Source organism: Peribacillus sp. GL_122 (assembly GCF_057835005.1).
The window spans coordinates 1,618,190-1,848,875 of sequence record NZ_CM174415.1 but is presented as its reverse complement, the minus strand read 5'-3'; the positions used below and the strand labels follow the sequence as shown (position 1 = coordinate 1,848,875).

Sequence of the window (230,686 nt, the reverse complement as noted above, 5' to 3'; positions counted from 1 at the left end):
TTTACCTCGTAATCTTTAAAAATACGTTTAACTACTCCAGATTGCAGCAAATCCTTAACTGCCACACCAGGAAGTGTCATCGCTACGCCGTTGATGGCGTTTTTATACTCTCTTGTGATCTTTACATCTTCCACTTTGTAATTAGTCACGTTTTTCTGTGATTTAAATGATTGCACATGCTGTTTAAAATCTTTATGAGCTTTTTCCACTTTCTCATTCGCATCTGCAGAAGATAGTTTCTTTCCTTTCGCCGCTTGTTTCATCACTTCTATTTTGGCTGGCGCCTGTTCAAATTCGACGATGACTTTGACTAATTCTGGACTATTTGCATTAATATCCGGAGAAATCGTAAAGTTTGGATTGGCATCTAATTGCTCTAACGCCTTTCTTTGTTCTGCAGACAGGCTCGCTAAGATCTCTTCCGCATTTTCAACTGGATTCAACTCAAACGGGCTTTTCGCCAATACATTATACGGAGCGCCTTGAGATAATAACATGCCAACAGCTAGCGTTCCTGTAAGAATCTTACTGATTTTTTTCCTCTTCATACCGCATCCCCTTATCCTATATAATTACTATTTTCTCTCTAAACATTTGTTCTTCATAAACAATTCATTTAAAGATGAATTCATATATCTAGTAAACTAAGATTCAATATATCATCCCATATTTCTACTTTTCTGAAAATTAATCATAAGAAGTAATTTTTCATCTATTGGTTCTAGATCAATATATAACTAAAGAACTATTCCAGATCTGTTATTAAAGAAAAATAATAAAGGTACTGAAAAGTTCTTTTAACCTTTTAAGTAATTATGATTTATGAAAATGGAACAAGGTGATTTCGAACGGCATAAATGACTGCCTGTGAACGGCTTTTCACATTCAGCTTTTTGAAAATCTTATTGATGTGAATTTTGACGGTCTTATCACTGATAAATAAGGCTTCAGCGATTTCTTTGTTACTAAGACCTTTGGCCAACTCAAACAGTATTTCTTTTTCACGCTTAGTCAAAATATTTTCGTTTGGCTCTGATTTCGTTTGCTGGTGATGATACGTTATCAGCTTTTTGGTCATGCGAGGATGAATAACCGAATCCCCTTGTGACACCATTCGAATCGCTGCTACCACTTGTTCGGATGACGAATCCTTCAATAAATAGCCATCTGCACCAGCCCGAAGTGCTTCCATTAAGTATTCATTATCTTCAAACATCGTCAATACAAGAACGCGGCAATTCGGATACTGACTTTTCACGAGGGACGTGACCTCAATGCCATTTTTTCCAGGGAGATTGATGTCCATCAAAATACAATCAGGTCGATACTCCTCTACTTTCTTCAACACCTCTTCCCCGGACACGGCTTCTCCCACGACTCGGATGTCTGATTCGAGATCCAATATACTCCGAATTCCATCACGCAAGACCGTATGATCATCTACTAATAATATTTGAATCATGATACTCCTCCCTTGTTTCTGAATCTGGAATGAACAATGTAATTTCTGTACCTTTTCCTGTGGAACTATCAATCTGAAGGGTAGCACCCAGCTGTTCAGCTTGTTCATTCATATGTAAAATGCCATAATGTGGCTCATGCTTTGTTTTAATCATGGATTCAAAAAGGGAAAAGCCAACCCCGTTGTCCTTCACTTTTAAAAGCACATGTTCACGTTGATAGCTTAGAAGAATGTCAACTTCGTCCGCTTTTGCATGTTTTACAATATTCTGCAAGCTTTCCTGTAAAGTATCGAAGATGGCTCGTTCTATTGTAAAACTGAGTGTTCGAGAACGGCCCCTTTCATGATATTTAATCGCTAGATTATTTTCTTGTTTTATCGATTGAATTTTATTTGCAATCGCTTGTTTTAACCCTAGCCTTTGGGTAGGATATGGCTTTAAAGCATAGATAGAATAGCGAACTTCCCCTAAACTCTTCCGTAATTTTTTTATACTTTTGTCTACCACTTGCTCCATGTTTCCTGATTGATCTGCGGACTGCCTCAGAGCTGATTCCAGCTGAAATATGACCCCGGCTAATACTTGTGCAATTCCATCGTGAATTTCCCGGGCAAGCCGATTTCTTTCTTCCAGAATCATTCGTTTTTCTTGTTCGGCGACGAGGGACCGTGTTTTCAGCAAGCTGCCCAATTGATTGGCAAACGTAGATAAAGACTGTATATCTTCGGTAATAAAACTCGCCCTCCTGCTTTTACCTGCAACAAACATCCCTACCAATTCATGATTTACTATAAGAGGCAGGTAGACAAGGGAACGCATGACATCTTCAAACACTTCATCCCCTGGGGCCATACCTGTTTTCCAATCAGTAACAACAAAGGTTTCAGATATTTCTTCAAAATTCGGATGGATATCAGAAGAACTTGAAATATTGGAATGTACTTTTCCATCCTTTAATAGAAGCTGCCAATCCCCCTCATCTTTTGCCCATAAAGCATATGCTTGTATTCCCAAGAATCCTTTAAGTGATTGTTTCATTTGATCTAAGTTTCCGGCAGACAGCCCGTGACTTAACTCCGTCGTAATGGTAAAAAGGTTATATAATCGTTCTTTTTCAATCCGAATTTGCCTCATGAAGGAGCTGATGGTGCAGATTGCTACAAGTGGGAAAAAGAAGAACAGAACGGTAATTCCATCCAACTCCCCTCGATATCGATGTTCTAAGATATAAATAAGGGAGGCGTAACACAAACAAAAACTTGCGCTCAAAAATAAAAATATATTTTTCTTGTACCACTGTTCTAGTGGATATTGCTGAGGCAGAATCACCATTAAAAGATCATATAAAAGGGTGTTGAAAAGGCAAAAAAATACGGTAAATAAAAGCAAGCTTATTAATTCTTCATATAAAACTGGCAGGTTCATCTCCGTAATAAAAAAAGAAATACATTCGTTGGAAAACCATTCTGCCAAAGTGATACTAAAAGCAAATTGAGTGCAATTAAATAGTGTTCTTTGTATTGGTAAGCGGCGAAGGGTATGTGTAAAAACCATCACACATACACAAGCAACAACCGTTATATGTATACCAAACTCCCAATTCATTGGATAAATAAGCGTAAGACTGAGTGTAATACCTCCTCTTCCAATACGGATAGGAAAATACTCAATAATCCCCATAAACACAGCTAACAACAAAACGATTATGAATTCAGAAGGCATTTCACTTTTAAATATGGAATTGATTACAGCAATCATACCAAGAATAGAAATAGAATAAAGATAAAAACTCGCTATTTGTTCCCTCCTAGTGATAGAATCTATCTTTTTCAAAACGGCACCTTCCTTTATTTGCAAGAATCATTGTCTATCATTATCTAACAAAAAACCGGCACTGGCAAAATGGCAAAATACCCACTAGCCAATCACCGGCTGTGCCATTACCCTAAATGGCAAGACACAATACTAGTATACTATTAGATTCTTTATTTGCCTGCTCATCAAATGTTGTAAATGTCATGGTCTTTTGTTGTAGATTATATAGTACAAAAAGTGTAAGTAATCTAAACTTCATCCCCAATAAAAGACGTTGAAGAAAAAGAACCAAAGGATAAATTTTTGGAATTAAGTGAATTAAAGATGGAACTGATGCTTTTTGTCGGCAGAGAGATTGATTTCAAAAGTAATTAAAAAACCTTAACCCAATAAAATACAGGGCTAAGGCTACTTAAAATCCTATTCAATTACTGTCTATTTACAGTAGTAATCCATAAAATGGTTCTTTGTTTGATTATAGAAACTAGCTTAGGATTATTTTAATCCTAACTGATTTAACACAGTATCTAATGTAGAACCTTTATACGAAGTTTTCGCTTTAGGTGCATTCGGAACTGTACTATTTTGTAATCCATAGTTTTTAATAAGAAGATCCATATCCTTTTTATCAACAACTCCATCGAAGTTCAAATCTGCTCCTGATTTATTTGTTCCCCAATATGTTTGTAGATATAATGCATCCATTATATCAATTACATTATCTTTATTTGCATCCCCAGCTTTAGGTTGAGTGGAAAAAACTCTTTCCTTTCCGATTAACTCTCCACGAACGTCATCAGATAGCACAAACGACTTATACATCGTAAAATGACCTGGTGCATCTACTTTTAGTGTATAAGCATTTTTATCAGCTTTCATTCCATCTAAAATGTAGTTTCCATTTTTTACTGGATCAGCCTCAAAAACAGTTTTACCATCATATGACGTTACAGTTACTTTTGCACCAATTTTGGAATTATCAAACGCGAAATTCTGTTGGCCTGTTAAAGGATCCATCGTTCCTTCTAAATTCAAGTTACCTTTTATCCTTGAATATTTTTCTTTCATATTAACAATATCCATATAAGTATATACATTATTTGTTACTGCATTTGATTGATCAATTGTAGTTCCAGTCATTTCCATGTTAAACCAGTTGACAGAGAAACTTGACTTTGGCGAATGATGTTTAGCTGTATTTAAATCGAAATTAACTAATTGCATATCTTTTGGTAATGCTTTTTTTCCTAAATAGTTAAAAGTAATTGTATAAGTCGTAAGGTGATCATCAGATGTTGATGTTACAGATACTTGTGCATCCCCATATTTCTTAACTGCATCACTAACAACAACATTATTAATTGTAGCTAAGTCACCATTGTCTTTTAATACTGGAATTGTAATCTTTGATGTTTTTAGGTTTTTAATATTATTCGAACGAATAGAATAATTTATAGTATCTCCGGTTGAAGCGACTTGTTTATTTGCTTTTAAGTAATAGTAAGGGTAAGTATTAGAAACAAAAGCTACCCTTAGCATATCCGTAGGACCTGAAGTAAAGTTTCTTGCAGCATCATAACCATAAAACTGAACTTTTAAAGGTGTAGACCTTTTTTTCACTAGTATTTGATCGTTGTAATTTCCATTTTTATCAGTGTTAATTGCTGGACTTGAATATGCACTATCGTAAAATGAAACCACTGCATTGCTTGTTTGATCAATTGGAATTCCAAGACGATTAGCATCAGCCACTTCAGGATCATTTACATTAATATTGAAATCATATAAATATTCTTCATTTGAATCGAATTGACTATCTTTATATTCAATAACTTTTTGATCTAACGAATCAAAACTTGAAGTCATTGTTGGTTTGCCTTTTTCGAAGATGAAATCCGCTACTTTCGTAAATACTTTCCCCTGATCATTTGTTCCAACCATTTTTAATTTATAGTTACCTGTTTTTGCATAAACATAATCACTATTAATCGGATTTTTCGGATCACCTGTAAACGGATAGTAAATCCCAGTGAATCCAATAGGAATACCATAAACTTGGTTTTCATTCAAAATTCGAGGATCAAAAGACCCTAGGAAACCAATATCTTGACCGGTTGAATCTTGTAATACTACATCTAAAGTCTTCATAAAGGACTTTAATGAGAATTGAAAACTAAGGTATGGCATGGCTTTTTCTGGCCAACGTGTATCACCAGAATACATTTGATCTCGTAATGTAAGGGTATCAATCCCTTCATTAATAACACGCCCGCCAAATGGAATTTGATACGTTTCAGTTGGATCTGCATTATTTGTAAAGACGATATATCCCTCATATGTTCCTTTTTCGGCTGTTTTCGGAATGTTTAAGTCAAATTTAATTGATTTTTGACTAATTCCGTTTAATTTAACTGAAGTTGGACCTGTTAAGGTCACTCCATTTTGAGCTGCATCTTTGGAACCTCTTAATCCTGTTTGGAATTTAACATTTACACTAAATGTTTTTGCTTTTTCACTTCTATTTTTCAATGTAATCTTACGTGAATCATGAATATCTTGGTCATCAAATCCATATGAACCAAAACTGATTCCACCCGTTAATTCTTTGATTAACTTTTGTTTTCCATTGATATTTGTAGGCGTTTTATCGACTACTTCAAATTCGACATTAGAATGAAGTGCTTCGTATGCATCAACACGACCACTACCGATTTCAAATACACTATAAGCTTTTGAAAGTGGATCAGCCGTATTCATTAAAATTGATTTAATGTCTGCAGGCTCAAGATCCTTATTCGATTGTAATAATAATGCTGAAACACCTGCCACATAAGGGGTTGCCATTGAAGTTCCTGATAAACGCTGATATGCATATTTATAATCTTCCGGTTTTGTTCCATCTACTGTTTTATCGTTTACGTAAAATGGGACGGTTGAAAGAATCGAAACACCTGGTCCAGTTACTTCCGGTTTAATGTCATAATTCATTCGAGAAGGACCTCTAGAACTAAATGTTGCTAACTCATCGGATGCTGTTTGTATCTTAGTAAAATCGCCAAATGTGAAATCAGTTTTACCAGTTTTTAATGCTTCCAAGATCGTTAATCCTTCTTCATTTGAAACAGAGAATGAAGGAATCGCATTAACTGATTCACCTAAAAAAGACTGAATTGCACCCTCGGCCTTGTTTGCTTCATCATTATACATGATAACGCCCGCAGCACCTTGTGCCTTGGCTTCCGCAATTTTAGAGTCCAATGTATAAACTCCGCGGCTCATGAGTACAAATTTCCCTTTTACGTCTTTTCCTGTATAGTTATCTCCGAGCCCCACATCAACAAGTTGGAGCGTTTTTCCTTTTAATGTAGACAAATCATCTTTATAGTTTTTTGCTAATTGTCTTAAATTGTAATTTTTCCCATTATGTGCACCTGCATATTGATAAATATCAATTGCAACAGATGATGCACCAATAGATAACGCTAAGGCTGCAGCACCTGGTGAACCTAGCGTATAATTTTTATCGCCACTATTCCCCGCTGCAACAACGGTTGTTACTCCACTTAATACTGCATTGTTTACAGCAATTGAAGTTGCATATAATGGATCATTAAGTGAATTACCTAGTGACATATTAATAACATCCATATCATCCTTCACAGCTCGATCGACAGCTGCAATTATGTCATCAGCTTGTCCGCTGCCATATGGTCCAAGCACACGGTAAGCATAAATATCTGCTTCTGGTGCTGCTCCAACTGTTGTATACTCAGTATCCTTCGCTACTCCACGGCTTCCAATAATCCCAGCAACATGTGTACCATGATTAGTATAATAAGCCGACGATCCATTCTTTTCTGGCTTACCTGATTGTTTCCAATCAGCATAGGTCGTTTCCATCGGATTACTATCGTCATCTACAAAATCATATCCACCTTTATAAGCATCCTTTAAATCTGGATGGTTATAATCAATACCAGTATCTAGAATACCGACCTTAATTCCTTTACCGGTATAGCCTTCTGCATGTAACCGGTTTAATCCATCATAAGGAGTATAATTTGCGATATTGAATTCATCTGCTTTTAATTGATCATTATCTTTTCCTTGAACAGGCGGATCAATCGTAAACGTTTCGTTACTCCAAACGGATTTGACAGCTTTTGATTTTAATAGACTTTTAATTTTGTTAGCAGGTAAACTCATTGAAACACCATTAAATGCATGTTTATATGAGCGATTAATCTTATACTTTACTTTTTTACTATTTTTATCAGCTAATACTTGTCCTAAATCTTTTTGAAATATTTCATGATCTTGATCGACTAAATTTGATGCATCTTTCGCAGATAATTGTTTTCCCTCTACACTTGCTTCAATTTGTGCGACTTTGGCAGGCTTATTTACAAACTCAATAATGACAGAAGTCTGTTTCGTAGAATTTAAATCTGTATCTGAAGAAATTTGAAGACCTGTCTCTTCATTTGTTGAAAGTTCGTTAAGAGCTGCTCTTTGTTCTGGTGTTAAATTAGCAAGTAAACTATCAACATTCGTATTACCAGCTGCTTTGGTAACATTTGATACATGTCCAAGTGAACCTAAAATAAAACTAGATGATAGAGCAAATACAGCTAAGATTTTTACGACCTTGCTTTTGTTGTTTGCTTTTTTTCTCCTTTTCCTCATTAAACCTCTCCCCCTCCTAACTAAATAGTAGATTAATATATTTGTAAAAATGTGAAGGTTTCGTGCTGATGACTTAACTTCACATTTAATACGCTGATCTGTCTTTCAACATAAGGTTATTAAAATTTTCCAACTAATCTAGTATTAACTAGTAGTTTATTTAATATTCAGAAATATCACCTAATTAACCCTTATCATCCCACATTTCTCCTTTTCTGAAAATTAATCATAGGATGTAACTCTTGCTGTTATTGGTTCTATACCTGCATAAAACAAAAGTACTATACCAAGAGTGACATAGTAAGGGACAGGACATTTTTTTATAAGTGATTTTTAAATAAGAGAACGGAACAAGTTGATTTCGAACGGCATAAATGACTGCCTGTGAACGGCTTTTTACATTCAGCTTTTTGTAAATCTTATTGATGTGAATTTTGACGGTCTTGTCACTGATTAATAAAGCTTCAGCAATTTCTTTGTTGCTAAGACCTTTGACCAACTCAAACAGTATACAGGGTACAGTTTATATAGGTCTGCCTTTAAAACAAAAAAAACACCTTGTGTTATTCAATTATCTGGCCCGTTTGCTGAACAAAGTTAAACAAGCATACATTTTATATTTGTTCCAAAACTCGTGTTATTTTGCACATCCAACTTTAAAAACCCAGCTACCTTCACATGAGAAGATTAGCTGGGTTTCTTAATTATTTACATCTAATTATTTATAGAACTATTCGGATCCGCCTAGTAAAAAAGCGACTGCTCATTGTTCAGCAATCGCGCCCTTTAATTGAATAACTATTAAGTTTTTTATTAGCTAGTATTGGAAAGTTTTGTTTATTAATCCTCATCAATCTCATCTTCAAATGCAGAATTCAATACAATAAATTCTTTTAAGTTAGAAGCTAATTCTTTACAGTTTTTGATGCAAGGACGCTAATCTCCGCAGCCGATGCCCAGCCGTTAACACCCGCCGTTGCTTCGAGCTTGACATATGATGCATCTGTCGAGTCAAAAATTGCTTCTTTCTCCACCACATTGTTATTTGCCCAACTTCCGCTTGCAACCTTGGTAAAGGTCACTCCATCCGTACTTACATATACATTATAGCTTGTTATATTTCCGTTTAGCCCCGATTGCCTTGGTAAATACGTGACTTTATTGACTTTGTAAGCTCCTCCAAGGTTTAAAGTAATCGATTGAGGGAGAACATCAGATTTATCCCTCTTTGTATGCCACAGCGTTTCTGGGTTTCCGTCAATCGCCATGGATGCAGCACTATTTTCACCACTTGTTTCCTGACTTGTCGCCGTTGCCGTGATTTGTGACTGAGGGATCTTATTAACAGTTACTTTAATGCTTGTTGTCAAAGGCACGTTATTTGGATTTGCCACCCCAGTTGGCAAAGTTACAGCTCCATTTACAGTGAAGGTCTGTACAGTCGTTACATCAGGATCATAGTTTGAAGCATCTACATCCCATGTCACTTTGGCATCGCCACCACCACCATCGGTAACCAAGGATACTGTCTTTGGCAATCCAAGGGCGTCTGCTGTCTTCGCCGCTCCGATTGCCACCCCTGTTTTGTCAGCAGGTGCAGTGATGCTCTCTAAATTAACACCTTGAGGCGTAATGTCAATGTCCTGCGACGAACGGTTATACATGGAATCCGCAGCGAATTCTCGGAGGGTATATGGAGTAATCGGCGACAAACCTGTAATCTTGTATTCCCTGTGTTCATCGAATGGCTTGTCTAGCGGCAGCGAAAGACTGTTAAACGATTTGTCAACTTCCCCGGTAAGTTTGTTGATAAGCTGAACAGATGATTACAGGTGAACTGGTACCTCTACCGCCTTTTCCTGTAGCTACTTCTAATGGATTCGCCACTTGGGCTGTTACAAGATATTGGCCATCCATTGTCCTATCTAACACTAGGCCAGCATATTGGCCAGTTCATTTAATTCAATTCACGACGGTTCCAGCAACCAATAGTCAATAATAGTAATACGATCAGCATGATAAGCATTTTAAAGCTCCGTTCCATAGACTAAACTCCTTTTGATCTATTTATACATGGATGTACGTAGCTGGTAGAGGGAGCTAATGCTACGATATAACGCAAAGGAGATTACAGAAAATTTTTTGATAAATTGTAACCTCTTCTACATGCTGTCTAATTTTCAAGGTAAACATAACTTTAACAAACTCAGACGAATACAAACGAGTTTTGTTTTTTTATGTAGACTATGGACAATTGTACTTATCTCCTTTGCAAACGCTATTCATTTACAATTTAATGGGAACAAGCTTATTACTTGGTTAGATAATTTAAAAAATTATTAGCAGTATCCTAAAGCCAATTTTTCAGAGTACAGGGAATCAGTGTTCACTTTGGAACGGGAAAAAAATAAAAAACCTTAACCGTATTCGCTAATTTTTTTTATTTTTTTCCGGAATGCGTTGACTGCTAATAAGAGTAATGGGAGAACAAGTCCGTACGTTGAAACGTATAGCGGCCAAACTTCTTTGTCAAATGTGGCTGAATGGGCGACATCGGGATGTATAATTAAGGAAAGCGAAACCACGATCATCCCTAAAGGTAGCGTGAGTGGGCGATAATTGTTTATTTTCAACGTTTGTGCAAGACCGATAACGGACGCGTAAAAATAAAACACCATTTTAAAATAAATAGTGATAAGCCATATGATGGCTATTATGGCTTCTACCCGTTGCAAAAAATCCCCTATGTTTATCTTCCTAGCCAAAGCATAACTTGGATACATCTGTCTGGCACTATTATCAGCACCTAAAACTAAAATAGTTAAAGTGATAAGGATGATTAAAAAGATTCCTCCAATGAGCATTCCGATAAAAAAGTTTTTTTCAGCTGCTTTTGGTTGATTCATTGAAACAGGAAAAATCATTAATAATACAATCAAAGGCAAAGAAAAAATACTTGTAAAAAGAAAAACAGCCCGTATCATCGGTTTTAATCCTGTTTCAAATACGGGTTGTATGTTTTCAAACTTAAATTGAACTGGAGGTAAAAATACTGAAACCACTAGAATTACGAATAAAAAAACAATGACAGGAAATAAAATTTCTCCAGTACGAGCCAACGTTTCAAGACCAAGGCGAATTCCCATAATTAAGATGCATGCGAAAAGAATTTGGATCGCTTCAATAGGGGTGTCCGGCATGATCTGTGTCGTCAAGAAATTACCAACATAAAACAATAGTTCTCCAGCGGCGTAAAGTGAAAAGAAAACAAACGTAAGAGAAATTGCCTTACCTAACCATTTGCCGAGAAGTGTTTCATTGATTTCAACCAGTGTCATAGTGGGGAACATCCTGCCTATAGCGATATATAAAGCCACCACCAATAAACCTATGCCTGTACCGATTACAGCTGCAATCCAAGCATCTTGTTTTACCTCTTGAGCCATACTTCCAGGAATCACCAGTATGGTCGTACCTATAGAAAATAAAATAACTAATATTGCAAATTGCCGAGCACTAATTTTAATATCTTTTACCATAATTCAACATCCTATCAATGGTTATTATCCCTATTGTTGACCTTGTTTTGTTAGAATAAACTCTAGCCTTAGGAGTGCTGCTACATTTGGCGTCTGTCAATGGTAAGCGGACCGACGGGAACATTAAGGAGTTAACGGACTCATCTATCCAAGAGGGAGGTTGATTTTTTTAGTGCAATCCAACGTGCTACGTTGGCTGGGTCGTGGGCGAGTAGCCCACGGTCTTATAGGGGTAGCGAAGCGATTGGGGCTCCCCAACAATCTATATTTGGGTACCAAATACACAAGGATTGAGAATGGCTGCTCCCTAGATTGATCGGGAGGGGGCATTCGAAATTGCCCTTCAAGTGCGAGCGATTGGAAACAACAAATGTAACCCCATTCCTTGTATAAACCCAACCAATTATTTTATTTTTTTCAGGAATGAATTACCAACCGTACCGACGCGTCGGATTTCTCCTTGTACCTTTATATTTACAGGCAAGTTCTCAAAATTTTTATCCCAATCTTTTTTGAGTTTTCCCCAGGCTTTAGGATCAGCTCGATGAATCGCCTCACCAAATCCAAAAATGTCTACTTTTTCATTTTCCTGTACCTGTTTTATTGCCTTTTTGAACATTTCCTCCGTTTCTTTTTCATAAATTTCCTCTAATTTTTCAAACGTTTCTGGTTTTGTCAAATCGATATGGCATTCTACTTCACCTACATTGCCTTCTACACGAACATTTAGATCTATCTCAGGTTTTCCATTCTTTATCTTACCTTTCATTTCCGTGTTTGACTTTTTCACTTCATACACAGCTTTTCCGCCTTTAGGACACGGTATATTCACAACTGTACTTTTCTCCTTGTTTGTAATGACGTTATACGTTTTGCTTTGTTTCTCATCTAACCAACCGACTAATTTATCCTTTTTGAATGCAGCTAAGTTACCATACTTTACTCGAGCAGGGGGATTAATCATTTCTACATTCTGTTTGCTCAAAGATGTTTCTTCATCACCTTTTATATCTGCATGGATTCCTGTTAACACTGGCCTTTTTCCGTCACTTACCATATCCGCGATCAATTCATCTAATGTAACGGCACTTGTACCTGCCCATGCTTTTTCCGAGACTTCAAGGGTATCAAACAAATTATTGGCAGGTATTTTTTCTAAAGCTGTGGGCACCTTCAGGATATCTTCTGCATTCATTCCCTTAGCTACGGTGATATAAAAATCTGAGCGCATTTCCCAATCCCTAGAGAGAAAATCTATTGGTTTTCCAATTCCTTCTTTTGCTAATGACTCACCAATCACGAGCATTCGAAGATGTGAGGGATATATTTTTCTTGGGGATTCCTTTGTCATTTTTCGGACAGCTTCAAATACGGTTTTCCCTTTCGCCTGATAGATGACGACCGGTGAAAGGCCGGAACCTCCACCCCCTTTTCCCTGAGATACTTCTCCTGGATTTACCACTTGGGCGGTTACAAGATATTGACCATCCCTTGTACTATCTAGCCCTATGGCCAGCGTTATAGCAAGTTCATTTAATTCACGACGATTCCAGCAACCCGTAGTAAATAATAGAAATACAATCAGCATGATAAGCATTGTAAAGCTCCGTTTCATAGGTTAAACTCCTTTCACTCGATTTTTCTATTATTTGGTTTATTACGGATTATTTTAAAGTGACGATTTCATTTTTATGATCCATCTTCGCTCTTGCCCAAACGTTGAAATTAAAGAACTACCGCATGTTGACTTTTCCCCTAGGGATGATCATCATCAGCTTATCTCTTTTCAGTTTTCCAAATATAGTCTATTTCCAAGCATCTTTAAAGACTATATTGATTCCTTATTCTCTAACTTGTAGGCTTTTTTTCTCTCTAATATTATTAGGGCTAGCGATCGTTCGAAAAAAAAAGTAAATCTGATTGGAAAATAAATTCGCACATAAAAGATAGAATACATGTTACGTAATTGCTTCTAAAAAAATAACAACCTTCAAGGTTTTAAAAGTCGTTGGCCGGACGGGGGAACAAGAACGGAACCGCCAACCTTATATACGATAATCTATAAAGTAAATGATCACATACCCATTTTTGCCTATTCCATTTTCACTTTAATAATGTCTCAATCATGTCGGAAAGCGGTTTATAAATAGCTGTAATCCCATCTAGTGGATTGGGAATCTTGATATTCAGCGCTTGGGCAATGCTTAACGCGGTTCCGAATAGTAGAAGAATGGAAAATATCCATAATTCCTTTTTTAATTTATTCCTCAACAGATGAGGAACATCGATCGCGATAATCACAGCGACGATGACAAGGATTCCTGCAACAGCCACCACTTTCGACTACTCCTTTCTCTACTTTCCTTATAACAGAATGGGATACGGTACCGTCCAATCTTTGTATCTACCTATACATTCACAGACAAGTCAAAATTGTTTATTCCAATCCTTCTTATACCTTTTTGGTAGCTTAGAATCGCAATGATAAATGACTTCATCCAATCTAAATAGAAGCATTTTGTGTATTTTGATACCATTTAGAAAACTTTGTTATCAATCTTACATTTTATTCCGCGGTGGTTTCGGTGCCGAAGCGTGTTCGCGTTTATTGTTTTTCTGGCTGATTAAACGGGGCCGAGAAAACATCCCCCATCTAGGTACCCGAATAAACGTATCCTTCATGTCTTCACGGATATAAGGACCAAAAGGACTCATATAGGGAACCCCAAAGGAACGCAAGCTGCACAAATGAAGAACAAGTGCGATGAAGCCAACGATTAACCCGAATATGCCAAAAGAAGCGGCAAGCGCCATCATCGGGAAACGGAGCATTCGAATCGACATGGACATGGTAAACGCAGGAAGCACAAAGCTTGAAATAGCCGTGATTGCAACAACGATTACCATGGCAGCAGATACGATTCCAGCGTCTACTGCCGCTGTTCCAATCACCAATGTCCCTACAATAGATATAGCTTGTCCAATAGCTTTTGGCATTCGTAAACCAGCTTCCCGCAAGATTTCAAACGCCCCTTCCATTATGAGAGCTTCAATAAATGCAGGAAAGGGAACCCCTTCTCGTTGAGCGGCTAGACCGATCAGCAGTGGAGTTGGTAACATTTCCTGATGGTACGTGGTGATAGCGATATATAAGGATGGTCCTAGTAGAGCAATAAAAATAGAAAAAAAACGAAGCAAACGAATAAGGGTGCTAATGTCTGCACGCTGATAATAATCTTCCGCAGACTGAATAAAGGAGATGAACAGTGCTGGGACGACTAGAACAATCGGCGTTCCGTCCACTAGTATGGCAACTTTCCCTTCCAAAAGCTCGGCGGCAATCACATCAGGGCGTTCCGAATAATATATAGTCGGAAAGGGACTGTTTTTTTCATCTTGAATCAATTCCTCAATATAACCACTTTCTAGGATTCCATCGATATCGATTCGATCCAGACGCTTGTGCACTTCTTCGACGACTTTGTCATTCACAATTCCATCGATATACATGATCGCTACATCGGTTTTGGTCAATTTACCAATTTTTTTCGATTCCAACCAAAGTCGGGGGGTTTTTATTTTTCGGCGAATTAACGCCGTATTGGTACGCAAGTTCTCCGTAAAACCTTCCTTTGGCCCCCGAACGACGGTTTCCGTGGTGGATTCCATTACACCACGGTCTTTTCCACCGCGCATACCGATTGTAAAACCTTGTGCATATCCATCCAATAAGAGAATAACATCCCCTGATAACAGGGAAGTCAATAAAGAACTGAATTCCGTAACATCCTGTATGTCTCCAACCGCAAGGATGCAATCTCTCAATACTTGTAAAACATTCTGTTGAGACGATATCATTTGCTCCTGATCGGGATGAATATCTAACATGAGTGATTCCATGATAAAGTTCTGAATGGCATTAGTGTCCACCAAACCATCGGTATAAAAAATACATGCCTTAACGATTCCCTCTTTGCCAATTTGTATTTCTCTAATCACGATGTCGCCACTATTTCCAAGCTGTTGCTTTACATGTTGAATGTTTCCTTGGAGACTTGTTTTTAACAAGTCTTTGTTCGTTTCCTTATTTTGATCGCTTTGCTCGAATAAGAAGCGATTACCGTTGTTTTTTCTTTTTTTCTTAAAAAAACTCATACATTTTTCCCTCACTCAGTATTTTGATTCTTTAAAAGGTAGACTTATTAGAAGTTATTGTGTTACCGAATGAAGTGAAGTGTTTGATGTCTTCATTATTATCCTGCCTATTTTCCAATTTTTAATACATTAAGGAAATAAATAGTTCTCCACAATAAAACGTGTTTGTAGAGAAGCAGGAACCTCCCTTTCACAAGCTACGCCTTCAAACGGTTGCCCGAAACATTTATGAGCGATCATCGTTATAAAGTGCAGGGTAACCTTTTATTGAACAGGAATATATGGAATTCCACCGTCCAAGTGAAGTCACAGTCCTCACACCGTTGACTGTAAACAGGTACATGAATATAGAGGGTTCCTCCATTCGAAACCCAGACATGGCGGAGCATTCGATGGTTAGAACTGGCATGATCTTACTCAATTTAAAACATAGCGGACATACATTAGGATTGAGAAGTTGCTATCAATGTTTTGGTTTGGTCACGATAACATTAGAGGAAGATTTTTCTTTTTTCAATATCCAGTACGTTTTGTTAAAGGGGAGCTAAATCCGTCTATACTTGAAGGAATTTCATACAGTTTCTCATTCCTCAAATCGTTTCTGTACCCTATCGTTTATTAATGTTAGATGGTCATGAGTGTTTTGTTCTCTTATCCATTGTTGTACCCTAAACAATCGAAAGTCGAAGGCCCTTTGAAGTAATCCAGTTAACCGATATTGGAAGAAGTCCTTTTTCTTGAGTCTCATAAGAGCATCTTCATAAGAAGAAAAGCAGAGCTTTTGAAAAAGAAACCAATCTAACGTCTGTTTGATGTTCTCAGGGTTCTTCCAATAATTAACTGGAACGTTAGCCAATTCCCACGGTTGAAAATGACCAGGATACACAGCATTAATCACTTGATAAGGAGAATAATCAAAAGAACGAAAAATACCATTAAGTTTTTGATCTTTAAAGAAGCGATGGTTGATTTTCAAAGGGATTTCTTGATGGGGTATCTTGCATTTTTCTTCAATCACGAATCGAACGACTTCAATTGCCCTTTTTCTTCCGTTTTCCCCTTTCCAATAATTATTGGAAACTTGATTGAATTCCCAAGGTTGAAACTTTCCAGGGTAAGCATTTTCAATTACCACTATAAAACCCTTCCATCCATGAACATGAGAAGGAGGTCGTAAACGGTGATTCCAAAGGGTTTCCGCTTTGACTTTTCGAGGAATTTCTTCTATAGGAATTCCTAAGTACTCTTCAATGAGGTAACATGTTAGGAAGGCTAAATATTTCATTCCCTGATCTCCTACAAAAAAGTGGTTAGGAAATCGTGCTCTTCTTCCATCTAATACATCCCGATAAATTTGGATTATTTTTTCTTTTTCTTCCATAGGAAATCGCTCCTTTCTCTATTGCAAACTATATCCAAAAATTAATATAATACCAAATTAACTCCATCTAATGCGTTGGCCTTACCATCTCATATCTTGTTCTAACCACTTGAGATATAGGGGGATTACTGTGACAAGAAAGAGGTAAAACGGCTGCACATAAAAATATGATAATAAAGTTGTTTAAAATTGGACTGTAAAACTCTTGAGATTCATGGATTTACCCTTTTTTAAACCATTTTTTTGTTACTTAAAACACTTAATCGACTTATTGTTTTTAAACACCTTATTGTCATTCAACATCTTTTGGTGGTTTCTTAGGGAATTTCATTCTGTTTGGTCTCTTCCTTTTTTCGAAAGGCACTTATTCCTAACAATAGTAGAGGAAGAAATAGCCCATAGGTTGAAGCATGTACCATAAAAATGCCTTTATTGTATTGATTATAATCAAGAATATCAGGATGTAAGGTCACAGACATGACAACCATAATCATCCCTAATGGTAAAGTAAGTGGTCGATAGTCTTTTACATTTAATGTTTGGGCAAGACCTGTAATCGCTGCGTAAAAATAAAATATCAATTTAAAATACATTGAAATAAACCACATGATAGCCATTACTGCTTCAATCCGTTGTATAAAACCCCCTACATTGATTCTTCTGGCTATCGCATAACTTGGATACATGTGTCTCGAAGCAACATCAATACCTAAAACCAAAATGCCTAAAACGATAATGATGGTTAAAAAGAGGCCCCCAATGATTATTCCTGAAAAAAAGGCTTGTTTGGCTTGTTTTGGCTGATTTACAGACACGGGAAAAACCATTAATAATACAACAGAGGGTAGACAAAAAATGCTGACAAAAATGAGGCTTGACCATATAATGGGTTTCATTCTTACTTCGAATACAGGCTGTATGTTCTGAAAATCGATTTGAGGAGCAACAGAAACTACCAAAATGATAAATAGGATAATGAAAAAAGCAAAGAAAATCTCGGCCGAACGAGCCAAGGTTTCAAGTCCAAGGCGAATTCCCATGATCACAACGCACGCAAAAAGAATATTGATCATTAATACGGGTGTATCAGGCATCATTTGTGTCGTCAAAAAAGTCCCAACCTGGAATAAAAGTCCTGCTGCAGAGATAAATGAAAAGAAAACAAACGCAAGAGAAACGGTCTTGCCTAACCATCTTCCGAGAAGTTTTTCATTAATTTCGACTAATGTCATATTCGGATAACGGTTTGCTAAGGTAATGATTAACGCCACTAGTAATAAACCTAGTCCTATACCGAGTAAAGCTGAGATCCAGGCATCTTGTTGTGCCGTTTTTATGATAGCAGCTGGAATAATTAAGATGGTCGTTCCTATAGAAAATAAAATCACCAAAATACAAAATTGACGAGGGCTGATTTTAACGTTTTTTACCACATTCTACACTTCCTTGCAAATATCGACTGAAGAATCACGAGTCGCTACCACTTATTCCTTAAAGACTCCCTTTGAACAAACCAAATTATAGGATTGAGTAATCCCATTCAAACTAGCTGTCACAATCAGGAATAGCGAATTGATGGAAACATTAAAATTCGACATAAAGAGCCCTTGTTTACCAAACGAAACGTAAAATAAAGTCCGACTACCCAGGAATATTGAGTTTCATTACAGCTCTTAACATTTCTTTTTTCTCCTTTTAGGTAATTATCACCATCTATTTAATATTCTAAACAAAAACAGGCAGCAAACTACGCCACCTAAGTAATGTATAAGTTAGTTGTCAAGGCTTTCAATTGGAAACTGGGTGTCCTCCTATAGCTCTAACTATGATTTCATAATCCTCCATCATGCTTTTGGGCGATTTGAGTCATAGTATAGGCGAGTTCATTCCGGTTTTCCCTCTATCGTCACATGGACTTTAATCGTTTTGTTATGTACTCCGATTGCTATAATATAATATTCCTTATCCAACTCTTTGCTTTCTTCCATAAATGCTCGGCTCTGTTCTATCCTTTTCTGAGTGTTAAGGTATTCATAGACTGAAAAAAGTATAAACGCGACAAAAAACCAAAATTAGTAATGATTTCGGTTTATCATGTTTATAAACGGTTTACCTTTACTGATCGGAAGTTGTCAGGCAAGGATTTTCTACTATTGCTGCACTGATTCTTAAAATGTTTTCTATATTTTTAGCTGTACTTCATAGTAACAAAGGGATAATTTTTAAAAACAGAAAACCTTCTTATAAGTACAATCGTCTATAACTAGGGAAGGCGGTGTGAACTGTTTTGGAGGAGTTTGTGTTGAAATGGTCTCAAAAGACTGTAAGAACTTAGCACCGTTCGCAAACAATTGAACCCCAATCTGAATCTCCATTTGTATACTCCTAAATCTATATGCCTTTTTTGTTTATTCTTCAAACACTACAAAGCCCTCCTGTATTTTAAGGTGGGCTTTTTTTAATCCTCTACAATCACATCAATAATCTCATTAAATTGAATATACTCAAAGGAACTATCTTTCTTCTGAATACGTAACTCTTTCGTGACAGGATGTATGTACACACAATACCCGTGCAAATCATAAGGACTTCCCTCGTTATGCAATGAAAAACTTAGCCGTAAATGATATTCCATCGCATAATGAATGTTGTTTTCAAACTCTTCAACCTGGTATTCATCAAGGACAGGTTTTTTATTAAGGAAGCAATCAACCTCACCCATTTTTTTATTTAAAGCTTTATGTTCTGGCATAATCAACGCTGCTTGCCATTTAACGAGCCCTCTATCACGAATTGTACTCATCAGAAAGATCCCTCCTTTACATCCATTATATGCGAACTAACGTTCTTATAAAAGACAGAAAAAAATTCCTTCCCCAAATATTTCGGGCTAGAGAAATGTTGATTTTTGAACAAATAAAAGAGACCACTTTTTTGTGGTCTTCCTTTATGCCCTATGGAACTAAAGCACCCGGTAGTTGAAGAAGGTTTTTAACCTCCCCCTCAATTTTCCAATTTATTCAATCATTAATTTCGGATACTCTATAGGTGATAGCTTTCTGAGTCTACAGCAGAATTGATTTGTAAAACAGCAAACCGCCTATATTTAGTAGAGATAAGCTCTTTAAAAACTAATCTACATAAACTATGAAGAATTAATAAAAAAGAAGGTGAGAAAGTGAGTAAAAATAAGGATAGCTCTTCACGCAAGGATGAAGAGAAAGTGAGTAAAAATAAGGATAGCTCTTCACGCAAGGATGAAGAGAAAGTGAGTAATAATGAGCATAGCTCTTTTCGCAAAGATGAAGAGAAAGTGAGTAATAATGAGCATAGCTCTTTAAGCAAAGATGAAGCAAAAATAGGATCGGCACACCAAGAGTGTATTGACCGTGCTTATCGTATTCCCATATTTTTAAGTACGACAACTCATTTAAATGATAACCAACAACAGTTTCTAAACCGTCTAATTTTTGAGATTGAGAATGCTTTGCTTTTTCCACGTACATTACCTTTAAGCGAAAGTTATCCCGAAGCCATTTTAACCGATATTCGTCGGTTAGTTTCATCAAGCTATGGAATGTTAGCAGTAAACCTCCGTCGTTTTCAAATTAAGACAGTTGGCGTCAATGAGGGACCCCTTCCACCATCCACTCCGTTCTGGGAAGGATCAGTTTATTCACAAGTAGAACCTTCAATGGCTTTTCAATTTGGTCTACCCTTATTATTAGTAAGGGAAGAAGATACTGACGCAAATAATGGAATTTGGGCAGGAGGAATTGCCCCACTCAACCTATTTATAGTTTGGCATTCTGAAACTCAAACTGTAGATCAATTCTTTAACACTCCTGAATGGAGATCAGCCTTTGCAAATTGGAGTGCGCAAGTAAGAAATGCCTTTTATATTCAGACAGAGCCTAAGTTCAAGTACAGTTGTCAATGATAAAACTGGTACTTTTGCATCAAGTCGAAAATATACAAGGTTTTGTTCACCCTTATATATTTTCGACTTATTCTCATAAAAACAAATATTTCCATTTGGTTACCAATTACAAAATTGAACCCAGAAACAAAAAGATTTACTTCATTAAATAAACAGCCTTTAATGAAAGTAATTCACCAGTTGAAAGAAGTGTCAAGGACAATAAATTGTTTCTTTAAAACCTTCACTAAAAGTAAAAATTAAGATAAAGCAGGAATATTCCTGCTCTTTATCCTTCTAGTGTCTCTACTCTCGCTACTAATTCGTTCCACTGTTCCTCCGTCGGGAATCCATCAGCACCCTTGTCGCCTTTTGAGCCTTGCGACCCGGAATACCTTCTCCTCCACCTTTTACATTCCGGACATAACTAACAACTTCCCCAGCTTTTGCCGCATTTATATAATATCCGATGATAGCTGGTGCATTTTCTCCAAGAGCTTCAACGATTTTCCCATCTTCACCAGTCCCTACTGGAACACCTGCCTGAATGTCTGCTCCCGCTTCGACCTTCCATGTTTCTCTATTCTTAATAGTCACATAGACCTCTTCACCTTCTGTGATCGCTCTTGTTGCTAAAAAGTCAGGGACTTCGCCTTCTTGGGCTAAACGAATATTTATTTCATTTTCTTTTTCTTTGACTGCTAATACTACTAATCTGTTGACCTGGATATCTTCAATTACAACAGCTTTAAAGTTTGTCATTATCCCTCCACACCACCTTGCTCTCCAGTTGTTCCTGGATAAGGTTTGCCAAATATCTTTTGGAATAGTGAATCCCGGCTGTCTGTTTCACCTTTTTTGTCAGCTCCGAAAAGAACAGATTTTTCAGATTCGGTTGCTTCTACATAACGCTCCATAAATTCTCCAGTGACTTCTTCATTATCAAATTCTTTGTTTTCTTCTTTGGTTTTACCGGAAATTTTAAAACGCATGAACATTCCTTTTGTAAGTCCCACCCACTCTTTAGAACCGTCCTCAAATGTCTTAGTAAATACCGCTGTCACATAAGGTGGTCCATCCTCACCGCCAATGGACGAAAGTCCGTCCACTGTTTCTAGACCAAATAAAATATTCTTATCCTGAATGGGTACTTTGTGAAATTGAGTGGATACTGTTACATTTCCACCTGAAATAGCAATTTCAGCTGTACCATTATCCCCATACGCCCTCATCGCTTCTTGCGGCATTTCTACCTCAATATTTTGCAGAAATTTAATCCGGGTAATTTCACCAGCCGTAAATGAATGGTCGTCGTCATCTGTTAAAACCGCATAATAAAATTCATTCACACCGGTAGATGCTCTATAGCTTTTTTTCTCTTCTGCCAAATTAATCACTCCTATTTAAAATAATGGCTATGTTAAATTCTAATGTTGATATTTGACCATAAGAAAACCGCCTTGGTGAAAAGGCGGTTCATTGAGCTATCGTCCCCGTAGTTAAATAAATTAGTTGTGTCTGTTTTTATTGAGTGTCTTCGTCGCTTTTGTACTCCAAAAATCACCTGGCTGACAATCCAAAGTCTTACATATCCGTTAATCATTCATTTTTTGACTTTATATCTGGGGCATTTTTTAATGGCTTTTGAAGTGCGTCCACAATGGCTGCGATGATACTTGTTGCTAAAATACCCATTAGACATAATGATGTAGGACCCGCTGCATCATCACTACCTGTAACTTTAGCAAGCACCCTTAAGCTTACTATTCCTAACAAAATGAGGAAAATGACTGTAAAAGCGCATTTCTTTATAATCTTCAAAGATTTAAGGGATAATTCAGAGAAAGCATTGTTCTTTTCGATGTAGGTTAATAGTTTATATGCTTGATACAACGCAACAGAAAACGCAATACAGAATCCGTATGCACATACTAAAAAGGGGATTAGGAAGTAAGCCGTATCTGGATGTACCCTTGCATCTCTAACGGCTATCTCAGGCAACCAGATACACAAAGCAAGCACTGCAATTCCAGCCAGAAAAATAATTACCTTTAAGAAAGTGATTGAACCTCGTTTAACATTCATTTAAAAGACCTCACTTATTTAATGACAACATGATTTTAGCATAATATTTATCGTTTTACAATAAATTTATATTGTTTTTATTTATATTATTATTGTTATTGAAATATCCTTTTAATTTTGACAAAAATAAAAAGCACTTCTCATTACAAAGAAATGCTCTTACTTTAAAATGTTAAATTTACAACTTGCTCAACAAAACTGCCCGTTAGCTTAACAAGAATAAGCAGAGAGCCGAAGTTTGGTATTCGTGTCGGTCACAGTAAATAGGCACGATTTGACCAACATATTTTTCTTATTCGATGAAGTATTCTCATATTCCTTGCTGTCTACATAACGAAGCCAAGCCAAATAATGTTGCAGATACTTCGTTGCAACACCGTTAAAGCGGTCAATCCAGCGTTTCAGTCGGCTATGGTAGCCTGTTCACGTTCTGAATGTGGTAAACGCCCTTTCAAATCGGGTTGAACGTGTTTGACATTATTGCTTGTCTCGGTATTCAGGAGCATCGATGGACAGATAATGCTTATTATTTGGAATATCGTCTGCTTGTGGGACTCGTACCTTGATCGCGATATCAGATAAGGTCCCGTTAGCCTTAGCAATCTCTAAGTCTTTCAACCAAACATTATCAACCTTGGCCCAAGCACGATAGAGAACCCTTTTTTCGGATTCACCAGGTTCAGGTCCTTCATTTGCTGTATACTCATGAAAAATAACGGGTGTACGTAAATCTCCTGTATTAACCCTTGGCGGTTTATATTTAAACGGCTGCATCTGGTTCGCCCTCTTTTAATGCGATCGATAATCCTAAACTATTAATTTGACTAAGGAAATCATCATTGAAGTATTCAAGGGCATCATTATAGGCATAACGAGTACGTTCAAAGACTAGCTCCTTGGCCCTCTCGTCCTTTTCCACATTGAATTGTCCACATTTGTTTAGCAAATCCACAATAGAAAAGGACAACAATCTTTTCGAGGAGCATATGAAAAATGTCTTTGAATAATTTTTTTTAGTTTTTTCGGGCATTTATCGGGCAGTTGATTACTTCATTAGATTTTATGAATAAATGCCGGAAATAGAAAAACCCCTGACACCAAAGGTGCCAAGGGTTTGAAATATTAATACATAGACATATATTGTTCGCGTTCCATGGGTGAACCTGTGTGCGGAACATACTTCTTAGCATAATCAGGCATCATAAAATATCACAAATGCCTGTTTAACAGCTTTTCCAAAAACAGTTTCTGTATTATTAAGAGTAAAGTATCATGAATTGGTGGGCAAGTTGGTGGGCAAAATAAACGCACTTATTTTGAGCAACTTGATATAAAATATATGTAACACTAAATAAACCGAAGAGAGCAAAATGAATGAGCATAAATATAAAAGTTTACTTACATGCAAAGGGGACTAACTTTCTACAAAGTGGAAGCTTCCCTGTCACAACCTCAGACTATAAAAAAGATCCAGATTGGACAGCAGCTGTTGCAGCATACGAGTGGATCCAACAAATAAAAAATAACTTTGCAGCTAGTAAGGATTTCCATATTGTTCAGGTGATTTATAACGATGATATTGATATTACGGAGTTAGTTAAGAATGTTAGACCTATAGTTTAGGAAGATTTGTCTTTTTAATACTCAATAATCAGTTCAAACAGTTAACTCTGTTTGAATTACAATTCTAAACAGAATTTTATAGTTACAACAAGGATTTGAATTGAACTCTAAACAATAAGGGAGATAATAAAATTGGAGTATATGAATATGAATATAGTTAACTTAAAAAACCATAATGAAATTAACGAAGCTTGGGTACAGAATATCATCGCTGAAAATCCAAATTTATTGGGGTTAGGTGACGTTGAATTATTACAACTAGAGCGAAAACAACCAAGGGCTGGAAGATTGGATTTTTTATTCAGGGAATTAAATGGGAACAGAATATATGAAATAGAATTACAACTTGGTAAAACAGATGAAAGTCACATTATTAGAACTATAGAATATTGGGATATAGAAAGAAAAAGATATCCTCAATATGAACATGTTGCAGTCATCATTGCTGAAAACATTACTAGTCGATTTTTAAATGTTATTAGCCTATTCAATGGAAACATTCCAATTATTGCATTGCAGATGAGCGCTATTCAAATAGAAAACAAAATAGGACTTCATTTTGTTAAAGTATTAGATGAAAGTTTAATGAAAGAGATTGATGATGAAATAGAGACTGTTCACCAACCAACTGATAGAGGTTTCTGGGAAGCTACTGCTTCTAAAGAAACGGTTTCTTTAGCTGATTCAATCCTTAATTTGATTAAAAAATGCGATGATGGATATAACCTAAAATATAATAAACATTACATTGGTTTAGAGAAGAGTGGCATTTCAAACAATTTCATCTACTTTAAGCCAAAAAAAAGGCTTATAAACGCTATGTTTAAAATGGAAAGTGACCCTGAATTTGAAGAGCAGATGGAGGCAGCAAGTTTAGATTATGAACATAAGAACTCACTTTATACTTTAAAGTTAAATCAAGTTGACTTAATCGATCGTCAAGAAATAATTGAGTCGTTAGTACAGCGGGCTTATCAGTATTTCATCAAATAAGAAAAATGGAATATATATTTCAAAAATTTCGAAGCCCTTCCGATAAAAAGAGAAGGGCTTTTTCTACATTGAATCAAAAAAAATGTGTATAAACGAAATCTGCGCATTCTTTAATGTTACCCCGTTACTAATTCAGAATTTAAAAAATACCCCGATTGGACAGCTGCTGTTGCAGCATATGAATGGATTCAGCAGATTAAAAGTAGCTACGCTGCTAGTGAAGATTTCCGAATAGATAAAGTGGTATATAACGATGATAATAATATAACGGAGTTAATTAAAAAGGTTTAGCCTGTAATTTAGGATCACTTGCACTTTTGAACTATTTTTAGAGGATATCCTTGATTTTCTTATTCAACAGTTTGTGCTTAGTTGAATAAGAAAATCATACTTACCTGGATAAAGAGGGTTCAGCTTTTTACTTTTAGAAGAGTTTATTCAAACAAGTTATTTATCTCCATAATAATAGCTGTATTCAATCATTGTATCGTCACCAGAAGAACCTGCAATATCTACAGAAACAATACCAATAGAAATACTAATACCAGAAAGAGTTAGATGAGTATGATGATATTTAGCTACAAGATAAGCTGGATCACCAGCTAACTTCTTACTTGCTCTCATCTCTCTTTGCATATTAATATTTTGAAAATCTCCTCCACCTAAACCAACTTTAACACCATGACCATACGCTTGGGGTGAAGTCATGCTTAAAGCCTTGTTACTAGAAATCCACTTAGTTCCACCTTTTCCATCTGCCACTTCTGTCTCTTGGGAATAAGTAGCCTTAAAAGTGTCTGCTACGGCAACTCCGCCTTTATCCCAAGCTACTCCCATACCATCTGTTTTTTGATTTAAAGGCCTGCCGTTCCATGCAGCATTTGTATTAATTAAATATTTATATGCAGTCGTTGTACTTCCTAGGTAAATAACCTGTTGAGCAAATTCTAACTTACCGTTGATTTTCACTTTATCTTTTAAAGCCATAGTGGATATATTACTATCAGTCGGCATGACAGTAGGTTCGATTTTCATGATTGATAAGTTTTTACCAGTTTTATTATTATATGTTTTAAGATCTTTTACTTTTTGCTTTTTGATTTTTTCAAGATTCTTTTTAGTATATTCAATTCTCGTACCGTCAAAAGACGTATAATATTTTTTGACACTTTCTACTTTAATATCAATAGCTTTTCCGCCATTTTTAGCAATGTTCCTTTTTTCAGATTTTGTTAATTTGGAAATAACCTGATTCTCTACACCAATCCTCTCTAATACTTTATCTAACTCTTTATTCGATAAAGTATCAGCCTCTAAAATAGGAGCAACTCTGCCATCCTTTTCGTATTTAATATTAGTACTGTTAGTTTCTTTAGCTAATATGGGTTGTTGAGCTAGAGAAAAAGCTAATAAACCCGTTAATATGAATGTAAATTTTTTCATATTTTTCCACCTCCTTCAAAATCATACTATTATAATATATTTTTTAAAATGGTACATTTTTACCATAATGTCATATTTTTGTATTATTTCATATTTATTTGTCATATTTGATATAGAAAAACAGAATGAGAATTAAAATCCAAAAACTCCAAACCTCAAACACACCAGAGTTTTCCCACATATCGGCTAAAGGAGTATTAAGAGTAAAAAGAGTTAATATAAAAGCTCCAAAAATTATTATTAGTTTTTTTAACAAAAAAATCATACCTTTCTGTATGTAACTTTAATAGTAATAATCATTTTTCTCGATAATAATTTGTTCATTTTACATCTTAATGCATAGAACTGACTACCAAAACTAACTTATCCAAGTATTTCAAAAAAAGCATCTCACTCCTTATAAGTTGATAGAATATCCATATTATACAATGTCATCTCCCAAAAAACTGCACTATAGTCTAACAAGGTACCAAAGTAACAATTTATAATTATTAATACCCGCACCACTTCATTTGTTTCGTATTGATGTATTTCATCATAAATGACGCAGCCATCACGCAAACCGTCCTTAGTAGATGCGTTGGACGTACGATATTTCACAATGCTTTTTGTCGCATTATTTTTGATTTCCACTTTTGTTTTATAGAACATTCCTTCTAAAATTTTATGTTCTTCAATGGTTTCGTACATTTCCATAAAGGAGGTTTTTGCCTGGTCTTCCGAGTTTGCAACAATGGAAACATTGTACTTTGGGATACCATGCAATTCACTTATGAAAAAATTTGTTAATGCAGTGATTAAACCGTTCTTACCACCACCCCGTCCCATCATAATCAGGAATTTACGAAAGAAATTTCTCCCGTTATCTTTGTAAAACAAAAAAACAAACGCTGCTATGAACATTTGAAAAGGTTCTAAGGGGAAATACCATTTCTCGGTAAACCTCTTAAAATTATTTATTTGTTCTTCATCGAAATATAGATCATCTCGGGATAAAACATGTTTCTTCAAATACCCTATCAGCAGGACACGTTCTTTATTAAGCTTTATGTTTCCTGATTCATACAACTTAATATATTCATCAACGTATTTATTAGAAATCATATAAGGTCACTAGCGCTATGCTTGGGCTCCTTTTCATCCTCAAAACCGAATGACTTTTCTATACTCAATAAAGAAGCATTAATCTTATTCCGTTCACCAATTAGGGGATGGGCTTTAGTAAAAGTCTGGGATCCATTTTTCGTTGTAACGGATTCGCCCTCTTTGTTGATTATTTTATTTACTCTTCTAAAAGACTTGACTAAATGTATATACCCTTCTACTTTCTCAACCTGGATCAAATCATCTAAATTTATTTTATTCATTAGTTGTTCTTTGAGTTCCGTGATTTTAACCGCCATGTATCCACCCCCTAACGTGAAAAATTGATGATAAATCTGGAGAATCGAGCCCCCTCCCCGGTTTTCAAAAAAATGACCAAATATTTTAAGGGGGGGTATTACCACATCTCATCATCCCAACGTTTCTTTTTCTGTTCACCGAAGACACGGTCATGCATCTTGTTATGACAGTTCAGGCATAATGTTGTAAGGTTATCTAATACCAATGCCAATTGCGGATAGTGTTCAATCTCGTACTTATGATGGACATTCAGTTCAATGGTCTTGCGTTCTCCTTCAACCTTCTTGGAGTCCACATGAACCTTTCCCTCACGCTTACACTGTTGGCACTCATAGTTGTCTCTATCCAATGCTTGGAGCCTTAGCTTGTTCCAGTCACCAGTCCTATAGAACTTCATCTTCTGTTCCTCTGTCTTGTACTCTGGCATGCTAGCAACAACTCCTATTCATTCACTTGGTCCCCATGTTATTGACTATAGAATACTTAGCTTCTTTATCACGCTTGTATTTGTTGTAGTAAAATTGTTTCATTTAAAAATCTCCTTAAAAAAAGCCACTGATAAGTGACTTTAAATTAATTTGAATTATGAATTATTAAGAGGGCCAATTTCATTGTTAATTTTTATTAATTCACTATCTAAATTGTTGCTTATTTGTTCTATTTCATCTCTTTTATTACCAAATTGATTCCAGTAATAACTTCTACTTTTTTTCAGAACGATTAAAGTATTTGCAATTCTAATTGATTCTTCTTCAAGTTCCCAATTCCTGCCTTTAGACCTATCGAAACTAGCTTTTAATTGATCTTCAATACGGCCTTTAGTTATCTCTAAATCATGAATGTTATTTAATAAATCTTTTCTAAATTGTTTATAAAAATCTTCAAGTTCCATCAACTCTAAAAATAATTGGGTGTTTCTCAAATCACCTAAATCTGTCCAGTTTGTGGGATTTAATTCTCTTATATCTAAACTCGATTCAGGAATATCTTCATTTTGTACTTCAACCATTTTCAAAGCATCAAATTCATATTTAATTTTTTTAAGTTCATATTGAACTTTTAATAAAGTTTTTCTTTCTGCATTTATGGCTTCAATCTCCCTTTCTTTAGCTTGTGATTTGATTTGTCTCCAAGCAATAAAGAAAGCAACAATACCTCCGATTATACCCCCTGAGTAATTAGAGAAATACCCTAACCAATCATTGTAATTTCCTTGAACCCCAGGAATTAACCAAAAACCTGAAAAATGCCAAGTTAAAAGAAAATAATTTATGATGATTGGGACAATGATTATAAAAATAATTATACAAATAGTCCATTTGATATTTAATACCTTTGATAGTTCTTTAAACATGATTACTACTCCCCCTTATTACTTGTTATTTCGACTATAATCGGGGAATTTCCTGCCTACTTCTTCCTTACAGATTCACCAACTCTTTTGTAAGTATCACAATACTTACCCATCATATCTTCCCAATCTCTATGTTTTAATTCTTCTTTTCTCTTAGCCATGATTCAGGTTCACTCTAATGTTGCTGTTCCTTCTATGTTAACTTCTGAATGTCCGATTTAGATAAATAATGGTCAGCAAACTTCATCTTGAACACCTTTCTTATCCAAAATAAAAACACCGCGGGAAACGGTGTAGGATCGTTCTCATCAAGAGACAAAGTGGTTACTTCCGTGTAATCACCTTTATCAAGCTCTTCTTTAGTAGCATCTCTTTTCAATTCATCTTCTGTATTAATTCCTTCAGCAATTTTAGATTCATCAGAAGAGCGATTTTCTTTTTTCATCAGCACACCCCTTTTAAGGTTTTTGTGCCCATGCGTTATCATTCGATTCTCCATCACCTTCTTTCTCCAAAATAAAAAGCACCCTCAAAAGGATGCTCAGAATTAGCTTTCTAATATAATTCGCATTTCAGAACTACTTCTCTTTTTATAAAATTCTTCCAAATCTTTTTGACTTAAGGAATTCTCCTTACTCTCACTCTTAACACCATCAGCGTTGGCAACTATATATATGCATTCTCTACTTTTACTAATCGCATATTCTTTAAGCTTTTCAATATAATAGCTAGATAATCCTTTTTTTCTATAAGAAGCATCATGGACATGTAGTAATTGTAATTTTATACTATTACTATTTTTGCCCCGCATCTCTACAGCTAGACCTCTTTTATAGAAATCCATAGTAAACAGGTCTTTCTCAGTTTTTTTATTATAAAGAGAGAATTTCACATCTTCTTCTCTATCCCTATGTCCACCTTCATATTTTCCATCATCATGAAATTTATAGGCTATGTTTTCTTCATCTTCTTTAAGACATTCAGGTAACCCCCAACCTATAATTACTTCTTTCATGGTTTTATCTTTCTCTAAACTCAATTAAACCCACTCCTTTTTTTGATTATATAACACAATCGAAAAGAGTGATATTCTCCTACATAATATATATTCCCTCTAAACTGAACACCTAAGCGTTCCTGAATCAATTGGTGTAGCAACGATTTAATAGTTAAAGTTAGAAACTTTATTTTATGCTTCATGCAAGTTTTCAAGGAACATAAAAACAAACGCCTATTAGTGGATATATGCTCATGTATTTAACGAAATTCTTAAATACCAGCCTTTATATAGTTTCTATATTTCACCCAACTTTTTTGCCGGATCAATACCATCTATATAATCTTGTACTGTACAATTAAGGTGCCAAGGGTTTTTTAACTCTTCCCTATTTGGTTTTACACACTGATGCGGTACTACCTGATTTAATGCATACCCACATTCATTTTTCAGGTGATTACCTATATACTGTCTACATTCCTTTAATCCCCCCTTCTTTTTATTGTTTACAGTTTGGATTATCAGGTTTTCGTCGACTCCCTTTTTACCTTCATAAACAACATAATTACCCGTTTCTCTACAACCTTCTATAATAAAAAAATGATTCATTTGAAAACCTCCTCTTTTACTCATTTACATCGATTTCAATCAATAATATTAAGATTTCATACTTTTTTCATTTGTTTTGGTGAATAGAAAAAGACCACTCAATTAAAGCAGTCTCTTAAGTCAAAGTTTAGTTTTCAAATCATTCGGAAGCACACCTTCATCTATACCTGCTTTTAACAAAGCAAGTAAATGCTCTTCCTCCAAATCTAAAGGACGTGGAACAAAAAATTCTTTACCTGTGCTGTCTTTTTTATAGTATGCAAACCTTATTTCTTCTGTTTCTTTTTCCTTTACATATATTTTTTCTATAGCATATACAGAATTACCAACTGTTATTTTCCCTTGTTTAAGTAAGTTACAGTAATCAGTGGATTTAATAATATCACTCATAAAATCCCTCTCCTTTCGTCAAATATACACATTCGACGTCTGAAAGAAATTGTCCTGCTAGTAAAAATACAACTTCTAGGCGATATTCAGACAAAAAACCCTTCATAACCGAAGAGAGTTTCCTTCTCCCCGTCCTGCCATCCATTCTACACCCCTTTTAAGTGAGAACTTATGTTTTAGTGGCAATCTATTCAGGATAAAGTTGAATAAACTTCAGAATCGCCGTTTAGAAAAATGTTCGTCAAATTTCATCTGGCTCACCTTCTTTCTCCAAAATAAAATGCACCCTCGAAAGGATGCTTAATGTAAAAAATATAAAGATTTCGTTTTTTTAATTTGAAAAAAATGTAATATTAACAAATATAACCCAAAAAGAAGGGTATTTTAACTATTAGCAGAATGGTACTTATGTATCTAAAAACAAGGAGGGGTTTATATGTATTATCCACTATTAAAAAATGCTAATAACGAAATGAAGGCTGTAAAAAAATTGAAAGAAGAATCACGTTCGCAAATTATCCCTATTATTGAATCAAAAAGAGTAAAAAGAGAAAATATCAATAATTGGGAAGTTCAATTTAACACTTTAGGTAGATATCTAAAAGAACGAGTAAAAGACACTAAGTTCATTTATGACTTTAATTGTGCACTAGAAGAACTTGGGGAAGAAGATAGACTAGTAACTGCCAGCGGTACTAACCTTGTTGATCACTGTATTATTAAGATGAAACAAACCGAGTTAAATTTAATCCCATGCTTCCAACATGATTCTCCTGATTGGTTAATAAATTCTGTTCTTCAATCAGGGTATCCTGAAATAGCAATTAGAGTTAGGTGTCATGATTTCCAGGAATCGTTTAACCCATATGTGTATCAGAAAATTGAGAGTGATTTACAGTTGGCACCGCCAAATACAAACGTAACAGTGATTCTTGATTTCTTTAATCATCCAGCTACTATTAACAGGATTCAAAATACTATAAATACATTCTCTAAAATTAAAAATTCTAACTTAGTTTATTTAGCTACCTCTTGTCCCGAGAACGCTAATGACGCAGAAACTCATTCTATTACATTGGTAGGTCCAAGGGTTGAACTAAATAATTATCTAGAATTAAGATCAACCAATAGAACTTTAAATTTTGGTGATTACACAACAAGATTAAAAGGAGAAGTTCTATCCGGATTCAATATGAATAACTCCTATTTAAAAGTATTTTACTCAACAGAGACAGACTATTGGATCGCCAAATCAAAACTTATTAAAGATGACGGAGAGTTAACGTTTTATGAAGTATGTCAAAATTTAATTGAATACGACTACTATCCAGGTCCTGACTTTTCCTTTGGTGATTCAGAAATTAAGAGATGTGCAGACAGGGAATTTACTATTGCAGAACACCAAGCACCTATCGCCATTGCCGTTAACCATCATATAGAAATTACGGTAGCACAGCTTAGTGAGCTTAATTTAATCTCCAGTTCTCTCTCTTCTTAAGAACCGAATAGACATAAGATCGTATAACATTAAAATCAGCTTCTTCATTCAAGAGTGAAAGGAGCTGATTTTTCCTCATTTTTTTTAGAGATTTAGGTAAACCCAAATGATCAATTAAACCATCTAATTCTTTTTTCCACAATAATTTAATAATGAGAGTTGGGTCTTGATGGGACACTTTTCTTCCTTTTCTGATATCAATCAATCTTGATTGATCCGCGCTTATTATTTTTATTCCCCACCACTCAGGTATCAATTCTTTTATTTCCAAAAGGTATTTTCTAGAAATAACAATTGTCATTCTTTCAAATGCTTTGTTATAATACTCCATTTGTCTAGGAAGTCGAAGTAAATTGTCTAAATCACTTTTTATCTCGTATCCATGCATTATTCCATTAACAACTGCTACATCAATTCTAGATGCTCCAAAATCCAAACCTAATTCATTAATTATTCTAGTTTCAGGGCATTCACCATATGTTTTGTTTAATTCGTCCAATAACAGCATTCTCACTTTAATATCATTTAATAATTCCATTTGTATCACCTAAACATATAATATTAATAAATCCTTTTAATTTCAAGAGCTTACCGAAGTAATGACTCTCTTTTATAGGTATTCTTCAAACGTGTTAATTATCCTACTAAGAGTACAACAATGCGGCAAAAATAATTTTTTAACGACAACCCCAATTTATGCTGCCCTTTTTTTTATTCTCGAAGATATAAATTTACATCCAAATACTTACCGTCTTCTGAATGGTTATATCTGGTTTACACTGCACAAAAAGAAAGGTCACTCGGCCATACTCCGAGCAACCACGAATAATAAACCATTCAGAAAAAAAGGGAATAAAGTGCAACAGCTAAAAACCATCACGCCTTATTTAGAAGTTCTCTTCAAAACTTCCATACTATTAATTTAGCACATTCAAAATAAATAAATGTCCGTTTATCGTTCGCGAATCGTTCAGAAATCGTTCGCGTGGAATTTCGATAGTAAATCATTGCTTTCCTTTTGTTTTTTCCAATGTAAAATGGGCAACCCCCCCCCTTTGAATTCGTTATAATTCAGATTGTGTATAATTCACAGGCACCCACCTTTTCTTACAGTCCCAAGGGACTATCCCGTTTCCTAAAAATGAATTGAACAACCGCCAGGTTGAAGTGAATTTCGCATCTGTAGAAAAGCAGGAATTACAAAACATATAACCATCCACGGTTTACGACATACCCACGCCGTTTTACTTCTTGAATCTGGAGCAAGTTTAAAAGATGTGCAGGAACGTTTAGGACATAAATCCATTCAAACAACAGCTGATGTCTATGCTCACGTGTCAAAAAAACTCGAAGAAAAAAGTGTGGACGGATATTCAAATTACATGGATTATGCCCAGTTGAATATGAAATAGTTTGAAATGTGGTCAAAATGTGGTCAGCCAGCTAGTTCCCGTTCATTTTATAAAAACAAAAAAAGCCTTGGCAACTGAGAAACTCAGTAATACCAAGGCTTTAAAGCTATTAATACATTGACATATATTGTTCGCGTTCCCATGGGTGAACTTGTGTGCGGAACATATCCCACTCGATTTCTTTAGCTTCGACGAAGTGTTCAAGTAAATGTTCACCTAATGCTTCTTTGATGACTTCATCGGATTTTAATGTTTCCAATGCAGCATATAAAGTAGCTGGTAGATCAACGATACCTACTTCTTCACGCTCTTCTTTATTCATTACATAGATATTGCGGTCAACTGGAGCTGGAGGAGTCAAGTCGTTCTTGATACCGTCAAGACCAGCTTTTAGCAGAACTGCAAGTGCCAAGTATGGGTTTGCTGCTGGATCGACACTACGTACCTCTACGCGAGTACTTACTCCGCGTGAAGCTGGGATACGGATTAGTGGGCTACGGTTTTTAGCGGACCATGCAACATAACAAGGAGCTTCGTAACCAGGAACTAGACGTTTGTATGAGTTAACAGTTGGGTTTGTTACCGCAGTGAAGCTTGGAGCATGCTTAATGATACCTGCGATAAATTGCTCAGCTGTTTTACTTAATTCCAATTTACCTTCTTTATCATAAAATGCGTTTTCGTTGCCTTTGAATAGAGAAACGTTACAGTGCATACCAGATCCGTTAACACCGAACAATGGTTTTGGCATGAATGTTGCGTGTAAACCATGTTTACGGGCAATCGTTTTAACAACCAATTTAAATGTTTGGATGTTATCACAAGCTGAAATTGCATCTGCATATTTAAAGTCAATTTCATGTTGTCCTGGAGCTACTTCATGGTGGGATGCTTCGATTTCAAATCCCATTTCTTCAAGCTCAAGAACGATATCACGACGGCAGTTTTCTCCTAGGTCAGTAGGTGCAAGGTCAAAGTATCCGCCTTTATCGTTCAATTCTAGAGTCGGCTCGCCTGCTGCATCCAGTTTGAATAGGAAGAATTCAGGTTCAGGTCCAAGATTGAAATCTGTGAAGCCCATTTCTCTTGCTTCTGCAAGTACACGTTTTAGGTTTGCACGTGGATCTCCATCAAAAGGTGTTCCATCCGTATTGTAAATATCACAGATTAAACGTGCAACTTTACCTTTTTCGGAAGTCCAAGGGAAGATAACCCATGTATTTAAATCAGGATATAGGTACATATCAGACTCTTCGATACGTACGAATCCTTCAATGGAAGATCCGTCAAACATCATTTTATTATCAAGTGCTTTTTCTAATTGACTGACTGGGATTTCAACGTTTTTAATTGTCCCTAAAATGTCAGTAAATTGTAAACGAATGTACTTAACATTTTCTTCTTTCGCTAAACGAGTGATGTCTTCACGTGTGAACTTTGCCAATTTCTATTCCCCCTAATAATCATTCATAAATCATATTTTTATTGGAAAAAACGGGACATATCTCCTTGTCGAAGAGAAGTTCGATGCTTGCTTCCTTGTAAAAGCTCGGCACGCAGAAGCTTGCGAAGCTCCTCGTCACTAAGGTCCTGTCTTATCTTTTCCGCTTGTTCTAATTCTTGAGTTTTAGGTAAATTCTGTTCCTTTACAGTGAAAATCTTTTTGATGCCGGCAAGATTGACTCCTTGTTCGATTAAGTCTTTAATCTCAAGCAGTCGATCGATATCGTTTAATGAAAAAACCCGACGATTTCCATCTGTTCTCATAGGAGTAATAAGTTGATGCTCTTCGTAATACCGAATTTGGCGTGCAGACAACTCAGTTAGCTGCATGACGATTCCGATGGAAAAAAGAGGCATCGAACGCCGAATGTTGTTGCCGCTCATTCTTAGCATCCTCCTTTTGTTTATCTAAAATTATCTTATATCATGTTATTAAACTTGTCAATATCATGTTACATTTTATGACGTGTTTTTTTCAGAAAATTAAATGATTTATTACTACTCAAATATTATGACTATTGGTTTTACAGGAATCCAATTGTATTTGGATTCCCATAACATACCTAACTTAGTTTCATTTACAATTGAATCAGCTTTTTGTCCATTAGCGCATTCACAGCAGTCAATACAGCTACTTTAACATGGGCGTATGTCAATCCGCCTTGAACGTAGGCAACATATGGAGCCCTTGTCGGACCATCTGCCGTAAGTTCAATGCTGGCCCCCTGTATAAAGGTGCCCGCAGCCATGATTACATCGTCTTCATATCCTGGCATATAGGCAGGATATGGTGTCACATGTGAATTGATTGGTGATGCATATTGGATGGCCTGACAGAAGGCGACCATCTTATCCCGGTCATTAAATTGGACGGATTGAATCAAGTCAGTTCGCTTCGCATCCCATTTAGGAGATGTATTCATACCGAGTTTTTCTAAAAAGGCAGCTGTGAATATGGCTCCTTTAACAGCTTGGCCCACGACATGTGGAGCAAGGAAGAACCCTTGGTACATTTCCTGCAGACTATAAAGCGACGCACCTGCTTCAGCCCCTATTCCTGGTGATGTTAACCGATAGGAACAAGCTTCAACCAAGTCCTTTTTACCAACAATGTATCCTCCGGTCTTCACAATCCCGCCACCGGGGTTTTTAATGAGTGAACCTGCCATTAAATCCGCTCCGACGTGACATGGTTCTTGTGTCTCAACAAACTCTCCATAACAGTTGTCCACGAACACGACGATTTCAGGGTTAATGTCTTTTACAAAAGAAATCATTTCCCTTATTTCATCAATCGTAAAGGAAGGACGTGTAGCATACCCTTTTGACCGTTGTATACCGATCATCTTCGTATTTGGTTGGATGGCTTGTTTGACAGCTTCGAAATCAACGGTTCCAGTTTCCTCTAACGGAACGGCCTTATAGCTGATCTGAAAATCACGCAAAGATCCGATACCCGAACCCCGGATGCCCACAATTTCTTCCAAAGTGTCATACGGCTTTCCAGTTATGTATAACAATTCATCCCCTGGGCGCAATATGCCGAAAAGAGCGGTGGAGATGGCGTGTGTGCCTGAAATAATTTGGGGGCGCACCAATCCAGCTTCCGCTCCAAATACATCTGCATATATCAATTCCAGCGTATCGCGGCCAATATCGTCGTATCCATACCCTGTAGTCGGGATGAAATGGGAATCACTCACTCTATGTGCTTGATAACTTTGTAATACGCGGAATTGATTTTCTTCAATTCGTTCGTCCACTTGCTTATGTAACGGAGAAATCATTGCTTCCACTTCCTGGGCAATGCTTTTCAACACTTCTCCATTAGTTAACTGATGATACATCAAAATTCCCCTTTATAATGAATATTTCTCCAGCTGCCCGGTTATTGGATGATCAGCTAGACAAAAACCTTTGCATTCATACCTTTCCGATTCTTCATTAAAGGAGAGCGTGCGCAATATGGTTTCATTTTTCAGCTGTGATAATAATTTACCCTCACTCGACGGCAGGAAAACATGATACGGGACCATTTCTTCAATCACGTACTTTTCAATTTCTTCCATGATTTGATTCAGGTCCGATTGTTCATAGGCACTGATCATTAATGAAGCACGACTTGCTGACCTGACAAAATCAGTGTGAATCTTATCTTTCTTATTATACAACGTTAGCTGTGGAATGGAAGGGACATCTAAGTCATTTAGCAAATCCTGCACCGTTTTCTGATGATTAAAGTAATCTGTACTTGAGGAATCGACCACATGAAGCAACAGATCCGCTTCTTTCACTTCTTCCAGGGTAGAACGGAATGCGGCAATTAAAGATGTCGGCAAATCTTGTATGAATCCAACCGTATCCGTCAGCAGCACGGTAAATCCGCTAGGAAGAATCGCCTTTCGTGTCATGGGATCCAATGTAGCGAACAATTGGTTCTCCTCGTATGAATCCGCCTCTGTCAAACGGTTGAACAGCGTTGATTTACCTGCATTCGTATATCCCACAAGTGCTATTTGAAATGTCTTATTACGTTTCCTTCTATCACGATAGCGTTCACGATGCTTCACTATCCCACTTAATTGTTGCTTGATTTCATCTATTTTCCCACGGATGTGGCGTCGGTCGCTTTCCAGCTTCGTCTCCCCTGGTCCCCTGGTGCCGATTCCGCCTCCTAGCCTGGACATCGCCGTCCCCTGTCCGACCAAACGCGGCAATAAATATTGGAGCTGGGCAAGTTCAACTTGCAACTTCCCTTCTCTGGATCTCGCCCGCTGAGCAAAGATATCCAATATTAGCTGTGTCCGGTCAATGACCCTTGCCTCCAATTGTTTCGAAAGGTTCCGAATCTGGCTCGGGGATAGTTCATCATTAAAGATAAATAAATCCGGCTCCAGCTCCTCTTCCAGATTCCGAAGTTCCTCCACTTTTCCTTTTCCTATATATGTAGCCGGATCGACACTTTCCCTTTTCTGGGAGATGGTCATTAAAACCTCACCATTCGCCGTCTTCGCCAAAGAAGCCAGTTCATAGAGTGAATATTCGAAACGTTCATTAGCCTCAGTTGTTTGACACCCAATCAACACGGCCGTTTCCTTTTTTGCTTCTTCCAAATCACATGCACCACCTTCTGGTAGATTTCAGTTAATCATAACAAAAAAATTGAATATATAAAAATTTCCTCAAAACGAAGCTTTTAACCGTTTTAAAAATTCCGATAACATGCTAAAATCATATTTGGCCTTACCATCAAAATCGAAAAGACATAGAGGGACATTCATATGACATGGGAAGTATTAAGCTTCATAGGTACGATTGCATTCGCTATTAGCGGAACCATCATCGCCATGGAAGAAGAGTATGATATTTTAGGAGTTTATATTTTAGGAATCATAACCGCCTTTGGCGGAGGGGCAATCCGTAATCTGTTGATCGGTGTTCCCGTTTCAGCGTTATGGGATCAAAGTTTCTATTTTGTCATCGCTTTAGTATCCATCACCATCGTTTTTGTTTTTCCTACAAACCTTTCAAAGCACTGGGACAGATGGGGAAACCTCACTGATGCCATTGGCCTTTCAGCCTTTGCCATCCAAGGGGCGATGTATGCTGTGGAACTTAATCATCCAATAAGCGCCATCATTGTATCAGCTGCATTAACCGGATGCGGCGGCGGGATACTCCGTGACGTGCTAGCTGGAAGAAAGCCATTGGTCTTCAGAAAAGAAATCTACGTAGTATGGGCCATCATTGCAGGCTTGGCTTTAGGCAGTGGTTTATTATCCCAGTCATGGCAGCTTTATTCGCTCTTTGCCGTCATCACGATATTGCGAGTCCTTTCTTACACCAATAATTGGCATCTTCCTAATAAGAAATGGATGCCTAAAACATAAATTTGAAAAGCCCGCCATCTTGGCGGGCTTTTCCATGTCATTCTTTCTCATCATCCTCGAAAATCAAATCTTGGCTGGTAAGCGTCAGTAAATCGGATTTTTCAAATGAATCTTCCAGTAAAAGCCGCATTGCCTGCGCCCTAATAGACTTTTCAAGTACATTGCGGATATAACGTCCGTTGGAAAATGAAATAGGTCCCCGAAATGAACGCAATATGATTAAATGTTCTTTTAATTTCCTTTCGGCATCCCGATTCATTAGATACTCCTTTTCCTGCAGCATCAGATCGGCTATTTCCATTAACTGTTCAATCGTATAATCCGGAAAATCAATAACAAGCGGGAACCTGGAATGAAGGCCAGGATTAAGGCTGAGGAAATAATCCATTTCCCTCGAATATCCAGCAAGGATCAAAATGAATTCGTGCTGCCGATCCTCCATATGCTTGACAAGGGTATCTATGGCTTCTTTTCCAAAATCTTTTTCGCCGCCTCTTCCCAAGGAATAGGCTTCATCAATAAATAGAATCCCGCCAATGGCCTTTTTAATTAAATCCCTTGTTTTTTGGGCAGTATGACCAATGTATTCCCCGACCAAATCTGCCCTCTCCGCCTCAATTAAATGCCCTTTCGAAAGTACATTCATTTTTTGAAACAACTTACCGATTAAACGTGCAACCGTTGTTTTCCCTGTTCCGGGATTTCCTTTAAACATCATATGCAGTGCTTGCCTGCCAGTTTTCAGCCCCTTTGCCTCACGTTGTTTATTGATGTAAATCCAGGCATATATCTCTTTTATCATCCGTTTCATTTCTTCCATTCCGACCAGCGATTTCAGTTCATCTTCAATCTCTTTCAATGCCACATGCTGGTGGGGGATTTCCTGCACCAAAATTTCTTTTATCGGCAGATCCTTTTGTAGCGCTTTTCTGTTTTCCGCATTAAACACAATATTGATTTGCCCGTTATTTTTCATACGGATCGGTTGTTCCAATGCATTCACCTCTCCATCTTGGACCCTAACTCAAACACCACAATTTTCGATTTATGATGGTCATAGGCATATGCTGCATAGCCAAAACTAACCCATCGGAAAATTCGTTTATTTCTTTTCGAGATTAAGCCCCATCCCTGCCTGGTAAGCGACTTATTTTGACAGGATTTTTTCATTGGAGGATTTGTTTCGACAAACTCCATTCCCGTTCACCAATTTATTAGGGATAATGTCATTTCCTGCGGTTTCCCGGAAAATAATCCGTTCCTTAATATATATTCAAATCAGGTACGTAAAATTATCGATTCTTTGAAAAAGAACAGAGAAGTGCATGCAAAAAAAACAGGTCGCTATAAGCTAAACCTGTTTTTCACATTCATATATATGATTATTCCTTCACTTCGTAATCAATCTGAACATTACGTTGTGGAGCAAATGTAGAGATCGCATGTTTATAGACTAATTGTTGTTTACCCTCTGATTCAAATAAAACGGTAAAATTATCGAACCCTTTCACTTGTCCTCTAATCTGGAAACCGTTTAATAAAAATACCGTCACATACGTACCATCTTTACGTAATTGATTAAGAAACTGATCTTGAATATTTACTGATTGTTTCATGTATTAGTCCTCCTCTTTTCTCTCTAAATTTATGTATTCGCCTTCACTGAAAAGCTTTCCTGCTATAAATCCAGATATTTCATGTATTTTTTTTGGAAAACCCTCGAGATCGGTCATATCAAACCAAATTACATCCATTTTATTCCGAAACCAGGTCAATTGCCTTTTTGCATATCGTCGGGAGTTTTGCTTTAATGTCTCAACTGCTTCATCCAATGAAGCCCTACTATCAAAAAAATCATAGATTTCTTTATAGCCTATAGCCTGGATTGATTGGCAATCCCTCAAACCTTTTTCATAAAATGACTCTACCTCTTGAATCAGCCCTTCTTCCACCATGCCATCAACACGTTGATCGATGCGTTGATATAACTTTTCACGTTCCATTGTCAATCCAATGATGCACGTATCATATTTCAATTCTGTAGGCTGTTCATTCAGCTGCTCACTCATTGTTTTACCAGTACAATGAAAAATCTCTAGTGCCCTGATCACCCTTCTTACATTATTAGGATGAATTCGATTCGCGCTTTCCGGGTCAACGCTGCGTAATTGTTCAAAAATGGGATCAATCCCCAAATCCCTAACCTGTTTTTCGAGTCCCTCCCTATAAACAGGGTCGGATGGTGCCTCCGAAAATTGATAATCATAAATGACCGATTGTATGTATAATCCTGTTCCTCCGACGATAATGGGAAGTTTTCCTCTGCTGTGGATCTCCTCGATACAAGCATTAGCCCGCTCCTGGAACTCTGCCGCACTAAAAGGTTCATCAGGGTCTTTAATATCAAGTAAATAATGAGGAATTCCCTCTGTTTCTTCCTTCTTGATTTTTGCAGTCCCAATATCCATCCCTTTATAAACCTGCATGGAGTCTCCGCTAATAATTTCACCATTAAATAACTTTGCCATCTCAATGCTCATCTTTGTCTTCCCAACAGCAGTCGGTCCAATGATAACGAGAAGTTTTCCTTTTTGTTGTTTCACAATCTCACTGCCTTAAATGATTTTTTCCCTATCTTATCATAATCTCGATGAAAGCAGCTAAACATCTACCCAGTATGTCCAATTCAGGTACTTTTATTCAACTTTTCCCCGTAATAATCGTCATCTTTATATCGCTTAGATTGTCAGAGTGTAAAATTGCCAAAAATACATTTGAAGCTCACAGCTCCATTGCTCCTTCCCCTGGTATAAGGGAATATAATCCAGTTAATAGAATCGAAAAAAAGTATGATTCCTTCTGCATTTGAGGAACCATACCTTTATATTTTTTGTCTTTCCTTTAGATCAATTTAGCCAATTTTTCCATTAACGGGTATGATCATCGAAACGGTCGTTTCTTTTTCAGTGGATTGTACATGAATCTCTCCATCATATCTGTTCACTAAGTCTTTAACGATGAACAATCCTTGTCCGCGAACTTTGCCCTTTTGTGCCTTTTTGGTTGAAAACCCGCTGGCGAATATATTCTCGAGATCTAATTCCGAAATCATTGGTCCAGTGTTCGTTACCATAAAGGTATACTTTTCATCATTAGCTTTGCAGGCAATATTCATTCGTCGTTCTTGCTCTGGCAATTCAATTGTTGCCTCAATAGCATTGTCGATAACATTTGATAATAATTTAATCAAATCGATTGTTTTAATTCGATTGAAGGATTCGGGTGAAACATCAACCTCAATATCGATGTTATAATTCTGGGCCGAGAGCCTTTTTGTCTCTAACAGAACAGATAAGCCCGGGTGGATCACATCCAATTTCATCGATTCAATTGTATGCACTTCTTTTGAAAGACCGGTTAAGTATTCGAGTGCTTTTGCGTTTTCCTCTAATTTAAGCAGTCCATGTATTACCTGAATATGATTGGAAAAATCATGCCTTAATGAGCGGACTGAAGCAATGAGAGATTGAAATTCCGATTGATACGTATCTTCCGTATCCCCCACTTCACGTGTCAGTTCCTTTTGATACCATTTTTGAATGACAAAAAAGGTAACCAGCAGCACGATAACAAATCCACCATTATAAACTAGAATGGCAATGCTGCTTTTCAATACCTTGCCGTTAATGGCATTAATATCTTCTGCGCTCACATCAATGCCCAAAAAACCAATTATGTCGCCATTTTGATTTTTCATCGGCACTCCCACAGTCAAATACTCACCATACTCCGGATCTTCTAGAATCCCGGTAATGAAGCTTTTTCCTTCATACCCCTGTTTGACCTGCTCCGGCGGAACAGTACATGCACCACCGATAGGAAAATCCCCTTTATGATCTTTAGAAAACCCAGTAATCATAGCCTTAGAGACTTCCGGATTATCAATCATGATCGTATAAACATATAATGCTCCTATTTTTTCACGGGCATCCTCTAAGTAAGCTTTTATATCCCTATAATCACGGCTCTTTACTTGGTTATTAAGAAATCGCTGATAGGCCTCTATATCCATCGAGTCGGCAATAGATCTAGCAGCTACCAAGTTTTGATTAGCAACGGATTTTTGCACAGAATTTTTAATGCTTAAATATGTTGAAAACATATTTAGAAGAATGAAAACAATCAATAAAAGAATGGTCAAATAAAGAAGTGCCCTTAACTTTTTATTTTTCATAGGATTAAACTTACCTCATCTCTAGCAGCTAAAAGTTAACGAACCTATTCTGAGTTTACTATATAAAGGGACAAAGAAATAGAGAAAAATCTAATAATCTCTATAATTCCAGGCATATAATACTATAATAAATCAAGTAATTAACAGATTACCCACTAACTTTCGATCATATAACTTTTTCATATTTTATCTGCACTGAACAAACTAATAATTTTTTCTAATAAATCATTTAATTTTCAATAATTAATTATATTAATATAATTTTATGTAAGAAAAAGGGGGGATTGACGATGTTTGGTTTGGTACTTTCTCTTTCAAATAAATAATTTTACCCTTTATATGAAAATATTACAAGAATCTAGAGGTTTTATCTGTAAAATTACACCATAATTCACACTTTTTATATTAATTTGCGTGGTAATAGTGAATCACTCCCCTTCCAATAGTACATATTAACTAATTTATCAATAAGGAAAACAAAAATGGAATCAGGACCTGACCCCCTGATTCCATTTACGTATGATAGCTTTTATTTAATCGAATTGATGACTGCCCGCTCATACATCTTTTTTGTTACTTGATAATATAGCAGTTGAAAAAGAAAATACGTTCCGATGACCATAGCAGAATAGACGAACAAGTTGGATCCCAATAAATTGCTTAATGCCACGTAGGCGATTATGGCATGAATCATCCCTATCAGAAAAGGAGCGAAAAAGAGGATGCGTATTTCCGCACTTAAAATTTGCCGTATTTCTTTTTTTGTCAGTCCCAATCGATGAACGGCATGAATTTGGATTTTTTTATCTTCTAAATTCGTAAAAACTCGCAGATACATCATGCTTCCTTGGACGATAAAGAATAATAAACTGACAAACAAGCCGATAAAAAGTATCAAAATGCTTCCCTGTTTCATTTCTTGATAAATCGGAGCTCTTGTTTGAAATTGATTATGGTCTGGATTATTAGACATTTTTTCGATTTTACTGGATGTTTCCATTGATTCTTCCCAATCTTTAATTTCATACCCGCGTACTCTTACCTTTTCTTTTAAAGGCACATCAGCAGTTATTTCATGAAACAGCCGATCATCGACCACCATCAGGGTCGTTGCTGACTTTATGGGGGCGACTATGGATTGATTGCGCTGACCAATCATTGTTACCTGTATGGTTTGTTTACCATAGTGAAGTTCCTTTTGTTCTCCCTTTTGGACGAATTGATAATCCAGTCCTCCATAAGGAAAAACGTATAACGCTTCCTTTCCAGATAACTTTGCCGGATCAATTTTTCGCAATGCAGCCACATTGTTATAATCACTTTCCGAGATTAATAATGACCTATTTTCATTAGATTCTCCCGTTCTCATATGGGGTAACATGTAGGTAATGGGTACTCCTGTCATATTTACTTTGTAAAGGATCTTGAATCCATCTTCCTTTAATGCTTTCTCTACTGCGGATGGTTCAATAATGGAATTTATAGAAGCATCATTTTCCACCCAGCCAATTGATTGAGGAATGTTATTCACCCCTTGCTTTTTTAAGTCTGCACTGAACATGAAAAGTGTGCCTGCAGCTGTCAAAATGACGGCTGTAATGATCGAGGTCAAAAAGAATAATCTGGAATAGTCTTTAATATTAAATATCAGGTTTGTTTGAGTGATTAAATTCGTTCCACCATATAAGCTTTTCTTCTTCCGGTAAAGCCTGCTGCAAAGAGCGACAATACTTTGGCTGAATAAAAAATAGGTGCCGATCAGTACGAAGAGTAAAATGGGCATTACTCGAATATAAGAATTGTTCAACGACATAGTGCCTGCCAAATAATAAGAAACGCCTAAGCTAACGGCCGATAATGCAATTAACCACTTTGAAACGAAGGGCGTCTTTTTTGGTTTTTGTTTATCTTTTAGTAAATCGACCACCTCCGCATTTCCAATGTGGAACAATGAAAGGAGCGATAATAGCTGAAATAACAAAACGAAACCAACAATCGTATAAACAAAGGCCTCAGGGACAAAAACAAACGATATTGGTTGCTCTACAGCCAATAACCAAGAAACTGCCATTAAGAATAACTTTGAGAATAAAAACCCCAAGCCTACCCCAATCAGGATTGATATGAGGGAAACCATCGTTTGCTCCAGGTAAATCAGTTTTCTTAGTTGGGATTTGGACATTCCAAGCAGTGTCAGCAGCCCAAACTCTTTTTTTCGCGGCTGTATAAATGCGGCATTCGAATAAGCGATAAAGAAAACCGAAAATATGATGATCACTATTTCTGCTGCAATGAGTCCCCTACTAATTAGCTGTCCCCCAGGAATATTCGCATGGACCACATCAGGATGAAAGATAAATGATGCGTAAATAAAAAAGATTGAGACGGAAAGGACAATACTGAAAAAATAAGCTAGATATCGTTGTGCATTTCCCTGGATATTTCTCTTAGCGAGAAGTCGGATGTTCATGATAGACTCCTCCCAAAACGCTTAACGTATCTAAAATCCTTTGATGGAAACTCTGTCTTTCCCCTCCGCTGTGCACCTCCGAAAAGAACTTACCATCCTTTATGAATAGAATCCGGTCACAGAAGCTGGCGGCAGTCGGGTCATGAGTGACCATGAGGATGGTTGCTCCCTTTTTCTCCTGAAGTGTCGTGAGGGTATCCATTACCTGCTTGGCGGATTTGGAATCCAAATTACCAGTAGGTTCATCCGCTAAAATAATGGAAGGCTCATGAATCATCGCTCGTGCACATGCCGTTCGTTGCTGCTGACCTCCGGAAATTTCATAAGTCCGCTTTTCTAAAATCCCTTCTATACCAAGAAGGCTCGCCAACTGATTCACCCTATTTTCCATTTCCTGCAATTTATAATGATCTAACGCTAAAGGAAGGAGGATATTTTCGCGAACGGTAAGTGTATCAAGAAGGTTGAAGTCTTGAAAAACAAATCCAATTTCCCTCCTGCGAAACAAAGCCAGGTCTTGATTGTTTAATTCATTAGGATTTTGATCATTTAGAATGACTTTACCTGTGGTGGGCTTATCAATCGTGGCCATTAAGTTAAGCAGAGTGGTTTTCCCGCTGCCTGATGGACCCATCACCCCGACAAATTCCCCTTTCTGTACATTCATGGTGAAATTATGTAACGCTTTATGAAATAAATTCCCCTGTTTTTGAAAATAAGTTTTGGATAATTGCTCCGCTTTTAAAATCGACATCCTGAAAACCTCCCTTTCTTACCGTAAGTATAATGAATAAAGCGGGAGGCTCCCATCGAAGTTTATTACATAATCGTTTAACACCCTTACAATTCTGTCACCTTTCATGTAAGGTATTTGTCTTAAAGAGAAATTCCACAGTAGTCCCTACTGATACAGTCGATTGAATGGTAACACCATGCCCAAGCCTGTTAACGATTTCCTTCACTAGATATAATCCCATCCCGGTTGACTCTTGTTGGACTCGCCCGTTCTCTCCAGTAAAAAATGGATCAAACACCCGTTTTACATCATGTGGGACAATTCCAATTCCCTGATCAGTTACCCTAAGGAAAATCTCCGACTCTTTTTCAACAATGCTGAACGTTATGCTGTCATGCTCTTCCTGCCTTGAATACTTCAGTGCATTAAAGACAACCTGACTAATGGCGAAGTGGAGCCACTTACGATCCGAATGCACATATAAATTCTCAAGTTCCGTGTCAAGCCTGGGATATATGAACCGTTTGATGAACTGTTTCTTTTCCTCGTTAATCACTTGCTTGACTAGATTAATTAAGTCAACCCTTTCCGATTTTACATCCTCCGAAAAACGCTGCAGCCTTGCTCCATGCAATATAATTTCCAGTCCTCTGCGAAATCGATCATTCTCTTCTTCTACCTCTTTAAGATAATCCTTCATCGACTCATTCGTAAATGTCCTTTTGCCTTCTTGAACCAGTAAGGAAATGACTGAAACAGGTGTCTTCATTTGATGAACCCATTGATGAATCAACAGCTCATATTGCTCCTTCTGTTTGATTTGTTCTTGTAATTGTCCAATTGTTATCCGGTTCATTTGTTGAAAAAGTTCCATCCACAACTTTTGTTCATTTGACAGGGGTTCCCTAAAGGCTTCGACAGATTCAAACGACAAGCTTGTTTCTTGCTTCATCCTTGCTAATTGATTAAGAAAACGGTAATGCCTTATGTAATCGGCCGCTAAAAATAGAAACATCATAAACAACGCGAGAATAATTAAATAGATGATATTTGAAATCGATATGTGATTCCCCGCTTCCAGAACGGCTAATGCATAAGCAATAATAAGCAGGCTTACCAATAGAACGGTATAAAAAATAAAATAAAGACGGTCTTTTATAAAGGATTTCAGCTTCACTTTTCTTCACCTTGCGCTATTTTTAGTCGATATCCTTTTCCCCTGCTAGTTGTTATGGCTTGGTTGACGCCAATATCCTCAAGTTTTCTCCGTACCCTTGTGACATTGACGGTCAATGTGTTGTCATCAACAAATGAATCATCATTCCATAATGCTTCAAGTAAATCTTCACGCGAGACAATGGTGTCATACTGTCGTAGTAAACAACTCAATAATTTCAACTCATTTTGAGTTAACGTTACCCGATTGTCCTGATATTCGATCATCGCTTTTTCCGTATAAAGCGTTAATCCGTCCATTTCCTTTATTTGTTGGTGGAATGAAGATATTTCCGCATATTCACCATAAACCCTGCGTAGGACACTCTTTATTTTCGCTAGTACCACTTCCAAATGAAACGGTTTTGTTAAATAATCATCTCCCCCATATTCAATGGCCATGACTTGGTTCATTTCATCTGTCCTTGCAGAGATGAATATGATGGGAACCTTTGAAACCGTCCTTATTAGCCGGCACCAATGAAAACCATCATAATAGGGCAGATTAATATCCAATAAAACCAAATCTGGCTTTACCTCTTGGAACTCCGCAAAGACTTGGTCTAGTTGCTTCACTTCAAATACCTCATACCCGTACCTTTTTAAATAATTGACCAAGATTCCCGCTATTTTGAAATCGTCTTCAACCAATAATATTTTATACATCGTTTTCTCCTCATTCACATCAATCCTTCATATCAATTCAGCTTTTGAAATGACAATAAAAAACCTTGAATGGTATGAGCCAATCAAGGGGATTCAAATAAAATTAGATTTCTTCCGGGATTTTCAATCCCTCAATGAAGGATTTAAAACTCGATGCAACTTTATAAATATTTTCATCCTGACTTGATGGATCCGAATACCAACCCTGATCCCAGAAATAAACTCCCTTTTCCTCTTCATTATCTATCAGTAAGATTTTACCTGCACATGTATCATTACCTATTATAATGCAATTCTTATGTAAGTCTTCCCTATTTTCTTCATGCCATTTCTGTAAATCCAGTTTTTTATCTTGAAGCTCTAATCCATAAAGTAAATTTAAGCAAACGAGCGTGTCTAATCCATCTACATAAAACTTACTGTTTCGAACCGCAGTTGTGCCGCCATTATGCGTAAGGAGAAATTGTTTATAATCTGCAGGGATCTCAAAACCCACAAATTCCTGAAAATTATTCACTGCTTCTTGTGTCGCTTTTCCATATCCGTTAATATTAACCATTCTATCACTCCATTTCAGTTTATTGTAGCAAAATCAATTGATAATCTTATTCTGTAAGCCTGCTAATTGCTGTTTATAAAAAGGTCAGGACCTACACTCCATTTATGGAGATCGTTGAAAAATAAATTATCATTACTTAGAAAATAATACTTTTTTTAAATATATTAACATAATTTTACTATCCTTATCAGTATTTTCTGATATTTTTTTTGACAATTTCGTTGCATTTCAATAAGAAAATAGCTTTTATATAAAGAGTTTTTGTCGAAAAATCGATAAATCATATAATTCGTAGATAAATCAGGAGTTTTCGAAGATATATCTCCATTTTCGAAGATATATAGGGGGACGATGATGAAACTTAGCATTATTCCTCCTTCTTTATACAATTAAAAAGGCGCCCAACCATTATCTTCTAGGTTATGCGCCTTTTACCTATTTATGAATTATCCCATTACAACTCAGACAACTTTATAGTCATCATAAGTAATTAATAACCTGCTCATAGAAACTGTCTCAGCACGAAGCCTATTCTTATCACGACAATAAGCAATGATTGAACTATTGGGAATTTTGGCTGTACAATTCCATTTACTATATTTTTCATTATACCTGGAGGATATTTCGATATTCTCACCACGAATCTTTAATATCCTGCGTTCTACCAAGGGCATCATCTCCAATTCCGATAATATTCTTTACCCTAAATCAGATAAAATATTCCTGGGTCTCATTCAGGCATGGCATATTCAAAGATTATGGACATTATAGCAAACCAAACATATATTCAAAACAAAAGATGTCTACATATTCTGCCGATAGCCGGCGACAACCGAAAGATCCTGCCCCCTATTATTATAGGAAATGCGGTGAATCCCAATCGTAATCTTATAGAATGTCTCTTTATTTAAGGTATTATAACCAGAATAATCATAATATTTTTTTGGAATATTAAGAGAAATCACAAAAACCACCTAATAACTGTTAATAATAACTATAAAAATTATATTCGTATCACAAAAGAAATATTTGAAATTAAGAGGTTAGAGTCGTATGATTAGTAGTATCGGCGGAAAACACATAAATCAAAATATAAGTTTAAAGGGGAATTAGATATGGTAGATGTAATCTCAAAACCTGAACATGAAACACTTAATATTTCTGCAAACCAAGAACAATTGGATATCCTTGATCAGCTTTTAAAGCCCGAGGTACAGGAATCATTGAACACTTTGGTTGAGCAGTTACCAAAACTGACCGAGTTAGTGAATATTTTAACAAAGTCTTATGATTTCGCTCAATCGGTTGCGACTGATGATGTTTTGAAAAACGATACGGTCAGCGCCATTTCGGAGATCGCGACACCTGTAGTCGATTCAGTGAAAGGGCTTGCGGCTACTGCCATCGAAGCTAAGGATCGTGCTGAAGTGAATCATGACGTGATCGGTCTTTTTGGTCTGTTAAGAATGATGAAAGACCCTCAAGCACAAAAACTTTTCCGTTTCGCCCAAGCTTTTCTTGAAGTCTCTTCAGAACGTAAAAACCAAAAATAATTTGATAAACTTTCAATCAGTAAGGACGGGGGATTAACTATGTCAAAACAAATCGTCATCTTAGGTGCAGGTTACGCTGGATTGCTATCTGCCTTATCCGTACGTGAATATTACAATAAAGATGAAGTACAGGTTACAGTGGTGAACCAATTTCCAACACACCAAATCATCACTGAATTGCACCGTCTTGCAGGCGGATCCATTTCTGAACAAGCCGTTTCCATTCCGTTGGAAAAACTTTTCAAAGGAAAAGATATCGACCTTATCATTTCCAAAGTGGATTCTTTCTCAGTCGATAACAAAGAAGTGAAACTTGCCAATGGTTCCACTTTATCTTATGATGCCCTGGTTGTTGCTTTAGGAAGCCAAACAGGATTCTTCGGCATTCCGGGACTTGAGGAAAACAGCATGGTCTTGAAATCCGTAAACGATGCAAACAAGATTTACAAACATATCGAAGATCGCATCCGCGAATATGCACAAACGAATAATGAAGCGGACGCAACCATCGTGATCGGCGGCGGCGGATTGACGGGCGTCGAGTTAATCGGTGAAATCGTGGATCATTTCCCTAAAATCGCCAAAAAATTCGGAGTGGACTTCAAGGACTTGAAAATCAAGCTTGTAGAAGCTGGTCCAAAAATCCTTCCGGTCCTGCCTGACCACTTGATCGAACGTGCGATGACAAGCTTGGAAGCACGCGGCGTTGAATTCTTGACAGGTCTGCCTGTAACGGGTGTTAAAGGAAATCAAATCGAATTGAAAGATGGACAAACGATAACGGCCAATACGCTTGTTTGGACAGGCGGAGTTGCGGCTCTTCCTATCGTAGGCGAATCAGGCCTTGAAGTGGATCGCGGCAAAGCGACCGTTAATGAGTATTTGCAATCCAAATCCCATAATGACGTATTCGTTGTCGGGGACAGTGCCGTTGCGTTCCCTCCAGAAGGCGGCCGTCCATACGCTCCTACTGCACAAAATGCTTGGCAAATGGGTGAGCTTGTTGGATACAACCTATATGCAGCCTTTGAAGGCAAGAAACTTGAAGAATTTTCACCTGTAAACTCAGGTACACTTGCGAGCCTTGGCCGTAAGGATGCGGTGGCAACCGTTGGGGCCAATAACACTTCCCTTAAAGGCCTTCCGGCTACATTGATGAAAGAAGCAAGTAATGTTCGCTATCTATCACACATCAAAGCCCTATTCAGCTTGGCTTATTAATTTTTAGATATAGCACTCATTGAATTTAAAAGGACCATTCATCATTTGATGAATGGTCCTCTTTTGTATTTAAGAAATCAAATCTTAACTTGGTTGATGCTGAATCTAAGGGAAAATCCCTCAGGTAATTTTGCATTCGTCAAAATCCGGGTTTCTTTCAGGCGTTTATCATTATAAGAGGAGACTTCCATCAATTCTTCATCCATATAAGCAGGATGGGTCATTATCTCCACGCTCGCCCCATCCGTTACCCTCCCCTTCAAGTTTTGAAAATAATCTTCAACCACCATATCTCCATAAAAATCGTCCAGGAATATATCTGTAACGGTTTGAATCCCAGCCAGGTGCCTTCCGGCATTACGCACTGGCAATCCGTATTTATCAGACAGCTTTTTTATTACAGGTAGAAATGCTGTGATACCGTGTACATGATGATGGCTGTCGAAATGAGTTGGAAATAGACCAAATTCCAAGAATCTTTCGATTTGTGCTGACCACTCCCTCTCCAATTCCCTCAAGGAAATACCGGCAGGATCCCCATATATCAACCCTTGCTTTTTAAAGAAACCTGATTCGTCAACTAAACTTGGAACATCACTCAATAAAGGTTTACCCCATGTCAGCACTAAGTGTATACCTACCTTCAGAGAAGGTGTCTTCTTTGCGATTTCAATCGCATGCTCCGTTGCTTTCGCATTCATCATGATCGTTGCCGAATTGACAATTCCATATTTGTGGCTATCCAAAATCCCATAATTCACCGCTTTAGTTAACCCGAAATCATCTGCATTTACAAGGACTTCAATCATGATAAATTATCCTGCAACTCCTTTTTTTCAAAAAACTGCGGCAAATAATCTTTATGCGCCTCAAGCATTTCGTCTAAGATAAGTTTTGCAACCCGATCACTTGGAACGAGTGGATTGATCGTCATCGCAAGCAACGCAGTATCATAATCCCCTGTAATTGCAGCTTCGATGGCTACCCTTTCAAAGGATTTGATTTGCTGAATTAAACCGCGGACTGCGACAGGAAGCTCACCTACATTGATTGGCTTAGGACCATCCTTAGTTATCACGCAACTGGTTTCAATCGCCGAGCCATAGGGAATGCCTTCAATCGCACCATGATTTACGGTATTTACCGCTTGAATATCTCGCTTATCAGTATGCATCGAGCAAATCAACCGCACAGCAGCATCACTGTAGTACGCACCTCCGCGCTCTTCAAGCTGCGGCGGCTTGATTGCCAGATCCTTGTCTTTGTATAGCTCGAATAAACCTGTTTCAAGTCTTTGAACGACCTCTGCACGTGTTTCCCCTTTTTCTGCATCCTTCAATTCTTGGGCTAGCACATCTCCCGTTTTATAATAGTAGTTGTGGTATGGACACGGAAATAGGTTTAACGCTCTTAGGAATTCCGGTTCCCAGCCCATTGCATGGATATTCTTCATCGTGACAGCATTAGATGGATCTGTAATCAAATGGATGATTTGATCTTTGACACTCTCGCCATCAACGAATACATCCAAGCCGTAAACCATATGGTTCAAGCCAGCAAAGTCGATCCGGACTCTTGATGGCTCTACATCCATTAAATCCGCAACACCTCGTTCCATACCAATCGGCACATTGCAAAGGCCGATGATTTTGGAAATATTACTGTGACGCAGAACTGCTTCCGTTACCATTCCTGCAGGATTCGTGAAGTTAATCAGCCATGCTTCCGGACATAATTCCTCCATTTCATGAGCAATATCCAGAATGACGGGAATCGTTCTAAAAGCCTTGAAAAGCCCGCCTGGTCCATTCGTCTCCTGTCCGATCACTCCGTGTTTCAATGGAATCTTTTCATCAAGCGCCCTTGCTGCGAGCTGGCCAACCCGCAGCTGGGTTGTTACATAATCAGCGCCTTTAAGCGCTTTCTTTCTGTCTAGCGTGAGATGGACTTCAATATTCACACCAGCCTTTTCAATCATCCTTTTTGCCAAATTCCCGACAATTTCTAGCTTTTCCTTTCCCGCTTCGATGTCCACGAGCCAAATTTCACTCACAGGAAGTTTTTCATGATATTTGATGAAACCTTCGATCAATTCAGGCGTATAGCTCGAACCTCCGCCAATCGTGACAATCTTCAACCCCTTGCTCATTCAGCAGTCCTCTCCTTCACAGCATCTGCATGTAAGAATTCTTCGCGTAGATCAATCATTTCAATTGCAAGATCCTTTATAGTCATCGCTGTCATTAAATGATCTTGTGCATGCACCAGGATAATGGGAAGATCAAATTGGTCCCCGCCCGCCTCAGCATGGATTAATTGGGTTTGGTATTTATGGGCCTGCAGTAATTCTGTTTCAGCTTCGGCTATTTTCACGCGAGCAGAATCAAAATTCCTTTTCTTTGCTTCCTGCATCGCTTCCATTGCAAAGCTTCTCGCATTCCCGCTATATAAAATCAATTGAAAGGATAGTTGGTATAATTCTTCTTTTTCCATTTTCATCACTTCTTTCTTAAACGCTTAGCGTTTCTGAATCTTTTGTAAGCTCTGTTTTATTTTTGGTGTCTATCTTCACTTGAGCATAAACGAATGGTAAATAAATGACTGTTGAAATGACTAAGTTGATTGCAGCCAAGACCGCTCCGGACATATGCCCGCCTGTTGCCAGGAATCCACCCACGATCGGAGGGGTAACCCATGGAATCTTGGCGACAATTGGGAAAACCATTCCGCTGCTTACTGCGATATAAGAAATCACAGTTGTAATTACCGGGCCGAGAACAAATGGGATGAACCACATTGGATTCAGAACGATAGGCAATCCGAAAAGAATGGGTTCGTTAATCTGGAACACTCCTGGTGCCCCTCCGAGTGCAATCATCTGTTTATACCGTTTCCGACCGGCAATGATCATTGCAATGATAAGGCCCAATGTTGCACCAGATCCGCCTAAATAAACAAATGCATCCAGGAAAGAACCCGCCAATACCCCGTATTGATCCATGTCTTTGACGCCTTTTGCATATAAATCGATATTTTTCACTCCCGAACTTTCAAAAAGCGGTGTCGTGATCCCGCCAAGGATATTGGGTCCATGCAAACCGATCATCCATAATAAATGAACAAGAAATACTAGTAAAATAGCGAATGGCAGTGAATCTACTGCACTTTGTAATGGAGATACAATCACTTTACTAAGCCAGTCATTCAGTATCTGCCCATCCGTAATTTTACGGAATAGCAGTCCGAATACACCAGCGATAAAGATCGTCGCCATACCCGGCACTAACTTTGCAAATGAACGTGCTACCGCTGGGGGTACTCCATCAGGCAGCTTGATGACTAAATATTTCACTCGTGAAAGTCTCACAAAGATTTCAGTGGCAATTAAGGCAACGACAATACCTGTAAATAGGGCTGTTGCATTAAAATAGTTAACGCTTACAAAACCCCATGCCCCGCCTGTTACATCCTTATCATCGATGGTTAAAGTGACATTTCCGATTTGAGGCAATAATAAGAAGAAACAGGCTGCGGAAACCAGCATCGCTTCAAAACCATCGTCACCGTATGATCGTGCCAATTTATAAGAGATGCCGAATACCGCGAATACCGTCATGAATGCAAAGGTTCCAAACCAAATATCACCGCCCAGCGTATTCCATGCAGGACCGAAGATGGCCTCCATCATTCTTCCGTAAGGCTTGATGACTTGCCCGAGATTATTAAACAGGACGGCGAATGACCCAATCATTGTAATCGCTATCATTCCAATCAATGTGTCACGAATCGCAAGCAAATGCCGGTTATTTCCTACCTTTACCGCCCCAGGCATAATATACTTATCAATAAAAGTCATCATATCCTTATTCTCCTTTTATTAAAGTAGTGGCTTGTTTTAATACTTCTTCACCATTACATAGTCCATAGAACATTGGATTGATGGTTGCGACTGGAATACCCTTTTCTTTCCCCGCTTCCTGTAACTTGGAAAGAAGATATCTAACCTGCGGACCTAATAAAATCACATCGGCCTTATCTATTTCATTGTTCACTTCTGTAGAACCCACAGCCCATATACGACATTCTATCCCTTGTTTTTTAGCGCTTTCCTCCATCTTGGTAACTAATAAACTAGTAGACATCCCCGCAGAACAACATAATAAGATATTCATTGAAATTACCCCCCTTTTTAATGATTGATTATTCAGTATTTTTAAGTAAGACTAAACCGCATTTTTGTAATAATCCATGTTACTTTGTTTTATCACTTCCCTTGAAAGGCTATATGAAATGGGTATTATTACCCTCATACATACATTGTAGTTACAAATTGGAAAAATATCAACACAATTTTTAATTTGTTACTACAAATTTTCGATTTAAAGTTGATTATTGAACTTATCCGAGATAATCTATATGTATAGATTGGGAATGAACATAGGAGGAATCACTGTGGAGACCATGAATAAAGAAGCGGCATTGCATTCCATAGTTAAGGAATCGATTATCGATCTCATAAAAAATGGCGAATATCAACCAAATACAAAATTACCGACTGAGGCCGAATTTTGTAAAATATACGGAGTAAGCAGGACAACAGTTCGTACGGCCTTACAGCAATTGAACGTCGAAGGCTACATCTACCGTGTTCAAGGCAAAGGGACTTTCGTTTCGGAGAATAAAGTGAAGCAATTTCTTACAAGCACGGTTGAAAAGTTCTCTGAGCAAGTCACGATGCAAGGAAAAAACCCTTCTACAAAGGTCATTAGCTTAAAGGTGATTGAAGCAAATGCTACCCTTGCCAAGCTTTTCAAACAAAATATTGGAGACCCCGTAAATAAACTGGAACGGATACGTTACGTAAACGACATCCCCCTTCAATATGAAATTGCCTTTCTCCCTTGGTATAAAACACCCGGGCTAAATATCGAAGCCTGCGAAAAATCACTCTTTAAAGTACTTGAGACACAATTTAATTTAAAAGTAAAAAAAACAGTCGAACACTTGGAGTTTTCACTTGCCGACGATTCCATTTCTGACAAATTGGATGTACCGAACGGTTCACCTTGTTTTTCCTTAGAAACTTACACATATGAGAATGACGGATCGGTCATTGAATTCTCTAAAACTCTCTTTAGAGGCGATCGTGCACACTTTGTCATCGAGCGGAACTATTGATTATAAATATATAAAAGAAGAAGGATGCCTTATTAATTAAGGCATCCCATTTTTTTGTATACTTTTTATACGGCATATTGATTCTAATACGGAATGCTCACACCGAATCATGATTTTTAAAAGGAGACATTTTTTACTGATGAAACCCTCACAAGATTGAAGTAATTTGCGATACTCCTGCCGACAAGTCTCCGCTGGATGCTTGCTTTGATGAGGCTTTGCAGACAATCGGCGGAAAGGGAGCGAATTTCTGAAACCAACTGGAACTTATTAAAAAAACACTGTAGGCAAACTGGCTTTTCGAATTCGACTACATTATGAGAGGAAATCATAACGATTGCCTTTTTTCGTTGCGCACCTGGATATATATATATTTACATAATTACAAATACATTGATTAAATGGGTAAAATTGATAAATATTGCATAATAAACTAATCTAATAGACTAGGGATATACGGACAACAGCCGGAAGCTCTGGACCATTTTAACTTTTATGATTTGGCATCAAATTTATATAGAAAAACAATATGAATCACAGTCTCAAAAGATTTTACAATATGCTGTAAATTAAGCATCTTTAATGGCTTCACTCATTGCACCCAAGCACCAATGATTGCTTGGGTGCTTTTAATATTTACTTGATTATCACCAAAAAAAACGTGTCTCCATTCAATTCAACAATTCATACATGACGAATTTCTCAAAAGGATTAGATTCAGTCAAGCCAGGTAACATCACTTCGTTTTTCAGCTCGAAGGCGGTTTGATTTTCGAGGAAAAAAATATAATCCTGTGAAGGATAAAATAATATAAGTTCTATTTGGCGCGGTTCTTTTTCAAAGGAAAGCAAAATGTTATTGATGATTTTCATGAAAATCTGTACCGAGAACGGATTAAAGAAATAAAAACGATTGTCTTTCGTATCAATATCATATTCTTCTGCCAAACAACAGTGGAATTCTATATTTCCATTGTTGTTTTTCCTTTTCTTCATGTAGCCATTCAGATTCTCGATCGCTTCTTTATAGAAATTTTCATTCATCTCCACGCCAACCACAGATGATTGATATAAGTGATGGATAAAAAAATTCAAGCGCCCTTTACCGCATCCAAAATCCACAATGCGATCATTTCTTTTCAGTGCATATTTTTCGAATAAATGTTCTAATGCACTGTATGGCGTAGGTTCATAGCGGTGATAATGCAAAGAATCATTGAATTTTTTTTGTTCACCTTCCGTCTTGATGTTCAGCATTTCATCATAATTCATTACTTCCATTGTTATCTGCACCTGCTTCATGGTTTTTTCAATAAAGGGATTCCTAATCAAAAACCCCGAATAAGGTTGATCTTATCCAGGGTAAAGTCTTTTTATATGAATGTCCAGACAATTAATTGAATTTTGATCTAGTTACATAATCATTAAAATCAGAGATGCTTGGGTTGGCCATATAATGACCGCCTTCTACTTGGATCGTCTGACCTGTAATGAATTTGGACTCATCAGATGCAAGGAATAGAACGGTATGTCCGATATCATCCGCTTCACCATGATATGGCAATGCATTAAATTTGGCAAAAATATCGAGTACGGCCGGAGGCATATTATTTTTCGCTGCAGGAGTTAAAATAAGGCCTGGTGCCACTCCATTACAACGAATATGATCTTTACCATACTGTGCAGCGATATAACGGGTCAAATTCACTACCCCCGCTTTGGACGCACCATATGCAGATCGTATGGAGTCACCTGTAAACCCAGCCATCGAGGCAGTATTGATTATCGATCCCCCTCCCACTTTAATCATGTGAGGAATTGCAAACCTGCTTCCCAATAAGACACTTTTTAAATTCACATCCATAAGTCGGTCCCATTCTTCCAAATCTAAATTCACGACATCCAGATCTTTATGCAGGTTAGTTAAACCCACATTATTAACAAGTACCGTAACCGTACCATATTGTTCAATTGTAAAGTCGACTGCTGCCTGGATAGAATCTGCTTGTCCAGCATCCAAGAATACTCCAGCCGCTTCCCCACCTTGTTTTTTAATGTTTTCGGCCGCTTCTTTTGCTCCTGCTTCGTTAAAATCAGCAATCACGACTTTTGCGCCTTCTTTAGCCATCAGTGTGGATATGGATAACCCTATACCCGAAGCTCCACCTGTCACTAATGCTACTTTACCTTGTACTCTTCCCATAAAAACCCACCTGCTCTTCAAAATTGAATATCACTGCTTTATTCATCATGACTACCAGTACAAGAATACAATATCTATAAAGTTATTACAAATAATTATACCTATAGTCCAATTTCTTAAAATGGAGATCATTAGAATGTCATAAACCTAATGAAAATTTTGTTTACCAAATCCAAAACAGAAAAAAGCTGAAGCTTCAAAAAGAGCTTCAGCTTTTTTTCATTTTTCTTCTTCATCATTCCATATGATCCAATCATGAACCTCAAGAATTTCCAGAAACTTCATCAACCGCGGTAAGGCTGGTTCTGCTTCCTCACCAAAATGTTCACTCATCGCTTCAGAAATCTGATTTACATTCCTTTGGAACTGCATCTGTTTAATGGCATATGCCCCAAACTTATCAAGCTTGATTTTACGGACTGATGGTTGTTTAAAGAAACGAATTGTAATTCGTTCCACAAAATTGGTCCTTTGAATGACCAAAAAAGTTGCTTCCGAAGATTCATGTACCATAGTGACGCGTCTTTCCAAAAGGGGAACCATAGTTAACAGGTTCCTCTTTTTTGATTGGCGTTTATGAAGCATCTTCTTTTTTCCCTTTGCTGGATACGAACCATAGCAATCCAGCTAGAGCAAGGAATAGTAAGAATGGCAGCAAATTGCTGGCTAATTTAGCCGCAGCCGGAACTTGGACACCTGCTGCGATCAATATGGCAATAAGTACACCAATCAATGATTCACCTGCAATTAAACCTGAGGCAAATAATACCCCTCTATCAACCCGTGCTTTAAGCGCTTCTTTTGTTTTCGAGAAGAACTCAACGAAGAATCGAATAAATCCACCGATCATGATTGGGGCACTAGTATGGACCGGCAAGTAAATGCCGACTGCAACAACAAGTGAATTCAGACCGAAAAACTCTAATGTGATGGAAATAGCAGCACCGATAAAGATGAGGGTCCAAGGTAAATCCCCCCCAAGAACACCTTCAGCAAGTATTTTCATTAGTGCCGCTTTAGGTGCAGGTAGTTCTGCAGATCCCATCGTATATGCATTATCCATCAGAACCAGGATAAAACCAATGACCGAAGCGGACGCAACAACACCGATCATCATGGCAACTTGTTGTTTCCATGGTGTTCCGCCGACGATATATCCTGTTTTTAGATCTTGTGAAACATCACCTGAAACCGCAAGTGCTGTACAAATGATCGCCGCGACGGTTAATGCGGCTACCATTCCAGTCGTACCAGTAAAACCAGTAGCTTTATAGACAATGGCCACAATCAATAGTGTAGCTATCGTCATTCCAGAAACAGGGGAAGAAGAACTTCCGACGATTCCAACAACCCTTGAAGCCACTGTTACGAATAAAAATCCAAAAATCGCAATTGCAATCGCACCGATGATTCCTACATCTGTTATAGGTGTGAAAGCAATGATTAAAATTACGATGATCGTTCCCAGCCAAACGTATTTAGCCGGCATGTCTTGTTCTGTACGGATTGAACCTGATTTTAGTTGTCCTTTATTGGCTTTTACGCCTTTAAGAGTATCAAAAACTGAACTGAAAAGTATTGGTAATGTTTTGATCAATGTGATTAATCCGCCAGTTGCAACGGCACCAGCACCAATATAGCGTATATAATTATCCCAAATTCCCCATGCATCCAATTCACCGATCGGTACATCAGAAGGGAAAATGGCTGTTCCATTGCTTCCGCCAAAAAAGCTGATGGCCGGTATTAGAACGACCCAGGCTAATAAACCCCCACCTAGCATTTGTCCTGCAACACGCGGTCCAATAATATAACCTACACCCAAAAGGGAAGGAAAGGCATCAAGACCAACCACTGCATTTTTAAAATTCGTGATTCCTGTTTCAACCTCTGTCTTGAAAAGCTTAAACCCATCACCAAGCCCTTTAACGACACCGCCGATAACCAAACCGGCTCCGATTAGTTTCGCGCTTGTACCACCCTTTTCTCCTGATTTCAGGACCTCGGCACATGCCGTACCTTCAGGATATGGTAATGTTTCATGTTCCCTTACAATCAAAAGCTGTCGAAGGGGAACCATCATGAAGACCCCTAAAAATCCCCCAGTTAACACAACGAAAATGATGAATGCTTGACTCACGTCCATGTCCCACATGAATAGTGCTGGTATGGTAAATACAGCACCGGCACCAATAGCCTCACCTGCCGTGGTCATCGTTTGCACAATATTGTTTTCTAATATTGAATCCCTGCGAAAAACCCCTCTTAAGATAGCCATTGAAATTACCGCTGCGGGTATTGAAGCAGAGACAGTTAAACCAATAAGTAGGCCTAAGTATGCATTTGCCGCCCCGAATACGATTGCAAGAATGATCCCTAGAATGATTGCAGTTGCAGTCAATTCCGGTAGAGATTTAGATGCAGAGACGTACGGGACGAATTTACTCTCTTTTGAATTGTTCGACAATTTAGCCACTTCCTATGTTAAACTTTAAAATCATAAAGAACATTATATCACTGTAATTTAAAGTCACGCAATGGGAAAATTCTGCTTATCAAAAGTTTGATTATATCCAATAATCAGATTAGTAGTTTCGATTTTATAATATATAAAAATAACATTTATCTCATGACCATCTGTTTTCGGCCTATTCGTTACATGAAATCACTGCATCTCATTCATTCGATGTCGGGACCATCAGCACTCCTTATTAGCTCCATGAGCAAATAACCCACTGGGTTATTGCACATTAAAATGAGATTTAACATATCCTGAAAAATCAAGTATTAAAAAAAGGAATGATAAATTCATGGTTTCCTATATGGACTATACTTCACCATCCACACAATACTTTTTTGATGTTAATAAAAGCAATTTAATGAAAAAAGACAATCAAAACTATATAAATGTATTAGGTATCAAACAATTGAACACACTCGAAAATGTTTCTCTATTAGATATTTACCTTAGTTCAAACAATGTCGTAGAACCGCATTATCACCAAAATGCTGCAGAGCTAGTGTATTGCATTTCTGGAGCTGCAACCGTTTCATTACTGAATCCTTTTACTAAGCAAATACAAAATTACCCCATTAAACCTGGCCAAGTAGCCAATGTTCCACAAGGTTGGTGGCATTATGAAGTGGCTAATACGGATAATACTCACCTGCTGGCCATTTTTAATGCACCAACACCTGAGGTGATCCTGGGTTCGGATATCTTAAAATTGACACCTGCAAATATTATGGCACATACGTATTGCATGGATGAAAACCAATGGAAAAAAGCAATTGCGCCAGTTCAACCCTCAACATTCATCGGTCCGCCAGCCAACTGCCATCGAGCGTCCGAAGAAGACATGCAGCAATATCCGCAATATAATAATCACTATGATAACCAAATGTATACTGCCCCGGCATACAACTATCAATTCCAGCCCACTCCCCCATATTATTATTATTGAAGATAAGTGTTGTGAACTTAATTAACCCTGTCCAAGTCCTATATCCCTTTCATGGATGGCGTCTAATAAATCAGAATCGAAAAAGGCAATGGAGAACCCCGTACATAAGGGTTCTCCATTGCTTTTCATTACATGATCCTTTTGAACATTTTCTCCATTTCATAAATGGAATAAGAGATGATGATAGGTCTTCCATGAGGACATGTGAAGGGATCGGTTGTCCGCCTTAGTTCATCCAATAGTGCTTGGATTTCATCATTGCGCAGATGACGGTTTGCCTTTATTGAGGCTTTACAGCTCATCATGATGGCTGCTTCTTCACGCAATTTTTTGATGTCGACCTTTTTCATCGATAGCAATTGTTCTATCATTTCCTCAAGGATTTCCTGTTCAATTCCTTTAGGGAACCATTGTGGATGAGATCGGACAATATAGGCGTTATAGCCAAACTCTTCTAAATAGACGCCGACTTTTTCCAATTCATGCCGATATTCATTTATCCTGATACATTGGTCTGTTGAAAATTCAAGGGTGATGGGAACCAGCATATCCTGTAGCTCGTTTTCAACACGTCCGACCTTTTCTTTAAAATATTCGTATTTGATCCGTTCCTGGGCAGCATGTTGGTCTATGATGTACAAACCTTTTTCGTTTTGGGCGAAAATATAGGTTCCATGCATTTGCCCAATTGGGTACATGGGAGGGATGCGGCTTTCCGGTTCATTTACCTCAATTTCTTCCTCTTGTTCGACAGTGTAGGTTGTATACTTTTCAGCTGACTCGTAATTTGGTTTGCTTTCATCATCTTGTAAGACCGGAATATAGGCATCTGCCATTTGCTGCTGTTCATTGCTATAGATTATTTCCTTTATTGGTTCAAGATTGAAATCTTCATTATGATCCACGTAACTCTTTTGTTCCTGCTTTTCCCGAATCAAGGTATCCTTCAAGAGTGAAGCTTCTTTCTTGGCTTCTTCAAGGACCCGCTTGCCGCTTTCCACAACATGGTCCAATTCCAGCGTAGTTTGCTCACTTTTCACCTGCTCCGGCTTTGGTGTTGGTTTATATCCACTTGGTATTAGAGACATCTTTTTAAACGAAGATTTGATCGTTTCCGATACAAGACTGTACAATTCCTGTTCCTTGCTGAGCCTTACCTCCATTTTGGATGGATGTACATTGACATCGACAAGAATCGGATCCATTTCAATATTCAACAAAGCAATTGGAAAACGCCCAATTGGAAGAAGTGTATGGTATCCATCCAGGATTGCTTTCACGAGCGCATAGTTTTTAATGAAGCGGCCGTTTATCATGGTTGAAATATAATTCCTTGAAGCCCGGGTGACCTCAGGCATAACGATATATCCGGATAATTTAAAGTCCAAGGAGCTTGCCTGAACCGGAATCATCTTTTTGGCAATATTCGTACCATAGATTGCGGCTAGCACCTGCCTGACATCACCGTTACCATTCGTATGCAGGATTCGCTTCTCGTTGTGTGATAACCGGATAGAAACATCCGGATGCGAAAGTGCGAGCCTGTTAGCGACATCCGTAATATTTCCTAGCTCGGTATGAATGGTTTTCATGTATTTCAACCTTGCAGGAGTATTGTAAAACAAGTCGGAAACCAGGATATCCGTTCCTTTCCGGCTTGATGAAGCCTCGAGTTCCTTAACCATGCCGCCTTCAAGAAGTATGCGCGTTCCCACACCTTCGCCTGTGCTGCTTTTCATTTCAAAACGGGAAACTGAAGCAATACTGGGCATTGCTTCACCGCGGAAGCCAAGTGTTCGAATTCGGAAAAGATCATTTTCATCTTTTATTTTACTTGTGGCATGGCGTTTAAATGCCGCTTCTATGTCATCAGCCAAAATCCCATCGCCATTATCCACGATCCGAATGGAACCAAGTCCAGCCTCCACCAATTCAATCTCTATAATGGTACTGTTTGCATCTATTGCGTTTTCCACAAGTTCCTTAACGACTGAGGCTGGGCGTTCAACAACTTCGCCAGCTGCGATTTTATTTGATAAAGCCTCATCAAGCTGTATGATTTTTCCCATTTTTATCGCCTCGCTTTAATTCTCATTTAAGTTTCTTTTGTAATTTATAAAGGGTATTCATTGCCTCAAGCGGCGTCATTTCAAGGATATCCAGTGATTTTATGTCATCCAGCACCTTTTTTTCCTTAGGTGAAGAATTCACTCTTCCTTTAGGAGCCTCTTCCCCAAAGAAGGAAAGCTGTGCTTCATTGACGGATGTTACCGGGGCAGCTTCGGCAATAGGTGCTTCTACAGCGGCAGCAGGCTGTTCAGGCATCGCCTTTGCCTGTCCATTTTCATTTTCTAGCTGCGCTAAAATAGCAGCCGCCCGATCTATTAACTGCTCAGGTAAATCAGCTAGCTTAGCCACATGGATTCCATAGCTTTTATCTGCTGGCCCTTCTTTTATTTTATGAAGGAAAACGACATTTCCATTTTGCTCAATGGCACTGACATGGATATTTTTCAATTTTGGCAGTTCCGCCGCCAATACAGTCAATTCGTGATAATGAGTCGAAAAGAGAGTCTTTGCCCCAATTTCCTCATGAATATATTCAATGATGGCCTGAGCAAGCGCCATCCCATCATAAGTTGATGTTCCCCGCCCTATTTCATCAAATAATATCAAACTGTTTTCCGTCGCATTCATGATGGCATTTCTTGCTTCAAGCATCTCGACCATGAATGTACTTTGACCGGAAATCAAATCATCTGCCGCGCCAATCCTAGTAAACACCTTATCAAAAATAGGCAATTCAGCTATACTTGCTGATACGAAGCATCCAATTTGCGCTAGAATCGATGTTAGCGCAATTTGACGCATATACGTACTTTTACCCGACATATTTGGTCCTGTGATCAAAAGTAACTCCCTTTCTCCACCCATAAAGCAGTCATTGGGGACATACTCCTGTGATTGAAGGACTTTCTCGACCACTGGATGCCGGCCTTCCTTCAGTACGATTCTCCGATCATCAGAAAAGACTGGCTTCACATAATGGCGTTCTTCGCTAATCGTTGCAAAGCACTGCAGGACATCCAGTTCACTGACGCCTTTCGCTAAATCCTGTAAGCGCGGGATATAGCTTTTGACCTCTTCACGAAGATTGAGGAATAGGTCATACTCCAAACTGATGCTTTTTTCTTCTGCTTGTAAAATCAAAGCTTCCTTTCCTTTCAATTCAGGTGTGATATAACGTTCGGCATTCGTTAAAGTTTGCTTTCGTTCATACCGGCCTTCTTCAAGCAGATGCAAATTGGCTCGTGTGACTTCAATGTAATAGCCAAATACACGATTATATCCGATTTTCAATGATTTGATCCCAGTACGTTCCCGCTCTTCGCGTTCAAGCTGCGCAATCCAAGTTTTCCCGTTTCTGCTGGCATCCCTGTATGTATCCAGCTCCTTATGGAAACCATCCTGAATGATATTCCCTTCCTTCACGGACAATGGCGGGTTTTCTACAAGCGCCGTTTCAAGCAAATCCGTCACTTCTTCGCAAGGATCCAATTTATCGGCCAAAATTGAAATATCCTGATTGGATGCCATTGATTTCACGATTTCACGAATGATCGGCACCTGTTGCAATGAACGTTTCAGTTGAATCAAGTCCCGAGCGTTTACATTCCCGAAGGCCACCCTTCCGGCAAGCCGCTCCAAGTCGTACACTTCCTTAAGGCGTTCACGTAAGTCCTGCCGTTCGAAGTATTGATTTTTCAGGGTTTCAACAAGGCTTTGTCTCCGCTCGATCTGCTTTTTATTAATGAGCGGTCTATCAATCCATTGTTTCAACATCCTTCCGCCCATGGCCGTTTTCGTTTCATCAAGCAGCCATAATAATGAGCCTTTTTTACCTTTGGAGCGAATGGTTTCAGTTAATTCCAAATTGCGTTTACTATAATAATCAATTTTCATATATTGTGATGTTTCATATGCAAGCACTGGCTGTAAATGATCCAGGCTGCGTTTTTGGGTACGGTAAAGATAATTCAATAAACGTGAGGTCGTTGTCGCCAGTTTCTGGTCTTTTAACAGATGAAGCAATGCAACGAATGACTCGCTTTGAACCAAATTATTCTCTAGGGATAGAGCGGCAGCGCCCCGTTCTTGCAGCCTTTTTTTCCATTCTTCATTGAAATCCTCGGCAATGACCACTTCACTCGCACCAAGTATGGCAAATTCATTCAGGACTTCCTCGAAACTCTCAATCAAAGTGACCTTATTTTCCCCTGTCGATAAATCATTGTATCCAAAGCCAAACTGACCATCCGTGAAATATGTGATGGTGGCAATATAATTATTTTCCTTTTCACGTAGACCCTTACTATCCATTTTCGTTCCCGGAGTAATCAGCTGGACAACTTCCCTGCGTACCACACCTTTGGCTTGCTTCGGATCTTCGGTTTGTTCACAAATAGCTACTTTAAAACCTTTTTCTATCAATATATCAATATAATTAGCAGCCGAGTGATACGGAATGCCGCACATCGGAATTCGCTCTTCACTACCGCCTTCTCGGCTCGTTAATGTGATTTCGAGCTCTTGTGATGCATTCAGTGCATCGTCAAAAAACATTTCATAAAAATCGCCTAAACGAAAAAATAAAAAGGCATCCTGATACTCTGCCTTAATTTTTAAATATTGCTGTATCATCGGAGTATATCCAGCCATTCCTTCAAAACCTTTCCAAACTAAAATCTATTACACATTTATGTCCTTCATTATAACATACGGGAAAGCAACATTGCCTGTATTCGAAATTGCATGGTAAATCAATTATCCTTTGAATTCAAACTTTTTTTTGAGCTACCTATGCAAAGCCATACGCACTGATATAGTAACATTCCATCCCTTTTTTTAATCATGGCCAGGCCTGCAATGGACTTGTCCCGCTTCAAATTAAATAAAACCGGATGAAGGGAATGTCATCCGGTATTAATTTCTAAATTCTATTCGTCTTCGAATTCATCAAGGAAATCCGGATCTAAATCTTCGAAATCCTCATCATCGAAATCAGAGCCCCAGTCATCCTCGCAGCGGCCATCTGGACTAACAGCGACACAAATTTTCGTTTCGCCGACGACTTCCACAAAGAATTCCCGTTCCACATGGACAATGATTTTTTGTCCACATGGGGAGATGACAGCTTCTAAACAATTCGGCTGTTGGACAGCGTTTGCAACGATTTCATGGTCATCAAGACAATCGGGATCACGGTATTTCAGCGAAATAACGTCGGTATATTGCACTTTTTCAGTTACAACTTCCGTCTTCGAATTACGGTTATAAGAATACCAGACGTTGATTTCGTAGCTGCCGTGAATTTCTACCTTTTTGCCGACTTTCTTTGCATCGTATTTATGGTTGATGATCCAACAACCTAGAATGCTAGAAGGATGATGAGCCGGGCAAATGGTGTGAGAGGACTTTGTAAATTTACGTCCTTTTGCCACCACCGCTTTAGTAATTATCTCTCTATATTGTGACATGCTAGCGAACCCTCCTCATACAGTTTCCATTCATCCTATGCGTGGTAAAAGTCTAGTGTGCGTAGAATTTTAATTGTTTGAAAACTGCTGTAATGTTTTAAACCTAGGTTATTTTATGCTCAAGTTTTGGGATATGTGTCACGAATGGGCACTGTATAAGGATTTTCGAATATTAAAAAGCCCTTCTGAAATCAGAAGGGCTTTTTATAATATTCATGAACAGCTTCCGCCGCCTGCTTGTACCTGTGAACCTGTCTCACCGCGAAGGACGTCTCCTTCGGTCGATTCAATGATCAGGTCGGTCACCTTGTTCGATACTTGTGATGAGACCATTTGTAAAAGATCATTTACATCCACTTGGGATTGTTTGAATTCCTGCACGATCGGAAGTTCATCCAATTGTTTTTCCAGCAAATCAATTTTGGCCTGAACTTGGCTGTATGCTTTCTCTTTGCCGTAATGCTGGAAGTTTACAGCCTGTTTTTGCAAGCTCTTGATGCTGGCGATCATTTCACGGATTTTTTGGTTTTCATTGATGTGAGCTTCTGCCCGTTTAAAGAAATCGACTTCTTCCGTGCTGGCGATCATTTCAGCAAGCTCGGCCGCTTTATTCAGAATGTCATCTTTAGTATATTTAGTCATATTACTCCACCTCAATCGCCGTTGCTTCTTCAACCATATCCCCATTTAATGACCATGTTTTCGTTCCGGTGATTTTCACTTTTACGATTTGGCCAATAGCGGATTTTGGTCCTTTGAAGTTCACGAGCTTATTTTTCGTTGTATAACCTGCTAATACTTCCGCATTCTTCTTGCTCTCGCCTTCAACGAGCACTTCAACAATCTGTCCATCATACTCTTTCATTTTCAATGCGCACGTTTCATTGACAAGGGCATTCAAGCGTTGCAGACGTTCCTTTTTCACTTCCATCGGTACATTATCCTGCATTTTAGCAGCCGGTGTTCCTTCACGTGGTGAATAGATGTAAGTATATGCTGCATCGAAACCAACTTCACGGTATAAAGACATTGTTTCTTCAAAGTGCTCTTCCGTTTCATTCGGATAGCCTACAATGATGTCAGTGGTTAGCGATGCACTTGGGATAGCTTCCTTGATCTTTTTTACTAGCTCTAAATATTGTTCGCGTGTATATTTACGGGCCATGATTTTAAGTGTGTCCGTACTTCCCGATTGAACTGGAAGATGGATATGGTCAACGAGATTGCCGCCTTTAGCCAGTACTTCAATCAAGTGATCATCAAAATCACGGGGATGGCTTGTCGTAAAACGAATACGCGGAATATCGATTTTACGGATTTCATCCATCAAATCGCCGAAACGATATTCGATATCCGTAAAATCTTTGCCGTAAGCATTCACATTCTGCCCAAGCAGGGTTATTTCCTTGTAACCCTGTGCCGCTAAATGACGGACTTCTTGGATTATATCTTCAGGCCTGCGGCTTCTTTCTTTCCCCCTTGTGTAAGGTACGATGCAGTAAGTACAAAACTTATCGCAGCCATACATGATATTGACCCACGCCTTCGTTTTTCCTTTACGCACTTTCGGAAGGTTCTCGATTACATCACCTTCTTTGGACCAAACCTCAATGACCATTTCCTTGGAAAGATAAGCTTCATTAAGAATTTGCGGCAGCCGGTGGATATTATGCGTTCCGAAAATCATATCCACAAAATGGTGCTTCTCTAGAATCCGCTTTACAACTGACTCCTCTTGTGACATACAACCGCAAACCCCAAGCAATAGATCCGGCTTTTCCAATTTCAATGATTTTAAATGCCCCAATTCACCAAACACTTTATTCTCTGCGTTTTCCCGAATCGCACAAGTGTTAAGTAAAATGACGTTAGCATCATCCACCGTGTCTGTCGGCTGATAACCAAGTGCCATAAAGATGCCCGCCATGACTTCTGTATCATGTTCGTTCATTTGACAGCCATAAGTACGAATGTAAAACTTTTTACCTTCTCCCATTCCACGGAAACCTTCAGGAATTGCAAAGTCATCATGATATTCTACTTCTTCTTTTCCTCGCTTTTTCGCATCTTTTAAGGAAGGCGGAATATAAACGGCTTGAAAGTACTTACTGAAGTCCTTTTCGGATTTTTTGTCCGCTGGATTCTCAGCCTGTACTTGTTGTGATTCTAATCGTTGTTTCTCGTTCATAGTTAATCTCCTTTCAAAATAGTTAGTTTATTTCTTTCACCAACTATTTCAAGACCTATCTTCAAATGGTTTTATACGGTTTCCTTTTTAAGAATTCCCAGTAAATATTAGCTATTAAGTGTGATATATCCACATTATTATAGTATAAAGCTTTTAACAGCAAGAAACAATCATTCTGTCGTGGCTTCTTCGATTGTAAGAATTTTTTCACAAATACGGAAAATAGGAACATGAAATAAGAGGCTATTACAAAATTAGCCTCTCATCATTTTTGGATGACGCTATCCATTGCCGATATTTTCCAAATTCAGACAATTCAATTTCAACCTTTTCAGATGATTAAGGAATAAGAAGAACCTTACCACACTGACCTTTGATCATCAGTTCAAATCCCTTTTCAAAATCGCCAAGTGAAAAACGGTGGGTAATCATTGGTTTTACATCAACCTTGCCACTTTCAAGCAGACTTGAAACCTGTTGCCAGGTTGAAAACATCTTCCTTCCAGTTATCCCTTGGACAGTAAGACCCTTGAATACAATATCCTCAGTTATATTAAGCGTGACGGGCTTAGAAGGCAAACTTAGTATTGATATTCTACCACCATTCGTCGCCATCTTAAACCCTTGTTGGATAGCTGCAGGATTACCGCTCATTTCGCAAACAACATCCACCCCATCCGCACTTGTGAGGCCTTTCGTGATTTCCAATGGATCCTGTTTAATTGAATGAATGAGGTCTGTAGCACCCATCTTTTTGGCAAGCTGAAGTCGATAATCATTAATATCTAGAGCGATTACTTTATCAGCTCCCGCGGCCTTTGCTACAGCAATCGCCATAAGCCCAATTGGACCACAACCGATTATTGCCACCGTTTTACCCAGCACCTCGCCAGCTAGCACTGAGTGGACTGCGTTACCCATCGGTTCTTGGATGGTAGCAATATCGAGTGGCATATCACTTGGATTTTTCCATAAATTTTTGGCTGGCAGAGCTATATACTCTGCAAAGCACCCTTGTTTATCAACACCGATAATGTTTGTTTTTTTACAAATATGGAATTGCCCGGTTAAGCACTGCCTGCATGTACCGCAAACGATATGTGTTTCGGCAGATACACAATCACCAACTGAAACATTACTGACCCTTGCTCCTATCTCGATTACTTCCCCAGCAAATTCGTGCCCAAATACGTATGGTGGACTCACTCTTCCCTGTGACCATTCATCCCAGGTGAAAATATGAATATCCGTTCCGCAGATCGAGGTCATTTTCACCCGAATCAAGACCTCGTCATCACGAATATCCGGTATATCGACAACTTGTAATTGTGCCCCATAACCTCGGTGGTGTTTGACGACGGCTTTCATTTTACCTCTCAACATGTACATTCCCCCTGAAATAGGGCTGCTCTCTTCATCTACCTTAATATGTAAAAGATATGAAAAATCCATCACAAAAATACCATAATCGCTTTTGTATCGGCCTTTTCACATTAATAATGATGATTTTTAGGGCATTCGTACATTTTTGTTAAATGGGTCATGTTTCTATAGCATCTTTTCTGCTCTCGAATAAGATATCTTGTACAACAAAATTATGAAGGAGTGACTTATATGTCATGTGGATGCAATAATCATGATCATCATGATCGGGACCGGGATCGGGACAGAGATCGGGACAGAAATAACGATAGAATCGCAGACGATTTTTGTCGTGCTGTGAGGGGCTGTAATAGGCGCGATCGGGACCGTGACCGTGACCGCGATCGGGACCGCGATCGGGACCGTGACCGTGATCGTGATCGTGACCGCGATTGTGATCGTCACCATCATCATCATCATCATCACAATGACCGTTGTTGTTGTAGAAGAAGGAATCGTTGCAATTTCTTCGGTTTCGGCGGTTTCGGTTGCGGTTTTTAACCGTAACTTCGGCGGATGCCATAACGATTGTTAAGCTAAGCCAGTAATAAGCGTTCTAGCATGAGGCATAATTACTGGAGCGCTTAATTTTTCACAAAAAAGGTTCACCCCATCTTAAGGGGTGAACCTTTTAACTTTTTACATAAATTCAGCAACAAGCTTATCAAAGTGTTCTTGATCCAGTGTCAGCTCTGATTTATTTAACGCTTTTTCAGCATACCCTGGCACTAATTCCTGGTACGAAGGGCGTGAAGAGTCCTGATAAATAATCCCTGTCACAAGGCTGTCATGTTGCATCAAAGTCTGCATGGCCTGTTCTTTATTTGATGAATCATAGCCTTCAATCGTGTTCAATTTAGTTAAGTTTTGTTTAAACCAATCATACGTATTGATCTTATTATATGTTACGCAAGGAGAGAAAACATTGATAAAGGAGAATCCTTTATGGTTTATCCCTGCTTCAATGATCGCCGTCAGGTCTTTCAAGTCAGTGGAAAAGCTTTGGGCGACAAACGTTGCACCAGCTGACAATGCTAATTCCATAGGTGAAACAGCTTGTTCTATTGATCCTTCTGGAGTGGATTTCGTTTTAAATCCAGCAGCGGACCTAGGAGAAGTCTGGCCTTTTGTCAATCCATAAATTTGGTTATCCATGACAATATACGTAATGTCGATATTACGGCGGATCGCATGGATGGTGTGTCCCATCCCGATTGCAAAACCATCTCCGTCACCGCCTGAAGCTATAACGGTCAATTCACGGTTGGCCATTTTTACTCCTTGGGCAATTGGCAGTGAGCGGCCATGGATGCCATGAAAACCATAGGACTTGATGTAACCCGATATACGACCTGAACAGCCGATACCGGAAACAACGGCCAAATTCTCCGGCTCCAATCCTACATTGGCTGCCGCACGCTGCATGGCAGCCTGAACGGAGAAATCTCCGCAGCCAGGACACCAGTTAGGTTTTACATCATTCCGAAACTCTTTAAACGTTGCCATATTCGAACATCTCCTTGCATTGTGTGTGAATTTCATGCGGGAGGAATGGGTTGCCATCATATTTTAGGATGCTTTTAATTTTATTAACATGTCCAACATTCATCTTGATAATATTAGCCAATTGTCCAGTCGCATTATTTTCAATAACTACTACTTTCTTAGCACTTTGCACCAATGATAGGACTTCATCAGCTGGGAAAGGATGAATCAAACGGATATGCGCATGATTCACTTTCATTCCATCCGTTTCTAACCGGCCAATCGCTTCATCAATCGTCCCGCGTGTTGAGTTAAAGCCAAGAATTAATAAATCCGCTTCTTCATGCGGTGTGTTTTTGTATACTGGTGTTTGGAATGTGTTAGTTAAATTATTCAGCTTACGCATCCGTTTATCCATTTGCAATTTACGATTCAAAGCCGTCTCAGAAGGTCTGCCCGTTTCATCATGTTCAACACCTGTAACATGGTGAATTCCATTTTTCATACCAGGCACTACACGTGGTGAGACTCCGTCTTCCGTTACTTCATAACGCTTGAAGTAAGATTTGTTTTCAGACTCTTCAATTTCAAAGTCAACCAATTTTCCGCGTCTTATCTCCACTTTGCCATAATCAAGCGGCTGAACCGTTTGTTTACCTAATGATAGCTGTAGGTCGGATAAAACGATAACTGGACATTGATATTCCTCTGCAAGGTTGAATGCTTCTGCCGTATCATAAAAGGCTTCCTCAACAGTACTCGGAGCCATGACGATTTTAGGTATTTCACCATGTGTACCATAAATCATGGCCATTAAATCTGATTGCTCCTGTTTTGTAGGAAGTCCCGTAGATGGACCACCACGTTGAGTATCGACGATGACAATTGGCGTTTCGGTAATGCCCGCTAAACCAATCGCTTCCATTTTCAAGGAAAGTCCAGGTCCAGCTGAAGCTGTGATGGCGCGTACACCGCCATAGTTTGCACCGATTGCCATTGTAGCCGCCGCGATTTCATCTTCAGTTTGTATGACCGTCCCACCAAATTGAGGAAGTTTTTTAATTAAGTATTCCATAATTTCAGAAGCCGGGGTAATCGGGTAAGCTGCCATGAAGCGGCAACCGCCTGCAACTGCACCTAAAGCGATGGCATCGTTTCCGATCATGAACATTCGTTTTTGGCCGTCTGCCTTTTCCAGCTCCATTGCGCCAAGTTTTTCTCCAAGCATCACTTCCATTGCCTTATAGCCAGCAGTAATGGCATCCATATTCTTCTTAACGATTTCTTCACCTTTACGGCCGAATATTTCATCAACCACATCGTTGAATACGGAAATTTCCATACCTAGAACAGCACATGTCGCACCGATGGCGACCATATTTTTCATTAATGATGTTCCTAATTCGGCTGCTATTTCCGTAAATGGAACAATATATAATTCCGCCTTTGTATCTTCTGGGCAGACAGGTTTGAATTTTGCATCTGCGATTATGATGCCACCCTCATGTAATTCTTTATAATTGACGTCAATTGTTTCTTGGTCAAAAGCAACTAAGATGTCTAAATCATCAGAGATAGCACGAGTTTCCGTAGTACTTACACGAATTTTGTTATTCGTGTGTCCACCCTTGATTCGGGATGAGAAATGACGGTAGCCATACAAGTAATAACCTAAGCGATTGAGGGCAATACAGAATATTTCTCCTGTACTTTCAATACCTTCACCTTGTTGTCCGCCAACTTTCCATGAAAGTTGATTGATCATGTCTTACACTCCTTTAGGACGTTCGTATATAAATGCATTTAACCGCACCTCTCTTCAGAACATTCAACTATGTATAATTAATCGTTCTAATTTAGGAAAGGTGTACTAAACGCTTTCAATTCTATCGGTTAAATCATTAAATTGCAACCTTTTTGCTTTTATTTTTTATATTTTCAGAATATTTATTCATATCTATATAGTAAGAATTGAAAATCACTTAAGATATTACCTTTTCAAGGGGAAAATTACGAGTGAAATTATCAAAAAGGAGTCCTTTTACAAACTCACTGGAATAAAGCCTGATCAGTTCATTGATTAAGTTATGATAATCCTTATATGACTTTAAATTTTCCACCATATGATCGATTCCATCAAAGTCAGACCCTAATCCAATTTGTCTTTCCCCGCCCAAACTGCATATATGTTCTATATGTTTCAAGATATCCTTTATCGTAGCCGAACCGCCATTTGAAAGAAATTGCGGGACAAAGGTTACGCCGATCACCCCATTTTTCTGCAAAAGGGCTTGAATCTGCCCGTCCTTTAAATTTCGTGGATGCGGACAAAGATGATGAGCATTCGAATGAGAGGCAATTGGGAATTTCGCCAACTTTAGGGTGTCCCAAAATCCAGCTTCAGATAAATGGGATAAATCACACCAAATTGACTTCTCATTCAATAGGGCCACCACCTCTGTTCCAAACCCTGTCAAGCCGCCCCCTCTTGTTTCTAATGCCCCATCCGCTACCAAGTTAGCGTAATTCCAAGTTAGACCTACGGAGGACACTCCAAGATGAATAAGTGTTTTCAGTTTCAACAAATCATTCCCAATGCAATCGCACCCTTCCAAAGTTAGCATTGCACCTATTTCCTTTTCTTTTAAAGATTCGATGTCTGCCTTGGTCTTTATAAATTTCATTTCCGGCTCTGATAAAATCTTTTCATGAAAAATATCCACCATCGCCAAAGCGGCTTGAAACCTCATATCAGGGTGGACTTTTTCAGGAATATATATTGCAAAACATTGGACCTTTCCCCCTTCTTCCAATAATCCCCGCTTTGTTATATGTAATTTATCACTATTCGTAAAAGAAATATCCGGATCGATGAACATTTTCATCAGCACATCACAATGTGCATCAAAAATCGCCAATGTAATTCTCCTTCCTGTATCTTTTTTAAGATTATATATTCCATTATAAAGGGACATTGATTTTTCGTCATTTGGATTTCAGGACAAAAAAGAGCCTGCTCGCCTTCCGACAAACAGGGCACCCAAACATGAAATTATCTTGGTTCAATGATTAGTTTTATTGCCGTTCTCTCTTCGCCATCAATAAGTATATCTGTAAAAGCAGGAATACAAATCAAGTCGACTCCACTAGGTGCGACAAACCCTCTCGCGATTGCTACTGCCTTGACGGCTTGATTTAACGCACCTGCACCGATTGCTTGAATTTCGGCTGCTCCTCTTTCCCTGAGCACTCCCGCTAGTGCGCCTGCTACAGAATTAGGATTAGATTTTGCTGAAACTTTTAATATTTCCATTCCTAGTCCTCCTTGTTTTCCCTGCCGATTCTAACTTGGCTCAATAGTTATAACACTTTCCACTGCTACTATATTCATCAAGTAAAACTTGTATGACAAAGAAAACCGGGATTGTCCACCATTTATTACTGAATGGAAAAACGGATGGACAGTTTGACTGTCCATCCGTTCGAATCATTGATAAAATGGATGATCTTCGTTAATCAGTATCCTTTCTATTTTTATTGCCTTGCCGGTTTTATCATCAATTTCAAGGAGAACCCCACTCAATAGCGTCCGACCCTCTTTTGGCACTTCGAAACGAACAGGAAGGCTAGTTAGGAACCGCTGGATGACTGCCCCTCTTTCCATACCTAGGATGCCATCATATGGTCCTGTCATGCCTACATCTGATATGTAAGCGGTGCCTGCAGGTAATATACGGTTATCGGCTGTCTGGACGTGTGTGTGTGTACCGACAACGGCTGTAACCTTCCCATCCAGGAACCACCCCATAGCTTGCTTTTCACTCGTAGCTTCTCCATGAAAATCGACAAAGATGATCGGTGTCTTTTTTCGAGCCTCCGCCACGAGTTCTTCCGCCTTTTTGAACGGACAATCCAAATCAGGCATGAACGTTCTCGCTTGCAAATTGATGATCGCTATTTCATGATGGTTCAATTTTAAAAATTTCATTCCTTCTCCAGGTGCCCCGTCTGGAAAGTTAGCTGGACGGACGAGATATTTCGCTTCATCAATAAAATTGAAAATATCACGATTATCCCATGTATGATTTCCCATGGTCACCGCCTGCGCTCCCCACTCTAAAAAACTTCGGTAAATCTTTTCTGTAATTCCCCGGCCACTTGCTGCATTCTCGCCATTGATGACCGTGATATGCGGACGATACTTTTCTTTTAACTTAGGAAGGTATTCTTGGATCATGTCACGACCAGGAGACCCCACTACATCTCCAATAAATAGCAATTTCATTGTAAAATCCTTTCTAGATTCACCTAATAATATGAATTATTCAAGTATGTATTGTAACATAATTTGGGGTAATTATAGGAATTACGCTTAACGACTAAAATCGGAAATAGAAAAAACGAAGTGGTTTGCACCACTTCGTCTTTCCTTTACAATTATTTGGCGTATTCGACTGCTCTTGTTTCACGGATGACCGTGACTTTTATATGACCTGGGTAATCGAGCTCTTCTTCAATCCTTTTCCGGATATCACGAGCGAGTCGATGTGCCGAAAGATCATCGATTTGTTCTGGTTTCACTAGAATCCGCACTTCTCGTCCGGCTTGAATCGCAAAAGATTTTTCCACTCCATCATAGGATTCGGAAATTTCCTCAAGTTTTTCAAGTCTTCTAATGTAATTTTCAAGCGTTTCACTTCTAGCTCCCGGTCTTGCAGCTGATAATGCATCAGCGGCAGCCACAAGCACTGATATGATGGAAGTTGGTTCCGTATCGCCATGATGTGAAGCGATGCTGTTAATGACAGTTGGATGCTCTTTATATTTGGTTGCTAATTCAACGCCAATTTCAACATGACTGCCTTCCACTTCATGATCAATCGCTTTCCCAATATCATGCAATAAACCTGCACGGCGGGCAAGAACTTCATCCTCACCAAGCTCAGCGGCCAGTAAACCTGAAAGCTGGGCCACCTCAATTGAATGTTTAAGTACGTTTTGCCCATAACTGGTACGGAACTTCAAACGTCCTAGTATTTTGATGAGATCTGGATGGAGACCGTGAACTCCAACTTCAAAAGTTGTTTGTTCACCAATTTCACGAATATGTTCATCTACCTCACGTCTTGCTTTGTCAACCATTTCTTCAATGCGAGCCGGATGGATCCGTCCGTCCTGAACAAGTTTCTCAAGAGCCAAGCGTGCCGTTTCCCGTCTAATTGGATCGAATCCGGATAAAATGACAGCTTCAGGAGTATCATCAATAATAAGGTCAATACCTGTTAGCGTTTCTAACGTCCGGATATTTCGTCCTTCACGTCCGATTATCCGTCCTTTCATTTCATCGTTTGGAAGATTTACTACAGAAACGGTGGTTTCTGCAACATGATCAGCCGCACAACGCTGAATGGCAAGAGAAAGGACTTCTTTTGCTTTTTTATCAGCTTCTTCTTTGGCACGGGTATCACTTTCTTTAATCATAAGCGCTACATCGTGAGCCAGCTCGTTTTCCATTCGGTCGATAATGATTGCTTTAGCTTCTTCACGAGTTAAACCGGAAACACGTTCAAGCTCTGTTTGCTGCTTACGAACCGTCTCGTCCACTTTGCTTTCCATCTCTTCAATATGCTGTTGTCTTTGGTTTAGAGAATCTTCTTTTTTCTCCAAAAGGCTCTCACGTTTGTCTAACGTTTCATCCTTGCGGTCCAGATTCTCTTCTCTTTGCAATAACCGATTTTCTTGTTTTTGTAATTCGTTCCTTCTTTCACGGGCTTCCCGATCCGAATCGGCACGAACTTTATGAATTTCATCTTTTGCTTCCAACAAGGCTTCTTTCTTAAGTGCTTCCGCTTCACGTTTTGCATCCTCAAGGATGTGTTCTGCAGAGCCCTTTGCCCCTGCTATTTTACTCTCAAATTTTGATTTGTGAATAAAATAACCAACAACTGCACCGACGATTAGGCCAAGCAAAGTGAAGATGATTGTCATGGGTTCCATCGTTTCACCTCCCCTTGCTATGAACTTTTTACATAAAATGTTGAACTGTCGGCAAGTACATTGCACATAAATTCAATATACAGCACTTAATTTTCAAAATTTTAGTTTGAAAAATTGTAAAATATACATATTAATTGTATAGTTGAGAATTTTTATTGTCAAGCGTTTGTCCCTTATGTATCAATGATTATTCAAGTTTTCTTAATATCAACCATCATAATCTACAGCATTCATTATGGAAGAAGTCTGTAAATCTGATTTCAATGCCCTTTAATCCGCTGAAAATTTCGCACTTTTCTCAAAATATACATAAAAGGCCTAAGCGAACAAGCTTAGGCCTTTTATAAATATCATTAATCAAGCAATTCAAAATGCTCTTCTGGTTCATTTTCTTCTGGCGGTAATTCATGCTCTCCATCGAGATTATAGTGATCTCTGATTTTCTGAGAAATTTCCTGAGCGATATCCTGATTTTCTTTCAAGAACAGCTTCGCATTTTCGCGACCTTGTCCGACACGCTCTTCATTGTATGAATACCACGAGCCACTTTTAAGGACGATATCAAGATCTGCACCCATATCGATGATTTCACCTTCCTGTGAAATCCCTTGACCATACATGATGTCAACTTCTGCTTGACGGAATGGTGGAGCAACCTTGTTTTTTACAACTTTGATTTTCGTTTTATTACCGACGATTTCATTACCTTGTTTTAATTGTTCCGCACGGCGCACTTCCAGACGAACAGTTGAATAGAACTTCAATGCCCGGCCTCCCGGAGTCGTTTCCGGATTTCCAAACATAACACCGATTTTTTCACGGACTTGGTTAATGAAAATGGCAATGGTATTTGATTTATTAATGGAACCAGACAGTTTTCTAAGTGCCTGAGACATCATCCGGGCTTGAAGACCCATATGGGAATCTCCCATTTCGCCTTCGATTTCAGCTTTAGGAACAAGTGCTGCCACCGAGTCAATGACAATGATATCCACCGCTCCACTTCGAACTAACGCTTCAGCGATTTCTAAGGCTTGTTCACCCGTATCAGGCTGTGAAAGCAGTAACTCATCGATATTCACACCAAGTTTTTCTGAATATGCTGGATCTAACGCATGCTCGGCATCAATGAATGCAGCCGTGCCGCCAGTCTTTTGTACCTCTGCAATAGCATGTAATGCAACAGTCGTTTTACCCGAGCTTTCAGGTCCATATATCTCAATGACCCGGCCTCTTGGATATCCGCCCACTCCCAATGCTACGTCCAATGCTAAAGAACCGCTTGAAATCGTTGAAATCCTACGATCAGTCTGTTCCCCAAGTTTCATAATAGAACCTTTACCAAATTGTTTTTCAATTTGTTTTAACGCCATATCTAAAGCCGCTTGACGATCACTCACTCAATTTCCTCCTCTATATTCAAATAATCGGCTGCCCGATTAAAGATGTACTTACGTTAGCAATTATTTGAGATCAAGGTTTGTACCCTGTCTCAAAACCTATCTTTACTATATACTCTTTTTACTATTTTGCCAAGCAAAAAGTCGAACATTCATTCGTTTTTTTCTTCTGGGATATTCTTTATAAAAAAAGCGTTTTATCTAAAGGAAATCTCCATTTCGTTTCACTTACTCCCCCAAAAAAACATTTTCATTGAATTAACTTTTTTCTTTTTTTCCCTATTTTTCAAGAAACAAACTTCTAAAACCAAATAAAAAGCAGAGCTGTAAAAAGCTCTGCTTATAGCGTTTATAAATCCCTTAATAGGTAATGACAGCCGTACTTCACACTCCGAATACGGTTTTGCGCCCTGCTGCCTGAAAGATTCAACTCCTTGAAATGAGTGTTTCCATCCCGATAGGAAATGCCAATAAATACTGTACCTACAGGCTTGCCTTCTTGTTCATCCGGCCCTGCAACGCCCGTAAAGCTTATGCCTACATCCGCATCGAGCTTGCTCCGGACATTAGAGGCCATTTCCATAGCACACTCACCGCTGACCACCCCATACTCGGAAATGGTATCATCACTGACGCCGAGGACATTAGACTTCGCATCATTCGTATAGCAGACAATTCCGCCTTTGAAGACTTTACCGGCGCCCGGGATGGTTGTCAGCTGTTCTTGGAACATCCCTCCGGTCAAGCTTTCAGCTGCCGCAATCGAAAGCTTGCGGACCGTTAATTCTTTTACAAGTTCCTTTATTAGCGAAGTATTATCACTTCCATAATGGAACTTGCCGACCCTGCTAAGAATTTCTTTTTCCGCTTTCAATATAAGCTCTTCGCATTTTTCTTTAGATGAGTCTTTAGCGGTGATCCTTAACGTCACTTCCCCTTCGGCTGCCAGTGGAGCAATTGTCGGATTCGTTTGATTGACAAGGAGATCTTCAATCACCGTTTCCAGTTCGGCTTCGCCTATACCGTAGAACCGAAGAACCTTGGAATCGATCCGTTCATGCTTTTCCAATTTATTCATGATCTTTTCATAACCATAACTTAAAAACATCGGCTCCATTTCACTTGGCGGACCAGGTAGAAGCATATATGTAATCCCAGATTTGGACAAGACCATTCCCGGTGCCATCCCATGATCGTTTGCCAACACTTCACTGCCTTCTAAGACAAGGGCCTGCTTTTTGTTGTTTTCCGTCATCGGACGTTCCCGTTTTTGGAAGTAAGCTTCAATGGATTGCAAAGCTTCATCATTAAAAACGAGCTTTTTCCCTATATGACGAGCAATCGTTTCTTTCGTCAAATCATCTTTGGTAGGACCAAGTCCACCGGTAAAGACAATCAAGTTCGCCCTTGATTCAGCGATTTCTATAGCTTGTTGTAAACGGCGGTCGTTATCCCCGACCACAGTATGGTAAAAAACGTTGATCCCCATTTCCGCAAACTGCTGCGATAAGAATCTTCCATTAGTGTTATTGATTTGTCCTAAAAGAAGCTCTGAGCCCACTGCAATGATTTCTGCATCCATCTTTTCAAAACCACCATTCGTTTTACTTTGAATTAACAAATACTTCTTTGTTTTTTATAAAATAATCCAAACCTGACCAGATTGTAAAGATTAATGCAATCCATAATGCGATATTAGCAAAAGGCAGTGAAATGAGGGCAAATGGAAGGTTATGCAGCAATAAAGCCGAAATAGAAACAATTTGTGCCCATGTTTTAATTTTTCCAAGCTGGTTCGCTGCTACCACTTCCCCTGTACCCGCTAACACCAAACGTAATCCGGTGACTGCAAACTCGCGACTTATGATCACGATGGCAATCCAAGATTGACCGTACATTAAATCTAGATCAACCAAAACGATTAAGGCAGCCGAAACCAGAAGTTTATCAGCCAATGGATCTAAAAATTTCCCTAAATCAGTAATCATATTATATTTTCTGGCAAAATGGCCATCGATCCAATCCGTAGTGGAAGCGATAATAAAGAGGATGGCTCCAGCTAAGTGCGCCACTGGCAAACTGTATTCTCCCCAAGTTAGCGTTCCCCATGAAAAGGGAACAAGCATGATGATTAAAAATACTGGAATTAAACAGATTCTTGCTACTGTAATCTTATTAGGCAGATTCAAAACTTTTACCTCCAAAATTTACGCCTGCCATTTGGGCAATGCGTCTTAGATCTGAAATAATGCTTATATGTATAATTTAACTCAAAATCCAATCTTATATGCCGGGTAAACCATTTCCCGTCGCCTTACTATTATATAGAGCAAAAATAGTCATCTAAAAGATGACTATTCGGCTTTCGTAAATTGTATCGTAACCAATTGCGTATTCACTTCAGTCGGTGAAATGGAATACTCCAGCTTCTCATCATTCACATAAATCTCAGTTTCATATGCTCTGCCTATATTGATGACAGCTTCTTTTTCATTGGTGAAATCAATTACCTGGCTTTTGTCCTTGTCGATAGTGCCCTGGAAAAGTAATTTACCTTCACCATTTTTAATGCCTACCCATGGTGAGCCTTTGGAGGTCACCTTTAATTTAAAGGTATCGGTATTTTTTAATTCATACGTACTATTTTTACCGCTGGAACTGGTGACGGCAAGTTTTTGCTCTTTCTTTTCATCTTTGACAACTGCATCATCTTCATTCTTCTCATCAGATGAATCCGATTTTTCTTCATTCTGTTTTTGGTCTGCATTCTCTTTTTCTTCGTTAAACCCATCACTTTTATTGTAGCCCACGGCTTCATTCTCTTTAGCGTTCTTTTTGTCATCATTATCCGGGTTACTCATATAGTTCGATACCAGCACCCAAATCAATACGGCAGCACCAATTACTAAAACGACAGCCAAGATCTTCGGTAACATTTCTACAACCTTCGAATCCCCTGCCGGTATCGTTTTTCTGGATTGGACCCTTGAAAGCTGTTCTGGCAATTCCTCGCTATAGACCGATGGTATTTCACTCTTATATTGTTCGAAAATCTCTTCTGAATCCAGTCCGACCGCTTCACAATATTGCTTTATGAATGCCCGTACATAAAACTTTCCAGGCATCATACTGTAATTTCCCTCTTCAATGCCAATGAGGTAACGCTTTTGAATCTTTGTTAATTCCTGCAAATCTTCTAAGCTAAGACCTTTGGCTTCCCTAGCTTCCTTTAATCGATTACCTAACTCAGTCAAATAAAACACCTGCCATTTTTAAAAGTCAAAGGAACCAAAATCGGACCCTGAAAACTGGTCTTTTTGGTCGACAACTTCATATGTTATTTCTTCTTCAGGATTGTTTCGCAATTCAATAATATAATCAAAGTCTTCGAGGGTATACTCCGTATTTTGGACAAAAACATCCGGATGTTCGATTACTTTGACAGCATCAAGCCTCATTATTTCGCGGATCAACTGCCAATGACGCTCATTTGCACGGCGAGTGGAAACAATTCCATCTAAAATGAACAAATTATCATTATTATATTCATCCTCAATAAGCTGACTGCGGATAGTCTGCTTTAAAAGGGTCGATGACACAAACAACCATCTCTTATTAGCACATACACTCGAGGCTACGATAGATTCAGTTTTCCCGACACGAGGCATCCCTCGTATCCCAATTAATTTATGACCTTCTTGTTTAAATAGCTCGGCCAGGAAATCGACAAGCAAGCCTAGTTCATCACGAACAAACCTAAAGGTGTTTTTCTCATCGGCATCGCGTTGAATATAACGTCCATGCCTGACTGCGAGGCGATCACGCAATTTAGGTTCCCTAAGCTTAATGACCTTAATCGTATCCATCGTACGGAGGATTGACTCGAATCTTTCTATATTACGGCTGTCTTTCGCCAACAAAAGTAAACCACGCCTGCCTTCATCGACCCCGTTGATGGTGATGATATTAATGGAAAGCATACCCAGAAGGGATGAAATATCCCCTAATAAACCAGGACGGTTGACTTGAATTTCATATTCAAAATACCATTCTTTATTATCCACGATAACACTCCTTAAGCCTAAAAGTTTTTACCCTACTCAAGGGCAAAAAACTTATCCATCGTAAATTTTCAAGGTCTGAACACTTTAATATTAATTGTCTAGCTTCTATAATATAGCATTTCGTGATAAGTTAAAAGGAAAAACCCTAGAAAAATATTCATTTTTATATAAGGGGATAAATAGTCATCCACTTCAATCCAAAAGGCCCTGTTAATTAATAACAGGGCCTTTTGGATTGATATTTTACTTCGTTGCATTGTTCTCGACTAACTTGACCATGACACTTGCCATGGCATGCTTTTCTTCATCGCTTGCGACCGACCAAAGATCAGCAAGCACTTTCTCTTGATCATTCTGGGGCTCAACCTGATTAGCCAGGTAATCACCGATTTCGAAAGCCAAGTTGTTAACAGCACCTTCTGACAAACCTTGTTGTTCACCTTGATTTAATCTGTCGCCTAAGAAATTTTTCCATTGATCCCAATTGTCCAGTACAGACATGAATGGTCACCCTTTCCTTCAAAATAGTACATAGATATTTTGTGAAGGAACCGAGAAAATTATACATGTCTAAAAAAAATCATGTGTACCATCCGCCATTTACGCCTAAGATTTGCCCGGTTATATAAGACGACTTGTCGGAAAGCAAATAATATACGGCCTCGGCGACTTCTTTGGAATGCCCCATCCTGCCCATCGGGATATCGCCTTTGATGATCTCCAGATCTTCTGCACTGAATGATTCGAGCATGGAAGTGGAAATCGCACCGGGGGCAACGGCATTTACCCGGATTCCATTAAGCGATACTTCTTTGCTAAGCGCCTTGATAAAAGCATTTTGACTGCCCTTGACCATAGAATATAATACTTCACAAGATGCACCTGTCTGCCCCCAAATCGATGTGACCGCAACGATGGCAGCCTGTTCTTGGTACATAAGCTTTGGAAGCAGTTCCTTGGTTAATTGGAAAGGGCTCGTTACATGCAGCTGGACCATTTCATTAACGATTGTCTCATCCATGTCCGATATAAGCCCATAATAGCTATTGCCACTATTAAGGACGATTGCATGGAGGGCAAAAATATTTTCCGCCAATTTCTTGTATCCATCCGGTGCAGCCAAATCCGCTTGAACCGGAATAAGTTCGACTTGATGAGGCTTCAGTTCTTCAATCAGTTCAAGTATCGCTTCTTCATTGCTGTTATAATGTAAATAAAGTGAGTAATTCTCCTCGGCAAGCTTTATAGCGATTTCCCTGCCGATTCCTCCGCTGGCTCCAGTAATAAGGGCAAAACGTTTCCCCACATTGCCGCCCCCTTTATATTATTTAGGAAGTACCTGGCAGACAGTCATCCGTTGATCGGATATTAAGTCCTTGGCGACCTCCCTGATATCTTCGATCGTTAGTTTTTCCAATACCGATACAACATCGAACAAGTTCATATCATTGAATGCATATCTGGTGAATTGATTCGCTATATATTCCGGCGAATTCAGGGAACGAAGGAAAGAACCGATTTTTTTCTTGATTGTCCTTTGCAGGCTTTCTTCATTCAGGCCGGTTCCGGCTTTTGATTTTTGCAGGATACCAAATAATGACTCCGTCAACTCGTCAGGTTTGGCACTGTCCCCGCCAATTAACGCAAACCCAAAACCTTGTTCCTGTGTATAATCATAAGAAAAGCTTTGATCGATCAACCCTTCCTCATATAGCTCCTCATGCAAAGGTGAACTCTTGCCAAACAGCATTTCCAAATAAATATTGGTCGCCAATTCCCTTTTCAAAAGCTGTAATCCTGATTGGTGCACGTTGATGGCCTTGATGCCCAGCATCACTTTTGGTGTCTGGACATTCATCCTTAAGACTTCCTTATCCTTGGCAACGACTTCCGGCTCTTCGTCAAATTTACGTTCCACTGCAGGTTGTTCGTTGTACCCTTTATTATTTTGATTATCCCGAATCAGTTTCATGGTGCTTTCGACATCTACCGGTCCTACAACGAATAAGAGCATGTTGCTAGGATGGTAAAACGTATTATAACATTCGTAAAGCATATCCTTCGTAATATCTGCAATGGATTCCACAGTACCGGCAATATCGATTTTCACTGGATGTTGATGATACATATTGGCTATCGTCCCGAAATATAATCGCCAGTCTGAATTATCATCATACATATTGATTTCCTGCCCAATGATTCCTTTTTCCTTCTCTACCGTCTTTTCCGAAAAGTAAGGATCCTGGACAAAGTCAATTAAGGTGGTTAGATTCCTATCGAAATCGGACGTGCTGGAAAATAAATATGCTGTACGGGTGAAAGAAGTAAAGGCATTTGCAGATGCTCCCTGCTTTGAAAATTGCTGAAAAACATCACCATCTTCCTTTTCAAATAGCTTATGTTCAAGAAAATGGGCGATCCCATCAGGTACTTTAGAGAATTCCGTTCCATTCAATGGTTTGAAATGGTTGTCGATTGAACCATAATTCGTCGTGAAAGTCGCAAATGATTTATTGAACCCACTTTTCGGAAGAATATATACTTCGAGACCATTATCCATTTTTTCATGGAAAAGTTCTTCTTTCAATTGAGTGAATGCTATTTTTTCCATTACCCTTGCACCTCCGCTTCCGTTAGGAAATAAATCGTATCAAGCTGAATCTTTTGAGCGACTGCAATGATTTCTTCCTTTGTCGTCCGTTCTGTTTTTGCAAACCAATCGTCGAGTGATATATCCTGCCCGGAAACCACATTATGATATAAAATTTCCACAAGTCCTCTCGAAACGTCAATGGTTTCAAGGAGTTGGTTCTTAACGACCGCCTTTGTCTGTGCCAGTTCTTCTTCGGAAAAGTTCCCTTGCTTCATTTCCTTCATTTGTGCGTGGATGATATCCAATGCCTGCTTGTAGTTGGCATTTTCAATGCCCGCCATGACCATTAAAAGTCCTTTATGACTTTCGAGCCTTGAAGCTGCATAATAAGCAAGGCTGGCTTTCTCCCTGACATTAATGAAAAGTTTCGAATGTGAAAAGCCACCAAAAATCCCATTGAATAGCTGAAGAGCATAATAATCCGGATCACCGTATGCAACTTGGGTTCGATAACCGATATTCAATTTACCTTGTTTCACATCTGAATTTTCAATGATTTCTTTTTCCTTCTCCACTACCTTGCCTGGCTTCCTTGGCAGTCCCACAGGCACTCGTTCTTGCAACGACACATACTTGTCAGCTAGAACCTCCACTTCCGATTCATCGATGTCACCGATTACATATAAATCGATTTCATCCTCCGTCAGCACTTTTTTATAATGGGCGTAAAGGGATTCTGGAGTTATCGTTTCCAAGTCTTGAAGATTGCCGCTCGCTTCAAGAGCATATGGTTCGTTTTTGCACATTTCCTCTACAAGGCGTGTAGCTGAATATCGCATCTTGTCATCGGAAATGGATTGAATCCGCTGTTTTAAAGAACGGATTTCATTGGAAACCGTTTTAGAGTCAAAGGCTTCGCCGTTCTTCTTCGGATTAAAGATCACCTCTGATAATAGCCCAAAAGCCTTTTCGAGAAGCGGGGTTGAATCACTAAGGAATTTTTCATTAACGATATCGATCGTAAAACTTATGATTTGATATTCTCCTTTTTTAGCTACATCGACATAAAACCCTGCCCCATACAAATCATCTAGATAAGATCGAAGCTCGGGAGTTGTAGGATATTTACTTGTATTGCTTTGTAATACATATGGCAGCAATGCACGATATGTAACGTCCTCTTTTGTCAATGGTGCTTTCATCTTCAGTACGAGAGTATTCGTTTTATATTTATCCGTACGGACCACATGAAGCTTGTAGCCGCTTTTTTCCGTAATAGTATCGGAAGCAATTGACATGAATAATCCTCCTCATTATATAAATCACCTTTATTAGCTTATTGTTTGTAGATCGGAACCCTTTTAAACATCTACTTAAAATATACATGTGAAAGGAAAAATCATGCAAGTTACAGCTACTTTTTTTGGGTTTTCACAATGACTCCATCAATTGCGGCCCCAATCTTAAGCTTTCACATAAGGAAAAACCGGTCAGCACAATTTGCTGACCGGTCAAATTACTTATCTTTTCCCTTTGATGTAAGGCTGTCCAGATGCTTTTGGAGCATCTGCACGTCCAATGAAACCAGTTAGTGCAATGATCGTCAGAACATAAGGAGCGATCAAGAGGTAAACAGATGGAATATCCTTGAAGAAAGGAAGGCTCGAGCCAACGATGCTTAAACTTTGAGCCAAACCAAAGAATAGTGCTGCACCCATTGCCCCGATTGGGTGCCATTTACCAAAAATCATAGCGGCAATGGCCATGAACCCTTGACCATTGATTGTCGCATGATTGAATTCATTCGAAAAGATGGTAGCATAAATCGCTCCGCCGATACCGCCAAAAGCACCTGATAATAAAACGGCGGCATAACGGATTTTCGTAACATTGACACCCATCGTGTCAGCAGCCATCGGATGCTCCCCCACTGCACGGATCCTTAATCCAAATGGCGTTTTATAAAGTATATACCAAACTACAAACGATATTAGGATCGCTATATAGACGATATAATACCCATTTGCGAAAAAGATAGGTCCTATAAATGGAATATCACTTAGTAAAGGAACATCAATCCTTGGGAATGTTTCTGTGATCCTATCAGTTTGACCTTTGTCAAAAATCAGCTTCACCAAAAACATGGTCAGACCTACTGCCAACAAGTTGATGGCGACCCCACTAACCGTTTGGTCTGCCCTGAACGTAATGCATGCCACAGCGTGTAGAATGGAAAACAGTAATCCGGCAATCATTGCCGCTAAGACGGCAAGCCACGGAGTCCATTCGCCAAAGACATCAGCAAACATTAAGTTAAAAACGATCCCTGTAAAGGCACCAATGACCATCAATCCTTCTAAACCGATGTTTATGACACCTGCCCGTTCAGAAAACACCCCTCCGAGTGAAGTAAAAATAAGTGGAGCAGCTAGAGCAATCATGGATGGAATAATTATTTGCAGTACTTGGTAAAAATCCACTTATTTCACCCCTTTCTTAAATCGAGCGGCAATCCAACGAATAAAATAACTGGATGCGACAAAGAAAATAATCAATGCTATGACAATATCTACAATTTCACTTGGTATGCCGGTTTCTAGCGGCATATTTAAGGCACCTGCTTTCAGTCCCCCAAATAATAAGGCGGCCAGAACAACCCCAATAGCTGTATTCGCCCCTAGTAAGGCTACTGCAATCCCGTCAAAGCCCATACCTGTGAACCCGCCTTTGACCGCTGCATAACCGAAAGTTCCAAGACCTTCCATCGCACCCGCAAGCCCTGCAAAAGCACCTGAAATAACCATGGAAAGGATGATGTTCTTATTTACACTCATCCCTGCATATTCGGACGCGTGCTGATTGAAACCTACCGCTTTCAGTTCAAAGCCCGTTTTTGTTCTTTCAAGAATGAACCACATGATGATTACGCATATAATTGCTACGACTATTCCCCAATGCATCCGGGAAAAATCCGTAATGCTTTCAAAAAAAGGAGAACGCAGTGATGCTGTATCTGCAATTCTTTCTGTTTTATCCAGCTTGTCAGTCAGTACATTCCGAATTAAATAATTCGTTACATATAAAGCTGTATAATTCAACATGATAGAAACGATTACTTCATGTACACGGAACTTCGCTTTTAAATATCCAGGGATGAATGCCCACAAGGCGCCCGCAGCTGCACCAGCTAAGATCGCCAACGGCAAATGGATGATCCTTGGAAGCTCAAAAGCGATTCCGACCCAAACCGCCGCCAGCCAGCCAACTATTAATTGCCCTTCCACACCGATATTGAATAGGCCCGTACGAAAAGCAAAAGCCACTGCCAAACCAGCAAGGATATAAGGGATGATTGTCCTGACGGATTCCCCTACATAATAAGAATCCCCAATAATTCCATTAACCATGGAGCCATAGCCGGCAACTGGGTCATAGCCGCTTACCAACATGATTATGGCCCCAACGACCAAGCCGAGGATAACTGCTATTAACGGACTCGTTAATTTAGATAAATACTTAGACATGTTGTTTTCCACCTGCTTCCGTCCGTTTACTGCCGGCCATAAGAAGGCCAAGCTCCTGTTCAGTCGTTTCTTTCGGATCGACAATTGCGACGATTTCCCCTTCGTATATAACAGCAATTTTATCGCTCACATTCATGATTTCTTCCAATTCAAATGATATGAGGAGTACCGCTTTTCCTGCATCCCGCTGTTCAATCAGGCGTTTATGGATAAACTCAATCGCACCCACATCAAGCCCGCGTGTAGGTTGTGCCGCAATCAATAAATCCGGGTTCCTATCAACTTCACGACCGATGATTGCCTTTTGCTGATTGCCGCCAGAAAGCGCCCTTGCCGGGGTATATTCACTCGGAGTACGAACATCGTAACTTTTGATCAATGAACGGGCTTTTTCAAATATTTTCTTTGAGTTCAAGATACCAGCTTTTGAGAAAGGCTGTTGATAGTAGGTTTGCAAGACAATATTTTCCCCAATGCTGTAATCAAGAACCAAACCATGCTTATGCCTGTCTTCTGGAATATGACCAACGCCCGCTTCCGTGATTTTACGCGGCTTCAGATTACTGATTTCTTTTCCATTTAACTTTATGGAACCTACTGTTGTCTTCCTTAGACCAGCCAATGCTTCAATTAATTCGGATTGACCATTTCCATCCACTCCAGCGATTCCGACAATTTCTCCTGCACGGACAGTTAAATCCAAGTTCCGAACAGCTGAAACGCCACGGGGATCCTTGACTTCCAGTTCCCAAACCTCGAGAACGACATCAGAAGGAGCAGCTGCCGTTTTTTCCGTCTTAAATAAAACTTCCCTACCGACCATTAAGCTGGCCAATTCGTTAGGGTTCGTTTCGCTGACATTCACTGTTCCGATTCCTTGCCCTTTGCGTATAACCGTTACCCGGTCACAAACCTCCATAATCTCTTTAAGTTTGTGTGTAATTAAAATGATAGATTTCCCCTCTTTGATAAGAGCTTTCATTATAAAAATCAGTTCCTTGATTTCTTGAGGAGTCAGAACAGCGGTTGGTTCATCAAAAATTAATATCTCCGCACCACGGTAGAGTGTCTTTAGGATTTCAACACGTTGCTGCATCCCTATTGAAATATCGGCTATCTTTGCATTTGGGTCGACACGAAGCTGATATTGTTCTGATAGTTTCCTAACTTCCTCACTCGCTTCTTTTAAATCGATCTTACCAGCCTTTGATGGTTCTTTTCCTAATATGATATTTTCTGTTACAGTAAAAGGGTCAACGAGCATAAAATGCTGATGGACCATTCCAATCCCTAAATCATTGGCAATGTTTGGACTGGTAATCTTGACTGGCTCACCATTCACACGAATTTCTCCCTGCTCTGGCTGGTATAAGCCGAATAAAACATTCATCAATGTGGATTTTCCCGCGCCATTCTCACCTAATAATGCGTGAATCTCCCCTTTTTTAACCTGAAGGGTAACGTTATCATTTGCGACGATGCCTGGGAATTCCTTACGGATATTGAGCATCTCAATTACATATTCCACGTATTATCAACTCCTAGAATGAGTGTAAATATTCTTAATTAATAAATTGATATCTTACCTTATTGATTTTTTTGAAAAAAACCAAATGAAAAACTACGAATCTATCATAGTTTTTCATTCGATATTTTACAGTGCCAAGCGCATTTTTTAGGAAAAGAAAGAATAGAGGGCAATTCTGCTCCCTATTCCTTCTGGCATTACAGCTTATAAACCAAGTTTTTCGAATTCTTCATCCGTACCCGGAACTACGAATTCACCTGATTTAATTTTTTCTGTCCACTCATCGACCGCTTTTAAAGATTCTTCTGTTACGTTATCTTTTGTATCGGAAATGCCTACACCATTTTCTTCGATACCGTACTCAATTACTTTTCCGCCTGGGAATTTCCCTTCTTTCGCTTTCTCGGAAAGGTCTTTAACTGCTACGTCAACACGTTTAAGCATGGAAGTCAGTGTGATATTGTCGTCAGTACCCGGAACTGCCCCTAATTTAGCTTGGTCGCTATCTACACCGATTACATAGATTTCTCTCTTTGGATCTTTTTGCTTTTGCTCTACAGCTTCAGTGAATACACCTTTTCCAGTTCCGCCAGCAGCATGATAAATGATATCGATACCAGAAGAATACATGGAACCTGCAGTGGATTTACCGATATCAGCTTTATTGAAATCTCCGGCATATTTAACTTCAACTTTTGCATCCGGATTTACAGATAAAACCCCAGCCTTAAAGCCAACTTCGAATTTCTTGATTAATTCAGATTCAACTCCGCCGATAAAACCGACCTTGTTTGTTTTCGTTTGCAATCCGGCAATTACACCTACAAGGAATGAACCTTGCTGCTCTTTAAAATTAATGCTGGCTACGTTCTTTTTATCAACAACAGTATCCACGATAGCAAAGTTTGAATCCGGACGTTGGTCAGCCACTTCACCAACAGCTTCGGCTAAAAGAAAACCGATACCATAGATTAGTTGGTAATCTTCACGTACAAGCGTATTCAGGTTTTTAGCGTAATCGGCATCAGATTTAGATTGCAGGTAGTTATAGCCATCTTTACCTTTTTCCAGACCATTATCCTTACCGAATTCCTGAATGCCTTTCCAAGCGGATTGGTTGAACGACTCGTCATCCACGCCGCCAGTATCAGTTACCATCGCAACCGTGAAATTATCTTTGTTTTTCCCATTTGAAGATTCTTTATCATCATTCTCTGAATTACCACATGCCCCTAGTAGCGTACCGGCTGCAAGAACAAGTGAAAGAGCTAGACCTAATTTGCGCTTTTTCAATTTTTATCCCCCTAATTTACATAGTTTTTTGAGCAGGAATGTTCTGAAAAGTCATTTATGTTTGCGTTTTCACTTCTCGTTAATTTTTTTTGCATACGTTTGATTTGACTTTTACGGAATCAAAACAAACGCTTGCATTCACCCGTATGCAGAGTCAAAGCCTACACACGTTTACGAAGAACATGAAAGCTGAACATATTGGCTTTAAAGTAGTTAACAGAATACAGAATAGGCTGGTCCCAATCATCCAGATGCATCTGCTTTAGAACGAGTAGTGCGGCTTCTGGAGAGCAATTAAGGATAGGAGAAACTTTCTCATGATATCCAATAGGCTCAATCTCCGCTACGGCATGCGTAATTTTCCGATGCGCATCTCTTTCCAAAATATCAAAAAGAGACTCATCATTACGGTCAAAATTTTCTGATAGTATAGATTCAGGAATTTTGTCAATACAGTAGACAACTGGCTCCCCATTCGCTGTCCTTACTCGCTCGATGATGACGATGCGTTCATCTGTTGAACAAGAAAACCTGCGTATATCCTCTTCTGTAGGTTCTTGGGCCGTCGAGCTTAAGAAAATCGTACCCGGCTTCATTCCTGCCTCTTCAATCATGTTCGTGACACTTTTTAATTGCTCGATACCTGAAGTGAACCGAGGTTTTGGATTGACGAAAGTCCCAACTCCATGGCGGCGAATGATGATGTTTTCTTCTTCTAAAATTCGCAGCGCTTCTCGAAGTGTCGCCCTACTCACTCCCAATTTTTTTGCAAGATCGAATTCTGAAGGGAATTTTTCATTTTCCTGATAGACTCCTGCTTCAATATCCTGCTTCAGGTAATCAATGACCTGCAAATATAAATGTCGACTATCTGATTTTATTGACATACAGTTTCCCCCAGCTAATTTCTTAAGACATCAGACCTCTGATGTTGAATCATTCCTACTAATCGAAAATAATATAACATTTTTTTTGATATAAATAAATAGTGTTTTACTATTTACTTTAAAAGAATTTAGGAGAAATTACCCTTCCATGTGTCTTTCAATCTAGATACAGCCGAGGAATTTGTACGATTATTCTCCTAAATCAGATAAATTTATTTTGAAAATGCAAAATGATTGCAGCTCTGTTCAAGATGATGTTTTCCTGTATAATAGGATTTATCTTCTTTGAAGGGATGTACACAAGATGTTAAAGATTACAGAATACACGATTGAAAAATTGAATGATCCATTTGGTATTTTGTCCGGGGAACGTTACGAGTTGTTCTTGGATATTGAAGTGCCTGAAGAGGATGAGCTCTTTTCAGAAAATGGTTTATATATCCGGGTGCTTTTTGCATTGGAAGAACAAATAGGCAAATTGATTAAATATGATATTTTTGAAAAAGGGAACGAAGGCGCACTCGAATTCGATTTAGAAGAAGATGAAGAAGCGCTGATTACCGACTTCTGCCTTAAACATTTAGACGAGGCGATGAATAATTAAAAAACCGGGCTGCAGCCCGGTTTTTTTCAACTATGATGAATGCGCTTCATCCTGTTCATCTTTAGTAACCAATACATTTCGTGGTTTACTGCCTTCATATGGACCGACAATTCCCCTCGCTTCCATTTCATCAATCAATCTTGCTGCCCGGGTATAGCCAATCCGGAAACGGCGCTGCAGCATGGAAACAGATGCAGTCTGCATTTCTACGATCAAGGACACCGCATCCCCGTATAAACTATCTTCGACTTCACCATTTGAAGTTTCTGCAATTTCATCCGGTATCATCTCTTCGTTATATTGTGCTTTTTGCTGTGAAATGACATATGTGACAACTTCCTCGACTTCATTGTCGGATAAAAAGGCCCCTTGAACGCGAACCGGTTTTGAAGCTCCTGCAGGCAGGAAGAGCATGTCACCCCGTCCTAACAGTTTTTCGGCTCCGCCCATGTCGAGGATCGTTCTTGAATCGGTCATTGATGAGACACTAAAAGCAATCCGAGATGGGATGTTCGCTTTAATAACCCCTGTAATTACATCTACGGATGGCCGCTGAGTGGCAATTATCAAGTGGATGCCCGCGGCACGTGCCATTTGTGCAAGCCGTGTGATGGCATCCTCTACATCATTTGAGGCGACCATCATCAAATCTGCCAGCTCATCGACAATGACTACGATATAAGGCAAGAGCGGTTGTTTGGCATCTTCTTCTATGTTATACCGATTAATATAATCATTGTAGCCTTCAATATTACGGGTACCGGAATGAGAAAATAGCTCGTAGCGCCTTTCCATTTCACTGACCACTTTTTGCAAAGCCTGTGCAGCTTTCTTTGGATTCGTCACTACAGGTGCGAGTAAGTGGGGAATTCCATTATAGACATTCAACTCCACCATTTTTGGATCGATCATCATCATTTTCACTTCATGCGGTTTTGCCCGCATCAGAATACTCGTGATAATCCCGTTGATACAAACGGATTTCCCGCTGCCGGTAGCACCAGCCACTAGTAAATGCGGCATTTTATTAAGCTCCGCCTTAACCGCTTCACCAGAAATATTCCGCCCTAAGCCTATTTGCAGTTTTGCGTCAGGCTTGTCAACTTCTTTGGCCTCTAAAACTTCCCTTAATGACACCATTGCCACTTCGGAGTTAGGCACTTCTATTCCGATAGCCGATTTTCCGGGAATCGGGGCTTCGATCCTAATATCCTTTGCGGCAAGTGCAAGGGCCAAGTCATCGGATAGGCTGACAATTTTACTGACCTTCACCCCTACATCCGGATGGACTTCATATTTGGTTACGGCTGGGCCTAAATGAACTTGAGTGACCCTCGCTTTCACTCCAAAGCTATGAAAGGTGCGCTCAAGTTTTGCCGCATTTTCATGGATCAATTGGTACTCTCCGCTTTGGTCCGTTTTTTTGGGCTGCAATAACAAAGAAAGAGGGGGTAAAAGATATTCTTTATTTTCCACTTCCGTAAAATTCATAGGCGGAACGGCGTCATCCTGTTCCTCTGCACTTTCAGCTGCAGGTTCCGTAACTACGGGAATTATTTCGTTTTCGTCGCTATAGGCTTTATCAGCAAAGCTGGAAATGATCCGTTCGGTAGCCATTTGCTGTGTTTCCTCTTCTTGATGAAGGGGCTGATCCGTTTCCTCCACCGGATCTTTTTCCCGTTTCTTCTTTTTCACGGGATTCTTTTTCTTTTCTTTTTTGTCGTCATTCCACGTTTTCATATCATCTATGAATGCGGACCATTGCTTTTTGAAAAAGCCGCCAAGACCCTTGAAAAACTTCCCGAGGGTTTCACCTAACGTTTTCCCGGTCAATAGGACGGCACCTACAATGATAAAAAGGAATGAAACGATTTTCGATCCAGCTTCGTCGAATAAAAAGTATGAGGCTGCAAATAATATCGCTCCAATCATACCGCCCCCAAGGTCCTTTGTGCTGGCCTTGCCGGTCACTTCCATCCAGAATAGTTCCCATGTATTCGAAATGACGCTTGGCTTCGTAAACGGTCCTCCATCTGCAAGCATGTTAAACAGTGTCACATGGCTTAGCAGGAGCATGCTCGCGACAAGAAAATACATCCCGACGAATTGCCGTTTTAACAGGTAAGGGACCTCCCTCTTTATCATCAAATAGAAGCCAGCTGCAATTGCTCCCAACAATAAGAGGATATACCATTCCCCCATGAAAAAGCGGATTAAAAAGACCGTCCCGTTTCCCACTGCTCCAAGCTTGGCAATGGCAATGATGGCCAAACCTATTAAAGTGAGGCCGATCAATTCGTATTTAAGCGTTAGTTTTAACTTCTCTGTACTATTCTTTTTTCTGCGTTTCTTCTTTGCCATAATATCACCTGATTCTTCATGAAACTATTCTAACTTTCCTATTCAACATCACTACATGATTTCCCTTCTCGAAACAAACGTTCGCTCACTGATTATACCAAATATATATGTACCTGTCCTTGTTATATATACCATTTATTATTAAGACGAACATTTTGCCCATATAATGAATAAAGCAGCCAAGCGGCTGCTGATTTTCATTCCAGTATATCATAATTTACCTCAGTTAGTCGTTTTTACTAATGATTCATCTGTTCGAACACATTTATGACAGCCCCCGGCTGAATGTGTACATTCATATAATCTTCAGGATCCGTGCTTACAATTCGATCAATGCGAAACGTGCGGCCACCGTCATGTTCAACCATTACATGTACACCATTATAGATCATTTCTATTAAATTTGCCGTCTTCTCATGGTGATGAGGGAAAATTATTTCTTCAGGAACGATCGTGTAAAGCGTCATTGCAGAAGCCCCTCCTCTTCCCCGGCAATTTTTGGCCTTCTTTCTTCCATGAAGCTATTTAGTTTTCTCATGGCCTGGCCTACTCCTCCTACATCATCGATCATACCGATTTCAACTGCCTCGGCCCCGATTACATTCGTGCCGATATCACGGGTTAAATTTCCTTTAGCAAACATTAAATCCTTAAAACTTTCTTCCGAAACGTTGGAGTGCCGCGTAACAAATTTAATGACTCTTTCCTGCATTTTATCTAAGTATTCAAAGGTTTGAGGCACGCCAATGACTAGCCCTGTCAAACGAATGGGATGAATCGTCATCGTTGCTGTTTCTGCTATATAGCTATGGTCACACGAAACCGCAATCGGCACACCGATCGAGTGACCTCCCCCAAGTACAATCGAGACGGATGGCTTTGAAAGGGAAGCCAGCATTTCTGCGATGGCTAGTCCTGCTTCGACATCTCCTCCGACTGTATTTAAAATGACAAGCAGCCCCTCTATATTGGGATTTTGTTCAATTGCCACAATTTGCGGAATAACATGTTCATATTTGGTCGTTTTATTTTGAGGCGGCAGCTGCATATGTCCTTCAATTTGTCCAATGATCGTTAAACAATGGATTTTTGAGTCCTGAGATAGTTGCGGAACATTAGTAGCCCCCAGCTGCTGAATCTTTTCGATTAAAGTTGAATTCTTACCTTCCTGCTTGCCTTCATTTTCATTTGGTAATGGTGCATTATCCACTATGCCAACCCCTTTCTCTTAAGCCTATAGCTTTATTATGTCTCGAGTCTCGGACTTCATTCTTCAAGATATAAGAGGTTTGACACAGAAAAAAGAACCCTGACTGTTTAAGCCAGGGGTTCCTTACTTAATATTCCATGATTATTGGTAAAATCATTGGGCGGCGTTTCGTTTTTTCATAGAAGAATTGGTTTAACGCATCACGCATTTCCTGCTTCAGCGTGGACCAATCAAAAGGTTGGCGCGACCCATTTTTCTTTACGATTTCACTTACTATTTCAGTTGCTTCCCCAATCATTTTCTCAGATTCGCGAACATATACGAAGCCCCTTGAAATGATTTCAGGTCCTGCTGCAATGCTTTTATCCTGACGGTTCAACGTGACCACTACAATCAAAATGCCATCCTGGGATAACAAGCGCCGATCACGAAGAACGATATTACCCACATCTCCAACACCGCTGCCATCTATCAAGATATTTCCTGCAGAGACTTTGCCGGAAAGACCCATTTTATTGCCCTTTAGTTCGATGACATCACCTTTTTCGGCAATTATGATGTTTTCACGTTTAATTCCCGCAGCAACCCCAACTTTTTGATGGGCATATAAATGGCGGTATTCCCCATGTACAGGGATCAAGAATTTAGGATTCATCAAATTGATCATCATTTTAAGTTCTTCCTGGCTGCCATGCCCTGTTACGTGCACTTTATATTTATTTGCAGATACCACTTCAGCACCTACCCTGTAAAGCAAATCGACGGTTTTGGATAAAATAAGTTCGCCGCCCTGTAGGGGTGATGCACTGATCAAAACTGTGTCTCCCTTTTTGATCGTTACCTGCTTGTGGGTCTGTTTTGCCATTTTTTGAAGTGCCGCAATGGGCTCCCCCTGATGACCTGTCGATAACACGACGATTTCACGGTCGTCATACTGGCTAATTTCATTAATCGGGATTATCAGCTCTTCTTCGACCTTTAAGTAACCAAGGTTCAAGGCTGTTTCATAAACGCGTTGCAGGCTTTTTCCTACAACTGCCACTTTTCTGCGACTAGCTGCCGCTGCATTGAAAACATGTTGAATCCGGTTGATGTTCGAAGCGAAGCACGCTACGATGATCCTTCCGGAGGCTGCATGAAAAACCTCTGTAATATCTTTGGCCACAACTGCTTCTGATGTCGTATAACCTGGCCTCTCGGCACCGGTACTATCCGAAAGCAAGCATAGGACACCTTCTTCACCGATACTAGCCATTTTACCGATTTCCGGTTTATATAGATCTGTTGCTGCTTGATCGAATTTGAAATCCCCTGTATAAACGATTGCACCTTCACGAGTGTGGATCACGACTCCGACAGAATCGGGAATACTATGGTTTGTCCGGAAAAAAGACACGGCTGCTTGAGGGAAACTTAAAAGAGAATCAGAATCGATTTCAGTGAATGTTGCCCTGCCGTTAAAGCCATCTTCCTTTAATTTCGTTTTGATTAAAGCTAGTGTAAGCTTTGTTCCATAAACAGGTGCCGGTAAATATTTCAAGACATAAGCAAGCGCTCCCATATGGTCTTCATGACCATGGGTAATGAATATCCCCTGCACCCGTTCCTTATTATCCATCAAATAAGAAATATCAGGGATAACCGCATCGATTCCGAGCATTTCGTCTTCTGGCAGCATTAACCCTGCATCAAGAAGATAGATGTCCTCGTTCACCTCAACGACGTACATATTTTTACCAAGTTCCCCTTGTCCTCCAAGAGAAATGACTTTTATTCCATTATTTTTATCTTTACCCAATCGAATATCCTCCTTAAAAATTCCCGTTCATAATTTCCCAATGAATTCATTATAACCGATGTTTAAAAAACATGACAACACTTACCATTTTCAGAGGGACTTTTTCATTTAATTCAAGAAAACAACCTATTATGTAAGAGATCCTTTGTACTTTTATCCAGTTTCGATTGATAATAAAACATTCAAATATTTTCATCCCGAAATCGGAAAGGATATCCCATTCATATACATCATTATGTAAAAACAAGCCAATCTTCAACGATCAGCTTGTTCCGTGTCTTTTTATTTATTTAATACCTTGGTTAATGCAAGGCGCTCCTGTTCAGTCAATGGCACGATTGGAAGTCTCACCGAGCCAACGTCAATTCCATTTAACTGAAGCGCTGTTTTGACAGGTGCAGGGCTTGGCGCTGCAAACAAACCTTTTATAAGCGGTAACAGTTCCTGATGCAACCTGGCTGCCTCTTTCAAATTCCCACTGATGAAGGCCTCCACTATTTTCTGCAACTCATTACCAGCAATATGTGAAGCAACCGAAACTACACCCACACCACCAATCGCCAATACTGGAAGTGTTAAAGCGTCGTCCCCACTATATAACGCAAAATCTTCATCCGTGCCGGCTATGATTTGGGTCATAGCGTTTAAATCCCCGCTCGCTTCCTTAACGGCCACGATATTAGGAATTTTTGAAAGGCGGATGATCGTTTCCGGTTCAATGTTAATCGAAGCGCGCCCAGGAATATTATATACCATAACAGGGAGAGTCGTACTAGCTGCAATAGCCTTAAAATGCTGGTACAGACCTTCTTGATTCGTTTTACTATAATACGGGGCCACCAGCATTATCGCATCGGCGCCATTTTGTTCCGCTTTTTTTGTCAACTCGATGGAAGCATACGTATTGTTACTTCCTGTACCCATGATGATGGGCACACGTTTTTCAACAACCTTAGAAACATGACGCAATAACGCAATTTTCTCCTCCGAAGATAAAGTCGGGGATTCCCCTGTCGTTCCCGAAAGCACAAGCGAATCGGTTCCATTCGTTAATAAGTAATTAACCAATGAAGTCGTCTTTTGAAAATCGACATTTCCCTTGCCATCGAAAGGGGTGACCATTGCGGTTGATACTCTACCAAATATCATCATCTAACACCTCTTTAATTTTTAAAACCTTTATTCATTAAAAAACCAGATCATTGGACTTCCCTTTCATGCAATTGAAATGCATAGTGCAGGGAATTAACAGCTTCTATTAAATCTTCCTCTTTTACGAGTACCCAAATTGTCGTATGGCTATCCGCTGACTGGAGAATGGCAATTTCCTTTTCGGAAAGCGCTGTGACAATCTTCGCTGCAACGCCTGGCACTCCATTTATACCTGCACCGACTACAGAAACCTTGGCACAATTTCTTTCAATGACCGGTTCATGACCAAGCTCGGCCAAAATCGAGAGGGCAAGTTCTGTCATCTCTTCCGAAACGGTATACACTACGCCGCTTGGATATATATTTATAAAGTCCACTGAAATAGAGGCATTGGCCATTGCTTTGAAAACTTCTGCCTGAAGATTATATTGATCTTTTTTCGCACGGACCTTGATTTGAGTGATCTTTGGTACATGGGCAATCCCGGTCACGAGCCTTTCACGTATGTCACTGCCCTGGCTTCCCTTGTTCATGCTTGTAACAAGGGTCCCCAATCCTTCGCTGTATGTTGACCTTATCCGAATCGGGACTTTCGCCTGCATCGCAATTTCAACAGCTCTCGGATGAATGACCTTCGCCCCTTGATATGCCATATTGCAAACTTCCGTGTATGAAACGATTGATAATGGACGAGCTTGATCGGCAATACGTGGATCTGCCGTCATGATTCCTTCCACATCCGTAAAAATATCGACCCGCTCAGCTTGCAATGCCGCACCTAATGCAGCGGCTGAAGTATCACTTCCACCACGGCCGATGGTCGTGATGTCCCCGTTTTTAGCCGCTCCCTGGAAGCCTGCTACAACGATTACATCCTTCACCTCAAGTTCTTTCATGAGACGGTCGCATTTCATTTCGGTAATTTTCGCACTTGAATAGTCGGTATTTGTCAAGAATCCCGCCTGAGCTCCAGTATAAGCGACCGCATCAATACCATGTTCCAAGAGCATGTTCGTAAATACGACAGATGATATAGTTTCTCCAACTGACATAAGTAAATCCTGTTCCCGTTTTGAAAGGCTGGCCTTCGCTCCATTTACTAGGGAAAGTAAGGTATCCGTTGCATAAGGATCGCCTTTTCTTCCCATTGCTGAAACCACAACCACCACTTTATAGCCTTCTTTAATCGCATTTTCAATATGCCCCTTGGCAAATGAACGGCTTTCCTCATCGCGAACGGATGTACCACCGTACTTCTGGACGATAATTTTCATAATATGCACCCCAAATATAAGCCAGCTTCCCAATCCGGGAAGCTGACAAAAACTCTCTATCCTATTGGAATTTAATTTTCTATCTAGTTCATTAAAAATAAATTATTACTTAACGGTAACCAAACCTAATTTTAAAAGGCTCTCAGCAATTTGAACGGAATTCCAAGCTGCTCCTTTTAATAGATTATCGGAAACCACCCATAAATGGAAGCCTTTATCTTCATCCAAATCTTTGCGAATCCGACCGACGAATACATCATTCTTTCCGACGGATGAAGCAGGCGTAGGGTAAACTTGTTGCTCAGGTTCATCTTCTAACACTATTCCAGGTGCCGTTTTCATTAAATCTTTGATTTGAGAAGCCGCTATGCCTTCTTTTTCAACTTCAATGTATACAGATTCCGAATGACCTGTTACAACAGGAAGCCTCACGCAAGTTGCAGCCACTGGAAGGTCTTGCATATGCATGATTTTCTTTGTTTCATTAATCATTTTCATCTCTTCGAATGTGTACCCGTTATCTTGGAATTTATCGATTTGGGGAATGACGTTAAATGCGATTTGATAATGCTTTTCGTCCCCTTTTACCGGTAAAATCTTCGGATCTATTTCTTTTTCATCAAGCAAGTCGCGAGCCTGTTCCTTTAATTCATTTATCGCTGCTGCACCTGCACCCGAGACTGCCTGATAGGTGGAAACGACAATTTTTGATAAGCCGTATGTCTTGCGGATAGGTTCTAATGCCACAACCATTTGGATAGTTGAACAATTCGGGTTTGCAATGATCCCATTATGCTGTTTCAAGTCTTCTTCATTTACTTCAGGAACGACTAGCGGCACATTTTCATCCATGCGGAATGCACTCGTATTATCCACTACTATCGCACCGCGTTTCACTGCTTCTGGAGCCAATTCCTTAGACACGCTTCCTCCAGCACTGAATAAAGCGATATCGATGCCTTCAAAGCTTTCAGGTTTTGCTTCCTGCACTTCGATTTCTTCGCCCTTAAATGTAAGTTTGATTCCAGCGGAACGAGCCGATGATAAAAAGATGATTTTCTTAATCGGTAAGTCCCTTTGTTCGAGTGTTGAAATCATTTGTTGTCCTACTGCTCCAGTTGCTCCCACAACTGCAATACGCAATCCCTGTGTCTCAGTCATTTATCCATACTCCTTTTCTATCTCTTAAATTAGTTATTTATTGGATTTACTGCTTCTTGTTCAGAATATCATTTATTTTATCACATTAACATTCCAAAGGGTCGCACTTTAACAAAATATTCTGGTAGTGGAGTGGTTTTTCATAACTTCAACCTACAAATTTATGCATATATGTCAGTCGTTAGAATGCGGAAGGGAGGCAGAAATACTTGCTCAGACTAAATCATCCTTGAACCTTTCGACGATGACAGGTTGAATCTGTTCCCTTTCCAATGCAGCTATGATCGTATCCCTTATCATGCTCATCCTTGCAACCATGGAACTTGGTTTGCCTGTGGGATTATCCTGGCCATATGGAACGAAATATATATCTTTTGCAGCCATCAGCCTCATTAGATTGACACCATTTAACCCCAGTGCATCATTTGTTGATATCGCGACCACGACTGGACGGTGATTTCTCATCGTCGCTTTTGCAGCCATAAGTACTGGCGAATCGGTAAGAGCATTTGCCATCTTACTCATTGAGTTACCCGTTAAAGGAGCGATCACCATGCAATCAAGTGGCAATTTAGGTCCTAAAGGCTCTGCTTTGACGATTGTATCAACGACATGATTCCCCGTCAATTTTTCTATTCTTTCGACCCAATCCTCACCCTTTCCAAAACGGGTTTCCGTGTTTTGAACTGTCGATGTTACGATTGGAATGACTTCCGCCCCTTCATCTACAAGTTTTTCTATTTCCGGGAACACTTCATCATATGTGCAATGTGATCCTGTTAATCCGAAACCAATCCGTTTACCTTTGAGACTCATATCATTTTCCCCTTCCTTTTCGTGAACTCGCCTTGTATCAATAGTCCCAGTGCATTCGCTAATATCTGACCAGCTGTTTTCGGGGCAACTATACCCGGCAGGCTTGGTGCCAACAGCGCCTTAATTCCCCTTTTTTCAGCGTAACGAAAATCCGTTCCTCCCGGTTTTGAAGCAAGGTCGATGATTAATGTATGAACGGGCATTTTAGCTATAACTTGTGCGGTAATTATCGGAAAAGGAATCGTATTGATACATATATCCACATTTTTCATTTCAGCAGCAAGATCATTTAAATGAAAAGGAGCTAATGCCATTTCACTGATCCTCGCAATATCCTCGCTTTTTCTTGCCCCCACCTTCACTTTTGCTCCCAGTGCATGGAATGACCGGGCTACACTCATACCGACCCTTCCCAGTCCAAGAACGGCTACATTCGATCCATGGATCGTAAAATCCGTATGTTGAATGGCCATCATGATTGCACCCTCAACAGTGGGAATCGAATTATAAATAGCCACATCATCACGTTCGAACAATAGTACGAGTTTGCGATCCACTCTCTTGAATATCTCATCGAGGTAATCGTTACTGATTCCTGCATAAAAAGTGCAATGTGCCGGGGTCTTTTTTATCATTTCTTCAGTTAAAACAACCTCTTCACTGGAAAAAATCGTTTCTACTTTCCCATCTGAATCCGTGCCCCTGACAGGTAAAATAACTGAGTCTAGTTCCTTGAAATTTATATCTTCCATTTTTTCCTTAACCGCTCCGGTAAAAGCATGGTCAAGCTGTTCAAAACCTACCAATAATAGCTTTGCATCAAGCTCCGTCAGTTTACGGACAACTTCAAGCTGACGCGCATCTCCACCAATTACAGCGATTTGCATGCCTGTGAGCATTAAAACCGTCACCTTCTTTATATAAAAGATCCTAAACATTCCTTGCCCCGTGATACAATCCCTTCAGGAAGCAATTCGGTATTTGCTACATTCTCTAGTTACCCTGCCATCTTATGTTTTTAGTTAAAAAACGGTGATAAGAAATCAAAAAACGCCTTAGCTATTGCCAGCTAAGGCGTTTTCGGGATTGCATTTCGAGAAATTCCAAGGAGTAGGCGCGAGCGCATTATCCGTCCATTTGCTCTCCGTCTTTTAGTGAAAGTCCTTCTTGAAAATCAATGATGACCATATCCGCACCGATTTTTTTTATGTGATCCCATGGCACTCTTATTTCACTGCCATTCCTTAAAAGGCCGAACCATTTAACAGATGGGATGATCAACGAGGTAATTTGTCCAGTTTCATCTATTTCCAAATCCGTCTGACCAAGGATTCCTAATCTTTCCGCCCTATTCACATCGACTATTTCCTTACCGCTCAGTTCGCTTAACCTCAAATTTGGTTCCCCCTTTTTTCGCCTTCTATTCAATCTATATCCGAAAAAGGTAAACTTAGAAGGCATTTATCCAAATATTGTCCAAAACACTGGACCTCCCACATTCAAAGAAAAAAAGCCTGACCTCCCTTTAATAAAAGGAAGGTTCAGACTTAGTCGTTATTATTTGTCCCAGTTTTCCAGCGGGCTCACTAATGACAAGGAATGTTTCGTAAAGATCTGATTTGCCAATTCATTGACGGTATCCTCTGTCACTTCGTCAATCTTGATGATTATATCATCAAGGGAACGGTGCTCACCCAACATTAGCTCATTTTTTCCGTTCCGGCTCATGCGGCTATTCGTGCTTTCAAGGCTGAGCATCAAACTTCCTTTAAGTTGTTCTTTACTATTCCGTAATTCTTTTTCCGTAATGCCATCCCTTTTTAAAGTATCCAATGTTTCCTGAATGGTTTCATACAGGCTGTCAAGCTGGTTTGTGCCTGTCCCCCCATATACTGTCACCATACCGCTATCTTGATAGCTGGAATGATAGGAATAAACGGAATAGGCAAGGCCGCGTTGCTCCCTGACGTCCTGGAATAGGCGGCTACTCATGCTCCCTCCAAGAATATTATTTAAGGTAATCAGGCTGTATGTTTTATCATTGCCGATTTCCAACCCCTTGTAACCAAGGCATAAGTGGGCTTGTTCCGTATCTTTTTTACGGGTGATCCTATTTTCATGGAAGGAAGGTTTGACCAATTCAAGACGGTCTTCCGAGCCTTGATACGAGCCAAAATAGTTTTCGACTTCCTGAATCAATTTTTCATCCACATTCCCAGCAATGGACACTACTACTTTATCGGGTGTATACATGTCATGGACGTATTTTTTTAATGTATCACTATTGAAGGTTTCAAGCGTATTTTCCGTCCCAAGTATAGGATAGCCAAGGGGGTGGTTTTCATATACCGCCTTGCTTAAGAGGTCATGGACAATGTCATCGGGTGTGTCTTCGTACATTTTGATTTCTTCGTAGACGACATTTTTTTCTTTTTTCAATTCTTCCCCATCAAATGTTGAGTTGAAGAACATATCAGCAAGGATTTCCAGCGCATAGCTTGCATGGTTATCCATTACTTTAGCATAGTAGCATGTATATTCTTTTGAAGTGAATGCATTCACCTGTCCGCCAATACTATCGAACGACTCGGCAATTTCACGCGCATTTCTCGTGGTTGTTCCTTTGAAGAACATATGCTCCAGGAAATGTGAAACCCCATTCAATTCTGGTGTTTCATTTCTTGAACCTGTTTTGATCCATACTCCTATTGCTGCTGAGCGTACAGTTGGAATATTTTCCAATACAATTCTAACTCCATTTTGACACGTGTATTTCTTAATCAACTAACATTCCTCCCAATCATTCTATGCTGCTATCGTTACCAATGTTTTATGGATTCGATCGCTCTTCATCTACTGCTTCCGAAACGGTAACAACATCTAAATCTTTCTTTTTTATTTCAATTATTAACGTCTCCAATGATTTTGCAGTAGATTCCGTCGGATGCATCAATATAAATGCTCCAGGGTGTATCTTAGAAAGCACTCTTTGTTGAAGGACTTCAGGGCTTGGCTTTTGCCAGTCGATCGTATCCACACTCCACATGGCGGTCTCCATACCGAAAGAATCCGCGATTTTCACCGTTTCATCCCGGTAGCTTCCACTTGGTGGTGCGAACCATTTCATTTTCAAACCTGTCACCGCTTCAATGACTTCATTCGTTTTTCGAATTTCCTCACGTGTAGCTTGTGCGGATATGTTTTTCATATCCGGATGTGAATAAGAATGATTTCCAATTTCATGCCCGCCACCCTTAATCATCTTGGCCAAATCAGGATTTTTCTTGGTCCAATTCCCTTCAAGGAAAAAAGTGGCCTTGACATTATTCTTTTTTAACACGGCCAACATATCTTGTAAGTACTCATTCCCCCATGCCACATTGATTAAAAATGAAACAACTGGCTTTTCGGGGTGGGCCCGGTAAATCGGAGCCGGATCCAGATCCTCCATATGAATCTTTGCAGGGACCTGCTGAAATACCAGCTTATCCTTATCGAACACGCCCTCCTTCTTCATGGCTTTATACGATTCATCAATATTTACCTTCAGGCCGTTATATGCAGGAACGGTTTTCCAAACAGAATCTATTCGTGCATCCTGTGGTGCAATCTCATATTTTTTTGTTGATTCTTTTATTTGTAAAAGAAGCTCGTCTTCTTGCTTCATTGAAGCAACTGAATCATTGGTTAATTGGGTCAAATAAACTTGTGTATATGGATTTTGCACTAATAACCATGATATACCTGCAATGGCACTTATCGCAACTATCTGCTTCCATTTATTATTCATTTTTTACGCCCCCTTCATACCAAAATGTATGAAGAAAACGGACAAGGTAGAACATGACCTGCTTATAACGCCATTCGCAATATTGATATTCCAATACTTTCAAACAAAAAAAGCATGCAGATTCACAAGGAATCGCATGCCGGATTTTCATTTTCAATTACGATTGAGAAGGGTTGGCTGCCTCTTTTTGCTCTTTCAAGACCGCTTTACGGGAAAGGTTTACCCTTCCTTGCTTATCGATCTCAGTAACTTTGACCAATAATTCATCGCCAAGTGAAACGACATCTTCCACTTTTCCGACCCTTTCTTCAGCCAGTTCAGAAATATGTACCAAACCGTCTTTACCATTGAAGATTTCAACGAAGGCACCGAACTTTTCGATACGTTTAACTTTACCTAAGTATAGTTCGCCCACTACGACTTCACGTACGATATCCTCAATGATTTTCTTCGCTTTTTGAATCATTGGTTCATCAGTAGAAGAAATGAATACCGTTCCATCCTGTTCGATGTCGATTTTCACGCCAGTTTCTTCAATGATTTTGTTGATATGTTTTCCGCTCGGTCCAATTACATCACGAATCTTATCCGGGTTTATGGACATTGTAACGATTTTTGGAGCATATTTGGATAACTGTTCACGCGGTTGATTGATTGTTGACATCATTGATTCCAAAATATGCATCCGGCCATGTTTGGCTTGTAGTAAAGCTTCTTCAAGAATCTCTCTTGAAAGACCTTCAATCTTAATATCCATTTGTAGGGCAGTAACACCTTTTGAAGTCCCTGCGACTTTAAAGTCCATGTCTCCCAGATGATCTTCCATACCTTGAATATCCGTTAAGATTGTATAGTGCTCACCTGTTTTGACAAGACCCATAGCAATACCAGCAACTGGAGCTTTCAATGGAACACCGGCATCCATCATTGCCAAAGTGCTTGCACAGATACTTGCTTGTGATGTTGAACCGTTTGATTCAAGGACTTCAGAAACAAGTCTGATTGTATATGGGAAGTCTTTATCGTTTGGAATGACAGGATCCAATGCTCTTTCACCAAGTGCACCATGACCGATTTCACGGCGTCCTGCCCCACGGATAGGGCCAGTTTCACCAACACTGAAATGCGGGAAATTATAGTGGTGCATAAAACGTTTTGACTCTTCGGTACCAAGTCCGTCCAGAATCTGCACATCACCAAGTGCACCTAATGTACAGATGGATAGCGCTTGGGTTTGTCCGCGTGTGAACAATCCGGAACCATGAGTACGGGGCAGAATGGTAACTTCTGATGATAATGGTCTGATTTCGTCAGGATTACGGCCATCCGGACGCACTTTTTCTTCCGTGATTAAACGGCGGACTTCGGATTTGACCAATTTATTCAGGATTTCTTTGATTTGCTTTAATTTTTCTTCATCAGTTTCTTCTTCATAATGAACCAACACACGATCTTTTACTGCTTTGATGGCGTCTTCACGAGCATGTTTTTCCTGAACTTGTACAGCTTTGTTCAAGTCTGCTTCACATAGGCCCTTCACTTCTGCTTCCAGTTCAGCATCCACTTGATATAAAGTGACCTGCATTTTTTCCTTACCGATTTCAGCAACGATTTTCTCTTGGAATGCAATGATCTTCTTGATTTCATCATGTCCAAACATGATTGCCTCAAGCATGGTTTCCTCTGGTACTTCATTTGCTCCGGCTTCAACCATGTTGATAGCATCTTTAGTGCCGGCAACCGTCAGATTGATGTCACTTTTGGCTAGTTGGTCAACAGTAGGGTTAATAATGAATTCATTATTGATTCTCCCCACTACAACTCCAGCAATTGGACCTTCGAACGGAATATCGGAAACTGAAAGTGCAAGGGAAGAACCTAGCATGGCTGCCATTTCCGTAGAACAATCTTGATCGACACTCATGACCATGCTGATGATCTGAACATCGTTCCTGAAGCCATCTGCGAAAAGCGGACGGATAGGACGATCGATTAAACGGCTTGCAAGAATTGCCCTTTCACTTGGTCGTCCTTCACGTTTGATGAAGCCTCCCGGAATTTTACCGACTGCATAAAGTCTTTCTTCATAGTTCACTGTCAAAGGGAAGAAGTCGACATTTCTAGGTTCCTTTGAAGCTGTCGCAGTACTTAATACAGCAGTTTCTCCATAACGGACTAAAACTGCCCCGTTCGCTTGTTTGGCTAATTGCCCTATCTCTACCGTTACATTACGGCCGGCCCAGTCAAATGAATACGTATGTTTTTCCTGTCCCATTTATTAAACCCCTCTCTGAATCTTCACTTAGAGGCTTAGTTTACCTAAACCTGTATTGGATTAAATCATTTATATGTGAAAGTAACTGAACTCGAGTTAAAACCAAACTATTCCTATTATGCACGAAAAAAACAAGCATTAACAGTAAAATGAATAAAAATTTCATTCATTTGATTATGTATATCCTGATCATTTATAAATGGAAAAGGACCCGGCTCCTGCCGAGTCCCAAGGACGAAGGCCCAGCCTTAAGTAGAACACGTCCAAATCATTTGATTAACATCAAAAAAGCGGGAAATTTCCCGCCTTCCTGAAAAAATTATCTACGTAGACCTAATTTGTTAATTAGTGTACGGTAACGAGTAACGTCTTTGTTACGTAGGTAAGTTAAAAGATTACGACGTTTACCTACCATTTTTAGAAGACCGCGACGTGAATGGTGGTCTTTTTTGTGTGTGCGTAAGTGACCGTTCAAGTTGTTGATTTCTTCTGTTAATACTGCGATTTGAACTTCTGGAGATCCAGTGTCAGTATCGTGAGTTCTGAACTCAGCGATTAGTTCGTTTTTGCGTACTTGTGTAATTGCCATGTTATTATTCCTCCTAAAATTCTGTAAAATCACCTATTACCGAGCCAGCGTCGGAGTCTCGACTAGCCAAGCAATGGTTATTTTCATACATACAATAGAATACATGTTTTTCATTAAAATTGCAAGTCTTGTCTTTTATGCTTCAAGCTTTGCAAAATAGGCGATTGCATTTTGCTTATCTATTTCGATCTGAGCGACTAATGCTTCAAGTCCGGAAAATTTCTGCTCACTCCGAAGTCTTGTATGCCATTCAACCGAAACCTGGCTGCCATATATATCTCCCGAGAACTCCAAGGCATGAACCTCTACAGTGGGATATTTGGGTTTTTCTTCGTGGAACGTAGGTTTGTAACCGACATTGCAAACCCCATTATACCATTTACCGCTTATTTTGATCCTGACGGCATATACGCCTGCAGCGGGGAAGATATAATCGTCACTTACTTCAATATTAGCGGTGGGGAATCCCAACTTTCTGCCCCGTTTTTCACCGTGAATGACATGACCTTTCGTTAAATAGCGTCGGCCAGCCAAATGATAAAAGTCGGAAAAGTTACCATTACCGAGAGTTTCCCTGATTCTCGTCGAGCTTACCTTTTCATCTTCAAGTGTCTGTTTTGCAACGACTGTCTGCGAAAATCTGCCCTGTGCGTAAACAGGCAAATCTTTCATCGATCCTTGACCATAGCGACCGTATGAATAATCAAAGCCTGCAACTACGTGACGGACATTCAGCCCGGCAATGTATTCGTCAACGAATCGTTCCGGCAGTACGGAAGCAAATTCCTTGCTGAAATGGACAATGAATAAATAATCGATCTCCATCGACTCTATGATATCCACCTTATCTTCAAGTGGAGTGATATAGCGGATATTTTCCGTTTTCCTACCCAGTACTGCAGAAGGATGCGGGTCAAATGTCATGACTGCTGACTTAAGATTCATTTCATCGGCTTTTTTCTTGGCGGTTTGAATAACAATCTGATGACCTTTATGTATACCATCAAAAAATCCAAGCGCCATTACAAGCTCGGGAAAATCATCCGAATTAAATTGATGAGGATGCTCTATTGCGATCACTTTCACCTTTCAATCTCCTCTTTCCGGCGGTAAAACGGTCTATAATTCTTGTGCCAATACTTTTACAGGTTTAATTAATCCCACTTTTGTCGGATGTATTTGATAAATGGCAATGGCCTTATCAGCTGGATCGACCATCACAAAAGGCTTCCCTTTTTCAACAACAACATCCTTTGTTTGTTCCAATACCGCACCGTTAAGTACTTTCTTTGCTACTTTATCACTAATCTGAAATTTGGGCAAATGAAATAATCCCCGCTCCAAAGGCAACAGAAATTCATCCGTTTGTCCACTTTCCATGAACTCTTCCACTTCAGCAAATGTGAAACAGTCCTCCTGCTTAAAACCTGCTGATTCAATACGTGTCAAGTCTGACATATGGGCAGGAAAACCCAGTTCTTCACCCATCATGACTGCAAGCGTTCGAATATACGTTCCCTTGCTGCATTTGACGCGAAAACGAAAAGAAATGGTTTCCCCTTTAAATTCAGAACGATCATCGAGAAGGGTTATTTCATAGATGGTGACCTCCCTTGTAGGCCTCTCCACTTCTATCCCTGCACGGGCATATTCATATAACTTCTTCCCGTTTACTTTTACCGCTGAAAACATCGGCGGCGTCTGTTCAATTTTTCCAGTCAATGATTCCAGCACTTCAAGAATCCGTTTACGCTGAATCACTTGATCAATCTTTTTCTCTTCCACTTTTTCACCGCTTGCGTCTTCAGTTGTCGTTGAAAAACCAAGGGTCACTTCCCCTTCATACGCTTTACCGGCTTCTGTCAAATATTCGGCTATCTTAGTTGCCCTGCCGATACAAATAGGCAAAACCCCTGTTACATCAGGATCTAAAGTACCTGTGTGCCCAACCTTTTTTGTCTTTAAAATCTTTCTTAATTTAAAAACACAATCATGGGATGTCAATCCCTTGGGTTTCCATAATGGAAGAATACCGTTCACGCTTTCACCTCATCATTTATAAAACACCCTAAACTACTATCATAAAGCAAAATGAATTCCAATTCCGAAAGGTGTTTTTCCTTTTTTACATATTCAGTTTTCAAAAAAAAGAGACCGACTTCAAGAAGTGCAAAGCACTTATTGAGTCGGCCTCCTTTTACTGCTTGCTTATTCCTCGTCTTTTTCAGCCGGTTTATCCTCTGAATTGATTTGGGAAATCAACGACTCGATACGATTACCATAATCGACCGATTCATCAAATTCAAAAAACAGCTCAGGGGTTTTGCGCAGGCGGATTCTCTGCCCAATTTCTGAACGCATGAATCCTTTCGCCTTAGCTAGACCTTGAAGGGTTTTCTCCCTTTGTTCCTGGTCACCCAAAACGGAAATATAAACTGTTGCCTGTTGTAAATCGCCTGTAACCGCGACATCCGTCACTGTAACAAATCCGATTCTTGGATCTTTAATTTTTCGGCCGATAATTTCACTCAGCTCTTTTTTCATTTGTTCGCCAACACGATTTGAACGAAGGCTCATAATATCACCTCGATAGCCTAAAGCCAGTCTATATCTGTTATTGTTCGCTCTAGTTCCGGAAAAGAATCTAGAAATTTAAGGGCATTTTGAAGTTCCCGTTCAGTAGCCTTCCTTGATGATGTTACGGTTACGATAGTAATCTTTGTCCGCTGCCATAAATCCTGAAAATCGGTCTCTGCTACAGAAATATTGAACTTCTGCTTAAGCCGTGTCATGACACGCTGAAGCACGGCCCTTTTTTCTTTCAAAGAATGGGTGTCATGGATGATGCATTCACATTGGACAGAGCCAACGATCATTTACGTTCGATCTCTTCCATTACATACGCTTCAATTACATCGCCTTCTTTAAGGTCGTTGTAATTTTTAATCGTAATACCGCACTCATAGTTCGTTGCTACTTCTTTTACATCATCTTTAAAACGTTTCAATGCATCAATTTCACCTTCGTAAATGACGACACCTTCACGAATTAAGCGAATTCCGCTATCACGTGTAATTTTTCCTTCTGTAACGTAAGAACCGGCAATCGTACCTACCTTGGATACTTTGAAAGTCGTACGAACTTCAGCCTGACCGATAATTTTTTCTTCGAATTCAGGGTCAAGCATCCCTTTCATAGCCGACTCGATCTCTTCGATTGCTTTATAGATGATGCGGTGAAGGCGGACATCAACATTTTCTGATTCAGCTGCACGCTTCGCATTCACGTCAGGACGGACGTTAAATCCGATGACGATTGCATTCGAAGCTGTAGCAAGGATGATGTCAGACTCTGTAATGGCACCGACGCCAATGTGTATGATTTTCACTTTAGCGCCTTCTACTTCTATTTTATTCAGGGAAGCGGCTACTGCTTCCGCAGAACCTTGAACATCAGCTTTTAAAATGATGTTTAATTCTTTAATTTCCCCTTCTTTCATTTGCTCGAACAATGTATCTAGGGTTACACGGGATTTTTCATTACGTTGTGAAGCAAGTTGTCTCTGTGCACGCACTTCCCCAACTTGACGGGCCGTTTTCTCATCTTCAAAGACGATGAAACGATCGCCGGCCTGTGGCACTTCGTTCAATCCAGTGATTTCAACCGGCGTTGAAGGACCTGCATCCTTAACACGGCGTCCAAGATCGTTAACCATAGCACGAACACGTCCGAATGTATTACCGATAACAATCGGATCACCGATTTTCAACGTTCCGTTTTGAACAAGCAAAGTGGCAACCGATCCGCGCCCTTTATCCAAACGCGCTTCGATAACCGTTCCATTTGCTTTACGAGTTGGATTCGCTTTATACTCCTCCACTTCACTGACAAGAAGAATCATTTCAAGCAAGCTATCGATACCCTCACCGTTTTTAGCTGAAATTGGTACGAAAATTGTGTCTCCGCCCCATGCTTCAGAAACTAAACCATGTTCTGTCAATTCTTGCATGACACGGTCCGGATTGGCAGCTTCTTTATCCATCTTATTGACAGCAACGATAATTGGAACTTCTGCCGCTTTAGCATGGTTGATCGCTTCAATCGTTTGAGGCATAACGCCATCATCCGCAGCAACGACAAGAATGGTGATATCGGTAACTTGTGCACCGCGGGCACGCATTGTTGTAAACGCAGCATGGCCTGGTGTATCCAGGAATGTTATTTTCTTATCGTTAACTTTAACTTGATAAGCACCGATATGCTGAGTGATTCCGCCCGCTTCGCCTTCAGTAACTTTTGTATGGCGTATAGAATCAAGCAATGTCGTTTTACCATGGTCAACGTGCCCCATGATCGTCACGACAGCCGGACGTTCAATCAAATCTTCAGAAGCGTCCTCAGTGACAAGTGATTCAAGGTCTGTTAGGTCGACACGAATCTCTTCTTCGGCGACTACACCGTATTCCGCACAAATCAATTCTATTGCATCTTTATCCAAAGTTTGGTTGATTGTAGCCATAACACCAAGCATAAAGAGCTTTTTAATGATTTCAGAAGGTTCACGGTGAAGTTTTTTTCCAAGTTCCATAACCGTCAAAGACTCATAAAACGTAATTTTCTCTGGAAGTTCTCTTTCTTTACGTTTTGTAACAGGTGCCTGAGGCGCTTGTTGTCTTTGTTTATTATTTTTATTCTTGTTATTGCGACCCTTGTTGAACTGACCTGTTGGTTTTTTCGTCCCTACAGGTTTAACTGGTGGTTTCTTCTTCAGTTTTTCTTTATTGACTGTGCTCTTTTCATCCGCTTCAGCTTCGTACTTTGCGACCGTAGCGTTAGCTTTTGGTTCAGCAGCTGGGCTTTTATCTTCGTTTTTAGGTTTGATTGAATCGTTTAATTTATTTACAGTTGAATCGTCTAATGCTGTCATATGGTTTGTTACCTCTATATTCATTTCTTTAAGTTTATTTATTACATCCTTGCTTGAAACGTTCTTCTGTTTTGCATATTCATATACACGCAATTTTGTCATACGTTCACCCCCGTAAAATTTAATCGAGCAGCGTTCGGAGTTTTTGTGCAAAACCTTCATCCAGAACTGCGACGGCAACTCTAGCATCCTTACCTATCGCATGGCCGAGCATTGACCTGCTTTCGACTCTTTTTAAAGGAACCTGATAAAATGCGCACTTATCAGATATTTTTTTTTCAGTGTTTTTTGAAGCGTCCGCGGATAAAATAACAACTTTGGCATTACCGCTTCTAATCTCTTTAACCACTAATTCTTCACCCGAAATTAGCTTGCGTGCTCGATTGGCCAAACCTAATAGAGACATCCATTGTTGTTGTTGGGTCATGATGTTAGTTTTTCTCCTTATTCACTAATTCAAGCAATTGTTCATAAAGGGAAGAATCGATTTGGGTACTAAGGTGATTAGCCAGCACATTTTTCTTTTTGGCCAGCTCGATAACATCCCGATCAAGAGTCAAATAAGCTCCCCTTCCCGATTTCTTTCCGGTCGGATCAAGGCTGACTTCCCCTTCTTTAGATCGAACGATGCGAATGAGTTCTTTCTTCGGCTTCATTTCGCCTGTAGCCACACATTTACGCATCGGGATTTTTTTTCGGCTATTCATCTTTTTTCACCTCGAATTACTCGTTATCCTCTTCGAAATCTGTTTCCTCTTCAGTAACATAACTATCTCTGCTCAAAAGGAATTCCTGTTCTTCCACAGGATAAATACCAGCTTCGCGGGCTTCCGTTTCACTCTTGATATCAATTTTCCAGCCTGTAAGCTTGGCAGCTAAACGGGCATTTTGTCCACGCTTACCAATTGCCAGGGAAAGTTGATAATCCGGAACGATTACAGTCGTCGCCTTTTCCTCTTCTTTAACAATAACTTCAAGTACTTTTGAAGGGCTTAAAGCATTCGCAACGAAAATGACCGGATTCTCCGACCATTTAACGATATCGATCTTTTCACCTTTCAATTCGTTGACGATGGCTTGAACGCGCTGACCTTTTTGTCCTACACAGGAACCGACAGGATCGACTTCTTCGTTATCGGAATGCACGGAGATTTTTGAACGGTCGCCTGCTTCGCGGGCAACTGACTTAATTTCTACTGTTCCATCAAAAATTTCAGGCACTTCGATTTCGAATAAACGTTTTAAAAGGCCAGGATGTGAACGGGATACAAAAATTTGCGGGCCCTTGGAAGTCTTTTCAACTTTAGTGATGAAAACTTTAATGCGATCATGAGGTTTATACTGTTCATTCGGCATTTGCTCATTCACCGGGAGCAAAGCTTCGATTTTACCTAGGCTGACATAAATGAATCGGGAATCCTGGCGTTGAACGATGCCAGTCATGATATCCTCTTCACGATCGATGAATTCGGCATAAATGATGCCTCGTTCCGCTTCACGCACCCTTTGAGTAACGACTTGTTTTGCTGTTTGTGCAGCAATACGGCCGAAATCCTTAGGTGTTACTTCCATTTCGACAATATCCTCTAACTGATAGTTGGGATCAATTGCTCTTGCTTCTTCAACAGAAATTTCCAGACGCGAATCGAACACTTCGTCAACAACGTCTTTTCTGGCAAATACACGCATAGTTCCTTTACCAAGATTCAAGTCGATACGTACATTTTGTGCTTGGTTAAAGTTACGGCGATATGCCGATATAAGGGCAGATTCAATCGCGTCGATCAAAACCTCCCTGGAAATTCCTTTTTCGTGTTCTAAAATATAGAGAGCATCCAATAACTCATTGCCCATGGTGATCCCCCTTACGGATATTTAAATTAATGATTTGCTTGACTTATGAGAAGGTAATCGCCAATCTTGCTTTGGCTACCTTTTCGAATGGTATGACGATCGTTTTCTTTCTTGTCTTGATTCTGACTTCGAGTGTCACTTCTTCACCATCGAAACTGGTTAAGATTCCTTCGAATTCTTTTTCATCTAAAATGGGCTCGTATGTTTTTATGTAAACATTTTTACCGATAGCATTAAGGAAATCCTTCTCTTTTTTCAGAGGCCTTTCAGCTCCGGGTGATGAAACTTCGAGAAAATAATTTTGTGGAATCGGATCAACCTCATCAAGCTTTTCACTGAGTTTTTCACTCACATTTCCGCAATCATCAATATCTACGCCTGTTTCTTTATCAATGTACACTCGAAGGAACCAGCTTTTACCTTCCTTCACATACTCCACTTCGACTAATTCAAGCTGCAATTCTTCAAGAATTGGTAATGCTAATTCCTCTACGACTTCCGTTACCTTTTTACTCATTTGTTTCCTCCATACGTGCGTTGTATGCGCTTGGTTTCGGATTCAAAATTAAATGGTCAATACAACACGAAAGAGTGGGTTTCCCCACTCTTGCCATTGGTTCCTCTTAGTATTTCCAATAAAAATATACCATAATCAAGATTTTTATGCAAATACCTTGTCTGTTTCTTCCTTTTTGAAATCAGTTTCCTCTTTAAAATAAAGATAACTGATTTTGTTCAGGCAATGACTCCAGACAGCCTTGTTTATCAAGATATTCAAGGATGGTCTTCGAAACCTTCCCCCGTTGTTGAAGATCTTCTTTTGAGAGGAATTCACCATTTTTCCGCGCATTGACGATATTGATCGCCGCATTCGTTCCGAGACCAGGTATCGAATTGAAAGGCGGTATCAAAGTGTTCCCTTCAATTAAGAATTGATCTGCACTGGATTTGTACAAGTCCACTTTAGCGAATGAAAATCCGCGTTCACACATTTCCAAAGCTAGTTCAAGAACCGTCAATGTATTCTTTTCCTTTGTGGATGCATCCAATCCCTTTACCGTAATTTCTTCCATTTTTGATTTGATTGCTTGCGATCCCCGAGTCATCGCGTCGATTTCAAAATCATCGGCACGTACTGTGAAATAGGCAGCATAATATAATAAAGGCAGATGCACTTTAAAATAGGCAATCCGGACAGCCATCAAGACGTAAGCTGCAGCATGGGCTTTCGGGAACATGTATTTAATCTTCTTACATGAATCGATATACCATTCCGGTACCTCATTTTTCCTCATTTCCTCTTCGAATTCCTCCGAGAGCCCTTTCCCTTTACGTACAGATTCCATAATTTTAAACGCTAGGGAAGGATCGAGACCTTGATAAATCAGATAGACCATAATATCATCCCGGCAACCTATAACCTCACTTAGTGTACATATCCGGTTGTGGATCAGTTCCTGTGCATTGCTCAGCCATACATCCGTACCGTGGGAAAGCCCTGAGATCTGAACAAGCTCGGAAAATGTCGTAGGTTTCGTATCTTCAAGCATCTGACGGACAAAACGAGTACCAAATTCCGGGATGCCAAGCGTACCCGTTTTACACATGATCTGTTCTTCGGTAACTCCTAAAGATTCAGTACTGCTGAATATTTTCATTACTTCTGGATCATCGGTAGGAACGGTCTTTGGATCGATGCCACTTAAATCTTGAAGCATCCGGATTACAGTCGGATCATCGTGTCCAAGTATATCAAGTTTCAAAATATTATCGTGAATGGAATGGAAATCAAAGTGAGTTGTTTTCCACTCAGAATTCCTGTCATCCGCAGGGAACTGAATAGGTGTGAAATCATAGATATCCATATAATCCGGAACAACGATGATTCCACCCGGATGCTGTCCTGTCGTCCGTTTCACACCAGTACAACCGGCAACAAGGCGATCAGTCTCGGCTCCACGCATATGGATGTTATTATCAGAGGAATACCCTTTTACATATCCATAAGCCGTTTTTTCCGCGACCGTACCAATCGTTCCGGCACGATATACATACTCTTCACCGAATAAGACCTTCGTATAGTTATGGGCCTTCGGCTGATATTCACCTGAGAAGTTCAAGTCGATATCGGGAACCTTATCCCCTTTAAATCCAAGGAATGTTTCAAACGGGATATCATGCCCGTCTTTTGTATAAGCAATGCCACAATCGGGACAGTCTTTATCGGGCAGGTCAAACCCGGAACCTACAGAACCGTCATTGAAGAATTCGGATTTCTTGCACTCCGGACATACATAATGCGGCGGAAGCGGATTCACCTCTGTAATTTCAGTCATGGTGGCAACGAAAGATGACCCAACCGATCCCCTTGAGCCAACTAGATAACCATCATTCAATGATTTTTTAACAAGTTTGTGTGAAATTAAATAAATAACGGCAAAACCGTGGCCAATGATGCTTTTCAATTCTTTCTCAAGACGGGCTTCCACGATTTCCGGCAGGTTCTCTCCATAAATCTTTCTTGCCATGCCATAACTCATTTCACGCATCTCTTCTTCTGCACCTTCAATTTTAGGCGTGTATAACTCATCCTTAATTGGCTTGATTTCTTCAATCATATCAGCGATTTTATTCGTGTTAGTTACCACGACCTCTTTGGCTTTCTCAGAACCAAGGAAGGAGAATTCCCGTAGCATTTCATCTGTTGTCCGAAAATGCACGTCAGGAAGCTTATGACGATTCAGCGGATTTGCGCCACCTTGCGAATTCACAAGGATTTTACGGTAAATTTTATCATTTGGATCCAAATAATGCACATTTCCCGTGGCTACGACTGGCTTATCCAATTTTTCACCAAGCTTGACGATATTGGAGATGATCGTTTCTAACGATTTATCATCTCGTACATATTCAAGCTCAATCAAATGCTGATACACTTCCTTCGGATGGATTTCAAGATAATCGTAAAATTCGGCAATATCGACGACTTCCTCAAAACCCTTCTGCATCATCCCTTCAAAAACTTCCCCTTTATCGCATCCCGATCCGACCAAGATTCCTTCACGATACTTTTTAAGTTGTGAGCGCGGTAATCGGGGCACACGATAGAAATAATCGATGTGTGTGATTGAAATTAATTTGAAAAGGTTTTTTAAGCCAGCCTGTGTTTGCGCGATCAACGTACAATGGGAAGGACGGGAACGCTGATAAGCATTTCCTTTACCCATATTGTCATTAAGTTGATCATGATGGGTAATCTCCTTTTCCATTGCATCCTTCAGCATCTTCAGCATAAGGTAACCTGTAGCTTCGGCGTCATAAATGGCCCTATGATGCTGGGTCAAATCAATATCGAACTTTTTACATAATGTATTTAACCGGTGATTTTTAAACTCCGGATATAAGAAACGGGCAAGTTCCAATGTATCAAGAACTGGATTGGAAGCTTTAGGATAACCCATGTTTTTATAACCTATATTCAAAAAGCCCATATCGAAGGCTGCGTTGTGGGCAACCAGAATCGCATCGCCCGCCCAGTCCTTGAACTTTTCTAGTACTTCCGAGACTTCTGGAGCATTTTCAACAAGATCATCAGTTATTCCAGTCAATTCTATCGTCGTATTGGATAGTGGGTGATGCGGATTCGCAAATGACTCGAATCGATCAATGATGTCACCGCCACGAATTTTCACTGCAGCAAATTCAATGATCGTATCATAAACAGCTGACAGGCCTGTCGTCTCTACGTCAAACACAACATAGGTGGCATCTGCCAAAGCGATATGCGCCTCATTATAAACAATGGGTACACCATCATTTACAAGATTCACTTCTACGCCATAAAGGATTTTGATACCATTCTTTTTCCCGGCACTATAAGCTTCAGGGAATGATTGTGCTCCCGCATGATCTGTAATGGCCACAGCCTTATGTCCCCACTTTGCAGCCTGGGCAACAAGCGCAGAAGTAGGTGTCACTGCATCCATCTGGCTCATTGGGGTATGCATATGCAGTTCGACACGCTTTTCCCCTTCTGGAGCCTTATCCTGCCGTCCTTGTTTAGAAATTTCATTTATATCATTTGCGATCATTACAAGGTCACGTACGAATGTATCATTTTGGATGCTGCCTTGGGCACGTACCCACATCCCTTTTTTCACTCGGGCAAGTATGGCAGCATCTTCTTTATCACGCGAAAACATTTTGACCAATATCGAGCTCGTATAATCAGTGACTTTAAAAGTCAACAGGCTTCGTCCGCTGCGTAACTCACGCACTTCTGCATCAAATACGAAGCCTTCTATAGCAATCCTGCGCTCTTCATCAATAATTTGTTCAATTCTGCGGAAATCCGCATCTTCTTTAATCGTATAGCCAATTTTAACCGGTCCGTCGTAGACGGCATCGTCGCCGCCTTTTTCCGATTCTTTTTTCTGCATTTCCACTAGGGCAGCAAGTCCCTTTTCTGCGTCTTCCTTTTGTTTCTCTTCTAAAAACTTCTGGTAATCAGGATTCGAAACCGTTTCCTTCACTTCCGCTTCAAGTGTCAACGGAGGAAAACCGAATGTTTGGTAGATATTCGAAATGATGCCGGAGTATTTTCGTTTCAACTGACCAGCCTCCGTATCATTTCGGGCGCTAACGATAACCTTATATCCATTCACCGTTGGCACTTGTTCATTTAGAAGTGATAACAGTGCCGGAGACATGCCTTCAAGCTCGCCGATGCAGTTTTTCCAATACTCTTTTACCAATTGTTCCGTCACTTGCGGATTAGCTACGTTCAAGTTGAATGTGACCTTCGCAATATGGGAAAACGTACTTGCTAGATGAGTAGCAAGTCTTGTATGAACACTGCAAGGAATTAATGCAGGTATATTAAAAGCAAAATGCCATGTTTTGGACTCCCTCTCGATTGAGAGCTTATCAATTTCGGCACCTATGAAATAATTCACAAAGGCATCCTCAGTCAAGTCCATTTGCTGGAGCAAGAGTTGAAATCTCTCTCTACCGCTATTTGGATTTTGATCCATTCCCTCTCTCCCCTATCTACTATCTCTTATTTTTCACTATCATTTTCTTTTGATACCAGAGGCTATTATAACATATCATGAATGTTTCACTAGTATCCAAATCCATGAAAAGGAAAGGCATCATCCAAGTGAATGATGCCTAATTCCGCTATTTTAAATTATGCCATTATTTCGTGAAGCTTTTGAGTCAGTTCAGATCTTTCAATTTCAAGAACCTCACCCGTTTTACGAATTTTCACTTCGACGATTCCGTCGGATGCCTTTTTACCAACAGTCACCCTGACAGGAAGACCGATCAAGTCAGAGTCTGCGAATTTTACGCCAGCACGTTCTTGACGATCATCCATAAGAACTTCCATGCCTTGTGCCTTTAGATCATTATATAAATCTTCTGCAAGGGCAGCCTGAGCCTCATCCTTCATATTGATTGGAATCAAATGGACTTGGTATGGCGCCAAATTCGTTGGCCAGACCAATCCTTTTTCATCGTTGAATTGTTCAGCAACAGCGGCAAGTGTACGGGAAACACCAATGCCATAACAGCCCATGATCATAGGCTGCGTCCGTCCATTCTCATCCAGGAATGTCGCATTCATAGCTTCGGAATATTTAGTTCCCAGTTTGAATACGTGGCCTACCTCAATCCCTTTAGCAAATTTAATTATTCCGTTTCCGTCCGGTGATGGGTCACCCTCTTGGATGAAACGAAGATCTATATAATTGGCCACGTTAAAATCACGAGCGGGATTTACGTTCACATAATGGTGGTCTTCCTCATTTGCACCACAAATTCCATTAACCATGGCCTCGACGGCAACATCCGCAATCACTTCAACTTCAGAAGTGACATTGATTGGTCCAAGAGATCCAATTGTACATCCTAAGACTTCTTTCGTCTCATTTGGATCGACCAATTCAACGATTGAAGCGTTATAGAAATTCTTCAGCTTGATATCATTGACTTCATGATCTCCTCGTACCAAAACAAGCACATACTTTTCATCCACTTTAAACAATAACGATTTAATTAGTTTCTCTGCACTAGTATTCAAGAATGAAGCAACTTCTTCAATCGTTTTTTGACCTGGTGTATGGATTTTTTCAAGTGCAATTTGTTCTTCGGAGCTTTTTTCATATTTTACGCTCACAGGTGCCATTTCAATATTAGCTGCATAATCGGAACTATCCGAATAAGCGATGGTATCCTCCCCTATTTCAGACAGGACCATGAATTCATGTGTATCCTTACCACCCATTGCCCCCGAATCGGCAATGACGGCACGGAAGTTCAACCCACAACGGCTGAATATATTCGAATATGCCGCATATAAATTTTTATAAACAGCATCCAGGCTTTCTTGATTAGCATGGAAAGAATAAGCATCCTTCATGATGAACTCACGTCCACGCAACAATCCGAAACGCGGTCTTTTTTCATCACGGAATTTGGTTTGGATCTGGTAAACCGTTAATGGAAGACGCTTATATGATTTCACCTCATCACGAACTAAGCTGGTTATCACTTCTTCATGTGTGGCACCAAGCGCAAATTCACGGTTGTTGCGATCCTTAAGCCGCATCAACTCTGGACCATAAGTATACCAGCGTCCAGATTCCTGCCAGAATTCGGCTTGTTGTAAAGCCGGCATCAATAGTTCTACTGCTCCAGCATTTTCCATCTCTTCCCGAACGATAGCCTCAACCTTTTGAAGCACCTTCTTTCCAAGCGGCATAAAACTATAAACCCCGCTGGAGTTTTGTCTCATAAATCCTGCACGTAATAGCAGCTGATGACTTTTGATTTCAGCATCTGCAGGCACTTCCCTCAATGTAGGGATCAACGTCATACTTTGTTTCATATCTGCACCTCTTCAATATTTCCTTTAAATTAATTTCGGCTACGGTAAAATTCATACCGTAACTTGAATACGGTCATTTCATACAAAAAAGACTTTCCGCGTTATTCAGAAAAGCTAATTTAATATACTCATTCTCGATTATACTTACGATTTCCCTAGAAAACAAACAATTTCCCCAAAACGGTTAAAAAACTAGGAAATCCCTTCAGATAACAAAACGGCCAACAGATAAATCTGCTGGCCTTTTTTGCACTGTCCAAACATGTCTTACAGGAAGAACCGCTGGATGTCATTCCATGTAACGACAATCATCAATAACATCAGCAACGCAAAGCCGATGAAGTGAACCATTCCTTCTTTTTGACGGTCAATTGGTTTCCCTCTTAAGAATTCGACCACAAAGAATAACAGCCTTCCCCCATCCAATGCCGGCAGCGGAAGCAGGTTCATGATTCCCAGGTTAATGCTGAGCAGCCCTGCCCATTTCATTAACGTGAATAAACCTTGTTTCGCTACTTCCTCAGTTGATTTATATATTCCTACAGGACCAGATAAACTGTCGATCGTAAATCCACCCGTTACGAGGTCACCAAGGATGATGAAGATTTGTTTTGTCCAAAAATACGTTTCTGTAAAACCATATTGTATAGCTTTAATCGGTGCTTTTTCAACCGGAGGGTAAACACCGATAATGCCGATTTTCTTCCCTTCCCTCTCCACTTCTTGTGGAACAACCGGAACTTCTAATGTTTTCCCGTCCCTGTCAACGACGAACTCGATCTCTTGCCCAGGATTCTTTTGAATGCTTTCCTGAACATCTCCCCAAGTGGAGACTTCCGTCCCTTCTATGGATTGAATGACATCCCCCGATTTTAAGCCGGCATTTACTGCCGAACCATCTGGAGTCAACTCACCAAGTTTCGCTTCATCCACCACGACTCCTTGAAACAGGCCAATCAACACAAAAATGACAAAAGCCAAAACGAAATTCATTGCCGGTCCAGCTACAATCGTCAGGAAACGATGTCCAAGCGACTTTGAGGCAAATTGCCGGTCAAAAGGAGCAATCTGGTTCTCTACACCATTTTCAACGATCACCGCTTCTTTATGAATGGCAAACGTTTTTAGTATATCTTCCTCGCCCTCCTCATAACCAGTAAGGATCAGTTTATGATCAAGGTCGATCACTTCAACTTCCACAAGACGAATATCAGGATATTTATCTTTATTGTTCAAAATGATTTTTGTAACATTCTCTTCATTATCAAACATTAATCCCACCCGATAGCCGGGCTTCAATTCAATATTTTCTGCGTCTTCACCAGCCATACGCACGTACCCGCCAAGAGGGAGCAATCGAATGGTATATACGGTTTCCTTCTTTTTATATGTGAATACTTTTGGCCCGAAACCGATTGCGAACTCACGGCATAAAATTCCTGCTCGCTTTGCAAACACTAAGTGCCCAAGCTCATGGAAAAATACTAGAGCTCCAAAAATGATGATGAACGCTATAATCGTTTCTAAAGTCTGCATGTTCCGGTCACCTATCTTTCACTAAAGATTCTATATACTGCCTTGTCATATTATCGACTTCCTGAATCGTTTCTAAATCTGGAAGGGCTATGACGGAATGCTGATTCAGCGCTTTTTCAATTAACATTTCAATCTCAAGGAAGGTTATCTTTCCAGATAAGAATGCAGAGACTGCGGCTTCATTGGCGGCATTCAACACAGTAGTCATAGTTCCGCCCATTTTACCTGCTTTATAGGCGAATTGCAAACAAGGATATCTGGTGAAATCCATATCACTAAAATGCAGTTTGCCTGCTTCAGCAAGATTAAGTCGTTTGCGTCCTGCTAGCGGAATACGGTCTGGATAAGTAAGTGCATATTGTATCGGCACCCGCATATCCGGTGTCCCCAGTTGTGCTATTACGCTGGAGTCATGAAACTCAACCATGGAATGGATGATGCTCTCCTTATGTAGCAATACATCAATTTTATCGTAGGGAAGATCGAATAGCCAGTGGGCCTCAATTACTTCCAATCCCTTATTCATCATTGATGCTGAATCGATCGTGATTTTAGCTCCCATTGACCAGTTCGGATGGTTCAGTGCCTCTTCCACCGTTACATCCTTCAATTCTTCCCTGGTCCGATCTCGAAAACTGCCTCCCGAAGCGGTAATGACTAGGCGTTCTATATTTTTTTCCTTTTCACCTTGCAATGCCTGAAAAATAGCGGAATGCTCACTGTCAACCGGCAGCAATCTGGCCCCCGCTTTTTTTGCTTCACTTATGACCAAATGACCTGCCGTCACCAAAGTCTCCTTGTTGGCGATAGCAATATCTTTTTTAGCCTTTATTGCTTGAAGTGTCGGATAAAGACCCACGCTTCCGATGACAGCATTGACCAATATCGAAGCCTGACCATAAACGGCAACAGCAGTCAATCCCTCATCTCCATACATGAACTCGATATCTTTGCGGCTGGAGAATTCACTTTTCAAAACATGATAATCTTCTTCCGTCTGGACTGAAACCAGTTTCGGTTCAAACTCTTGTATATAAGTCCTGACCAATTCTATATTCTTTCCAGCAGAAAGCGCCACGATCTTGAATTGATCAGGATGGGACCTAACTACATCCGCTGTTTGTTGACCAATCGATCCTGTCGCGCCCAAAAGGCTGATATTTTTCAAATTGTTCATCTCCTAATTCAATAACGCTTGCCTATATTTATATTATAAAACATGCAATAAATGCAAAATCGGTAAAATGAATATCACGCTATCAAGCCTGTCCAAAATCCCTCCATGTCCCGGGAGAAGCTTCCCTGAATCTTTAACGCCATAATGACGTTTATACGCCGATTGGACCAGATCACCCAATTGCCCGAATACCCCAATGATTAATGAAATCAATAATAATTGTAATAACGTGTAGTCAAGGTTGGAGAAGACGTAAAATAGAACACCCACTACCATAGCGGAAAATAACCCGCCGATAAATCCTTCTACCGTCTTGTTTGGACTTATTTCTGGCCAAAGCTTTCTTTTACCAAGTGATTTACCAATGAAGTAGGCTCCGGAATCGGTCGCCCAGATCGTAAATAGGGTAAGCAGGATATAGATCAGCCCCAACCCCAAAGAGTCACGTGTTTCAAATAGGTAGTAGAAACCTATCCCCAAGTATAGGATTGAAATCACTAGAAAGCCTGCGTCATCAAAAGTGAAACGGTTTTTTGAAACGACTGTATAAAGTAACAGCAGCAAAACCCCGATTAAGAAGACTTGAACTTTATCGTAATTTATTTCTGCTAAAAAAGCAGTATGCTCATTAGGCAATAAAAGCACCCACAATAATATGTGTGAAAGAAATGCTTCAAAAGACAGTACACGTAACTTTTTCATTTTCATCAGTTCATACAAACCAATTGACCCTAACAGATAAACCGTCAGTAAAAAGGGAGTGCCCCCTAAAATGACTAGTGGAATGAAGATAGCGGCAACTACGACCGCCGTAATAATTCGTTGTTTCATTATTCCATTTTCCTCGCCTTCTACATTAAACGCCACCGAATCTTCGTGAACGCTTTTGATACTCCTCAACTGCCTGCAATAAATGCTCTTCACTAAAATCCGGCCATAACACCTCAGTAAACCACATTTCAGTATAAGCCGCCTGCCAAAGCATGAAATTACTTAAACGGATTTCACCGCTTGTACGGATCAGTAAATCAGGATCCGACAAATGTTTGGTCATCAGGTAACTGGATAGCATTTCCTCAGTTACATTTTCCTTTATTATACCATTCTTAGCATCTTGAATGATGCTATTCACTGCAGATACAATTTCCCCGCGGCTTCCATAATTCAGGGCAAAATTCAGAATCATCCCATCATTGCCTTTCGTGTCTTCCATTGCCCGTTTAACGGCACTTTGAGTATGTGACGGAATGAGAGACAAATCCCCTATCATTTCAACTCTTACATTTTCGGAAATGAGCTCGGGTAAAAATGTCCCAAGAAATTCCTGTGGAAGCTTCATCAAAAAGTCGACTTCACTTTTCGGACGTTTCCAATTTTCAGTGGAAAACGCATAGACTGTCAAAGTTTTGACCCCTAATTTATTGGCAACTTTCGTAATTCTACGAACGGTTTTCATACCTTCATGATGACCCGCCACACGTGGCAATGCACGCTTTTTGGCCCAACGGCCGTTCCCATCCATAATGATGGCGATATGCTGAGGAACATCAAACTGTTTAATATGCTGAATCCTATTTGTTACATCGGAAGAAGCATCTTTTTTAACGAAACGCTTCCAAAGTGAATACATATGTTAGTCCCCCATCAGGTTGTACTTATCTCTCTACAAAGGCAAAGTTTTCGTGCACTATGTATATAAGCTTTCTGCCGCTTAAAAAGAATCTATATTATAATATCAAAAAAAAACTGGTTCTCATATTATTATTATGAAAATTATTTCTTCATTAGAAGCTAGAAAGGGAGAAATCATTACTTCTTTTTTTCTAAAACCGGTTATGATTACCGTGAAAAATGCAAAAAAAGGACCACCTCCAACGTTTGCATGCAACATACTAACTCAAGGAGTAATCATTATCGGAGAAACCTTATTATAACAGTTTTCTCCTTTAAGCACACCTATATGTTAGAACCAAGACATGACCCGGTATGGATTCGGCCCTCTTTATTTAATCAATTCTTCAGCGGAAATTATACTTCCAAAATTTCTTTTTCTTTATCTTTTGTAATTTCATCGATTTTCGTGATATTGCCATCTGTCATCTTTTGGATGTCTTCAGCAAAGCCACGTAAATCATCTTCAGTGATTTCACCACTTTTTTCAAGCTTTTTCAAATCATCATTAGCATCTCGACGCACATTACGGACAGCTATTTTCGCTTCTTCCGCTTCTTTTTTCACAACTTTCACAAGCTCTTTTCTGCGCTCTTCAGTTAACGCCGGAATGGCTATCCTGATGACCGATCCATCATTAGAAGGATTTAAGCCTAAGTCTGATTTCAAAATCGCCTTTTCAATTTCACCCAATACCGTTTTATCATATGGTTGAATGACTAATAATCTAGCTTCCGGGACAGAAATGCCAGCCACTTGATTAACTGGTGTCGGCGAACCATAATAATCAATCGAGATTCTATCAAGCAATGAGGCATTTGCCCTTCCGGCACGGATGCTTGCTAATTCACGTGTGTACGCTCCAATGGCTTTTTCCATTTTCGTTTTCGCATTCGAAATAACTTGTTTCGGCATCTTTTATTTCCCCCTTACGATAGTTCCAAGCGTTTCGCCTAAAACGGCACGTTTAATATTACCTTTTTCCATGATTGAGAAGACGATCAATGGAATATCATTGTCCATGCATAGTGAGGACGCAGTTGAATCCATTACTTCCAACCCTTCTTTAATCACATCAAGATAGGAAAGTTTATCATACTTAACTGCATTTTTGTCCTTAACCGGATCTGCATTGTATACGCCATCCACATTATTCTTCGCCATCAAGATGACATCAGCTTCAATTTCAGCAGCACGCAAGGCGGCAGTGGTATCCGTTGAGAAGTATGGATTACCTGTACCAGCTGCAAAAATCACCACTCTCTTTTTCTCAAGGTGCCTGATTGCACGGCGTCTAATGTATGGTTCTGCGACTTGTCTCATCTCAATGGAAGTTTGCACGCGCGTTTCAATTCCAAGCTGATCAAGACTGTCTTGTAATGCCAATGAGTTCATGACTGTAGCCAGCATACCCATATAATCGGCATTAGCACGATCCATGCCCATTTCACTGCCTATTTTTCCGCGCCAAATGTTTCCGCCACCGACAACAACAGCCACTTCCACATCAAGCTCAGCCACTTCCTTGACTTGTTCAGCAATGGATTTAATTACTGCAGGGTTAATTCCAAATCCTTCTTCACCGGCTAATGCTTCGCCACTTAGTTTTAGAACGACACGTTTATATTTAGCGTTACTCATGAGAACCTCCAACTATGTAATCTTTTCATTCGTTCATCATGCTTTCTTGCAATACTACCAAAAATTCATGACATTTCAAAAAATAGGGAACACAAGAGTGTTCCCTATTATTAATTATCTGACAATTAGTCTTTTTTAACTTGATTCATTACTTCTTCAGCAAAGTTTTCTTGACGTTTTTCAAGACCTTCCCCTACTTCATAACGAACGAATGATTGGATTTTTCCGCCTTTTGATTCAACGAATTGTCCCACTTTTTGATCAGGGTTCTTAACGAAAGCTTGTTCGTTAACACAGATTTCTTCGTAGAATTTATTGATACGTCCTTCAACCATTTTCGCAACGATTTTTTCAGGTTTTCCTTCATTAAGTGCTTGCTGAGTAAGAACTTCGCGTTCGCGTTCTAGTTCGCTGGCATCTACTTGGTCACGAGAGATATATTTAGGGTTAATTGCAGCGATATGCATTGAAACGCCTTTAGCTGCCTCTTCGTCAGTTGTACCTTCAAGAACTGATAGTACGCTGATACGTCCACCCATGTGAAGGTATGCACCAAATGCGTCGTTATCTGTTTTAGAAACGACTTGGAAACGGCGAAGAGTTAACTTTTCCCCGATTTTTGCAACAGCAGCATTGATATGATCTGCAACTTTTGCTCCATTTTCCATTGTTTGCTCAAGAGCTGCTTCAACGCTTTCAGGTTTGTTAGCAAGAAGGAATGAAGCCAATTCTTTAACAAGAAGTTGGAAGCCTTCGTTTTTAGCAACGAAATCAGTTTCTGAGTTCACTTCAAGAATAACCGCTTGGTTTCCTTCCACAACGATTGAAGTTAGACCTTCAGCAGCAATACGGTCGCCTTTATTAGCAGCTTTTGCAATCCCTTTTTCACGTAGGAAATCGATTGCTTTTTCCATATCGCCTTCTGTTTGTACAAGCGCCTTTTTACAGTCCATCATACCGGCACCAGTTTTTTCACGCAATTCTTTAACTAATTGTGCAGTGATTGCCATAATATATATCCTCCTCAAATTAAATGCAGTTTATTCAATCTTTACCCATTATTGCCAAAAATACTTGTTATCATCAAGGAAAATAACGAGTATTGACAATTTTCCTGAAAAAACATCAACTTTTTCAGTCAATTTGACGGAGCTAAACTAGTTGATGATTTTCATCCCTCAAAAATCGCCCATACCTTTTTAAAAAGACATTCCGTACAGCGATTTTATGTATGTTTATTTAGTGCAAAAAAAAGGGATAAAAGGCATTATCCTCTTATCACCTTTTTTCTTACTGAATAAGCAACCTTTTTTACTTATTAAGCAGTAGTTGTTTCAGTTGCTGTTTCTTCGCCTTGTTTAGCTTCTAAGATAGCATCTGCCATTTTACCTGTTAATAATTTAACAGCACGGATTGCATCGTCATTCGCAGGAATAACTACATCGATTTCATCCGGATCACAGTTTGTATCAACGATACCAACAAGTGGAATGTGTAATTTGTGTGCTTCCGCAACAGCAATACGCTCTTTGCGAGGGTCGATAACGAAGATCGCATCTGGAAGAGTCTTCATATCTTTAATACCGCCTAAGAATTTTTCTAAGCGATCCCATTCTTTTTTAAGTTGGATAACTTCTTTTTTAGGAAGGACTTCGAAAGTTCCGTTTTCTTCCATTTTTTCGATATTTTTAAGACGAGTGATACGTTTTTGGATTGTTTCAAAGTTTGTTAAAGTTCCACCTAACCAACGTTGGTTTACATAGTACATACCAGAACGGATAGCTTCTTCTTTAACAGATTCTTGAGCTTGTTTTTTAGTTCCGACGAAAAGAACAGTACCACCGTTAGCAGCTAGTTCTTTCACGAAGTTATAAGCTTCTTCAACCTTTTTAACTGTTTTTTGAAGGTCGATGATGTAGATGCCGTTACGCTCAGTGAAGATATATTTCTTCATTTTCGGGTTCCAGCGACGTGTTTGGTGTCCGAAATGCACACCAGCTTCAAGCAATTGTTTCATAGAAATGACTGACATTTTAGTTCCTCCTAAATGGTTTTGTTTTTCCTCCGCACCGATCATTTTCATACAGAAACTGTCGTAACAGCACCATCTGCAAGAATCACGGGGCGTGTGTATTAACACCATTTCATAATATATCATAATGGCTCTGTACAATCAAGAGATAACTTTATCTATTCTTGCGAAACTTTAGTAATAGCTCTATCTCCGTTTGACCGCGACCTAACTTTTTGGCGATTTCCTCTACTGAATTCCCTTGATCCGCTAACATATCCACTTTTTCATTCAATGACCATTCATTTAACGAAGCCTGCAGCATGTCCGAAAATTCCATGCCAGCCGGCTTCCCCTCGATTTGAGGGGAAGTGACTGCCGATGAAAGCTCCAATTTGTCCTCGACTTTTACGAGTAAAGCATTGGCCTCATTTTCTTCAGGCACTATTTTATAAGCGTTAATCACCTGCATTTTAGCTGCGGCACGACTTCCCTCTTCATACTCAATGTTTTGTTCTTGTTTTTCTTCCTTATCTTCCTTTGTTTCCTTGATTGAACCATGTTCTTGTCCTTTTTGTCCATGATCGTGATTCAATGCCACCGAATTGGTGAATGCCTTTACCAATGTCTCGTTGTCCTCTTTCATCTCCATTAAATAACCAGACAAAAGTTGTTCCATTTCTCCGATGATGGCTTTTTGGTCTTTTTCCAACTTACTTAAACGATTTTGGCGAAGATATAAAACGATGATGGCAAAAATGGTGAATATGTTTAATACAAACAACAGAAATATAAAAAACGCTGACATGTTGCCTCCTAATTAACCGGAATAGTCAATCCTGTTACCTTAATACGGATGGGGATCTTTTTTCACTGTTGTTTTTTCTTGATTACTTTCTCTATGCTTTCATGACAAAGTGCAGTTCGAGCATTCTGTGATTTCGAAACATTAATTGATGCGGATACCCGTAAGAATTCTTTCAAGTTGACATATAGGGGCTTTCTTCGTTCTCCAAAGCCCCCTTCAATCAAAATATCATGATTAAATCTTTTGATTTTGCATCGTGTTCCTTAATTTATATATCGCTTTCGAGTGTATTTGGGATATCCGGGACGTAGATAGGCTCATCACTTGTCCGATTTCGGTTAATGTTAGTTCTTCCTTATAAAAAAGCTGTAAAACCAACTGTTCTTTTTCATTAAGCGTTTCTATGACTTTGGCTAATTCCACATACAGTTCTTCCCTTAACACATGTTCCTCAGGTAAATCCGCCTTTTCATCTTTAATATGAAAATTCGCGCTTTCTTTATCGTCCTCTTGGGGATTTTCATCAATAGATAGTACATTGGCAAAGAAATTCTCATTTAATGCAGCATATACTTCATCTTCCGGGATATTCAATTCAGCGGCAATCTCATTTGGCGAAAGGTTCCTCATGTATTGCTGCTCCAGCTGTTCTATTGCAGATTCAATTTTCTTGGCTTTATCTCTTGCACTCCGCGGAAGCCAATCCTCTTTCCTTAATCCATCTAAAATAGCACCACGAATTCTAAAAGATGCATACGTGTCAAACTTCAGGTCACGCTTCGTATCAAAGCGTTCCAGGGCATCGAATAACCCCATCATCCCTAAACTCCTTATATCATCCCGGCTCACATTTTTAGGAAGACTTACTGAAATACGTTGAACATGATACGATACGAGAGGTATGTATTTCTTTACCAAAATGTCCCCGGCTAGCGGATCTCTGCACTCCACCCAATTTTTCCAACATAACTGCTCTTCTTCGATGGTCAGATGAGACATTGGACATCCTCCTAACATTGTTATATACGATTTGTGATCAAAACGGCCCCTAAAGCCATAAATACAATAATAATTCAGTAGCAAGTGTACCTGTCATATTTTTGGCTTTTCAAAAGCCAAATCCGATCCTATATGTTTTTAGTCCCCTTAGTAACGGTACGTATATTTAGCAAACAATCATTTAAATTGAATTCGATCGTTCTTCCGCTATTCCCGCCAACATCTTCGGCAACGACTCTAATCCGCAAGTCAGATAACTCTTTCCGGACAGCTTCCACATTCCGGGGTCCTATTCTCATTAAATCTCCTCCGGAGGCAAATTGGAACATTTGCGCTCCGCCAGCCAACTTCGCTTTTAGGAATGGCATTCTTGCGCCTTCTTTTACTAAGATCTGCACTAATTCCTTTATCGCCGTATCTGCAAATTTGGCAATGTTGATCTGTCCCGATTTAGCGAGTGAAGAGTCAGGCAGCATGATATGGGCCAAACCTGCAATTTCTTTTTTTTCATCATAAATCACAACACCAACACACGACCCCAATCCGGAAGTACGAATCGTATGGGGAGGTTTTATTATATTCATTTCCGCTATTCCAACCTTAACAACCTGGACCTTTAACAATTCAGTCATTAGGTGACACTCCTAAAGCGGGAAAAATGATATCAAAAAATTCGGGTTCGGGTAATAGAAAGAAATGACCATTAATGGAGTCAGCAAAAAGCTGGTCTTTTTCAAGTACTGTATCAATGACGATGGCTGCGTCACTTACTTGAGATAATTCCAATAATCCATAACTGATCGTTGCCCCTACCATATCGATGCTCAAAGATGGAACGGATGGATAGATATTCAATCTGGTGAAATCAGAAAGGGAAGAGAGATAGGATCCCGATAAAATATTCCCTAATTCCTGAAGGCAAGAGAGTGCCAATTCAGTATAGGGTGCTGAATCTATCAAAAAGGTCACATCACCAGTCATCTTACGAATCAAGTATTCAGCTACAGGTAGCGAAAGGATAAAAAACATACTCCCTGAAGCATCACCTTCTATTCTAAGGAAAACGCTGGCAACGACTTGATCGGCCCCGCCAGCCATTTCCATCATTTCATCAAAGGAAACGATTCGGACATTAGGAACATTCATATCAATTTTCCTATTAAGGATGGCAGAAAGCGCGGTTGCTGCATTCCCTGCACCTATATTACCGATTTCCTTCAAAATATCGAGGTGAAGAGGGGTGATTTTCTCAATGAATGACATATGATTATCCTTCTCTTAACATATTTTCAGTCATTTCCAGAATTAAGGCCTTCTCCAAATTAATTAGGACTAGCAGTCGCTTCTCAATTTTAGCCACTCCGCTAATGTATTCTGAAGCCAAATGGCCCACAACTTCAGGCTGAGGTTCGATACTCTCCACTGGAATATCCAAAACATCATTGGCAGAGTCCACTATTAGCCCCACTTCCATATCATCCAGAATGACGACGATAATCCTTGTTGATTCATCGTATTCCACCTCTTCGAAACCAAAACGAACCCGTAAATCAATAATTGGAGTGATTACACCCCTTAAATTTATGACTCCCTTAACAAATTTTACTGCCTTTGGAACTCTGGTAATATGCAGAAGCTTTTCAATACCACTGACCTTATCCACTGGAATTGTATATTCTTTATCCTTAATTTGAAATACGATTACTTTCATATCCTCCGACATCTATTCCCCTCCTTTTAAAAAAACTCATGATGATTGTGAAGCCTTGACGAAATACGAATCGGCACGGTCGAACCAACGTCCCATGACCCTGCCCCATTTATCTATCATTCAATGAATCAATGTGTTGCAATCTATGATTAAAGCAACTTGACCATCACCAAGTATCGTTGCCCCCGATATTGCAAATGCACTAGTTAAATAATTACCTAGTGACTTCAGAACGATTTCCAGCTGCCCGATAAATGAATCAACGACTAATCCAGCTAATTTATCGCCTTTTCTTACAATGACCACAGAGAGGGACTCTTCTTCTTCCTGACTGATAGGCACTTCGAATATATCTTTCAAGAACAGAAGCGGTAGAACCTTCCCCCTGTAGTCAATAACTTGTTGATTATGGGCATTCATGATATCTGCTTTTTTTATGATTGCTGTTTCAATAATGGAAGAAAGCGGTATGGCATATTTTTCGTTTTGGATTGCAACCAGCATGACAGAAATAATGGACAATGTAAGCGGAAGTTGAATAAGGAAGATGGATCCTTCATTCTCTTTGGAATCAATCGTGACAGATCCACCGAGGGACTCAATAGTATTTTTAACCACATCCAGCCCCACACCCCGTCCCGATACATCTGAAATGGTTTCCGCTGTCGAAAAACCAGAAGCGAATATCAATTCATAGATTTGCTTATCCGTTAGGGTGGCGGCAGTTTCCTTAGTTAATATTCCATTGGATAGGGCCTTGTTCAAGACTCTATCTTTATTGATGCCTGCGCCGTCATCCTCGATTTCAATGAAAACATGATTACCGCTGTGATATGCTTTTAACAGGATTTTACCTTCTTCATTCTTTCCTTTCGCCAAACGTTCTTCAGTTGTTTCAATTCCATGATCCATGGCGTTTCTTATTAAATGGACGAGAGGATCACCGATTTCATCAATGACTGTACGATCAAGTTCCGTTTCGGCACCGTTGATTTCCAAATTGACTTTCTTGTTTAAATCCCTTGCCAATTGACGAACCATTTTAGGAAAACGATTGAATACAGTTTCCACGGGCACCATCCGCATATTCAATACGATTGTTTGTAAATCACTTGTTATACGGGACATTCTTTCTACTGTTTCATGCAACTCTTGATTATCCAAATCGCTGGAAATTTGATCAAGTCTGCCTCTATCGATTACTAGTTCCTCGAATAAGTTCATTAATATATCAAGCCGCTCAATGTTCACCCGAATGGTCTTGCTTGATGCCGGCTTAACGGGTGCCTGTTTTTTCTTATCATCGTTATCAGTTGGAAGCAAGGCATTATTTGACTCTTGTTTTAGAATTTCAGTAACTTTATCCTCGTTAGAATTGGCTGCATGCAGCATGCTTTCTAGATCAAGTGCATTTACAACAACTTGATCCACTTCGGTAACATTCATGATTTTTTTCTTTATCTCTTCACCCGATTCTGTTGTTACCATCGTGACCATAAATTGCCGATCGAATTGCTCTTCTTCCAAAAGTTCGACGGGTGGGTGTGACTTGATTACTTCACCTGACTTTTCAAGCACTTCGAAAACCATAAACACACTGGCAGCTTTTAAAAGACAGTCCTCACGCAACCCTATCGAAATTTCGAAGCTGTTAAAGCCTTGATCTTTGGACTGTTGAAGTACTGTCCATTCAAATTCATCGTACTCTCCCGCAAACATTTCCTTCTTTTCTAGGATGGCAGAAGCTGCTGCAATCTCTGCAATGGTGGAAGAAAAGGGCGACTCCCCTTTTTCAATCATTTCCAGCTGATGGACAACATCCTTCACATTTCTTTTTCCATCTCCACCTTCAGCAATGGACATGACCATTGCTTCTAAATCATCAACCGCTAAAAATATCACATCAAACAATTCAGGCGAAAGGGCGATTTGATTGTTTCGGATCGCATCCAGCACATTCTCCATTTTATGAGTTAAATTGGCTAGATCCTCATATCCCATAGTTGCCGACATCCCTTTTAAGGTATGGGCGGAACGAAAGATTTCGTTTACGATCGAGAGGTCTTCCGGGTTCTTTTCGAGTACCAGCAACTGTTCGCTGCACGTTTGAAGATGTTCTTTACTTTCTTCTATAAATACCTCTAAATATTGATTCATATCCATACAATCTCACACCTCCACGTGTTAACAATAGCTTATTATCGCTTTAGCTATTTTTTCTACATCCTCTATGCTATCTATTAACTTGGTATTGATTGCCGCCTTAGGCATACCAAAAACGATTGATGTCTCCTGTGATTCGGCTATCGCTTTTAAAGGACCCTTTTGTTTAAGATTGGTAAGCCCCCTCGACCCGTCCATCCCCATCCCGGTCATGATAACGGCTATTTTCGCAGAATCATTCATTTCACTTACCGATTCAAATAGCACATCAACCGACGGGCGATGTCCATGACGCACTTCGGATTGATCCAAAAGGATTGCCCAGCTCATCCCTACCTTCCTCACTTTCAAGTGAAAACCTCCAGGTGCGATGTAAGCGACACCTTTTTGAATCAGTTCTCCCTCTTCAGCTTCCTTCACTTTAATCTTGCATAATGAATTCAGGCGTGTTGCCAAGGATTTTGTGAAACCGGGGGGCATATGCTGGACAATGAGTATGGGTGCATCAATTTCTTCTGGGAGTTCTGTCAAGACAGTCTGCAGAGCTCTCGGGCCTCCCGTTGATGTACCGATGACTATTATATTCTTGTATCCATAGGACCATTTTTTTTGGTTTTTTTCGTTTTTTGACAATTCAGTTGAATCTATTTTACTATATTTTCCCCAAACGGATGAGCTTCTTTCAATATTTTTCGCATTTTTTTCTAGTTTGTGAACATTTGCCCTGCTGGCAGCCATAACTTTTTCATGGAGTTCTTTCTTGATTTTATGTAAATCCAATGAAATGGCTCCCGAAGGTTTAGCCACAAAGTCAAAGGCTCCACTGTTCATGGCGGCAAATGTATTTTCCGTTCCTTTTTTCGTGGTGCTTGATAACATGACTACAGCGGTTGGACATTCATTCATTATCCGGTTTAATGCTTCCAATCCGTCCATAATCGGCATTTCCACATCCAAAGTCACGACATCGGGTTTTAAAGCCTTTATTTTGTCAATGGCATCTCTTCCATTCCTGGCAGTCCCGATGACTTCCACCCTGCTATCTTCTGCTAAAAACTCTGAAATTAACTTTCTCATAAACGCAGAATCGTCCACTATCAGCACTTTTACTTTACCCATATAAGGAGACCTACTTTCCAAAAAAATATCTCTTCATATTTTGGAGGAAATGGCTTTTTTGCAAAGTCAATTCTTCCCCAAATGAATGATTTGCATATCTCGAAGCAATGTCCACAATGGCTTTGGATACATCGGCTTCAGAATCGAAAAGGAGAAAGGGCATTTGTTTGGTAACAGACTTGGGAACGGTTCTATCATCTGGCAAGTACCCTAGAGCTACAGTTTCCAGTCCCAAAAATTTCACTAGTGCATTTTGGAGCCGCTTAATCGTTTCTTTGCCGTCCTTACTCGTGAAAACCCGATTGCAAACTAGGAACAATGGAATCTCTTTATTTACTGAATGGATATATTTCATTGCGGAATATGCATCCATGATAGAAGTAGGTTCAGGCGTCGTGATAACGACTAATTCATCCACACATAACAGGAATTTCATGGAATCCTTAGTGATGCCTGCCCCCATATCAAATAAGATATAATCGTAATTCGCCAACAATAAACTGAATTCTTCATTAAAACGGGTATACTTATCTTCATCAAGTGAAAAGAGATCCGTCAACCCTGTTCCACCTGTAATGATTGAAATATTTCCCGGTCCTGGCATGATGATATCCTTCAAACTACAATCTTTTTCAAAAAAATCAATAATACTGCAGGGAGAGTGTTCACCTATCAAAATATCAATATTCCCCATACCGATATCCATGTCGAACAACAGTACCTTTTTGGCTCTTTGGGATAAGGCAATGGAAAAATTCAAAGTAAAGTTTGATTTTCCCACTCCACCTTTACCGCTTAAAACGGAAATCGTTTTGGCGATTAATTTATTTTGGCGGGCTTCCAATCTTTTTCGTAAATTCTCAGCTTGATCTTTCATATTTTTTAGCCCCGAAAGCCATTTTCAATAGCTGTGATGATGTAGCTATTTCAATATCGTCTGGCACATTCTGTCCATCTGTTATATAGGCCGCTCCCAATTTATGAGTGTGTATAAAATTGAATATCGGCCCGAAAGTGGAGGTTTCGTCCGCTTTTGTAAAAATGACCTGTTTAATCGGTATGGTAGCAAACTGTCGATAAATATCTTCCATATCCTTTTGTTTAGAAGTCAATGACAACACTAAATAGGTTTCCATCTCATCTGTAAAATGGATGATTTCATTAAGATCCTTAACATATTGCGGGTTACGGAAATTCCTTCCTGCCGTATCAATAAAAACAAAATCATAATGGGAGAAACGTTCAGCCGCCCTTTTGAAGTCTTCCAGATTATAAGCGACTTCAATGGGAACGTTTAGAATCTTGGCATATGTCTTAAGTTGATCTATTGCGGCGATCCTGTACGTATCCGTCGTAATGAAAGCCACCTTTTTATCATGCTTCAACATGGTTTCCGCAGCTACTTTTGCCAGAGTCGTTGTCTTTCCCACACCTGTTGGGCCAACAATATTAATATACTTTTTTCGCAGCCTGTTTTTTCCATTTTCGACCTTTTCCAAAATCGCGAACATGGCTTCTTCCAACCAAACTTGAACCTCTTCATCAGTGGATTGCTGTTTAAAAACGAACCATTTTTCAAGTAGTTCATCCATGATTTGGCACCGAAGTGATATATCCACTTCCTGCTCGGTTAGGTATTCGTGGATTTTCTGCAGTTTCCCCGGATATTTTCTATCAGGTGAATAGATTTGCAAACTCTTTATCATATCTTTCAAACCTTCGATTTCTTTTACTAAGACAGCACTTTCCCTATTGCCTTCATTAGGTTCAGAGGCATCACTTGCCACTTCCAGCTTTGATGGCAACTTCTTCGATTTTTGTTTGGTTACGGTTTGGACAGGCTGGGACACGGGGTCTATGGCTGCAATGACCTCAATATTCCTCTTTTTGAATAATCCTAAGAAACCACCAGTATATACAGCCTTTGAACTTAAGATTACCGCATCACTGCCTAGTTCCTCCCTTATTCGCTTTATTGCCTCGTTCATTGATTGTGCCAAATATTTCTTTACCTTCAATCGAAATTCACCACCCCTACACTTTGTACTTCTACATTGGATTCGAGTTCATTGTATGAAAGAATCAGTACATGAGGAAAATAACGTTCAGTTAATTGCCGGGCATACATCCTTACTGCTGGAGAGCAGAGTAAGATCGGTTGATGATCCATTAGGGTCAGCTCTTCCAATTTGGCTGCAATTGCCTCCAATATGGATTGCGATATAGTTGGATCCAATGATAAAAAATTACCATGTTCGGTTTGCTGTACACCATCCGCGATGGTCTTTTCCACTTTCCCCGATAATGTTATGACTTTAATTCTATTTTCATCCGAAATAAAAGAATTCGTTATTTGTCTGGCTAAATTCTGCCTTACATATTCAGTAAGCAAATCTGTGTCAGTCGATAGCTTGCCATAATCAGCAAGTGTTTCGAAAATGATCGGTAAGTTCCTTATTGAAACTTTTTCCTTCAATAATTTTGCCAATACCTTTTGTACATCTCCTATGGACAAGGGATTCGGAGTGACTTCCTCTACTAGTATAGGTGCCGATTCGTGGAGATGATCGATCAATTGTTTCGTTTCCTGCCTGCCCAATAATTCATGCGCATTGGCCTTTATGACTTCCGTCAAGTGAGTGGATACAACACTTGGCGGGTCCACAACTGTATAACCCAACATCTCGGCATGTTCTTTCATATCATCCGTGATCCACTTGGCCGGTAAACCGAAAGACGGTTCTATCGTATCGATTCCCTCTATTGAATCATCCTCCATCCCTGGACTCATTGCCAAGAAATGATTAAGGAGCAATTCCCCCTTGGCCATGACACTTCCTTTAATCTTCAGCCGATACTCATTGGGATTCAACTGAATGTTGTCACGTATTCTGACGACAGGGATCACGAGCCCCAATTCAATTGCAAGCTGCCTGCGGATCATGACAACCCGGTCCAGCAGGTCTCCCCCTTGATTGGCATCCGCAAGCGGAATCAATCCATATCCAAACTCAAATTCGATCGGGTCGATACTTAAAAGGTTAACGACACTTTCTGGACTTTTCATTTCATCGGTTTCCAGCACTTCTTCCATTTCTTGTAATTCACTTTCGTCCTGCTTTGGTATCCTTGAAATTGTATACCCTCCAACGACTAATAAAGCAGCGATCGGAATCGTGAATAAGTCGGAAATGGGAGTGAATAACCCTAAAAGGAAAATGGTTGCTGCTGTCAGGTAAAGCATTTTGGGAAATTGGAATAACTGTTCAACAATATCCGCTCCGAGGTTTCCGTTCGAGGCTGCCCGGGTTACGACAATACCCGTAGCTGTAGAAATCAATAAAGCAGGTACCTGACTCACGATACCGTCTCCAACCGATAACATGGAAAAATGGACGGCTGCTTCTCCAAAGCTCATATCCAATTGCATGACGCCAATAATCATACCGAAAATCAAGTTAATGATGACAATGATGATGCCAGCTATGGCGTCCCCTTTAACAAACTTACTCGCTCCATCCATGGATCCATAAAAGTCTGCTTCGTTACTGATTTTTTCCCTTCTGGCACGTGCTTCGTTTTCGGAGATCATCCCAGCATTTAAATCTGCATCTATGGCCATCTGTTTACCTGGCATCGCATCCAGCGTAAACCTTGCCGCTACCTCCGAGACCCGTTCGGAGCCTTTCGTGATGACGATGAAATTGATAATGACCAAAATGATGAATACAACTAATCCTACAAGCACGTTACCGCCGACTACAAACGACCCAAAGGTTTCTACAACTCCTCCAGCATCACCATAGGTCAAAATGGCACGAGTCGTCGAAACATTCAACCCCAGCCTGAACAATGTCAGTAAAAGGAGCAAGGAAGGAAAGATTGAAAATTCGAGGGGTTCTTTCATATTCATCGTAGTCAATAGAACCAGCAACGCAAGAGAGATATTTAAAAGGAGTAAAACACTTAACAACCATGTTGGCAATGGAATGACCAACATGGCAACGATCATGATGACGCTTGATATAACAACTAAATCCCTTGCTCGCATGTTTTTTCTCTCCTAACTAGCGGGTTACCCTATTACTTCTTTACAGTTTACCTTTGGTTTTATATACAAAGGCCAGTATTTCAGCGACCGCCTTAAAGAACTCTTCAGGTATCGCCTGGCCTAATTCAGCTTGATCATATAAAGACCTGGCCAAAGGCCGATTTTCCACCATGACCACATCGTTTTCTTTAGCAATGAATTTAATTTTCTGAGCAACAAAATCAACGCCCTTCGCCACTACGTACGGAGCTTCAGCTTTTTCTTCATCATATTTTAAAGCAATAGCAAAATGCGTCGGGTTAGTGATGACGACATCCGCATTGGGAATTTCCTGCATCATTCTTTGAGCGGCCATCTGCCTTTGCTTTTGCTTTATCTTGGATTTGATGAGCGGGTCCCCTTCGGAATTTTTATACTCATCCTTAATATCCTGTTTGGACATCCGGATGTTTTTTTCAAAGTCATATTTTTGGTACAAATAGTCTAATAGAGCAATGAACAATAAAGCCACGGCAGCATAAAATCCCACTTTAATCGTAATATCCGCCAATGTTGCCATCGCTTCTTCCACAGAAATCTGTGATAAAATCATAATCTCGTCCATGCGCTGCCATAGTACATAAAAGGCAACAAAACCAACAAATGATATTTTAAGAATGGATTTCAATAATTCAACAATGGCCCTCATTGAAAAAATACGTTTGAATCCTTTAATGGGATCCAATTTATCAAGTTTGAACTGAATGGATTCAGTCGAAAACAAAAACCCGATTTGCATGACATTAGCCAATATCCCAGCCACTATCGCTGCTGCGAAAACTGGTCCTAGGATAAGGCCCATCTCCTTTAAAACCTCAATCATGATAATTTGCATATTCTCCTCGCTGAATCCAGACAAGGTAAAATGTTGCAGGTATTCTTTCATGAGACCGCGCAGATGATTATACATGTATGGTCCCATAAGCAATAGCACAGAAAACACCGCAATTAAATTCACAGAGGTATTTACATCCTGACTTTTTGCCACCTGACCTTTTTTCTTCGAATCCTGACGTTTTTTTGGAGTCGCCTTTTCGGTCTTCTCTCCAGCGAAAAACTGTAAATCCAGCTGAAAACTCTCCATATCAAACGCCTCCAATCAACTGCATTAGTTGACGCATTGTCAAAAGCAAGAAATTGAAGAGTTGTGTGACAACTGTCATCATCATCCCCATCACCAGTATGATAACCGCTAAGCCGGCAATGATTTTCACTGGAATCCCGACAACGAACACATTTAATTGAGGGACCGTCCTGGCAAGGATCCCTAACGTGACATCCACTAAAAAAATGCTTCCCACTACAGGTATGGACATTTGAAAAGCAATCATGAAAGCTTTGCTGAAAGTTTTGGCCAAATATTCTATCAGTGTATGATCTCCGAATGGTACAAATAATTGGTCAATCGGAATGAACTGATAACTATAAAAAATTCCATCCAAAAGCAAATGGTGGCCGTTGGTACTCAATAGGAATAATAAAGCGATTGTATAAAGGTATTGTCCCATCAATGGGCTTTGTGCCCCCGTTTGGGGATCGATGACATTCGCAATTGAAAAACCCATTTGAAAATCAATCAATCCACCAGCGATTTGAACGGCTGATAAAATCATATAAGCTGCAAACCCGATGAAAAGCCCAACCAGCGCTTCCTTCATGATCAATAAATAAAATGTGACATCCAATTCCAGAACCGGAGCATCGATGGTGTAGTACATGATCCAGGCAAGGAAAATCCCAAGCCCTACCCGATGTTGTACCGGTATTGAACGGTACGAAAAAATCGGCATGGCCACGAAAAACGTAGTGACCCGTACCACAATTAATAAAAAGGCGGGAAAGTGCGGAAAAAGTTCCTCCATGCCCTACCCTACAAATCGATTCAGATTACCGAATATTTCATTTGCATATGATAATAGGTGGCTCAGCATCCATGGAGCCAACAAAATGAGTCCCAATAAGACTGCGACGATTTTTGGAACAAATGCCAAGGTTTGTTCCTGAATCTGTGTAGTCGCCTGAAAGATGCTTACTAGCAGTCCTACAATAAGAGCGATTACCATCAATGGACCAGCGATGATCAATACCATATAAATTCCTTTTTCTGCTATATCAATAACAAGCTCTGCACTCATATTCTCTCACCTGCTTAAAAACTCTGTAATAAAGACTTCACTACTAAATACCATCCGTCAACAAGAATGAAAAGGAGGATTTTAAATGGCAGGGAAATCATGACTGGGGGCAACATCATCATCCCCATCGACATCAGGACACTTGCAACGACCATATCGATAACCAAAAATGGAATGAAAATCATAAAACCTATTTGAAAAGCCGTTTTGATTTCACTGATAGCAAAAGCTGGTACAAAGGCAGTCAAGGGTATGTCCTGTATCGTTACCGGCTTATCCACCTTGGCATACTCCAAGAATAACGCCAGATCCTTTTGCCTTGTATGGGCACTCATGAATTCCTTAAATGGTATCGAGGCCTGTACATATGCCTCTTCTAAATCTATCTCTTCATTAAATAACGGGGTTAATGCCTTTTCATTCACTTCCTGAAAAGTCGGTGCCATTATGAAGAAAGTCATGAAAAGTGCCAGGCCGACCAGCACCTGGTTCGGCGGCATCTGCTGGGTGGCTAGCGATGTTCTCACAAAGCTAAGGACAATGATGATTCTTGTAAAACAGGTCATCAAGATCAATATGCTTGGAGCCAGCGATAAGACAGTCATTAGAAGAACAAGTTTTACGGAAGTAGAGACATTAGTGGGATCACTGTTATTAAAAAACTCCATGAACTCATTCATTCATTGTCTCTTCCTTTCCTACCAAGCTCATTTAACAGCCTTTTCCTGCTATCGGACATTTGATCAAGTTGATTTTTGAACTCTGCAGAGAAACTGGCAGTTTCGGATTCGCTTTTCTTCAACCACTTATTTTTCAACTTCATGGCAAATTCCCCAGGCTGGATCATTTGATCGATCTTATCGTTGTGATCTTTCAAAAGCTGTTCATATTCCTCGGGATCATCTATTTCTTTCAAGAGCTGAATATTTTCGCCAACCCCGATCACCAATATTCGCCCGCCTACTTTAACAAGCTGGACTGAACGATTTGCCCCAAGGCCCGTACCGCCTAAATTCTCCACTGAATTTGCCTTTTGATACGATTTATTTTTTTTATTGATGAATTTCAATAGGATATATAGAAGGGCCACAACAAAAATAGTAGCAAATATCATCCTCAGAAACTCCCAAACGGTTATCCCCACTTTGTCAGGATTAGAAGCCTGTTCGGTAGTTTTCGAGTCTATTGATTCATCTTTATCCACCTTTAAATCATCTGGCTGCTCATAAACAGCCTTCACTGTTTTATCAAGGTCTTCCGCATGGGCCTGTATGGACCCAGAGAAGAATACTGCTATCAACAGTGAGACCTGAAGCCATTTTTTTATTAAAAACAATATGAAGACACCCTCTTAACTTAATGCTTTATTTATGGCTTCCAATACCCGGTCTGCCTGGAATGGCTTCACGATAAAGTCTTTTGCACCCGCCTGGATCGCATCAATGACCATGGCTTGCTGCCCCATCGCAGAACACATAATGACCTTAGCTTGAGGATTTACCTTTTTAATTTCCTTTAACGCTGTAATCCCATCCATTTCAGGCATTGTAATATCCATCGTTACAAGATCCGGATGGGTTTCTTTATATTTTTCCACTGCTTGGGCGCCATCTGCTGCTTCCCCGACTATTTCAAAACCATTTTTAGAAAGGATATCCTTTATCATCATTCTCATAAATGCTGCATCGTCCACAATTAAAATTCTATTAGCCATTATTCTCGTCCCCCAAATTATCTTATTTTATTTAATCGTTCACTTTGACTCATGATATCCGTAACACGTACCCCAAAGTTTTCATCAATTACCACTACCTCACCTTTTGCTATCAAGCGGCTGTTTACCAGGATATCCACTGGCTCTCCTGCTAATTTATCCAATTCAATGATCGATCCGGAGGACAGCTCCAAAATATCCTTGACGGAGCGTTTCGTTCTTCCAAGCTCCACAGTTACTTGCAAAGGGATATCCATCAGCATGCTGAGATTTTTCGTTTCAGACTCCTGAAGCTGGTAAGGCTGAAAACTAGTGAAACTGGCAGGCTGAACATTTACCGGCTGTCCTGTTGGTACGGATGAAACTCCAAAATGTTGTGGAACATTCGGCATTTGGTTCGCAGGTTGGGTTTGGTGACCGCTTTGTCCATAAATTTCGTTTGCCGATCGATCTGACCTGGTGTCCTGGAATGATGCAGGCTCCTGATTTGGAATGTTTGTTACTGGATCACTTAGTACTTTTTGCGTTTTAATATCGGTAGGTTCGCTTTCGCTCGTCCCATTTAATAATTCAGAAACTAACCCTTTAGCAAACTCTAATGGTAACAATTGCATAATACTGGAATCAATTAAGTTGCCGACACGGAGGCGGAACGAGATTTTTGCAAATAAATCCTCGTCAGGTATCGCATTTTCACCTACACCGTTTAAAAAATTAAGTAAGTCTATGCTAGGTGGAGAAATATCCACTTTTTTACTAAAAATGGTCGACATGGATGTCGCAGCAGAACCCATCATTTGGTTCATTGCTTCCTGAACAGCACTCAATTGAATTTCCCCAAGCAGGTCAGAAGGATTCTCCCCATCTCCGCCAAGCATCAAATCTGCAATGATAGCAGCATCGCTCTGCTTGATGACCAGCATATTTATACCTGAAAAACCTTCTGTATATTGCACTTGAATCGCTACATACGGATGCGGGAATTCTTCCGCGATATGTCCCCTTTCAATTAAAGTAACCGTCGGGGTGGTGATATCCACTTTCTGATTCAACAAAGTGGATAGGGCAGTGGCCGAGCTTCCGAAGGAGATATTACCAATTTCACCGAGAGCGTCGAGTTCCATCATTGATAAATAATCGTCAATCGAAAGAGGGAACACCTCATCCTCTATATCACTTGTACCTTTTAAAAGGGCATCTATCTCGTCTTGTGAAAGCATTCCATCACTTACCATCTTCGTCTCCCCCTTTCAAAATATCAAGAATCTGGATAGCATGTTTTTTTCCTACTTTTCCTGGCTGCCCACTGTATTTTGGGATCCCCCCAATTGTAATCGTCAAAGGTTCATCGATTGCCTTATTCAAATCGATGACATCGCCAACATCAAGCAGCAAAAAGTCGTGGATGGTGATATCCGTAGAACCAAGTTCGGAAATAATGGGAAGATCTGCGTTTCGGATACGCTTTTCCAAAATCATGATTTCCTCTGGAATTTTTTCCTTTTGGGAATTTTCCATCCAATAATGAGCGGATAACTTTGGTATGATTGGTTCCAATACGACGTGAGGAATGCAAACATTAATCATTCCGCTCGTTTCTCCGATTTGTGTATTCAAGGAAATGACCACAACAGTATCGTTGGGTGAAACCAGTTGCAGAAATTGTGGATTCACCTCGAACTCTGTCATTACCGGTTCGATTTCAACAATCGTTCCCCAAGCCTCCTGTAAATTTTCAAAAGCCTTCTCGAATAAATTCGACATGATTTTCGTTTCTATTTCGGTTAAACTATCTACCTTATTCACGCTTATGCCCCGCCCGCCCAAAACACGATCCATCATGGAATAGGCGATATTCGGGTTGACCTCAAGAATGATTCGGCCATCCAAGGGCGGTACCTCAAAAACATTCATGATTGTCATTTTTGGAATTGATCGGATAAACTCTTCGTATGGTATTTGATCTGCCGAAGCAACGGATATTTGGACATAGGTTCTAAGTTGAGCAGAAAAGTATGTGGTCAGCAGCCTCGCAAAGTTCTCGTGTATTCTAGTCAAACTGCGGATTTGGTCCTTTGAAAACCGAAGCGCCCTTTTAAAGTCGTAAACTTTCACTCTTTTTTCTACTTCTTCTTTTTTTAAATCATCTGCATCCATTTCACCTGTGGAAATGGCCGATAACAGTGCATCTATTTCATTTTGCGATAATATTTCCCCGGACATTAACACTCACCTCCAAAGCTTCCCCTTCTTATTTAATGAAGCAAGGATGTTCTTATTGCAGAATCGAGGAAGTAATATAAACCTTTTCAACTTTTCCTTCTTCCATTAATTCATTCATTCTAGTTTTTAAAGCTTCTTGAAGCTTTTCCTTGCCTTTTTTACCGGTTAACTCTTCCGCTTTCATTTCGGATAGTTCGGTAATAATTATATTTTTCACTTGAAAATTTCTTTTTTCCAACTCTTCTTTCGCTTTTTTGCTTTCAGTTTGGAACATAAATGAGATTTTGATATAATCATTGCCGGCAAGATTCGTAGTAATTTCAGGAATCTCAACGGATGATTTGACAATTTCGTCAATGCTAGGTTTATCTTCGGCAGATGTGGGATCAGATAACTTTGTCACAACCACGACCGCTATGACACCTACAAGCGTTATAGCCACGAGTATAATCAACATAATAGTCATTAGGTTTTTTTTCATGAACTTTCCTCCACATCCTTACGAAGACCGAGAATATTAACGGTACGGTAAAATTGTATAATAGCTCCAACCAGTTCCTCTTCCTTCTCTAGCACAACGATTTTCTTACCATTTGTAAAAGTAATGGTCGTATCTGGCAATGACTCGACTGTGTCTATGTACAATGCATTGATATGAAAGCATTTTCCATTGAGCCTTGTGACTTTGATAATGATATTTAGGAGCCAGAGCAAAAGCACCTGGCTCCTCCCTCCCTTAACCTATCGTTTTAAGTTAACCAATTCCTGTAAAATTTCATCCGACGTCGTGATGATCCTGGAGTTCGACTGGAAACCACGTTGTGCAACGATCATTTCAGTAAACTCTTCGGATAAATCCACATTGGACATTTCCAATGAACCTGATGCAATCACACCACGCCCCTCACCTGCGATATTGATGTTTGCAGTACCTGAATTGATTGATTCCTGAAAAGTGTTACCACCCGTTTTCGTCAAGCCTGATGCATTGGAGAACTTGGCGACGGCCAGTTGGCCTAAGGTTGTGATCAGACCGTTGGAATAAACGCCATTTATTTCCCCTGATGCGCCAATATTAAAGCTTTCCAGTTTTCCTTCTTTATTACCATCTGGATTGACAAGAGCTGTAGTGGAACCTTTAACTTGAGTAAGGTTCGAGAAATCAAAATCCAAATTAACTTTTTGCACGCTTTCATCAACTGCTGTATCCGAGTCATCCTCTTTGCCGCTTGAAATGTTAATGGTTTGACCTGACTGGGTTTTATCAGCTGCCACTATCTGACCATTTGCATCGAAATTCACCGAAGTGAACGGTTTTGGTTTAGTTGTTGATGTATCTCCCAAAGCAGCAGGTTCTTCATCAAAAAGCTCCCATTTATCATCACCGTTTTTTTGAAAATAAATATTTGCCGTTTGTTCTTTACCATTTTCATCCACAACTTTCATTTGCTGGCTAAATACGGTACCATCAATTGCGTCAGCAGCTAGATTTCCACTTACTGATATTTTAGTAGTGGCAATGGCAGGTAAAATCGCATTGACGTTAACAGCAACGTCGCCAATCGTTTTTGATCGTTTACCGTTTTCATCAACCTTGTAAGCCTGTACTTTCAACCCATTCGCGTTGACAAGTGTACCGTTATCATCCAGATAAAAGTTTCCTGCACGTGTATATGAAAGAGAATCGCCTTGCTTGACGACAAAATAGCCATCACCAGATATTCCTAAATCAAGATCGCGGCCGGTGGTTTGCAGGCTTGACTGTGTATGGATCGTATCGATTGTAGCTATCGTGGAGCCCAATCCAATTTGTTTAGAATTGGTTCCGCCTTTATTGGCTGTTGCTGCACTTGCACCAGATACCGTTTGGTTCATCGCATCGCTGAATGTCACACGGCTTTTTTTGAAACCATATGTATTGACATTGGCGACGTTATTACCGATTACATCCAATTTTGTTTGTAAGTTTTTTAATCCGCTTATTCCCGAATACATTGAACGAAGCATGTAAAAGCTCCCCTTTCATATATCGACTGCTTCCGTCATGCCACAGTCGAGGCTCCCTATTCCAGGTCCAGCCTATTTATCTAAAATTATGGTTCCATTTATGTTCGTGAAGATTTGTGATGTTGCTTCATCCCTGTCCATGACCGTGATGACCTTGTTGTTTTTCGTGCTTACTAACAAAATTACCGTTAAGGCAAAGGCAGATGATCCAGCAAGACTTTCAAAAGCATTAAGCCAATGAGGTTGTGGCTAAAGCTGAGCGGAATTTGTTTGAAAACCAAGTTCATTCATATTCCCGTCCCTTAAGCTTCAGCGATTTTTATCAATTGCTCTGATGATAACTTGGTGTTGTTTTCATCATCCACTTCAATTTCCAGCTTGCCATTACTCATGGATATCGAGATTACGACAGCAGACGACTCACCATTTTTATCGTCCATCCAGGAAACACGCTTGCCTATTAATTCACTTGCCGCCGTCAAGCTATTCGACGTGGAACTTGGTTGTTTCATTGCTGAAATATTTGCGGGTTCAAGCTTTGTGCCATCTTCTAAAAGAAAATAAACACCATCACCCTTATATTGGATCGATTTAACGATGCCTTTCCCTTCTTCTATCGCAAGGTCATCATCGCCTTCATCCAATTTGTGCCAAGTGACTTCCTTACCGACAAAAGAGTTATAGTTCATTAAACTATTTTGTTGATTGATCCCGATTATTTCTTCCATTTGGACTCCCATATTCATCATCTGTTCGAGAGAAGAAAAAGTGGCCATTTGGGCGATAAATTCCGTATTGTCCATCGGACTTGACGGATCTTGATTTTGAAGCTGGGTAAGCAACAATTTCAAGAAATCATCCTTTCCCAATGCATCCCCAGTTTTTCTGTTTTCAGTTTGAGATTTTGATAATAATAGTGACGTATCGATGGTCGTCATTTTTTCACCTACACTTCCAGATTTAACAGAGCATCGGCAAGGGATCCCGTAAACTCGCTTTCCGTTTCATCATTGCTTTCTTCCTTACTCTCCTGTTGTTCATTATGTTCATCAGCATCTTTATGGCTGAATTTCTCAGAGTTAAAAGCATTGAAGGCCTGTGATATTTCAATTCTTTCAATTTGAATGTTTTGTCCGCTAAAGGCTTGTTTTAAGCCATGAATCTGATTCTCCAGCATATCTTTGGCCTGAGCAGTAGAGGCCATAATCTTGGCTGACAGCATACCATCCTTTTGAATCAACTCGATTCTTAGGGACCCTAAATGTTCAGGAGTCACTCTGATCAAAAGTTTATTTACACCGTTAGTTCCGCTAAAGTTCGCCTTACTCAAAATATTTTCAAATTGTTTAACAAACTCTTCTTGACTGACAGTTTGCTCACCTTTGGGAGCTGCCAAGACGAATTGCTCCAGCTTTGTCATGAGAAAAGGCATACCAGTCCCTTGATGTTTACCACTATCCGGACTTTGCAAAGTCACACCGCTGCTTACTGTCCCGTCTTTATTTCCCTTGTCACTCCCGGATAATTGCGAGAATGCACTTTTCAATGTTTCTAATGTTTTAGTTTGCCCTTTCTCCAGAGTGTAGGATTGATCAGGTTCTGCTTTTGACTGATTGGACAGCCATCTCTCCAACTTTCCCGTTAACCCTTCAAGCAGGTGTTTCATTTGTTTCTGGATGGCCGCTTCATCTAGGGTCATATCCTTATTTTCCGAGAGAAGATCTTGAATTTTCACCAGCTTCAAAAGATTCACCACACCGGATAATGAGGGGTCATGCCATTTTTCTTCGCTCAAAACAGTAATTTTTTTCAGGATGGTATACAGATCCATGACATTGGCTGATAACAAACTTTGTGGATTCAGGCTGAAGTCATCCACTTCTTGTTCTAAATCCAGATCCTCGATGCTCCCAAAGAAATCATCAAAGGCACCCTCATCATTTCCGCCTACATTTTTTAGGACCTGTAAAATAAGGTTGTGGTCTTGTTGATTTACAGAAGGGGCTTCGGCAACTCTCTCTTCCCCTGTTTCACTTAGCCTTTCAAGTTTCAAAAAACCAAGCAAATCCTTTATTACAGACATTCGTCCTTCGGTGATGGCGCCTATATCCGATGGAATGGGAGGTTCTGTCCCAATGGCTGATTGAAGGACTGAACCAAACTCTGAATCAGTTTGCTGATTTGGCTTAACTGGTACCTTTAGACCTAATGATGCCAAGGGAAGTAAAGAATTAATCGCTGAATTCATATATTCACCTTCTCACTCTTTCCACTTAAGAACTTTGTTCCGTTAGTTTCTTCGTTAACCTTGCAGCATCAGCCGTATTCATTTGCTCCAAAACCTTAGCTAAAGTGACTGCTTTCATACTTGAGAGAATCTCCAATGCATCTTCATCATTCATTTCCATAATGATAGGTGCAGCCTTCTTGGGAGCCATAGTTTCATAAGTACGGATTATATCTTTAAACGCTTGTTTACTATTATTCTGACTATCCCTAAATTGATTCATTTCTGTTTGAAGCTGCTGTTTTTCCGCTTCTGCCTTTGCAATGGCCTTGTCACGTGTATCAATGATGCCCTCAAGCTTTTCTATCTCTTTTTCCTTGTTTTCAATCTCGGTTTCTAATTTTTCGAGTTTCATGGAAACTTTCTCATCATTCTTGGCTGGCTTCCCCTTCTCTTCATCCTTTTGATCCGATTCAATGAAGGGTATTTTCGCAGACATTTCCTTTGCCTTTTCCACTACATTCACCCCTGCAACTGTAAAAACGATCAACGCTACAGTTACCGCAAAGATTAATGGAATGAAGATGACAAGAAACCATTGAAACTTACTTATCTTGCTTTCTTCCAATTCTTCCAATCCATTAGATTCACTTTTTTTACGCATTCCATCACCTTACGCCTTTGCTTAAGAATTGCCGGATAGATATTTCATCCATTTGTTTGTTCTCAGCTTCCTTAATGACATCGAGGAATTTAAGAAAACCATTTTCTTTCAATTTCTCGTACTTTTTAACCTCAATATTTCTTTCCATTAATATATCCCGTTGATTATTCATCTTATATCGCGCTTCAATGACTTCCTGTTGACAGTGGCTTAAGAGTTTTTCCAAGTTGTCCATAAATAACTGATGATGACGAATTTCCTGAACGGATAATCCATTTCGCAGCTTTTCCTGTTGAAACTCAAGCAACTCTTCTTTTTTCTTTAAAAGCTTATATAACTTTTCTGCCACTTCTTCAAATTTTTTTAAAGCAGCATTATATTTAGCTAGTGCATCGGTTTTTTCTTTTTCTTTGATGGTCAGGATCTTCTCGAATTTATATTGATAAATCATTATTAATCACCTTTCTCCATCAATTCGACAAGGGCGTTGATACTATTATCTTTGGAAGCTTTTTCATGGGTTCCTTGCTTCAAAAATGAAATGATTTCCGGATAGCGTGTAATCGAGTTATCAATTTGTTTGGAAGAACCCTTCTTATAAGCTCCTATATTAATCAAATCTTCCGACTCCATATAGGTCGATAAACTTGCCCGCAATTTTTCTGCGGCATTTTTATGCTTGTCACCAACAATATTGTTCATGACACGACTAATGCACTTTAATACATTGAGCGCTGGAAACTGTCCTTTATTGGCCAAGTTACGGTCTAGGATGAAGTGACCATCCAAAATTCCCCTGACAGCATCAGCAATCGGTTCATTCATATCATCACCGTCGACTAGTACCGTATAAAAAGCTGTAATGGTCCCCAACTGATTTGTTCCCGTTCTTTCGAGTAACCTTGGAAGGATGGCAAAAACGGATGGCGTATACCCTTTGGTCGTCGGCGGTTCCCCGATAGCAAGCCCAATTTCCCTCTGGGCCATCGCAACCCTCGTGACCGAATCCATCATCAGCATCACATTCAATCCCTTATCACGAAAATACTCCGCGATGGCAGTTGCCGTCAAAGCACCCTTTATCCTCATCAACGCTGGCTGGTCAGATGTCGCCACTACAACGATTGATCGTGCCAGCCCTTCTGGTCCAAGATCTTTCTCAATGAATTCTCGAACTTCACGGCCGCGTTCTCCAATAAGACCGATTACGTTTAAGTCAGCCGTCGTATTCCTTGCTACCATACCAAGCAACGTGCTTTTCCCGACACCGCTCCCTGCAAAGATACCAACACGCTGTCCTTTTCCAACTGTTAATAAACTATCAATCACCCGAACTCCTACATCTATCGGTTCATTAATGGGAGGTCGTTTCATCGGATTCGGCGGATCTTGATCCACAGAAATTGTCGCGAGACCTTTTGGAAGCAGTGAGTCATCAATGGGATGTCCCAATGGATCGACTACTTTGCCAATTAGCCCGCTTCCCACCTTTATCTCAAGGCTCCGTCCGCTCCCTTCCACGATACAACCCGGTGCAATATCACTAACTGCTGTAAATGGCATTAAAATAACCATTTCATCACGGAAACCGACAACTTCAGCTAAGATTCGATTTTTCTTTTTTTGTATACCTGTATAGATATAACAAACATCACCTACAGAGCTTTCAGGGCCTTGAGATTCTATCATTAGCCCCACGACACATTTGACCCGTCCATAGTGTTTGAATGGATCAACTTCATCAACTAAGGGCAAAAGGTCTCTAGTTTTCATCTTTACTCCCCTTCCAGCAATTCAGTTAGTTTCACTTTTATTTCCTTCAGCTGACTGTCGACACTGGCGTCCATCCTTCCGTTTTCCGATTCGATGATACAGCTGCCTGCTTCAAGCTCATCATCCGGAAAGATATACAACTCAGTATCTTTCGGAAAGATTGCCATCAACTCATCTTTATGAGAAAGAATCGATTGATATTGGATCGGATGGATATGCAATTGCACTTCACGGTAATCCCTCACCTCTTTGATGGCTCTTTTGACTATGGATAAAAAAGACTCTTCATCTTTTTCAAACTGTTGCCCGATAATTTTCTCTGCCACCTTCAGGGCAAGATTCAGAATAACGGTTTCAGATGATTCGATATTGTGCCGATAATCTTTTTTAGAGGACTCTACCACTTCTTTTGCGAAGGCTATTTCCGCTGCAATCTCGTTATAACCCTTTTGGATCCCATCTTCGACTCCCTGCTGATACCCTTCTTTTTGAGCTTGTTCAATAAACATTGCTTTTTCTTGATTCTCCCATTGTTCACGGTCTTGCTGGATTTCAGCAGTAATTGCTTGGGCTTTTTGTTTAGCTTCGAGCAATAACGTTTCCGCTTCCTGTTTAGCATCATTGAGAAATTCATCAGATTGAATATAATGAAGGTTTTTCCGCTCAGCTGCATCATCATTTTGAAGAAAGTCGAAAGGGCGAACTTTTATTGCAATCTTTTTGCTTTTCTCCTGGTTAGCCTGCTGGGATTTGATAATCCTAGACAATGATATCATCCCCTCCGCCGCGGGCAATCACGATATCTCCAGTTTCTTCCAGGTGCCGAATGACGGCAACAATTCTTGATTGTGCTTCTTCTACATCACGCAATCGTACTGGCCCCATATATTCCATTTCTTCCTGGAAGGTTTCAACCATACGTTTTGACATGTTTTTGAAAACGATTTCCTTCACTTCATCACTAGCCACTTTAAGAGAAAGTTTAAGATCTTCGTTTTCAGATTCCCTGACTACTCGCTGAACCGCTCTGCCATCAAGGGTAACGATATCTTCAAAAACAAACATTCGTTTCTTGATTTCCTCAGCAAGCTCCGGATCTTGGATTTCAAGTGCCTCCAAAATCGTTCTTTCCGTTGAGCGGTCAACACCATTCAACACATCTACTACAGCTTCCACTCCACCTGTCTGTGTATAATCTTGGGTTACAGTCGCAGAAAGTTTCCTTTCGAGTATTTGCTCCACTTCATTGATGATTTCCGGAGAAGTGCTATCCATTAAAGCAATCCTTCTTGCAATATCAGCCTGCACCTCTTGCGGAAGTTCAGACAATATTTGTCCAGCCTGTGTGGGATCAAGATAAGACAAGATTAATGCAATGGTCTGCGGATGCTCGTTCTGTATGAAATTCAGGATCTGTCCAGGATCTGCCTTTCGTGCAAAGTCGAATGGCCGAACCTGCAAGGATGATGTTAAACGGTTAATGATGGCGGTTGCCTGATCAGTACCTAATGCCTTTTCAAGTACCTGCTTCGCATATCCTATCCCGCCCTGCGAGATATAATCCTGTGCTAAAGCAATATTATGGAATTCTTCCAGAATTTCTTCTTTATCATGGGAGTCCACTTTTCTCACTCCCGAAATTTCAAGGGTCAATCTCTCAATTTCCTCTTCAGAAAGATGCTTATATACGGATGCAGAAACATCCGGGCCTAAGGAAATAAGGAGGATGGCAGCTTTCTGTTTGCCAGTCAATCCGGCCTTTTTTTTTCTATCTGTCACTTTCTTAAGCCTCCTAGTCTTCTGCTATCCAGCTTCTTAATAATTTTGCAAATTCATCTGGCTTTTCTTTTGCAAGCTTCTCCAGTTGTTTTCTTTTTAAAGATGCTTCCGTTTCCTTCTCTTTGTTCAAATCCGGAACATCGAATACGACTTCTTCCTCTTCAACCACGTACTCCTCTTCCATTTCAGCTTGCTTTCGGGATCGGAGGAATAAGATTAAGAGAATGATAATGGCAAGTATTAGCACTCCGCCTACGATGTATGCCCATATTGGTAACGAAGGATTCGTTTCACCTTTTTGCAACGTCATTTTCCCGTTAAACGGCTGGACGGAAATCGCAATTTTATTATTAAGCTCCTCGTCCGTCAGTTCTTCCCCTTCAGCTTTTTTCTCGATTGTCGTGCGTATTATCGTACCAAGGATTTGTGTAATATCCTCCACACTCTGTTGAGATAAAGAATTCGGATCGTCAGCGGTGGGCGGTTCGACCATGACCTGAATACCTAAATCCTTAACTTTATATGGGCTTTCGACTATTTCTTTCTTGATTCGGTTCACTTCACTATTTATCGTTTCATCCACTTTTTCATAATCACCGGATCCGTTAGTGCCTTCAACGTAACTGGATCCCAATGAATCTGAGGAATCCTCACTTTGCGGAACGCCTCCTGCACCCGCTGCGTCCCCACTATACGATTCATTGATCCTTTGCGCAGAAATCTCAATTCCAGCCATATTTTCTTCATCGACCGGTTCAACTAAATTCTCTTCCCGATTTTCTTGAGTAAAATCAATGTCTGTCGTGACTGAAACAACCACTTTGTCTCTCCCCATAATCGTTCCAAGCATATTTTGCACCTGTCTTTGAATATCACGTTCTATTTCTTTTTTTATTTCATTTTGGGTGGCAAATGCGGACGCGAAAGAAGAATTTTCATTTTCAAGATCGAAGTACTCAAACTCTTGGTTCATAATGACGATATTATCTGTAGGGAGATTCGGAACACTTTTTGAGACAAGATGATAAAGGGAATTGATTTGACTTTCTTCAAATTTATAGCCGGGCTTCGTATTCAATACAATGGATGCTGAAGCTTCCCCAGCTGAATCACTGACAAAAACTCCTTTATCAGGAAGAGTGATCATAACACTGGCATCTTCTACTCCATCAATCTTTTTTATTAAACTGGCCAATTCCGTTTGCATCGAGTCCAGTTTAATGACATTGAATTCATTTTCAGTCATTCCGATACCAGCACTTTGACTAAAAAAGGAATAGTCGATACTGCCAGATTCCGGAATTCCTTCTGCTGCCAGTTCCACTTTAAGAGAATCCAGTTTTTCTTCTGGAACTTTTATGGTCGTTCCATTTTCAGAAACTTCATTCATAATCCCTTGACTGTCTAAATTTTCTTTAATGCTCCCCGTTTCCGATGGAGTTAAGTTGGAATATAAGGGCACCAGCGTCGTACGCGTGGTTAAAATTGAAACTGCCGTAATGATGGTGATAATTAATGCTGCTGAACCAATCATCATGAATTTTTGTTTTTTACTGCGGCCCGTCCAATAAGCAGTTATTTTGTTTTTAAAATTCACTAGTACTTCATTCATTTAAATCCCCCGGTCAGTCTATGAATTTATGATTGGGGGATTTTTTCCCCCTGGTCATTTTTCTCTATATAATGAGGTTAAAAAATAAATGCTATATACTCATTCTCATCATTTCCTGGTAGGCTTCCACAACCTTATTCCGAACCTCTAATGTAGCCTGCATGGTAACGCTGGCTTTTTGTGAAGCTATCATCACCGAATGTAGCTCAACATCCTCTCCATTAACCAATTTGGTTGTAAGATCATCAGATGCCACTTGTGTTTCGTTGACTTTATTAATTGATTCTTTTAATACCGACGCAAAATTTCGGTGTGCTTCGTATGGTGTATTAGTATTGTTTTGATCTTTTTTCAATACATTACTTGCATTGTTCACTGTAGAAAGAGAAATCCCCTCCATATCAACAATCTCCTTTCAAACTTTTATTTTCCAATTTCCAAAGCTTTCATCATCATTCCCTTTGATGCATTTAAAACTGTCACATTTGCTTCGTATGAACGTGTGACACTCATTAAATCAACCATCTCCCGAAGCGGGTCGACATTTGGCATTTCAACATAACCATCTTCATTGGCATCAGGATGTTCGGGATTGTAATCCAGTTCAAAAGGTGTTTTATCTTTTACTATTCCAGTCACCTTCACTCCATTCCCTACTTCGCTCGTTTTTTGGGATGCTGCGTTTAAGAAACTTGAAAAACCATTTTCCTTACTTTGCAGCACAACCGATTTTCTTGTATACGGCTTCCATGTTTTCGATTCCGCGTCATATTCCGCCCTGGTCGTATCAGCATTAGCCATATTAGCAGAGATTACATCCATCCTTACCCTTTGGCTCGTCAGGCTGGATCCGGTCATGTTTATACTTTGGAAGATTCCCATCACTTACCTCCTCTAATTACATTCTGCAATGATTGAAACTTACCTGAAAGCCTGTCGGTTACTGCATTATAATAAATCTGATTGGCTGCAAGCTCCGTCATTTCCTTATCAACGTCCACGCTATTTCCATTATTGTTATATCGGACATTTTTCTGCATCACGACCTGAGAAGTATGACTCCCCTCTGACTTGAAAGTAAAATGCCGTTCATCGGTACGATATGACTCCAGGTAAGATTCCAGCTCTGCCTTAAAGGATTGTGTTTTGTTGACCTCTTTGGCTTTATAATTAGGCGTATCCGAGTTGGCTATGTTCTGTGAAATGACTTTTTGTTTTACATTGGAATAATTAAGGGCATTTTCTAGTGATTGAAAAGTATTTGAAAATAAATCCACATCGATCACCTCTTTCTATAATTTACAAATAATTACATTATCAATAAATTAACCCAGTACATTACGTTTTTAATTTTAAAGAAACATTATAACTATGTCCATAAACAACACATAGACTTTAGACCTATTATCGTCGAAATTTGTCATAACTTGTTCAAGTTTGTCGTTTTTATTAGTATGATTACAGGGTTAATATTACGTAATATTACATTTTAATATGATATTCTACATATTAACCAAAGTTTACTTCTATTAGCTTTTATATCATATCGAAAAACAAACCTATATACCTGATACTTTAGAACTAATTTTCACATTTACTTTCAATTGATTATTTCAATTTAGTTGATTTCACCCTTTAAAATAAAGGATTTATAAGAAAACAAAGGCTTACTGCCTTTTTTCTTTTTTTGAAAAAAACGTTTTTTTCAAAACGCTGATTTATTCGACAAAATTCCCTAATAGCTTAAACCCGTTATCCATAGAGTTTTAGCAATCTAAAAGTTATAACAACGTTCCTTTTTCACTATTGCAACAGTTATAATAATATAATTCCTCTTTTTAAGAAAAATTCAACTATTTTTTCAATTCTAATAGAAACCAAGCCTATATTCATATTTCCATTTAATTCGAATTACCTCTTTTTCCTTTCTCCCCCTGACATTCACCCGCTTTTGCTTATTAGTCCCAGAAAGCAACAGATCCAAATACCACAAAAAAAAGCAGCCCTTTTTAAAGGACTGCTTTTTTAGTATGTTAATTATTTTTAAGCTTTTCTAATTCAAGAAGGAATTTATCGTTCAATACTTTGATATAAGTACCTTTCATTCCTAGTGAGCGGGATTCAATGACTCCGGCACTTTCCAGTTTCCGTAGAGCATTTACGATAACGGAACGGGTGATGCCGACACGGTCTGCAATTTTGGATGCTACAAGCAGACCTTCATTACCTTTAAGCTCCTCAAAAATGTGCTCAATAGCTTCCAATTCGCTGTAAGATAACGAGGAAATTGCCATTTGAACAACAGCTTTACTACGAGCTTCTTCTTCTATCTCTTCTGATTTTTCACGCAGGATTTCCATACCGACTACTGTCGCACCATATTCAGCCAAAATTAAATCATCATCATGAAATTTTTCTTGTAATCGGGCAAGAACCAATGTTCCTAAACGTTCTCCCCCACCCATAATCGGTACGATCGTCGTTAATCCAGTTGCGAAAAGCTCTTTGTTTTCGACTGGGAAAGCAGTATATTCGCTTTCGATATCAAGATTCGAAGAGGTTTCAGGAATATTGAACAGGTTTTTTGTGTACTCTTCAGGGAATTGTTTATCTTCCAACATTTTGTACATGCGTTCGTTTTCAATTTGCTGACTTACCGCTATGCCAAGTAATTTCCCGCGGCGGCTGACGACGAATACATTCGCTTCGATAACTTCACTTAAACTTTCAGCCATTTCCTTGAAGTTAACTGCTTTACCTGCTGCTTTTTGGAGCATTGCATTGATTTTTCTTGTTTTTGCTAATAAGTTCATTTGATTTGTTCCTCCTAAAAATACCATGGTTCACAATAACTATGAAGTTGTATTTCCGTAATTTTATGTTCATTGCCAAGATTGTTTCTTAATTAAAGGATAAACTGGCTTAAATCTTTGTTCCGGGCGATAGAACCAAGCTTACCTTCGACATATTGGGGCGTAATTGTAATCTTCTCCATCGTTATTTCCGGAGCTTCAAAAGATAAGTCTTCAAGCAACCGTTCCAAAATGGTATGAAGTCTTCTTGCACCAATATTGTCTGTGTTTTGATTTACTTCGAAGGCCACTTCAGCTATCTTACGAACAGCATCGTCAGAAAATTCAATTTCTATACCTTCAGTTTCTAATAAAGCAACATATTGTTTTAACAAGGCATTATCCGGTTCATGAAGAATCCGTACAAAGTCATCTACAGTCAGTTTGTTCAATTCTACACGAATTGGGAATCTACCTTGTAATTCAGGGATAAGGTCGGATGGCTTAGCCATGTGAAAGGCCCCTGCAGCAATGAATAAGACATGATCCGTTTTAACTGAACCATATTTAGTCACTACTGTCGAACCTTCAACAATTGGCAGGATATCCCTTTGGACACCCTCTCTTGATACATCCGCTGATGAACTTCCAGATTGCTTACTGGCAATTTTATCTATTTCATCGATGAAGATAATCCCATTTTGCTCAGCCCCGTATACTGCATCGGAAGTGACTTCATCCATATCAATCAATTTTGCCGCCTCTTCATTTGTTAAAACGGTTCTTGCTTCACTTACTTTCAATTTGCGCTTCTTGCTTTTTTTCGGCATCAAGCTTCCTAAAGCGTCCTGCATGTTCATCCCCATTTGTTCCATTCCCGAACCTTGGAGCATATCAAACATCGAAGCAGCCTGTTCTTCCACTTCGACCGTTATCATTTCACTTTCTAACTCACCGTTAGCCAGCTTTTCAGCGACGGTTTTTCTTTTTTCCTGCAAACTTAAATCTTCGGAATTTTCTTCAGAATCCTGTTCGTCTTGATTGTTATTGCCTCCAAAAAAGACTTCAAGAGGATTCTTGAAATTACTCTGTTTTTTTGTTGATGGCACTAAAAGTTCTATTAAGCGGCGATTTGCATTTTCTTCTGCCCGCTCCTTTACGCTGGCCATCTTTTCTTCCTTCACGAGGCGGACGGAAGTCTCCACCAAATCACGAACCATCGACTCAACATCCCGGCCGACATACCCGACTTCCGTAAATTTCGTTGCTTCAACTTTTACAAAAGGAGCACCTACCAATTTAGCCATTCTCCGAGCTATTTCTGTTTTCCCAACGCCTGTCGGTCCAATCATTAATATATTCTTCGGAACGACTTCATCACGAAGTTGATCCGAGAGAAGGGAACGTCGGTAGCGATTCCGAAAAGCCACTGCCACTGCCCGTTTTGCCTCACGCTGCCCTACGATATACTGATCCAGTTTTTCAACGATTTGCCTCGGTGTTAAATTAGCTTTTTTTGACATTTGCGCTCCTCCTTACAACTCTTCCACGATTATATTCGTATTCGTAAATACACAAATTTCCGCTGCAATTTGTAAAGATGATTGGGCGATTTCCTTTGCCGATAATTGGTCACTGGAAAACCGCATTAATGCCCTGCCGGCAGCCAGTGCATAATTCCCACCCGATCCTATGGCGAGAATCCCGTCATCCGGTTCAATTACTTCCCCGGTGCCCGAAACGAGCAGCAAATGGTTCTTATCCATCACGACTAGCATGGCTTCCAGCTTTCTCAATACATTGTCACTTCTCCATTGCTTTGCCATTTCGACGGCAGCGCGCTGAAGATTGCCATTATACTCTTCAAGTTTAGCTTCGAACATCTCAAATAAAGTGAATGCATCTGCAACGGAACCTGCAAAACCTGCAAGGACATTACCATTAAAGATTTTTCTTACTTTCCTCGCCGTATGCTTCATCACTACTGAATTTCCTAAAGTAACCTGCCCATCACCGGACATGGCACATTCACCTTTATGATGCACTGCAAATATCGTTGTCATAAAGTGTCCCCTTTCAACATTTAAGGCCGCGGATGTGATGCATTGTAGACTTTTTTCAATTGGTCTTTTGTAACATGCGTATACACTTGCGTTGATGAAATTTTAGAATGACCAAGCAATTCTTGAACCGTGCGAATGTCCGCCCCATTATTCAATAGGTGTGTAGCAAACGAATGCCTTAGCATATGGGGATGAAGACTTCCATCTGCGGCTGACTTTTTAATCAATTCATTCAATATATAGCGAACTCCCCTAGGTGTCAGAGGGTCTCCACGAAAATTAACAAATAAATAAACATGCGCCTTGGCGTCAGACGAAGTCAATTCCATCCTGGCTGTACGTATGTATAAATCTATCGCTTCCTGTGCATAGCTACCAACCGGAACGTAGCGATCCTTTTTTCCTTTTCCATGGATCAGTACCGTCCCTAAGGAAAGATCGATATCCTGCAGTTTAATCTCACAACATTCACTTACACGAATTCCTGTAGCATACAATAATTCCAGTAAGGCATTGTTCCTTATTCCTATCGGTGAATCCTTCTTTAAAGAAGAAAACAACTGATTCATTTCCTTCTCATAAAGAAAACGCGGCAGTCTTTGATCCTTTTTAGGTAAAGAAGCCAAAGAAAAAGGATTATCTTTCACATCACCTTCACGTAGTAAAAATCTATAAAGGCTCCGCAAGCAAGATGTTTTTCTTGCTACAGTGCGCTTAGAAAGGTTTTTCTCATATAAATTCGTTAAATATAACCGGACATCAAAATATTCAACGGACGTGATATCCTCAATGCCCTGTTCATTAAGGAACAGAAAAAATTCGTGAATATCACGTTTGTAATTTTCAATGGTGTATTGTGAACTGTTTTTTTCAATCTGTAAATATTCGATGAAGGATGATAATGCCTTTTTTTGATTAATCATGGAAACACCTCGCAAAGGCTAATAAATAGTATCATACTTTAAAACAGCAGGCAAATATTTTACAAATTTTTCACAAAGTTCTGAATTGTGTCCAAAGCGCGTTTAGCATGCGTTTCGTTCCGCTCTTTTTTGGATTTGATTCTCACTTCTAGGTCTGGGAGCAATCCAAAGTTGGCATTCATCGGTTGGAAGCTCTTACCATTCGTCGACGTTATATACCTTGCCATGCTGCCCATCGTCGTCTCCGCAGGGAATATGATAGGCTCCAATCCTTGGACGATCCTTGCAGCATTGATACCTGCAACAAGTCCTGATGCAGCAGATTCTACATACCCTTCGACACCAGTCATCTGACCGGCAAAGAATAAATCATCCCGATTCTTGAATTGATACGTAGGCTTCAATACATTAGGTGAGTTTATGAATGTGTTTCGATGCATAACTCCATAACGCACAATTTCCGCATTTTCCAAACCAGGTATAAGCTGCAATACTTCTTTTTGCGGCCCCCATTTCAAATGTGTCTGAAAACCAACAATATTGTAAAGTGTTCCTGCCGCATCATCTTGACGCAATTGAACTACAGCAAAAGGACGTTTTCCCGTTTTTGGATCTTCTAAGCCAACTGGCTTCAATGGACCAAATAACATCGTTTTCTTCCCTCGTGATGCCATCACTTCAATGGGCATGCAGCCTTCAAAAAAGATTTCCTTTTCGAATTCTTTAAGTGGTACTGTTTCAGCAGCGATCAATGCTTCATAAAAGCGGTCAAACTCTTCTTCCGTCATCGGACAGTTCAAATAAGCTGCTTCCCCTTTATCATAACGGGATTTCAAATATACTTTATCCATGTTGATGCTGTCTTTTTCAAGAATTGGCGCGGCAGCATCATAGAAGTACAAGTATTCTTCATCCATGATTTGCTTTAAGCTGTCAGATAGTGACTGACTTGTAAGCGGACCGGTTGCAATGACGGTAGGACCTTCCGGAATTTCCGTCACTTCTTCATTAATGACAGTCACATTTGGATGATTTTTGACCCTTTCCGTAACAAGACCGGCAAATTCATGACGATCAACAGCTAAAGCACCGCCAGCCGGTACAGCACAAGCATCTGCTGCGGACATGATGACCGAATCCAGGATACGCATTTCTTCTTTTAATACACCAACTGCATTTGTTAAAGTATTTGCCCGAAGTGAATTGGAACAAACAAGTTCAGCGAATTTATCGGTATGATGGGCTGGCGTTTGTTTTACAGGGCGCATTTCATATAGATCGACTTTAATTCCTCTTTTAGCTAACTGCCACGCCGCTTCACTTCCAGCAAGCCCAGCACCGATTACACTTACTTTTGTTTCTTTCATTTTTCGAACCTCCATGTATAGATATGATAAGACAGGATCATTTATCATTAAAACTGCTTTCATAAAATTTTCATTTTTAACGATATCTATGTATTTATACCCGAAATACTCATTCCTGCTAACGATAATTTTAAAGCATATGCCACAAAGCCGGCATTCTTCCTGCAATCCATCTTTTTAAAAAGGGTAACGGACGCAAATAGGAATTATATCTTTAAAAGAATGTACTTGTCCACTGAATTTTACATCACATGGCCTAAATAAAAAAGTTTCAAGCTTTATCCATTTTCTTCTTGGAAGCGAATCCACTTATTATCATGATATCATACTTTCCTGAACATAAAGAAACCCGGCAGATGCCGAGTCAATTTATATTTAGGGTTTTTCGATAATTCCCAGGGAAAGTAAACGATTTTACGGTCTTTTCTATGCTTGGGGCATTTCTTTGAAATCACAATCCATACACTGGACCTGGACGCCTTTTTTGAGTTTTTTCTCAACAAGTGTACCTTCACATTTTGGACAACTCCGCGGCAGTGGTTTATCCCATGATATGAAGTCACATCCAGGGTAGGTATCACACCCGTAAAATATGCGGCGTTTTTTACTTTTCCTTTCAATAATGTTTCCTTCTTTACATTTTGGGCATTTGACACCGATTTCTTTAACGATTGGCTTTGTGTTACGGCAATCCGGGAAATTACTGCATGCCATGAACTTTCCATAACGCCCCATCTTAAAGACCATCCCATGTCCGCATTCCACGCAATCTTCACCAGCAGGTTCATCTTTAATTTCAATTTTCTCCATCTCGACTTCGGCTTTAGCCAGATGAACTGCAAATTCTTTATAAAATTCATCAATGACCTTTATCCATTCGATACTGCCTTCCTCGACGCTGTCGAATTCCTGTTCCATCTTGGCAGTGAACTCTGCATCAAGAATATCCGGGAAGAATTCGCGTATCAATTCAAGAACGATCTCACCAAGCTCTGTCGGGATGAACCGTTTATTATCCAAGGTAACATAGCCCCGTTTTTGAATCGTATCCAAGGTAGGGGCATATGTAGAAGGACGGCCTATTCCCAGTTCCTCTAGGGTTTTGACAAGACGGGCTTCAGTATATCGGGGCGGAGGCTGTGTGAAATGCTGCTTCGGCTCGATATCTTTTGAAAAGAATTGATCTCCTTTTTTCACATCCGGAAGTGCATTTTCCTTTTCTTCCACCGAGTCATCGGACCCTTCAACATATACCTTCATGAAACCCGGAAATTTAATTTTTGAACCATTTGCCCTGAAGATGACATCTTCGTTATGCAGGTCGATGCTCATCGTATCCATGACTGCCGAAGACATTTGACTAGAAACGAATCGTTCCCATATCAATTTATAAAGACGGAATTGATCTCTGGATAAGAACTCCTTGACTACACCCGGTTCACGTAATGTGCTTGTTGGCCTGACTGCTTCATGGGCGTCCTGGGCATTAGTTTGTTTTTTCTCCTTGCGCTGTTCAACCTGAACATAATCTTTACCATAATTATTTTGAATGAAGGTATGGACTTCCTCTTTCGCAACATCGGAAATCCGGGTTGAATCGGTTCTCATATAAGTGATTAACCCGACTGTACCTTCCTTGCCAAGCTCGATTCCTTCATAAAGCTGCTGAGCAAGCATCATGGTTTTCTTTGCACGGAAATTCAATTTACGTGCCGCTTCCTGTTGCAGGGAAGAAGTTGTAAAAGGGGAAGCTGGATTGCGCCTTCTTTCCTTTTTAGCCACAGCTCCTATCGTAAATTCGCCGCCATTTAAAGAAGCGAGCACTTTTTTGACGTCCTCTTCGGTATTTAATTCCTTCTTCTCGCCACCAAGGCTGAAGAAGGAACCTTCAAACTGTTCTTTTCCTTTTACAAAATCAGCCTTGATTGTCCAATACTCTTCCGGGATAAAATCTTTGATCTCCTTCTCCCGGTCAATGATCATCCGTACAGCAACCGATTGGACCCGTCCCGCGCTTAAGCCTTTTTTCACCTTTTTCCACAAAAGCGGGCTTATATTGTATCCGACTAAACGATCCAAGATCCTTCTTGCCTGCTGGGCATCAACCAATTTCATATTTATTGGCCTCGGCGATTTAAATGATTCTTTGATAGCCTCTTTCGTGATCTCGTTGAATACCACGCGGCAATCTGAGTTAACGTCAACATCAAGACTGTGAGCCAAATGCCAGGCAATGGCTTCCCCTTCCCTGTCGGGGTCAGCCGCGAGATAAATTTTTTTCGCTTTTTTCGCAGCGGTTTTCAATTCTTTTAAAACCGGGCCTTTGCCGCGGATAGTTATATATTTAGGTTCATATTCATGTTCAACATCGACACCCATTTGACTTTTAGGCAAATCTCGAACATGCCCCATGGAAGCCTTTACTTTATATTTTTTTCCCAAGTAACGTTCTATTGTTTTCGCCTTTGCGGGCGATTCCACAATCACTAAGTATTCTGACATCCAATAAATCCTCCTCAAAGAGGTAATATAAATCTTCACTATTATTAATCATTCAAAAATCATTTGTCAACACCTCTTTACTTTTCAAAGCATGCTGATTCATTTATTAATAGGTATTTTGACAAGAGGTGCCATTTGCAAAACTTATAACAGTTTTACAATATTTTCAACCTTTTTGTCTAATAATTCAACCCATCCTTCTAAAAAAGCACCTTTTTTTCTTTTTTCTCGTTTGATTCTCCGTCTATCTTCTATATTATATTGTTCAAAACTCTTCCTCGATCTGCCTGTAACTCAAAACAAGTTTGGCACCATCGGAAATCAATTGATTGGTCCCCAGTGATTCAGGGCTCGTAACATTGCCAGGAAGCGCAAATACCTCCCTGCCGTGTTCCAAAGCAGCTTGTGCCGTAATAAGGGAACCGCTTCTTTCTTTTGCCTCGACCACGAATACTCCCTGTGATAATCCACTGATGATTCGATTCCTAAGCGGAAACATCCAAGGTTCCGCCTTCATTTCCGGTGGAGTCTCAGATATAAGCAGGCCTTTATTGATGATTTCTTCAGCAAGGGTAACATTGAATTTCGGATATATTTGCATAAGCCCCCCTCCTAAAACCCCAATCGTATCTCCGCCTCCCCTTAATGTGATCTTATGTGACTCTGCATCGATTCCAGCCGCCACTCCGCTTATGATCACGAACTTTTTCTTTACAAGCGGTAATAGAATCGATTTTAAGGCCTCCAGACCATACGAGGTTGGCTTACGTGTTCCAACAACACCTAGCGTATTCTTCCTTGTTAAAAGCTTCTTATCACCTTTATAATAAAGAACCCACGGAGGATCGAATATTTGCTTCAGCAAAAAAGGATATTCATCATCGAAGATCGTCAAACAATGGATTTGGCTATCTTCGTAATTTTTAAGTTTATCGATGGTATTGAGTGAATGTAAATCTTTGAAAAAGAGGTTAAGCTTATTTGAAGGGATAGGGAGCATTTTTGCCCATTCAACGTAATCCGTCGTGAACAGGGAAGATAATGACGGGTCTTTGGACATGATTGTTTGGATTGATTTCCATCCTGCCCCGCGGCAATGATGGAGATGGATTAACTTTTCTTTTTTATTCAATTTGAAACGCCCCTAATCGGATATTTTTAGTGGTAGGTTGATAGTGATGTACTAGGTGTCTCCCGAGGAAATTGGAGGAAAATAAGACCGACCCAAAAAAAGGTCGGCCCAGCTTAAATTAATGTGTTTTACAAGGTTCGTATATCTCTTTTTCTTTCAAGACGGAAATCAATGTTTCACCCATTACGGATGGAGTTTCGGCAACTTTAATTCCACATTCGTTCATAACGCGGATTTTCTCGTCAGCAGTTCCTTTTCCTCCTGAGATAATGGCACCAGCATGTCCCATGCGTTTACCGGCAGGAGCCGTACGGCCACCAATGAAACCAACAACTGGCTTAGTCATATTTTCCTTCACCCAGATTGCTGCTTCTTCTTCTGCCGTTCCGCCGATTTCCCCGATCATAATCACAGCATGTGTTTCCGGATCATCATTGAATGCCTTCAATACGTCAATGAAATCCGTTCCATTAACTGGATCCCCACCGATACCGACAGCCGAAGATTGCCCGATGCCTGCTTGCGATAATTGGTGAACGGCTTCGTACGTTAAAGTTCCAGAACGTGAAACTACACCTACATGGCCTTTTTTGTGGATATATCCTGGCATGATACCAATCTTACACTCTTCAGGAGTAATGACACCTGGGCAGTTCGGTCCGATCAAGCGAGTTTTTTTGCCTTCCATGTACCGCTTAACCTTGACCATATCCAGGACAGGAATATGTTCCGTGATACAAATGACAAGATCAAGTTCTGCGTCTACGGCTTCCAGAATTGCATCAGCAGCAAATGGCGCCGGTACATAGATAACGGAAGCATTCGCTCCGGTTTCAGTGACAGCTTCGGAAACTGTATTGAATACAGGTACCCCTTCCGCCTCTGTTCCACCTTTACCCGGAGTGACTCCTCCAACGATTTTCGTGCCGTATTCCAACATTTGTTTTGTATGAAATAATGCTGTTGCACCAGTGATTCCCTGAACGATCACTTTCGTATCTTTATTAATATAAACGCTCATTATGTTCCCCCCTGCCTATTATCCTACAAGTGATACTATTTTTTGTGCTCCATCAGCCATTGATTCAGCAGCCGTAATATTTAAACCTGACTCTTTTAGAATCTTTTTGCCAAGGTCCACATTCGTTCCTTCAAGACGAACAACAAGAGGGACATCCAGGCCAAGCTCTTTAGCAGCAGCCACGACGCCTGTTGCGATGATGTCACATTTCATGATTCCTCCGAAGATATTAACGAAGATGCCTTTAACATTTTTATCGGAAAGGATGATTTTGAAAGCCTCTTTCACTTTTTCCTCAGTGGCGCCGCCACCAACGTCAAGGAAGTTAGCCGGATCTCCCATATAATGTTTAATGATGTCCATCGTCGCCATAGCAAGCCCGGCACCATTAACCATGCATCCGATATTTCCGTCAAGCGATATGTAACTAAGGCCATGTTTGGATGCTTCAATCTCTTTTGCATCCTCTTCATCCAAATCACGGAATTCCGCGATGTCTTTTTGGCGGTAAATCGCATTATCATCAAAATTCAATTTAGCATCAAGTGCCATTACATTGCCGTCGCCCGTAACCACTAATGGGTTGATTTCTGCGATTGAGCAATCTTTTTCAACGAAAGCAGTATATAAGTTAACCATCAGCTTGGAAGCTTTATTTATAAGTGAAGCCGGAATATTGATATTGAATGCAATTCTCCGTGCTTGGAAGCCAGTCAGGCCGACAACCGGATCGATTACTTCTTTGAAAATTTTCTCTGGCGTCTTTTCGGCCACTTCCTCAATTTCCGTTCCGCCTTCTTCAGAAGCCATCAACACGACACTGTTCGTAGCACGGTCAAGGACCAGCCCGATATAATACTCTTTCGTAATGTCGCAGCCCTCTTCAATAAGTAAACGCTTAACTTCCTTGCCTGCAGGTCCTGTTTGATGGGTCACCAACGTCTTGCCAAGAATTTCTTCTGCATATGTACGTGCTTCATCAAGATTCTTCGCTACCTTGACTCCGCCGGCTTTCCCGCGGCCGCCCGCATGAATTTGAGCTTTTACGACAACAACTTCCGTACCTAACTCCTTCGCTGCTTCCACTGCTTCATCAACAGTAAAGGCAACCCGGCCATTTGGAACGGATACCCCGTATTGTCGCAATATCTCTTTCCCCTGATACTCATGGATATTCATTTCCCATCCTCCTTATCTACTAAAAAACAACTTCGGAATTTAATGCGTGTTTTCTCTATCATATTACAACAAAATTCTCCTTCGTGCATAATTTTCTTTCACAAAATTTTTAAAATATTATTATAATATACTTCCATACCCCTGTGTAAAATGGAAAAAACCTTCTTTGCGGTTGGTTTTTTTCTTATTAAAATCATTTATTTTTGCTCTGTACAAAAAAGTCATTACTGTTATAAATCTATTGAAAACGCTATCATAAAAGCCTTTTCATCATATTGACTCAGAGATCTTTTCATGAGAAATTACGGTTATCCTTTGACTGACCCTAAATAAAAGCAAAAGGACAAAGCCATTGCCTTGTCCTTTTGTTAATAGTTTAGTATTTTTTTAATATAATGAAAATACACCAGTGATTTCCCTAATATTCTACATAAACCAACAGAACTCCATTTGGTGAAATCACATGGAAAACTAGGATCCTACCGATTCTTTTCTTTGTCAACTTTATAAATGAATGCAAATACCTCTGCAACTGCTCCATATAATTCTTCGGGAATCGTTTGATTTATATCAAATTGACCTAAAAGTGCAGCAAGCGATTCGTCCCTCTGGACCGGTATATCCAGTTTCATGGCCTTTTCCAGAATTTTTTCAGCCGTTTTACCTTTCCCCTTCGCCAATATGACGGGCGCTTTGGATGTTCTTTGATCATACTTTAAGGCAATGGCTTCTTTTCGTAGATCATTTATCATATTCGAATATCCACTCCGCTATATGGACCGGCTTCTGAAAAAGGAATCGGTTTTACCCTTAGGTCCCGCTCTTTTTCATTCACGGGTTTTACAAATGAAACCCCTGATAATCTGTAATCCATTTTTCCGAGATTCTCTCTTAGGATGTCAAGATATTGACCGGCTGCCTCTTCAAGGACCGCACCATGCCCATTGATGACCGTCACTTTTATGATTCGGTTTTGAACCTGCATGTCGATGACAGTTTCTTTAAGACGTTCCAATTCTAAATAAAATAGGACTCGGCAGTAATCCGGGTCTATTTTGCCATCTTTTGTTTTCCTTCCGCTCCATTGTAAAGTTAGGTCCGTTTGAATCGATCCCAAATTGAGTGGAAGTGTCAGGAGCAAATTCTGAATCGGCCCATTTTCCTGTGAAAGGATCTGTTGCGCAGTAATCCGATTTAGGATTTGTTCTGCCATTTCCTTGATAGATGCCGGAATTTGCTCATTCAGCAATTTAAGCAGCAGCGGTTTAAGTGTCTCTAAATCATTCGGGATCTCCTTCATATCATCTCCAGAAAGATTAATGAGTGCATGTTCCAGCTGAAGGCCAAGGACCTTGGTCATTTCTTTTAGTTGGTGTGCAACGGCCCATTGGTGAAATCGATTTTTTGAAACTCGGCTTCCAGTACATGTGAAAGGACAAGCTTCTCATTAATCCTAACGTATCGGGCTTCAGGAAGCTTATTAAGCGACTGAAACAGTAATTCAGCCACCATACCCTTCGACTCCTCTATTTGCTCTGTATCCATATTCAAGTAGCCTATAAGGTCATTCACTTCTTTTTTTCCGCCTATTGCCTTTTTAGCTGTTGCTTCGGTAAAAGCACTTTGGAGTAAATGAAAGGCAAGAGGGGAAAGTTTTTCTGCAGAAATGTTTTTTCTCTGTATCGAGTGGATATCAGCTGGCAGGTGATCATGACCGTTAAATATGCGATTAATGGTCGGTTCGATCTCTTCAACTTTTGCAAATGCACCGCTTTTTGCCCCGGATAGCAACTGCAATCCTTGGTGTAATTTATCAATCACTGAAATCTTGGCCATACCGGACCTCGCCTCAGCTCCATCCATTAAGCTTTCCAGAAAGACAGATTCTGTAATTCCCTTTGGAATTAAACCCGTCTTTTGAAGCAGGGAAAATGCTCCGGATTTCATTTCTGGCGTTGAATCGGGATCCAGCCAAGTGGCCACTAGGTTTTGCAAACCATTTTGTTGAAGCTGGTTCTGTTTAACAACATGTAAAGAGTCCAATACATCCATAAGCTTGACGGCCGTCCTCGTTACTGCCCCGACATCTTGCAGCTGTTGCTTGAAGACACTGAGTAGTTTGTGGAAAGGTTCACCTTTGTACTGTGTAAATAATGCATCAAATACATCTTTTACAAATGGCAGTTGCTGAATGAACATCGATTTTATTACAGGTAGACCAGCTTCTGCAGCATCAGCAGCTTTTAACCATTGCAAAGCGGACTGAAAGGTTTCCTTAGTTATCGGAAGCCGATTTGTCAGGAGGTATTCGGCAAGTTTCGTAGCGGCCGGTTCAGGCGTCATGCCGAGATGAGCGATCAATTGCGCAGCCGTTCCCTTTAAGCCGGAAACGTTCAAATCGGGGGAATCTAAAGCTTTTAACACGACACCCCCTTCTATTGGGTGCCTCACTTGAAACCAGTACATTTCTCCTGACCGTAGCGGGATTTCGAGATTGGCAATCATTTTTTGATGGCCAATCTGTACCTCGGCTGTTTGGTCAGGAAAAACCTTATTCGCCTTCCCGATAAGGATTTGCCCGTTTTTCAAACTCACAAATCCTTTTACTTCAATGGGTGAAGAAACGGGTTTGCCGCTTGTTATGGATTGCACCACTCATCCCCCCTTAGCCCTTCGTTCGTGCAGCGATTTCCTTAACTGGTGCAAAACTTCTTCTATGCCAAGGTGTAAGCCCGTGCGTGCCGAGTGCTTCTAAATGTTGGCTCGTCCCGTAACCCATGTGCTTTTCGAACCCATATTGCGGATATTTTTCACCATATTCCTTCATCATCCTATCACGGGTCACTTTCGCTATTATAGAGGCCGCAGAGATGCTAATGCTTCTTGCGTCCCCCTTTATGAGTGAAAGCTGCGGAATCGGCACATCCAGTTCCATCGCATCAATCAACAAATGATCAGGAAGTTCTGTCAAATCGTTCACTGCGGCTACCATCGCCTTTTTCGTGGCTTGGTATATATTGATTTCATCAATAACTTCGCTATGTACAACACCCACACCTATTGATAGTGCTTCCTTAAAAATCATCTCATAAAACCGTTCCCTTTTTGACTCTGGAATTTTTTTAGAATCATTAAGACCCGGCAAATAAAAAGATTCAGGCAAGATGACTGCACTCGTCACAACTGGTCCTGCGAGCGGTCCTCTTCCCACTTCATCGATACCAGCCAAAATGGAAAACCCCTGTTTTCGCAATTGCCGTTCAAACTCTGTCATTTCCGTGAAAGCATCCCTTAGATGTTGTTCTTTTTCATAAGCTCTTTGCCATTTGCTTACTAAGTCGGTTACTCCCTTTCTTCCGTCCTCCCGGCATTCTTGTAAAAATGAATCTTCGGGCTCTCTTATTGTCATTAACTTTGAGGAGATTTCCTTAATGCTCATTGCAGTTATCATCTTTTATCACCCATCATATTAATTATCGGCAGTCTTGCTTCCTTTTTTCAGTTCAGAAAAATACGGAGCGGAAAAGAGACATCAAAAAGAAATATCTTTTCGACATCCAACTCCAGCTCCGTATCACTTCATGTTAATCGGGGATATCAACCTCTTCATAATCCAATGGGACCTCAAACGTAAGCGGGCCCATCTTTTCTGAACGGATTTCACGTACGACCAACTCTGCGGTTTTATCATAATCGATGAAGCCCCCAGATGCCAAACAGCCCCTGAACTTTCCGACAGCATCGAACAATTCGAGCGTTTCCTGCGGAATTACATCCAGGTTATAACGGGATTTCATTCTATCCGGATATTCTTTTTCCAAAAAGCGAAGACCGTATAAAGAGACTTCGTGCAAGTTTAAAATCGTATCCTTGATCGCACCTGTCAATGCCAGCTTCAAACCAACTTCTTGATCCTCGAATTTCGGCCAGAGAATCCCCGGCGTATCCAGCAATTCCAATTCCTTACCAACTTTTATCCATTGCTGCGCTTTCGTGACGCCAGGAGTATTCCCTGTTTTGGCAATGTTCTTTTTGGCAAGTCGATTGATTAATGTCGATTTCCCTACGTTCGGAATGCCGACTATCATGGCACGGATCGCTCTCGGCTTTATTCCTCTTGATTCCATCCGCTCATACTTCTCTTTTAAAAGTTTTTTGGCAGCAGCTGTAATCTGGTTTAAACCGTTTCCTGCCTGCGAATTAATGGCAATCGCCGTTTTCCCCTGCGATTTATAATGCTCAAGCCACAAATTAGTTTTTACCGGATCTGCCATATCAGCTTTATTCAATAGGATAACCCTCGGTTTATGCTGAATGATTTCATCGATCATCGGATTTCGTGAAGATGCCGGAATCCGGGCATCCACAAGTTCAAAGATGATGTCGATCAGTTTTAATTTCTCTGTTACTTCCCGTCTTGCTTTGGCCATATGGCCAGGGAACCACTGTATTGTCAATGGAATCCACCTTCCTACTATTCCGCCAATCGAAAGTCTTCAATCGGCCAATAAACTAATTTAGTTTTTCCTAACACTTTATTGTAAGGAACGACACCTACGCCAATATGGCGGCTATCCTTACTAAAACGACGATTATCCCCTAGGACAAATAGAGTGTCCTCAGGTACCGTTCCTTGTTCTATGACATCACTTAATGTAAAAGGCTCCGTCAAATCCCCGCCATCAATCAATTGTTCTTTATATTCATCCAAGTATGGCTCATCATAAGCTTTTCCATTCACGTAAAGAGTATCATCTCTATATTCCACTTTTTCCCCTGGCAATCCGATGACCCGTTTTATGTAATCTTTGCCTTCAGGAGCTTCGAAAACGATAATGTCGAATCTTTTCGGTTCGCCAATCGAATAGGAGATTTTATTAACGATCATGCGGTCCGTATCCTTTAATGTCGGCATCATGGAATTACCGTCCACAACAATAGGAGCCAGGAGGAAATAACGAATCAGCGTCGCCGCTATAACCGCGATTATGACCGCCTTCGTCCATTCCCACAATTCATTTTTCTTTTTCGCCATCCTTACCCACCCTTTTTGAAGCATATCAACAATTATTTTAACATGTTGCGGACGCTATAGCGAGCAGGATTCTATATAGTTTTCACCGTATGTGTATTCATCGTTTCTTAAAGTGCAAAAAGGGAGCCTGATTAACAAGCTCCCTTTTTTTGCATGATACTGTTTGGTTATTCACCTTATGTGGATCATGGTAAACCCGCATGAAGATATTCGAAGGATTAACGACGAATTTCTTTAATACGTGCTTTTTTACCACGAAGTTCGCGTAGGTAATAAAGTTTCGCACGACGTACTTTACCGTGACGGATAACTTCTAGTTTCGCAATTTTTGGTGTGTGAACAGGGAAAGCACGTTCTACTCCAACGCCGTAAGAGATCTTACGTACTGTGAAAGTTTCACTAACTCCGCCGCCACGACGTTTGATTACAACGCCTTCAAACAACTGGATACGTTCGCGAGTTCCTTCAATAACCTTTACGTGTACACGTACTGTGTCACCAGGTCTGAATGATGGAAGATCTGAGCGAAGTTGTTCTTTTGTGATTTCGTTAATAAGATTTTGCATCGATTTCAACTCCTCCTGGACGCTCTTGCAAATACTTATTGTTTGCAGCGGAACATCGTTATAAGACTGAGCATTTTGCCCAAGTCACAAGTTATATCCTATCACACTATAAACGTCGATGCAATAGACATCAGTCTTCTTTTTTAATCTCGGATAATAATTTTTTTTCAACTTCCGATAGTTCATAACTATCGAGCAAATCCGGACGTCGAATCCAAGTTCTGCGCAGAGATTCCTTCATCCGCCATTCATCGATTTTTTTATGATTCCCGGATATTAGCGGATCGGGAACTTTCATCCCCCGGAAATCTGCAGGTCTAGTATAATGGGGATGCTCTAACAAACCAGAAGAATAGGAATCAAGAATCGGGGAGTCAACATTTCCAAGAACGCCAGGCAGCAAGCGCACAATGCTGTCAATTATGACCATTGCACCCAATTCCCCACCTGTAAGCACAAAGTCACCAATCGATATTTCATCAGTGACGACATGCTCCCGGATGCGCTCATCATAGCCTTCATAATGCCCGCAAATGAAAATGAGATGTTCCTCTTCAGCAAACTCTTCGGCTTTTTTCTGCGTGTAACGCTCTCCCTGGGGACAAAGCAGGACTACCCTTGGGGTTAGCTCACCTTGCCCTTTTAGAGCTTCCACAGCATCAAAGATCGGTTGTGCCTTCAATACCATTCCGGCACCGCCGCCATACGGATAATCGTCTACCGTCGAATGTTTATTATCTGCATAATCTCGAAAGTTGGTCACCTTGTAGCTGACAGCCTGCTTTTCCGCAGCCTTTTTTAAGATTGACGAACCAAATACCCCTTCGAACATTTCTGGAAAAAGCGAAAGCACATCGATTTTCATCAGTCCAAAAGTCCTTCCATCGGTGTAATGATGACCTTTTTAGCGGAAATATCCACTTCTTTTACAATTTGATCAATATATGGGATCAGGATGTCCTTACTGCCAGCTTTCTTAATGACCCAAACATCATTGGCACCAGGCGTAAGAACCTCAATGATTTCCCCAACTTCCATGCCTTCATCCGTAAATACCGAACAGCCAATGATTTCATGGAAGTAGAACTCACCTTCGTCCAATTTACCAAGCTGCGCTTCCTTGACTTTCAGGACCCCGTTTTTAAAAGCCTCGACCTGTCCGACGTTATAATAGTTCTCGAACGTCAACAGGTTAAAGTTTTTATGGGTGCGATGCGACCTGATGATAAGCGGCAAAGGTTTTTTCTCCGTGTCCCTAAACAAATACAGAGTATTTCCCACTTTGTATCGTTTTTCCGGAAAGTCTGTTGAAGAAATAACACGGACTTCTCCTAAAAGGCCATGTGTGTTGACAATTTTACCTACATTAAACCATTTTTCCATTCTTTCACCTCTAACGAATTTCCGAGACGATTCCATCTTTAATGACAATGGTCTTCGTTGCCATAATTTCGTCCCAATCTGCCCCAATTTCCACATCAATGATACTTTGAACTTCTCGTTCCTTCAATTCACTACCTGCGGGAAGGATCTCCAACTGCTCCATTTGAAATTCAAGCAGTTTAATTTTTTCTTGCCTCTGATTTATTTCTTTTTCAAAATGAGCACGGAGACTAGCAGGTTGGAGAGTTCTTGTTTTTTCAAGTTTTTTCAGTTCAAAGCGAAGCTGTTCACTCTCTTTTTGAAGCTGAAGGCGTTTTGACTTGTATTTCTCGAGGAGCTGATTCTTGCTGGATTCCGTTAATACTTGGTTAACGATTACATTTTGGAGAATTTTCATTCCAGCACCTCCTATTATCTATGATTTCTTATTTCATTCAAAAAATATGTATGATGGGGTAATCTTTTTGAAATGGGGGTCATTCTCTTAAGTATAACGTAAATCGGTAAAAGATGCGTCTTAAAAAGGCGTAAAGTTTAAAGTCCTGGTCTATTCAATTAGGATCCCAGTCGGAATTTCACCTTCTTGAAGTACAAAAAAAGGAGGGGTATTAACCCTCCTTATTCGGAAATCTCCAAATAGATTTTCTTCTGCTGTGAAGATCCTGCTGCATATACCACAGTCCGAATCGCCTTAGCAACACGCCCTTGTTTACCGATCACCTTGCCCATGTCCTCTTTATGAACGGAGAGGATATAAACAATCCGGTCGGATTCTTCCTTGGAGGTCACGATGACCTCTTCCGGATAATCCACAAGTGCTGAAACAATCGTTTCAATCAGTGCTTTCATCAACTACCGTCGATTACTTGCTGTTTTTTGCAACATGGAATTTTTCCATGATGCCTTGTGTAGAGAATAAGTTACGAACTGTATCAGATGGTTTAGCTCCATCTTGTAACCATTTAAGAGCAAGCTCTTCGTTGATTTCAACTTTAGCTGGTTGAGTCACCGGGTTATAAGTTCCTACCACTTCAATGTAACGTCCGTCACGTGGTGAACGAGAATCTGCAACTACAATACGATAGAAAGGAGATTTTTTAGCTCCCATACGTTTTAAGCGAATTTTTACTGCCATTTTAAATAAGCACCTCCGAATAGTTTCACACAAGATAGTATAATATCAAATGTCTTGCATGTTTGTAAAGGTTTTTTTCTTAACAGGTGAAAAAAGTGTTGAAATACATGGCTTCGACCTGTATTTCGCTTCAGTTTCGACCTAAAATAAACCTTACATGAACGGGAATTTGAATCCCTTTTTCTTTCCTTTTTGCATGTTCGTAACCTGTTTCATCATCTTTTTCATTTCTTCGAATTGCTTCAGTAGACGGTTCACTTCTTGAATCGATCTGCCACTTCCCTTGGCAATCCGTTTCTTGCGGGATGCATTCATGGTTTCCGGATGTTCCTTTTCATGCGTAGTCATTGAACGGATGATAGCTTCCACATGACCGATCTGTTTCTCATCGATCTGAAGGTTGTCCATCCCTTTCATTTTATTCGCACCGGGAATCATTTTCAGAATATCATCAAGCGGTCCCATATTCCGCACCTGACCAAGCTGATCAAGGAAATCATCAAAGGTAAAAGTGGCTGTACGCATCTTTTTCTCTAATTCTTTCGCTTTTTCTTCATCTACATTGGCCTGTGCTTTTTCGATTAGGGTCAATACATCACCCATGCCGAGAATCCTTGACGCCATCCGTTCTGGATGGAACGCTTCAAGTGCATCCAATTTTTCCCCCATACCGACGAATTTAATCGGCGTGTCGGTGACTGAACGAATTGAAAGTGCCGCACCACCACGTGTATCCCCATCAAGTTTCGTTAAGACGACTCCAGTCAGGCCTAGCTGTTCATTGAAGCTTTGGGCAACATTGACCGCATCCTGACCTGTCATCGCATCGACAACCAGGAAGATTTCATCAGGTTTTGTCAACTCTTTGATATCCTTCAGTTCGCCCATCAAGTTTTCATCAACATGAAGGCGGCCTGCGGTATCAATCAACACATAATCATGATGTTCTTCCTTAGCTTTTTCAATTGCCTGTTTGGCAATTTCAACAGGGCTGACCTGGTCCCCAAGGGAGAAAACAGGCATGCTTAATTGTTTGCCAAGTGTTTCAAGCTGCTTAATCGCCGCCGGACGGTAAATATCAGCCGCAACGAGCAATGGCTTGCGGTTGTATTTTTTTCTAAGAAGATTGGCAAGCTTTCCGGTGGTCGTCGTTTTACCAGCACCCTGAAGCCCTACCATCATAATGACAGTCGGTGGTTTCGAGGCAACGGCAATCTTGCTTTGTTCGCCGCCCATCAGCTCCGTCAATTCTTCCTTAACTACTTTAATTACCTGTTGACCGGGGGTTAAGCTTTTCAGCACTTCCTGACCTACCGAACGTTCACTGACACGTTTTACAAAATCCTTCACGACTTTAAAGTTAACATCCGCTTCCAGCAGGGCCAATCGAACTTCACGCATCATTTCTTTTACGTCCGCTTCGTTGACCTTCCCTTTTCCGCGGATTTTTTGCATCGTGCTCTGCAGTCGGTCGGCCAATCCTTCAAATGCCATATTGCCGCCTCCTAATCCAACTTCTCAAGCGTTGTGATTGCGTCAAGCAGCTCCTCTTTTGAAAAGGAATCCTTTTCTATGAGTCCCTTCATATTCGCAATCCACTGGTTACGCTCTTGAAATTTTTGAAATAACAAAAGCTTTGCTTCATATTCCTCAAGCATCGCTTCCGTTCTTTTTATATTATCATAGACTGCCTGCCTACTGACTTCGTATTCTTCGGCAATCTCGCCAAGAGAGTAATCATCCAGATAGTAGAGGGACATGTAGCTCTGCTGCTTCTCTGTTAACAACGATTGGTAAAAGTCATACAAATAATTAATCCGCGTTGTCTTTTCAAGCATCTTAGCAAGCCTCCCTGCTGTTAAGTGAAAACCCTTTACAAGTTTATATTGTAAAGCCTAGTTTATTTGATGTCAAGTTAAACTCCTTACCACTTGTTTGCAAAGCATTATTTTTTCTTTTTTCATCCTTTTTTTTAGACCTTTATGCAATTGCTACTCCAAATAACCACTGTGAACAAAAAACCAGAAGAGAAATATCTCTTCTGGCTTACAATTTTTCTAAATCTCTTCTTTATCGATGATATCAGCAAAAAGGCCATAAACATATTTCTCAGCATCGAATTCCTGTAGATCGTCCATTTTTTCACCTAGCCCGACAAATTTAACGGGAATGGCCAATTCATTGCGAATTGCCAAAACAATTCCACCTTTTGCGGTGCCATCAAGCTTTGTTAAAACAATACCGGAAACATTGGTCGCTTCCTTGAATGTCTTGGCCTGAATAAGGGCATTTTGCCCAGTTGTAGCATCAAGGGCAAGCAACACCTCGTGTGGTGCACCTGGTACTTCACGTTCAATTACACGTTTCACCTTTTCCAATTCCTTCATTAAATTCACTTTATTCTGTAAGCGACCAGCCGTGTCGCAGATCAGTATATCCGCTTTTCGTGCCTTGGCGGCCTGAATGGCATCGAACATGACCGCTGCAGGATCAGAGCCTTCACCCTGTTTGATTACACTGACACCGACACGCTCTCCCCAAACCTCAAGCTGTTCGATTGCACCGGCACGGAAGGTATCCCCGGCAGCCAATACGACAGATTTACCTTCCGTTTTGAATTTATGGGCAAGTTTACCAATGGTCGTCGTTTTACCTACCCCATTAACCCCTACAAACAAAATGACCGTCAAACCTTCTTCTTGTATATTCAGGCTTGAAGTCGCTTCTTCATCACCTTGGTAGATTTCAACAAGCTTTTCGGAAATAACGGACTGCACTTCCCTCGTATCAGAGATATTCCGAAGCTTGACTTCCATTTTTAATTGATCAATCAGTTCCATCACAGTATCAAAGCCCACATCAGCCTGTATCAGGATTTCTTCAAGTTCTTCAAAAAAGTCCTCATCCACTTTCCGGTAACGGGCAACAAGTTCATTAACCCTTCCAGTAAAGGAATTCCTCGTCTTTGTCAAACCTTGCTTGAATTTTTCCCCTATGGATACTTCTGCTTCAACTGATTTTTCTTTTTCTTCCTGGGTCGTAAATTTCTCTTTTAGCTTTTTGAAAAAACTCATTGTCCCACTTCCTCTAATTCATGAATTTTAAACTTCAATAAAGTTTTCTGATTCTTCCATCCGGACTGAAACAAGTTTGGAGACGCCTGACTCCTGCATCGTAATGCCATATAGGACATCCGCCTCTTCCATCGTGCCTTTGCGGTGAGTAATCACGATGAACTGTGTTTCCCTGCTGAACTTCCTTAAAAATTGACTGAACCGGACGACATTCGCCTCATCAAGCGCTGCCTCGACTTCATCAAGGATACAGAAAGGCACCGGACGCACTTTTAGAATGGAGAATAAAAGGGCTATGGCTGTCAATGCTCGTTCTCCCCCGGATAAGAGGCTCAAATTTTGCAGTTTTTTCCCAGGAGGCTGTGCAATGATATCTACTCCTGTATTTAGTAAATCATCCGGATTTGTCAGCTTCAGCTCCGCTCTGCCTCCGCCGAATAAAGCTTTGAAGACTTGTTCGAATTCTTCACGGATCGAATAGAAGGTATCCGCAAAGCGCCGCTTCATTTCATCATCCATTTCATCGATGACTTGGAATAATGTATCTTTCGCCTGTTGAAGGTCTTCCTTTTGACTAAGAAGGAATTCATAGCGTTCAGCTACACGTGCGTATTCATCAATTGCACCTAGATTCACCGTCCCCAGTTCCTCGATTGCAAGCTTGATGAGCTTCACCCTTTTTTGAGCCTCTTCTGCAGGCATCATCAATGGATACTGTTCTTTAGCACCTTCAAAGGAAAGGGTATATTCTTCTCTCAAGTGGTCGAGGCGATTTTCCAGTTCGACATCCAGACGAGTTAATTTCACTTCTTCATCCTTTATCACTTCGACAATGCCTCTATAAAGTCGATTTTCTTCTTTCAAGGACAGTTCAAGCGTTTCAACTTCCGTTAGAAGCTCGTTTTTTTCCTGTTTTTTTATGGCGATTCCTTCAATTGCTCCATTTTTATCGAGCAATTTCTGCTGAGCCATATCTTCCAGGGACTCTTCCCCGCTTGAACTGTCTGTCATTTCATTGGTCAGGAGCCCTAAATCATCTTTGTTTTCGGCAAGCCTGCTTGTTTCCTTTGAAAGATCCGATTCAATGCGTTCCATCTTCTCTTTTTGGTTTTGCAGCTGGCCGCGCTTAGAGGCAAGCATTACCCTCAGTTCATTCGTTTCTTCAGCAAGGCTCTCTTTTGAGGATTGTTGAGATTGCTTTTGTTCGGTCATTTCGGAAATCAACCGGTCCAGCCCTTCAATCTCAGTTTTACACGATTCCAAAAGTTCTTCCAGCTCTTCAAGTCTTGCTGTTTTTTGCTGTTGTTCTTCCAAATATGAATTTTTATCCAAATCATAAAGATGCAGCCGTTCATTCACATTTCTTTCCTGCAGTTCCACTTCACGGAGTTCGCCCTTAAGGGTTTGTTCTTGTAATCGAAGTCTCTCTCCTGTTTTTCTGGTTTGTTCAAGCGTTTGCTCTTGAACACCCACATCCACTTTGAGCTGTTTGACTTGCTTTTCTAGCTGATTCGTTTTAGCTTCCATGGCAGCAAGTTTTTGATGGAGCTCTTCCAATTCCGTTTTCCTTGAAAGCAGGGAGGTCGTTTTTTGCTTTAAGGCTCCACCAGTCATTGAACCACCTGGATTGACGATATCCCCTTCAAGTGTTACGAAGCGGAAACGGTGCTGCATCATTTTCGCCAGGTCATTTGCACCTTTTAAATCAGTTGTGATCATCACGGTTCCTAATAGGTTTTCAGCAATCGCTGCATGCCTATCATCATATTGGATCAATGAGGAACCCGTCCCCACAAAAGCTGAATGACTCTTCAGCATCGATAGTTGGTTAGCTGATATCTCTCTTGCCTTTATGACTGATAAAGGCAAGAACGTCGCACGCCCATACCTATTTTTCTTCAAGAAGGAAATGGCTTCCCGTGCATGCTCTTCGCGTTCCACGACAACATGCTGCATCGCTCCGCCCAGAGCCGTTTCGATGGCCGTTTCATATTCCTTTGGAACCTTTATCAATTCCGCAACCGCCCCTTCAATGCCTCGAAGGGTTTCTTTCGCTTTCAAAACCTCTTTTACACCCTGAAAAAAGCCAGCATAATCATCTTCCATTTCTTCAAGAAGTTCCTTACGAGATTTTGCCTGTTGAAGAAATTGATAGGCCTTATAAAGGGTGGTTTCTTGTTTTTGATACGTATCTTTTGCAGCATTCAATTTATTCTGCTGATTTCGGAAATAAGTGACATGCTCTTCAAGCTGCTTGGTCATATTTTCCATCAGCTGTGAATATTCCATTTTTTTAGCAGTGATATCCATTCTTTCGGTTAAGAACTTTTCATTTTCCATATCAAGTTTAGCATTTTTATGTTCCTGCTGCGTTAATTGCTGGAGTAGGTATTGTTTTTCGTTTTTAGCCGATGCCTGCTTGTTCAACCACTCGATATAGTCACTCTTTTTTGCTTCGATCATCGCTTCAATATCACTATTGAAAAGGCCTAGGCTTTTTTGTTTTTCATGTAAGGTTTCAGAAATCCCCTTCACTTCCAAGTTCAGTGCATTCAGGATTTCCGTTTCTCTTTCCTTTTGCAAAGCCAAACGCTCGACGGCAGCCTCACCCTCCACAATCGCCTTTTCTAGCTGTGACTTGTTTTGGGCAGCATTTTTTTTCCGTTCTTTCAAAACCTCTTTACGGCCTTCAAGCTTTTCAAGTTCTTCGCTGGCATTCAGGAGAATTTCCTGAAGTCCATTGATCGATGTCTCAAGCGTCGCGAGACTATCCCTTTGTTTTTTGAGATGCGCTTCCCTGTCATGAAGCTGTCCAGCCATTTGCTGTTCCATTTCATTATGTTTTTCAAGTTCTTGTGACAGTTTTTCCCATTTTTCATAAAGCTCTTCTATTTCAAAAACGGTTAAAGCCACTTCTATTTGCTCAAGCTCTTCTTTCTTCGCCAAAAATTCCTTGGCGAGGGAAGACTGAATTTTTAACGGCTCCACCTGCCCCTCCAATTCATGGAGGATATCATGGACACGGTTTAAGTTATCCTGTGTTTCCGTCAGCTTCGATTCCGCTTTTCGTTTTCTAGTTTTATACTTCAGGACACCGGCTGCCTCTTCAAAGATCACTCGTCTTTCTTCAGCCTTACTGCTTAGGATTTCTTCCACTTTCCCTTGGCTGATGATGGAAAATGCTTCTCTCCCCAGACCAGAATCCATGAAAAGGTCTATGATGTCTTTCAGACGGCAACCTTGATTATTAATGAAAAATTCACTTTCTCCCGATCGATATACACGCCTTGTCACACTGACTTCATGAAAGTCGATCGGTAGGGAATTGGTCTCGTTATCAAGGGTCAATGATACTTCCGCAAAATTCAACGCTTTCCTCGTGTCACTTCCCGAAAAGATGATATCTTCCATTTTTGCTCCACGCAGTGATTTCGCAGACTGCTCTCCAAGTACCCATCGGACTGCATCGGTCACATTACTTTTACCGCTTCCGTTTGGTCCAACCACTGCCGTGACACCAGGTACAAAATCAATCGAAATTTTCTCTGCGAAAGATTTAAATCCTACAACGTCCAAACGTTTGAGGAACATGACCTTTCCCCCTCTACTGTTAAACTATCTTGTTGATTTTTTATCTTTTAAAACGACCAATGCATGCTCGGCAGCATGCTGCTCCGCTTCTTTTTTGGACTTTCCTATTCCAGAGCCCAGTTCTTCCCCATTAAGGGAGACGGTCGAAACAAACTCCCGATTATGAGCCGGTCCTTTTTCCTGCAAGATCTTATATTGCAGGACACCGATGGCATCCCGCTGGATCAGCTCCTGAAGCTGGCTCTTATAATCCATCACATGAGAAAAAGCACCCTCGTCTATCTTCGGAAACACGACATTCGTCAAAAACTGCACAACCGGCTCTAATCCTTGATCAAGGTACAAAGCACCAATGTAGGCTTCGAATACATCCGCAAGCATGGCAGGGCGTTCTCTTCCACCTGTCATTTCTTCCCCTTTTCCGAGTAATACATATTCCCCGTAAGAAAGGCTATTTGCAAAAGCAACAAGTGAAGGCTCACACACAATGGCTGCCCTTAGTTTGGTAAGTTCACCTTCGCTCATCATCGGATATTTTTGATATAAGTATTTAGAGATGGTCAATTCAAGTACAGCGTCCCCTAAGAATTCAAGCCTTTCATTATCTTCATAAGGCTTACGGCGATGCTCATTCACATAAGATGAATGCGTAAAAGCTTGTTTTAATAGATTTTCATCTTTAAAATGAAAACCCAGATTTTCTTGCAACTGTTTAAATTTATTATCCTTGATTGATGGTTTACGATTATTTCCGTTCCTACGCATCACACAAAACCCTCCACAACGGTTCAAAAAGCATATTTTTCCAATATATAAAAAGAAACCTGGCAGGAATTCCTGTCAAGCTTTCCTATGTACCATCATACATTATTATCCGCTTAAAGAAAACTAAAGGCAAAAGACCACTGCCATGCAGGAGGAACTTACCGTGTACATGCTCATTTCCTTATCTGCCGCGCATCAAACTTCTTTAAGCAATAAGAGAAAGCCCCGTTATAAAACGGAGCTTTTAGTCAAATGACAATTCATTACATAGTGCTTTGTATGTAATTCACAGCATCACCTACTGTGGCGATTTTTTCAGCGTCATCGTCCGAAATTTCCATATCAAACTCGTCTTCGAATTCCATGACTAGTTCAACTACATCAAGGGAATCGGCACCAAGATCTTCTTTGAAAGAAGCTTCAAGTTTTACCTCTGATTCTTCTACGTTCAAACGATCTACAACGATTTTAGTTACTCTTTCTAATACATCTGCCAATGTGTTCACCTCCCCTCAAAACATTATAAATTAATTTCGAAAAAAATCAAAGAAAACTTACATGACCATGCCGCCATCTACATGAAGAGTTTGCCCAGTCATATATTTGCTGGCATCAGAAGCGAGGAAAGACGCCACTGCAGCAATATCTTTAGGGTCACCGAACCGTGCAAGCGGAATTTGGTCCAGCATGGCTTTTTGGACGTCTTCAGGCAATTCACCCGTCATATCCGTTGAGATGAAACCTGGGGCAATCGCATTGACCGTAATGCCTCTTGAAGCGAGTTCCTTTGCCGTGGTTTTAGTCAGGCCGATCACACCAGCTTTAGCCGCTACATAATTAGCCTGCCCTGCATTTCCGCTGACGCCGACGATCGATGCCATATTGATGATCCTGCCGCTACGCTGTTTCATCATTTGCCTTGTAACCGCTTTGGTGCATAGGAACACGCCTTTAAGATTCGTATTGATCACTGAATCCCATTCATCTTCTTTCATACGCATCAATAGGTTATCACGTGTGATGCCAGCATTATTGACCAGGATATCCACTCTGCCAAACTGTTCGACGACCTCTTTGATCATGCTTGTCACCGATTCACTATTTGCAACATCGCATTGTATGGCGAATGCTTTACGGCCCAATGCCTTGATTTCGTCAACCACTTCATTCGCTTTAGCTTCACTGCCAGAATAGTTGATGGCAACATCTGCTCCCTGACGGGCAAGTTCTAATGCAACTTCCCTGCCTATACCTCGTGAAGCTCCCGTTACAAGTGCTTTTTTTCCTTCGAGGATCATGCTTGTACCCCCTTCAATGTTTCAATTGTTTTAGTTAGAGTATCTATATCGGATACCGAGTGAATTTGAACGGAACGATCAATTTTCTTAATCAATCCGCCCAATACTTTCCCAGGGCCCACCTCGATGAACGTATCCACGCCCAATTCAAGTAGATTTTTCACACTGTCCTCCCAAAGGACCGGTGAATACAGTTGTTCGATTAATTTTTCTTTTATTTCGGCAGGTGCTGTAATGGGCTTAGCCGTTACGTTTGAAATAACAGGAATTTCTGCCTGTTTGAAGCTTACTTCATCAAGGACACCCTGTAACTTTTCTGCTGCCGGTTTCATCAATTCCGAATGGAACGGTCCACTAACTTCAAGAGGCAGAGCCCGTTTAGCGCCATTTTCCTTAGCTTTTGCACTCGCAAGTTTAACCCCTTCCGAGGTGCCTGAAATGACGATTTGCCCTGGACAGTTAATATTGGCCAATTGAACGGATTCCCCTGTGGCCGTAATTTCAGAAGTGACTTCAGATAGAGCTTCCCGGTCCATTCCCAAAATCGCAGCCATTGAGCCTTGACCATTCGGTACCGCAGCTTCCATGAATTCACCACGCTTACGCACTGTATATACGGCATCCTCAAAAGAAATTGCACCAGATGCCACTAATGCCGTATATTCACCTAAACTGTGCCCGGCTGTATAATCGGGTTTGATCCCCGCTTCTTCCAACTCCTTGACAAAAGCATAACTCGTGGTCAATAAAGCAGGCTGTGCATTATAAGTCACCGTTAATTCTTGTTGTGTGCCATTAAAGATCAATTCGGAAAGTGGAAAATCAAGTTTTTCATCAGCTGTTCGAAAAATTTGCTGAGCACGCTCGTTTTCCTGAAATAAGCCATGCCCCATTCCTATTGTTTGTGAACCTTGTCCTGGAAAGACAAAAGCAATTTTACCCATCTGTTACTCCCCTGCCTCTATGATTTATTATTGTTTTTCTATCGTCTCCGCAATTGTCGATATGACGTCATTTCCAACCATATCGCGAGTCTGGCGTATTGCATTATAGACCGCATTCGCATCTGAAGAACCATGAGCCTTAATGACTGGGGCCTTCAAACCGAATAGGCCGGCACCGCCATACTCCGAGTAATCCATTTTATTTTTTATGCCTTTTAGTTCAGGCTTTACCATTGCTGCGGCCAACTTACTCTTGAGATTGCTCATCAAAGCCGTTTTCACCATTTTGAATACGCCCATAGCAGTACCTTCAAGCGTCTTTAATACCATATTTCCCGTGAAGCCGTCCGTTACGACAACATCTGCCGGCCCGTTCAGGAGGTCCCTTGCCTCTACGTTACCTATAAAGGATATCTCCGATGATTGCTGCAGTAATGTAAAGGCATGCTTTGTCAGTTCATTCCCTTTTTTTTCTTCTGTGCCAATATTAAGTAATCCGACACGGGGCTTTTCGATTCCCCGCACTTTTTGTGCATAAACAGACCCCATTATGGCGAATTGAAGGAGATGCTCCGGTTTCGCATCGGAGTTCGCACCTACATCCAGTAGCACAAAACCTTTACCATCGATTGTCGGAAGGGTGGGAGCCAATGCCGGACGTTCAATTCCTTCTATCCTTCCGACCACAAACAAGCCCGCAGCCATTAGCGCCCCTGTATTGCCGGAAGAAATACATGCATCGGCTTCTCCGTCAGCCACTTGCTGTGCTGCCAACACCATCGAGGCGCTTTTCTTGCGCCGGACCGCACGAACCGGTTCATCGGTACTCAATATTTTTTCATCAGTATGTATAACCCTTATACGGTCATGTTTCGCTAAGTATTGGTTAATTTCAGCTTGATTGCCTATCAAGGTGATTTCCACATCGGAAAAATTCTCGACAGCTTTCATCGCTCCCAAAACCTGTGCCTCGGGAGCATTATCGCCACCCATGGCATCTATCGTAATCTTCATTTTCTTTCATCCTTTACTAGAAAGTTAAGAGCGATACATTTCGAACTCGCCTTTAAAAACCAGTTCATTACCCACGTAGCTTCTGACTTCCACCACGGAACGATCGTTGGTGTGGTCCACGCTTTTAACCCTCGCTTTAGCTACCACTCTTTCATTTTCCTTTACAGAACGAGTGAATAAAATGGATGCTTTTGCAGTTAATGCCAGTTCATCATTTATGACTGCTACAGCCAATGAATTCGCTTGGGCAAAAAGGTGATGTCCCCTTGCAATTCCATTCCGCTTAAAGACATGCTCTTTATTTATATCCAAAATCGAAATTGCATTATCATCTAAATTAAGGTCAATTACTTCCCCGATGATCTCATCCAAAGGCAATGCCCTGATTTCGTCACTGAATTTTTTCTCGGCAACGCTTTTAATACGCTCACGCAGTTCCGGTATCGATAATTCAAGACGGTCAAGCCTAATGGTCTGGACGCTCACCGAATATTTTTCAGCCAGCTCCTCATCCGTTACAAAAGGATTCTGTTTAATCGTTTCGATTAATAATTGCTGGCGTTCCTTCTTATTTCTTCGCATTTGAAGGTCACCATCCGTAGTATTATGACTAGGTACTAATAGTAGTATATATATTTTAAAAACAGATTGCAAGATATTGCGTAAAATCTCACAATCTGCTATTGGTTTTTCATTCAGTTCAGTCCAGCTTTTCTCCCGTGAATACGCCCGTCCCCTCTAAATAGTTCCGAAGCGGAGTATACTCCGGGGAATGCCAAAAGCTTTGGGAGGCAATCAATTTTGCTGCATCCGTCCTTGCCACTTCCAGGGTCCTATAATCATGGACCATGTCGGCTACCTTGAACTCGGGAAGGCCGCTTTGTTTTTTACCGAAGAAGTCCCCGGGGCCACGAAGTTCCAAATCTTTTTCGGAAAGGGCAAAACCATCGTTTGTCTCGGTCATTATTTTCATCCGTTCTTTGCCGACTTCCGTTTTCGGATCAGCCAGCAGTATGCAAAAGGACTGATCACTCCCCCGTCCAACTCTTCCGCGTAACTGATGCAACTGTGAAAGCCCAAACCGTTCTGCATCATAAATGACCATTACCGTTGCATTTGGAACATTCACCCCAACTTCGACAACCGTCGTAGAAACAAGGATTTGAGCTTCATTGGCACTAAACTGCTGCATCACTTCATCTTTTTCATCCGCGGGCAGCCTTCCATGCATAAGACCCACTTTGTACCTGTTTGCAAAGTATTGTGTCAGCATTGCATGAACATCGAGAACATTCTGTAAAGAATCGAGTTTCTCCGACTCCTCAATCAAGGGACAGATGACGTAAGCCTGTCTCCCTTTCTTTAGTTCCTTTTCGACAAAGGTTAAGATCCGATCAAGCATTTGGTGTTTCGCCCAATAGGTTTCTATCGCTTTTCGCCCGGCAGGCATTTCATCGATCGTGGAGACGTCCATTTCCCCAAACACTGTAATTGCAAGCGTTCGCGGAATCGGTGTTGCCGTCATGAAAAGGACATCTGGATTCGTACCTTTTTCACGAAGGATGCGGCGCTGTTCCACTCCGAAACGATGTTGTTCATCCGTTATGACAAGACCTAGATTCCGAAAATTCACTTCATCCTGTATCAATGCATGAGTTCCTATCAAAAGATCTAACTCACCGGATTCCAACATTTGCAATAGTTCCTTGCGTTTTTTGCCTTTTACCGAACTTGTCAACAATGCGACCTTTACTCCACTCGGTTCCAACATTGCCTTCAGGGATTGTGAATGCTGCTCAGCCAAGATTTCCGTCGGGACCATAAGTGCACCTTGGAAACCTGCTGTAATCGTCGCCTTCAGGCATATGGCGGCAACCACCGTTTTTCCAGACCCGACATCCCCTTGAAGTAGACGATTCATCCGGTAAGGAGATTTCATGTCATTCATTATTTCCTCGACGACCCTATTTTGAGCGTTCGTCAAAGGAAAAGGGAGAGTTCCAATGAACGCTTCCAGCTGCTCCATGTCAAACTCCTGTCCTATCCCTTTTGACTGCTCCCTCTGCACTTTACGAAGTGCCTGCATTTTAAGTTGAAACAATAAAAACTCTTCATACACAAAACGGCGTCGAGCCTTTTTCACCTCATTGGCCGATAGAGGGAAATGCATTGTATGAAGAGCATCGTTACGAGGCATCAGTTTGTATGCCGTCAATAATTGCGGGGGCAGATTCTCTTCTATCATTGCCCCATATTCAGAAAATGCATTGGAGATAAAGCGGCGGAGACCCTTGACCGTAATGCTGCCTTTCACTGAGTACACCGGTTCGAACTCTTTCTCCCGGCTACGATCACCAACGTGGCATTCCGACCCTGTAATGGTTTGGCGATGACGATCCCACTTTCCTGTAACCATTACGGTTTCCCCTATCGCAAGCTTTTGCTTCAGGTATGGCTGGTTAAAAAAAATGACATTTATTAAATATCTCCCAGTCAATACTTTAATCGTAAGCCTGGATTTTTTCTTTCCGAAGTATCCTAAAGTGGGCACCGTATGAACCTTGCCTTCCACGGTAACCCGCTCATCGTGCTCGACCGTTTCCAAATCCCTCAACCGGTAATCTTCATAGCGATATGGGAGATGCTCAAGGAGATCCGCGACGGTATGGATCCCCATTTCCCCCAACGCTGCCGCCGTTTCGGCCCCAATTCCTTTTACTGCTGTTATGGGTTCCTGTATAGTTGCTTTCACTTCTTATTCAGCGGCAAGCCAAAGATTTTCGCTTCCAACTCCCGCCCAGTCGGTGTAGCCGCTAAACCTCCTTGTGCAGTTTCCCTAAGTGCCGATGGCATCGTTTGCCCGATTTTATACATCGCATCAATCACTTCATCACACGGTATCCGGCTTGTGATCCCCGCTAACGCCATATCTGCGGCAACCATTGCATTGGCTGCACCCATGGCATTCCGCTTCACACAAGGCACTTCCACAAGCCCAGCAACAGGGTCACATACAAGACCAAGCATGTTCTTTAATGTGATAGCCATCGCTTCTGCACTTTGTGCCGGTGTCCCACCTGCCATTTCAACGATGGCTGCCGCTGCCATGCCCGAGGCAGAACCGACCTCCGCCTGACAGCCCCCTGCGGCTCCAGAGATCGAAGCATTATTCGCAACAACAAAACCAAAAGCCCCTGCTGTAAATAGGAACTCAATTTTTTGTTCCCGAGTCGGTTTTAATTTATTTTGCAAAGCAAAAAGTGTTCCAGGCACAACACCAGCAGATCCGGCAGTCGGTGTCGCACAAATCGTTCCCATGGCTGCGTTCACTTCGTTTGTTGCCACGGCTTTGCTTACCGCATCCAACAGCAGTTCACCGGATAAGGAATTTCCGGATTTAATGTAATTCTGAAGAAGAACTGCATCCCCTCCCGTCAGGCCGGAAACGGACCGTACACCTTGAAGTCCTTTTTCAACTGCCTGTTCCATTACATCCAGGTTGACACCCATCTGGCGGATGATTTCTTCACGGCTTTTTCCCGTTACTTCCATTTCCTGCTCTATCATCAGCGTTGAAATTCTTTTCTGCTTTGATTCAGCTAATTCTACTAATTCCGCTACATTTCGAAACATGATTCATTCTCCTTCCTAAGTGGAAACGATTGCCCTGTCAATCCACAATCCTTGCTACTTGAGTGATGTTGGGGAGTGCCGTAATTTCAGCGATGACGTGATCCTCTAGGTTATGGTCCACTTCAATCGTCATCAAGGCCATCTTCCCTTTCTCTTTTCGGGAGACTTCCATCTGGCCAATATTGATTTGATGCTTGGCTAATATTTTTGAAACATTGGCAATGGCACCAAATCGATCATCATGAACGACGAGTATGGCAGGGTTGTGCCCGGAGAGCCTCAATTTAAACCCATTCAGTTCGACGATTTCGATCTTTCCCCCGCCAATCGATATTCCGACAAGTTCCAGTTCACCATCATCATCACCAACTGTTATTTTTGCAGTATTGGGATGTTCCGGCACTGCTTCTTCTTCCCGAAAAGTAATTTTCATTTTCTTTTTGCGTGCTAGTTCCAGCGATTCTTTGATTCTCTCATCAAATGTATCAAAATCAAGTAAGCCTCCTACAATGGCTACATCCGTTCCATGGCCTTTATAGGTTTTGGCAAACGATCCGTAAAAAGAAATATGTGCCCATTTTGGTTCCCGGTCGAATAAATTCCTTGCAACCCTACCGATCCTTGCTGCTCCTGCTGTATGGGAACTAGAGGGGCCGATCATAACAGGACCAATTATATCGAATACACTTCTAAATTTCATGATTTGCTCCTCCTTCTTTACACTGGGAGTAGTTAAATAATAAAGCCTGATATATTGTAATTACAATCACGCTGTCCGTAATCCTTCTTTTCAAAAAAATAAAACTGCATAGCCTAATGACATATGCAGTTTATTGCCTTTTATTTTTTTCAGGATCCTTAAAAAAATTATGACGAATAAGTCTCCCTTATCTTCATGATCCTCTACTTATTCAATTGAAAAAATAAAAGAATATAAAGGTTGTTTCCCATTATGGACTTCAACTTCAACGTCTTCGAAATTCTCATTACAAAACGCAACAAGATTTTCGACATCTTCAGCAGTGGCATCTTCCCCATATAAAATGGTAAGGATTTCCGAATCTTCGTCAATCATATCGGAGAGAAGACCTTTTGCCGCCTGAGTCATGTCTTTATCCTTCACTTTGATGGTGCCTTCAGCAATTCCCATGAAGTCCCCGGTCTCGATTGCTAGACCGTCAATGTTTGTATCCCGGACAGCATAAGTAATCTGGCCCGTTTTCACATGCGAAAGGGCTTCGATCATCGCTTTTTTATTCTCTTCAGCATCAAGTGAAGGGTTGAATGCCAACAATGCAGCCATTCCCTGTGGTACTGTTTTCGATGGAATGACAGTCACATGATCCCCAAGCACATCTGCAGCCTGATTGGCCGCCATGATGATATTTTTATTATTAGGCAAGATGATCACATAATCTGCATATGCCTCTTCGACAGCTTTAACGATATCTTCCGTGCTAGGATTCATCGTTTGGCCGCCTTCGATGATGGACTTAGCGCCGATGCTTTTGAATAATTCGCTGATGCCAGCACCCATCGCCACTGACACTACAGCGTACTTCTCTTTGGTGGACGGTTTAGTTTGAAGCGGTGTATTCGTCTCACCGACAATCGCAGTATGCTGTTCACGCATATTATCGATTTTCATTTTTATTAAACTACCATATTGCTGTCCATAATTCAGGCACGTGCCAGGCTGTTCCGAGTGAATATGTACTTTGACGACTTCATCATCTGAGATGACTAATAATGAATCCCCGTATTCACTTAAATCATTTCTGAATTTTTCTTCATCAAATGGTTGATTGGCAAGTTTTTCACTTTCCAATCGGACCATGAATTCCGTACAGTAGCCATACACGATATCTTCCGTATTCATATGCACTTGTACATTCATGTGATGTTCGGCACTGATCATGTCGTCCATGCTTGGACCATTTGAAGATCGGACTGGAAGGGCTTCACCTTTCAGCTCAGCAAGGAAACCTTCATAAACGAACACCAACCCTTGCCCACCGCTATCAACGACTCCCACTTCTTTTAAGACTGGAAGAAGATCTGGTGTGCGTTTTAATGAGGCATTGGCCTCACTAACGATTTCTTCCATTACTTGAATAAGGTCTTGGTGCCTTGCTGCTGATGAAACCGCTTGCTTGGCCGCATCTTTTGCAACCGTTAAAATGGTTCCTTCAACAGGTTTCATTACAGCTTTATAAGCTGTCTGAACCCCTGCTTCAAAAGCTTGGGCAAATTCTTCACTATTGATTTCCGATTTATGTTCAATCGCTTTAGCAAAACCGCGGAACAGTTGCGAAAGGATTACTCCTGAATTGCCGCGTGCGCCCATTAGCAGTCCTCTTGAAAGGGACGTACCCACTTTCCCGATGTGTTCCTGGACGTTATTTTGCACTTCCTTCGCTCCCGAAGTCATCGATAAATTCATATTCGTTCCTGTATCTCCATCTGGAACAGGGAAAACATTCAACGCATCAACCATTTGGGCATTAGCCGCTAAATGGTTGGCACCTTGAATGATCATTTCTGCAAAGCGCTTTCCGTTTAAACTTGTAATTGACACAAAACTTTCCTCCTATATTTAAGGGTTCGTCACACGAACTCCCTGCACAAAAATGTTGACGGAATCAACAGCTAATCCTACAGTTTTGTCCAGAGTATACTTTACCTTTGATTGCACATTATGTGCAACTTCCGAGATTTTCGTTCCATAACTTACGATAATATACATATCGATATGAACTTCTTCTTCTTCTTGACGGACTATTACACCCTTAGTAAAGTTTTCTTTTCTTAAAATTTCGGCAATGCCGTCTTTAAATTGTTTTTTGGAAGCCATTCCTATAATTCCGTAGCAATCCACGGCTGCTCCGCCTGCTACAGTAGCGATAACATCATTAGAGATGTCAATTTGTCCATACTTCGTTTGTAATTCGATAGACATTTTCTTTTCCCTCCCAAAAAATCAAATCAACTAAAGACATTTTACTATAATGTCTATGGTTTTAAAAGTAAATGTCATACGGTACTGTATATAATTCAATTTTGAAGTATGTATGTCAAGGTTTTTTTCTTGAAAGTAATTAACTGAAGTATTGCATTCTAACGGTAGGTATGATAAATTATTAAAGTATTTTACAAAGACTTAAGACGACTGCGAAAAACTTAAGCTTGTTGTAGTTAGGAGGGAATTTAACATGGCACGTAAATGTGTAATCACTGGAAGAAGAACTCGTTCTGGTAACAGCCGCTCTCACGCAATGAACGCTAGCAAGCGTACATGGGGCGCTAACCTTCAAAAAGTACGTATTTTAGTTGACGGTAAACCTAAACGTGTATACGTTTCTGCAAGAGCTCTTAAATCGGGCAAAGTAGAACGCGTATAATGTTACGGCATCCTCTTAGGATGCCTTTTTACTTTAATGGCCAGTATTAATGGGGAAGGTTTCAATTCGTTGATCAAGGCTGGTCTGCATCAAGGAAGAAAGCCTTCACCCATTAATGGATGGCTTCCCCTTTTTACCGAAAAATAACACCTCCCTGAATTTGAGAGGTGTCATGGAGATAAGTATCAGCCTTTTTTAAACGCTCCGAGCATAGCCCTTACCAAACTGCCCAGAACTTTTGGCAATTTAATCGTATAAAATTTCATCATGCCCCTCCTCTTTGCATCCCACAATTAAAGATGAAGTGGAATTTTTCTATTACAACATAAGCTTTTAAGCGGATATAGGATGATCGTAATTATATCCGAATCTGCTCTAAGCATGAATTTTAATCACTGCTTCTTATCACCATTAATATGCCTTTCTCAAATGAAACATTCCCAGAATCGGAAATTAGTTCATTGCTGATGCAAAGCGTCGAACCTATTTCCACGCTTGCATCATTCAGTGGGTATTTGAAACCCGAAAGTGTAATGCCGGTGACTTCCGCCGTTACAGGAAGCAATGACAAGTATTTCTTATCTTTCAAAGCAGTGACATCATATGAACCTGCTGTCTTTACTGTGAATATATTTTGCCGATCGACTATGTATATTTCTATATCGCCATGATAAGGGAGGACACTTTCTTTTTGGAGCAGCTGGATATTTCCAAGAAAATGGTCCATTCTTCCCCCTGTAGCGCCCAGGATATGAATTTCACTTGGCTTTTGCCCTATTGCCCATTTAAATGCAATCTCTAAATCCGTTTCATCCTTTTCCGAAGAATATAGATTGATTTGTTCCAGCCTTTGCTCAATCTTCTTGTATTCGCCTTCCGAAACTGAATCAAAATCCCCAAAACCGTACTTAGGTTCGATACCTTTTTCAAGCAAGGACCATACTCCCCTATCAACCCCGACCCAAAGATCAGTCTTCTCCACATACCATTTCAGATCCGGCCAAAAGCATTCCGGACCTCCAGCCATTATACTAATAATCATTGAAATCATCCTTTTCTATATCTAATCATATCCAAGGTGCCTTTGTTTAATTGATAAAAAAAGCCGACCACCATCATACGAATATGATAGTGTCGGCTTATATCACTTTCCCCGAATCTTTTGAATCGCTGCGTGTCGATCTTCTTGATTATATATTGCCGAGCCGGCCACCAGGACTGTCGCCCCTTGTTCAATACATAGTTTAGCCGTTTCTTTATTCACTCCACCATCAATCTCTATTTCGAGGTTTTGATTATACATTTCTGCCATCGCCTTCACTTCGGCAATTTTCGGCAGAACGGATTTAATGAACTTTTGCCCGCCAAAACCCGGATTGACCGTCATCAACAATACCATGTCAATATCTTCGATTATAGGTTGGATTAAGGAAGCCGGAGTGGCTGGATTAAGCACCACGCCTGCCTTTACACCAAAAGATTTAATCAATTGTATCGTCCGATGCAAATGAGTGCATGCCTCTACATGTACAGTTATATAATCGGCTCCCGCTTTCGCAAAAGCCTCGATATAACGATCAGGTTGTTCGATCATTAAATGAACATCAAGCGGAAGTTTTGTCACCGGGCGGATAGCATCAACAATTAGTGAGCCTATCGTTATATTCGGCACGAAATGCCCATCCATGACATCCACATGGATTAAATCCGCTCCGCCCCTTTCCACATCAAGAATTTCTTCTCCCAATTTTGCAAAGTCAGCTGATAAAATGGATGGTGCGATTTTAACCATTTTAATACCTCGGCTTTCTATCTCTGATTTCTTCTAAGAATTGCATATAATGCTCATATCGATAACGTGGAATTTCCCCGGCGTCAACCGCTTCCTTCACTGCACACTTCGGTTCTTTATCGTGCAGGCAGGCACGGAATTTACAGTCTTCCCCATACTTATGCATTTCCGGGAAGCAATAAGATAACCGTTCAGCTTCCATTTCCATGAATTCAAGTGAACTGAACCCTGGAGTATCTGCGACAAGTCCAGAGCCAATATGAATCAATTCAACGTGGCGGGTGGTATGCTTCCCACGTCCCAGATGTGATGAAATGTCATCCGTCTTTAAAGCCAAGTCAGGATTGATTGCATTCAGCAAAGACGATTTCCCAACGCCGGACTGACCGGCAAATACACTGGTTTTTCCTTCTAAATACGGCACTAGTCCTTCAATTCCTCCAGCAGTAACTGAAGATGTTTCCAGTACAGTATAGCCAAGTTTCTGATAGTCCTTGATATACTGAGACAATTTCTTTTGGTTTTCAGCCGTAACCAAGTCAAGTTTCGTCACGACGATAATGGGTTCGATTTCGTTATCTTCGATCAGTACGAGGAATCGATCAAGCAAAGCCGGACTGAAATCAGGCTCTACTGCTGAAAAGACAAGGATAGCCTGGTCTACATTCGAGATTTGCGGACGAATCAATTCATTCTTTCGCGGTTTTATTTCGGTCACGGTCCCGTCCGTTTTATTTTCCGCTTCAAAAACCACATAATCACCCACAAGCGGCGTTACCTTATTTTTCCTGAACACGCCCCGTCCGCGGCATTGATAGACCTCTTCACCATCAAGGACATAATAAAATCCACTTAATGCTTTGATAATTTTTCCTTCGGGCATAACCACACTCCTAATTATTAAATTTATTCTGGATATGAGACGGATTCGTCAATGATGACCTGATTGTCCCGCATGACTTTATATCCTGCTTTCTTATCCGGGGAAACCATTAATTCGATCGTTCTTTTGGCATCATCCAAGATAAAGAATGTTTCTTGAGGCTCCGTCATGCTATTGTCGATATCCTCGATGAAAATTTGTATTTTTTGCGTTTTGCCTGGCTCAACCGGATCATACTCGATTTTGATTTCCTCCGTTACACTCTTGGGAGGAATCTCTTCTTTCCCTTTTGAAATGACCACTTTCACAGTACTGCCCTTTTCCACCTTCGTAGCAGGTTCGGGTGACTGGGAAATGACAAGCCCCTCTGCTACTGTATCATCATAGATTTCTTCTTCGACATCGATCTTTATTCCACTTTCATTGGAATAATCATCAAGGCCAGCTTGATTGAACCCAGTTAAGTTCTTCAAGCTCAGCAGATCTGCCCCTTTACTGACCGTTAGCTCAAGCTCCGTTTCGGATGGTACGACCTCAGTGGCACCCGAGGGCGATTGATCTATGATCGTGCCGGCAGCACTGTCATCATATTTTTCGGTCACGCTTATGTTTTTGAATCCCATTTTTTCAAGAAGGGATTTAACATCAGAGTAGTCTCGACCTTCATAACTGGACAATGAAATCGTCTCTTTGCCAATGCTTTGATAAATATCGATCACTGCACCTTCCTTGACCGTCTTACCTTCCTTAGGGTTGGTTTTGATCACAAGACCAGCTTCGACCTCTTCATCTTCAATCTCGATCGTGTCCCCAATTTCCAAATCCATTTCAAGCAATTCAGTAATGGCATCATCCAATTTTTCCCCTTTAAGGTCCGGGATCGTCACTTCCTTCGAAACAAGGAGGGGAGGTAAAACAGTGACAGATAAAACAGCAAGCAGGGCAAGAACTAAAAAGGTGGTCACCAAGATCGCAGGCATGTTCTTTCGTTTTTTACCTTTATGTTCCGACTTGATTTTTTGTTTTTTCTGTTTCTTTTGTTTTTTCTGTTTCTTTTTCGATTTACTCTCTGCTTCTGATTCACTTTCTTCATCGTCCGCATAGACCAATGTATTTTTTTCCGGACCCCTTATGATTGTCTCATCCACGCTTGAAATCTGATCATCCGTTATGACGGGGATGGCTTTTGTTGCATCATGATCTTCAGGAATGGCAAAAGGCAGTTCATTTGAACGCTCAGGATTAAGCGAAGTCCGCATGTCATCTTCCATTGAGTCCACGCTATCATAGCGGTAATATGAATCTTTGGCTGTCGCTTTCAGGATAATATTTTCCACACTCTGAGGTATTTCAGAGTTCCAGCGTTTTGGCGAAGGAGTTTCCGATTGTAAATGTTTAAGCGCGATCGAAACGGCTGATTCACCCGAAAAAGGCAATCTCCCCGTCAACAATTCAAACATGACGATGCCCAGTGAATAAATGTCCGATTTCTTATTGGCCATACCGCCTCTGGCCTGTTCCGGAGATAAGTAATGAACCGAGCCCAAGACTGCGTTGGTCTGCGTTATGTTTGTTGCACTTAGGGCCAATGCAATACCGAAGTCCGTAATCTTGACGGTTCCTTCTTTATCTATCAAAATGTTCTGTGGCTTGATGTCACGATGGATAATCCCATTGTGATGGGCATGGGAAATCGCTGCCGTGATTTGCTTCATGATATCCAGGGCTTCATCAACTGGAATTGGATAATATTTTTGTATGTATTGCTTTAGAGTAAAACCGTCCACGTATTCCATTACAATATAATAGATTGAATCTTCTTCACCAACATCATAAATGCTTACGATATTGGGATGGGCCAAACTGGTTGCCGATTGGGCTTCCCGATTGAAGCGCTTGATGAACTCTTCGTCATTATTAAAGTCCATGCGAAGGATTTTCAATGCAACGTCCCTATCTAAGATCATATCCCTTGCAAGGTAAACATTCGCCATACCGCCGCCGCCGACCATCTCGATCAGTTTATAACGGCCGTTGATTCTTCTACCAATCAACATTCAATTCACCTGCTTTCACTTTCTTCAGTAAATTGAACAAGCACAAGGGTGATATTATCTTCCCCACCGTAGTGATTGGCCTTATCTATTAATGAATTCGCCTTTTCTTCAAGTGACTGTTCATTGGTTATGGTTTCTTCCAGTTCCTGTTCACTCACTTTATTCGTCAATCCATCCGAACAAAGCAATAGTAAATCATTTTCTTCGAAGATGACAGTCATAATGTCCATTTCCACTTGCATTTCTGTCCCCAGGGCTCGTAATAAAACATTTTTCCGTGGGTGGTTTTCGGCATCTTCCTTTGAAATCTGCCCGGAACGGACCAATTCATTAACAAGTGAATGGTCTTCCGTGACCTGCTTAAAACCGCTCTCATTATACAAATAACATCGGCTGTCCCCGATGTTAGCAATGGTAGCAAACTTGTCGGTGCAAATGGCTGCAACAATGGTGGTCCCCATGCCCTTACATTCCGTATTCGATTCAGCATGTTCAAAAAGCAACTGATTGACCAAGACGATTTGCTGCTTCAGCCAATCCTCGGCCTCATTTGCCGTTTCGATACCTGTAGATGCTTCCCAGCCCTTTTTCAGAAGGTCTATCGTCATTGCACTGGCTACATCCCCGGCACGGTGGCCGCCCATGCCATCTGCAACGATGGCAAGGCGAACGCCTTCCGAGTTCTTAAAGATTCCGCCATTATCTTCATTATGCTGGCGGACTTTTCCACGGTCTGTCTTAAATATTGCCCTCATAGGGTCACCTCGTCTCTTCTTTGCGCTCCTTGGCCCGAAGCTGGCCGCAGGCTGCGTCAATATCACTGCCTTGTTCCCTTCGGATCGTTACATTAATGCCGCGCTTCTTCAATGTTTTTTCAAACTCAAAAATTTGGTCCCGAGGTGTACGTACATAGTTGCGTTCAGGTACATAGTTAACCGGTATTAAGTTAACATGGCATTTTATCCCTTTTATTAAACTTGCTAATTCTTCTGCGTGCTCCACTGTATCATTTTCGCCACCGAATAGACCATATTCAAAACTTACACGGCGACCTGTTTTTTCTGTATAGTATTTGATGGCTTCAATCAAGTCTGGAAGTTTGTAGGCCTTATTGATCGGCATCAATTTACTTCTCAATTCCGTATTCGGTGCATGAAGGGAAACAGCAAAGTTTATTTGCATGCTTTCTTCGGCAAACTTATAGATTTTAGGAATGATTCCACTTGTGGAAACGGTAATATGACGCGCCCCGATGTTCAAGCCCTTTTCATGGTTTATATTCTTCAAGAATGACATCATATTATCGTAGTTATCAAACGGTTCACCGATTCCCATGATAACGACAGAACTAACACGTTCTTCCGATTCGTCAAGTGCTTGCTGAACTTTAACGACCTGGGCAACAATTTCCCCTGATTCAAGATTACGCTTTAAACCGCCTAATGTCGATGCACAGAATGTACAGCCAATTCTACATCCTACCTGCGTTGTCACGCAAATGGAGTTTCCGTATTCATGGCGCATCAGCACCGTTTCAATCGAATATCCATCATGGAGTTCAAATAAAAACTTCATCGTTCCGTCATTGGACGTTTGCTGAATCAAAGTCTTCAATGTCGTGAAGGTGAATTGTGATTCCAGCTTATCCCGTAATGTTTTCGAAAGGTTGGACATATCTTCAAAACTGGAGACACGCTTTTTATAAAGCCAGTCATATACTTGTTCGGCCCGGAATGCCTTCTCTCCATTTTGAATAAGCCATTCTTTAATTTGGTGAAGCTCTAATGAGTAGATCGATGGTTTTTCTGGTGTCGTGTCTTTTCTTACTCTAGATGATTTAGTGATTTCTGCCATTACAGCACCTTCTTTCTAAAACTCGCAATAAAGAATCCGTCACTGCTAAAATATTGCGGAAAAACTTGCAGCGTATGACCCTCGATAAATGGCTGAACGCTTTCAGGCATTCTTGTGGACAAGGTTGCATCGCTTTCAAAATCCGGATGGCTTTCCAAAAATGCTGCAGCGACTTTGTCATTTTCTTCTTTATCCACCGTACAGGTACTATATACTAACCGTCCGCCTTGTTTGACAAGCGGGGCAGCCGATTCCAATAATTGTTTTTGTATACTTGAGAGTTTCATTATATCATCTTTTGTTTTAGTGTACTTTACATCAGGCTTCCGGCGCATGACTCCCAATCCGGAACATGGTGCATCGATCAGCACCCTGTCAAACCCTTCCTTATTAAAGTGTTCTTGCACATTCCTGCTATCAAGGGCCATTGTCTTAATATTGTTTCTGAGTTTTAGGCGCTCAGCCTGCTCTTTAATGAGCTTGACCTTATGCTCATGAAGGTCGAGCGCATATACTTGTCCAGTGGTCAAGCCTTCTGCGATATGTGTCGTTTTCCCTCCAGGTGCAGCACAGCAATCGAGTACAGCATCATTTTCATTCGCACCTAATGCATGGGCTACAAGCATTGAACTCTCGTCCTGAATCGATAAATACCCTAATTTGTAGCTTTCTGAATGAGCAAGATTCCCTTTATAGCTGACGATTGCTTCGGGAACGACTTCACTTGCTTCAACATCATATCCTTCTTCCGTTAATATGCTGATCAGTTCACGGCGTGAAATCTTCTTTAAATTAACCCGTCCCGTCTGTAAAGGCGCAGTTAAGTTGATTTCACACATTTCCTTGGTTTTTTCAAAACCAAATTGCTCTACCCAACGCTTGACCAACCAAATTGGGTGACTTACTTCTATGGAAAGCCGTTCCAGATCATCTTTAATATCACCTAAAGAAGGAACACCATTTCTTTGAATATTACGAAGTACACCATTTACCATCGAAGATGTACCTTTATGCCCGCGCTTTTTGGAAATTTCGACGGCCTCGAAAATGATTGCATGATCAGGCACTTTATCTAAATAGACCATTTGGTAAACGGAAAGTCTAAGTAAATTGATGACCCAGCTTTGCGTTTTTTTCGGTTGTTTAATATATGGGTTCAAATAATAATCCAAAGTCATCTTCCGCTGTATGGTACCGTAGCTTATTTCTGTAAGCAGTCCGCTGTCCACGGCGGATAACTGGTGCTTTTTAATCAAATTGTTCAATAATAGGTTACTGTAGGATTGGTTTTTCTCTACAGATTCCAAGATATCGAGAGCGATTTCACGTACTCCCTTTTTAGTTTGCTTCATTCTGTTCTCCTAACTTCATGCCTGCTTTAATGAACGATCCGGCTCCGCGCAAATAATCTTTCGCCGGCATTTTTTTCTTCCCTGAAGGCTGCAGTTCTGTAACTAGTATTGCCGTCTCATTGCCTGTCGAAACGATGAAACCATCACTTTGTACATCAATGACCGTGCCCGGCACTGCCTGATTGCCATCTTCAAGTTTCTTTACCTGCCAAATTTTCAAAATGGCCCCATCTAAGGTTGTATAAGCAACAGGCCAAGGATTCAGGCCACGTACATGGTTATAGATGTCTTCCCCTGATTTCGACCAGTCGATTTTTTCCTCAGACCGTTTTATGTTAGGCGCAAAAGACGCTTTTGCCTCATCCTGCTTGATCGCCTGTAACTCCTGATTTATAAGTTTCGGAAGCGTCTCTGCAAGTAAATCCGATCCTATCTTGCTTAATTTATCATGCAGTGAACCTACATTGTCTTCTTCCTCTATAATAACTTCCGCCTGAGTCAATATATCACCGGCATCCAATTTTTCCGCCATGTACATGATGGTTATTCCCGTCTTTTCTTTCCCTTGTAAAATGGAATAATGAATTGGCGCCCCTCCACGCAGTTCAGGAAGCAGGGAGGCATGTACATTAATACAGCCGTACTTAGGGGCATCCAGCAATTCATTCGGAAGGATTTGACCGAAAGCAGCCGTCACCACTAAGTCAGGATTCAATGCAATGATTTTTTCAAGTTCTTCTTTTTCACGGATTTTTTCGGGCTGATAAACGGGAATCCCCTGCTTTTCGGCTTCGACCTTAACTGGCGGCGGCGTCAGCACCTTTTTGCGGCCTACTGGACGATCGGGCTGTGTGACCACAGCGATCACTTCATACCCTTCATCAATGATTCTTCTCAATACCGGCACTGAAAAGTCCGGCGTACCCATAAATATAATTTTTGTCATTCTTCCCCAAACCTTTCTAACTCTTCTTCCGAAATATACCGGGAAACCTTACTTGTAAATAAAACTCCTTGCAGATGATCAATTTCGTGCTGAAGGGCCCTCGCGAGGAAATCCTCCGCTTCTATCTCGAAAAACGATCCTTTTCGGTCTTGTGCCCGGACTTTGACACGGTATGGACGCGATACTTCGCCATATAAACTCGGGAAGCTCAAGCATCCTTCAACACCTGTCTGTTCGCCTTCCACTTCCAGCACTTCCGGATTAATCAGTTCGATAGCACCTGATCCTTCCTCTATTTCAACGACGGCCACTTGCTTTTTCACGCCAACCTGAGGTGCTGCAAGTCCAACGCCATCCGCCTCCACCATCGTTTCATACATATTATTTAACAGCTTTGCCAACTTTTTATCAAAACTTGTTACTTTATCGCATTTTTGTTCTAAAATTTTTTCAGGAAACAAGACAATCGGTAAAATAGCCAAAATTAAAGGTACCCTCCTAGATATGAAAAACAACACTTCATTATATAAAAACGCAAGCTGTAACAGCTCGCGGTAATCATCCATCTCTTAAACAATTACATCATGATCTGTGGATTTAAATCTATTGAAATCTGCAGATGATTTTGAGCGGTTTCTTTTTGGTAATGCTCCAAAAGTGTGCGTAGATGCTGATTAAGGTCCGGCTCTCGTTTGTATTTTATCAGACATTGATAGCGATATCTATTGTTGATTCGACTAATGGGCGAAGCAACCGGACCTAGTACGATAGAATCCCGATTCAATCGTGAGCCTAAATAATTGGTGATTTTTTCAGTAACACTGACCGTCTTCATTAAGTCTTCATGTGAAACGGTTATAAGGACAACATAATAATAGGGAGGGTAATGACTTTGCCTCCTTAGATGCATCTCCCGTTCATAAAAAGCATCAAAATCCTGTAAGGCAGAAAGCTCGATGCTGTAATGCTCAGGCGTATAGGTTTGGATGACCACTTCTCCCGGAAGCTGATGACGTCCCGCCCTTCCGCTTACCTGCGTCAGCAGCTGGAATGTCTTTTCAGAAGAACGGAAATCAGGCAGATGCAGCATCGTATCAGCTGATAGGACTCCAACAAGAGTGATATTAGGAAAATCAAGGCCTTTTGCTATCATTTGGGTACCTAGCAATATATCGGCCTTCCCTTCACCAAAAGCATTCAGCAACCGCTCATGTGAACCTTTCTTGCTCGTCGTGTCAACATCCATTCGTATGACCCGTGCTTCAGGGAGGATTTTTGCTAGCTCTTCTTCAACCTTTTGAGTGCCTGTACCGAAGAACCTTATATGTTCACTTTCACATTCAGGGCAAACGGAAGGCATTCCCTCTTCAAACCCACAATAATGGCATTTCATTATATCATTAAAGCGATGATAAGTAAGTGAAATGTCACAATTAGGGCAGTTGATGACCAATCCGCAGCTTCGGCACATCACAAAGGAAGAATGTCCCCTTTTATTTAGCATCAGGACTGTTTGCTCTCCCTTCTCAAGCCGGTCTTTCAGCTTGGTAAAGAGCAGCTCCGAAAACATGGAACGATTTCCCGTTCTTAGTTCTTCCCTCATATCTACAATATCCACTGCTGGCAACGCATTTTTATTCATCCTCTGGCTAAGGGTCAATAATTTATAGACGTTTTTCTTGGCACGCGCAAAAGATTCAAGTGTAGGTGTGGCGCTGCCAAGAATTACCGGACACTTATATGATTTTGCTCTTTCAATGGCAACATCCCTGGCGTGGTACCTTGGGGTTTCTTCTTGCTTATAACTGGATTCATGTTCTTCATCAATGATGATCAGCCCCAGGTTTTCAAAAGGAGCAAACACGGCTGAACGCGCCCCCACCACCACTTTAACTTCCTTACGATGAATTTTCCGCCATTCATCATATTTTTCACCTACGGATAAACCGCTATGCATGACAGCTACCTGCTCACCAAATCGTTCCTTAAACCGCTTCACCGTCTGTGGCGTTAAGGAGATTTCAGGTACAAGCATGATGGCTTCCTTCCCTTTTTCAATGACAGAGGCAATTGCCTGTAGATACACTTCCGTCTTCCCGCTGCCTGTTACACCATATAAAAGAAAGACATCATGTTCATCATGATGTATTTTCTCGTTGATGGGCTTCAAGGCAGCTGTTTGTTCAGCTGTTAGTGTAAAGGGTGTGGATTTTTCGAACACACGGTTTTCATACGGATCACGGTATATTTCTTGATCCATTTCCGCCAAAGCCCCTTTTGCCACTAGGGATTTGACGGTACCGCTCGATGTGTTTATCAATTCAAGCAATTCCTTTAACGGAATGGGTTCTTGATGTTCAATAAAGTATTGAAGGAGTTCCTGTTGTTTTTTTGCATGGCTGGACATGGCTGATGCCATTTCTTTCAGTTCCTTAGGGGAAAGCAAAGATTTAATGACACGGACCGTCTTCTTATTTAGTCGGTTTTTCACATTATATACGAGTTCAAGATTGCCATTTTGCATTTCCTTTTGGAAGAGAGAGGCGTTCTCCCCTTCAATCACGTCTTTCCAGGATATTGAATCATTTTTTCCGAAAAGGTTTTGAATGTAGAGAGGCAGCTGCTCCTTTTTATCTTCAACGACTTTAATAACTTTTTCATACTTTGCTTTCATCGCTGCCGGAAGCATGGCCTGCAGCGCTGAAATTTTAAAACACATCGCCTCTTTAGTCAACCAGTCACCAAGCTGCAGCAATTCATCATTAAGGATAGGCTCCAAATCCATTGGTTCCTTTATATTGCGTAATTTCGCAAAGTCGCTTTTAGCTTTTAAGCCTGTGACGAATCCCTGCACCATTCTTGGACCGAATGGGACGATGACCCGCATTCCGGGCTTGATGACTTGGTTCCACTTTTCAGGTATGCGATAGTCGAATTCTCGATCCGTTTGTTTAGCAGGTACATCCACGATGACGGATGCTATATCCATAAGACATCATTCCTTTTGCATGCGGGATACTTCTGCCAGGATGCTTTTAGCTATATCCGCTTTACTCATTTTTGGAAGTTCGATCGCACTTCCATCTTTATCGTAAATGGTCACGATGTTCGTATCCGTTCCAAATCCTGCCCCTGCGACGGTAACATTATTGGCAACGATCATATCTGCGTTCTTTTTGACTAATTTTCCTCTAGCGTATTCTTCGACGTTGTTCGTTTCAGCCGCAAAACCTACCAAGATCTGATGAGTTTTATTTTCACCGAGTTCCTTAAGGATATCCTTTGTCCGTTCAAATTCAATCACATTTTCCCCTGGCTGCTTTTTCATCTTTTGAGCATGATAAATCTTTGGTTTATAGTCCGCCACTGCAGCCGTCATGATTACGACGTCACTGGAATCGAACTGATCGAATACCGCATCATACATATCCGCTGCCGATTCCACTGGTATTACTCTAGCCTTGAAAGGTGGCGTCAAGTTCACGGGGCCAGTAATCAATGTCACTTCAGCACCCATTTCAATTGCCTTTTCGGCTAGGGCATAGCCCATTTTGCCGCTGGAATGATTCGTCACGTAACGCACCGGATCAATCGCTTCACGAGTCGGTCCTGCCGTTATCAAATATTTCTTTCCTTTAAGAGGCTGTTTCTGTGATTTGCGTTCACCGAAATATCGATTAAGATGTTCCACGATTGTTTCCGGTTCCTCCAATCGCCCTTTTCCTACATAACCGCAGGCCAAATACCCTTCACCCGGTTCAATGAATTGATATCCGAACGACCGAAGTGTCTCCATATTTTTCTGAACCGCTGGATGGGCGTACATGTGCACGTTCATTGCCGGCGCAACCCAAACAGGTGCTTCCGTTGCCAGTAGCGTGGTCGTGATCATATCATCCGCGATTCCATTGGCCACCTTGCCAATGACATTGGCTGTAGCTGGGGCCAATAGGATGATATCAGCCCAATCAGCCAAGTCGATGTGGGCAATGACTGAAGAATCCTTCTCATCAAAAGTATCTGTATAAACATCATTTCTCGAAAGTGCCTGAAAGGTGAGCGGCGTCACGAACTTACGTGCCGATTCACTCATGATCACTTTTACATGCGCACCTTCCTGAGTTAATTTACTTGTCAGGGCAGCAGCCTTATATACAGCAATCCCGCCGGTGACACAAAGAAGTACTTTTTTATCGATAAGCATGCAAATTTCCCCTAACTATACATTCTTTTTTTCTAATTATGACGGAAAACCGAAGAAATTTCATTTGAAATGCGCAATATCATATGGATTCCCCCAACATTCCATATCTTTCAGGATTTCATCTATGACTTTGGTTACTTTTAAAAAAATCAAAACAAACAGGCCTGACACCTTGGCCGCAGGAAGGAAGCACTTTCCAAATGTAACGCTCCTGTTTGCTTTAGGGTGTCAGGCCCGATAGGTCAAGCTATGTGTTCTCTTAGTTTTCCTCGTAAGAATTATCATAAGTCAATTTACCGGAATGAATTTCTTCAAGGGCACGACCTACCGATTTATGGGAAACCGGTTTAATAAGGCAATTATCTTTAATTTGCATTTCCCTGGCGCGTTTAGCTGCCACCGATACAAGTGAGTATTTAGAATCGATTTTAAGTAATAGAGAATCAATTGATGGATATAACATGGTTTATTCCGCCTCCAACATTTTTTTATATAAAACTGCAACTCTTTCCCGACGGCAATGCTCGGCAATTACAATTGCATTAATTCTAGCACATGCTGCATCCACATGATCATTTTCAACAACATAATCGTACAGATCCATAAGTTCTATTTCTTCCTTGGCCACTTTCATCCGGCCTTTTATCGCTTCCTCCGTCTCGGTTCCGCGAGTAACGATGCGGCTTTCGAGTTCAGTCAAACTCGGAGGAGCAAGGAAAATGAAAAGTCCTTCAGGGAACTTCTCCCGGACTTGTTTAGCTCCTTGAACTTCTATTTCCAGAAATACATCTTTTCCGGAATCGATTGTTTCACGGACATAATCCACGGGTGTTCCATAATAATTACCGACGAACTCAGCATATTCCAGTAATTTGCCTTCTTCGATCAGTGCTTCGAATTCCTCGCGTTTTTTGAAGAAATAGTCCACTCCGTCCACTTCACCATGGCGAGGCAGCCTTGTCGTCATCGAAATTGAATATTCGAATGCCGTTCCTGGCTGAGAAAAAATCGCCTTCCTAACAGTTCCTTTACCAACACCGGATGGTCCGGACAAAACGATTAATAAACCTTTTTCTCTCATATTGTTTCAGTTACCCCTCTTCTACGCTGTCATCTCTATCTTGTAGCCGTGCAGCAACCGTTTCCGGTTGAACGGCAGATAAGATAACATGGTCGCTGTCTGTAATTATAACGGCCCTGGTTCTTCTACCATATGTAGCATCTATTAAGGATCCGCGATCTCGGGCGTCTTGGATGATCCTTTTTATCGGAGCCGATTCAGGGCTCACGATGGATACGATCCGGTTCGCGGAAACGATATTCCCAAAACCAATATTAATGAGCTTAATTGACATTTTTGTCCCCCATTCATATCTATTGTCACCTTGTTAGGTTCATCATAAACCGACTACTCGATATTTTGAACCTGTTCCTTTAATTTTTCAAGCAAACTTTTCATTTCCACCACATCTTTCGTAATGGCCGAATCATTTGCCTTTGATCCAATCGTATTGACTTCCCTATTCATTTCCTGGACAAGGAAGTCAAGTTTCCTTCCAATTGGTTCACTATGGGTAAGGGTCCTTGAAAATTGCTGTAAATGGCTATCGAGTCTGGTCAGTTCTTCATTTATATCACATTTATCAGCAAAAATGGCCGCTTCTGTCACAATACGGCTATCTTCAATCAAACCATCAGTCAACTCGGCCAGTTTGATTTCCAATCGGGCTTTATATTTTTCGACGACTGAAGGTGCATGCATTTTGACTCCTGCTACAATCTCACCGAACTTTTTCAGCTGGCGTTTCATGTCCGAGGCAAGTTCCTGACCTTCGAGATCCCGCATTTTTTTCAGATTTTCCAATGCCCCCGTGACGGCCTTCATTAAAAGGGATTCCAAATCGGCAGGAACCGCAGGTACTTCTTCCGTTATGAAAATCGATTCAAGTTGCAGCATATCCTGTAATGCAATGGAACTTTCCAGATTGTACTTTCGCTTGACTTCATCCATCAAACCCACATACTGATCCGCAAGATTCCAATCGATCTTCACCTTTTTGGAAACCAGGCTCTCACCTTCCACTGTGATGAAGATTTCCACCCGTCCCCTTCTTATGTATTGATTCGCCTTCTTCTTTACCTTTTCTTCCAAAACCAAAAGCTGGCGCGGCATCCGAATCGTATATTCACAAAAACGATGGTTCACGGTCTTAATTTCGGCAAAAACCTTGACCTGTTCGTTTTCCGCTTCTTCTCTTCCATAGCCCGTCATACTGGTAACCATGGTTCCACATCCTATCAAACATAATGTAGTAATTTGGCCTTTAACTTTCATTATATATTAGCTACAGCACGAAAACTTAAGCTCACAAATAAAATACTACAAAAATAAAAAGGCAATAGAGCATGACTCTACCACCTTAAAGATTATATCATATATCATTGTGCTTTTCTTGCTAAAAAGGTTCCAGCCAGTAAAAAAGTTGGAATGGATGCCATCCCTATAACTAATAGCCAATCCCTTCCCGAAATCGGTACCGTATGAAAGATTGTTTGTAGAGGCTGCACATACATGACGGCTACCATCAATAATAGGGAGGACAGTACCGCCCCCACTAGATAAAGGTTACCGAATGGATTTCTCGAGAAGATCGAACGTTCGCTTCGGCAATCGAATACATGTATTAGCTGAGCCAGGACCAAGGTAGCGAACGCAATCGTTTGTGCATAAGCAAGATTATCCGGATTTGCACGGTATACCACATAAAATGCGATCAATGTAGAAATCCCGATCAGAAAACCACGAGAGATGATCTTCCAGCCAAGCCCTCTTCCAAAAACACCTTCATTAGCATTTCTTGGATTTCTTTTCATTACATCTTCTTCTGCGGAATCCAGTCCCAATGCCATCGCAGGCAGTCCGTCGGTAACAAGGTTCACGAATAAGATCTGGATTGGTATCAAAGGTAACGGCAAGGCACATAGCATCGCAAAAAACATGACCAAAATCTCCCCAACATTGGAAGCAAGCAGATAACGGATGAACTTCCTGATGTTTTCGTAAATATTCCTGCCTTCTTTGATGGCCGATTTAATTGTGGCAAAATTGTCGTCAACCAATATCAAGGAAGAAGCTTCCTTAGCGACATCTGTACCCGTGATACCCATGGATATACCAATATCCGCTGATTTTATCGCAGGGGCATCATTGACACCATCCCCTGTCATTGCAACGACATGTCCTTTATTTTGCAAGGCTTTTACGATTTTCAACTTATGTTCCGGGGAAACGCGGGCAAATACCGAAACACTTTCAACAACTTCCTCAAGTTCCCCTACTTCCATGTCGGCCAATTGCCGTCCTTCTAGTACGCGGTCTTTTCCTTTTAAAATACCAAGTTCTTTAGCTATTGCCTTTGCTGTTATTACATGGTCGCCAGTAATCATGACAGTTTTGATTCCGGCATCCCTGCATTCCTTAACTGCCTGCTTCACTTCCGGACGTGGGGGATCGATCATGCCTTGCAGTCCCATGAAGGTCAAATTGCGCTCAGCTTCGGTTTCATGAAGCAAAATCGTTCCTTTAGAAAGGGGTTTATAACCAACAGCAATCATTCGAAGTGCCTGAGAGGCAAGCTCATTCATGTCCTGTTGCACCCTTTCCTTACTCTTCTGATTCAATATTTCCGACTTTCCTTCCCAAAGAATCGTGTCGGACTGGGCGATCAATACATCAGGGGCCCCTTTTACGATGACGAAATGATTATCTTTATCATCCTTCACTATGACACTCATCATTTTGCGGCTCGAGTCAAATGGAAACTCCTTGACTATCGTAAACCTCTTAGACAAGTGTTCCCTCGTCAAGCCCGCTTTCATTGCCGTGACCAACATCGCCCCTTCTGTCGGATCACCGTCCAAAATATATCGTTTACCATCCTCCTTTAACTCGGCTTTATTACAGAGCATGCCGAATGTAATTATTTGAAGCAAGGCATTATGGTTTTTCGGGGCAACTGAAACTCCCTCTAAGGAAAACTCTCCGACAGGATTATAACCAGTACCGCCGACATCCCAAGTTTTCCCTCCACTCCAGACCTTCGTCACCGTCATTTTGTTTTGTGTCAGTGTACCTGTCTTATCTGAGCAAATCACTGTTGCGCAGCCAAGCGTTTCTACGGCAGGAAGCTTGCGGACAATCGCTTTTTGTTTGATCATACGCTGAACGCCCAAAGACAATGCTACGGTCACAATGGCTGGCAAGCCTTCAGGAATCGCCGCAACAGCCAAAGATACCCCGGCCAAAAACATCGTATAAAGATCATGCCCTTGAATGACGCCAGTCAGGACCACGATTACAGTTAATATTAAAGCCGTGACGATCAAAATTTTGCCTAGCTGCTCCAACCTCCGTTGAAGCGGTGTTTCTTTTGTTTCTGCAGTCTGCAGGAGATCCGCAATCTTGCCCATCGCCGTATTCATTCCTGTAGCGATTACGATTCCTACCCCATTTCCTCTTGTTACCATCGTTCCCATAAACGCCATATTTTCCTGATCACCGATACCTTCAACCTCATTCATCAATGGATCAGAACATTTAACGGCCGGGAGTGACTCGCCGGTAAGTGCAGACTCTTCTATTTCAAGGCTTGACTGGTCGATGATCCGTAAATCGGCACCAATTCGGTCACCACTCGAAAACTTCAGGATATCCCCTACTACGACTTCTCTCGATGGGACTTTCAGCCACTGGCCATCCCGAAGTATGTTAACTTGCGGCGCAGCCATTTCCTTTAGGGCATCCAGAGATTTCTCGGCCTTCCGTTCTTGAAAAAACCCAAGTAATCCATTCAAAAAAACAATCGCCATGATGGCAATCGCATCGATATATTCACCCAATATCCCGGAGACTAAGGTCGCGGCAAGTAAAACTATGACCATGAAATCTTTGAATTGGGCGAAAAATAAAAGAATGGCTGACTGTTTTTCTCCTTCCTTCAATTCGTTAAAGCCATGCTTTCGCAGCCTGTCCTTTACTTCATCATCGTCCAAACCGTGTGTAACGTTTGTTTGAAGCGCTTTCTCCATTTCTTGATTATTCATTTCCTTGAACTCCATCAAGTATCACACATCCCTTTGAATAGAATGAAATAGGCTCCTGTATACATCTCAACAGGCGCTTTTTGCTTTACTCATCCAACACCTGCCTGCTTACCGATACATAAAACAACCTGCTCTTCTTCCATGATTATTCAGACTCGTCCAAAATAATGCTATAATTAAACAGAATTGCGGAAAGAAGAACGATCCGGATAATTTAATGAATGAACGACCGCTAATCATGATGAATGGACCCAAATTTGTATTTAATCTCTGGAACCAAAAAAAGCAGCCATTCAATTTACCTGAACTAACAACTCCAGCTTTTCACCCAGTTCGCTAAAAAATTGGGATTAGCTAAAATGGGCAGCCAAAATGAGTTCTTAGAAAATCTTATGTAAAGGAAGTAAAAATAGAATGTCATTTGATGGATTATTCACGAAAGCGATGACGGAAGAAATCGCTTCTTTATTAAAAGGTGGACGAATCAATAAGGTACATCAGCCTTATAAAAATGAAGTAATACTGGTTGTTCGTGCTGGAGGTAAGAACCATAAGCTCCTATTATCAGCCCACCCAAGTTATTCGAGGGTGCAAATGACCGAAGAGAGTTATGAAAATCCCAAAGAGGCACCCATGTTCTGTATGCTTCTTAGGAAGCACCTCGAGGGCTATACGATAGAAAATATTTATCAATATGGACTTGATAGAATGATCATTTTTGAAGTGAAGGGCCGCAATGAGCTTGGGGATGTCTCTCAAAAGCAGTTAATCATCGAAATCATGGGGCGTCACAGCAACATTGTTTTAGTCGATAAAGAACGAAATATGATTTTGGACAGCATTAAGCATGTTTCACATGCCGTTAACAGTTATCGGGCGATATTGCCTGGCCAGGAATATTTGGCCCCGCCCGCACAAGAAAAGAAGAATCCATTCGAGGCTACCGAGGACGATATAAGGAAGAATATTGACTTCAATGCAGGAAAGCTGGATCGACAGCTTGTTGCCCATTTTTCTGGAGTTTCACCATTAGTTGCAAAGGAAGCCGTTTACCGGGCTGGACTTGCCAACGGCACGACCCTTCCATCAGCTTTTTTAAAGATTATCCAAGAAATCTCGGAGCAATACTATACTGCGATGATCAAACAAGATGGAAATAAAGAAGTTTTTTATATGCTTCCACTAGAGCATCTGAATGGGAATCAACGTACATTTCCTTCATTGAGCGAGATGCTCGACCGCTATTACTTCGGAAAGGCAGAAAGAGATCGGGTTAAGCAAAAGAGCCAGGATGTAGAACGTTTCATTACTAATGAAATAGAAAAAAACTCAAAAAAAATCGGGAAGCTCGAACGTACATTAAAAGATACGGAACGCGGAGAACAGTATCAGTTGTTCGGTGAGCTTCTTACAGCTAATCTATATCAAATGAAAAAAGGCATGAAGGAAATAGAAGTCGTCAATTATTATGATGAAGAACAAAGTATGGTCACTATCCCGCTTGACCCATTAAAAAATCCATCAGATAATGCACAGAAGTACTTCTCCAGATACCAAAAGTCCAAAAATGCAGTCGGAGTCGTCCAAGAACAAATCGAAAAAACAAAATTGGAATTGGCCTACTTTGAGGCCTTGCATCAGCAGCTCCAATCAGCTTCACCCAGAGATATAGAGGAGATTCGCGAAGAACTTCAGGAAGAAGGATACATTAGGCAAAAAAAGAAAAAAGGCATGAAAAAGCCTGCAAATGCAAAACCGCAGCTTGAAACATATTATGCTACAGATGGAGATCTCATTTTTGTCGGGAAGAATAATAAACAAAATGATTATCTAACGAATAAGTTTGCACGCCGTGATGAAATATGGCTTCATACCAAAGATATACCTGGCTCACATGTTGTGATTCGAAATGAATCGCCAAGTGAAAAAACGATAAAAGAGGCAGCCGTATTAGCAGCTTTCTTCAGTAAAGCACAGCAATCGAGCTCAGTGCCCGTTGACTTCACACAAGTTCGCCATGTTAAGAAACCGAATGGTTCCAAACCCGGGTTCGTGATCTACGACCAGCAGCAGACCGTATATATTACACCTGATGCCGATACTGTCATACGCTTAAAGGAAGCTGTAAAGGATTGAAAGGTAAAAAAATAGAGGTGGCCCAATCCTTTGTGATTGGGCCACCTCTATTTTCATGCAGAAATCCAAGCCGTATCAGCTGGATTCTCCCGCCATTTTTTTAGCTTTTTCAATTCTTCTGCTGTGATGTACCCTTTTTCATTAGCGACTTTTATCAAAGTCGAGTAGTCACTCAATGAATGGTTAATAATGCCCTCAGCATCGAATTTTTCTTTTCCTTTTTCCAATTCGTAAGTAAAGATTGAAACGACTCCTAGAACATCACAGCCAGCTTCTTTCAGTGCATTAACAGCAGTAATCACACTTCCGCCGGTTGAAATCAAGTCTTCCACAACCACCACTTTTTGTCCTGGAACAGCACGGCCTTCGATTTGATTGCCCTTTCCGTGCTCCTTGGCTTTGGATCGAACATAGCACATCGGTGCATTTAATTTTTCACTCACCCAAGCTGCATGCGGAATGCCGGCAGTTGCTGTGCCTGCAATCAGTTCAGCCTCAGGGAAATTCTGTTCAATCAATCCTTTCAATCCTTCCGCTATTTCATTGCGAACCTCTGGGTATGAAAGGGTTAAGCGGTTGTCACAATAAATGGGTGATTGAATTCCAGATGCCCAAGTAAAGGGGTCATTCGGCTGTAGGTACACTGCTTTTATTTCCAATAGATGTTCAGCTATCTTATTATTTAACATGATATTCCCTCCCAAGCTGCTTTCATATCCAAATACGCCCTTAATGGATCTGCCGCCCCCGTTATGGCTCTCCCTACAACGATGGCATCCGCTCCAAAATCCCTAGCCTGTTCAGGCGTGGCAATTCTCTTTTGATCATGCGCCTGTCCACCTGCACTTCGGATTCCAGGTGTGACCGTTAAGAATTCATGACCGATGCGTTCATGTATGTTCTTTACTTCATGGGTGGAACAGACGACGCCATCCAATCCTGCCTGTCTAGTAAGTTTTGCATAATGGAGGACCGAATCTTCCAGAGACCCGGCAATGTTTTGCTCAGCATTCATTTGTTCTTGTGACGTACTCGTCAGTTGGGTAACCCCAATGCATAATGGACGTTTTTTACCAGCGGACGTACCCTTATCCAGACCTTCCATGGCTGCTTCCATCATCTTTTGTCCACCTGCCGCATGTACATTGACCATGTCAGCGCCTAAAGCTGCCAATCCGGTCATGGCCATTTTAACGGTATTTGGAATATCATGAAGCTTCAAGTCCAAAAACACATCGTGGCCTTGCTCCTTTACGAAAGAAACGATTGATGGACCATTCTGATAAAATAATTCCATCCCCACTTTTACAGCCAGTTTTTCCGAATGGAACTGTTTTAGGAATTCTTCTGTTTGAATGAGGTCAGGGAAATCAAGAGCGATAATTAGTGACTGCTTCATTCTGCTTCCAGCTCCTTCCGGTACATTCTGAAATATGGTCAAATCCGAGCTCATCCAACAATTTCGGTAATTCTTCGATGATGGTCGGGCATACAAAGGGATCCACGAAGTTAGCGGTTCCCACCGCAACGGCACTTGCACCCGCATAGAAAAATTCAATGACGTCTTCCGCTGTAGCGATGCCGCCCATTCCGATGATCGGAATAGACACTTGCTGGCTTACCTCATAAATCATCCGGAGCGCAACAGGTTTTATTGCAGGACCAGATAACCCACCCGTCCTGTTAGAAAGGATCGGTCTGCCAGTTTTTAAATCCAATCGCATGCCGACTAGTGTATTTATCATTGTCAAACCGTCGGCACCGCCTTCTTCTACGGCTTTAGCCATTTCCACAATATTACTGACATTCGGTGAAAGCTTCACATATACAGGGACGGAAGACACTTCCTTAACCGCCTTGGTCACCTCTTTAGCAACTTCCGGCACCGTACCGAAAGCAATGCCACCTTCTTTTACATTCGGACAAGAGATATTCAATTCAAGTGCTTTTACATTCCCCACCTTACTTATCTCACTGGCTACCTTTACATAGTCATCTATTTGCGAACCGGCAACGTTGGCGATGATGGGAACATCATATCCACCTAGCCAGGCCAATTCTTCACTGATGACCTTTTCTAAACCTGGATTCTGCAGACCGATAGCGTTCAGCATTCCCGAAGAGGTTTCCGCAACACGCGGAGTCGGGTTACCGAACCTCGGCTCAGGAGTGGTCGCTTTGATCATGATCGCCCCAAGAATATCCAAGTCGAAAAATTGACTGTATTCACGGCCGAATCCAAAGCATCCAGATGCTGGAATGACCGGGTTTTTCAAGTTTAATCCTGGTAATTCAACTGAAAGCCTGCTCATAATACCACCTCTCCTGCCCGGAATACGGGTCCATCACTGCATACCTTTTTATAACTGAAACCAGTTGGATCATCCCCTGTATGACACACGCAGGCAAAGCATGCACCGATGCCGCACCCCATCCTTTCCTCAAGGGACAGGTAAAGCTTTTTCTCACGATAGCCCGCTTCCAACGCTTTTAACATTGGTGTCGGCCCGCATGAAAAGATCGTTGCAAACTCTTGCTCCAGGTTGTCTATTACAGTCGTAACAAATCCTTTTGTCCCATATGAACCATCCACCGTGGCAATATAAGTATCACCTAATTCACTGAATTCTTTTTCGTAAAAGATGGCTGACTTGGTCTGGAAGCCCAATACATGGATTACCTTAACACCTTTCGCAACCAACATCCGTGATAATTGATACAGGGGCGGGACCCCAATCCCGCCACCAACCAATAATGCCGTTTCGCCCTTTTTGGCCTCATGAACGGGAAATCCGTTGCCAAGGGGTCCAAGGATATCGACCGCTTCCGCCTCTTTACGCTGTGATAACAGCGTCGTTCCTTTACCTTCAGCCCGGTATATCATCGTGAACTGTTTTTCACTGTTGTTGTAAGAAGAAATTGAAATCGGGCGTCTTAACAATGGCTCAGTGCCATCTGTTGTCTTGACTTGGACAAACTGGCCTGGCTGATTCATCTCTGAAACCAATTCACCTTGCAGAGTAAGTTCAAAAATGGATGGGGCCAGTTCCTTATGATTTAACACCTTCATTCTTTCCTTCTTGATCATATATAGCTCACCTCACGACTTTTTTCCGTTTTTCCCATTGCTTCTGCCGAGAAAGTCATGGATTCTATCACTCTTAAAATAGCTTCTGCCGTATCAAGTGATGTTAGGCATGTCACTCCATTTTCAACCGATTCACGTCGGATTCTGAAACCATCTCGGGCCGGCTGCTTACCTTTTGTCAAAGTATTTATGACAAATTGTGCTTCCCCGTTCCGGATAACATCCAGCAGGTTTGTACCTTCTTCGCCAATTTTACCGACAATCGCAGTAGGGATGCCGGATTGCTTCAATAAGGCAGCGGTTCCGCTGGTGGCTATCAGCTTGAAACCGATATTATGGAAACGTCTTGCTAAAAGTAGCGCTTCTTGCTTATCTTTATCAGATATCGTCAATAACACCGAACCATGCCCCTTAATTTTGAAACCGGAAGCGACCAGCCCTTTGTATAAAGCCTTTTCAAGAGTGCTATCTTTCCCCATTACTTCACCAGTCGATTTCATTTCAGGTCCGAGTGAGATGTCCACACCTCTTAATTTCGCAAAAGAGAAGACCGGCACTTTCACATAGACTCCAGTTTGTTCTGGCACTAACCCCGATTTGTAACCTTGGCTTTCAAGCGTGTGGCCCAAGATGACCTTCGTGGCTAAGTTAGCCATCGGCACGTTCGTAATTTTACTTAAGAATGGAACGGTTCGGCTTGAACGTGGATTTACTTCAATCACATACACTTCTTCATTGCTGATGACATATTGAATGTTCAAGAGACCAATTATATTCAAACCTTTTGCCAATCTGGTCGTATAATCGATGATTACTTCTTTCTGTTTTTCCGTTAAATTTTGAGGCGGATAGACTGCAATCGAATCACCTGAATGGACGCCTGCACGTTCGATATGCTCCATGATTCCAGGGATAACGACCGTTTCGCCATCGGAAATTCCATCGACTTCGATTTCCTTACCCGTTAAGTAGCGGTCTATCAGGACAGGATGATCCGGATTTATTTTCACGGCATTTTTCATGTAATGCAGCAATTCTTCTTGTTTATAGACGATTTCCATCGCTCTTCCTCCGAGAACATACGATGGCCTTACTAAAACCGGGTAACCAATATCTTCAGCGATGACGATCGCTTCATCAACCGATGTTGCGGTTTTACCCTTTGGCTGCGGGATGCCTAAATCCTTAAGTGCTCTTTCGAATTTATTGCGATTTTCCGCCCTATCCAGGTCTTCAAGTGAAGTACCAAGGATCTTCACTCCTCTTTCAACAAGACCATCTGCAAGGTTGATTGCTGTCTGTCCACCAAACTGGACGATGACCCCTTCCGGTTTTTCCAAATCGATGACATGCATGACATCTTCAATAGTCAATGGTTCGAAATAAAGTTTGTCGGAGATACTGAAATCCGTCGAAACTGTTTCGGGATTGTTGTTGATGATGATCGCTTCATATCCCGCTTCTTTAATGGCCCATACCGAATGTACGGTCGCATAATCAAACTCTACTCCTTGCCCGATTCTAATTGGGCCTGATCCCAGAACAATGACACTTTTCTTGTCAGTAACGATGGATTCATTCTCATCTTCGTATGTCCCATAAAAATACGGTGTTTCCGATTCGAATTCCGCAGCACATGTATCAACCATTTTGTAAACAGGGATGATTCCTTGCTGTTTCCGGTACTCATAGACGTCAATTTCGGGAACTCCCCATATTTCTGCAATCGTTTTGTCAGAAAACCCTAGTTCTTTAGCCTTTTGCAATACTTCACAATCAAAAGAATGTTCTTTAAGCTGCTTTTCAAAGTCGATAATCTTTTTCAACTTATGCAAGAAGAATAAATCGATCTGGCTCCATTCGTGTATTGTTTCGATCGTTATTCCCCTTCTTAACGCTTCACCGATATAGAATAACCGTTCATCTCCCGCTTTTCGGATCCGTTTCTCTATTTTTCCATCTTCAAACTCGTCATTCAAATTAAGATGGTATATACCCGCTTCAAGGGAACGGACAGCTTTTAAGATTGATTCCTCGAATGTACGGCCGATTGCCATGACTTCTCCGGTTGCCTTCATTTGGGTCCCGAGCCTACGGTTGGCGCTTTCGAACTTATCGAAAGGCCAGCGCGGAATTTTCGTAACGACATAGTCCAGTGCCGGTTCAAAGCTGGCATAGGTTTTGCCAGTGACAGGGTTCATCATTTCATCGAGCGTCAAACCAACGGCTATCTTTGCTGCAAGCTTTGCAATTGGATATCCTGTTGCTTTTGAAGCAAGTGCCGACGAACGGCTGACCCTTGGGTTCACTTCAATGACATAATATTGATAGCTGTTTGGATCTAGCGCCAGCTGAACATTACATCCACCTTCTATCTTCAAGGCACGGATAATCTTCAAAGACGTATTTCGAAGCATTTGGTACTCTCTGTCACTTAATGTTTGGCTTGGTGCGGCAACAATTGAATCGCCTGTATGGACACCGACAGGATCGAAGTTTTCCATATTACAAACGACTATCGCATTATCATTTGAATCACGCATCACTTCATATTCCACTTCTTTGAAACCGGCAATGCTCTTCTCAAGCAGACATTGGTGTACCGGGCTGCTTTTCAGGCCACCCTCAACAATCTCGATCAGCTGCTCTTCGTTATCACAAATCCCACCACCTGTTCCGCCAAGCGTGAAGGCAGGACGAACAATGACTGGGTAGCCGACTCGTTCAACGAATGTATAAGCTTCTTCCAGGTTATGAATAATGTCGCTGTCAGGCACTGGTTCCCCCAGATCGTTCATTAGCGTACGGAAAAGGTCACGGTCTTCCGCTTGTTGTATAGCCGAAAGTTTGGTCCCAAGAATTTGGACATTGCATTCTTCCAGAATTCCTGATTCGGCAAGCTCAACTGCCATGTTCAAGCCAGTCTGTCCGCCCAAGGTAGGTAACAGTGCATCCGGGCGCTCTTTACGAATGATTTTGCTGACAAATTCCAATGTGATCGGTTCGATATAAACCGCGTCAGCCATTTCAGTGTCTGTCATGATTGTCGCAGGGTTAGAGTTAATCAGGATCACTCGGTAGCCTTCTTCTTTTAAGGCTATACACGCTTGGGTTCCTGCATAATCGAACTCGGCGGCCTGTCCGATGACGATCGGACCGGAACCAATTACTAGGATGCTTTTTATATCATTGCGTTTTGGCATGTTTTTTCCCCCTTGTTGGTTGCAGCTTCAATCATTTGTAAGAATTCATTGAATAAGTAGTTGGCATCTTCCGGACCTGGTGATGCTTCCGGGTGATATTGTACGGTGAAAGCCGGATACTTTTTATGGCGCAGGCCTTCAATCGTATCGTCATTCAATGCTGTATGTGTCACAATAAGATCTGTACTTTCAATGGAAAGCTCTTCAACTGTATATCCATGATTTTGAGATGTGATGGATACCTTTCCGGTACGAAGGTCCCTAACCGGATGATTCGAACCTCGATGGCCGAATTTTAATTTTGCCGTATCCGCCCCGTTTGCAAGTGCGAATAATTGATGTCCTAAACAGATTCCGAATAACGGTACTTGCGTTTGGATTGTACGGATCATTTCGAGCGTCTCATGAACACTTTTCGGATCTCCAGGGCCGTTTGAAAGCATTACGCCATCCGGATGGTATTGCATTACTTCTTCGGCCGTGACGTTATAAGGCACAACCACGACATCACAGCCGCGCTTCGTCAACTCACGTAAAATCCCATGCTTCATGCCGTAGTCTACAAGAACAACCCGCGGGCCTCTGCCCGGGCTGGAATAAGGTGCTTTTGTTGAAACCTGTTTTACCTGATTAGAAGGAATCACCGTTGCCTTCAATTGGGAAACCACTTCATTTGCATCTTTATTGATATTGCAAAGCGCCCCTTTTAGTGCACCTGATTTCCTGATGATTCTTGTCAGCTTTCTCGTATCGATTCCGCTTATTCCAGGTATGTTCTTCATTTTCAGATATTCATCTAGTGATAGTTGGTTTCGCCAGTTGGAAGGAAGTTCTGCTGTTTCCTTAACGACGAATCCTGCTATCGCTGGATTGATGGATTCAAAGTCATCGCGGTTTATCCCGTAGTTCCCGATTAATGGATACGTAAGTGTAACGATTTGACCGCAATAGGATGGATCGGATAGAATCTCCTGGTACCCTGTCATTCCTGTGTTAAAAACGACTTCACCTATTTTTTCTACGTCCCCTCCGAATGCTTCCCCAAGGAATACTGTCCCGTCTTCTAAAATTAGCTGTCTTTTCATCCTTGAACACGTCCTTTTTCCCAAGCTATTTTTCCTTCCGCAATCGTCATGACTGGCCAGCCATAACATTTCTTTTCATTGAAAGGTGTATTTTTTCCTTTTGAAGCAAACTCTTCAGCATTAATTTCTTTTTCTGTTTCCAAATCGATGAGCACGATATCCGCGATAGCACCCTCCTTTAGCTCTCCATAAGGAAGGGAGAAACTTTCAGATGGTTTGATTGTCATGAAATCGATCAATTGCTTTAATGTAATGACGCCCTTTTTAACCAATTCGGTGTAAAGCAGTGGGAAGGCCGTTTCCAATCCTACTATTCCGAAAGGAGCCAGCTGCATTCCCTGCGCTTTTTCCTCTGCCGCATGCGGGGCATGGTCAGTTGCTATAAAATCGATGGTTCCGTCAAGCAGTCCTTCTATTAATGCATCCCGATCTTCACGGCCCCTCAATGGCGGGTTCATTTTATAATTCGTATCAAGTCCCGGTATATCATCTTCACACAATAATAAGTGATGCGGTGTAACTTCGGCTGTGACGCGGATACCGGCGCGTTTGGCATCCCTTACCGTCCTTACCGATTCCTTCGTGGAAATATGGCAAACGTGATAATGGCAATCCGCCGCTTCAGCAAGGAGGATATCCCGGGCAATATGTACAGCTTCACATACTGACGGAATTCCATTGATTCCCTGTTCTTTTGAGAATCTTCCTTCGTGGACGGAGCCTTTATTGATTAAGCTATTGTCTTCACAATGAGCAACTATGGCCATATCTTGAGCGGCTGCCCTTTTCATCGCTTCCAGCATCATCCCTGCTTCTTGAATTCCCACGCCATCGTCCGTAAAGGCGAAAGCACCCGTTTGTTTTAATGAAGAAAAGTCGGTCAACTCCTTGCCTGCTTCCCTAATCGTAATGGATGCATATGGGAGTACCCTGACATGAGCCGTTTCTTCAATTTTCCTGTTTAGCGCTTCAAGGTTTTCCACTGTATCGGGAACTGGCCTTGTATTAGGCATTGCCGCTACCGTAGTGAAACCGCCTCTTGCCGCTGCAAGCGTTCCACTTGCGATTGTTTCTTTATGTTCACCGCCCGGTTCGCGTAAATGGACATGCAGGTCAATGAAACCTGATGTAATAAGTAACCCTTCAGCGTCAACTACTTTACAATTTTCCGTTGCCAAGTTCTCGCCGATCTTTGTGATTACCTTGCCTTCCATTTCAATGTCCGCTTTTTTGAATGAGTTTTGATTATCTAGCAATACTCCATTTTTGATTACTGTTTTCATGAATGTTTCCCCCTTCGGATTGGTCAAGCACATTTTTTAATACGGCCATTCTAATGAACACGCCATTCTCCATTTGTTTAAAAATTCTTGAGCGGCTGCATTCGACTAAATCACTGTCTATTTCAACACCGCGGTTTATTGGTGCAGGATGCATGATGATCGCACCCGGTTTCATATTTTTTTCACGTTGTTTGGTCAGGCCGAAACTTTCCAGATAATCTCCATTTGCCTGATCGTATTTTTCAATATGCCTTTCATGCTGTATTCTGAGCAGCATGACCACATCCGAGGTAGCTACCGCATGGTCGATGTCTTCATACCTTCCTAAACTGTTTGTTCTGTCAAACCATTCAGGCGGACCCGAAAATACGACATTCGCTCCTAAACGAGTTAATGCTTCTGCATTCGATTTCGCAACTCGACTATGCCTCACATCACCGATTATGGAAATCTTCAGACCTTTGAAACTTTTAAACTCTTGTTTTATCGTCAATAAGTCCAGTAATGATTGGGTTGGATGATTTCCGCAGCCATCACCTGCATTGATTATTGGAATCCCGATCTTCTCATTCAATTCGTCAAAATAATTATCCTGTTCATGACGGATGATCAAGGCATTTACACCTATTGCTTCTAACGTTTTAACAGTGTCATATAAGGTTTCACCTTTTAACACGGATGATGTACCCGCATCAAAAGGAATGACCTCTAGTCCCAATTTTCTTTCAGCCATTTCAAAGCTTGATTTTGTACGTGTACTTGGTTCAAAGAAGAGATTGGCAACTGTGGTCTGCTGCTTTGGATTCCAGCTAGATCCGTTGGCAAAACACTCTGCCTCATGTAAAATTTTTTCAATATCAGTTAAAGTCAATTCATTCATGGTCAATAATTTTTTCATCGATCCTGCTCCTTTCACATTTGTGATGCGAGGCATAAAAAATACCCCGCCATTAAGGACAGGGTGTAGGTCATAAAGAGTGTGAGGACACGGAATGGTTTACACTTTATCCCGTTCTCATTCTTTACAGCAACACCCTTTTAAGCCTCTCTGGACTTCTTTTAAAAGGTGATTTATTGTTTTGATGCAGTATCTTATTTTTCAAATATATCTCCGGATATTTTTTCACGGTCCGGAAGAATCAAGTTAAGAAGGATTCCGACGATGGCTGAAAGTGCCATTCCGGAAAGCGATACCGTTTCCGATAGTTGTACGAACGCTCCTCCGATTCCTAACACCAGGATGACTGAAGCTATCATCAGGTTCCTTTTCTTGTCAAAATCGACCTTATTATCAATCAGCATCCTCAATCCACTTGATGCGATGATACCGAAGAGCAAGATGGAAATACCGCCCATCACAGCTGTAGGTATCGAGCTGATGACTGCTGAAATCTTACCGTTAAAGCCAAAGATGATTGCAGTCAATGCTGCCCCACCGATGATATACACACTGTACGCCTTTGTCATAGTCAGGACCCCAATATTCTCGCCATATGAAGTCAGTGGCGGCCCTCCGATTAAGGAACCAATCATGATTCCTGCTC

Annotated in this window: 213 protein-coding genes and 6 pseudogenes (2 of these 219 cut by a window edge); 14 read left to right on the top strand and 205 right to left on the bottom strand. The window is 40.6% G+C overall.

Annotated features, from left to right (window positions below; translation table 11 throughout):
- From AC3ISB_RS09000 to AC3ISB_RS08940, 13 genes and pseudogenes are all read right to left on the bottom strand, one after another.
- On the bottom strand, positions 1–548 hold the 5' portion of the coding sequence (locus tag AC3ISB_RS09000) for a S8 family serine peptidase (RefSeq protein ID WP_489276100.1). 3,601 nt of this gene lie to the left of the window's left edge; only the first 548 of its 4,149 coding nucleotides appear in the window; its start codon is at positions 546–548; its stop codon lies beyond the left edge, outside the window.
- Positions 549–820: 272 nt separating this feature from the next.
- On the bottom strand, positions 821–1,462 hold the full coding sequence (locus AC3ISB_RS08995) for a response regulator (RefSeq protein WP_489276098.1): 642 nt from the start codon (positions 1,460–1,462) through the stop codon (positions 821–823).
- Complete coding sequence (locus AC3ISB_RS08990) at positions 1,437–3,296, bottom strand: GAF domain-containing sensor histidine kinase (protein ID WP_430100330.1); 1,860 nt, start codon at positions 3,294–3,296, stop codon at positions 1,437–1,439. The genes AC3ISB_RS08995 and AC3ISB_RS08990 overlap by 26 nt, the downstream gene beginning before the upstream one ends.
- Positions 3,297–3,773: 477 nt before the next feature.
- Positions 3,774–7,964 (bottom strand): S8 family serine peptidase, encoded by a 4,191-nt coding sequence (locus tag AC3ISB_RS08985; protein WP_489276096.1) that lies wholly within the window; start codon positions 7,962–7,964, stop codon positions 3,774–3,776.
- Positions 7,965–8,310: 346 nt separating this feature from the next.
- Positions 8,311–8,475: pseudogene (locus tag AC3ISB_RS08980) on the bottom strand (response regulator transcription factor); the annotation flags it as partial.
- A 394-nt stretch (positions 8,476–8,869) separates the two neighbouring features.
- Positions 8,870–9,676 carry a discoidin domain-containing protein gene (locus AC3ISB_RS08975; protein ID WP_489276094.1) on the bottom strand — a complete coding sequence of 269 codons (807 nt, stop codon included), beginning with the start codon at positions 9,674–9,676 and terminating at the stop codon, positions 8,870–8,872.
- A gap of 705 nt (positions 9,677–10,381) precedes the next feature.
- Positions 10,382–11,503, bottom strand: coding sequence for a GerAB/ArcD/ProY family transporter (locus AC3ISB_RS08970; protein WP_480340439.1), 1,122 nt, complete (start codon positions 11,501–11,503; stop codon positions 10,382–10,384).
- Positions 11,504–11,906: 403 nt separating this feature from the next.
- Entirely contained in the window at positions 11,907–13,118 is a 1,212-nt protein-coding gene (locus tag AC3ISB_RS08965; protein ID WP_480340440.1) for a Ger(x)C family spore germination protein, read from the bottom strand.
- Positions 13,119–13,606: 488 nt separating this feature from the next.
- Complete coding sequence (locus AC3ISB_RS08960; RefSeq protein WP_141995103.1) at positions 13,607–13,840, bottom strand: hypothetical protein; 234 nt, start codon at positions 13,838–13,840, stop codon at positions 13,607–13,609.
- A 222-nt stretch (positions 13,841–14,062) separates the two neighbouring features.
- Positions 14,063–15,658 (bottom strand): spore germination protein, encoded by a 1,596-nt coding sequence (locus AC3ISB_RS08955; RefSeq protein WP_489276091.1) that lies wholly within the window; start codon positions 15,656–15,658, stop codon positions 14,063–14,065.
- Between the two features lie 583 nt (positions 15,659–16,241).
- On the bottom strand, positions 16,242–17,039 hold the full coding sequence (locus AC3ISB_RS08950) for a DUF4046 domain-containing protein (protein ID WP_480340442.1): 798 nt from the start codon (positions 17,037–17,039) through the stop codon (positions 16,242–16,244).
- A 317-nt stretch (positions 17,040–17,356) separates the two neighbouring features.
- Entirely contained in the window at positions 17,357–18,472 is a 1,116-nt protein-coding gene (locus AC3ISB_RS08945) for a GerAB/ArcD/ProY family transporter (protein ID WP_141995106.1), read from the bottom strand.
- A gap of 1,025 nt (positions 18,473–19,497) precedes the next feature.
- Positions 19,498–19,842, bottom strand: a complete 345-nt coding sequence (locus tag AC3ISB_RS08940) for a YolD-like family protein (RefSeq protein ID WP_480340444.1) — start codon at positions 19,840–19,842, stop codon at positions 19,498–19,500.
- A 510-nt stretch (positions 19,843–20,352) separates the two neighbouring features.
- Between AC3ISB_RS08940 and AC3ISB_RS08935 the strand changes: the two genes are divergently transcribed.
- Entirely contained in the window at positions 20,353–20,979 is a 627-nt protein-coding gene (locus AC3ISB_RS08935) for a hypothetical protein (RefSeq protein ID WP_141995113.1), read from the top strand.
- Positions 20,980–21,276: 297 nt separating this feature from the next.
- On the opposite strand, the gene AC3ISB_RS08930 is transcribed toward AC3ISB_RS08935, so the two are convergent.
- From AC3ISB_RS08930 to AC3ISB_RS08905, 6 genes and pseudogenes are all read right to left on the bottom strand, one after another.
- Positions 21,277–21,720: a head fiber protein gene (locus AC3ISB_RS08930; protein WP_489276088.1), complete on the bottom strand. Its 444-nt coding sequence runs from the start codon at positions 21,718–21,720 to the stop codon at positions 21,277–21,279.
- On the bottom strand, positions 21,720–22,346 hold the full coding sequence (locus tag AC3ISB_RS08925; protein ID WP_489276086.1) for a major tail protein: 627 nt from the start codon (positions 22,344–22,346) through the stop codon (positions 21,720–21,722). Before AC3ISB_RS08925 ends, AC3ISB_RS08930 begins: the two co-directional genes overlap by 1 nt.
- Positions 22,347–22,557: 211 nt before the next feature.
- On the bottom strand, positions 22,558–23,043 hold the full coding sequence (locus AC3ISB_RS08920; RefSeq protein ID WP_489276084.1) for a DUF2975 domain-containing protein: 486 nt from the start codon (positions 23,041–23,043) through the stop codon (positions 22,558–22,560).
- Between the two features lie 210 nt (positions 23,044–23,253).
- Positions 23,254–23,494, bottom strand: a pseudogene (locus AC3ISB_RS08915) (IS1595 family transposase); the annotation flags it as partial.
- A gap of 26 nt (positions 23,495–23,520) precedes the next feature.
- Positions 23,521–23,817, bottom strand: a complete 297-nt coding sequence (locus AC3ISB_RS08910) for a phage head-tail adapter protein (RefSeq protein ID WP_489276082.1) — start codon at positions 23,815–23,817, stop codon at positions 23,521–23,523.
- A pseudogene (locus AC3ISB_RS08905) lies at positions 23,804–24,019 on the bottom strand (phage gp6-like head-tail connector protein); the annotation flags it as partial. The pseudogene AC3ISB_RS08905 and the gene AC3ISB_RS08910, both read right to left, overlap by 14 nt.
- 398 nt (positions 24,020–24,417) lie before the next feature.
- Here AC3ISB_RS08905 and AC3ISB_RS08900 point away from each other — a divergent pair.
- Together AC3ISB_RS08900 and AC3ISB_RS08895 are read left to right on the top strand one after the other, a co-directional pair.
- Positions 24,418–24,666, top strand: a complete 249-nt coding sequence (locus tag AC3ISB_RS08900) for a hypothetical protein (RefSeq protein WP_489276080.1) — start codon at positions 24,418–24,420, stop codon at positions 24,664–24,666.
- A 147-nt stretch (positions 24,667–24,813) separates the two neighbouring features.
- Positions 24,814–25,659: a hypothetical protein gene (locus AC3ISB_RS08895; RefSeq protein WP_489276078.1), complete on the top strand. Its 846-nt coding sequence runs from the start codon at positions 24,814–24,816 to the stop codon at positions 25,657–25,659.
- Between the two features lie 447 nt (positions 25,660–26,106).
- Here the strand turns inward: AC3ISB_RS08895 and AC3ISB_RS08890 are convergent, their stop codons facing one another.
- From AC3ISB_RS08890 to AC3ISB_RS08850, 9 genes and pseudogenes are all read right to left on the bottom strand, one after another.
- Positions 26,107–27,102 (bottom strand): hypothetical protein, encoded by a 996-nt coding sequence (locus AC3ISB_RS08890; protein WP_489276076.1) that lies wholly within the window; start codon positions 27,100–27,102, stop codon positions 26,107–26,109.
- Positions 27,103–27,597: 495 nt separating this feature from the next.
- Positions 27,598–28,206 (bottom strand): annotated as a pseudogene (locus AC3ISB_RS08885) (terminase large subunit domain-containing protein); the annotation flags it as partial.
- A complete protein-coding gene (locus tag AC3ISB_RS08880; RefSeq protein ID WP_489276074.1) occupies positions 28,203–28,505 on the bottom strand; it encodes a P27 family phage terminase small subunit in 303 nt (100 codons plus the stop codon). The pseudogene AC3ISB_RS08885 and the gene AC3ISB_RS08880, both read right to left, overlap by 4 nt.
- 98 nt (positions 28,506–28,603) lie before the next feature.
- A complete protein-coding gene (locus tag AC3ISB_RS08875; protein ID WP_489276072.1) occupies positions 28,604–28,933 on the bottom strand; it encodes an HNH endonuclease in 330 nt (109 codons plus the stop codon).
- A 156-nt stretch (positions 28,934–29,089) separates the two neighbouring features.
- A complete protein-coding gene (locus AC3ISB_RS08870) occupies positions 29,090–29,860 on the bottom strand; it encodes a hypothetical protein (RefSeq protein WP_489276070.1) in 771 nt (256 codons plus the stop codon).
- A 193-nt stretch (positions 29,861–30,053) separates the two neighbouring features.
- Positions 30,054–30,305: a hypothetical protein gene (locus AC3ISB_RS08865; RefSeq protein WP_489276068.1), complete on the bottom strand. Its 252-nt coding sequence runs from the start codon at positions 30,303–30,305 to the stop codon at positions 30,054–30,056.
- A gap of 102 nt (positions 30,306–30,407) precedes the next feature.
- On the bottom strand, positions 30,408–30,899 hold the full coding sequence (locus AC3ISB_RS08860) for a hypothetical protein (protein WP_489276066.1): 492 nt from the start codon (positions 30,897–30,899) through the stop codon (positions 30,408–30,410).
- 255 nt (positions 30,900–31,154) lie between these two features.
- Complete coding sequence (locus tag AC3ISB_RS08855; RefSeq protein WP_489276064.1) at positions 31,155–31,466, bottom strand: hypothetical protein; 312 nt, start codon at positions 31,464–31,466, stop codon at positions 31,155–31,157.
- 120 nt (positions 31,467–31,586) lie between these two features.
- Positions 31,587–31,856, bottom strand: coding sequence for a hypothetical protein (locus AC3ISB_RS08850; protein ID WP_489276063.1), 270 nt, complete (start codon positions 31,854–31,856; stop codon positions 31,587–31,589).
- Between the two features lie 436 nt (positions 31,857–32,292).
- Between AC3ISB_RS08850 and AC3ISB_RS08845 the strand changes: the two genes are divergently transcribed.
- Positions 32,293–33,354: a beta family protein gene (locus AC3ISB_RS08845; protein ID WP_489276061.1), complete on the top strand. Its 1,062-nt coding sequence runs from the start codon at positions 32,293–32,295 to the stop codon at positions 33,352–33,354.
- Here AC3ISB_RS08845 and AC3ISB_RS08840 read toward each other — a convergent pair.
- On the bottom strand, positions 33,323–33,892 hold the full coding sequence (locus AC3ISB_RS08840) for a sce7726 family protein (protein WP_489276059.1): 570 nt from the start codon (positions 33,890–33,892) through the stop codon (positions 33,323–33,325). The two genes, AC3ISB_RS08845 and AC3ISB_RS08840, sit on opposite strands and share 32 nt — an antisense overlap.
- Before the next feature lie 637 nt (positions 33,893–34,529).
- On the opposite strand from AC3ISB_RS08840, the pseudogene AC3ISB_RS08835 reads away from it, so the two are divergent.
- Positions 34,530–34,766, top strand: a pseudogene (locus AC3ISB_RS08835) (tyrosine-type recombinase/integrase); the annotation flags it as partial.
- 109 nt (positions 34,767–34,875) lie between these two features.
- Here the strand turns inward: AC3ISB_RS08835 and glnA are convergent.
- The 4 genes from glnA to hflX form a co-directional block, all read right to left on the bottom strand.
- Positions 34,876–36,210 carry a type I glutamate--ammonia ligase gene (gene glnA / locus AC3ISB_RS08830; protein WP_034313424.1) on the bottom strand — a complete coding sequence of 445 codons (1,335 nt, stop codon included), beginning with the start codon at positions 36,208–36,210 and terminating at the stop codon, positions 34,876–34,878.
- A gap of 38 nt (positions 36,211–36,248) precedes the next feature.
- Positions 36,249–36,653, bottom strand: a complete 405-nt coding sequence (locus AC3ISB_RS08825) for a MerR family transcriptional regulator (protein WP_076368569.1) — start codon at positions 36,651–36,653, stop codon at positions 36,249–36,251.
- Between the two features lie 194 nt (positions 36,654–36,847).
- Positions 36,848–38,116: a methionine gamma-lyase family protein gene (locus tag AC3ISB_RS08820; protein WP_098372708.1), complete on the bottom strand. Its 1,269-nt coding sequence runs from the start codon at positions 38,114–38,116 to the stop codon at positions 36,848–36,850.
- Between the two features lie 12 nt (positions 38,117–38,128).
- On the bottom strand, positions 38,129–39,382 hold the full coding sequence (hflX, locus tag AC3ISB_RS08815) for a GTPase HflX (protein WP_489276056.1): 1,254 nt from the start codon (positions 39,380–39,382) through the stop codon (positions 38,129–38,131).
- Positions 39,383–39,550: 168 nt separating this feature from the next.
- On the opposite strand from hflX, the gene AC3ISB_RS08810 reads away from it, so the two are divergent.
- Positions 39,551–40,159, top strand: coding sequence for a trimeric intracellular cation channel family protein (locus AC3ISB_RS08810; RefSeq protein ID WP_489276054.1), 609 nt, complete (start codon positions 39,551–39,553; stop codon positions 40,157–40,159).
- 37 nt (positions 40,160–40,196) lie between these two features.
- On the opposite strand, the gene spoVK is transcribed toward AC3ISB_RS08810, so the two are convergent.
- From spoVK to AC3ISB_RS08765, 9 genes are all read right to left on the bottom strand, one after another.
- Positions 40,197–41,153 carry a stage V sporulation protein K gene (spoVK, locus tag AC3ISB_RS08805; protein WP_063236403.1) on the bottom strand — a complete coding sequence of 319 codons (957 nt, stop codon included), beginning with the start codon at positions 41,151–41,153 and terminating at the stop codon, positions 40,197–40,199.
- A gap of 388 nt (positions 41,154–41,541) precedes the next feature.
- A complete protein-coding gene (gene hfq / locus AC3ISB_RS08800; protein ID WP_034313436.1) occupies positions 41,542–41,775 on the bottom strand; it encodes an RNA chaperone Hfq in 234 nt (77 codons plus the stop codon).
- A 3-nt stretch (positions 41,776–41,778) separates the two neighbouring features.
- Positions 41,779–42,699 carry a tRNA (adenosine(37)-N6)-dimethylallyltransferase MiaA gene (gene miaA / locus AC3ISB_RS08795; RefSeq protein ID WP_489276884.1) on the bottom strand — a complete coding sequence of 307 codons (921 nt, stop codon included), beginning with the start codon at positions 42,697–42,699 and terminating at the stop codon, positions 41,779–41,781.
- 371 nt (positions 42,700–43,070) lie between these two features.
- Positions 43,071–44,393 carry a sensor histidine kinase gene (locus tag AC3ISB_RS08790; protein WP_489276051.1) on the bottom strand — a complete coding sequence of 441 codons (1,323 nt, stop codon included), beginning with the start codon at positions 44,391–44,393 and terminating at the stop codon, positions 43,071–43,073.
- A gap of 529 nt (positions 44,394–44,922) precedes the next feature.
- A complete protein-coding gene (locus AC3ISB_RS08785) occupies positions 44,923–46,863 on the bottom strand; it encodes an FtsX-like permease family protein (protein WP_489276049.1) in 1,941 nt (646 codons plus the stop codon).
- Positions 46,841–47,617, bottom strand: a complete 777-nt coding sequence (locus AC3ISB_RS08780; RefSeq protein WP_096341012.1) for an ABC transporter ATP-binding protein — start codon at positions 47,615–47,617, stop codon at positions 46,841–46,843. Before AC3ISB_RS08780 ends, AC3ISB_RS08785 begins: the two co-directional genes overlap by 23 nt.
- 97 nt (positions 47,618–47,714) lie before the next feature.
- Positions 47,715–48,776, bottom strand: a complete 1,062-nt coding sequence (locus AC3ISB_RS08775; protein ID WP_489276047.1) for a sensor histidine kinase — start codon at positions 48,774–48,776, stop codon at positions 47,715–47,717.
- Entirely contained in the window at positions 48,773–49,480 is a 708-nt protein-coding gene (locus AC3ISB_RS08770; protein WP_489276045.1) for a response regulator transcription factor, read from the bottom strand. The genes AC3ISB_RS08775 and AC3ISB_RS08770 overlap by 4 nt, the downstream gene beginning before the upstream one ends.
- 103 nt (positions 49,481–49,583) lie before the next feature.
- Positions 49,584–50,039 (bottom strand): SMI1/KNR4 family protein, encoded by a 456-nt coding sequence (locus AC3ISB_RS08765; RefSeq protein WP_141994794.1) that lies wholly within the window; start codon positions 50,037–50,039, stop codon positions 49,584–49,586.
- A gap of 1,115 nt (positions 50,040–51,154) precedes the next feature.
- Here AC3ISB_RS08765 and AC3ISB_RS08760 point away from each other — a divergent pair.
- Both AC3ISB_RS08760 and AC3ISB_RS08755 read left to right on the top strand, forming a co-directional pair.
- Positions 51,155–51,592, top strand: a complete 438-nt coding sequence (locus AC3ISB_RS08760) for a helical membrane plugin domain-containing protein (protein ID WP_347941871.1) — start codon at positions 51,155–51,157, stop codon at positions 51,590–51,592.
- Between the two features lie 39 nt (positions 51,593–51,631).
- A complete protein-coding gene (locus AC3ISB_RS08755; protein ID WP_489276042.1) occupies positions 51,632–52,813 on the top strand; it encodes an NAD(P)/FAD-dependent oxidoreductase in 1,182 nt (393 codons plus the stop codon).
- 77 nt (positions 52,814–52,890) lie between these two features.
- Here the strand turns inward: AC3ISB_RS08755 and chbG are convergent, their stop codons facing one another.
- The 5 genes from chbG to AC3ISB_RS08730 are packed head-to-tail and all read right to left on the bottom strand — an operon-like array spanning position 52,891 to position 56,985.
- Positions 52,891–53,622, bottom strand: a complete 732-nt coding sequence (gene chbG, locus AC3ISB_RS08750; RefSeq protein WP_098370950.1) for a chitin disaccharide deacetylase — start codon at positions 53,620–53,622, stop codon at positions 52,891–52,893.
- Positions 53,619–54,962: a 6-phospho-beta-glucosidase gene (locus AC3ISB_RS08745; RefSeq protein WP_214790147.1), complete on the bottom strand. Its 1,344-nt coding sequence runs from the start codon at positions 54,960–54,962 to the stop codon at positions 53,619–53,621. The genes chbG and AC3ISB_RS08745 overlap by 4 nt, the downstream gene beginning before the upstream one ends.
- Entirely contained in the window at positions 54,959–55,306 is a 348-nt protein-coding gene (locus AC3ISB_RS08740; RefSeq protein ID WP_098370952.1) for a PTS sugar transporter subunit IIA, read from the bottom strand. Before AC3ISB_RS08740 ends, AC3ISB_RS08745 begins: the two co-directional genes overlap by 4 nt.
- 16 nt (positions 55,307–55,322) lie before the next feature.
- Positions 55,323–56,672: a PTS sugar transporter subunit IIC gene (locus AC3ISB_RS08735; protein WP_098370953.1), complete on the bottom strand. Its 1,350-nt coding sequence runs from the start codon at positions 56,670–56,672 to the stop codon at positions 55,323–55,325.
- Between the two features lie 4 nt (positions 56,673–56,676).
- The gene (locus AC3ISB_RS08730; RefSeq protein WP_076366378.1) at positions 56,677–56,985 is read right to left on the bottom strand and encodes a PTS sugar transporter subunit IIB; all 309 of its coding nucleotides are present in this window, start codon (positions 56,983–56,985) and stop codon (positions 56,677–56,679) included.
- Positions 56,986–57,274: 289 nt separating this feature from the next.
- Here AC3ISB_RS08730 and AC3ISB_RS08725 point away from each other — a divergent pair, with 289 nt between their 5' ends.
- Positions 57,275–57,991, top strand: a complete 717-nt coding sequence (locus tag AC3ISB_RS08725) for a GntR family transcriptional regulator (RefSeq protein ID WP_098371373.1) — start codon at positions 57,275–57,277, stop codon at positions 57,989–57,991.
- 671 nt (positions 57,992–58,662) lie between these two features.
- Here the strand turns inward: AC3ISB_RS08725 and AC3ISB_RS08720 are convergent.
- The 4 genes from AC3ISB_RS08720 to AC3ISB_RS08705 form a co-directional block, all read right to left on the bottom strand.
- Positions 58,663–59,271, bottom strand: a complete 609-nt coding sequence (locus tag AC3ISB_RS08720; protein ID WP_480339089.1) for a methyltransferase domain-containing protein — start codon at positions 59,269–59,271, stop codon at positions 58,663–58,665.
- 112 nt (positions 59,272–59,383) lie between these two features.
- The gene (locus tag AC3ISB_RS08715) at positions 59,384–60,193 is read right to left on the bottom strand and encodes an SDR family NAD(P)-dependent oxidoreductase (RefSeq protein ID WP_489276039.1); all 810 of its coding nucleotides are present in this window, start codon (positions 60,191–60,193) and stop codon (positions 59,384–59,386) included.
- A gap of 219 nt (positions 60,194–60,412) precedes the next feature.
- Complete coding sequence (locus AC3ISB_RS08710; protein ID WP_141992136.1) at positions 60,413–60,778, bottom strand: PqqD family protein; 366 nt, start codon at positions 60,776–60,778, stop codon at positions 60,413–60,415.
- Positions 60,768–62,660, bottom strand: coding sequence for an OPT family oligopeptide transporter (locus AC3ISB_RS08705; RefSeq protein ID WP_098370957.1), 1,893 nt, complete (start codon positions 62,658–62,660; stop codon positions 60,768–60,770). Before AC3ISB_RS08705 ends, AC3ISB_RS08710 begins: the two co-directional genes overlap by 11 nt.
- A gap of 343 nt (positions 62,661–63,003) precedes the next feature.
- On the opposite strand from AC3ISB_RS08705, the gene AC3ISB_RS08700 reads away from it, so the two are divergent.
- Positions 63,004–63,657: a cupin domain-containing protein gene (locus tag AC3ISB_RS08700; RefSeq protein ID WP_144550287.1), complete on the top strand. Its 654-nt coding sequence runs from the start codon at positions 63,004–63,006 to the stop codon at positions 63,655–63,657.
- Between the two features lie 128 nt (positions 63,658–63,785).
- On the opposite strand, the gene mutL is transcribed toward AC3ISB_RS08700, so the two are convergent.
- The 6 genes from mutL to tdh all read right to left on the bottom strand — a co-directional run bounded on the left by mutL (position 63,786) and on the right by tdh (position 72,762).
- Positions 63,786–65,726, bottom strand: a complete 1,941-nt coding sequence (gene mutL / locus AC3ISB_RS08695) for a DNA mismatch repair endonuclease MutL (protein WP_489276037.1) — start codon at positions 65,724–65,726, stop codon at positions 63,786–63,788.
- A 22-nt stretch (positions 65,727–65,748) separates the two neighbouring features.
- On the bottom strand, positions 65,749–68,376 hold the full coding sequence (gene mutS, locus AC3ISB_RS08690) for a DNA mismatch repair protein MutS (RefSeq protein WP_489276035.1): 2,628 nt from the start codon (positions 68,374–68,376) through the stop codon (positions 65,749–65,751).
- A 278-nt stretch (positions 68,377–68,654) separates the two neighbouring features.
- The gene (locus tag AC3ISB_RS08685) at positions 68,655–69,194 is read right to left on the bottom strand and encodes an outer spore coat protein CotE (RefSeq protein WP_098370961.1); all 540 of its coding nucleotides are present in this window, start codon (positions 69,192–69,194) and stop codon (positions 68,655–68,657) included.
- Between the two features lie 213 nt (positions 69,195–69,407).
- The gene (locus AC3ISB_RS08680) at positions 69,408–69,836 is read right to left on the bottom strand and encodes a YlbF/YmcA family competence regulator (RefSeq protein WP_098370962.1); all 429 of its coding nucleotides are present in this window, start codon (positions 69,834–69,836) and stop codon (positions 69,408–69,410) included.
- 1 nt (position 69,837) lies between these two features.
- Positions 69,838–71,382: a tRNA (N6-isopentenyl adenosine(37)-C2)-methylthiotransferase MiaB gene (miaB, locus tag AC3ISB_RS08675; RefSeq protein WP_141992140.1), complete on the bottom strand. Its 1,545-nt coding sequence runs from the start codon at positions 71,380–71,382 to the stop codon at positions 69,838–69,840.
- A 339-nt stretch (positions 71,383–71,721) separates the two neighbouring features.
- Positions 71,722–72,762 carry an L-threonine 3-dehydrogenase gene (gene tdh, locus AC3ISB_RS08670; RefSeq protein ID WP_098371374.1) on the bottom strand — a complete coding sequence of 347 codons (1,041 nt, stop codon included), beginning with the start codon at positions 72,760–72,762 and terminating at the stop codon, positions 71,722–71,724.
- A gap of 412 nt (positions 72,763–73,174) precedes the next feature.
- On the opposite strand from tdh, the gene AC3ISB_RS08665 reads away from it, so the two are divergent.
- A complete protein-coding gene (locus AC3ISB_RS08665; protein WP_489276032.1) occupies positions 73,175–73,339 on the top strand; it encodes a hypothetical protein in 165 nt (54 codons plus the stop codon).
- Positions 73,340–73,443: 104 nt separating this feature from the next.
- Here AC3ISB_RS08665 and AC3ISB_RS08660 read toward each other — a convergent pair whose 3' ends face one another.
- The 20 genes from AC3ISB_RS08660 to AC3ISB_RS08565 form a co-directional block, all read right to left on the bottom strand.
- Entirely contained in the window at positions 73,444–74,310 is an 867-nt protein-coding gene (locus tag AC3ISB_RS08660) for a 2-oxoacid:ferredoxin oxidoreductase subunit beta (protein ID WP_098370964.1), read from the bottom strand.
- Complete coding sequence (locus AC3ISB_RS08655) at positions 74,297–76,054, bottom strand: 2-oxoacid:acceptor oxidoreductase subunit alpha (protein WP_141992141.1); 1,758 nt, start codon at positions 76,052–76,054, stop codon at positions 74,297–74,299. Before AC3ISB_RS08655 ends, AC3ISB_RS08660 begins: the two co-directional genes overlap by 14 nt.
- 217 nt (positions 76,055–76,271) lie before the next feature.
- On the bottom strand, positions 76,272–77,207 hold the full coding sequence (locus tag AC3ISB_RS08650) for a dipeptidase (RefSeq protein WP_480339093.1): 936 nt from the start codon (positions 77,205–77,207) through the stop codon (positions 76,272–76,274).
- Positions 77,208–77,341: 134 nt separating this feature from the next.
- Entirely contained in the window at positions 77,342–77,602 is a 261-nt protein-coding gene (spoVS, locus tag AC3ISB_RS08645; protein ID WP_029281188.1) for a stage V sporulation protein SpoVS, read from the bottom strand.
- A gap of 174 nt (positions 77,603–77,776) precedes the next feature.
- Positions 77,777–78,574: a TIGR00282 family metallophosphoesterase gene (locus tag AC3ISB_RS08640; protein WP_141992143.1), complete on the bottom strand. Its 798-nt coding sequence runs from the start codon at positions 78,572–78,574 to the stop codon at positions 77,777–77,779.
- Positions 78,575–78,726: 152 nt separating this feature from the next.
- Entirely contained in the window at positions 78,727–80,286 is a 1,560-nt protein-coding gene (gene rny / locus AC3ISB_RS08635) for a ribonuclease Y (RefSeq protein ID WP_063231807.1), read from the bottom strand.
- Positions 80,287–80,639: 353 nt separating this feature from the next.
- Positions 80,640–81,686, bottom strand: a complete 1,047-nt coding sequence (recA, locus tag AC3ISB_RS08630; RefSeq protein ID WP_098370967.1) for a recombinase RecA — start codon at positions 81,684–81,686, stop codon at positions 80,640–80,642.
- A 349-nt stretch (positions 81,687–82,035) separates the two neighbouring features.
- Positions 82,036–83,268, bottom strand: a complete 1,233-nt coding sequence (locus AC3ISB_RS08625) for a competence/damage-inducible protein A (protein ID WP_489276028.1) — start codon at positions 83,266–83,268, stop codon at positions 82,036–82,038.
- Positions 83,269–83,290: 22 nt separating this feature from the next.
- The gene (pgsA, locus tag AC3ISB_RS08620; protein WP_034313524.1) at positions 83,291–83,875 is read right to left on the bottom strand and encodes a CDP-diacylglycerol--glycerol-3-phosphate 3-phosphatidyltransferase; all 585 of its coding nucleotides are present in this window, start codon (positions 83,873–83,875) and stop codon (positions 83,291–83,293) included.
- A 165-nt stretch (positions 83,876–84,040) separates the two neighbouring features.
- Positions 84,041–84,940 (bottom strand): helix-turn-helix domain-containing protein, encoded by a 900-nt coding sequence (locus AC3ISB_RS08615; RefSeq protein WP_098370968.1) that lies wholly within the window; start codon positions 84,938–84,940, stop codon positions 84,041–84,043.
- 18 nt (positions 84,941–84,958) lie between these two features.
- Positions 84,959–85,750, bottom strand: coding sequence for a DUF3388 domain-containing protein (locus AC3ISB_RS08610; protein WP_034313530.1), 792 nt, complete (start codon positions 85,748–85,750; stop codon positions 84,959–84,961).
- A gap of 243 nt (positions 85,751–85,993) precedes the next feature.
- Positions 85,994–86,251, bottom strand: a complete 258-nt coding sequence (locus AC3ISB_RS08605; protein WP_076366409.1) for a DUF3243 domain-containing protein — start codon at positions 86,249–86,251, stop codon at positions 85,994–85,996.
- A gap of 79 nt (positions 86,252–86,330) precedes the next feature.
- Positions 86,331–87,056 (bottom strand): elongation factor P 5-aminopentanone reductase, encoded by a 726-nt coding sequence (gene ymfI / locus AC3ISB_RS08600; protein WP_098370969.1) that lies wholly within the window; start codon positions 87,054–87,056, stop codon positions 86,331–86,333.
- Positions 87,057–87,074: 18 nt separating this feature from the next.
- Complete coding sequence (gene yfmH, locus AC3ISB_RS08595; RefSeq protein ID WP_098370970.1) at positions 87,075–88,361, bottom strand: EF-P 5-aminopentanol modification-associated protein YfmH; 1,287 nt, start codon at positions 88,359–88,361, stop codon at positions 87,075–87,077.
- Entirely contained in the window at positions 88,361–89,641 is a 1,281-nt protein-coding gene (gene yfmF, locus AC3ISB_RS08590) for an EF-P 5-aminopentanol modification-associated protein YfmF (protein ID WP_144527123.1), read from the bottom strand. The genes yfmH and yfmF overlap by 1 nt, the downstream gene beginning before the upstream one ends.
- Positions 89,642–89,863: 222 nt before the next feature.
- Entirely contained in the window at positions 89,864–90,823 is a 960-nt protein-coding gene (locus AC3ISB_RS08585) for an ABC transporter permease (RefSeq protein WP_489276024.1), read from the bottom strand.
- Positions 90,824–91,867: an ABC transporter permease gene (locus AC3ISB_RS08580; protein ID WP_098370972.1), complete on the bottom strand. Its 1,044-nt coding sequence runs from the start codon at positions 91,865–91,867 to the stop codon at positions 90,824–90,826.
- On the bottom strand, positions 91,860–93,395 hold the full coding sequence (locus AC3ISB_RS08575; protein ID WP_489276023.1) for an ABC transporter ATP-binding protein: 1,536 nt from the start codon (positions 93,393–93,395) through the stop codon (positions 91,860–91,862). Before AC3ISB_RS08575 ends, AC3ISB_RS08580 begins: the two co-directional genes overlap by 8 nt.
- A gap of 204 nt (positions 93,396–93,599) precedes the next feature.
- Complete coding sequence (locus AC3ISB_RS08570; protein WP_098370974.1) at positions 93,600–94,688, bottom strand: BMP family lipoprotein; 1,089 nt, start codon at positions 94,686–94,688, stop codon at positions 93,600–93,602.
- 161 nt (positions 94,689–94,849) lie between these two features.
- The gene (locus AC3ISB_RS08565) at positions 94,850–95,575 is read right to left on the bottom strand and encodes a GntR family transcriptional regulator (RefSeq protein WP_098370975.1); all 726 of its coding nucleotides are present in this window, start codon (positions 95,573–95,575) and stop codon (positions 94,850–94,852) included.
- 304 nt (positions 95,576–95,879) lie between these two features.
- On the opposite strand from AC3ISB_RS08565, the gene AC3ISB_RS08560 reads away from it, so the two are divergent.
- On the top strand, positions 95,880–96,179 hold the full coding sequence (locus AC3ISB_RS08560) for a DUF6509 family protein (RefSeq protein WP_480339100.1): 300 nt from the start codon (positions 95,880–95,882) through the stop codon (positions 96,177–96,179).
- A gap of 30 nt (positions 96,180–96,209) precedes the next feature.
- On the opposite strand, the gene AC3ISB_RS08555 is transcribed toward AC3ISB_RS08560, so the two are convergent.
- From AC3ISB_RS08555 to AC3ISB_RS08050, 102 genes and pseudogenes are all read right to left on the bottom strand, one after another.
- Complete coding sequence (locus AC3ISB_RS08555) at positions 96,210–98,540, bottom strand: DNA translocase FtsK (protein WP_098370977.1); 2,331 nt, start codon at positions 98,538–98,540, stop codon at positions 96,210–96,212.
- A gap of 239 nt (positions 98,541–98,779) precedes the next feature.
- The gene (locus AC3ISB_RS08550) at positions 98,780–99,007 is read right to left on the bottom strand and encodes a YlzJ-like family protein (protein ID WP_098370978.1); all 228 of its coding nucleotides are present in this window, start codon (positions 99,005–99,007) and stop codon (positions 98,780–98,782) included.
- The gene (locus AC3ISB_RS08545; RefSeq protein ID WP_228467355.1) at positions 99,004–99,750 is read right to left on the bottom strand and encodes a ClpP family protease; all 747 of its coding nucleotides are present in this window, start codon (positions 99,748–99,750) and stop codon (positions 99,004–99,006) included. Before AC3ISB_RS08545 ends, AC3ISB_RS08550 begins: the two co-directional genes overlap by 4 nt.
- 127 nt (positions 99,751–99,877) lie before the next feature.
- Positions 99,878–101,548 (bottom strand): ribonuclease J, encoded by a 1,671-nt coding sequence (locus tag AC3ISB_RS08540; RefSeq protein WP_480339101.1) that lies wholly within the window; start codon positions 101,546–101,548, stop codon positions 99,878–99,880.
- A gap of 282 nt (positions 101,549–101,830) precedes the next feature.
- Positions 101,831–102,700 (bottom strand): 4-hydroxy-tetrahydrodipicolinate synthase, encoded by an 870-nt coding sequence (dapA, locus tag AC3ISB_RS08535; protein ID WP_098370980.1) that lies wholly within the window; start codon positions 102,698–102,700, stop codon positions 101,831–101,833.
- Positions 102,701–102,747: 47 nt separating this feature from the next.
- On the bottom strand, positions 102,748–103,974 hold the full coding sequence (dapG, locus tag AC3ISB_RS08530) for an aspartate kinase (protein WP_098370981.1): 1,227 nt from the start codon (positions 103,972–103,974) through the stop codon (positions 102,748–102,750).
- A gap of 105 nt (positions 103,975–104,079) precedes the next feature.
- Positions 104,080–105,135, bottom strand: a complete 1,056-nt coding sequence (asd, locus tag AC3ISB_RS08525; RefSeq protein ID WP_098370982.1) for an aspartate-semialdehyde dehydrogenase — start codon at positions 105,133–105,135, stop codon at positions 104,080–104,082.
- Between the two features lie 213 nt (positions 105,136–105,348).
- Positions 105,349–105,951, bottom strand: coding sequence for a dipicolinate synthase subunit B (locus tag AC3ISB_RS08520; RefSeq protein ID WP_098370983.1), 603 nt, complete (start codon positions 105,949–105,951; stop codon positions 105,349–105,351).
- A complete protein-coding gene (gene dpaA / locus AC3ISB_RS08515) occupies positions 105,948–106,850 on the bottom strand; it encodes a dipicolinic acid synthetase subunit A (RefSeq protein ID WP_098370984.1) in 903 nt (300 codons plus the stop codon). The genes AC3ISB_RS08520 and dpaA overlap by 4 nt, the downstream gene beginning before the upstream one ends.
- Before the next feature lie 226 nt (positions 106,851–107,076).
- Positions 107,077–107,346 (bottom strand): YlmC/YmxH family sporulation protein, encoded by a 270-nt coding sequence (locus tag AC3ISB_RS08510; protein WP_076366447.1) that lies wholly within the window; start codon positions 107,344–107,346, stop codon positions 107,077–107,079.
- A 162-nt stretch (positions 107,347–107,508) separates the two neighbouring features.
- Entirely contained in the window at positions 107,509–108,735 is a 1,227-nt protein-coding gene (locus AC3ISB_RS08505; protein ID WP_098370985.1) for a M16 family metallopeptidase, read from the bottom strand.
- 46 nt (positions 108,736–108,781) lie between these two features.
- Positions 108,782–109,741, bottom strand: coding sequence for a polysaccharide deacetylase family protein (locus AC3ISB_RS08500; RefSeq protein ID WP_076366451.1), 960 nt, complete (start codon positions 109,739–109,741; stop codon positions 108,782–108,784).
- Positions 109,742–109,898: 157 nt separating this feature from the next.
- On the bottom strand, positions 109,899–112,016 hold the full coding sequence (gene pnp, locus AC3ISB_RS08495; RefSeq protein WP_144527118.1) for a polyribonucleotide nucleotidyltransferase: 2,118 nt from the start codon (positions 112,014–112,016) through the stop codon (positions 109,899–109,901).
- Positions 112,017–112,335: 319 nt separating this feature from the next.
- Positions 112,336–112,605 carry a 30S ribosomal protein S15 gene (gene rpsO, locus AC3ISB_RS08490; RefSeq protein WP_053345367.1) on the bottom strand — a complete coding sequence of 90 codons (270 nt, stop codon included), beginning with the start codon at positions 112,603–112,605 and terminating at the stop codon, positions 112,336–112,338.
- Between the two features lie 135 nt (positions 112,606–112,740).
- Positions 112,741–113,691, bottom strand: coding sequence for a bifunctional riboflavin kinase/FAD synthetase (gene ribF, locus AC3ISB_RS08485; RefSeq protein WP_480339102.1), 951 nt, complete (start codon positions 113,689–113,691; stop codon positions 112,741–112,743).
- 33 nt (positions 113,692–113,724) lie between these two features.
- Positions 113,725–114,645, bottom strand: a complete 921-nt coding sequence (gene truB, locus AC3ISB_RS08480; protein WP_480339103.1) for a tRNA pseudouridine(55) synthase TruB — start codon at positions 114,643–114,645, stop codon at positions 113,725–113,727.
- A 168-nt stretch (positions 114,646–114,813) separates the two neighbouring features.
- Entirely contained in the window at positions 114,814–115,182 is a 369-nt protein-coding gene (gene rbfA, locus AC3ISB_RS08475) for a 30S ribosome-binding factor RbfA (protein ID WP_034313607.1), read from the bottom strand.
- A gap of 17 nt (positions 115,183–115,199) precedes the next feature.
- Positions 115,200–115,481 carry a DUF503 domain-containing protein gene (locus AC3ISB_RS08470; protein ID WP_057913375.1) on the bottom strand — a complete coding sequence of 94 codons (282 nt, stop codon included), beginning with the start codon at positions 115,479–115,481 and terminating at the stop codon, positions 115,200–115,202.
- Positions 115,478–117,634 (bottom strand): translation initiation factor IF-2, encoded by a 2,157-nt coding sequence (gene infB, locus AC3ISB_RS08465; protein ID WP_148356916.1) that lies wholly within the window; start codon positions 117,632–117,634, stop codon positions 115,478–115,480. Before infB ends, AC3ISB_RS08470 begins: the two co-directional genes overlap by 4 nt.
- A 19-nt stretch (positions 117,635–117,653) precedes the next feature.
- Positions 117,654–117,959 carry a YlxQ family RNA-binding protein gene (locus AC3ISB_RS08460; RefSeq protein ID WP_061144653.1) on the bottom strand — a complete coding sequence of 102 codons (306 nt, stop codon included), beginning with the start codon at positions 117,957–117,959 and terminating at the stop codon, positions 117,654–117,656.
- A gap of 4 nt (positions 117,960–117,963) precedes the next feature.
- Positions 117,964–118,239, bottom strand: a complete 276-nt coding sequence (rnpM, locus tag AC3ISB_RS08455) for an RNase P modulator RnpM (RefSeq protein WP_061462443.1) — start codon at positions 118,237–118,239, stop codon at positions 117,964–117,966.
- A 16-nt stretch (positions 118,240–118,255) separates the two neighbouring features.
- Positions 118,256–119,386: a transcription termination factor NusA gene (nusA, locus tag AC3ISB_RS08450; RefSeq protein WP_063231835.1), complete on the bottom strand. Its 1,131-nt coding sequence runs from the start codon at positions 119,384–119,386 to the stop codon at positions 118,256–118,258.
- A gap of 43 nt (positions 119,387–119,429) precedes the next feature.
- Positions 119,430–119,903: a ribosome maturation factor RimP gene (rimP, locus tag AC3ISB_RS08445; RefSeq protein ID WP_063231836.1), complete on the bottom strand. Its 474-nt coding sequence runs from the start codon at positions 119,901–119,903 to the stop codon at positions 119,430–119,432.
- Positions 119,904–120,096: 193 nt separating this feature from the next.
- A complete protein-coding gene (locus AC3ISB_RS08440) occupies positions 120,097–124,419 on the bottom strand; it encodes a PolC-type DNA polymerase III (protein ID WP_480339104.1) in 4,323 nt (1,440 codons plus the stop codon).
- A gap of 158 nt (positions 124,420–124,577) precedes the next feature.
- Positions 124,578–126,278, bottom strand: a complete 1,701-nt coding sequence (locus tag AC3ISB_RS08435) for a proline--tRNA ligase (protein WP_098370992.1) — start codon at positions 126,276–126,278, stop codon at positions 124,578–124,580.
- A gap of 267 nt (positions 126,279–126,545) precedes the next feature.
- Positions 126,546–127,814 carry an RIP metalloprotease RseP gene (gene rseP, locus AC3ISB_RS08430; protein ID WP_489276016.1) on the bottom strand — a complete coding sequence of 423 codons (1,269 nt, stop codon included), beginning with the start codon at positions 127,812–127,814 and terminating at the stop codon, positions 126,546–126,548.
- A 7-nt stretch (positions 127,815–127,821) separates the two neighbouring features.
- Positions 127,822–128,982: a 1-deoxy-D-xylulose-5-phosphate reductoisomerase gene (dxr, locus tag AC3ISB_RS08425; protein WP_480339106.1), complete on the bottom strand. Its 1,161-nt coding sequence runs from the start codon at positions 128,980–128,982 to the stop codon at positions 127,822–127,824.
- A gap of 42 nt (positions 128,983–129,024) precedes the next feature.
- Positions 129,025–129,822, bottom strand: a complete 798-nt coding sequence (locus tag AC3ISB_RS08420) for a phosphatidate cytidylyltransferase (protein WP_098371376.1) — start codon at positions 129,820–129,822, stop codon at positions 129,025–129,027.
- Positions 129,823–129,847: 25 nt separating this feature from the next.
- Positions 129,848–130,621: an undecaprenyl pyrophosphate synthase gene (gene uppS / locus AC3ISB_RS08415; protein ID WP_144527113.1), complete on the bottom strand. Its 774-nt coding sequence runs from the start codon at positions 130,619–130,621 to the stop codon at positions 129,848–129,850.
- A gap of 398 nt (positions 130,622–131,019) precedes the next feature.
- Entirely contained in the window at positions 131,020–131,577 is a 558-nt protein-coding gene (gene frr / locus AC3ISB_RS08410) for a ribosome recycling factor (RefSeq protein WP_480339107.1), read from the bottom strand.
- 3 nt (positions 131,578–131,580) lie between these two features.
- A complete protein-coding gene (gene pyrH / locus AC3ISB_RS08405; protein ID WP_034313639.1) occupies positions 131,581–132,303 on the bottom strand; it encodes a UMP kinase in 723 nt (240 codons plus the stop codon).
- 125 nt (positions 132,304–132,428) lie between these two features.
- Entirely contained in the window at positions 132,429–133,313 is an 885-nt protein-coding gene (tsf, locus tag AC3ISB_RS08400; protein WP_144527112.1) for a translation elongation factor Ts, read from the bottom strand.
- A 308-nt stretch (positions 133,314–133,621) separates the two neighbouring features.
- Positions 133,622–134,335 carry a 30S ribosomal protein S2 gene (gene rpsB / locus AC3ISB_RS08395; protein WP_095678842.1) on the bottom strand — a complete coding sequence of 238 codons (714 nt, stop codon included), beginning with the start codon at positions 134,333–134,335 and terminating at the stop codon, positions 133,622–133,624.
- A gap of 154 nt (positions 134,336–134,489) precedes the next feature.
- Positions 134,490–135,122 carry a hypothetical protein gene (locus tag AC3ISB_RS08390; RefSeq protein ID WP_489276013.1) on the bottom strand — a complete coding sequence of 211 codons (633 nt, stop codon included), beginning with the start codon at positions 135,120–135,122 and terminating at the stop codon, positions 134,490–134,492.
- Positions 135,123–135,356: 234 nt separating this feature from the next.
- Positions 135,357–136,121: a FliA/WhiG family RNA polymerase sigma factor gene (locus AC3ISB_RS08385; protein ID WP_480339110.1), complete on the bottom strand. Its 765-nt coding sequence runs from the start codon at positions 136,119–136,121 to the stop codon at positions 135,357–135,359.
- 128 nt (positions 136,122–136,249) lie between these two features.
- On the bottom strand, positions 136,250–136,753 hold the full coding sequence (locus tag AC3ISB_RS08380) for a chemotaxis protein CheD (RefSeq protein WP_098370999.1): 504 nt from the start codon (positions 136,751–136,753) through the stop codon (positions 136,250–136,252).
- Complete coding sequence (locus AC3ISB_RS08375; protein WP_480339111.1) at positions 136,746–137,384, bottom strand: chemotaxis protein CheC; 639 nt, start codon at positions 137,382–137,384, stop codon at positions 136,746–136,748. Before AC3ISB_RS08375 ends, AC3ISB_RS08380 begins: the two co-directional genes overlap by 8 nt.
- 4 nt (positions 137,385–137,388) lie before the next feature.
- A complete protein-coding gene (locus AC3ISB_RS08370) occupies positions 137,389–137,844 on the bottom strand; it encodes a chemotaxis protein CheW (RefSeq protein ID WP_480339112.1) in 456 nt (151 codons plus the stop codon).
- A 108-nt stretch (positions 137,845–137,952) separates the two neighbouring features.
- Entirely contained in the window at positions 137,953–139,995 is a 2,043-nt protein-coding gene (locus tag AC3ISB_RS08365) for a chemotaxis protein CheW (RefSeq protein WP_489276011.1), read from the bottom strand.
- A gap of 21 nt (positions 139,996–140,016) precedes the next feature.
- Positions 140,017–141,114 (bottom strand): protein-glutamate methylesterase/protein-glutamine glutaminase, encoded by a 1,098-nt coding sequence (locus AC3ISB_RS08360; RefSeq protein ID WP_480339114.1) that lies wholly within the window; start codon positions 141,112–141,114, stop codon positions 140,017–140,019.
- 10 nt (positions 141,115–141,124) lie between these two features.
- Positions 141,125–141,991, bottom strand: a complete 867-nt coding sequence (locus tag AC3ISB_RS08355; protein ID WP_480339115.1) for a MinD/ParA family protein — start codon at positions 141,989–141,991, stop codon at positions 141,125–141,127.
- Positions 141,975–143,132, bottom strand: coding sequence for a flagellar biosynthesis GTPase FlhF (gene flhF, locus AC3ISB_RS08350; RefSeq protein WP_489276009.1), 1,158 nt, complete (start codon positions 143,130–143,132; stop codon positions 141,975–141,977). The genes AC3ISB_RS08355 and flhF overlap by 17 nt, the downstream gene beginning before the upstream one ends.
- Positions 143,129–145,165, bottom strand: coding sequence for a flagellar biosynthesis protein FlhA (gene flhA, locus AC3ISB_RS08345; RefSeq protein ID WP_480339116.1), 2,037 nt, complete (start codon positions 145,163–145,165; stop codon positions 143,129–143,131). Before flhA ends, flhF begins: the two co-directional genes overlap by 4 nt.
- 40 nt (positions 145,166–145,205) lie before the next feature.
- Positions 145,206–146,288: a flagellar biosynthesis protein FlhB gene (gene flhB / locus AC3ISB_RS08340; RefSeq protein WP_098371006.1), complete on the bottom strand. Its 1,083-nt coding sequence runs from the start codon at positions 146,286–146,288 to the stop codon at positions 145,206–145,208.
- A 1-nt stretch (position 146,289) separates the two neighbouring features.
- The gene (gene fliR / locus AC3ISB_RS08335) at positions 146,290–147,066 is read right to left on the bottom strand and encodes a flagellar biosynthetic protein FliR (protein ID WP_144550239.1); all 777 of its coding nucleotides are present in this window, start codon (positions 147,064–147,066) and stop codon (positions 146,290–146,292) included.
- Between the two features lie 3 nt (positions 147,067–147,069).
- Positions 147,070–147,339, bottom strand: a complete 270-nt coding sequence (fliQ, locus tag AC3ISB_RS08330; protein ID WP_141992167.1) for a flagellar biosynthesis protein FliQ — start codon at positions 147,337–147,339, stop codon at positions 147,070–147,072.
- A 14-nt stretch (positions 147,340–147,353) separates the two neighbouring features.
- Entirely contained in the window at positions 147,354–148,019 is a 666-nt protein-coding gene (fliP, locus tag AC3ISB_RS08325) for a flagellar type III secretion system pore protein FliP (protein ID WP_480339118.1), read from the bottom strand.
- The gene (locus tag AC3ISB_RS08320) at positions 148,016–148,675 is read right to left on the bottom strand and encodes a flagellar biosynthetic protein FliO (protein ID WP_480339119.1); all 660 of its coding nucleotides are present in this window, start codon (positions 148,673–148,675) and stop codon (positions 148,016–148,018) included. Before AC3ISB_RS08320 ends, fliP begins: the two co-directional genes overlap by 4 nt.
- Before the next feature lie 15 nt (positions 148,676–148,690).
- Complete coding sequence (gene cheY / locus AC3ISB_RS08315) at positions 148,691–149,053, bottom strand: chemotaxis protein CheY (protein ID WP_063231856.1); 363 nt, start codon at positions 149,051–149,053, stop codon at positions 148,691–148,693.
- 17 nt (positions 149,054–149,070) lie between these two features.
- Positions 149,071–150,288: a flagellar motor switch phosphatase FliY gene (fliY, locus tag AC3ISB_RS08310; protein WP_141992169.1), complete on the bottom strand. Its 1,218-nt coding sequence runs from the start codon at positions 150,286–150,288 to the stop codon at positions 149,071–149,073.
- Entirely contained in the window at positions 150,278–151,276 is a 999-nt protein-coding gene (fliM, locus tag AC3ISB_RS08305; protein ID WP_098371012.1) for a flagellar motor switch protein FliM, read from the bottom strand. The genes fliY and fliM overlap by 11 nt, the downstream gene beginning before the upstream one ends.
- A 52-nt stretch (positions 151,277–151,328) precedes the next feature.
- Positions 151,329–151,757: a flagellar basal body-associated protein FliL gene (fliL, locus tag AC3ISB_RS08300; protein ID WP_098371013.1), complete on the bottom strand. Its 429-nt coding sequence runs from the start codon at positions 151,755–151,757 to the stop codon at positions 151,329–151,331.
- Positions 151,754–151,969 (bottom strand): flagellar FlbD family protein, encoded by a 216-nt coding sequence (locus AC3ISB_RS08295; RefSeq protein WP_098371378.1) that lies wholly within the window; start codon positions 151,967–151,969, stop codon positions 151,754–151,756. The genes fliL and AC3ISB_RS08295 overlap by 4 nt, the downstream gene beginning before the upstream one ends.
- 48 nt (positions 151,970–152,017) lie before the next feature.
- Entirely contained in the window at positions 152,018–153,283 is a 1,266-nt protein-coding gene (locus AC3ISB_RS08290; protein WP_489276005.1) for a flagellar hook protein FlgE, read from the bottom strand.
- A gap of 72 nt (positions 153,284–153,355) precedes the next feature.
- A pseudogene (locus tag AC3ISB_RS08285) lies at positions 153,356–153,463 on the bottom strand (TIGR02530 family flagellar biosynthesis protein); the annotation flags it as partial.
- Positions 153,464–153,585: 122 nt separating this feature from the next.
- Entirely contained in the window at positions 153,586–154,221 is a 636-nt protein-coding gene (flgD, locus tag AC3ISB_RS08280) for a flagellar hook assembly protein FlgD (RefSeq protein WP_489276003.1), read from the bottom strand.
- Between the two features lie 8 nt (positions 154,222–154,229).
- Complete coding sequence (locus AC3ISB_RS08275; RefSeq protein WP_480339123.1) at positions 154,230–155,531, bottom strand: flagellar hook-length control protein FliK; 1,302 nt, start codon at positions 155,529–155,531, stop codon at positions 154,230–154,232.
- Between the two features lie 25 nt (positions 155,532–155,556).
- The gene (locus AC3ISB_RS08270) at positions 155,557–156,174 is read right to left on the bottom strand and encodes a MotE family protein (protein ID WP_480339124.1); all 618 of its coding nucleotides are present in this window, start codon (positions 156,172–156,174) and stop codon (positions 155,557–155,559) included.
- A gap of 4 nt (positions 156,175–156,178) precedes the next feature.
- Positions 156,179–156,625, bottom strand: a complete 447-nt coding sequence (gene fliJ, locus AC3ISB_RS08265; RefSeq protein WP_141992176.1) for a flagellar export protein FliJ — start codon at positions 156,623–156,625, stop codon at positions 156,179–156,181.
- A gap of 2 nt (positions 156,626–156,627) precedes the next feature.
- The gene (gene fliI, locus AC3ISB_RS08260) at positions 156,628–157,947 is read right to left on the bottom strand and encodes a flagellar protein export ATPase FliI (RefSeq protein ID WP_480339125.1); all 1,320 of its coding nucleotides are present in this window, start codon (positions 157,945–157,947) and stop codon (positions 156,628–156,630) included.
- Positions 157,948–157,949: 2 nt separating this feature from the next.
- Positions 157,950–158,714: a flagellar assembly protein FliH gene (gene fliH, locus AC3ISB_RS08255; protein WP_489276000.1), complete on the bottom strand. Its 765-nt coding sequence runs from the start codon at positions 158,712–158,714 to the stop codon at positions 157,950–157,952.
- Positions 158,707–159,726, bottom strand: a complete 1,020-nt coding sequence (gene fliG / locus AC3ISB_RS08250) for a flagellar motor switch protein FliG (RefSeq protein ID WP_489275998.1) — start codon at positions 159,724–159,726, stop codon at positions 158,707–158,709. Before fliG ends, fliH begins: the two co-directional genes overlap by 8 nt.
- 13 nt (positions 159,727–159,739) lie before the next feature.
- A complete protein-coding gene (gene fliF / locus AC3ISB_RS08245) occupies positions 159,740–161,338 on the bottom strand; it encodes a flagellar basal-body MS-ring/collar protein FliF (RefSeq protein ID WP_430098104.1) in 1,599 nt (532 codons plus the stop codon).
- Positions 161,339–161,429: 91 nt separating this feature from the next.
- Complete coding sequence (fliE, locus tag AC3ISB_RS08240) at positions 161,430–161,738, bottom strand: flagellar hook-basal body complex protein FliE (protein ID WP_141992181.1); 309 nt, start codon at positions 161,736–161,738, stop codon at positions 161,430–161,432.
- 23 nt (positions 161,739–161,761) lie between these two features.
- Positions 161,762–162,220, bottom strand: coding sequence for a flagellar basal body rod protein FlgC (flgC, locus tag AC3ISB_RS08235; protein ID WP_141992182.1), 459 nt, complete (start codon positions 162,218–162,220; stop codon positions 161,762–161,764).
- On the bottom strand, positions 162,220–162,615 hold the full coding sequence (gene flgB, locus AC3ISB_RS08230; protein WP_480339127.1) for a flagellar basal body rod protein FlgB: 396 nt from the start codon (positions 162,613–162,615) through the stop codon (positions 162,220–162,222). Before flgB ends, flgC begins: the two co-directional genes overlap by 1 nt.
- A 756-nt stretch (positions 162,616–163,371) precedes the next feature.
- Positions 163,372–164,151 (bottom strand): GTP-sensing pleiotropic transcriptional regulator CodY, encoded by a 780-nt coding sequence (gene codY / locus AC3ISB_RS08225; protein WP_057278408.1) that lies wholly within the window; start codon positions 164,149–164,151, stop codon positions 163,372–163,374.
- Between the two features lie 92 nt (positions 164,152–164,243).
- On the bottom strand, positions 164,244–165,653 hold the full coding sequence (hslU, locus tag AC3ISB_RS08220) for an ATP-dependent protease ATPase subunit HslU (RefSeq protein WP_489275997.1): 1,410 nt from the start codon (positions 165,651–165,653) through the stop codon (positions 164,244–164,246).
- A 12-nt stretch (positions 165,654–165,665) separates the two neighbouring features.
- On the bottom strand, positions 165,666–166,193 hold the full coding sequence (hslV, locus tag AC3ISB_RS08215; RefSeq protein WP_057278409.1) for an HslVU peptidase proteolytic subunit: 528 nt from the start codon (positions 166,191–166,193) through the stop codon (positions 165,666–165,668).
- A 20-nt stretch (positions 166,194–166,213) separates the two neighbouring features.
- Positions 166,214–167,116, bottom strand: coding sequence for a tyrosine recombinase XerC (xerC, locus tag AC3ISB_RS08210; protein WP_098371028.1), 903 nt, complete (start codon positions 167,114–167,116; stop codon positions 166,214–166,216).
- Positions 167,117–167,175: 59 nt separating this feature from the next.
- On the bottom strand, positions 167,176–168,483 hold the full coding sequence (gene trmFO, locus AC3ISB_RS08205; protein WP_063231875.1) for an FADH(2)-oxidizing methylenetetrahydrofolate--tRNA-(uracil(54)-C(5))-methyltransferase TrmFO: 1,308 nt from the start codon (positions 168,481–168,483) through the stop codon (positions 167,176–167,178).
- Between the two features lie 426 nt (positions 168,484–168,909).
- Positions 168,910–170,985 carry a type I DNA topoisomerase gene (gene topA, locus AC3ISB_RS08200; RefSeq protein WP_098371029.1) on the bottom strand — a complete coding sequence of 692 codons (2,076 nt, stop codon included), beginning with the start codon at positions 170,983–170,985 and terminating at the stop codon, positions 168,910–168,912.
- A 265-nt stretch (positions 170,986–171,250) separates the two neighbouring features.
- The gene (dprA, locus tag AC3ISB_RS08195) at positions 171,251–172,117 is read right to left on the bottom strand and encodes a DNA-processing protein DprA (protein WP_260397994.1); all 867 of its coding nucleotides are present in this window, start codon (positions 172,115–172,117) and stop codon (positions 171,251–171,253) included.
- Between the two features lie 118 nt (positions 172,118–172,235).
- The gene (gene sucD, locus AC3ISB_RS08190; protein ID WP_076366551.1) at positions 172,236–173,138 is read right to left on the bottom strand and encodes a succinate--CoA ligase subunit alpha; all 903 of its coding nucleotides are present in this window, start codon (positions 173,136–173,138) and stop codon (positions 172,236–172,238) included.
- A gap of 18 nt (positions 173,139–173,156) precedes the next feature.
- Entirely contained in the window at positions 173,157–174,317 is a 1,161-nt protein-coding gene (gene sucC, locus AC3ISB_RS08185; RefSeq protein WP_076366553.1) for an ADP-forming succinate--CoA ligase subunit beta, read from the bottom strand.
- 479 nt (positions 174,318–174,796) lie between these two features.
- The gene (locus tag AC3ISB_RS08180) at positions 174,797–175,069 is read right to left on the bottom strand and encodes an EscU/YscU/HrcU family type III secretion system export apparatus switch protein (RefSeq protein WP_098371030.1); all 273 of its coding nucleotides are present in this window, start codon (positions 175,067–175,069) and stop codon (positions 174,797–174,799) included.
- Positions 175,066–175,617 carry a hypothetical protein gene (locus AC3ISB_RS08175; protein WP_480339129.1) on the bottom strand — a complete coding sequence of 184 codons (552 nt, stop codon included), beginning with the start codon at positions 175,615–175,617 and terminating at the stop codon, positions 175,066–175,068. Before AC3ISB_RS08175 ends, AC3ISB_RS08180 begins: the two co-directional genes overlap by 4 nt.
- A gap of 65 nt (positions 175,618–175,682) precedes the next feature.
- Positions 175,683–176,969, bottom strand: a complete 1,287-nt coding sequence (locus tag AC3ISB_RS08170) for a hypothetical protein (protein ID WP_480339130.1) — start codon at positions 176,967–176,969, stop codon at positions 175,683–175,685.
- A 13-nt stretch (positions 176,970–176,982) separates the two neighbouring features.
- The gene (gene rnhB / locus AC3ISB_RS08165) at positions 176,983–177,765 is read right to left on the bottom strand and encodes a ribonuclease HII (protein ID WP_480339234.1); all 783 of its coding nucleotides are present in this window, start codon (positions 177,763–177,765) and stop codon (positions 176,983–176,985) included.
- 136 nt (positions 177,766–177,901) lie between these two features.
- Entirely contained in the window at positions 177,902–178,774 is an 873-nt protein-coding gene (ylqF, locus tag AC3ISB_RS08160; protein WP_141992187.1) for a ribosome biogenesis GTPase YlqF, read from the bottom strand.
- 17 nt (positions 178,775–178,791) lie between these two features.
- Positions 178,792–179,352 carry a signal peptidase I gene (gene lepB, locus AC3ISB_RS08155; protein WP_480339131.1) on the bottom strand — a complete coding sequence of 187 codons (561 nt, stop codon included), beginning with the start codon at positions 179,350–179,352 and terminating at the stop codon, positions 178,792–178,794.
- Between the two features lie 218 nt (positions 179,353–179,570).
- Entirely contained in the window at positions 179,571–179,918 is a 348-nt protein-coding gene (gene rplS, locus AC3ISB_RS08150; RefSeq protein WP_034313702.1) for a 50S ribosomal protein L19, read from the bottom strand.
- A gap of 130 nt (positions 179,919–180,048) precedes the next feature.
- On the bottom strand, positions 180,049–180,783 hold the full coding sequence (trmD, locus tag AC3ISB_RS08145; RefSeq protein WP_141992189.1) for a tRNA (guanosine(37)-N1)-methyltransferase TrmD: 735 nt from the start codon (positions 180,781–180,783) through the stop codon (positions 180,049–180,051).
- Complete coding sequence (gene rimM, locus AC3ISB_RS08140; protein WP_098371033.1) at positions 180,783–181,301, bottom strand: ribosome maturation factor RimM; 519 nt, start codon at positions 181,299–181,301, stop codon at positions 180,783–180,785. Before rimM ends, trmD begins: the two co-directional genes overlap by 1 nt.
- Before the next feature lie 10 nt (positions 181,302–181,311).
- Positions 181,312–181,698, bottom strand: coding sequence for a YlqD family protein (locus tag AC3ISB_RS08135; protein WP_034313711.1), 387 nt, complete (start codon positions 181,696–181,698; stop codon positions 181,312–181,314).
- 221 nt (positions 181,699–181,919) lie between these two features.
- Entirely contained in the window at positions 181,920–182,150 is a 231-nt protein-coding gene (locus tag AC3ISB_RS08130) for a KH domain-containing protein (protein WP_048684915.1), read from the bottom strand.
- Between the two features lie 13 nt (positions 182,151–182,163).
- Positions 182,164–182,436 carry a 30S ribosomal protein S16 gene (gene rpsP, locus AC3ISB_RS08125; protein ID WP_034313715.1) on the bottom strand — a complete coding sequence of 91 codons (273 nt, stop codon included), beginning with the start codon at positions 182,434–182,436 and terminating at the stop codon, positions 182,164–182,166.
- Positions 182,437–182,589: 153 nt separating this feature from the next.
- Positions 182,590–183,930 carry a signal recognition particle protein gene (gene ffh, locus AC3ISB_RS08120; RefSeq protein ID WP_034313716.1) on the bottom strand — a complete coding sequence of 447 codons (1,341 nt, stop codon included), beginning with the start codon at positions 183,928–183,930 and terminating at the stop codon, positions 182,590–182,592.
- 11 nt (positions 183,931–183,941) lie between these two features.
- Entirely contained in the window at positions 183,942–184,274 is a 333-nt protein-coding gene (locus AC3ISB_RS08115) for a putative DNA-binding protein (RefSeq protein WP_076366571.1), read from the bottom strand.
- A 219-nt stretch (positions 184,275–184,493) separates the two neighbouring features.
- Entirely contained in the window at positions 184,494–185,510 is a 1,017-nt protein-coding gene (ftsY, locus tag AC3ISB_RS08110) for a signal recognition particle-docking protein FtsY (protein ID WP_480339132.1), read from the bottom strand.
- 27 nt (positions 185,511–185,537) lie between these two features.
- The gene (gene smc, locus AC3ISB_RS08105) at positions 185,538–189,101 is read right to left on the bottom strand and encodes a chromosome segregation protein SMC (RefSeq protein WP_430098089.1); all 3,564 of its coding nucleotides are present in this window, start codon (positions 189,099–189,101) and stop codon (positions 185,538–185,540) included.
- 24 nt (positions 189,102–189,125) lie between these two features.
- Positions 189,126–189,866 (bottom strand): ribonuclease III, encoded by a 741-nt coding sequence (gene rnc / locus AC3ISB_RS08100; RefSeq protein WP_098371037.1) that lies wholly within the window; start codon positions 189,864–189,866, stop codon positions 189,126–189,128.
- Between the two features lie 263 nt (positions 189,867–190,129).
- Complete coding sequence (locus tag AC3ISB_RS08095; RefSeq protein ID WP_034313729.1) at positions 190,130–190,363, bottom strand: acyl carrier protein; 234 nt, start codon at positions 190,361–190,363, stop codon at positions 190,130–190,132.
- 57 nt (positions 190,364–190,420) lie between these two features.
- A complete protein-coding gene (gene fabG / locus AC3ISB_RS08090) occupies positions 190,421–191,164 on the bottom strand; it encodes a 3-oxoacyl-[acyl-carrier-protein] reductase (protein WP_098371038.1) in 744 nt (247 codons plus the stop codon).
- On the bottom strand, positions 191,161–192,108 hold the full coding sequence (gene fabD, locus AC3ISB_RS08085) for an ACP S-malonyltransferase (RefSeq protein WP_098371039.1): 948 nt from the start codon (positions 192,106–192,108) through the stop codon (positions 191,161–191,163). The genes fabG and fabD overlap by 4 nt, the downstream gene beginning before the upstream one ends.
- 27 nt (positions 192,109–192,135) lie before the next feature.
- Positions 192,136–193,122 carry a phosphate acyltransferase PlsX gene (gene plsX / locus AC3ISB_RS08080; protein WP_098371040.1) on the bottom strand — a complete coding sequence of 329 codons (987 nt, stop codon included), beginning with the start codon at positions 193,120–193,122 and terminating at the stop codon, positions 192,136–192,138.
- Positions 193,123–193,146: 24 nt separating this feature from the next.
- Entirely contained in the window at positions 193,147–193,704 is a 558-nt protein-coding gene (fapR, locus tag AC3ISB_RS08075) for a transcription factor FapR (RefSeq protein WP_098371041.1), read from the bottom strand.
- 118 nt (positions 193,705–193,822) lie between these two features.
- Complete coding sequence (gene recG / locus AC3ISB_RS08070) at positions 193,823–195,874, bottom strand: ATP-dependent DNA helicase RecG (RefSeq protein ID WP_480339133.1); 2,052 nt, start codon at positions 195,872–195,874, stop codon at positions 193,823–193,825.
- The gene (gene sdaAA / locus AC3ISB_RS08065; RefSeq protein ID WP_141992193.1) at positions 195,871–196,755 is read right to left on the bottom strand and encodes an L-serine ammonia-lyase, iron-sulfur-dependent, subunit alpha; all 885 of its coding nucleotides are present in this window, start codon (positions 196,753–196,755) and stop codon (positions 195,871–195,873) included. The genes recG and sdaAA overlap by 4 nt, the downstream gene beginning before the upstream one ends.
- A 37-nt stretch (positions 196,756–196,792) precedes the next feature.
- Positions 196,793–197,455: an L-serine ammonia-lyase, iron-sulfur-dependent subunit beta gene (gene sdaAB, locus AC3ISB_RS08060; protein ID WP_489275989.1), complete on the bottom strand. Its 663-nt coding sequence runs from the start codon at positions 197,453–197,455 to the stop codon at positions 196,793–196,795.
- Between the two features lie 207 nt (positions 197,456–197,662).
- On the bottom strand, positions 197,663–199,333 hold the full coding sequence (locus AC3ISB_RS08055; RefSeq protein WP_489275988.1) for a DAK2 domain-containing protein: 1,671 nt from the start codon (positions 199,331–199,333) through the stop codon (positions 197,663–197,665).
- Between the two features lie 18 nt (positions 199,334–199,351).
- The gene (locus tag AC3ISB_RS08050; protein WP_048684651.1) at positions 199,352–199,714 is read right to left on the bottom strand and encodes an Asp23/Gls24 family envelope stress response protein; all 363 of its coding nucleotides are present in this window, start codon (positions 199,712–199,714) and stop codon (positions 199,352–199,354) included.
- 253 nt (positions 199,715–199,967) lie between these two features.
- Between AC3ISB_RS08050 and rpmB the strand changes: the two genes are divergently transcribed.
- The gene (gene rpmB, locus AC3ISB_RS08045) at positions 199,968–200,156 is read left to right on the top strand and encodes a 50S ribosomal protein L28 (RefSeq protein ID WP_034313767.1); all 189 of its coding nucleotides are present in this window, start codon (positions 199,968–199,970) and stop codon (positions 200,154–200,156) included.
- A 185-nt stretch (positions 200,157–200,341) separates the two neighbouring features.
- Here the strand turns inward: rpmB and spoVM are convergent, their stop codons facing one another.
- The 17 genes from spoVM to AC3ISB_RS07960 all read right to left on the bottom strand — a co-directional run bounded on the left by spoVM (position 200,342) and on the right by AC3ISB_RS07960 (position 218,362).
- Complete coding sequence (spoVM, locus tag AC3ISB_RS08040) at positions 200,342–200,422, bottom strand: stage V sporulation protein SpoVM (RefSeq protein WP_034313769.1); 81 nt, start codon at positions 200,420–200,422, stop codon at positions 200,342–200,344.
- A 122-nt stretch (positions 200,423–200,544) separates the two neighbouring features.
- Positions 200,545–201,198, bottom strand: a complete 654-nt coding sequence (locus tag AC3ISB_RS08035) for a thiamine diphosphokinase (protein WP_141992195.1) — start codon at positions 201,196–201,198, stop codon at positions 200,545–200,547.
- A 102-nt stretch (positions 201,199–201,300) separates the two neighbouring features.
- The gene (gene rpe, locus AC3ISB_RS08030; protein WP_480339135.1) at positions 201,301–201,948 is read right to left on the bottom strand and encodes a ribulose-phosphate 3-epimerase; all 648 of its coding nucleotides are present in this window, start codon (positions 201,946–201,948) and stop codon (positions 201,301–201,303) included.
- A 1-nt stretch (position 201,949) separates the two neighbouring features.
- Complete coding sequence (gene rsgA / locus AC3ISB_RS08025) at positions 201,950–202,831, bottom strand: ribosome small subunit-dependent GTPase A (protein ID WP_141992197.1); 882 nt, start codon at positions 202,829–202,831, stop codon at positions 201,950–201,952.
- A gap of 23 nt (positions 202,832–202,854) precedes the next feature.
- Complete coding sequence (gene pknB / locus AC3ISB_RS08020; protein WP_480339136.1) at positions 202,855–204,888, bottom strand: Stk1 family PASTA domain-containing Ser/Thr kinase; 2,034 nt, start codon at positions 204,886–204,888, stop codon at positions 202,855–202,857.
- A gap of 5 nt (positions 204,889–204,893) precedes the next feature.
- Positions 204,894–205,643 (bottom strand): Stp1/IreP family PP2C-type Ser/Thr phosphatase, encoded by a 750-nt coding sequence (locus AC3ISB_RS08015; RefSeq protein ID WP_141992199.1) that lies wholly within the window; start codon positions 205,641–205,643, stop codon positions 204,894–204,896.
- Between the two features lie 4 nt (positions 205,644–205,647).
- On the bottom strand, positions 205,648–206,742 hold the full coding sequence (rlmN, locus tag AC3ISB_RS08010) for a dual-specificity RNA methyltransferase RlmN (RefSeq protein WP_098371051.1): 1,095 nt from the start codon (positions 206,740–206,742) through the stop codon (positions 205,648–205,650).
- Entirely contained in the window at positions 206,742–208,094 is a 1,353-nt protein-coding gene (gene rsmB / locus AC3ISB_RS08005) for a 16S rRNA (cytosine(967)-C(5))-methyltransferase RsmB (RefSeq protein ID WP_141992201.1), read from the bottom strand. The genes rlmN and rsmB overlap by 1 nt, the downstream gene beginning before the upstream one ends.
- Positions 208,081–209,040: a methionyl-tRNA formyltransferase gene (fmt, locus tag AC3ISB_RS08000; protein WP_098371053.1), complete on the bottom strand. Its 960-nt coding sequence runs from the start codon at positions 209,038–209,040 to the stop codon at positions 208,081–208,083. The genes rsmB and fmt overlap by 14 nt, the downstream gene beginning before the upstream one ends.
- Positions 209,037–209,522, bottom strand: a complete 486-nt coding sequence (gene def / locus AC3ISB_RS07995) for a peptide deformylase (protein WP_098371054.1) — start codon at positions 209,520–209,522, stop codon at positions 209,037–209,039. The genes fmt and def overlap by 4 nt, the downstream gene beginning before the upstream one ends.
- A 95-nt stretch (positions 209,523–209,617) precedes the next feature.
- Entirely contained in the window at positions 209,618–212,029 is a 2,412-nt protein-coding gene (gene priA / locus AC3ISB_RS07990; protein WP_480339137.1) for a primosomal protein N', read from the bottom strand.
- Positions 212,030–212,035: 6 nt separating this feature from the next.
- A complete protein-coding gene (gene coaBC / locus AC3ISB_RS07985) occupies positions 212,036–213,244 on the bottom strand; it encodes a bifunctional phosphopantothenoylcysteine decarboxylase/phosphopantothenate--cysteine ligase CoaBC (protein WP_489275982.1) in 1,209 nt (402 codons plus the stop codon).
- A gap of 259 nt (positions 213,245–213,503) precedes the next feature.
- A complete protein-coding gene (gene rpoZ, locus AC3ISB_RS07980; protein ID WP_034313807.1) occupies positions 213,504–213,707 on the bottom strand; it encodes a DNA-directed RNA polymerase subunit omega in 204 nt (67 codons plus the stop codon).
- Positions 213,708–213,710: 3 nt separating this feature from the next.
- A complete protein-coding gene (gmk, locus tag AC3ISB_RS07975; protein WP_034313809.1) occupies positions 213,711–214,325 on the bottom strand; it encodes a guanylate kinase in 615 nt (204 codons plus the stop codon).
- Between the two features lie 10 nt (positions 214,326–214,335).
- On the bottom strand, positions 214,336–214,599 hold the full coding sequence (gene remA / locus AC3ISB_RS07970; protein ID WP_034313813.1) for an extracellular matrix/biofilm regulator RemA: 264 nt from the start codon (positions 214,597–214,599) through the stop codon (positions 214,336–214,338).
- Positions 214,600–214,652: 53 nt separating this feature from the next.
- Complete coding sequence (locus tag AC3ISB_RS07965) at positions 214,653–215,528, bottom strand: YicC/YloC family endoribonuclease (protein ID WP_480339138.1); 876 nt, start codon at positions 215,526–215,528, stop codon at positions 214,653–214,655.
- 155 nt (positions 215,529–215,683) lie between these two features.
- A complete protein-coding gene (locus tag AC3ISB_RS07960; RefSeq protein ID WP_141992229.1) occupies positions 215,684–218,362 on the bottom strand; it encodes a calcium-translocating P-type ATPase, SERCA-type in 2,679 nt (892 codons plus the stop codon).
- 399 nt (positions 218,363–218,761) lie between these two features.
- On the opposite strand from AC3ISB_RS07960, the gene AC3ISB_RS07955 reads away from it, so the two are divergent.
- The gene (locus AC3ISB_RS07955) at positions 218,762–220,483 is read left to right on the top strand and encodes an Rqc2 family fibronectin-binding protein (protein ID WP_480339139.1); all 1,722 of its coding nucleotides are present in this window, start codon (positions 218,762–218,764) and stop codon (positions 220,481–220,483) included.
- Positions 220,484–220,536: 53 nt separating this feature from the next.
- On the opposite strand, the gene pyrE is transcribed toward AC3ISB_RS07955, so the two are convergent.
- The 9 genes from pyrE to AC3ISB_RS07910 all read right to left on the bottom strand — a co-directional run.
- The gene (pyrE, locus tag AC3ISB_RS07950; protein ID WP_480339140.1) at positions 220,537–221,172 is read right to left on the bottom strand and encodes an orotate phosphoribosyltransferase; all 636 of its coding nucleotides are present in this window, start codon (positions 221,170–221,172) and stop codon (positions 220,537–220,539) included.
- A complete protein-coding gene (gene pyrF / locus AC3ISB_RS07945; protein WP_480339141.1) occupies positions 221,166–221,882 on the bottom strand; it encodes an orotidine-5'-phosphate decarboxylase in 717 nt (238 codons plus the stop codon). Before pyrF ends, pyrE begins: the two co-directional genes overlap by 7 nt.
- Positions 221,854–222,795: a dihydroorotate dehydrogenase gene (locus AC3ISB_RS07940; RefSeq protein WP_480339142.1), complete on the bottom strand. Its 942-nt coding sequence runs from the start codon at positions 222,793–222,795 to the stop codon at positions 221,854–221,856. The genes pyrF and AC3ISB_RS07940 overlap by 29 nt, the downstream gene beginning before the upstream one ends.
- Positions 222,792–223,571, bottom strand: a complete 780-nt coding sequence (locus tag AC3ISB_RS07935) for a dihydroorotate dehydrogenase electron transfer subunit (protein WP_098371063.1) — start codon at positions 223,569–223,571, stop codon at positions 222,792–222,794. The genes AC3ISB_RS07940 and AC3ISB_RS07935 overlap by 4 nt, the downstream gene beginning before the upstream one ends.
- Entirely contained in the window at positions 223,568–226,774 is a 3,207-nt protein-coding gene (carB, locus tag AC3ISB_RS07930; RefSeq protein WP_480339143.1) for a carbamoyl-phosphate synthase large subunit, read from the bottom strand. The genes AC3ISB_RS07935 and carB overlap by 4 nt, the downstream gene beginning before the upstream one ends.
- Entirely contained in the window at positions 226,753–227,859 is a 1,107-nt protein-coding gene (locus AC3ISB_RS07925; protein WP_053534348.1) for a carbamoyl phosphate synthase small subunit, read from the bottom strand. The genes carB and AC3ISB_RS07925 overlap by 22 nt, the downstream gene beginning before the upstream one ends.
- Positions 227,856–229,142: a dihydroorotase gene (pyrC, locus tag AC3ISB_RS07920; protein WP_098371066.1), complete on the bottom strand. Its 1,287-nt coding sequence runs from the start codon at positions 229,140–229,142 to the stop codon at positions 227,856–227,858. Before pyrC ends, AC3ISB_RS07925 begins: the two co-directional genes overlap by 4 nt.
- Entirely contained in the window at positions 229,105–230,040 is a 936-nt protein-coding gene (locus AC3ISB_RS07915; RefSeq protein ID WP_098371382.1) for an aspartate carbamoyltransferase catalytic subunit, read from the bottom strand. Before AC3ISB_RS07915 ends, pyrC begins: the two co-directional genes overlap by 38 nt.
- Positions 230,041–230,234: 194 nt before the next feature.
- Positions 230,235–230,686, bottom strand: partial view of a solute carrier family 23 protein gene (locus tag AC3ISB_RS07910; protein ID WP_098371067.1) — the end only. 838 nt of this gene lie beyond the right edge of the window; 452 of the gene's 1,290 nt are visible here — the last part of the coding sequence; its start codon lies off the right edge, out of view — the gene reads right to left on this strand; its stop codon occupies positions 230,235–230,237.

Excerpts from the sequence above, each read along its gene's own strand:
- AC3ISB_RS08995 (WP_489276098.1), bottom strand. The coding sequence starts at position 1,462 with ATGATTCAAATATTATTAGTAGATGATCATACGGTCTTGCGTGATGGA.
- AC3ISB_RS08985 (WP_489276096.1), bottom strand. The coding sequence starts at position 7,964 with ATGAGGAAAAGGAGAAAAAAAGCAAACAACAAAAGCAAGGTCGTAAAA.
- AC3ISB_RS08970 (WP_480340439.1), bottom strand. The coding sequence starts at position 11,503 with ATGGTAAAAGATATTAAAATTAGTGCTCGGCAATTTGCAATATTAGTT.
- AC3ISB_RS08965 (WP_480340440.1), bottom strand. The coding sequence starts at position 13,118 with ATGAAACGGAGCTTTACAATGCTTATCATGCTGATTGTATTTCTATTA.
- AC3ISB_RS08955 (WP_489276091.1), bottom strand. The coding sequence starts at position 15,658 with ATGAGTTTTTTTAAGAAAAAAAGAAAAAACAACGGTAATCGCTTCTTA.
- AC3ISB_RS08950 (WP_480340442.1), bottom strand. The coding sequence starts at position 17,039 with ATGGAAGAAAAAGAAAAAATAATCCAAATTTATCGGGATGTATTAGAT.
- AC3ISB_RS08940 (WP_480340444.1), bottom strand. The coding sequence starts at position 19,842 with ATGAGTACAATTCGTGATAGAGGGCTCGTTAAATGGCAAGCAGCGTTG.
- AC3ISB_RS08930 (WP_489276088.1), bottom strand. The coding sequence starts at position 21,720 with ATGACAAACTTTAAAGCTGTTGTAATTGAAGATATCCAGGTCAACAGA.
- AC3ISB_RS08920 (WP_489276084.1), bottom strand. The coding sequence starts at position 23,043 with ATGAATGTTAAACGAGGTTCAATCACTTTCTTAAAGGTAATTATTTTT.
- AC3ISB_RS08910 (WP_489276082.1), bottom strand. The coding sequence starts at position 23,817 with ATGCAGCCGTTTAAATATAAACCGCCAAGGGTTAATACAGGAGATTTA.
- AC3ISB_RS08900 (WP_489276080.1), top strand. The coding sequence starts at position 24,418 with ATGAGCATAAATATAAAAGTTTACTTACATGCAAAGGGGACTAACTTT.
- AC3ISB_RS08895 (WP_489276078.1), top strand. The coding sequence starts at position 24,814 with ATGAATATAGTTAACTTAAAAAACCATAATGAAATTAACGAAGCTTGG.
- AC3ISB_RS08890 (WP_489276076.1), bottom strand. The coding sequence starts at position 27,102 with ATGAAAAAATTTACATTCATATTAACGGGTTTATTAGCTTTTTCTCTA.
- AC3ISB_RS08880 (WP_489276074.1), bottom strand. The coding sequence starts at position 28,505 with ATGGCGGTTAAAATCACGGAACTCAAAGAACAACTAATGAATAAAATA.
- AC3ISB_RS08875 (WP_489276072.1), bottom strand. The coding sequence starts at position 28,933 with ATGCCAGAGTACAAGACAGAGGAACAGAAGATGAAGTTCTATAGGACT.
- AC3ISB_RS08870 (WP_489276070.1), bottom strand. The coding sequence starts at position 29,860 with ATGTTTAAAGAACTATCAAAGGTATTAAATATCAAATGGACTATTTGT.
- AC3ISB_RS08865 (WP_489276068.1), bottom strand. The coding sequence starts at position 30,305 with ATGAAAAAAGAAAATCGCTCTTCTGATGAATCTAAAATTGCTGAAGGA.
- AC3ISB_RS08855 (WP_489276064.1), bottom strand. The coding sequence starts at position 31,466 with ATGAATCATTTTTTTATTATAGAAGGTTGTAGAGAAACGGGTAATTAT.
- AC3ISB_RS08850 (WP_489276063.1), bottom strand. The coding sequence starts at position 31,856 with ATGAGTGATATTATTAAATCCACTGATTACTGTAACTTACTTAAACAA.
- AC3ISB_RS08845 (WP_489276061.1), top strand. The coding sequence starts at position 32,293 with ATGTATTATCCACTATTAAAAAATGCTAATAACGAAATGAAGGCTGTA.
- AC3ISB_RS08840 (WP_489276059.1), bottom strand. The coding sequence starts at position 33,892 with ATGGAATTATTAAATGATATTAAAGTGAGAATGCTGTTATTGGACGAA.
- AC3ISB_RS08825 (WP_076368569.1), bottom strand. The coding sequence starts at position 36,653 with ATGAGCGGCAACAACATTCGGCGTTCGATGCCTCTTTTTTCCATCGGA.
- AC3ISB_RS08820 (WP_098372708.1), bottom strand. The coding sequence starts at position 38,116 with ATGTATCATCAGTTAACTAATGGAGAAGTGTTGAAAAGCATTGCCCAG.
- AC3ISB_RS08810 (WP_489276054.1), top strand. The coding sequence starts at position 39,551 with ATGACATGGGAAGTATTAAGCTTCATAGGTACGATTGCATTCGCTATT.
- hfq (WP_034313436.1), bottom strand. The coding sequence starts at position 41,775 with ATGAAACAATCAGTAAATATTCAAGATCAGTTTCTTAATCAATTACGT.
- miaA (WP_489276884.1), bottom strand. The coding sequence starts at position 42,699 with ATGAGCATTGAGATGGCAAAGTTATTTAATGGTGAAATTATTAGCGGA.
- AC3ISB_RS08790 (WP_489276051.1), bottom strand. The coding sequence starts at position 44,393 with ATGAAAAATAAAAAGTTAAGGGCACTTCTTTATTTGACCATTCTTTTA.
- AC3ISB_RS08785 (WP_489276049.1), bottom strand. The coding sequence starts at position 46,863 with ATGAACATCCGACTTCTCGCTAAGAGAAATATCCAGGGAAATGCACAA.
- AC3ISB_RS08780 (WP_096341012.1), bottom strand. The coding sequence starts at position 47,617 with ATGTCGATTTTAAAAGCGGAGCAATTATCCAAAACTTATTTTCAAAAA.
- AC3ISB_RS08770 (WP_489276045.1), bottom strand. The coding sequence starts at position 49,480 with ATGTATAAAATATTATTGGTTGAAGACGATTTCAAAATAGCGGGAATC.
- AC3ISB_RS08765 (WP_141994794.1), bottom strand. The coding sequence starts at position 50,039 with ATGGTTAATATTAACGGATATGGAAAAGCGACACAAGAAGCAGTGAAT.
- AC3ISB_RS08760 (WP_347941871.1), top strand. The coding sequence starts at position 51,155 with ATGGTAGATGTAATCTCAAAACCTGAACATGAAACACTTAATATTTCT.
- AC3ISB_RS08755 (WP_489276042.1), top strand. The coding sequence starts at position 51,632 with ATGTCAAAACAAATCGTCATCTTAGGTGCAGGTTACGCTGGATTGCTA.
- chbG (WP_098370950.1), bottom strand. The coding sequence starts at position 53,622 with ATGATTGAAGTCCTTGTAAATGCAGATGATTTCGGGTTAACTAAAGCG.
- AC3ISB_RS08745 (WP_214790147.1), bottom strand. The coding sequence starts at position 54,962 with ATGAGCAAGGGGTTGAAGATTGTCACGATTGGCGGAGGTTCGAGCTAT.
- AC3ISB_RS08740 (WP_098370952.1), bottom strand. The coding sequence starts at position 55,306 with ATGGAAAAAGAAGAATTATACCAACTATCCTTTCAATTGATTTTATAT.
- AC3ISB_RS08735 (WP_098370953.1), bottom strand. The coding sequence starts at position 56,672 with ATGATGACTTTTATTGATAAGTATATTATGCCTGGGGCGGTAAAGGTA.
- AC3ISB_RS08730 (WP_076366378.1), bottom strand. The coding sequence starts at position 56,985 with ATGAATATCTTATTATGTTGTTCTGCGGGGATGTCTACTAGTTTATTA.
- AC3ISB_RS08725 (WP_098371373.1), top strand. The coding sequence starts at position 57,275 with ATGAATAAAGAAGCGGCATTGCATTCCATAGTTAAGGAATCGATTATC.
- AC3ISB_RS08720 (WP_480339089.1), bottom strand. The coding sequence starts at position 59,271 with ATGGAAGTAATGAATTATGATGAAATGCTGAACATCAAGACGGAAGGT.
- AC3ISB_RS08715 (WP_489276039.1), bottom strand. The coding sequence starts at position 60,193 with ATGGGAAGAGTACAAGGTAAAGTAGCATTAGTGACAGGTGGAGCTTCG.
- AC3ISB_RS08710 (WP_141992136.1), bottom strand. The coding sequence starts at position 60,778 with ATGCTTCATAAACGCCAATCAAAAAAGAGGAACCTGTTAACTATGGTT.
- AC3ISB_RS08700 (WP_144550287.1), top strand. The coding sequence starts at position 63,004 with ATGGTTTCCTATATGGACTATACTTCACCATCCACACAATACTTTTTT.
- mutL (WP_489276037.1), bottom strand. The coding sequence starts at position 65,726 with ATGGGAAAAATCATACAGCTTGATGAGGCTTTATCAAATAAAATCGCA.
- mutS (WP_489276035.1), bottom strand. The coding sequence starts at position 68,376 with ATGGCTGGATATACTCCGATGATACAGCAATATTTAAAAATTAAGGCA.
- AC3ISB_RS08685 (WP_098370961.1), bottom strand. The coding sequence starts at position 69,194 with ATGTCACAATATAGAGAGATAATTACTAAAGCGGTGGTGGCAAAAGGA.
- AC3ISB_RS08680 (WP_098370962.1), bottom strand. The coding sequence starts at position 69,836 with ATGACTAAATATACTAAAGATGACATTCTGAATAAAGCGGCCGAGCTT.
- miaB (WP_141992140.1), bottom strand. The coding sequence starts at position 71,382 with ATGAACGAGAAACAACGATTAGAATCACAACAAGTACAGGCTGAGAAT.
- AC3ISB_RS08660 (WP_098370964.1), bottom strand. The coding sequence starts at position 74,310 with ATGGCAACGTTTAAAGAGTTTCGGAATGATGTAAAACCTAACTGGTGT.
- AC3ISB_RS08655 (WP_141992141.1), bottom strand. The coding sequence starts at position 76,054 with ATGATCAATCAACTTTCATGGAAAGTTGGCGGACAACAAGGTGAAGGT.
- spoVS (WP_029281188.1), bottom strand. The coding sequence starts at position 77,602 with ATGGAAATATTAAAAGTTTCAGCAAAATCTAATCCTAATTCTGTAGCA.
- AC3ISB_RS08640 (WP_141992143.1), bottom strand. The coding sequence starts at position 78,574 with ATGAAATTGCTATTTATTGGAGATGTAGTGGGGTCTCCTGGTCGTGAC.
- rny (WP_063231807.1), bottom strand. The coding sequence starts at position 80,286 with ATGGAACCCATGACAATCATCTTCACTTTGCTTGGCCTAATCGTCGGT.
- AC3ISB_RS08625 (WP_489276028.1), bottom strand. The coding sequence starts at position 83,268 with ATGGATGCAGAAATCATTGCAGTGGGCTCAGAGCTTCTTTTAGGACAA.
- AC3ISB_RS08605 (WP_076366409.1), bottom strand. The coding sequence starts at position 86,251 with ATGTCTGTACTGGACAATTGGGATCAATGGAAAAATTTCTTAGGCGAC.
- yfmH (WP_098370970.1), bottom strand. The coding sequence starts at position 88,361 with ATGGAAAAAATAGCATTCACTCAATTGAAAGAAGAACTTTTCCATGAA.
- yfmF (WP_144527123.1), bottom strand. The coding sequence starts at position 89,641 with ATGTCAATTGCTTCCGATACTATTACGGAAAAAAGCGGCTACAAGCTT.
- AC3ISB_RS08580 (WP_098370972.1), bottom strand. The coding sequence starts at position 91,867 with ATGTCTAAGTATTTATCTAAATTAACGAGTCCGTTAATAGCAGTTATC.
- AC3ISB_RS08565 (WP_098370975.1), bottom strand. The coding sequence starts at position 95,575 with ATGTCAATAAAATCAGATAGTCGACATTTATATTTGCAGGTCATTGAT.
- AC3ISB_RS08560 (WP_480339100.1), top strand. The coding sequence starts at position 95,880 with ATGTTAAAGATTACAGAATACACGATTGAAAAATTGAATGATCCATTT.
- AC3ISB_RS08555 (WP_098370977.1), bottom strand. The coding sequence starts at position 98,540 with ATGGCAAAGAAGAAACGCAGAAAAAAGAATAGTACAGAGAAGTTAAAA.
- AC3ISB_RS08550 (WP_098370978.1), bottom strand. The coding sequence starts at position 99,007 with ATGACGCTTTACACGATCGTTCCTGAAGAAATAATTTTCCCTCATCAC.
- dapA (WP_098370980.1), bottom strand. The coding sequence starts at position 102,700 with ATGATGATATTTGGTAGAGTATCAACCGCAATGGTCACCCCTTTCGAT.
- dapG (WP_098370981.1), bottom strand. The coding sequence starts at position 103,974 with ATGAAAATTATCGTCCAGAAGTACGGTGGTACATCCGTTCGCGATGAG.
- asd (WP_098370982.1), bottom strand. The coding sequence starts at position 105,135 with ATGACTGAGACACAGGGATTGCGTATTGCAGTTGTGGGAGCAACTGGA.
- AC3ISB_RS08520 (WP_098370983.1), bottom strand. The coding sequence starts at position 105,951 with ATGAGTCTCAAAGGTAAACGGATTGGTTTCGGATTAACAGGATCACAT.
- dpaA (WP_098370984.1), bottom strand. The coding sequence starts at position 106,850 with ATGCTCACAGGCATGCAAATCGCTGTAATTGGTGGAGATGCGCGTCAG.
- AC3ISB_RS08500 (WP_076366451.1), bottom strand. The coding sequence starts at position 109,741 with ATGAATAATAAATGGAAGCAGATAGTTGCGATAAGTGCCATTGCAGGT.
- pnp (WP_144527118.1), bottom strand. The coding sequence starts at position 112,016 with ATGGGACAGGAAAAACATACGTATTCATTTGACTGGGCCGGCCGTAAT.
- rpsO (WP_053345367.1), bottom strand. The coding sequence starts at position 112,605 with ATGGCAATTACACAAGTACGCAAAAACGAACTAATCGCTGAGTTCAGA.
- rbfA (WP_034313607.1), bottom strand. The coding sequence starts at position 115,182 with ATGAGCCTTCGTTCAAATCGTGTTGGCGAACAAATGAAAAAAGAGCTG.
- AC3ISB_RS08470 (WP_057913375.1), bottom strand. The coding sequence starts at position 115,481 with ATGATCGTTGGCTCTGTCCAATGTGAATGCATCATCCATGACACCCAT.
- infB (WP_148356916.1), bottom strand. The coding sequence starts at position 117,634 with ATGACAAAATTGCGTGTATATGAATATGCAAAACAGAAGAACGTTTCA.
- AC3ISB_RS08460 (WP_061144653.1), bottom strand. The coding sequence starts at position 117,959 with ATGACCCAACAACAACAATGGATGTCTCTATTAGGTTTGGCCAATCGA.
- rnpM (WP_061462443.1), bottom strand. The coding sequence starts at position 118,239 with ATGAATAGCCGAAAAAAAATCCCGATGCGTAAATGTGTGGCTACAGGC.
- nusA (WP_063231835.1), bottom strand. The coding sequence starts at position 119,386 with ATGGGCAATGAGTTATTGGATGCTCTCTATATTTTAGAACACGAAAAA.
- rimP (WP_063231836.1), bottom strand. The coding sequence starts at position 119,903 with ATGAGTAAAAAGGTAACGGAAGTCGTAGAGGAATTAGCATTACCAATT.
- AC3ISB_RS08440 (WP_480339104.1), bottom strand. The coding sequence starts at position 124,419 with ATGGATCAAAATCCAAATAGCGGTAGAGAGAGATTTCAACTCTTGCTC.
- AC3ISB_RS08435 (WP_098370992.1), bottom strand. The coding sequence starts at position 126,278 with ATGAAACAAAGTATGACGTTGATCCCTACATTGAGGGAAGTGCCTGCA.
- rseP (WP_489276016.1), bottom strand. The coding sequence starts at position 127,814 with ATGCAGACTTTAGAAACGATTATAGCGTTCATCATCATTTTTGGAGCT.
- AC3ISB_RS08420 (WP_098371376.1), bottom strand. The coding sequence starts at position 129,822 with ATGAAACAACGAATTATTACGGCGGTCGTAGTTGCCGCTATCTTCATT.
- uppS (WP_144527113.1), bottom strand. The coding sequence starts at position 130,621 with ATGTATTCACTTTGGAAGCGTTTCGTTAAAAAAGATGCTTCTTCCGAT.
- frr (WP_480339107.1), bottom strand. The coding sequence starts at position 131,577 with ATGCCGAAACAAGTTATTTCGAATGCGAAAACGAAAATGGAAAAAGCC.
- pyrH (WP_034313639.1), bottom strand. The coding sequence starts at position 132,303 with ATGAGTAACGCTAAATATAAACGTGTCGTTCTAAAACTAAGTGGCGAA.
- tsf (WP_144527112.1), bottom strand. The coding sequence starts at position 133,313 with ATGGCAATCACTGCACAATTAGTTAAAGAATTGCGTGAAAAAACTGGT.
- rpsB (WP_095678842.1), bottom strand. The coding sequence starts at position 134,335 with ATGTCAGTCATTTCTATGAAACAATTGCTTGAAGCTGGTGTGCATTTC.
- AC3ISB_RS08390 (WP_489276013.1), bottom strand. The coding sequence starts at position 135,122 with ATGTCAGCGTTTTTTATATTTCTGTTGTTTGTATTAAACATATTCACC.
- AC3ISB_RS08385 (WP_480339110.1), bottom strand. The coding sequence starts at position 136,121 with ATGTCTCATCTGACCATCGAAGAAGAGCAGTTATGTTGGAAAAATTGG.
- AC3ISB_RS08380 (WP_098370999.1), bottom strand. The coding sequence starts at position 136,753 with ATGACTGAATTGTTAAAGGTCCAGGTTGTTAAGGTTGGAATAGCGGAA.
- AC3ISB_RS08375 (WP_480339111.1), bottom strand. The coding sequence starts at position 137,384 with ATGTCATTCATTGAGAAAATCACCCCTCTTCACCTCGATATTTTGAAG.
- AC3ISB_RS08370 (WP_480339112.1), bottom strand. The coding sequence starts at position 137,844 with ATGTCGGAGGATATGAAAGTAATCGTATTTCAAATTAAGGATAAAGAA.
- AC3ISB_RS08365 (WP_489276011.1), bottom strand. The coding sequence starts at position 139,995 with ATGGATATGAATCAATATTTAGAGGTATTTATAGAAGAAAGTAAAGAA.
- AC3ISB_RS08360 (WP_480339114.1), bottom strand. The coding sequence starts at position 141,114 with ATGGGTAAAGTAAAAGTGCTGATAGTGGACGATTCTGCGTTTATGAGA.
- AC3ISB_RS08355 (WP_480339115.1), bottom strand. The coding sequence starts at position 141,991 with ATGAAAGATCAAGCTGAGAATTTACGAAAAAGATTGGAAGCCCGCCAA.
- flhA (WP_480339116.1), bottom strand. The coding sequence starts at position 145,165 with ATGCGAGCAAGGGATTTAGTTGTTATATCAAGCGTCATCATGATCGTT.
- flhB (WP_098371006.1), bottom strand. The coding sequence starts at position 146,288 with ATGGAGAGTTTTCAGCTGGATTTACAGTTTTTCGCTGGAGAGAAGACC.
- fliR (WP_144550239.1), bottom strand. The coding sequence starts at position 147,066 with ATGGAGGAACTTTTTCCGCACTTTCCCGCCTTTTTATTAATTGTGGTA.
- fliQ (WP_141992167.1), bottom strand. The coding sequence starts at position 147,339 with ATGAGTGCAGAGCTTGTTATTGATATAGCAGAAAAAGGAATTTATATG.
- fliP (WP_480339118.1), bottom strand. The coding sequence starts at position 148,019 with ATGAATGAGTTCATGGAGTTTTTTAATAACAGTGATCCCACTAATGTC.
- cheY (WP_063231856.1), bottom strand. The coding sequence starts at position 149,053 with ATGGCTAATAGAATTTTAATTGTGGACGATGCAGCATTTATGAGAATG.
- fliY (WP_141992169.1), bottom strand. The coding sequence starts at position 150,288 with ATGGTAAGTGATGGAATGCTTTCACAAGACGAGATAGATGCCCTTTTA.
- fliM (WP_098371012.1), bottom strand. The coding sequence starts at position 151,276 with ATGTCCGGGGAAATATTATCGCAAAATGAAATAGATGCACTGTTATCG.
- fliL (WP_098371013.1), bottom strand. The coding sequence starts at position 151,757 with ATGAAAAAAAACCTAATGACTATTATGTTGATTATACTCGTGGCTATA.
- AC3ISB_RS08290 (WP_489276005.1), bottom strand. The coding sequence starts at position 153,283 with ATGCTTCGTTCAATGTATTCGGGAATAAGCGGATTAAAAAACTTACAA.
- flgD (WP_489276003.1), bottom strand. The coding sequence starts at position 154,221 with ATGACGACCATCGATACGTCACTATTATTATCAAAATCTCAAACTGAA.
- AC3ISB_RS08275 (WP_480339123.1), bottom strand. The coding sequence starts at position 155,531 with ATGAATTCAGCGATTAATTCTTTACTTCCCTTGGCATCATTAGGTCTA.
- AC3ISB_RS08270 (WP_480339124.1), bottom strand. The coding sequence starts at position 156,174 with ATGCGTAAAAAAAGTGAATCTAATGGATTGGAAGAATTGGAAGAAAGC.
- fliJ (WP_141992176.1), bottom strand. The coding sequence starts at position 156,625 with ATGATTTATCAATATAAATTCGAGAAGATCCTGACCATCAAAGAAAAA.
- fliI (WP_480339125.1), bottom strand. The coding sequence starts at position 157,947 with ATGAAAACTAGAGACCTTTTGCCCTTAGTTGATGAAGTTGATCCATTC.
- fliF (WP_430098104.1), bottom strand. The coding sequence starts at position 161,338 with ATGAATGAAGTACTAGTGAATTTTAAAAACAAAATAACTGCTTATTGG.
- fliE (WP_141992181.1), bottom strand. The coding sequence starts at position 161,738 with ATGGAGGGGATTTCTCTTTCTACAGTGAACAATGCAAGTAATGTATTG.
- flgC (WP_141992182.1), bottom strand. The coding sequence starts at position 162,220 with ATGGGAATCTTCCAAAGTATAAACATGACCGGATCCAGCCTGACGAGC.
- codY (WP_057278408.1), bottom strand. The coding sequence starts at position 164,151 with ATGAACTTATTAGCAAAAACAAGAAAAATCAATGCAATGCTCCAAAAA.
- hslU (WP_489275997.1), bottom strand. The coding sequence starts at position 165,653 with ATGTCAAAAAAAGCTAATTTAACACCGAGGCAAATCGTTGAAAAACTG.
- hslV (WP_057278409.1), bottom strand. The coding sequence starts at position 166,193 with ATGACAACGATATTTGCAGTGCATCATAAAGGTGAATGTGCCATGTCC.
- xerC (WP_098371028.1), bottom strand. The coding sequence starts at position 167,116 with ATGATTAATCAAAAAAAGGCATTATCATCCTTCATCGAATATTTACAG.
- trmFO (WP_063231875.1), bottom strand. The coding sequence starts at position 168,483 with ATGAAAGAAACAAAAGTAAGTGTAATCGGTGCTGGGCTTGCTGGAAGT.
- topA (WP_098371029.1), bottom strand. The coding sequence starts at position 170,985 with ATGTCAGAATACTTAGTGATTGTGGAATCGCCCGCAAAGGCGAAAACA.
- sucD (WP_076366551.1), bottom strand. The coding sequence starts at position 173,138 with ATGAGCGTTTATATTAATAAAGATACGAAAGTGATCGTTCAGGGAATC.
- sucC (WP_076366553.1), bottom strand. The coding sequence starts at position 174,317 with ATGAATATCCATGAGTATCAGGGGAAAGAGATATTGCGACAATACGGG.
- AC3ISB_RS08180 (WP_098371030.1), bottom strand. The coding sequence starts at position 175,069 with ATGATAAATGATCTACGAAAAGAAGCCATTGCCTTAAAGTATGATCAA.
- AC3ISB_RS08175 (WP_480339129.1), bottom strand. The coding sequence starts at position 175,617 with ATGAAGGAGATCCCGAATGATTTAGAGACACTTAAACCGCTGCTGCTT.
- lepB (WP_480339131.1), bottom strand. The coding sequence starts at position 179,352 with ATGGCGAAAAAGAAAAATGAATTGTGGGAATGGACGAAGGCGGTCATA.
- rplS (WP_034313702.1), bottom strand. The coding sequence starts at position 179,918 with ATGCAAAATCTTATTAACGAAATCACAAAAGAACAACTTCGCTCAGAT.
- trmD (WP_141992189.1), bottom strand. The coding sequence starts at position 180,783 with ATGAAAATCGATGTGCTTTCGCTTTTTCCAGAAATGTTCGAAGGGGTA.
- rimM (WP_098371033.1), bottom strand. The coding sequence starts at position 181,301 with ATGGAAAAATGGTTTAATGTAGGTAAAATTGTCAACACACATGGCCTT.
- AC3ISB_RS08135 (WP_034313711.1), bottom strand. The coding sequence starts at position 181,698 with ATGAAAATTCTCCAAAATGTAATCGTTAACCAAGTATTAACGGAATCC.
- AC3ISB_RS08130 (WP_048684915.1), bottom strand. The coding sequence starts at position 182,150 with ATGAAAGCACTGATTGAAACGATTGTTTCAGCACTTGTGGATTATCCG.
- rpsP (WP_034313715.1), bottom strand. The coding sequence starts at position 182,436 with ATGGCAGTAAAAATTCGCTTAAAACGTATGGGAGCTAAAAAATCTCCT.
- ffh (WP_034313716.1), bottom strand. The coding sequence starts at position 183,930 with ATGGCATTTGAAGGATTGGCCGACCGACTGCAGAGCACGATGCAAAAA.
- AC3ISB_RS08115 (WP_076366571.1), bottom strand. The coding sequence starts at position 184,274 with ATGCTTGAAAAGACAACGCGGATTAATTATTTGTATGACTTTTACCAA.
- ftsY (WP_480339132.1), bottom strand. The coding sequence starts at position 185,510 with ATGAGTTTTTTCAAAAAGCTAAAAGAGAAATTTACGACCCAGGAAGAA.
- smc (WP_430098089.1), bottom strand. The coding sequence starts at position 189,101 with ATGTTCCTCAAACGTTTGGACGTTGTAGGATTTAAATCTTTCGCAGAG.
- rnc (WP_098371037.1), bottom strand. The coding sequence starts at position 189,866 with ATGCGTAGGAACGGAAATAATCGTAAACCATCAATCAAGGATAATAAA.
- fabG (WP_098371038.1), bottom strand. The coding sequence starts at position 191,164 with ATGATCCTCGAAGGAAAAAAAGCACTTGTAACGGGAGCTTCACGAGGT.
- fabD (WP_098371039.1), bottom strand. The coding sequence starts at position 192,108 with ATGGGTAAAATTGCTTTTGTCTTTCCAGGACAAGGTTCACAAACAATA.
- plsX (WP_098371040.1), bottom strand. The coding sequence starts at position 193,122 with ATGAAGATTACGATAGATGCCATGGGTGGCGATAATGCTCCCGAGGCA.
- fapR (WP_098371041.1), bottom strand. The coding sequence starts at position 193,704 with ATGCGAAGAAATAAGAAGGAACGCCAGCAATTATTAATCGAAACGATT.
- sdaAA (WP_141992193.1), bottom strand. The coding sequence starts at position 196,755 with ATGTTTCGAAATGTAGCGGAATTAGTAGAATTAGCTGAATCAAAGCAG.
- sdaAB (WP_489275989.1), bottom strand. The coding sequence starts at position 197,455 with ATGAAATTTAGAAGTGTATTCGATATAATTGGTCCTGTTATGATCGGC.
- AC3ISB_RS08050 (WP_048684651.1), bottom strand. The coding sequence starts at position 199,714 with ATGTCTATCGAATTACAAACGAAGTATGGACAAATTGACATCTCTAAT.
- rpmB (WP_034313767.1), top strand. The coding sequence starts at position 199,968 with ATGGCACGTAAATGTGTAATCACTGGAAGAAGAACTCGTTCTGGTAAC.
- spoVM (WP_034313769.1), bottom strand. The coding sequence starts at position 200,422 with ATGAAATTTTATACGATTAAATTGCCAAAAGTTCTGGGCAGTTTGGTA.
- AC3ISB_RS08035 (WP_141992195.1), bottom strand. The coding sequence starts at position 201,198 with ATGATTATTAGTATAATGGCTGGAGGTCCGGAATGCTTTTGGCCGGAT.
- rpe (WP_480339135.1), bottom strand. The coding sequence starts at position 201,948 with ATGGTTAAAATCGCACCATCCATTTTATCAGCTGACTTTGCAAAATTG.
- rsgA (WP_141992197.1), bottom strand. The coding sequence starts at position 202,831 with ATGCCCGAAGGAAAAATTATCAAAGCATTAAGTGGATTTTATTATGTC.
- pknB (WP_480339136.1), bottom strand. The coding sequence starts at position 204,888 with ATGTTGATTGGTAGAAGAATCAACGGCCGTTATAAACTGATCGAGATG.
- AC3ISB_RS08015 (WP_141992199.1), bottom strand. The coding sequence starts at position 205,643 with ATGAGGGCAATATTTAAGACAGACCGTGGAAAAGTCCGCCAGCATAAT.
- rlmN (WP_098371051.1), bottom strand. The coding sequence starts at position 206,742 with ATGGCAGAAATCACTAAATCATCTAGAGTAAGAAAAGACACGACACCA.
- rsmB (WP_141992201.1), bottom strand. The coding sequence starts at position 208,094 with ATGAAGCAAACTAAAAAGGGAGTACGTGAAATCGCTCTCGATATCTTG.
- fmt (WP_098371053.1), bottom strand. The coding sequence starts at position 209,040 with ATGACAAAAATTATATTTATGGGTACGCCGGACTTTTCAGTGCCGGTA.
- priA (WP_480339137.1), bottom strand. The coding sequence starts at position 212,029 with ATGGATATAGCATCCGTCATCGTGGATGTACCTGCTAAACAAACGGAT.
- coaBC (WP_489275982.1), bottom strand. The coding sequence starts at position 213,244 with ATGCTTATCGATAAAAAAGTACTTCTTTGTGTCACCGGCGGGATTGCT.
- rpoZ (WP_034313807.1), bottom strand. The coding sequence starts at position 213,707 with ATGTTATATCCATCAATTGATTCTCTATTACTTAAAATCGATTCTAAA.
- gmk (WP_034313809.1), bottom strand. The coding sequence starts at position 214,325 with ATGAGAGAAAAAGGTTTATTAATCGTTTTGTCCGGACCATCCGGTGTT.
- remA (WP_034313813.1), bottom strand. The coding sequence starts at position 214,599 with ATGTCAATTAAGCTCATTAATATTGGTTTTGGGAATATCGTTTCCGCG.
- AC3ISB_RS07965 (WP_480339138.1), bottom strand. The coding sequence starts at position 215,528 with ATGGTTACCAGTATGACGGGCTATGGAAGAGAAGAAGCGGAAAACGAA.
- AC3ISB_RS07960 (WP_141992229.1), bottom strand. The coding sequence starts at position 218,362 with ATGGAGTTCAAGGAAATGAATAATCAAGAAATGGAGAAAGCGCTTCAA.
- AC3ISB_RS07955 (WP_480339139.1), top strand. The coding sequence starts at position 218,762 with ATGTCATTTGATGGATTATTCACGAAAGCGATGACGGAAGAAATCGCT.
- pyrE (WP_480339140.1), bottom strand. The coding sequence starts at position 221,172 with ATGTTAAATAATAAGATAGCTGAACATCTATTGGAAATAAAAGCAGTG.
- pyrF (WP_480339141.1), bottom strand. The coding sequence starts at position 221,882 with ATGAAGCAGTCACTAATTATCGCTCTTGATTTCCCTGACCTCATTCAA.
- AC3ISB_RS07940 (WP_480339142.1), bottom strand. The coding sequence starts at position 222,795 with ATGAGCAGGCTTTCAGTTGAATTACCAGGATTAAACTTGAAAAACCCG.
- AC3ISB_RS07935 (WP_098371063.1), bottom strand. The coding sequence starts at position 223,571 with ATGATCAAGAAGGAAAGAATGAAGGTGTTAAATCATAAGGAACTGGCC.
- carB (WP_480339143.1), bottom strand. The coding sequence starts at position 226,774 with ATGCCAAAACGCAATGATATAAAAAGCATCCTAGTAATTGGTTCCGGT.
- AC3ISB_RS07925 (WP_053534348.1), bottom strand. The coding sequence starts at position 227,859 with ATGAAAAGACAGCTAATTTTAGAAGACGGGACAGTATTCCTTGGGGAA.
- pyrC (WP_098371066.1), bottom strand. The coding sequence starts at position 229,142 with ATGAAAACAGTAATCAAAAATGGAGTATTGCTAGATAATCAAAACTCA.
- AC3ISB_RS07915 (WP_098371382.1), bottom strand. The coding sequence starts at position 230,040 with ATGAAAAAATTATTGACCATGAATGAATTGACTTTAACTGATATTGAA.